Source organism: Dongia sp. (assembly GCF_041910485.1).
Lineage (GTDB): Bacteria > Pseudomonadota > Alphaproteobacteria > Dongiales > Dongiaceae > Dongia.
In genome coordinates this window covers 54,487-265,465 of sequence record NZ_JAYRQR010000013.1, presented here as the reverse complement: position 1 = coordinate 265,465, position 210,979 = coordinate 54,487, and the positions used below count along the sequence as shown (strand labels likewise).

Sequence of the window (210,979 nt, the reverse complement as noted above, 5' to 3'; positions counted from 1 at the left end):
CGCCGACCTTACCAACACGCGCGATGTCGAGACGGTCGAACGGCGCCTGCAGGAGGATGCGCGCATCGGCATCCTCATCAACAATGCGGGCACCACCCTGCCCGGCACCTTCGTCGAGCAGACGGGGGCGGATCTCGCGCGGCTCATCGCGCTCAACGTCACGGCGGTGACGCGGCTTGCCCATGCGGCGGCGCTGCGCTTTGCGCGCGAGGGGCGTGGATCGATCGTCAATATCGGCTCGGTCGTGGGCCTTGCCCCCGAACTGGGGTGGAGCGTCTATGGCGCCACCAAATCCTTCGTGCAGTTCCTGACGCAGAGCCTTCATACCGAGCTTGCGGCCAAAGGCGTCTATCTGCAGGCGGTGCTGCCCTCAGTAACACGGACCGAGATCTGGGACCGCGCGGGGAAGGATGTGGCGACACTCCCTGCCGTGATGGAAGTGGGCGACCTGGTCGATGCAGCCCTCATCGGTTTCGACCGGCGCGAACTCATCACCATTCCCCCGCTCCCCGACGATGCGCAGTTCACCGCGATGGAAGCGGCGCGGACCGCGATGATCCCGAACTTCATGCAAGCCAACGCCGCCGCCCGCTATCGCGCGGCGTAAAGGCGCGCCTCACGCCATCCTGGCGCCGCGTTCGGTGAGAAGGGCGCGGAGGATGGAGCGGTGGCAGCGCGCTTCGTCGGCGCAGTAGCAGCCAACCGAGAAATCGGCATGGTGCGACATGTGCGCAAGGAGATCGAGCGTGCGGGCCGGGCCGGGAGCTTTCATCTCGGCCCGGTAGGCACGTTCGAACGCGGCCCAGTCTTTGGGCGTTTCGGCGGCGAGCGCCTTGGCCACCAGATCGGCGCTGGGCGAAAGGTCCGGGTACCAGACATCGTACCAATTGTCGGCGGCGAAACGGTCCTTCGCCACACCGCGCGGCGGGCGGCGCACGGTGCCGATGCGCGTGCCCTCGTTCTGGAGGCGCGGGGAACCGAGGCGGACGATATGGGCGCTCATCTCAAGACCTCCCTGGTCAAAACCTCGCTGTTCAGGCGGCCGGCTTGATGGCGGCCAGCAGATAGAGCTGGAACCAGCCGGGAAAGGCGCGGATCGCGGCGGCGCTGCCCTCAAGGCGCAGACCGCTGCGGCGCGCGGCCTTGATATCCATATCGCCGCGCCACCAGCCGATGAGCGCGTCGAGCTTGCCGCCGATCACAAGGCTTTCCGGAAAGCCCGGATTTTCGAGGCACGGCGCCACCTCTCCCTGTTTCAGCAGCAGGAAGCGCACGGGCTGGCGCTCGAGGGCGACGCGGAGCACGGTTGGATTCTTCGGCAGCTTTTCCGGATGGACCCGCCGCGCCATGTCGTGAAGGAGTGCGTCGAGATCGACATCGGCGGCGGCATTCTTGCGCGGCAGCCAGCGCTGGCCCCATTTGCCGAAGGCGGCGACGATCTCGAAAAGCTCGCGGCCCGATGCGGTGAGGTCGTATTCCGGCCCGTGGGCGCCCTCCCGCCGCAAGACAGCGCCGACATGGACGAGTTCCTGCAGCCGCTCGGAAAGCACGGTGCGCGAGATGCGCGGGATGCCGCGCCGGATATCGTTGAAGCGGCGGCTGCCCATCAACAGCTCGCGCACGATGAGGAGCGTCCAGCGCCCGCCCAGCACCTCATGCGCCCGCGCAATCGCGCAAAATTGTCCGTATCCGGTCATGCCCCGAACTGTAGCACAGCGCGGCGCGCATGGCCGGTACGAAATCCGGACCGGGTGACAAGAATCGCGCGGCCGGGTTATGCCTGGGACCTCAGCAGACCGGAGACGGCTCCCATGATTCTCATCGGCCAATATGATTCGCCCTTTGTGCGCCGGGTCGGCATCGCGCTCCGGCTTTACGGGCTTTCCTTCGAGCACCGGCCCTGGTCCTCGTTCGGCGAGGCGGACAAGATCCGCCCGTTCAATCCGCTGACCCGCGTGCCGACGCTGGTCCTCGACGATGGCGAGGCGCTGCTCGACAGCCATATCATCCTCGACTATCTCGACAGCCTGGTGCCGGCGGAGAAGGCGCTGTTCCCGCGCAGCGAACCGGCGCGGCACAAGGCGCTGCGCGTGGCGGCGCTGGCGACGGGGCTCGGCGACAAGGCGGTGAGCCTGTTCTATGAGCGGCGGCTGCATGAGGTGACGTCGGATGTCTGGACCGCGCGCTGCCGCACGCAGATCGGCGCCGTGCTCGAGGTTCTCGAGAAGGAGCGCGCGGCGCGGCCCGGCACCTATTGGTTCGGCTCCATGATCGGCCACGCCGACATCGCACTCGCCTGCGTGCTGCGCTTCATCGGCGAGGTGCATCGGGACCATGTCGACATGGCGCCCTACCCCACCCTTCGCGCCCAAGCGGCCACCTGCGAGGCACTGCCGGCCTTTCAGGAAATTTCGCAACCCTTCCTTCCACCGGCCTGAGCAGCAAGATGAGCATCACGATCTACGGCATCAAGAATTGCGACACGATGAAGAAGGCGCGCGTCTGGCTCGATGCCAAGGGCGTTGCCTATCGCTTCCACGATTACAAGGCGGAGGGGATCGACCAGGCGCATCTTGAAAGCTGGTGCCGGAAGCTCGGCTGGGAGACGGTGCTCAACCGCGCCGGCACGACCTTCCGCGCGCTCCCCGATGCGGACAAGGCCAACCTCGATACGGCAAAGGCGATTGCGCTGATGCTGAAGCAGCCCAGCATGATCAAGCGGCCGATTCTCGACACCGGAAAAGAGCTTCTGGCCGGCTTCAAGCCGGAGGCCTATGCGGCAGTGGTGAAGTAGCCGTCAGTCACGATCCGGCGCACCCAGCGGGAAGAAGTGGCGGAAGGGCCGGCCTTCATCGACGGCGCGGGCGAAGCTTGGCCGTTTGAGCAGGCGCTGGCGATAGGCCAGCAAGGTCGGGAAACCGTCGCCGAAGGGCAGTACCCAATCGGCATAGAAAAGCGCCGGGGCCGCTGCGCAATCAGCCAAAGTGAAACGATCGCCCGCCGCCCAAGTGCGGCCCTTGAGATGCGCGTCGAGCCAGGCATAGGCGCGGCCGAGCAACACCTTCGCCTCGTCGACACCGTAAGGGTCGCGACTTTCTGCCGGCCGGATGGCGTTGAAGACGATCTTCTGCATCGGCGTCATGACGTAATTGTCGAAGACGCGGTCGAGGAAGCGCACTTCTTGTGCGGCCGCGGGATCGGCCGGCACCATCGGCGCAAGGCCCGGATAGTGCCGGTCGAGATATTCGATGATGATGCTGGACTCCATGACCGACCGGTCGCCGTCGCGCAGCAGCGGCATTCGCTGGATCGGCCAGAGCTGGGCGAATTCGGCACCGGTTTCCTTATCGTCGAAGGAAAGCTGGCGATAGGTGAAAGGCGTGCCGGCCTCGTAAAGCGCGGTCAGCACTTTCTGGCAATAGGACGACAAAGGATGCGCAAAGAGGGACAGGCTCATCGTTTCACTCCCGGCTCGCTTGGTTCTATACTGATTGTTTATTGCAACTGGTTTTATATTGAAACCTATCTCCTGGCAAGCCGCTTTATGATGCCCCCGGACCGGGCGCCAGCTTGCCGCCACCCGTAGGGACGCCGACAATGCCGAAAAATCATCGCTGGGAGACGGACATGAACGACGCTGACGCCACGCGGGTCTCGATGTCGCGCCAGGAACTGGCGGACCTGCTCCATGCCGCCGCCGACGAAGCGATCCGCTATCGCGCCGAGATCGCGACCAAGCCGCAGCGGCCGCTGAAGAGCTATGCCGAGATGCAGGCGGTATTCAAAGCGCCGCTGCCGGAAGCGGGCGCGGGCGCGGAAACCGTCATCGCCGATCTGGTGCGCGATGCCGAACCGGGCCTCCATGCCATGACGGGGCCGCGCTTTTTCGGCTGGGTCATCGGCGGCTCGCACCCGGTCGGCGTTGCCGCCGATTGGCTGGCTGGTGCCTGGGGGCAGAATGTCGGCAACCATGTGGCAACACCGGCCGCCTCCGCCGCCGAAGAGGTGGCGGCGGATTGGCTCCTTGAGCTCCTCGATCTGCCGCGCGAAGCCTCGGTCGGGTTCGTGACCGGCGCGACGGTCGCCAATTTCGTCGGGTTGGCCGCCGCGCGGAGCGAAGTGCTGCGCCGCTTTGGATGGGACGTCGAAGCACTGGGGCTGTTCGGGGCACCTGCCATCACCGTGCTGATCGGCGACGATGCGCATACGACGGTCTTCTCGGCGCTGCAGTTCCTGGGCCTTGGCCATGACCGGGTCCTGCGCGTGAAGACCGATGCGCACGGTGCCATGCTTGCCACGGATTTCAGGGAGAAGATCGCCGCCGTGAACGGACCGGCGATTGCCGTGCTGCAAGCGGGGCAGATCAATACCGGCGCCTTCGATCCCTTCGCCGAGATCGTCCCGCTGGCCCACGCGAAAGGCGCTTGGGTCCATGTCGATGGTGCCTTCGGCCTGTGGGCCCGCGCGCAGACGGATTTGAAGACGCAGACGGTGGGGTTGGAACGCGCCGATTCATGGGCGACGGACGGTCATAAATGGCTGCAGACGCCCTATGATTGCGGCTTCGCCATCGTGCGGCATCCGGAAGCGCATGAGCGCGCCATGACCATCGCCGCGAGCTATCTGCCGCCATCGCAGGGCGGCGAGCGCGATCCATCGCATCTGGTGCCGGAACTGTCGCGCCGTGCCCGGGGCTTTCCCGCCTATGCGATCATCCGGCATCTGGGCCGCGCCGGCATCGCGGCGATGGTCGAGCGACATTGCCGCGCCGCGCGCCTGATCGCCGCGCGCGTTGCCGCCGAGCCGGGCATCGATATCCTCAACGAGGTGACGCTCAACCAGATGATGCTGCGCTTCGGCGGAGAAAGCACGATGGCCGACGATCTCACGCGCCGCACCATCGCGCGCATCCAGGCGGACGGCATCTGCTTTGCCGGCGGCGCCACCTGGCGCGGCAACCAGGTGATGCGCGTCTCCGTCATCTCCTGGGGCACGACGGAAGCGGAAGCCGGCATCGCCGCCGACGCCATCATCGCCGCCTGGCGCGCGATCAGAAGCGGTGCGAACTGAGGATCAGTGCGCCGCAGCCTTTGCCTCGGCCAGATGCTTGGTCGATGCGAGATATTCCTTGAGGGTCAGCGCCTTCCGCCCGGTGAGATAGGCGACATCGTGGGTGACGATATCGAGCTGGCCCTTGGCGCGCGCCGCTTCGATGCCGCCGATCGCATCGACGACGAAATCGGGGAGGCCGGCTGCCTTCAGGCCGCCATCATATTGCTCCTGCGTCACGGTGACGGCATCGACCTTTTTGCCGAACGTCTCGGCAATCGCCGCTGCCACGTCGGCGGGCGTCAGTGCCGCCGGGCCGGTCGCGTGATAGATATGCGTGTCATGGCCGCTCGATGCCAGCAGGGCCGCCGCTGCAGCGGCCACGTCGCTGCGCGCGACCTTGCCCTCAGGCGTCGGCGCCACTGCCGGATAGACACCGGCCGACAAGGCATAGGCAATGCCGCCCATCCACAGATTGTCGTAATACATGCCCATGCGCAGGACGGTCCAGGCGAGGCCGGAGGCGAAGAGCGCCTGCTCGGTCTCATAGTGGGATTTGAAGAGATCCTGGCCGCGATGCGCGCCGGCGGTCGAAATGTAGATGACATGGCCGACGCCCGCCGCCTTGGCGGCATTGATGGCGTTGCGGTGCTGCGGCCCGCGAATCCCCGGGCGGAGGTCGGAAGCAGGGATGACGAGGAGACGGTCGACACCCTTGAGGCTGGCCTGCAGCTCGGCCGGCTGGTCGAAATCGCCGGCCCGGACGACGATGCCCTTGGCGGCGTAGGCAGAAAGCTTTGCGGGGTCGCGCGTCAGCGCCACGATGCCGGCTGCGGACACGCCGCTCTGCAACAGATTGTCCAGCACCTGGCGGCCCAGCTGGCCGCTGGCACCTGTAACGCCGATTGCCATGATTCGTCTCCTTTATAGGCGCGGATCGGGGGTTCACCCGCCGGCGCCGATGGTATATGTTACCGATCGGTAACGCGGTGATGTTACCGATCGGTAACATCGCGTCAAGAGGATTCCGATGGCGACGAGAAAAGCGCGTGCGACAGCGAGCAAGACCATTGCCGACGAGACGGTGGAGCTGCCGCCGCGCGCGCGCATCATGAAATCGGCGCATGCGCTGTTTTATGGCCAGGGCATCCGCGGAGTGGGCGTTGAGGCGGTGGCGGCAGCGGCCGACACCAACAAGATGACGCTCTATCGCCATTTCAGCTCCAAGGACGAACTGGTCGCTGCCTACCTGCGCGAGGTGGCGGCCGAGATCGAAGCGAGCTGGGACCGGATCGGCGCGCGCCACAAAGACGATCCGCGCGGGCATATACTTGCCTGGCTGCGCGAGATGGGCCGGCAGATGGAACGGCCGGAGAGCCGCGGCTGCCCGATCACCAACGCGGCGATCGAGTTGCCGGACGCCAGCCATCCCGGCCGCCAGGTGATCGAGGAACATAAGCGCGGCATGCGCCGCCGCTTTGCCGAGAATGCAAAGCAAGCGGGTCTCAAGCGCGCCGACATGATCGCCGAGCAATTGCTGCTGATGCTGGACGGTGCAGGCGTCTCGCTGCAGACCATCGGCCATGATCACGGGCCGATGTCGACGCTCCTCAAGCACGCCGAATGGCTGCTGGAGATGGATGCCGCAAAGTAGTGGCGAAGTGATGCCTCGAATGGTTGTATGATCCGGCCTTCATATTTCGGGGCGGGCAATTTCGGGGCAGCGATCGATGCGTTATTTTTCTCCACTCACTTTCCTGTTCGGGCTGGCAATTGTCGCCGCCTGCACCGGAAATGGTGGCACTGGCACCAAAAGTGTCAACGTAAAAGCTCCGCGCCCGCCTGCCGAATATACTTACTTGGGTAGCGGTGATCTTACGAAGTCCGGCGGCGTCAATGCGATTGTCGATTTCGATGCGCCGAAGGGCGACAGTACAGTCTTGCCGGTGATGCTTGCCGTCGCACTTGCACATGCAATGCACGAAAGCACTGCACCGGCCCCTTCACACTCTGGAAGCGGTAGCCGTGCATCCGACCCGATCATGTTTCCTACAGTGCCCAGTGACAATGAAGTAGATGCCAGCGGCGCTTATTTGACCGAGTTCTACCCAGGTAGCAAAAGCGCGATCGGGCATCTCTTTCGGGGTCCTCGGGAAATCTATCTGCTGTGGGTCGAGTTCAAGACCGCTAGCGGATCGAACGCGATCTATTTCGACGTGTCTCGCTGGGTTGCAGCTCGGAAGAGTTTCATGTGATTGCCGGAGACAAAGGCGAGACTGTAGGGACGGGACGATAGGAATGCGTCCATCCTTTGCCAGCAGCGGCGGCGGGCGATAGATTGGCGCCATGAAAATCGCGGTCTATACCATCGCCCTCAACGAAGAGACGTTCGTCGACCGCTGGGCGGAGGCAGCCGCGCCAGCGGATTACCGCTTGGTGGCCGATACCGGATCGACCGACGGGACGATCGCGAAACTGCAGGCGGCCGGCGTCGAGGTCCGCAGCATCGCCATCAAGCCCTGGCGTTTCGACCATGCCCGCAATGCGGCCCTGGCGCTGTTGCCGGCGGATATCGACATCTGTCTTTCCATCGACATGGACGAAGTATTGCAGCCGGGCTGGCGTGAGGCGCTGATCGAGGCCTGGGTTCCGGGCACGACGCGCCTGCGTAACCCGCTGGAAATCGATATCGGCGCCGATGGTGCCGCCAAGCGCTTCTTCTATTCCAGCCGCATCCATCAGCGGTTCGGCTATGAATGGAAGTATCCGATCCACGAAGTGCTGTCTGTTGCGGTCGGCCTGCAGGAGCAGATCGCGACTTCCGACCGGCTGCGCATCAGGCATCTGCCCGATGACGGGAAATCGCGCGGCCAGTATCTGCCGATGCTTGCGGCGGCCGCGGCGGCGGACCCCAGCGACGACCGGCTGGCCCATTATTACGGACGCGAGTTGATGTTCCGCGGCGAGCATGAAGCGGCGATCGCGGAATTGCGCCGCCATCTCAGCCTGCCGCGCGCCACCTGGAAGGCGGAACGCTCCGCCTCGATGCGCTTCATCGGCCGCTGCCAGAAAGCGCTGGGGCGCATCGGCGAGGCACGCAGCGCCTATCTGCAGGCCTGCGCCGAAATGCCGGAGGCGCGCGAGCCGTGGCATGATTTCGCCAAGTTCTGCATGGACGAAAAGGACTGGTCGGGCGGTGTGTGGGCGGCGACGCGCGCCCTTGCCATCACCCATGTTCCCACCGACCACACGCGCGACGCCAAGGCCTGGGGCATCGGGCCATACGATGTGGGCAGCATCTGCGCCTATTACACCGGTCAACACGCACTGGCGCGGGAATGGCTGACCAAGGCGTTGGAGTACGAGCCGGACAATCCGCGCCTGATCAAGAACGGCGGCTGGATCTTCGACGGCAAATGAAAGAGGCGCTCCCCTTTCGGGAGAGCGCCTGCATTCATTGAGCACCTTCGCCCCGGGACCTGATCAGGGCACGATCACAATGTCCGTATCGACAAAGACGTGGACGGTCTGGCCACCCACGTCGGTCGTGAAGCCGACATAGGTCCGGCCGTCATCGCCATCGTGGACATTGGCATCCGGCGTCCAATTGCCGATCATGGTGATCGAGTCCTGATGGTCGCCCTGCACGAATAGCGTGTTGCGATCATCGGTCATGTCGAGGACGCTGCTGGCATCGAGCGTGATCGACGTGCCGACGCCATCGTCGCTGGTGTCGCCCTTCTTGCCGTCGAAGTTCAATACTTCGATTTCGCGGACATACTTGTCGTCATTGTTGGCGCTGTCGGCACGGAAGTCATGCAGACCGCCCATCATGGCGATGTCGTCGCCACTGCCACCTGTGATGACGGGCTGGTTGCCGTGGAGATCGGCATTGTCGATACCGTGGAAGATATCGTTGCCGGCACCGCCATCATATGCGTCCGGACCTTCGCCGCCGAACAGGCAATCATTGCCGTCACCGCCGTAGAGAGCATCGGCACCGTTGCCGCCGAACAGCATGTCGTTGCCGTCGCCGCCATAGAGCGCGTCCGTACCCTCGCCGCCATCGAGCCAGTCATTGCCGTCGCCACCGAACAGGGCATCGGTGCCCTGGTCGCCATAGATGGCATCGTCACCCTTGCCGCCGGAGAGATGATCCACCTGCTGGTAGCCGTGGATGAGGTCGTTGCCGTCGCCGCCGACCAGCAGATCCGTATGGTTGCTGCCGTCGATCACATGGAGATTCGTCGGCATCGCACCCTGGCAGGCCAAGGCTGCGACATGGACGCTGTCGTGATGCTCAGGCGTACCCGTCGGGCCCGTGTTGCCGGTTTCGCCGGTATGACCGGTTTCGCCGGGGCCGGTCGGACCGGTGGAACCAGTCTCACCCGTGGGGCCAGTTGGGCCGGTTTCGCCGGTGGGACCCGTCGGGCCGGTTGGGCCCGTGGCACCAGTTGGGCCCGTTTCGCCAGAGGGCCCCGTCTCGCCGGTCGGACCCGTCGGGCCCGTGTTGCCGGTTTCGCCGGTCGAACCTGTTTCTCCGGAAGGACCGGTTTCACCAGAAGGCCCCGTCTCGCCGGTCGGACCCGTCGGGCCCGTGCTGCCGGTTTCACCGGTCGAACCTGTCTCACCAGAGGGGCCCGTCTCGCCAGTCGGTCCCGTCGGGCCAGTGCTGCCGGTTTCACCGGTCGAACCTGTCTCACCAGAGGGGCCCGTCTCGCCAGTCGGTCCCGTCGGGCCAGTGCTGCCGGTTTCACCGGTCGAACCTGTTTCGCCGGAAGGGCCGGTTTCGCCAGAGGGACCCGTCTCGCCGGTCGGGCCTGTTTCACCCGTGGAGCCGGTTTCGCCGGTGGGGCCGGTCACTGGTGCATCCGCTTCCTCGATGATGAGGGGCGCGGTGCGTTCGATCGTGTTGTAGTTGAGCGCCGTCGCTTGCAAACCACCGACGGCGTTGAGGCCGCCGATGCCAGCGCCCGGGGCGAAAGCGGTGAAGAGACCGCCATTGTTGTCGACGCGAGCCGCCCCCGGCGCATCGGCCGCGGGGCCGGCAGCGGTTTGGATGTCGAGCGCCGGATCGGTCGAGGCCAGGAGGTCGGCAATGTCGATCGGCTGCCCGCCGGCATTCAGCGTCACCGGCGCGGCATCATTGGCTTCGGCATAGCCCAGGAAGATGATCGTCTGGTTGTTGACCCGAATGGCAAGATTGCCGTTCTCGCCCAGCTTGGCCGCCAGATCACCCGCCGCGAACGGCAGGTCGATGGTGGCGCCCGGAGCCACTTGGATCCGGGTCGTGGAGCCGCCCGCGGGCAGCTCGACACTGGTGTTGCCGGGAATGTTGGTCTTTACGCTTGCCATGATTCCTTTTACGTCCCTTCAGAAGACTGGCGCCGCAGGCGAGGGGGTCCCTCTGGTTCGGCCTGGGCGGTCGCTGTCACATGAACGAAACATGGGCAGCGTTACTCCATCTTGGAATCACGCAGATGCGAAGTTGCGTACACTATTGTGGGGCCGATGTTCTTTTCGGCAATTATTCATAAATTGCTTGGTAAACAAGCGCTTAAATTTCGTGTCCGACTAGGGGCTCGGCCAAGCGCAACATGCTGCGTGCAAACAACCCACGATGCCTGCACTTATGTGTATAAAACGCGAAATCCAGTTTAAATGGCAGCGTGATCGGTCAGATATCTGCTGCGCTGCAAAAAGACCCGGCAAATGAAAGGGGCGGCACGCCGTGGCGCGCCGCCCCCATCTCTCCCCCACCGGTTCGGCGACCTGTCAGCGGCCGCCGCCCCGCGATGCTATCGGCGGCTCAGGCCGCTTCGGACTTGCGGTGATAGGCGATGCCGCAATGATGGGCACAGTACGGACGGCCGGGTTCAGCCGCGTCACCGCAGAAATGGAAGCCGGGCTGCTTCGGATCACCGACCGGCCAGGAGCAGGATTTGGAACCGGCACTTGCCGCCACACGGGGTGCGGCCGGAGCCTTGGGTGCCGCGACCGGCGCATCCATGCGCGGTTCGCTGAGTTCGGACGCCGGGGCCGCGTAACGGGGCTCGACCTTGGCACTGGCGACGGTGGCACTCGGCGCCATTTGGCCAGCATTGACCTGGCCGGCATTCATTTGGCGGGGGGCCGGCATCGGCGCAATCGCCGGCTGCTGGCGGCGCTGGCTGACGGCCTTGCGCCGGGGCGCCGCGGCTTCGGTCCCATCCCGCTTGATCGGCGAGGGACGGCCCGTGAGACCCAGGCGATGCGCCTTGCCGATCACGGCATTGCGGGTGACGCCACCCAGCAGGGTCGCGATCTGGCTTGCCGTCTGGCCCTGACCCCAGAGCTTGCGCAGCATTTCAATCCGCTGTTCGGTCCATTCCATGATGTCTTCTCCCCACCGGGTTGGCTGGCGTTTTGAGCTGGCGCCATAAGCCATAAAGGCCGCACCAGCTCAAGATGTTGAGTGAGGATTATTTCACCCTACAACATGCGGGGAGGCAACAGGGAAAACTCAAAATGTTGTGGATAACAGCAATTTCATTGGAACATATGGTGGTCGAGACAAATCCCGCCTATTCCACAAGATTAAGCTGACGGTCCATATAATCGATCAGCTCGGGGAGCCGGCGCGAGGATTTGAGCTGCCGCTTGCCGGCAAGCAGGACATAGCTCGGCTCCTTGTCGCCGCGCAGGAGGATCTTGGTGACGGCGAAGGTCGGTTGTTCCTGGGAGCGGCGGTAGACCGAAAAGACCGCCATGTTGCTGCGATGGTCGATCGCATAGTCGCGCCAGATCGCGTGGGCGACCTTGCGGCTGTAGATTCCAAGCAGAAGATTGAGTTCGTCGCGGTTGAAAAAGACCCGGCGGCCCTGGCGGCGGTAATCATTAAGAAGAACGAGCTGCGCCATTCGATCCTTATGATCACATTCGACTCGGCTCAAAACCGAGCCTTCGCCAAAAGTGTGGCGCAAAGTCATGAATCCGTAAAGCGCCGATCACCTTGGAAGGGCGGATCCGCCTACCACCCGTGGGGTTCGGGATAGAGTTCCAGCCCATCGCTGGCCGTCTGGTCGCGCCCGTCATAGCAGACCACGCCAGCGCGCTGGCGGTAGCAATAGCCGGGATAGGGCCGGTTCTTTTCCGCCTGTTCCTGGGCGATCTCGGCCGCGGTCCGGCAGTATTTGCCGGTTTTGGTGTAGTCGAGGATCGAGCAATCCTCGCCCGTCGCCATCGAGGCCAGATGATCGGATGCCGTCTTGCCGGTCTGATTGAGCGAAACACCTTCGACGGCGGCATAGGCCGTGGTGCCGGAAATCCAGCTGGGTATGGCTGTTGTATTGCAGCCGGCCATCATCGGCGCCAGCGCCAGAGCTGCGAGCCCGGACGCCCAAGTACCCACCCGTTTCTTCGCCATCTCGCCCATCCAGATCCGTCACATCAACCGGCCCACCCGGGACCTTCCTCCAGTTCAAGCAATTCCCGTTCCAACAGCGCCCGGAGTGCGGCAAAGGCTCGGTTGGCAAGGCGCGGGGCTTGCCTGTATGTTAGCGCGCAAATCGCACCCTGGGCTGCACCGGCAACAGGGGCGCAAAAGAATGACTGAGTTGCCTCCAGGGGTCATAAGTGGCTGATATTTTTGAAGAAGTCGACGAGGATCTGCGTCGCGACACAGCGGCGAAGCTGTGGGCCAAATACCAGAATCTGGTCTATGGCGCCGTTACCCTCATCATCGTCGGCACTGCCGGTGTGACCGGTTGGCAGATCTATGAGCGCAACACGCGGGAAAAGGCCGGCATCGAATATCTGGCGACACTCGATCGCGTCACCAAGGACCCAAAGGCCGGACAGGAACTGCTGGGCCAGCTGATCCATGCCGACGGGCCGTTCGCCAACCTCGCCCGCTTTGACCTGGTCAATGCGACACTGAAGGACGGCGACAAGGCGAAGGCGCTGGAACTCCTCACCGGCATGGCCAATGACGCGGGCTATGCGGCACCGCTCAAGGGTGCTGCCGCCATCATGGGCGGGTATGTGGCGCTCGATCTCGGCAAGTCGGCGGAAGCAGCGGCCCTCGCGCAGACGCAGGCCGGCGACAATCAGCCTTACCGTTTCCTCGCCGCCGAGATCACGGGGCTTGCCGCCTTTGCCGCCGGCGACAAGGCGAAGGCCAAGGAAATCTTCGAGAAGCTTGATGCCGATCTGAAAAAGGCGGAAGCAGCGGGCCTCGGTCAGGCACCGGCGAACCTGGGCGAGCGGATCACCATCATGCTCGACCGGCTCAACGCGTAACGGACCGGAACGTTAGATGAGCCGGTCGGACATGGCGCAGGATAAGGTCGGGAAAATGATGGCGAATTGGGGCATTGCAATGAAGCCGGCCTTTCGCGGCGCGCTGCTGGTGGGAGCCGGCCTTGTGGCGGCACTGACGCTTGGTGCCTGCGACAAGTCGAAGGTTCCGCTGCCCGGCGAACGCATCTCGGTGCTGCAGCAAACCAGCCAGAACGCGGCCGACCCGACGCTGGCCGAACTCGCCGTGCGTTTGCCCAAGCCCTATGTGAACAAGGATTGGGCGCAGGTGGGCGGCAACCAAGCCCATGCGATGTATCATCTGCAGGTCGCCTCCGACGTGCTGACCGAAGTGTGGTCGGCCGATATCGGTTCGTCCGCGGATTCCGCCAACCGGCTGCTCGCAGAACCGGTGGTCGCCGACGGCATCATCTACACGCTGGATGCCGAATCCCTGGTGCGCGCCTTCGACGCGACGACGGGTGCCCGCATCTGGCAGGCCGATTTCACGCCCGAGGATGAAGATGACGGTCTTTTCGGCGGCGGCATGGCCGTGGCCGAAGGCAAGATCTTCGTCACGACACCATACGCCAAGGTCTATGCGCTCGACGCCAAGACCGGCAATTTCATCTGGGAAGCGAAGGCCCCGGCGCCGATGCGCGCTGCCCCCGCTGTCAGCGACGGGCGCGTCTTCGTCACGACGATCGACAACCAGCTGGTGGCCTTCTCCGTCGATGACGGGCGCAGGCTCTGGTCGAATGCCGGCGTCGAGGAAGCTGCCGGTCTGCTCGGCGGTTCGACGCCCGCCGTCCTCGGCAATGTCGTCGTCGCCGCCTACACATCGGGCGAACTTCTTGCCTTCGACGTCGTCAACGGCCATTCGCTGTGGACCGACAGCCTTGCCGGCAAGGCGCGCACCTCTTCCGTTGCGGCGCTCACCGACATTCGCGGCAAGCCCGTGATCGACCGCGACCGCGTCATCGCCATTGGCAATGGCGGCGTCATGGCGGCGCTCGATCTGCGGCGCGGCGAGCGCTATTGGGACAAGGATCTGGGTGGCACGCAAATGCCCTGGGCCGCCGGGGACTATATTTACGTCCTCACCTCGCAAAGCGAGGTCGTCTGCGTCACCCGCGACGAAGGCAAGATCAAGTGGCTGACCCCCTTGCCGCCTTTCGAGGACATGGAAGCGCGCGAAGACCCGATCTATTGGTCGGGTCCGGTGCTGGTGGGCGACCGTCTGCTTGTGACCGGGTCCAACGGCTTGGCACTGTCGATTTCGCCCTATACCGGTGCGCTCCTCGGCAGGCAGGACCTGCCGGACCGTTCGCATCTGCCGCCGGTGGTGGCGAATGAGATGGTCTACATGCTGTCGGATGATGCGGACCTTATCGCCCTAAAGTAACGAACCGGCGGCGCGCCGACGCGCCGCCCATGATTGGCTTGAACCAACGATGTCATTGACCGTCGCCATCGTCGGCCGCCCCAATGTGGGGAAGTCGACGCTTTTCAATCGTCTCATCCGTAAGCGTCTCGCCATCGTCGACGACACGCCGGGGGTGACGCGCGACCGTCGTTACGGGGAAGCGCATCTGGGCAACCTGTCCTTCACCGTGATCGACACGGCGGGGCTTGAGGACGCCGTCGATGACAGTCTGGAAGGACGCATGCGCCAGCAGACCGAGGCAGCGATCGCCGAATCCGACGTGACGCTGCTGGTCTTCGATGCGCGCGCAGGCCTCACGCCGATGGACGAGCACTTCGCCCGCGTCGTGCGCAAATCGAAGAAGCCGGTCATCCTCATCGCCAACAAGGCGGAAGGCCGGGCCGGGCTTGAATCGGCACAGGAAGGCTTCCGCCTTGGCCTCGGCACGCCGCTGCCGCTCTCAGCCGAACATGGCGAGGGCCTTGGCGATCTCTATGACGCGCTTGAGCCCATTGCGATGAAGAAGGCGGGCGAGAAATCGGGGGTCCATCTCGATGCCGATCTCGAGGAAGTGGCGCCGCTCGACCTCGAAGAGGATACGGGCGATGACGAGAGCGTTGAAGCGCCGCCGGCACCCAAGCACCTGCAGCTGGCGATCGTCGGCCGGCCGAATGTCGGGAAATCCACCCTGGTCAATGCGCTCCTCGGCGAGGATCGGCTGCTGACAGGGCCTGAGGCGGGCATCACGCGCGATTCCATCGCCATCGACTGGTCTTGGAAGGACCAGGCGATCCGCCTCATCGACACGGCGGGCCTGCGCCGGCATTCCCGCGTCACCGAGAAACTCGAGCGCCTGTCGGGCGCCGATACACGCCGCGCCATTCAATATGCCCATGTCGTCGTGCTGGTGCTCGACGCCAACGACATGCTGGAGAAGCAGGACCTGACCATCGCCCGGCAGGTGGTGGAGGAAGGCCGCGCCCTCATCATCGTCGCCAACAAATGGGATTCGATCGAAGACAAGAATGCGGCGATCAAGAAGCTGAACGACCGCATCGACTGGTCGCTGCCGCAGATCAAGGGCGTGCCCATCCTGACGGTGAGCGCCATGACCGAGCGCGGCCTCGACAAGATGATGAAGGCGGTGCTCGACATCTATCAGACCTGGAACAAACGGGTCTCGACGGCGAAGCTCAACCGCTGGCTATCGGAGGTGACGGCGATGCATCCGCCGCCCCTCGTCTCAGGCCGGCGCATCAAGATCCGCTATATGACGCAGATCAAGACGCGGCCGCCGACCTTCGCCCTCTTCGCCTCGAAAGCCGACGAACTGCCGGACAGCTACCACCGCTATCTGGTGAAGAGCTTGCGCGACGTGTTCGATTTGCCGGGGACGCCGATCCGCCTCATCCTGAGGCGCACGGACAACCCGTTCGACAACGAGCGGGATTGATCAGCGCGCGCCACCACCATCCATGACGATGGTCTGGGCGGTGACATAGGGCGCGCCGGCCAGCAGATAGAAGATCGTCTCGGCGTAATCGGCGGGCGTGCCGGCGCGTTTCAACGGCAGCTTGGCGACATAGCTTTTGAGATCGCCGTCGTCGAACTTGCAGTCCCAGCCGGAACCATCGACCACGTTGGGGGCGATGGCATTGACGCGCACATCGGGGCCCATCGCATGGGCCCATTCCTTGGTGAGCAGAATGATCGCGGCCTTGGTCGAGGCGTAGACGGACGAGGAACCGCCATAGCCGAGGCCCGCCGTCGAGGCGACATTAACGACGGCGCCCTTGGCTTTTTTGAGATGGGGTGCGGCTGCCTTGAGGCAGCGATAGGGACCGACCTGATTGATGCTGACGAGCTTCTGCCAGAAGGCCTCGTCCATACGCTGGAAATCATCGACCGGGATGGGTGCGGCCGTGCCGGGTGTTCCCGCATTGTTGACGAGGAAATCGAGGCCGCCGAAATGCTGGACGGCCTTGGCAACGGCGGCGTCGATATCTTCCTGCTTGGAGACATCGCCGGGGCAGGCGATCACGTCATGACCCGCCTTTCTCAGCTGCTCAACCTCGGCCTCCAGGCGCGGGGAACTGGCAAGGTCGTTGATGGCCACCTTGCATTTGTTGGCGGCGAGCCGCTCGACGACGGCAAGCCCGATGCCCGAGGCACCGCCGGTGACGAAGGCGGCCTTGCCGGACAGATTGGCACTGATCATGAAATGCTCCCCCTGGCGCAGAAACTTGAACCGCCCCAGTCCTAGCCGGTGCGGTTTTTGGCTGTCAATCGATGCAACTAACTCAAGCCCGAGAACTCAATTCCGGGCCAGACCCTGCCACAAATTGACGGCAAAGCAGAGGATGCCGATCACGACGACCATGGAAAAGACCCCAGCGATCGGACCGCCCAGTTCCAAATTGCCGGCATGGACCAGCCAGACGCCGAACATCAGGGCCGGTGTGCCGATATTGTGGAGCCAGAAATGCGCCGCGGCGAGGCGCGTCGCCGCGAGATGCGGCTTCAGCAGATAGATGCAGCCGATGATAGCGAGGCTGACCCAGCCCAGCAGATTGAGATGCGTGTGGACGGCGACCTGCTCGAAATCCTCGGCCGCCCCCATATAGGTGCCAAGGCAGACGGCGATGACGAAATAGACGGCGGCGATTTTCAAGAGACGATGAGCCATTGTGACCTTCCCCCCCATTGCGGTTACTGGCGACTCCTGCACGCTTTCGCCCTCCCCGGCGTCAAGCGCGGCCACCAGCAGCATGACACATTTCGATCGGCGACGAAGCATCGATCCGGCATCCGGCGCTAGAAGAATGGCCAGATTTCAAGGAGGGACTTCCGTGGCCATCACCGTTTTCATCCGCTACCAGATCGATCCCTTTCAGCTGGCGGCATTCCGCGCCTATGCCGAGAATTGGGGTCGCATCATCCCGGCCTGCGGCGGGCATCTCATCGGCTATTTCCTGCCGCATGAGGGGACCAACGACATTGCCTGGGGCTTGATCTCGTTTCCGAGCCTTGGCCAGTACGAAGCCTATCGCGCACGGCTCCGCACCGATGCGGCCGGGAAGGCGAATTTCCAGACGGCACAGGAAAAGCGTTTCATCCTGCGCGAGGAGCGGACATTCTTGAGCGATGTCCCGGGGACCCGGGATCAGCTGCCGGGGAGGGTGACAGCATGATCGCCATCATTTTCGAAGTGGAACCGGTTGCCGCTCAACGCGATGCCTATCTCGACATCGCCGCCACACTGAAGCCGGAATTGGAGAAGATCGACGGTTTCATTTCGGTCGAGCGGTTCCAGAGCATCACCAATCCGGGGAAGATGCTCTCGCTCTCCTTCTTCCGTGACGAGGAAGCGGTCAAGCAATGGCGCAATCTGGAAAGCCATCGCCGCGCCCAGGAGGCGGGTCGTAGCGGCCTCTTCGCCAATTACCGGCTGCGCGTCGCCTCAGTGCTGCGCGATTACGGGATGAGCGAGCGGGCCGAGGCACCGACCGACAGCCTGGCCCTTCACGGGTGATGGCCCTTCACGGGTGATTGCCGGTCAACGCTCGCCGGTCGGTCCCCGCACGTGACCAGAGATTGATCGTCAGCGCGAGGGCCGAGAGCAGGACAAGGGCCATGCCAATGAGCGCGATCGTATGTCCGGTCATGAATGCATCGAGCTGCGTCATGGTGAGGCCTATCAGCAGCACGGGGAGGCCGATCATGTGCAGCCAAAAATGCGCCCATGCGAAAAACCCGGCGGCGAGATCGGGCCGCGCGAGATAAAGCGCACCGACCAGCCCGAGAGCCAAGAACCCAAGGCCGCCGATATGGGCATAGACAAGGCCGAGGCGGTAATCGGCGATGAGGCCCATGTGGAGAGCGAGCGCCGCTGCCAGTATGAAATAGAGTCCGGCCGCACCCAGGAGTACGCGTGCCATTCTTCCTCCCGCATAGTGGATTGCGGAAAAGAGAATGTCGGTGGCGGCGATTGGTTCCGGGTTCAGTGACAGCCGCAGCTGCCGGAGCCGCAACCACCGCCGTGATTGTGGGGCTTGGGCGCCTTCGCAGCGCGCGGATCGCGGCTGAGGCCATGCTCCTTGAGGGCGTCGAGATAGCCCTGCCAGATGCGGTCCTGGTCGCGGCCCAGCTCATAAAGATAGCGCCACGAATAGATGCCGGTATCGTGCATGTCGTCGAATTCGATGCGGATGGCGTAATGGCCGACCGGCTCGATCTTCATGATGCCGACTTCGCGGCGGCCCGGAACGATGGTCTTTTGCCCCGGCCCATGCCCCTGCACTTCCGCTGAGGGACTTTCGACGCGCAGGAGTTCCGCCGGATAGCGATAAGTGGCGCCATCGTCGAACGCGATTTCGAGCAGCTTTTCCGACTGCTTGTGACGGATTTCAACCGGCCAATGCTCGGTGCCGAGAGCGTCGGTCATTCGTCGATCTCCAAGGGACGCGCCTCGTCGACCAGCATGATCGGAATGCCGTCGCGGATCGGAAAAGCAAGGCCCGCTGCCTTGCTCACCAATTCCTGCTTTTGCCGGTCATAGACGAGCTGCGTCTTGCTGATCGGGCAGACGAGGATCTCCAAGAGCTTGGGATCGATGAGCTGGTCGTTGTCGCCCATGTCATGTCACTTTCAATGCAGGCGATGTTCGCCACCGGCCGCCTGCGCGCCGTGGACTTCGAACATGGCGGTCATCATTTCGACCACGGCATCGAGGTCTTCGCATTCTAGGAGGGATTGCTTTTCCTCCGGCTCCAGCGGCGACATCTGCGCCATCGCGACGACGAGCTCGTCATCGGCCACTTCCTCGATGCCCTTCCAGTCGAGCCGCGCCTGGCGGGTCTTCAGATATTCCTGCAGCACGGCGAGGAAGCGCGGCCGGTCGGCCAGCTGGAACTCGTGTTCCGCCATGTCATGGGCGAAGGCATCGAAATCCGGCACGATGCGGCGATAGCCGTCGCGGGCGAGCGGCAGTTCCTTGGCGATACGGAAACGTATGAGGCCGGAGAGGATGATCTGGTAGCGACCGTCCGGCGTTTCCTCGAACGAGACGATGCGACCGGCGCAGCCCACTTGATGCAGGGTCGGCATATTCTCGGTCGCAAGATTGCGGTCGGCATTGGCTTCGACCGGCTGCACCATGCCGATGAGGCGATCGGGCGTCATCAGTGCCGCGCGCACCATCGCAAGATAGCGCTGCTCGAAGACATTGAGCGGCAATCGGCCGCCCGGCAGCAGGAGCGCGTTGGTCAGCGGAAAGACCGGCAGCTCGCCAGGAAGTTCCGCGAAATCGGGATCGAAGGGACCGAGATGGCTGGGGCCGGAGCGCATGTCTGCCGTGCCTTTCCGTTCGGGTTTACGAGAAGAGCAGCGAGGAAAGCCTGCGCCGCGCACTCAAGGTCAGCGGATCGGTCGGGCCCATCGCCTCAAAGAAGGTGACGAGCTGCTTCCTGGCTGCTTCCTCGTTATGCGCGCGGTTGATGCGGATGCTTTCCAGAAGCTGGTCGATGGCCCCTTCCTTGTCGCCGGTCGCAAACAGGGCCTGGGCCAACTCGATACGGGCCTCATGGTCCTTCGGGTTGGCATCGACGCGCGCACGCAGCGCGTCGGACTGGCCGGCGGCCTTGCGGCCCGCTTCAGCCACGTCGAGCTGCGCCCGCGCACCGGCAATGACCGGGTCGTTCAGCTTGTCCTTCGGCGCGCGACCCAGGAACTCGGCCGCCTGCTCGATCTCGCCCAACGCGATGAGGCAGCGCACGATGCCGCCGATCGCCTTCACATTCTCGGGCTCATGCTCGAGGACCTGACCGAAAATCTCGGTCGCGGTCGCATGATCGCCGGCTTCGATCGCCGCTTCGGCGTGCTCGATCGCTTCATCGATCGGCGAGGCCGGCTGTTCACCGGCGAGCTTGGCGAGGCGACCGACGAATTGCTTCAGCTGGCCTTCGGGCTGCGCGCCCTGGAAGGCATCGACCGGGCGCCCCTGGAAGAAAGCGAAGACCGCCGGAATCGACTGGATGCGCAGCTGACCGGCAAGCGCCTGATTCTCGTCGACATTGATCTTCACCATGCGCACCGCACCGCGCGCTTCCTTGACCACCTTTTCGAGGAGCGGCCCGAGCTGCTTGCAGGGGCCGCACCAAGGTGCCCAGAAATCGACGATGACCGGAACCTGCATCGACGGATCGATCACGTCCGCCTTGAAGGTCGCCTGGCTGCCATCCTTCACCAAATCGGCCGGGGCTGCACCAGCAGCCGCGCCGGCACCGATCAAATTGTCCATCTTCGAAATGCTCCCAAGAACTCTGGATTTGACCCTATAGATGGCTCTTTCCCGGGTTCAAATCAACCGCCGCGGAAAAGCCATGTTCCCTTTAACCACAATGAGTTATGGGGGTTAGGCAAAATCGACGAGTTGCGGCTTGTGCCCCTCGGCCTCGAGGAACTTCAAAAGGTCGTCGGGCGAGATCGCCGTCGTCTTGAAGTTCACCAGCGGATGGGCGTTGATCGGGTTGCAGGAGAGGAGATGGCGGTCCAGCACCATCTTCACTTTCTTGCCCTTGTCGTTGATGACGGCAAAAGGCGTCACCGCGCCCGGAATGACACCGAGATAGGTCATCAGCCGATCGGCCGAACCGAAGGAAAGCTTGGCATTGCCGCCGGTTTCGCCGGTCAGTTTCTCGCCCAGCGCCTTGAGATCGACGCGGCGATTCTCCTCGACCGTCACCAGCCACATGTCTTCCTTGCGGTTGCGCAGGAACAGGTTCTTGATGTGCCCGCCGCTCATGTCGCGGCTGACCTTCTGGCTCTCTTCCACCGTGAAGACGGGGATGTGATCGGTGGTCTGGGCGTTGATGCCAAGGGCCTTGAGGTGCGCCAGCAGCTGGTCCGGGCTGGTCGGCAGATTGGCCTGGGCCGCCATGGCGGCGGCATGCGGGTCGGCGCCATGCGGGTCGGGGGCGGAAGTATCGGCGGACATGTTGGTCACTTTCGTTAACGAAGCTGGCGCTGGGTATAACCGGGGACGCGCAAGCGAACAATGGGCGGGCCGTACCGGGCCGCGATTTCCGGCATCGGGGCTTTTCTGATTCCCGGCTAAGTATTTGTCCGACCAGCAGAATAAGCCGCTTGCAAATGCGCCGCCGATGCGTATGATGCGCCCCGCTCATGAGGCCAACGCCATGTGGGCAGGACCAAACAGGGTGCGGGCGTAGCTCAGGGGTAGAGCACAACCTTGCCAAGGTTGGGGTCGAGGGTTCGAATCCCTTCGCCCGCTCCAGTTTGGACAGATCGCGCCGGTCCATCTTCGCGCTGACGATCCGAAAGCCGCCCATTCGAGGCGGCTTTTTCGTTTTCCGGCCCTTACTTCTTCACCACATTCCCTTTGCCCTGCTCGACCAGGTCGATGACGACGAGCTTGACCGGGTCGGTGCCGATATTGGCGCCCTTGTGCCATTGCCCCACGGCTTCGACGACGATGTCGCCGGGCTTGTAGGTGACTGTCTCGCCAGTATCGGTGTTGGTGACGGCCAAGGTCCCGCTGAGGACATAGGCGTAGCGCGGGAACGGGTGCTTGTGTTCGGGCAGCACGGCACCGGGGGCGATCTCATACGTGGCGCCGATGAGTTCCGGATGGCCCTGCGGCAGGATGATCGGCTGGCCGCTCGCGGTCTTGTCCGTGGTGACGATAGGTGTGACTGTGATACCCGGCTTGGCATTGTCGGCCAGGGCTGATGCGATGAGGGCCGGCGCAACCAGAGCCGGCATGGCGAGCAGGACTATTGAAATCAGGCGACGCATTCTTCCCCCCCGTATGGCGTTTCTTTTCTCAATCGACCGTGTAGCAGCGGTCGGGGTCGTCACCGTCATTGCCGGCAAAGAAAAAGGCAAGGCGCTGTGGCGTCACCGACATGCGGTGGACATCCATGAAAATGGGGATGCCCAGCACACGTTCGCCCACTTCGACCGTGTGGTCGGGATCGTAGGTGAGCGTCGCACCATCGCCTTCCAGCCGATAGCGGCCGAGGATCAATTTGGGGAGGCGGAACAGGGTTTCGCGGGCAGCGAAGATACCCTCGACCGTAATACGCGCCGGCCCGCGGTTGACATAGTCGCCGCCGCTCGCTGTGCGCCGCGTCAGTTCGACCGCGGCACGGGCGTCAAGCTCGCCCCGATCCTCGGCATCGATCCCGGTGACGCCGAAGAGTACGGCATCGATCGGCATGGTGCCGGTACCGGCTGTTTGCGCAGCCGTGGCGCGCGTCAGGAAGCTTTCGATTTCCGGGCGGACGCCGGGTGCTGCGTCACAATCCGCATCCGCGTGCGCTGCAACCGCCCCGAAAAGCAAGCTCCCCAGCAGGGCTGGAACAGAAAATGAAGAACGCCATCTCAATTGCGCAGGCTCCGAGATCATGGGCAGCACTGCTGCCCTGGGATGAAAGCGGATCACAGATCCTGTCCTTTGGAAAGACGGCAAAGGAAGCAGCGGCGAAACTTGACCTAAATCAAGGACCGCCCCCGGCAGGGAGCTAACCTTCCCCTTACGAACACTTCAAACAACCCAAAAAGGACGAGGAATATGATTCGCGAAGTGGAAGGGGACATCCTGTTGACGAAGGCCCAGGTCGTGGCGCATGGCGTGGCGCCAGGTGACCATTTCGATAGCGGCCTTGCCTTGGCCTTGCGTGAGCGTTGGCCGGCGATGGTCAAGGATTTCCGCCACTTCTGCCAGAGCAGCCATCCGAAACCGGGCGAGTTGTTCTATTGGGGCGGCGCCGAGGGGCCGGCCATTGCCAATCTGATGACGCAGGAGCCTGCTTATGGCCACGGCGAAAAGCCCGGCAAGGCGAAGCTGGAGCATGTGCATCATGCGCTGAAGGAACTGGCGAAGCTGGTCGCCAAGGAGAAGATACAGAGCCTGGCGCTGCCGCGTCTTGCGACCGGCGTCGGCGGCCTGGATTGGAGCGACGTCAAGCTGCTGGTCGAAAAGCATCTGGGCGATCTCGACATTCCCGTCTTCGTCTATGCGGTCTATCATAAGAACGTGGCAGCTATGGAGCCGGGCCTCGGCGACAAGGGCCGCGGCACCGGTACCACCGCCAAGAACGCATCCTGAGGGGGAGGCTATGAGCGCCAGCGCCGGCCTGAAGACCATCCGCCTGGAACTGGCCCGCACCAAGGAACGCCCTGACGGCGATCCCAATTGCGGGTACGAGTTCCATGCCCCGCTCACCGCCGATTTTCACCTCGACCCCGAGGCGTTCAAGGCGAGCAAGGCGGAGTGCCGCGTGCGGCGCTTCTGGAGTGGCGAGAAGTATGAGCAGGGCGTGCTCAAGCATCTCGGCAAGGACCGCTGGGTCTTCTCCTATGCCCCCGGCACGGATGATGACGAAGCCGCCTTCAAGTTCGACAAGCACGTCTTTGCCGTGGGCGAGTATGTCTCGATCACGGAACATGACGGCATCACGCGGCCGTTCAAGGTTGTCTCGGTGAAATGATGCGACAGGGCCGGCGGTTGATGCCGCCGGCCCATTTCCCTCTGACGGGAGGTGTGCATGTTGACCTTCGAGGATTGCCAGGCACTGTGCGGCGTCAGCAAGGGGGTCGTCGCGGCAATTGCCGAACATGAACACATCCCCGCGATGGCGGCGGCCGAGATGGCCAATTACCTGTGCGAAAATGCGCAAGGCGAGCGCTGCATCCGCCGCTATATCCTGGACGACATCAAATCCGCGGAAAGCAAAGGCGACTTGAAGCACGCCGCCGTTCTGCGCGCGGTGCTGTCCCGTTTCGTCGAGACGCATCCACGCGCCACGCCGACCTCCGGCACCTGAGTCTCACGCCCGACGATAGAGATATTCGCCGATCCTGAGCGTGTCGCCCGCGATCTCGCCCGTCAGCACGAAATCGAATTCGTCAACGAAGCGGATTTCGCTGCCGCGCCGACTGTAGCGACCACTATAGGTCGCCTCGCGCTGACCCTGCTTCTTGGCGTAGCGGCCGTCACCGGTCAGCAGCAGGCGTGTCGTGGCGCTGCGTAGGCTGATCCATTCGCCGCTCGCCGGCACATCGTCGCCGGTCCGGTCGATGATCGGTGTCGGCAGGGGACGTGCCAATGCTTGCATTTGTACTGCCATGAGTTTCTCCTTTTTTCGCGATCGAGCGCGCCGGCGTCAGTGCGTGGTGCGGGTCGGCCGCACCATGATCTCGCCGACATCGATATCTTCGGGTTGGGCAATGGCGAATGAAATGGCGCGCGCCACGGCGTCCGCCCCCATCGCCAGCTTGCGGATGTTGGCGACCATCGCCTTGGTATTCTCGTCGGTGATCGTGTCGGCGAGTTCCGATTCCGTGACACCCGGCGAGATGACCGTGACGCGGATATCGTCATTCTCGATGCGCAGAACCTCCGAGAGCGCATGCAGGCCGAACTTGGTGGCGCAATAGACGCCGGCCGTCGGCATGACGCGACGACCCGCTATCGACGAGATGTTGACGATGTGCCCCGATTTTTGCCCCTTCATCAGCGGCAGAACAGCGGCGATGCCATAGAGCGCGCCTTTGAGATTCACATCGATCATCCGATCCCACTCATCGACCTTGAGCGCGGTAAAGGGCGAGAGCGGCATGAGGCCAGCATTGTTGACGAGGACATCGACGCGCCCAAATTGTGCCACGGCGAAATCGACAAAGCGCGCGACATCGGCCCGGTCGGTAACGTCGAGGCGCTGCCAGCGGACTTCCGTACCTGTCGCCGCAAGCTCGCCCGCGAGGCTTTCCAGACGGTCGGTGCGCCTTGCCCCCAAGACCAGCCGGGCGCCTTCGGCCGCCAGTTCGCGGGCCGTCGCGGCGCCGATACCGCTGCTGGCACCGGTGATGAGCACAACCCTGCCGCTGACATTTGCCTTAGCTGCCATTTTCCAACTCCATCATTTTCTGGGGACCGGCCTTGCGAGCCCAACGGGCTGCGCCCATCTGGGATTGACGCGCCTACCGCGCTGCCGGTCACGGGATGAAGATGGGGCATAGAGGGTCGGGATCGGTAGACCAGAACTGCCTGTTTCTTGCCTAATTCTCCAGAACGCCCAATTGTCACTTCCAAGGGCCGCTGGAGCCCCTATATGGTTTGCTCATACGAAACAACCTATCGCACTGATTTATTGTGCGTATTCTTCTCTGGCGGAGGGAATAAGACATGGACAGGCAAGCCGAATTTGCTGCCCTGATTGACAAAAACACCAGGAATGATGGGGTCCATGAAACGGCCCTGTCTCGTGTCGCCGTCATCAAATTGAGCAAGCCATCCGAGCCGATGCATGGCGTCCATCAGCCGGCCTTCTGCATCATCGCCCAGGGACGCAAGCAGGTGATCCTGGGAGAACAGATCTTTTATTACGACGCGGCGCAGTATCTGGTGGCCTCGGTCGACGTGCCGGTCGTGGGTCAGGTCGTCGAGGCGACAGCCGAGAAGCCCTATCTCAGCTTCAAGCTCAATCTCGACCTGTCGCTCATCAGCGAGCTCATCCTGGAATCCGGCATGGCCGACGAGAACGGCCGCGAGCCGGCACCGGGCCCCTCCTTGAGCCTCAGCACCGTGACACCGGAGCTCCTCGACGCGGTGATCCGCCTGCTGCGCCTCCTCGACAACCCGCGCGACCTCGCCGTCCTCGGACCGCTGGCCGAGCGCGAGATCCTCTATCGCCTGCTGCAAGGGCCCGACGCGGCACGTCTCAGGCAGATCGCACAGGCCGACAGCAAGATGCAACGCGTCACCCGCGCCATTGCCTGGATCCGCCAGCATTTCACCGAACCGTTCAGCATCGAGCTGCTGGCTTCAGAGGCGCGCATGAGCACGTCAGCCCTGCACCATCATTTCAAGCTGGTGACGGCAATGAGTCCGCTGCAATACCAGAAGCAGCTGCGCCTTCAGGAAGCGCGGCGCCTGATCCTTATTCAGGGGTCCGATGCCGCCAGCGCCGGGCATCAGGTGGGCTATGAATCGCCGTCGCAATTCAGCCGCGAATACAGCCGCCTCTTCGGCGCGCCGCCATTGCGCGACGCCAACCGGCTGAAGGCGACGCCGGAAGCGCTGGTTCCCGCCTGAGATTTTTCAGTTTGCAGACTCGACCGAACTAGAGGCTGCTCAGTCGGTCGAGGTGTGCCAGCACCTCTTCCGATGCATGCTCCACCTCGGTGATCTCGCGCAAGGCCGCGTCGAAATTGCCGGCGGCGAATAGGCGTGCGGCTTCCTTTCCGTGCTGGTGAACGGCCGCGTGCGGCTTCTCCAGCGCACGAAAATCCTGATGCGACCTGAACTCCGCCGACGCGTCGCTATAGTACCATTTACCCAGCCGGCAAGAATGATGATCGCTGAGTTCCTCGGCCAGGAGCTTCGTGCGCCCGACCGACATATCGACCAGGCGCTTTTTCCAGATCACGTGATCGGCCTTGGCAAGGCGGGTGATTTTGTGCGGGAAGGAACAATCGGCCAGGCCTTGCAGCTGCTTGGAGAGATGCGACTGGTTGTTGTCGATGACTTCGGAAAGCTGCGTCACTTCATCGACATTGGAAGCAGAAAGCTCGGCAATGTTGGTGATGCCGCGCGAAACTTCGTCAATGGCGGCGTTCTGCTCGGCAAGGATGCCGGCGATCTCGTCCATCTTCGTACTCACGGCGACGGTCCGGACGCCCGCAGCATCGATTTTCGCAGCGAGATCGCTCATTTCGGAGGTTCCCGTGGCAACTGCCGCGGCGCCTGTCGACATGGCCTCGACAATGCGCGCCATTTCGCTGCGCAGACGGCCGATCCGGGCCTTGATGTCCTCGGTCGCGCGGCTGGTTTGTTGTGACAGGTTCTTCACTTCGGTCGCGACGACGGCAAAACCCTTGCCATATTCCCCTGCCCGCGCAGCCTCGATCGTGGCATTCAAGGCGAGGAGATTGGTCTGGCTGGCGATGGCCTCGATCGTCGACACGATGGAGCCGATCTCCTCCGATGCGACGCTGAGGTCGGTGACCTTGCTGCTGGCATCCGTGACCGACGCGGCAATGCCTTCCATCGTCCCGGTCACGCGGCGTACGGCGCTCACACCTTCTTCGACAATGAGGCGCATTTGACCGGCTTCGTCAGCAGCGGCGTGACTTGTTTCGCTGATGGCCTTCACCGAAGCGACCATTTCGGTCGAGGCGCTGGCAAGGATCTGCGTCTTTTCCGACGTATGGCGCGACGCGGCAATGAGGCGGGCACTGCGGATAGCCGCCTCGTTGCTGTTGATGGTCAGGGCAACGCTGGCGTCGAGATCGCGCGAAGCGCGGGTTTGCAGATTGCCGGCCAGAGCTCGCAGGGCTGTTGCCAGTTCTCGGGCTGCATCCGTGCTGGGAAGAGCCTTCTCGCAGGTCAGGTCCTTTTCAAAGTTGCCGGCAGCCAGTTCTCGCAGGCATGCTGCCAAGGCGAGGTGGAATGTGTCCGCGTCCGATGCCTGCGCCGAAACAGACTCTGACTTCACCGCCAAGCCATCGCGGCGGCGACCGAGACCGAACATTCTTTCCCCCCGACTGAATTGCTTTGTTGATCGATCATAAAACAAGGTGCGGTTAACCTGCCGTTAACAAGCGGGTATAAAGTCGCATCTCTCACAAATTGGTCCTGTCTCTATGTATGCTTGGGAATTCATTCGCGCCGATACGCCGGCCACGTCACGCCGGGCCTATCTGCACAATGCCGGCGCTGCACTGACGCCGGCGCCCATCGTCACCGCCATGCAGGAATATCTGGCGCTTGAGGCTGAGATCGGCGGCTATGCCGCCGCGGCGCGCGAAGCCGAGCGGCTTGACGGCGTCTATCATTCGATCGCACGCCTCATCAACGCCGCACCGGACGAGATTGCCCTGGTCGAGAACGCGACCGTTGCCTGGCAGATGGCGTTCTACGGGTTGGCACAGACCTTCAAGCCCGGCGACCGCATCCTCACCGCCGAGGCGGAGTACGGCGCCAATTACGTGGCCTTCCTGCAAATCGCCCGGCGCCACGGCGCCCGCATCGAAATCGTTCCGTCGACGCCAAGCGGCGAGCTGGACGTCGCGGCGCTGGAGAGCATGATCGACGAGCGCGTCAGGCTTATCGCGATCACCTGGGTGCCGACCAATGGCGGGCTGACCAATCCGGCAGCCGAGATCGGCGGCATCGCGCGGCGCCATGCCATTCCCTATCTGCTCGACGCCTGCCAGGCGGTCGGCCAGATGGTGGTGGATGTCGATGCCATCGGCTGCGATATGCTGTCGGCAACGGGCCGCAAGTTTCTGCGCGGGCCGCGCGGCAGCGGTTTCCTCTATGTCCGGCGCGCCATGCTGGAACGGTTGGAACCGCCGATGATCGACCATTTTTCGGCCGAATGGGTGGCACGCGACAGATACGAATTGCGCGCCGACGCGCGCCGCTTCGAAAACTGGGAGAACAATTACGCGGCCCGCCTGGGTTTGGGCCTTGCCGCCGACTATGCAATGGCAATCGGCATGGAAAGGATCGAGGCGCGCTGCCGTGAATTGAGCGGCAGGTTGCGGGCGGGCCTTGCCCGCGCGCGAGGCATCACCGTACGGGACCTCGGCGCCAATCCTTCCGCCATCGTCAGTTTCTCGCATGAACGGATAGCGGCCGCCGAGATCGTCGCCAAGGCCGCCGCCGCCAACATTACGATCGGCGCATCGGACCCCGCGAGTACGCGCATCGATGCCGAGCGCCGCAATCTGCCGGTGCTGGTGCGCGCCAGCCCGCACTATTACAATAGTGAGGAGGAGATCGACCGGCTGATCGACCTCTGTTCAACCTTGCCCTAGAAGATCGCCCGGTCAGCGCCGATGCAGCCACCAGCCGGTTTCGCTGAGCGAGAAGATCGGCATGTAATGCTTGACCGTGTTCGCCGGCACCACGGTCTTGATCTGATTGTCGAGCAGCAAGGGCGTGTCACCATCATAGACGATGAGCACTGCGTGCCCGACATTCAGATTGAGGTCGCGCAGCGCCAGGACCCGCATATCCTCGGGCGGGATGCCCAGCGCCTTCAACGCCATGAATTTGGCGATGGCGTAATCCTCGCAATCGCCATCCATTTTCAGAAATTGGTAGGGTGTGGCCCAGTAATCTTCGACCCCCCAATTCTTCATGTCGATGATATAGCGCAGGCCGTTGAAATAGCGGTTGACCTCCTTGATCTGGGTCAGCCGGTCCTTATCCCGGAGATCGTCGAGAAGATCCTGCCAGCCATCCGTGGTGCATTCGTCATCATCGCAGGGTGCCGCATTGTGCCAGCGCGCCAACATGTCGACCCATTTGGGGAATTTCTTGATGCCCTGATTGGCGAATTCCTTCGAATTGAAGATGGACGGGTAGGCACGGGCATTCGCCAGGCCGGGCAAGAGCGAGATAAACAAAAGGATGAGGGCAAGCCGACGCATGACGGGCGGGTTGGGCCTATCGGCACAGAGGGCCGAAACAACCCATCGCAAAATGGTTCATCCAGTTTCCCCTAAAGACCTGCATGGCTGGCATGCGCTTGGCCGGTATACACGCAACAGAATATCCTTCTAATCTGGCGATCAGCAAGCAAACCCGGCGGGAGTAGCAGATCATGGACCAACGGTACCAGGAAGTCGTTGCCAGCCTGGAAACCTATTTTGACGGCCTCTATCATTCTGATACGAAGCGGCTGGGCCAGGTATTCCACCCACAGGCCATTTATGCCTGTGCCACCGAAGGAACCCTCACTTACCACAGCATGGCGACCTATTTTCCTGTGGTCGATGCCAGGCCCGCGCCGGCCAGCCGCAACGAGAAACGCGCCGACCGTATCGTTTCGATCACCTTCGCCGGTCCCGTCACTGCCGTGGCAATTGTCAATTGCGCCATCGGACCGAAATATTTCACGGACATTCTGACATTCGTGAAATTGGACGGGCGCTGGCAGATCATGTCAAAAGTGTTCCATTTCGACTTGGTGCCGGCTGCCGCCTGAAGGAGATCCTCTGCGATGTGGCCCGACCGACGCCTGCTCGATCTATTCGGCATCGAGCACCCGATCTTGCAGGCACCGATGGCCGGTCCCTGCTATGCCGACATGGCGATCGCGGTGGCACAGGCGGGTGGCCTCGGTGCGCTGCCGATGGCGACCTTCAGCGCCGATCAAGCACGCGGCGAATGGCAGATCATTCGCCAGCAGACCGACAAGCCGATCAATCTCAATTTCTTCTGCCACGAACCGCCGGTACCGGACGCGGCAAGGGAGGCAGCATGGCGGCAGCGGTTGCGGCCCTATTATCTGGAGCTGGGGATCGACCCTGACGGCAACATTCCCGGCAGCAATCGCACGCCCTTCGATGACAGTCTCTGCCGCATGGTCGAAGAATTCCGCCCGGCCGTCGTCAGTTTCCATTTCGGCTTGCCCGAGGAACCGCTGCTGGCGCGCGTCCGGGCGGCAGGCGCCAAGATCATCTCGTCGGCCACATCGGTGGCCGAGGCAAAATGGCTGGAGGCGCACGGTGTCGATGCCATCATCGCACAGGGTGCCGAGGCCGGCGGCCATCGCGGCATGTTCCTGGGCGGCGATCCGCTCGACGTCGCGCTGACACAGGCAGGCACGATGGCACTGGTGCCACAGGTGGTCGATGCGGTGAAGGTTCCGGTGATTGCCGCCGGGGGAATCGCCGATAGCCGCGGTATCGTGGCGTCGCTGGCGCTTGGTGCCGCCGGCGTGCAGATCGGGACGGCCTATCTCTTTTCGCCGGAGGCGCGCATCTCGAAGCCGCACCGCGCGGCACTCGCCGCCGCCAGCGACAACGGTACGGCACTGACCAATATCTTCACCGGGCGACCGGCGCGTGGACTGATGAATCGGGCCATGCGGGAACTGGGGCCCTTGTCGCGGGCGGTGCCCGCCTTTCCACTCGCCGGTGGTGCATTGGCACCGCTCAAATCGACAGCCGAAGCCGCGGGATCGGGCGATTTCGGTTCGCTTTGGGCGGGTCAGGCGGTCGGTCTCGGCCGACCGGAATCAGCCGGCGATATCACCCGGCGGCTTGCCGCCGAAGCCTTGTCAAAACTCGTTCACTGAAGGGGTAACCGAATGTTGCGTGCGTTCAAACCGATCTGCCTGTTGGCCGCTTTCGTCATCGTCGCCTGCACCGCGCCGGAACGGCCGGCCGATGCCGAAGAAGCGGGCTTTGCCAGTCCGCAGGCACTGCTCGACGATCTTTACGGCCACTATGCCGAGAAGCCCGCGGGAAGCGGCGTCGACCTCGCCGACAACAAGGTGATCGAAACTTACTTCACGCCAGAACTCGCCAAGCTGATCGAAGACGATGCGACGGTGGCCGCCGCCAAGGGCGATGTGCCGACCCTGGATGGCGATCCTTTCGTCGACGCGCAGGATTGGGAGATCGGCAAGATCGAGACTGCGGTTGGAAAGTCGAGCGATCCGGAGAAGACCGAAGCGCATGTGCGCTTCACCAACTATGGTGAGGCCAAGGATTTGAAGCTCTCGCTGGTCAAGGGCGCCAAAGGCTGGCAGATCGCGGATATCGATTGGGGCTATGACAAGCTTTCCAATATTTTCGCACACTGACCGGCAACGGGACATGTGAGAGGGACTCGACAGCCATCCGCCGATACCTCATGCTCGACTCATGGGAAGCTTTCGGCAATCAGCGGGTGGAGTCGAGGCCCTTCATGCTTATTGGCAGGCCCTGGCTGGGGGTCATGCCCCGCAGCGCTCGCAGATCGAGCCTGCCGATATCAAGAAGCTGCTGCCCTACCTTTACATCGTCAAATACGAAACCGATCCGTTTCGCGTTCTCTATATCCTGACCGGAACCGAGGCGGATCGCTGGAACGATTTCAGCCTGACCGGCCGCTATGTCGACGAGTTCGTCGCGGCCGACAAATACGGCGCCAACAAGATTCTGGAAGACAGCTATCGGCGCGCCTATGAGACAGGCCAACCTGTCTTCGGCACTTATACTTGGCCAACGCGGGCGGGGTACATGCTGGAAGTGAAATTCGGCATGTTTCCCCTGCGCGTCGGCGAACAGATCGCCCAATGCCTCGCCATCGAGGATTATTCGAACTTTCCGCCAGAGATTGCCGGCGACGGTATTCCCTTCAAAGATCCGGGAAAGTCGCGCCCTGACGAGCGAGGCTGATCAGATTTTCCAACCGAGGTCGCGCATGAACTGTTCGACGCGCTCGGTGTAGGCGCCGGGCTTCCCCAGCTCGAAATTGATGTCACCGTGGCTCATCGGCATCGGCAGAACGGTCATGTGGCCGCCGAGGTCGTTCGCCTTCTTGGCCAAGGCGCGATTCTGCGGGCAGGCGTCGGGCGAGCGCTGGCGGCAAATGCCGAGGAGCGGCTGCGTCGCACCCTTCACGCGGTGAAAGGGCGAGGCCGCTTCCCACAAAGCCGGATCGGTGCCGAAAGCCTCGTCATAGAGTTTGAAGTGCCGCGCGTTCATGATCGCCGGCACGTTCATGGCGCCGCTATCGAGCGAAATGGTACCCTTCCACAGCCGCGCACCCTTGGCGGTCGCGATCTCCGGCGCGCTGTTGATGAGGGTGACGAGATGGGCACCCGCACTATGCCCCATCAGGATGATGTTGTCCGGATCGCCACCCCAGCCGGCGGCCATCTGCTGCACCTTGACCAAGGCGAGCGCTACATCATCGGCCTGATAGACGGGCTCGAGATCCGGCATCATGCGGTAATTGACGGTGACGAAGATGATCCCCTTGGGCACCCAGCGCGCGACCTTGTTGTCGACGACGCCGCTCGCTTCCTTGTCGCCGCGCTTCCAGCCACCGCCATGCACCATGAAGAGGATCGGCGCATTCTGCGGATGCGCCGGCAGATAGACATCGAAACGCTGGTCGCGGGAGGTGCCGTAGGAAATGTTTCGCTCCAGACGAACGCCGTCCGGCAGCCGGTCGGCCTGCGCCGGAAGAGCATTGAATGTCCAACCGAGCACCAGCAGGAGCAGAGAAACCAACGCTTTCATTGAGAATTCCCCAGCGATAATGGGTACGACTTGATAGATCACACGGCGCCAGGCGGAAGACCCTGCGCGGATAGATCAGGCTTATTGCGCGGTATTCCCGCCATCGACCAGCATGGCATGGCCGGTCATGAAGCTTGCCTCGTCGGAGGCGACGAAGGCGACGGCCCGGGCGATCTCCTCCGGCTGGCCGACACGGCCCATCGGAATAGCCTCGCCATTCTTCTTCAACCCCTCGGCCGGGGCATCGCCCCGGTGCTGGATGCCACCAATCAGCATCGGTGTTTCGACATCACCCGGACAGACGGCATTGACGCGGATTCCCTGCCGCGCATGGTCGAGCGCCATCGCCTTGGTCAGCATGACGACGGCCCCTTTCGAGGCGCAGTAGGCGAGCTCGCGCTTGCCGGCGACGAAGGCCCAGTCGGATGCGATGCTGACGACCGAGCCGCCCCGGCCGGTTGCCTCGAACTGCTTCACCATCTGGCCGATGGCGGCGCGGCTGAAGCGGAAGACGGCATCGACATTGACGCCCATGACGCGGGCGAAATCCTCGTCAGAAGTCTCGAGAATGTTGCCGCGATGGATGATACCGGCATTGTTGACGAGGATGTCGAGCCGCCCATGCTCGGCGACGGCAAGATCGACAAGGCGCTCGGCCAGCCCCTTTTCCATCACATCGCCAGCCACGAAGCGGCCGCCGATCTGGCGGCAGAGCGCGGTGCCGGCCGCCTCATTGCGGCCGGTGAGGATGAGCTGCGCCCCCTCGGCAGCGAACTGCCGCGCGATGGCCTCACCGATGCCCGAGGTGGCGCCGGTTATCAGCGCCACTTTGTCTTCAAGTCGTTTGTTCATGATTTTCCAATGTCTTGGTAATGGCGGGCGGATAGTAGAGCAAAGGGTCGAGATCGAGAACGGCGCACGGGGGCATCATCGATATGCAGCCGTCGCGTGGCCGCCTGCACGAATGATATGACAAATTAACTGTTCGGTTCATTTCGCATGTGCGAGAAATAGGACAAGCAATCTTCCCTAGCTTTCCCCGAGGCCTGCGCATGTCGATGCCGCGCTCCATCATCGCCCTGGCTGCCGGCTGCTTCGGCATCGGCACGACCGAATTCGTGATCATGGGCTTGCTGCCGGACGTGGCGCGCGATCTCCAGGTCGACATTCCCCAGGCGGGCCTGCTGGTCACCGGCTATGCGGTGGGTGTCATCATCGGCGCCCCCATCCTGGCCATCCTGACGGCGCGGTTGCCACGCAAAGGGGCCCTCCTCGGCCTGATGGGCGTCTTCATGCTGGGCAACCTGTTCTGCGCGGCAGCACCGACCTATGAGCTGATGATGGCGGCGCGAGTCTTCACCGCCTTCGCGCACGCCGCCTTCATGGGTATCGGCGCCGTGGTCGCCGCCGACCTGGCACCGCCCAACCGCCGGGCGCAGGCGATGGCACTGACCATGGCCGGCCTGACCGTCGCCAATGTGCTGGGCGTTCCCGGCGGCACGGCCTTCGGCCAGGCTTTCGGCTGGCGCTTCACCTTCGTCGCCGTGGCGGCGATCGGTGCGGTGGCGGCCATTGCCGTCGCCCTCATGGTGCCGCGCCTGCCGGCCCACAAGGCGGATTCGATGCTGGGCGAGTTCGCCGTGCTGAAGCGGCCGCAAGTCATCATTGGCATGGCCATGAGCGCCATGTCGGCAGCGTCGATGTTCGCAGTCTACACATATATCCGGCCGATCCTCACCGATGTGACCGGTATCGAACTGGGCTCGGTCACTTATGTCCTGGTCGTGTTCGGGATCGGGCTTACCATCGGCAATCTGATCGGCGGCCGGTTGGCGGATTGGAAACTGATGCCGTCGCTCATCAGCCTGTTCCTGCTGATTGCCTGCCTGCTGGCGCTCTTCACGCTGACATCGGCCGCCCCCCTCTCTGCCATTATCACCCTCATCGTCTGGGGCATGGCCGGTTTCGCCGTGGTCGCACCGCTGCAGATGCATGTTGTGAAGGAAGCCAAAGGGGCGCCAAACCTGGTCTCGGTCCTCAATCATGCCGGTTTCAATATCGGCTGCGCCTCCGGCGCCTTCCTGGGTGGCCTCCCCATCGCCCACGGCTTCGGCTATCAGAATGTGCCGTGGGTCGGTGCTGCCATTGCGCTGCTGGCTTCGCTCACCGGCCTGTTTTCATTGTGGCTGCATCGGCGGGCGGGCGACCGCGAGCCGGACTACGAACCGGAAGCGACCGAAGCGGCACCGGCAGAATAGGCGTTACTGGGTTCGCCAGGCGCGTTTGCGCTCGTCCATCGCCTGGTCGGCGCGAAGATACCCAACGCCTGCGAAAAGTGTCCGGAAACCTATCGAAACCATGCCTTAGGCGGGCGCGTCAGTCTCGGATCGCCGACGGCCTGCGACCAGCTTGGCACTCAAAGGCACGATCAGAATAAGCGCCGCTATCAGCAGGAAGGCCGTTCCAAGGCTGCTCGCCTTCGCGACGAATCCGATCGCCGCCGGCCCCAGCAAAATGCCGCTGTAACCGATGGTCGTGATGGCAGCGACGGCGTGGCTTGGCGACATGACCGACTGGGCACCTGTCGCCGTGTAAAGCACGGGAACGATGTTCGAGGCGCCGAGGCCGATGCAGAGGAAGCCGAACAAGGCACCAGCCATCCCCGGCGCCCAGATCGCCAGGCTGAATCCCGCTGCCATCAGGAATCCGCCAAGCACCATGACGCGGATTCGCCCCAGTGCCGCAACGATCCGGTCGCCGCCAAATCGACCCACCGTCATGGCGATGGCAAAGGCCGTGTAGGCGCTTCCCGACGAGGTGTGTGGCACCGACCGCTCGGAAATGAGGAATTCGGCGCTCCAATCGAGCATGGCGCCTTCCGCCAGGAAGCAGATGAAGCACAACAAACCGATGAAGAGGACGATGCCACGCGGCATGACGAAGAGCGGCGAGCGCGCACCGCCCTCATTGCCATAACGCAGGTTGCGGCGGTCGGCCGCCAGCAGGATCATCACCAGCGCGATGGTGACGAAGCCCGTCGTCGCCAGCGGCGTCAGCCCCAGCGACAGGCACAAGCTGACGCTGCCGGCACCGGCAAATCCGCCGATGCTGAAGCAACCATGCAGTCCCGACATCAGCGGCCGCCCCGCGCCTTTTTCGACAATGACCGCCTGGATGTTCATCGCCACTTCGCAAGCGCCAACGGCGGCGCCGAAGACGAACAAGGTCGCTGCCAGTGCCATCGGTATCGACTGCCAGGCGAGAAGCGGCAGGGCAATGCAGACGGTCGCCCCCGAGACGAGAATGACGGCGCGACATCCGAACCGCGTCGCGAGCGCCCCGGAGATCGGCATCGCCAGGATGGACCCCGCGCCGAGACAAAGAAGCAGCAAGCCCAGTCCTGCTTCGTCGAGGCCCGCACGCATCTTGGCAAAGGGGACCAGAGGCGCCCAGGTCGCAAGGGCAACGCCGATAAAAGAGAAGGACAGGCGCGTGGCGTTCTGCTCCGCCCGACCCGGCGCTGCGTGCTGATTTGCGGGAATTTTGTTCAAGGATCACCGGTAGGTGCGAGGCAGGCGCCGCATTCTAGTGACCCAGGCGGCAAAGGATCAACCCCGACAGGATCATTGCCCGAACCGAACCCGCATAATTTCCAGGTAACAAGCCGTTGTCCCAGCCCGTACCCATGATCGAGACAGCAAAGCGAGAACGCCAATGAAACGGAAATGGCTATTGCACGGCATGATGACATTTACCCTGGCGACAGGCATGGCAGTTGCAGCCGGGCCCACCTTGGCCGATCCGGTCGTCGTCGAGCTGTTTACCAGCCAGGGCTGCTCTTCCTGCCCCCCAGCAGATGCCAATTTGATCCGGCTCAGCGACCGTCCGGATGTCATAGCGCTGAGTTTCGGCGTCACCTACTGGAACTATCTGGGCTGGGACGACACGTTCGCCCGCGAAGAATTCACGCAACGTCAACTCAGCTATGAAAGACCGCTGGGCCGGGCCGGCGCGTTTACCCCGCAGATGGTGATCAATGGCCATCGGGATGCAATCGGCCATGACCTTCAGGAGATCGAAGGGCTGATCGCCGATGCTGCAGCGGCGCCCAGCAATGGTCCATCATTACAGTTTGATGGAACCGGCCTTTCGCTGTCAGGTGGGGTGGCACCAGCAAAAGCCGCGGATATCTGGCTGGTCACTTATGAGCGTGGCGTCAAGGAAATCCCGGTTGCCCGCGGCGAGAACCGCCGTCGCATCTTGGAGATCGCCCATGCGGTGCGCTCCCTGACCCGGATCGGCACCTGGACCGGCGAAGATGCGCAAGTGACGTTGCCGTCGCTTACCGAAGGGCTGGATTCCGCCATTCTGGTTCAGGCAGGTAACGGTGGGCCGATCATCGCTGCAGTTAGGCGCCAATAGGCCAGAAGAGCGTGACGACCGCCCCGCTTTCTGATAGAGGCGAACGCCAGATATTTCTGGATACGGGGCTAGGTCGAGATGAGTACGCGTTCGCTCGGTGGTGTCAAGATCACGACGCAGCTACTGCCTCCACCTCTGCCATTGGCATGGTCATGGACAGAGGGTAACGGGAGCCATGTGAACCGGCTGCACAAAGTACACTATAGGGCGATTTGGAAGAGCCGCACGCTATTAGGAAAACTTCAACTGATCTTCTGCCTGCTGCTCTGGCCCGCCCTGATGCTGCCTCGCATATTGTATTCCATCAAACACAATGCGGCACGCGTGTCCAAAATCAGCGGGAAGTCTGCCTTGCGCCAATTCTGCGAGCTCTATTGCCTGACGGCGCGTTTCGGATTCAGGCCCGATGTCTATTACAAAATGGAACTGTACCTCCCCGAGCGCGCGGCGCGGGCGGGAGGATTCGTCAATCGCAACGCAACCAAGGACTCAATCTACCGTTTGCTGAAACCCTCCGATCGGAGATGGTCGCCACTTACAGACAAGGTCACGTTCGCAACCTATTGCCTTGAGCATGGCATCAGCGTGGCACCTATCCTGGCCTCGCTTCGTGATGGGCGCGTCGATGGATTTTTCGCCGGCCTTCCCAAGAAGGATATTTTCGTCAAGCGGACACGCGGTAGAGGTGGCGTGAAAGCCGAGCTTTGGCGCTGGGAGAATGGAACCTATCGAAACAAGGAGGGGGAAGCGCTGGACGAGCAGGCGCTCGTCAATCGTTTCATCGAGCGTTCAAGGGCCGAGCCATATCTCATCCAGGAACGCCTAATCAACGACGACCGTTTGAAGGATCTTGCCCAAGGCGCCTTGGCAACCGTTAGGCTGGTAAGTGCACTCAACGAGGTCGGCCAGCCGGAGCCCATCCGCGCGATCTTCCGCATGCCGAGTAAAAGCGACAGCATCGTCGACAATTTTCACGCGGGTGGCATCGCGGCGAACGTCGACTTGGGGTCAGGCAAGTTGGGGCCGGCAACCGACATGGGGCTCAAACGTAGCCTTGGCTGGGTAGATGTCCACCCGATTTCCAATGCCCCGATCACTGGCAGGACTCTGCCGGAATGGCCGGAGATGCTGAAGGCGGTACTCGATGCGCACAAGGAATTCGCCGACCGCGCCGTCATTGGCTGGGATGTGGCACTAACGGATCAGGGAATCGTGATCGTCGAAGGAAATGCTGCCTCCGATACCGATATCATACAGCGATGCTGCCGCGCGCCGCTCAGCGACAGTCGCTATCCGGAGCTCGTGCTCTGGCACTTGAAGCAGCTCGGCAGACTTTACTGATCACACCAAACCTTTGCGCTGTTTCCAGGCGGTCGAGACGCCACGCTCGAAGGCGCGGGCCACATGAAAGGCATAGCATTCCGCAAGGCGCCCGATGCCCGCCGGCACGTCATGCGTCCGCTGGATCATGTCACAACCCGATTGAACGTTGCCCTCGATGATGACGGGGCCTCGATCGGTGATGGCGACATCCCAGCCGACCGTAATGCGATCTGGAAAAGCGGCATGGGCGCGTTCGACCAGCGCCACCGTTTCGCGCCAATGCGGGAGAATACGTCCCGCGATCTGGGCACCGGTCAGAGGGTGTGTTTCAAACCAGACACACGGCCTGCCGACGCCGGCGTCTGAGGCTGCACCCAGGCGGCCGCTCGCCATGTCAACGCGGGAGACGATCCCGCCCTTGTGAAAATTGTCGACGATTGCCTCTGGCTTGGTGGAGGATTTGAAGACCGCATGCGTCGCTTCGAAACCACCCATCTCATTGCGTATCGTCATCATGCGGCAGGAGGTCAGCACGTTCACCGACAGGTCGCGAAGATCAGGGTGCGCTTGGAGCGCCGCCTGAACCAGCATGGCATTGCGCGACGCCAGCATACGGAAATGTGCCAGCAGTTCTTCGATGTTGCGCGTGTTGCCGTTCTGGTCGCGATAATAGCCTTCGCCCTGGTAGAGCCAGCGCTCGCAACCGCGACCGCCGCGCCCCTTGAGCGGCTTGGCAAAGAGGTCGCAGGCAGGCAGGGTCCCCTCGAACGGCAGCAGACGTTCGATGCCGCCATTTTCACCGATCCGAAGGTAGGTCGGCATGGTTGTGATCCCGCGGGCCTCGCAATGCCGGAAGAAGGCTGCCTTGTCGTTGAGGATGCGGCGCGTTGGCTGCTCGATGCGCGATTCCAAAAACGTATGTAGGCCGCCCTTCAATTCATAGCGCGCCAAATAGGCGGCCGCTCTTTCCAACCGTTCCGGCCGAAACAGTTCAAACACGTAATATTTCTTCGGTGAGATCGAATAACGCAACGCAATCGAGAATTGCTCCCACACCTGACGCCATCGGCTCTTGCCGGTCGATGCTGCGACCTTGGCGCCCAATCGCCGCGTGTGCTTCCAGGAAAGGTAGGCAAACGGGAGCGGCCAGAGAAGGCCGTAGACGAGAACGCGGCCCAGCACCTGGCGACCGTTCATCTGCCAGACGTAGCGCGCATACGCACGATGAATGAACTCGGCAGGATCCTTAGGTGCCTTCAGCAACGGCCAGACGAGCTTATAGGGCGAACAGAATGGCAGGCGCAGATAGGCCATCAGCGCGCCTCCGCCAATGTCTGGCGCAGACCGAGGCCGAGGAGCGTGACATCGCTGCCCGGAATGATGAAGCGGTAGCCGCGGGCCGCCATCTCCTTGGCGACACGGCCGTTGATTGCCGTGCTGCCCAGCAGCTTGCCGCTGGAAAGGATCGCTTGCTCGGCGCGGGCGATTTCAGCCTGCACGTCTGGATCGTCAAAGAGATTGAGCTTGCCCAGCGTTGCCGAGAGATCGCGCGGCCCGATGAAGATGAGATCGATGCCGTCGACAGTGGCAATTTCCGCAATGTTGTCGATGGCCCCGGCGCTTTCGACCTGCACGGCGATCAGCAATTTGTCGGCGGCAGCTGCGTAGTAGCCGGGATTGAAACCGTAATCCATGGCGCGCATGCCACCGAAGGCACCGCGCCAGCCAAGGGGCGGATAGCGGCAGGCACCCACAATGCGGCGCGCCTCGTCTGCGGTCGCGACATTGGGCACCAGGATCCCATCCACACCGGCATCAAGGACGCGCTTGATATAGACCGGATCATGATCCGGGACCCGCAGGATACCCGCGCAATTGGTCCCGCGGATGGCACGCAATTGCGCGATCGCGTCGGCGATATTGCCCTGGCCATGCTCATGATCGATGAGAAGGAAATCCATGCCCGCAGAGGCCATGATTTCGGCCACGTCGGCGGAATTGGTTAACAGCCATGCGCCTAAGCATGCCGTTCCTGACAGCATCTTGCGCCGTAAGGCAGTGGCATCCGGCATCGAATCTTCCCTTCAAGAAGCAGGGGCCCCAGCCTCCGTCCAGGAAAGGCCGCATTTTTAGGATTCTGACAGGCATCTCATCCCAACCGCGCATGCCTGCGGGGCATTCAAATAGCTTTCCTTACAGGAAGCTGACAAGATGGATTCTTACATAAAACTGACAGAGAAGTTAATAACTACAAGAATAATGTGGTTTTTGGTCGCAGATCGAGAATCGGACGCAACGCGCCATAGAGGGCGCCAACCCTCTCGGTGACCGGTTGGGAGAGAGCGGCCGCTTCAGGCCGTCATCGGCTTCTCGCAATTGACCATCCAGGGAATGCCGAACCTGTCCGTGAACATGCCGAAACGCTGCGCCCAGAAGGTTTCGGCAAGCGGCATGGTGACCGTTCCACCAACGCTCAGTTCGCCATAGATGCGTTCGGCCTCGGCCGGGGTCTCGACCATCAGCGAGACCATCATGCCCTTGGTATCGCAAGACGACCCTTCCGGCCCGTCCGACGCCATCAGAACCTGGTCGCCGATCATGAGGCGGGTATGGGCGATGCGCTGATGTGCAGTCGCCGGCACATGATCGCGCATGGGCGTTTCGCCGTTCGTCAGCATCATCACGATTTCGCCGCGCAATACCTTGGCATAGAATTCAAATGCCGCGCGGGCGTCACCATTGAACGTCAGATAGGGATTGAGCTTCATCTTTGGCTCCCAGTTCGCTGTTGCTGGCTTTCGCCACCCGCGGGCGGGCCGACACAAGAGCAGCCCATGACCCCTCGTTTAATTAAGTTGATATCAACCTATCTATCGGCTGTCAAATCTTCGCAGGTCGATACTGGCGGAATGGGGGCCGGAATGGCTCGTTCCGGTTTCAGCGCGCCCGTCGGAAGGTCAGGTTGAAACGACGGGCACCGACGATCGGATGATTCCCATCCTTGAGCGGCGCGATGCCGTGAAAATTGAGCCGCGACAGGCCACCCCAGACGACCACATCGCCATGATGAAGGGCATAGCGCCGGGTCTTGTCGGTACGCGCCTTGCCGCCCCACAAGAAGGCAGCCGGCAACCCCAGCGAGATCGATACGATCGGCTGGGTGAAATCCCCTTCGTCCCTGTCCTGGTGCAAAGTCAGGCGCGTGCCCGGCAGATAACAATTGATGAGGCAGACATCGGCATGAAAGCCCGCATAGCCGGCGGCATGCGCAGCGCGGCCGGCCAAGTCGATAAAACTGACCGGCATCGGCGGCCAGGGATGGCCACTCTCCGGATCAATCGGGTCGTAGCGATAGCCCCGGCGATCCGATACCCAACCGAAATCCCCGCAATTGGTCATGGCCACCGACATACGGAAGCCGCCCGGCGTCACCAGATGCCGGAAAGGCGCCAAGGCGGAAACCTGGGCAATATCCGACAGGAGTGCCGCCGCAGCATCGACCGCGAAGCCGCGCATCAGGACGGCACCGTCATCCAGATCCTCGCGCGCCTCGGTAAATAGATCCTGCATCATGTCGCGTCGTAAGAAGGAATTGCCGAAGTATGGCGGCCACCGCCGGCATCGGTGCACGGCCACCGATGCCAATGTCGCCAATCTTTCAGGGGGTCAGGGTCGGGGCGGTGTTGGGAGTGCGCGGCTCTTCCGCCACCGTCTCAGCCTGCAACATGTCCAGATTGGTGAGCGGCAGCACCTCCCCCATCCATAGGCCTTGTGCAATGTGATCGGCAAGTTCACGGCCGGTATTGGGATGAACCAGCACGGCAAGATCGCCGCGATTGAGCATCAGCCAGGGCACGAAGCTGGCGAAGGTCGCGATGTCGAAGCTTACCTGATACATCGGCCGCACATGGGGACCGACCAGCTTGTCATGCACCCGGCCGAGTGCCACCGAAAAGCGCTCGGCAATCCGCTCACGCAGTTCCATCGCATGGGCGCGCTGTGCCGGCCCCTCGAAATAGATATGGGCATGATAGCTGGCGACTTCGGCAATCTGGCGCGGGGTCATCGGTTCAGCGGGTCGCCACCGCCACCGCAACACCAGCCATCAGGCCGCCCGTTGCGCGGTTGACCATTTTCATCTGCCGCGGCGAGGCAATGAAGGTGCGCGCCTTGGCGGCCAGCACGGCATAGACCAGCATGATGGCAAAGAGGATAACCGCCATCAGCACGCACAGCTCGGCGATCGCGGGTGTCTTCATGTCTTCCAGCACCACAACCTGCGGCAGGATGGCGAGGAAGAAGATCATGGTCTTCGGGTTGCCGATCGTCATCGAAAAGCCGGCTACGCCAAGTCGGAAGCCTTCACCGCGCGCATAATTCTGTTCTTCCGGCGATTTGGCCGGTGCCCGCCACAGCTTCCAGGCAAGATAAAGAAGGTAGGCGGCACCCACATATTTGATGATCGCAAAGACGATGTAGAAATTGTGCGCGATCACGGTGAGGCCGCTGACCACCAGCCCGAACCAGAAAAGATCGCCCAGCACGATGCCCAGGATGAAAGGGATCGTGCGCTTGTACCCTGTCGCCAACGCCCGCGCCACGACGGCCGCAACGCCAGGTCCCGGCGACAGGACGGCCAGGGCATAGATGCCGGCAAAGATCAGGAGAGCCGTGGGGGTCATGGGGGAACATCCCTTGGGGTTGGCGCTTACCCCCGACTTCTAGAGCAAATCCCCTGCCAGTTCCACAGATCCGGGGTAGCGGTCGAATGCATCTGGAACCAAGTCAGGCCGCCGGGCATAGTAACGTTAACATCTCGCCAGGAAACGGTCGGCCCCACAGAAAATGTCAAAGCCAATCAAGGTGATCAGCTGGAATCTGTGGCACCGGGGCGGAGCGGTGGTTGGTGATTTGGCGAGCTTGATCGAAGCCGAACAGCCGGACCTCCTGTTGATGCAGGAAGCCAAGCGGCCGCTTGAGACCCTGCCCCAGCTGGTCGGCGGGCATTTCCACTGGCAGGAGATGCAGCGCCGGGTCTATGGCCTGGCCTTCTGGTCGCGTCATGAATTGGGCCAGGGCTATTCGATCCCGCTGCCGATTTCACCCTTCCCGCTGCGGGTGCCGCCACGCTTGGCGCAGATCCTGAAGCTGGACGGGATCTCCGTCGCCAATGTTCACTTGTCTCACGGGCAGATGCTCAACCGCCGGCAGCTGCGCACCATCGCCGACGGGACGCATGGACCGACCGTCATCATCGGCGACTGCAACGCCGTCGGACCGATCCAGATCTCGGAGTTCAGCGAAGTTGGTCCACGCAATCCCACGCACAAGCTGAAAACGCGGCTCGACCGATGCCTCGTGCGCGGCCTCCATTGCGATCAGGCACGCGTGTTGCCGCGCGGGCCATCGGATCACCATCCGATCGAAGTCCTTATCCGGCGCGCCTAGAGATAGGGCAGCAGCAATCTCGCCGCCTTGTCGCGCAGACGAATGTGGAGCGGCCTGCGCCGCAGGCGGCGCAAGGTGAATTCCTTGCCGCGCTTGCGCTCGAATTCTTCCTCAATCTCCCGAGCAAAGGCACGGTCATAGACTTCAAGATTGATCTCGAAATTAAGCCGCATCGAGCGCGCATCCCAATTGGCGCTGCCCACCACCGACCAATGACCATCAATGGTCAACAGCTTGGAATGTTCGAACGGCTTTGGCGCCCGCCACATGCGACCGCCGGCAACCAGCAAGGGCTCGACATGGGCGCGCGTCGCCCAATCGATGAAGGCATGATCCGATTCCGCCGGGATGACCACATCGACCGCGATTCCCCGCATCGCCGCCAGCGATAGGGCCGTCAGCAGCCGATCCTCGGGCAGGAAATAGGGCGTGACGATCTTGATCGATTCCCGCGCCACGCTGATCGCCTGGTGGAACATGAACTCGATCTTATCGATGTCCTGATCCGGGCCCGAGGTGATGATGCGGGCGTGGGCATGACCCTTTGGCGCCAGGACACGAAACCAGTTGTCGCCACGCAGCTCCTCGCCGGTGGTGAACAGCCAGTCGGTGGCGAAGGCTTCCATGATCTGAGTGACCACCGGCCCCTCGACCTGGAAATGTTCGTCGCGGATCGGATTCGCCGGTGCCTCATTGAGGACATTGTCACGGCTGATATTGATGCCGCCGAGAAAGGCCACCTCACCATCGACGACCAGGATTTTCTTGTGGCTGCGCAGGTTGAGGAACGCCATGCGCCAGGGCACAAAGGAATGCAGGAACCGCGCGCTCGGGATACCTTCCTGCTGCAGCAACCGATAGGCTGGCGACAGCAGATAGCCGCTGCCGACCCCGTCGACGATCACGCGCACCTCGACCTTGCGCCGCACGGCAGCGGCTAAGGCAGCGACAAATGTCCGACCGGTCGGATCGTCTTCGAAAATATAGCTGGAGAGCGCGATGCTGCGCGTAGCAGCCTGGATCGCCGCCAGCATCGCCGGATAGGCTTCGTCGCCGTTTCGCAGCAGTTTCAGGCGGTTTCCGGGCTGAGTCGGGCGCTCGGTAATGCGTTCGACCGCCAGTTGCAGGGGCGCCAGATGGTCGTGCCGCTGCACCTCGTCGGGATAAGGATGCTTGTGCAGCGCGCGCCGGCGTTTCCGGCTGAGACGCGACGCCTTGCGCTGCACGCGGTTCACCCCAAAAATCATGTAAAGCACGATGCCGACAAAGGGCGACAGCCAAGCCAGGCCGATCCAGCCCACGGCCGAGCGGACGTCGCGCTTGTAGAAGAGAATGTGCAGCGAGATCATCGCCGCCAGCGGTATGTGAACCGCCGACAGAAACTCACCGACCTGACGCCAGATCGCTTCGTTGCTCATGCGAACCAGGCTGGATAGCGGCGCGCCAACGCGTTGACGGCGCGGTGCAGCCAATGTTGCATGATTGGTATGTCGACGGAAAGAAGAACGAGGCCGAGTGGCAGCATCCAGAATCCCAACACCGGCAAGAAGCCGAGGACACCACCGGGGATGAGACAGATCGCAACAGGCACACGCACCCAACGCGCATGCGGCCGTCGCAGATGCCTGATCGCGCGCGCGGCCCAGTGCGGCAGATGCGTGAGGAGCTTATCGATATGCGCCTCGGCGCGATCCGCTTCTTCCTGTCGCGTAAGATGCCATTGACGCGCCGTCTCACTCATCGAGAAGTTCACCTTTGCTGCACCGCCTCCACAACGAAAGATGGCCGTTGCGGTTCCGACCGGCATCCGATCAGCCATGCATCAGACTGTTGCATGCCATGCGCCGCGCGCTAATAGTTTTCCACAAGCTGAGGTCCGGAGTTTGCATAGGCAGTGCCATCATGGTTGATCGCGAGGAGCCATCGCCTTGTTTCGTTTATATTCTAGGCTCCAGAACGGCGCGTGGCTACCGTACCTATGTCGGCTGGACGCTCGACCTTGCGCGGCGAATCGCGCAACATAATTCCGGTCGCGGCGCCCGCTCGACTCGGGGCGGCGTTTGGACATTGCTCTATCACGAACAATATGCGACACGACGCGAAGCCATGAGCCGGGAATGGCACCTCAAACGGGACCGCGCGTTCCGCAAGAAGATCCGGACGAGCGCCTTGGACGCGGCCGATCGATAACGGCCAATCGGTAGGGGATGACCGAACGTCAACAGGCGCCCATGACAAGGGGTAGGACATGATCGATACAGTCGAGACGTTCGACAAAGCGGCCGCTGAGTTGATCGAGCGCTATCGGGACAGCGCTTTGCAGATCGCGAAGAATCGTGTCGCTCAGTTCGAGGGTGAGGGCGATTGGAAAATGCATCGCCGCTCCTTGATGGTTCTGACCTCGGTCGAAAAGCTGATCGCTGCCGCGCGCTAAAGCCGTTCGAAAATAACGCTGAGATTGTTGGCCGGCATCTCGACGATGCGCGGCGCGCTGAAGCCTGCTTCGGCGGCAAGTTCACTCACCGCCTCGAGATCCCGAACACCCCATGCCGGATTCCGCGACCGCAGATCCGCGTCGAAGGCGCGGTTGCTGTCGGCCGTGTGCGCGCCGCCGCGGCGATAGGGGCCATAGAGATAGAGTGGTGCGCCAGTGGCAAGAATACGGGCCGCCCCCTGGATGAGCCCGACCGAGGCCTCCCAGGGCGAGATATGGATCATGTTGATGCAAAGGACGGCATCGGCCGAAAGCGGCCAATTTCCGGCCGTCACATCGAGCTGGATCGGCGGCAGGACGTTGGGAACGGCACTGCTGCTGACCCAGGCGGAAATGCTCTCCAAATTGGCCGGATTGATGTCGCTGGGCTGGAAGGTGAGGTCCGGCAACGCCCGCGCGAAATGGATCACATGCTCGCCACTGCCGCTGGCGATTTCCAGGATCGTGCCCGACGACGGCAGGACCGCCTTCAGTACGGCCAGGATGGGCTCACGGTTGCGCTGGGCCGACGGTGCCTGGAGGCGTGGGGCCATCATCCATCGGCCTCGCGCGTGACGATCCGGGCACCGGATGTCAGTGTTTTATGGACCGGGCATTTGTCGGCAATCTCGATGAGGCGGCTGCGCATGTCGGCATCCAGATCGCCACTTAATGTGATGCGGCGCGAAAAGAGGTCAGGCTGCGGCAGGTCGCCCTTCTCTTTCACATGCTCGACTTCGGTGCGGATATGCGCCACGGGCCACCCCTTGCGCTCGGCATACATGCGCAAGGTCATGGTGGTGCAGGCGCCGAGGCCGGCCGCCACCAATTGATGCGGCGTTGGTCCCGACCCGAGGCCACCCACATCCTTGGGTTCGTCGCCAAGGAATTGCGAGCGGCCGGATTTCACGACCACCTGATATTTACCGCCGCCCGTCTCCTCCACCACGACATGCTTTTCCGGCATTTCCTCGGCCCAATCGAGGTCGGCAGTTAAATAGCGGGACGCCCACGCGGCGATGACGTCGGCGGCATAGGCGGCGTCGCTCGGGCGTGTCAGAAGATGATCGGCATCGTCGAGCGAGATGAAGCTCTTGGGATGCTTGGCCGCCTGGAAGATGGCGCCCGCATTCTCGGCCCCCACGGTCTGGTCGATCGGCGAATGGAGCACGAGGAGCGCCCGTTTGAGATTGGCGATCCGCGCCTTCTGGTCATGCCGTTCGAGATCGTCGATGAAGGTCCGGCGCATGGTGAACGGCCGTCCACCCAGATCGACTGCGGCTTCGCCCTTCTCCATCAGTTCCGGCAGCCGGTCACCGAACTGCAGCGTCACATGCTTGACGTCGAAGGGCGCGCCGATCACCGCCACGGCGGCGACACTCGGAATATCGGCCGCCCCGGCAAGAACCGCGGCACCCCCCAAACTGTGGCCGATGAGGAGGCGTAGCGCCATGCCCTTCTCCGCCATGGCGGTTGCGGCACCCACCAGATCGCGCACATTGCCGCTGAAGGTGCTGTCGGCAAAATCGCCTTCGCTTTCACCAAGCCCGGTGAAATCGAAGCGCAGCACGCCGATTCCGCGCTGGGTCAGGGCACGCGAAATGCGCACCGCCGCGATCGACTGCTTGGTGCAGGTGAAGCAATGCGCAAAGAGGGCATAGGCGCGGGGTGCGCAATCGGGCAGGTCCAGCCTGCCTGAAAGCCGGTGGCCGTCGCTGCTCGTGAAGTCGAATGTTTCGGTCGCCATGCCGCGCCCTTCCCTAGGATACCGCCATCGATTCCGCACCGATCACCTTGCGCGGCCGCCGCCGCAACAGCAACCACAGCGCGATGGCCATGTTGACGACATTCCAGCCGATCCCGTTGAGGAAGGCCATCTGGTACGAGCCGGTCAGGTCAAAGATAACACCCGACATCCAGCCGCCCAGCGCCATGCCGAGCACCGTGGCGGTGAGCACGAGGCTGATGCGGACACCTGCCTGCTGGGCCGGAAAATTGTCGCGGATGATGAGCGCATAGCTTGGCACGATGCCGCCCTGCGACAGACCGAACAGTGCCGAGACGACATAGAGCGACATCAGCCCGTCGAAGGGCAGATAGAAGACAAGCGCCAGGCATTGCAGCGTCGAGCCGAGGATCAAGGTACCGACACCACCGATCCGGTCGGCGATGAGGCCGGAGATCAACCGACTGATGACCCCCGTGAACAGCATGATGCGCAGCATCTCGGCACCCGCGGCGGCGCCGTAACCGAGATCGCCGCAATAGGCGATCATATGCACCTGGGGCATCGCCATGGCGACGCAGCAGGCGATGCCGGCGAACATCAGCAATCCCTGCAGATAGAAGGGCGCCGAAGCAACGGGTGCGTCGCCCTGTGCACGGGTGGATGCCGTTTCACGTGAAACGCCGGCAAGATAGGCGGGCCGACGGCGCATGAGGAACGCCAGCGGCAGCATGGTGACGAGGCAGATGATGCCGATGAAGATGAAGCTGGTGCGCCAGCCCCAAAGATCGATCGCTTTCAGGAGAAGCGGTGGCCAGATCGCCCCGGCGAGGTAATTGCCGCTCGCCACGATGGCGATGGCGATGCCGCGCCGGCGCAGGAACCAAAGTGAAATATCCGCCACCATCGGCCCGAAGGTCGAAGACGAGCCGAGGAGTCCGATAAGGACTGCCTGGGCCAGGATGAACTGCCAATAGCTCTGCGCCATTGCCGCGGCGATGTAGCCGGCGGCCAGCATGGTGGCGCCCAGCATGACCGGCAGCATGATGCCGCGCCGGTCGGCAAGCCGCCCCATCAGCACGCCGCCCACCGCGAAGCCGATCATCGTGGCGGTATAGGGGAGCGAGGCGCCACCGCGCCCCAGGCCGAATTCGGCCTCGATGGTGGGCAGGACGGCAACTGGTGTCCACAGGCCGATCCCGCCGATGATGGCGATGGCGAGGCCGATCACGAGGCGGCCCCAGGCATAGCGGCTGTCGAAGCCGTCGTTCATGTCGTTTCCCCTGATCTTTTGCCGGTCTTGGTAGCGGATGCGGCGGCTTGTCACAATTGGCGCTGCGGCATGCCTGTCATGACCTGCCGGGCTGGCGCGGCATCTGGGCGAAAGGGCGGCGATCCGGTAAAAGACGGGCGGCATTTTCAGGCGTACCGGAGTTCGTCATCGTGAAGATCGTGGTCCTAGGCAGCGGCGTCGTCGGCGTCGCCACCGCCTATTACCTGGCCAAGGCCGGCCATGAAGTCATCGTCCTCGACCGGCAGGAAGGGCCGGCCTTGGAAACCAGCTTTGCCAATGCGGGCGAGGTGTCGCCGGGCTATTCGGCACCCTGGGCGGCACCCGGCATTCCGGTGAAGGCCCTCAAATGGCTGTTCATGCGGCATCGGCCCCTGGTCATCTGGCCCAAGCCTGATCCCGCCATGTGGCTGTGGGGACTGCGCATGCTGCGGAACTGCACTGCCGAGCGCTATGCCCACAATAAGGGCCTGATGCTGCCCATCTCCCACTACAGCCGGGACATGCTGCAGGAATTGCGGCGCGAGACGAACATCGCCTACGACCAGCGCATGCAGGGCACCTTGCAGCTCTTCCGCCTGGCAAAACAGATGGACGGGATCGCGGCGGACACCGCTGTCCTGGCGCAGTCCGGCATTCCGTTCGAAGTGCTCGATATCGAGGGCTGTCTCAAGGTCGAGCCGGGCCTTAAGCATGTGCGCGAGAAGTTCGTGGGCGGCCTGCGCCTCCCCATGGACGAGACCGGAGATTGCTTCAAGTTCACGCAAGGGCTGCGGCATCTGGCCGAGGCGGCGGGCGCCACCTTCCTCTATCAGGTCACGATCAACGGCCTCGCCCACGATGGCGACCGCATCTCGGCCGTCGACACGACCGGCGGCCGCGTCAGCGCCGACGCCTTTGTCGTGGCGATGGGCAGCTATTCGCCGCGCCTGCTGCGCCCGCTGGGCATCAAGGTTCCGGTCTATCCGGTGAAAGGCTATTCGCTGACCCTGCCGGTCACGGACGATGGCAGTGCGCCGCAATCGACCGTGATGGACGAAACGCACAAGGTGGCGATCACGCGCCTTGGCGACCGGATCCGCGTCGGCGGCACGGCCGAGCTTGCGGGCTTCAATCTCGATCTGCGCGGCGGGCGCCGCGAAACCCTGGCCCATGTCGTAAGCGATCTCTTCCCGCAGGGCGGCAATGCGGGCGAGGCCGCCTTCTGGTGCGGTCTGCGCCCGATGACGCCGGACGGACCGCCCATCATCGGCGGTACGCGCTATTCGAACCTCTACCTCAACACCGGCCACGGCACGCTGGGCTGGACGATGGCCTGCGGTTCGGGGCGGATCATGGCGGATTTGCTGTCCGGCCGGCGTCCGGAGATCGATATCAGCGGCCTGGGGCTGGAACGCTATCGCAGCCGGTGACGGCGAAGCAGATCGTTTCGTGCTAGACTGGCTGCCTTCGATACCGGAGGAGGTCACGATGCGCACCCTGCTGTCGATCGGATTTGCCGCTTTCCTGGCGTTGACCGCCTGCAGCCAGATGCCGGCCGAGCCGCCAGCCGCGGCCGAGGACCAGGCGACCTATCGGCTGGGTAATGGCGCCTTCACCTTTGCCAAGGGCGCGGTGCTGCAGACCTGGCCGGTGATCGCCTATCAGACACCCCTCAATTTCGCCCGCATCGCCGTGCAGCTTCCCGCGGCCGAGCTTGATCCGGCATTGGCGGATGCCGGCCGTATCCAGATCGACGTCCTCGACCCGCAGCGCCGGATGGGTGACGATCCGATCGACACCCTCTTCACCGATTGGCATGGCCGCGAGGCGGCACCGGCCGGCAGCCGCTATGCCTTCGATCCGAAATCCAAGCTGCAGGCCAATGGCGGCAGGCGGACCTATGTGCGGCATGTTGCGGACGGGCTGGTGGCATTGTCGCCCGAGACGCAGGATGCGGACGCCCCGACTTTCTTCCTCGATTTGGCGGGCTCCGAAGTCGAGCAGATGATCATGTGCCGTTCGCATGTGCCGCCGTCGCACGATGTCGGCGAATTTTGCTCGCTGCACCAGCTGGTCACCGAGGCCGATGGCGGCGACGCTTATGTCTACCGGGTTCTTTTCCCCCGTGCGGCGATGGCTGAGTGGCCCAAGATCGATGCGGCGGCGCGCGCCTTCCTCGCCCGCGCCTACATGCGGGGCAATCTCAGCCTGTAGAAGAAACTACGCCCGCAGCATCTGCTTCCAGGCGGCTGGTGTGCGCCCATAGGCGCGCTTGAATTGCCGCGTGAAATGACTCTGGTCGGCAAATCCGGTCGCGACGGCGATGTCGGCCAGATCGGTCCCTGCGGCGAGCAGCCCCCGCGCCCGGTCGAGGCGCCGCATGATCAGGTAGTTATAGGGTGACGTGCCGTAAAGCCGCCGGAAATGGCGGTTGAGGGTAAAGCGGTCGAGCCCGCTCACATCCTCCAATGCCTCGGCATTCACCATCTCGGTCGCCGCGTCGAGGAACAGCCGCGCCCGCTCCGCCTCGACGCGCGCCAGCTTGGGCGGACGGCCGGTGCGACCCGGCCGGGTGCTGGGATCGTTGGCCGCCATCGCCTCGGCGAGAGCCGCGACGATTTCGACCTGTTCGAGATCGTCAAGCGCCCGGTCCATATCGCGCAAGGCGAATGTCAGCGCCGCCATCAGGCGCGGGTCCTGGGAAACAATGTCGCGCAGGAACGGCAGGTGCCGCGACTGCCCCTCGAGCGCCGCCGAGATACGGTGGGGCGCCACATAGATCATGCGATAGCGAAACCCTTCCGCCACCCCCGACCGGCCATTGTGGGATTCATCAGGATAGACGACGACCACCTGTCCGGCGACGCTGTCGCGCCGGGCGCCCCGGCAATCGAAGCTTTGCACGCCGCTCAAGGTGAGGCCGATCGCATAGGTATCATGCCGGTGATCGTCATAGGCATGACCGGTAAAGAACGCGTCGAGGCGGTCGATACCCGGCGCCGCGGGCGCAAAGCGCAGCCAATCCGATGGGCTGGCCTTTCCGCCGGATCGTTCAAGACCCGTGGCGGGACCGTCTCCTATCTTTTGCCGCATGCCGGAGGAGCCCATGACCGAAATGCCTTTAGCCGAAACACCTTTGCCCGAAGCGCCTGTAGCCCAAACGCCGTTCCGCTTCGACACCAAGATCGCCATCATCGTACGCGAGGATCTCGCTACCTGGCAGAAGCTGAATGTTACCGCCTTCCTGGCCGGTGGCCTGCCGGGATCTTACCCCGACCTGCCGGGCGAATTCTATCGCGACGGCGCGGGCCGGCAGTACGGCAAGCTGATCCGCCAGCCGATCCTGATTTTCGCCGCGACCGGGTCTGAGCTTGCCCGCACCCGCCAGCGCGCTGCCGAGCGGAATCTGCCTATTTCCATCTATACGGCGCAGTTATTCGCGACCGGCAATGATGCCGACAACCGTGCCGCCGTGGCGGCGGTGCCGACCGATGCGTTGGACCTGGTCGGCATCGCCATTCACGCCGACCGCAAGGAGGTCGACAAGGTGGTGAAGGGATTGAAGCTCCACGGCGCTTGATTGGGCCGGAGCCGGGAGCCGATGGTGGTGGCTGTTATTCCGCCGCCTGGGGAACAACCAGGGGTAGTTCCGCCTGGGGCCGCCCGTGGGGGGTCTTCCACAATTTGGCAAGCTCGACAGCGGACATCGGCTTGCCGAAGAGATAGCCCTGCGCCTGGTCGCAATTCTCGCGGCCGAGTGCCGCCAGTTGGCTCGGCTTCTCGACACCCTCTGCCGTCACGGTGATGCGCAGCGAGCGGCCGAGCGCGATGACGGCGCGGACGATCGCCATCGAATCCGCATTCTGCTCCATCGCCCAAATGAACGAGCGGTCGATCTTGATCTTGTCGAAGGGAAAGCGCTGCAGATAGCTCAGCGAAGAAAAGCCCGTGCCGAAATCGTCGAGCGAGATGTGGATGCCGGCGGCCTTCAACTCACGCAGAATGGCGAGGGTCCGGTCCGTATCCTCGATCAGGACGCCTTCGGTGATTTCAAGCTCCAGACGCTGGGGATCGAGACCGGTCTCGGCAATGATCGAGAGGATGCGCTGCGCCAGATCGGGCTGGCGGAATTGGATCGGCGACAGATTGACGGCGACGATCTTGTCCGCGGGCCAAGTTGCCGCTTCGCTACACGCAGTCTTCAACACCCATTCGCCAAGCTGCTTGATGAGGCCGCATTCTTCGGCAAGCGGGATGAATTCGGCGGGCGAGATCGCACCGCGTTCAGGATGCGCCCAGCGCAGCAATGCCTCGCAGCCGAGCACCGAACTGTCACGGCAATCGACCAGCGGCTGATAGTGGAGTTCCAACTGGTTCTCGTTCAGCGCCTGGCGCAGATCATGCTCCAATCGCCGGCGTTCCTGCAGTCGCAGATCCATTTCCGATTCGAAGAAGCGGTAGGCATTGCCCCCGGCCGATTTGGCGCGGCCCAGCGCCGTGTCGGCAGCACGCAGGAGGTCGCCGCCGTTGATCCCATCATTGGGGAACAAAGCGATACCGATGCTGACGCCGATAACGATCTGATGCCCGGCGATGATGAAGGGTTCGCTCAGCGCCTTAACCAATCGGTCGGCCATGAAGGCCGGCCCATCCGGATGCGAAAGGCCTACCTGGATAAGGGCGAATTCGTCGGCACCCAGACGCGCCACCGTATCGTCCGCGCGTGTCGAATGCGTGAGGCGCAGCGCCACCTGCCGCAGCAACTCATCGGCGATTTCCGGTCCGAACGTATCGTTGACCGGCTTGAATCGATCGAGATCGAGACACAGGACGGCGACCGTGTTGCCCCCGCGCCGGGCCCGGGCCATCGCCTGGGTCAATCGGTCCCGAAACAGATTGCGGTTGGGCAGCGCCGTCAGCGCATCGTGATGCGCCATGTGCAGGATCCGCTCTTCCGCTGCCTTGCGTTCGCGAATGTCGCGGACGGCAACGACGCGGGCGTCGCCATTTTCAAAGGGCAGCGTCCGGCCCAGGACTTCGACCGGGATGGGGCTGCCGTCGGCATGGAGCAAATCCAGCTCGATCGGTGCGTCAACGCCGACACGCGCGGCAGCCATCCGTTCGGCCACATGGGTCCGCAACATGACCTGGCTTTCCGGCGTGCAGAAATCGAAGACGCTTCGGCCGATCAGCATTTCCTGGGGCCAGCCGAGAATGGCACCCATCGCCGTGTTGGCATCGATGATCGTGCCGTTGCGGTGAATGATGAGCCCTTCGAAGGTAGCGTCCGCCAATTGACGGAAGCGCGCTTCACTGGCGCGCAGGCGCGCGGCGCTGGCGCGGAGCGAATCCGTCTCTGCCTGCGCCCGCCCCGTGCGCAGGATCATGCGAAAGAGCGCGATGCCGCTGCCCAGCAGAATGATGAGCACAAGCAGACCCAGGCCCACTGTGACAGGGGCCGTGGTCAACAAATCGCTCAATATGCCAGTTTGGTTCTGCATCGATGGTGCAGCCCGTTCACTCCGCTCCCGCCCCGGCAGGCCGCCAAGGCACTTCGGCCATTAATGAAGAGCGAATCTGAATCAGAGATTAATGCGCTCACACGATGTTATGTATGAGGTGGATTTTTTCCTGAGAATCACAATGGTGTGTCGATTTTAACGGCAAAACCGCGATTGCCTGGAAAGAATATATCCACATTGCACCACAGCCATCGCAATCCGCACAAATGTGAGAAAGGTTGCTGGAGCTTTCCCGACCCGCCCCGGCTCCCTTCTACCCGCCACCTATCCGACGGCCCGATTGCAGCAGGGGAAACAAGATCTCTGGCCGCTCGGGGTTCGGTGCCAGGCTACACGGCATTGCCGGAATGCCCGCAGGACCGGCATAGCCGGAAGAACTTGCTGCGGACCTTGCTGAAGCCCGTCAGCCGGTGAAGAGCTCCAACTGCCATTCCATCTCCCGCTCGGTCAGTGGGTAATCGGTACCGCCCCGCGGGTTGAGAACCTGGTGCGGCGGAATGCCGGCGATCTTCAATTGCAATTGCAGGGCCTGGCGCATGGTCAACTTGGCCTTCCAGGCCAGGGCCGTCACCGCCTTGGCGCTCATCGACGTCATGATCTTCTTGACGATGACGGCATCGAGCTTGGCATCGCGGCCGATCGCTTCCATCACCTGCTCGCGCTTGCCTCCCGAGATCGCCGCACTCATCGCCTCCTCGTCACCCGGGGGTGGCGGCGCCGGGCTGTTGGCGGCTTCCTTCTGTTTGGCCTCAGCGGCCAGGCGTTTCTTCACGGCCTTCGCTACGGCCTTGGCCGTCGCCTTGTCGAGATCGGGACGGGAGGTCAGCAGATCGAACAGCGAGGACGAGACGAATTCCGCCAGCCGCTTTACCGCATTCATCGGCAACAGCGGCCGTTTCGCCAGCGGTTCGTGCCATTCTTCGATGGCCGGCGCCTTGTCGAGGATGAGGTCCAGCGTTTCCTCGCGGATCTGGGCGGAACGGTTGTTGAGGAGATCGGTGATCGTATCCGTCTCCTCCGGCACCTCGACCGAGGCCGCGACGATGGCGTCGGCCAGCCGTTCGCCGACACGACGGCGCTTGGCGATGGCGGTAAGTGCACCACGGATTGGCCCGGCGCTGATGATCTCCATGAGATCGTCGTCGGTGAGGATCGGCGAATATTGCAGCACCGGCCCCGCGACCTTGATTTCAAGGTCCCGGGCCAGTTCCTGGATGATATGGGCCGGTGCGTCAGTGAGGTCCTTCAGGGCTTCGGCAACGATGCGCCGGACCTTCATGGCCTGGTCGCGCGCCAGCGTCTCCAGCACCTCGATGGTGAGATCGCGGATCTGCGCCCGCGCCTCCAGCGACAATTGCGGCGCCAGACGGCCGATCTTTTGCGCCAGCAATTCGCGCACACCCTGATCGCTGTCCTTGGCCAGCAGCAGATCGGCCTGGCGCGGCGTCGATTCATTGCCGGCGATGGCACGCCGCACATCGGCCGATTTGTCCTCGGCCAGGAAATAAAGGATCTCCGGCCGTATATCCTGGCGCCCGGCCAGCGCCCGCCGCTGCGAATCGCTGCCGGCTGCCGCCAGCCTCTTTGCCTCTTCGTATTCCATGCCCCTAACCCGAAAGCCCCTAATCCACCACCACGTAACTACCCTTGCCGCCATGCTTGATCCGGTACATGGCCTCGTCGGCCCGCGCCATCAGCACATCGAGCGAGTCGCCCTCGCGCAACAGCGCGATGCCGATCGAAAAGCCCAGCGGCTTGTCGCTGCCCGGCGCAAAACGTTGCAGCGATTTGGCGTCTGTCTGCAAGGCCACAGCCCGCGCCACAACTTCGTCGCGGTCGATCCCATCCATCCAGGCCACGAACTCGTCACCGCCCAAGCGCCCGATCGGATCGCGCGCCCGCAATTGATGCCGCAGAATGTCGGCGGTCGCCACCAAGGCGGCATCGCCTTGGGCATGACCGAACCGGTCGTTGATCTGCTTGAAATTGTCGAGATCGACATAGATGAGAGCGCCACCATGATGCTCAAGCCGGGCGCGATCGACGACGCGCGCCAGCGTCGTCTCGAATCCGCGGCGGTTGAGAAGGCCTGTCAGGGCGTCGGTCGTGGAAAGCTGTTTCAGCTGTTCCTGGCCCTTCAACTGCTCGATGAGCACAGCGAGCTGTTCGGCCAACTCGCCGAGAAGGAAGAGATCGTCGGCCAGCCAATCGCCCCGCGCCGCATCGCGCCACAGGATGAGGAGGCCCACACGCCGTGCATCGTGTCGGCAGATGAAGGCAAGCCCCAGGCGTTCACCATCCTGCCCAAGGGCCACCCCTTCCGGTGCCGCAAGGGCCGCCGCGATGAGATCTGGATCGGCGGCACTCGCATCGCCGCCAAGGGGTTGGATGGCGTCCTCGGGACCGAAGCGCGCGACCCGGCCCTGATCGGCACCCACGGCCTGGATTGCGGTGGTAAGTGCCATGGCGATCGCCTCGGCGGGATCGATCGATCGGCGCAGGGAGCGCAGCAGATGGACCACCAACCGTTCGCGGTGCCGTGCCTCGGCCAGTTCCGTCTCGCGGGCCTTTTGGGCGGTGATGTCGCGCGCCAGGCCACGCGCCCCGCGGAACGGCCCGTGGGCGGTGAGCGGCTGCCCTTGGACCAGCAGGCACAAGGGTCGCTGATCGGCGCCGCGCATCCAGATTTCGGTCCCACCGTGGGGACCGCTGCCGTCGAAGGCGCGGGCGGCATCGTCGGCGATGGCGAATTCCTGCGGCCGGCGGCCGATGAGATCGCCGGGGGGATGCCCCAGCGCCAGCGGTCCGGACACGAAGCTGAAGGCCCCGTCCGCATCCAATTCCCAGGTGAAATCGGCGGCGGCGTCGATCAATTCCTTGAAGCGCTGGCGTGAATCGATGAGGGCGCTGCGCAAGGCCCGCTCCAGGCTGATATCCCGGCCCAGGATGAGGATGCCGCTCTCGCCCGCCCCGGCGCAGGGCAGGAGGCTGAGGTCCAGCATCTGGCTCTTCCCATCCGCCCCCACCGCTTCAAGGGCCGCCAGTCGTGCCGGCGCGCCTTCTGCGACCGTGCGGATTGCCGCGGCGAGTTCGGCAGGCGCTGTCGCCAAAACCGATACCAATCCCGCTGCTGCCGCATTGGCAGCGCGGATATTCCCCTTGCCGTCCAGGAGGACCGCCGGGTTGCGATCAGCCGCGAACGGCCCGCCCTGCTCGAACAGCGAAGCGGCGGCGGCGATGGATTTCGGCAATGAGGGCAGATCGGTCTGTTGCTCAACCATGATGGCGGAGAGATTGCCGCCCACACGATTAATAGGGTGTTAAGCTACCCGCTTCTGCTTGCCCGTGCGCGCCTGAGGCCATAAGGTCCGGGCGACCGGCAAACGGGGCCGGCAGAGCACCGGATGGTCGAAGGGCGACATGTCGTTACAGGGGACAAAAGCGGTCGGTACCTGGATTTTCGACCTCGACAACACGCTATATCCTGCGTCCTGCCGCCTGTTCGACCAGGTTCAGGTCCGCATCCGGCAATATATCCAGGACAATCTGGGGCTGACCGAACCGGAGGCCCTGGCCCTGCAAAAGCGCTATTTCCAGGAACACATGACGACGCTCCGCGGCCTCATCGTCAATGACGGGATCGACCCGCACCATTTCCTGGATTTCGTCCACGACATCGATCTTTCCGGGCTCGATGCCAATCCGGCGCTCGATGCCGCCATCGCCGCCTTGCCGGGACGCAAGGTGATCTTCACCAACGGTTCGGTGCCGCATGCCGAGCGCGTCATGAAGAAGGTCGGCATCGGCCGCCATTTCGAAGCGATTTTCGACATCGTCGCCTCGGATTTTGTCCCGAAGCCGGATATCGGCGTCTACCGGCGCCTGTGCGAGACCCAACGGATCGATGCCGCCGCCGCCGTCATGATCGACGACATGCCACGGAACCTGGCGCCGGCCCATGAACTCGGCATGACCACCGTCCTGGTCAAGACCGATGACGAGTGGGCTGGACCGGCTGGTGATCCCACCTTTATCCATCACGTGACCGAGGATCTGGCGGGCTTTCTCGCCCCCTTCGGCACAGCGACCGCCAAGAAGGGGAATATTCAATGAGCAATATCGCCAACGTCATCGACGCCGCCTGGGAAAAGCGCGCGGAAGTCAGCGCCGCCACCAAGGGCGAAGTGCGCGATGCCGTCAATGAGGCCCTGGCCGACCTCGATTCCGGCAAGCGCCGTGTCGCCGAAAAGATCGACGGCAAGTGGCAGACCAACCAGTGGCTCAAGAAGGCCGTGCTCCTCTCCTTCCGCCTGAACGATTCCTATCTCGTCCCCGGCGGCGGTGATTTCCCGGGCGGCGATGCCGCCTGGTTCGACAAGGTCCCCTCGAAATTCGCCGGCTGGGACGAGGCGCGCTTCAAGGCGGCCGGCTTCCGCGCCGTGCCGGGCGCCGTCGTGCGTCAGAGCGCCTATGTGGCCCCCAGCGTCGTCGTGATGCCGAGCTTCATCAATGTCGGCGCCTATGTGGACAGCGGCACCATGGTCGATACCTGGGTGACGGTGGGCTCCTGCGCGCAGGTCGGGAAGAACTGCCATATCTCGGGCGGCGTTGGCCTTGGCGGCGTGCTGGAGCCCCTGCAGGCCGGCCCCGTCATCATTGAGGATGATTGCTTCGTCGGCGCCCGCTCGGAAGTGGTCGAAGGCGTCGTCGTGGAAACAGGCTCGGTCATCTCGATGGGTGTCTTCATCGGCGCCTCCACCAAGATCATCGATCGGACAACCGGCGAAGTGCATTACGGCCGGGTCCCCGCCTACTCCGTCGTGGTGCCGGGCTCGCTCCCGGGCAAGCCGCTCCCCGACGGGACACCCGGCCCCAGCCTCTATTGCGCGGTGATCATCAAGCGCGTCGATGAAAAGACCCGCTCGAAGACCTCGATCAACGACCTCTTGCGGGACTGAACGATCGTGGATCCCGTCAAGCTCGCGCAGGACCTCATCCGCCGTCCCTCGGTAACGCCCCGGGACGAAGGCGCCATCGGCGTGCTGGAAGAGGCGCTGAAGAGTGCCGGGTTCACCAATCATCGCCTCGCCTTCGCCGCTCCCGGCACGGCGGAGATCCAGAATCTCTACGCCGTGCGGAACGGCGACCGGCCGGGCCGCAACATCTGCTTTGCCGGCCATACCGATGTCGTGCCGGTGGGCCGGCCGGAAAGCTGGCAGGTCGATCCCTTCGCTGCCGCCATCACGGACGGCAAGCTTTACGGCCGCGGTGCCGCCGACATGAAAAGCGCCATCGCCGCCTTCGCGGCGGCGGCGGCGCGCTTCACCGCCAAGCGGCAGGGCAAGTTCGCCGGCGCCATCTCGCTTCTCATCACCGGGGACGAGGAAGGCCCGGCGGTCAACGGCACCAAGCCGGTGCTGGACTGGCTGGCCGAGAAGGGCGAGAAGCTCGATGCTTGCATCGTCGGCGAACCGACCAATCCGACGCGGCTTGGCGAAATGGCAAAGATCGGCCGGCGCGGCTCCTTCACCGGACGCCTCACCGTGCACGGCATCCAGGGCCATACCGCCTATCCGCATCTCGCTGACAACCCGATCCATCGCCTCAGCGCAATGATCGCGGCCCTGACCGAACCGCTCGACGATGGCTCGGCGCACTTCCCGGCGACGACCCTGCAATTCGCCACGGTCGATGTCGGCAACCCGGCCAACAATGTCATTCCAGCCGAAGCCAAGGCCGTCTTCAATTCGCGCTTCAACGATCTCCACACCGCCAAGAGTCTCGAAGCGGAAATCCGCCGTCGTCTCGATACGGTCGGTGGCCGCTACGATCTTGTCTGCGAATGCTCGGGCGAATCTTTCCTGACGCCGCCGGGGCCCCTTTCCGAACTTCTCGTGGGGGCGGTCCAGGCGGAGACGGGCCTCACCCCCGAACTCTCCACCACCGGCGGCACCTCGGACGCGCGTTTCATCAAGAATTACTGCCCGGTGATCGAGTTCGGCCTGGCCGGTGCCACCATGCACAAGGTGGATGAGCATGTGCCGGTCGCCGATATCGAAGCCCTGAGCCGCATCTACGAACGCGTCCTTGACGCTTTTTTTGATGCTTAGCGGGGGCGAAATCCGCGCGGCTTTCACCGGCCTGGCCCTGCTGCTGCGCTTCGATGCGCATTTCGTCAATTGGTTTGACCGGTCGGCTGCAGGTGCGCGGCGCTCGTTCCGACTGATGCTGCCGCTCCTCCCCATCACGCTCGTCCGCATCTTCATGTGGTATGACGCCGACCCCAGCACCAGCGCGTTCGAGGTCGGCATCAGCATCGCGACCTTCTATGTGTTGAGCAGGATCAGCTTCCCCCTGCTCCTCATCGTCATCGGGCGCGCGCTGGAGCGGGAAGGACAGGCGATCGCCGCCCTCAGTTCCTACAACTGGTTCGGCTTCTCGCTGTCGGTGCTGGGCTTCGTCGTCGGCCTCTTCGGCCTTTTCGGGCCGCTCGCCGGTCCGGCCGATATCGCGATCACCGTCATCATCATCGTCTCGCTCGTCTACGAGGCGTTCCTGCTCAATACCGCGCTCGGTATCGGCTATTTCGGTGCCGGCCTGCTGGCGGTCGTCGACTACATCATTGGGCAGAGCCTGTTCATCGCCCTGCTGATCTATCCTGCCATCATCGTGCCGCAGGCCATCTGACGGGCGGCGCGTCAGCAATCGTGCGGCAGGGTGAGGCTCTGGCTCTTCATGTCGATGCCGAAGCTGCATTCGAACGGGCTTTCCGCCGGCGAGCCGTCGCCGTTGGCGCCGTAGCAGACGATGCCGTTGCCGAATTTGGAAAGGCGCCCAACGCACTCATCCTCGACCGGTTCCATCGGGAAGGCGTTCCACATTTTCTCGGCCGCCTTGCCGGTGACGAAGAAGACGGCGATATCCTTGGGCGCCCCTTCGGCAGCATCGAGCGGCGCCAGCATGTCGAATTCGCCTTCGAGCGGCAGGCTGGACTGCTCCTGGGCCACCGCCGGCACATGGTCGAAGGGACCGAAGAAAGCAACGCCGGCGGCCAGCGCCGCGACGACGCCCAGATAGAGCGCGCATTGCTTGCCGACATTCATCACCGGCTCCATGCGGTTTGCGGCAGGATTCTGATCGGGGCTGGTCGACATCAATTGGCCTGCTTGTTCTGTTTCTGGATCTTGCGCCACTTGGCGACATTCTTGTTGTGGCCGTCGAGCGTCTCGGCAAAGGCATGCCCGCCGGTCCCGTCGGCCACGAAATAGAGGTCCTTGGTCTTGGCCGGGTGCAGCACGGCTTTGAGGGCCGCCTCGCCCGGATTGGCGATCGGCGCGGGCGGCAGGCCGGCGACGACATAGGTGTTGTAGGGGCTTTCGAGCTTCAGATCCGCATAGGTGAGGTCGCGCCCGAGCGGCGCCTTGCCCAAGGTCACGGCATAAATGACGGTGGGGTCGGATTGCAGCGACATGCCTTTCTTGAGGCGATTGTGGAAGACGGCAGCGACGCGCGCGCGCTCGTCCTTGAGGCCGGTTTCTTTCTCGACGATCGAGGCGAGAATCACGGCATCTTCTGGCGTCTCCAGGCCGATCTCGGTATCGCGCTTGGCCCAGAGGTTCGCCAGCGTCTCGACCATGTTGGCCTTCATGCGCTCGACCAGCGCCCCGCGACTGTCGCCGCGCACGAAGAAATAGGTTTCCGGCAACAGCGTGCCTTCCGCCGGCGGCGGCGGCAGCGGCCCGTCGAGCAGCGGCGATTGCTGGAGCACGTCGAAGATTTCGCGCACCGTCCAGCCTTCGGCAAAGGTGATGCGGTGCAGCACCGACTTTCCTTCGATCAGCACCTGCATGGCGCCGCGCGGGGAAGCCGCGGTCGGAAAGCGGAACTCGCCGGCATGCAGCGGCTGGTCGTCCGAGAAGAATTTGACGCCGATCTTGAAGACCAGCGGGTTGTCGATGACGCCTTCCTTGACCAGCAGGTCGGCGATGGCGCCAACGCCGCTCCCTTTCGGGATCACCAGCACCTTTTCGTCACGCAATGGCCCATTGCCGTTGAAGCTGTTCCAGAACCAGGCGGTGGCGCCACCGCCCACCAGCAGGATGAGGAACAGCACGCCGCCGACGATCTCAGCCAGCGTCTTGCCGCTCAAGGTCATGACAGCACCGAGACGAGGATGATGATCAGCGCCACCATCGGTGCCAGCATGGGAAGGTGCGTCGACATAGGGGGGCGACCGGCCGGTCCGCGACCCGCGCCCGCCTCAGTTCACGCCCGTGAAGATGACGCTGGCATTGGTGCCGCCAAAGCCGAACGAGTTCGACAAAGCGGTGCGGATCTTGCGCTGGCGTGCCTGCTTGGGCGCCAGATCGATATCGCAGCCTTCCGACGGGTTGTTGAGGTTGAGCGTCGGCGGCGCCACCTGATCGCGGATGGAGAGGACCGAGAAGATCCCCTCGACCGCACCGGCCGCACCCAGCAAATGGCCGGTCGCCGACTTGGTCGACGACATGGTGAGCTTGTAGGCCGCATCGCCGAAGAGGCGCTTCACCGCACCCAGCTCGATCTCGTCGCCCAAGGGCGTCGAGGTGCCGTGCGCGTTGATATAGTCGATGTCTTCCGGGTTCATCTTGGCGCGCTTCAGCGCGGCCTGCATGGCGCGGAAGCCGCCATTACCGTCTTCCGACGGCGCCGTGATGTGATAGGCGTCGCCCGAAAGGCCATAGCCCACCACTTCGGCATAGATCTTGGCGCCGCGCTTCTTGGCGTGCTCGTATTCTTCCAGCACCATCATGCCGGCGCCTTCGCCCATGACGAAGCCGTCGCGATCCTTGTCCCAGGGGCGCGAGGCCTCGGTCGGCGTGTCATTGAACGAGGTCGACATGGCGCGCGCCGCGCAGAAGCCGGCATAGCCGATGCGCCCGATCGTGGCTTCGGCACCGCCCGCCACCATCACATCGGCATCGTCGAGCGCGATCATGCGCGCCGCGTCGCCAATGGCATGGGTGCCGGTGGCGCAGGCGGTGACGACGGAATGATTGGGGCCACGGAAACCGTATTTGATCGAGACGTGGCCTGAGACCAGGTTGATGAGGCACGAGGGCACGAAGAAGGGCGAGACGCGGCGCGGGCCCTTTTCCTTGAGGATGAGCGCCGTGTCGTAGATGCCATTGAGGCCACCGATGCCGGAACCGATGAGGACACCGGTACGATCGAGCGATTCCTGGTCAGTGGGCGCCCAGCCGCTGTCCGCGACCGCTTCGGTCGCCGCGGCGATGCCCATGACGATGAAGGGCTCCATCTTCTTCTGGTCCTTCGACGACACATATTCGTCCGGGTTGTAATTGCCCGAAGCCTTGTCGCCGAGCGGCACCTGGCCGCCGATCTTGCAGGGGAGGTCGGAAACATCGAAGGCCTGGATGCCGCTGATGCCGGATTCGGCATTCAGCAGCCGTTTCCAGACATGATCCACACCCACACCCAGGGGCGACACGATACCCATACCGGTGACGACCACGCGACGCATGATGTCCTCGCTCACTCTCTTCCAGTTACTTTATTGCCACCGGCCGGCGCGATGACGCCCAAAACCCGGCGGCCCACAAATCGTTTGGGCCCCGAAACCGGGGCCCGCACGGAAATTCCTGCACTTCCCGGCCGAAGAATCCGATCACGTTGCGGATCGAGCCCATCGGCCGGCAAGGGATATCAGGCAGACTTCGACTTGATGTAGTCGATGGCGTCCTTCACGGTCAGGATCTTCTCGGCCGCATCGTCCGGAATCTCGCAACCGAATTCTTCTTCGAACGCCATCACGAGTTCGACGGTATCAAGGCTGTCCGCGCCCAGATCGTCGATGAAGTTGGCACCTTCCGTGACCTTGGCTTCTTCAACGCCCAGGTGCTCAATGACGATCTTCTTCACGCGCTCAGCAACGTCGCTCATCTCATGTCTTCCCTTGTTTGAGCCGGCCCTTAATCCAGGCCGACGGTCCTTGCGATTGTTAACCGAATTTGCCACCCGAATATTGGTTCCGTCCCACTATTTCGGATGAATCAGAGGCTGTTGTCAGGCGGTCACTTAACACAACTCAGCCAGCCTTGACCAGTAGCCCCGGCACGACCCTGCCGGATCGCGTAAAAATGTAATCAGATCATAGCCATACCGCCATTCACATGGAGCGTCTGGCCCGTGACGTAGGCGGCTTCGTCGCTGGCCAAATAGACCACGGCGGCAGCGATCTCGCCCGACTGGCCCAGACGACCGGCGGGAACCTTGGGCAGGATCACGTTGCGCTGCTCGTCGGTCAAGGCATCCGTCATCGCCGTTTCGATGAAACCGGGGGCCACGCAATTGACCGTGATCGCGCGCGATGCCAGTTCCTGCGCCAGCGCCTTCGACATGCCGATCATGCCGGCCTTGGCGGCGGCGTAATTGGCTTGGCCGGGATTGCCGGTAACGCCGACGATCGAAGTGATGCCGATGATGCGGCCGAAGCGGCGCTTCATCATCCCGCGCATGGCGGCACGGGCCAGGCGGAAACCGGCCGTCAGATTGACGTCGATCACCTTCTGCCACTCTTCGTCCTTCATGCGCATGGCGATGTTGTCGCGCGTCAGGCCCGCATTGTTGACCAGGATGTCGACCTTGCCCATCGCACCTTCCGCATCCTTCATCAGCGCGTCGGTCGCGGCCGGATCGCCAAGGTCGGCGACGAAGACATGAACCCGGTCCTTGAGCTCGGCAGCGAGGGTGTCGAGCGCCTCGCGCCGCGTGCCGGTGAGGCCCACGGTTGCACCCTGCGCGTGCAGCGCCTTGGCGATGGCGCCGCCGATGCCGCCAGAGGCACCCGTGACGAGCGCGGTCTTGCCGGTTAAGTCGAACATCATGGCTTTCTGTTCCTTCAGACGAGAATCTTGAGGGCGGCTTCGATATCGGCCGGCTGGCCCACCGATTGGGCCTCGATTTCCTTGTCGATGCGCTTCACCAGGCCGGAAAGAACCTTGCCGGCGCCCAGTTCGAAGACATGGCTCACGTTGAGACTCTTCATCGTCTGGACACTTTCGCGCCAGCGCACCGTGCCGGTCACCTGCTCGACCAGCAGCTTCCTGATCGTGGCGGGATCGGAAACAGGCTGCGCCGTCACATTGGCGATGACGGGGACGACCGGCATCTTGATGTCGGTCTTGGCGAGTGCTTCCGCCATTGCATCCGCCGCAGGCTGCATCAGCGGGCAATGGAAGGGGGCGGAGACCGGCAGCATCACCGACCGCTTGGCGCCGGCTTCAAGCGCCAGGGCGCCCGCGCGCTCGACCGCCGCCTTGGCGCCGGAGACGACGACTTGCGAGGGATCATTGTCATTGGCGACGGCGCAGACCAGCTTGGTTTCCTCGGCTGCTTGGCTCGCCACCTTCTGCGCGCGTTCGAGATCGAAATTGAGGAGCGCCGCCATGGCACCCTCGCCCACCGGCACGGCCTTTTGCATCGCCTGCCCGCGCAGCTTCAGAAGGCGCGCGGTATCGGCCAGAGAGAATGCACCGGCAGCGGCCAGCGCCGAATATTCACCCAGGGAGTGACCGGCCACGAAATTGGCCTTGTCGGCCAGGCGGAACTTCCCTTCCGCTTCCAGCACCTTGAGGACGGCGATGGAAACCGCCATCAGGGCCGGCTGGGCATTCTCGGTCAGGGTCAGATCGCCTTCCGGCCCCTCGAACATCAGCTGCGAGAGCTTCTGCCCCAGCGCGTCATCGACTTCCTCGAACACGTGGCGGGCCGGACCGAACGCCTCAGCCAGGGCCTTGCCCATGCCGACGGCCTGCGAACCCTGGCCGGGGAAAACGAAAGCGCGCATCGAAAAACCTCCCGATATTGGCATGCCCATAACCTGCCCGGGGGGCTTAGACCCCAGATGGCGCCGCCAAGTCAAGGGCGGGCAGGATGCCGTGATTGGCGCCGCAAATCATGAAATTAACATCTTCTATTGGCCCTTTTTGGTCCATTCTCCTAGCTGTGAGCGACCCGTTTTCGCCCCCTTTCCCCATCCGCAACCCGGGAGACCGATATGGAAATGAGCCGCCCCCCACTGCCCCCCTTCACCGCCGAGACCGCCGCCCAGAAGGCGCGCATGGCCGAGGATGCCTGGAACAGCCGCGATCCCGAACGCGTCTCGCTCGCCTACACACCGGACAGCCAATGGCGCAACCGGGCCGAATTCCCGAGGGGCCGGGCCGAGATCGCTGCCTTTCTCACCCGCAAATGGGCGCGTGAGCTTGAGTACCGCCTGATCAAGGAAGTTTGGGCCTTTACCGGCAACCGCATCGCCGTGCGCTTTGCCTATGAATGGCACGACGATTCCGGCCAATGGTACCGTTCCTATGGCAACGAGAATTGGGAATTCGACGAGAACGGCCTGATGGCCCAGCGCCATGCCAGCATCAACGACAAGCCGATCGCGGCCGCCGAGCGGAAATTTCACTGGCCATTGGGCCGTCGGCCGGACGATCATCCGGGCTTGAGCGCGCTGGGCCTCTGACGGCTGGGCCCTTCGCGAAGCACCTCAAGCGGAGGGTAGGATGCAGAAGGGCAGTTGCCATTGCGGCCAGATCCGGTTCGAAGTCGAAGGAACCTATGGCGACGTCATCGAATGCAACTGCTCGCACTGCCAGCGGAAAGGCTATCTGCTGTGGTTCGTGCCGCGTGAAAACCTGCGCCTGGCCTCGCCGGAACTTCGCACCACGATCTACCAGTTCAACAAGCATGTGATCGACCATCATTTCTGCCCCACCTGCGGCTGCGCGCCCTTCGGTTTCGGCAAGGGACCGGATGGGGCGGCGATGGCGGCGATCAATGTGCGCTGCCTCGACGGCATCGATCTCGGCAGCCTGAAGCGCATTCCCTATGACGGGCGCAGTGCCTGAGGGGTGTGGCAACCTTGACCCTGGCCTTTTGCGGACGACCTGGTTGATTCTGAGAGAATGACGGATCGCACCAGGGATATCGGCGGCATCGGCAGCTGGCGGCTGGGCCTGTCCTGGCTGTCTGGCCTGTTCATCCTGGCCGCCGTGGTGCTGGTGGCGACCCGCTTCACCGAGCTTGAACATTTCGCAGCACTCTTGCGCGAGGCCCAGCCGGTCTGGCTCCTCCTCGCCTTCGTCCTGCAATGCCTCACCTATTTTTCGGCCGCCGCCGTCTGGCACGGGGCGCTCCGCGACATGGGAAGCGGGCGGCGCTTCTGGTCGCTGGTGCCCCTCGGTCTTGCCAAGCTCTTCACCGACCAGGCGTTGCCCACCGGCGGCATCGGCGGCACGCTGCTAGTGGTGAGTGCCCTTGAAAAACGCGGCATCGCCAGCGGCATCGCGATGGCGGCGCTCCTCATCGGCATGGTCTCCTTCTATATCGCTTATGTCCTGGCCGTTCTGGCGGCGCTCTTCCTCCTTTATCGCGGCGGCTGGCTTGATGCCCTGATGGTGGGTGCCGCCGCCATCTTTCTCGCCGTCGCAATCGCCATTCCCGTCATCGTCCTGCTGCTGCGGCGCTGGTCGACGCGCAATCATCTGAAATCAGCCGACAGCGGCTTGGCGCGCGGCCTCTACCGGGTGCCGGGCGTTGCGACCCTGCTGCAGGCGCTGGCCGACGCGCCGGCCAATCTCATGCGCCGCCCCTTGCCCTTCATCCGCGCAAGCCTGTTCCAGGCCAGCGTCTTCCTGCTCGATGCCGCCACCTTGTGGGCGATGCTGCAGGCGGTGGGAACGCCGGTACCGGCCACCATCGCTTTCGCGGCGTTCATGATGGCCTCGCTTGCCGCCACCATCGGCCCGATGCCGCTGGGCCTCGGCACGTTCGAGGCGGTCAGCGTCACCATGCTGCACCTCCAGGGGATCTCGGTCGAAGCGGCCCTCACCGCGACGCTGCTCTTGCGCGGTTTCACCTTCTGGCTGCCGATGCTGCCCGGCCTCATCATCGCGCGGCGTGAATTGCGCCGCCGCCCCACCCATAAGAAGAAAGCACGCGCATGAGTGAGAAGGCATTTTGGACCCTGGCGCAGGATGCCGCCTTTGCCGCGCTGGGCTCGCAAGCGACCGGTCTTTCAACCGACGAAGCAAAAGTGCGGCGGCGGCGGATCGGCCCCAATTCGGTCGAAAGCGCCACCCGGATCGGCCCCTTGCAGCTGTTCCTGCGCCAGATCGCGAGCCCGCTCGTCATCATCCTGCTGTTTGGGGCCGGCGTCTCGGCGCTCCTCCGGGATTTCGTCGATGCGGGGATCATCCTCGCCATCGTGCTCGTCAGCACGCTGCTCGGCTTCTATCAGGAGTATCGCGCGGGGGCTGCGGTCGAGGAATTGAAGCGCCATCTCGCCCTGAAGGCCAAGGTGTGGCGCGACGGGGTGCCGGTCCCATTGCCGGCCAGCGACATCGTCCCCGGCGACATCATCGAGCTTTCCGCCGGCAATCTCATCCCCGCCGACGGCCTCATTCTCGCCGCCAATGATTTCATGGTGAGCGAGGCGAGCCTCACCGGCGAATCCTTCCCCGTCGAGAAGCGGCCGGGGCAAGCCGCCGAAACGGCCGCCCTTTCCGAACGCAACAACGCGGTCTTCCTCGGCACCTCGGTCCGCAGCGGCACCGCCCGCGTGCTGGTCGCCGAAACCGGGAGCCGCACCGCCTTCGGCGCCATCGCCGGGCGCTTGAAGGCGCGGGCGCCGGAAACCGAGTTCCAGCGCGGCATCCGCCAGTTCGGTTATCTGCTTATCCGCGTGATGATCGTCATCGTGCTCTTCGTCCTCACCGTCAATCTGCTGCTCGGCCGCCCGATCGTCGAATCGCTGCTCTTTGCCGTGGCGCTCGCCGTGGGCCTTTCGCCGGAACTCCTCCCCGCCATCGTCAGCGTGACCCTCTCGCGCGGCGCCCGCCTGATGGCGCGCCAAGGCGTCATCGTCCGCCGGCTGGAGGCGATCGAAAATCTGGGCAGCATGGACGTGCTCTGCACCGACAAGACCGGGACGCTCACCGCCGGCATCGTCACCCTCGACGCAGCGGTCGATCCCACCGGGCAACCGTCGGCCGCGATGCTGCAGGCCGCCTATCTCAATGCGGCCCTCGAAACCGGCATCGAGAACGCGCTCGACGGGGCCATCATGGCAGCGGGCGAGAAAGCGGGCCTTGCCGCCAATGCGCAGAAGATCGACGAGATCCCCTACGATTTCATCCGCAAGCGCCTCACCATCGTCGTCAAGGGCGACGCCGGGCGCCATCGCATCATCACCAAGGGTGCCTTCGCCCAGATCCTCGAAGTCTGCACCGCGATCGACCTGCCGGAGGGCCGCGTCGCACTCGACGAGACGCACCGTCAGTCGCTCGAAGCCTATTTCGCGGCGAAGAGCCAGGAAGGTTTCCGCGTCCTCGCCCTCTCCCAGCGCGATGTGGATGCCAAGATGGGCTATGACCATGCGGACGAGGCTGACATGGTCTTTGCGGGCTTCCTCCTGTTCTTCGATCCGGCCAAGCCCGATGCGGCGGCAACACTCACCGAACTTGCCCGCCTCGGCATCCGCACCAAGATCATCAGCGGCGACAATCGCTATGTGACCGCGCATCTTGCCGCCAGCGTGGGCCTCCGGCCCGAGGCAATCCTGACCGGGCCGGATATCGCCGACATGCGCGAGGAAGCGCTCTTCCACCTTGCCCCGCAGACGGACCTTTTCGTCGAGGTCGACCCGCAGCAGAAGGAACGCATCGTCCGCGCCCTGCAGAAAAGCGGGCATGCGGTGGGCTATCTGGGCGACGGCATCAACGATGCGCCGGCGCTGCATGCGGCCGATGTCGGCATCTCGGTCCACGAGGCGGTCGATGTGGCGCGCGAGAGTGCCGACATCATTCTCCTCGAACGCGATCTCGGCGTCTTGAAGCGCGGTGTCGAGAACGGTCGCCGCGCCTTTGCCAACACGCTGAAATATATCTCGATCACGACCAGCGCCAATTTCGGCAACATGATCAGCATGGCGGTGGCGACACCGCTTCTCCCCTTCCTGCCATTGGCCGCCAAGCAGATCCTGCTCAACAATTTCCTCTCCGACCTGCCGTCGCTCGCCATCGCCACCGACAATGTCGACGCCCAGCATATGGAGAAGGCGCAGCGCTGGCGGATCGCCGATGTGCAGCGTTTCATGGTGGCCTTCGGCCTCATCAGCTCGGTCTTCGACCTCATCACCTTTGCCGTGCTGATCTGGGGCCTCAAAGCGAACGAGCCGCTTTTCCAGACGGTCTGGTTCGCCATCTCGCTTCTGACCGAACTCGCCGTCGTGCTGGTGCTCCGCACCAGGGGGCCGGCCTGGGCGAGCCGCCCCTCCGCCCTCCTCTTCTGGATGACGTTGGCGGTCTCCGGATTGGCCCTTTTTTCGCCCTTCCTGGGTCCCGTTTCGACCCTTTTCGGCTTCGTCCCGCCGAGCCTGGGCGAACTCGCCTTCATCCTGGCCGTCGTGGCGGCCTATGTGGGGGCGACCGAGATCGCCAAGCGCTGGGTATTCAGGCCTAGGGTTTGAGGGCCCCCAACTTGCAATTCCCGTGGGCCTGTGTATAACCCGCCGGTCCATAGCCCTGCCGACCCTTCGCCTCCCCTTGGGGAGCCACCCGCTGACGGTGTGAGAGGATCGGCTAGGCCCGTGAAATGATTGGGTTTTCCAACCATCTCAGCTGATGCGTTGCCGATCCCCGGCAGACCAGCAGCGGGCCAGCAAGAGCCAAAGGGAGTGTCTTAATGCCGTTCTACGAGAACGTCTTTATTGCGCGCCAGGACGTCACTGCCCAGCAGGTCGACGCCTTGGCCGAACTCTTCACCGGCATCGTGACCGCGCAAGGCGGCCAGGTGCTGAAGAAGGAATATTGGGGCCTCAAGGGTCTCAGCTACCGCATCAACAAGAACCGCAAGGGCCACTATGTTCTCCTGAACATCGAAGCCCCGGCCGGTGCCATCGCCGAAGTGGAGCGCAACATGCGCATCCATGAAGACGTGCTGCGTTACCTCACCGTCCGCGTCGACGAACTGGAAGCCGGCCCCAGCGCCATGCTGCAGTCCAAGGGCCGCGACCGTGAAGGCCGTGGCGAGCGCGAAGGCGGCCGTGAAGGTGGCCGCGGCTTCGGTGGCCGCGATCGTGACGACCGGCTGCGTCCGGGCCGCGATGGGGGCCGTGAAGGTGGTTTTGGCGGTCGTGACCGTGGCGAACGCCCGGCCGCTTCTGCCGAAGGTGAAGGAGACCGGGCATGAGCGAATTCGAACGTGGTCCCCGTGAGGGTGGTCGCGGCGGCGAAGGCCGTGGCGAGGGTCGGGGCGAAGGCCGTCCGGCCGGTGGCGCCGGCGGTGGCCGTCGTCCGTTCTTCCGTCGCCGCAAATCGTGCCCCTTCTCGGGCCCGAACGCGCCGAAGATCGACTACAAGGATGTGAAGCTGCTTGGCCGCTTCATCTCCGAACGCGGCAAGATCGTGCCGAGCCGCATCACCGCGGTCAGCACCAAGAAGCAGCGCGTCCTCGCCCAGGCGATCAAGCGCGCCCGCTTCCTGGGCCTGCTGCCCTACGTGTTGAAGTAAGGAGTACTTCACCATGGAAATCATTCTGCTCCAGCGCGTCGAAAAGCTTGGTCACATCGGCGATGTGGTGAATGTGAAGCCGGGCTTCGCCCGCAACTTCCTTCTGCCGCAGAAGAAGGCGCTCCGCGCCACCGAAGAGAACAAGAAGCGTTTCGAGACGCAGCGCGCCCAGATCGAAGCCAACAATCTGAAGGCCAAGGAAGAGGCCCAGAAGATCGCGACGAAGGTCGACGGTCTGAAGATCGTCCTCATCCGTCAGGCGTCGGAAACCGGCATCCTGTTCGGTTCGGTTTCGGGTCGTGATGTCGCCGAAGGCGTCACCAAGGCCGGCTTCACCGTCGACCGCCGCCAGGTGGTCCTCGACAAGCCGATCAAGACGCTGGGTCTCCACCCGGTCCGCGTCGCCCTGCACCCGGAAGTCGTCGTCTCGGTGACGGCGAACGTCGCCAAGTCGGAAGACGAAGCGGCGATCCAGGAGAAGGCCGGCGGCTTCGTCGCCAAGACCGACGATGACGAGACGCCCGATCTCGACAAGCTCCTCGCCGAGGCCGCGGAAGCGACCGACGAGGCGAAGTCGGAAGAGTAATCGCTCGACATTTTCGAGTGATCGAAGCGGCCGCCCCTCACCGGGCGGCCGTTTTGCTTTTGGAGAGATTCTTTGTGTATGTTCCTGTTTTGTTCTTGACAATTACGCAATTTATACGTTATACGTAATTCTGGTCCACGGCACTGGAGCGTCCTCATGGTACAACCGCCGCGCAACCGTCCCCTGCCCCAGCCTCTAGCGCCGCAGGTCGCGCAGGAAGAGCGCCCGGAAGAGTCGCTTGGCCGCTGGCAGGATGGAAGCTTCACCTTCGACTCACCCGCAAACGAAGCGGCGTGGCGCCAGCGCGCCTATGCGCAAGGCATTCACCCGCAGGATTGGCATCGCGGGCGCGAAATCGACGAGGATACGGCAAGGCTCGTGGAAGGTGGCATGGCCGGTGCCACGGCGCCCTTCTATCGCGGGCCGGACGGCAAGCCGCGCTTCGGCAATCAGCACACCATCGAACCACCGGCGCAGCGCGATCTACGTCAGCGCGCCTTCGCCGGCAAGACGCTGGACCAGATCGCCGCCATTCACCGCAGCACCGGCAAGCTGCCGGGCGAGGAGGAAGCCGCTGCGCTGACACCACGGAACGACAATCAATCGCCGCGCGAACAACCCAAGCCCGCCACCATCGCGTCTTATTCAGCCGCCATTCAGGAGGGCATGAGCCACGCGCGAGAGACCAAACCCATGATCCTGGCAAAGACCGCCCAGGCAACACTTCCCGGCAAGGCGCCGCTGCCTGCCAATGACGCGACACCTGAGCCGTTGCTGCCGACCGGCGACGGGCACGGCCGTATGCCCAAGGGACCGGCACTGGCATCACCGCAGCGCGACTATGCCAAGGATCCCGAGCCAGTGCCCAATGGACTTGCGATCGGTCGGCCAACTCCCGGCAAAGCAACGTGGCCGATCATCGCCCAAGACTGGGTGACGACAGACAAGGACGGTAACTCAGTACTGACCGAGAAAGCCTCGCAGGCATTGGATCGCTACAAGGAAATGATGCGCGCCGAAGCATCCAAGTACACTGCATTCACCAACGAGAAGGCAACAGGGCTCCAGGCCGATGCAGGCGCCTTCATGCGCCACTATCTGGATGGCAGCGGAGTGGCATTGGAGTTGACGCCAACGTCACAATTGCTTGACGGCACAAACGTAAAATCGGCCAGTGACGATTTGAATACTCATGTCCTCGAGTGGCTGACTAACCCCAATATGACCAAGCAAGTATCGGAGCAGCTCGTTCCGAAAATGGCCGTTCTCAAGGACGGAGAAAGCACTAAGCCGGTAACGTCGACGTGGGATGGCGCAACTGGCTATTGGGGCAATAGCTACGCCATGGCCGCTTCGCCAGCTCATTTCGCGTCTCTTGGTCACGTTCAGGTACATGGCGACGCTGTAGCGACAGTTACGAGGAAGGGAGACCGCTATTTCGCCACCGTGAAGATTACCAAACAGATGAAGGACATTTACGACTTCACTGACGATGATGGCGAAACAAGTACGAATTTCGGCATCTGGCTCAGAGGTCTTGGCAAGAATCAGGATGCGATGGCTGGACTCGACCTTGCGAAGCTCTATCTGCTGGCCGCGACTGGCCGCGCCAAACCATTTGTCATACGGTCAGCACCATGGGAAGAGGTCTTTACGTGCGAATTGGTCAAAGTAACGCCGAATCCGCGGTCCATCACAACGAAGCCATTTGCGATCCGCCCGGGCACAGGTAAATGGCAGCGCGGCTCAAGCAACAAGCAAATTGAGCGACCATGAAAGAAGTGGCAGCATTCCTGATATCATGCAGCGATGAACTCGTTGCTCTGTGGTTGGCCGATGTTCTGTTGCGTCTGCTCCTGCCGCGGCGCGCGATTGGCGGCGTCTGGACGAGCTTGCTTGAAAACGCTCTGGTCGTCATGTCGGCGGCAGGGATTGAGCGGGCGTTGCCGTCGCTGGCCTGGTCTGTCTCAGGATTGGAGATGATGCCAATCTTGGCCATGAAGGCGCTGAGCTCGGTCACGTTGACGATAATTCAAAGAAATCATACGCCGGATCGGCAGCATTCCGGCCGATTGCTGGCCGGCCGGTTGCCATTCCTGTCGCCGGCCACCCTGGCGATGATTGCACTCCGTTGTATGGCCGCCTTTTCGGCGTTGTGGCTATTGATGGCGGCGGGTACCTATGCGGCTTTCTTTGTTTTCCCGTTCGTGGTGTTGACGTCGATTGATATGGCGCTCTGGCTGACTTGCCGTTTTGGCTGGCAAGGAAACGCTTTGGCCCTGCCGCTGGAGAGTTCTTTGATCATCACGGTGCTGTTGGTGATCGTTGCCGCAAGCATCGGACAGGGCCCAGCACGTGAAACGATGATCATTCTTGCGCTCATCCTAAAAGTCATCGTCACGCGTCTCTCACTGGGGTTGCAGGCGCATATCAAGGGAAAGGCAACCGATACGCCAACACAGGCCACATGGGTCTCGATTGTGCTGCGGGCGCTGGGATATGCGTTCGGCACTTGGATCGTTCTCAGCTAGATGATCATCCGTCAGGCGTCGGAAACCGGCATCCTGTTCGGTTCGGTTTCGGGTCGTGATGTCGCCGAAGGCGTCACCAAGGCCGCTTCACCGTCGACCGCCGCCAAGTGGTTCTCGACAAGCCGATCAAGACGCTGGGCCGGCACCCGGTGCGTCCTGGAAGCGCTGGGCGCAGCGCCGCATGATGCTGACCCTTCCGCTAGAGGGCTTTCTTGTCTGCACAATGGCAGCATTCTTGACGCCGCACGCGGCCGCGTACAAAGGCATGGTGATGACGGCCTTCTTGGCGCGAGGCCTCATTGCCGCATTGTCGCGCATGATTCAGATGCGGGATGCCTCCACCCTTCCTGTCCGCCCAGAAGATAGGCTCTATCTTCTGCTGCGCGCTGCCGGCAGTGCATTGGGCATCTGGCTGATGGTCTTCAATCTGCCTTGAGCGGCGAGATCGGGACCAATTTGCGCCTCTACCAGATCAATGACAGCCGCGCCGATGCAGACAAGTTCAGAGAACTCGATTTCGCGCAACTTTATCTGCTGGCTGCGACGGGCCGCGCCCAGGCTTTTAGAGTTGAGTCAGTGCCCTGGACCGAGACGATTACTGTGGAATTGAAGCCACTGCCGTCGTATCGCAATGCGTCTGGTACCGCCTTTGCAATCGTTCCCGGATCACTGCAACGGGCAGCACATTCACCCCCAGCGCAAGACTAGAGAGCATCATGTCCGATTTCCGATACAGGTGGCTGGGATGGATGGCCACGCCGCTGTTCGGTTATGATTACAGCATATTCGGCTGGATGGTCGTGCCCGGCTTCACCTTCGCTGCCTACAATACGCTGGATGCCATACTGTGTCGCGCGATGCCGGCGGGCTACCGCGCCAACGGGTGGCTGATGGTTGCCGAAAATGCCGCACTCGCCGCGCTGTTGTTTCGCCTGATAGGTCTCCTTAATGTAGAGAATCCAACATTCATTTTTGCCTTGGCTTTCACGCTGAAGCTGGGGGTTGCCGCTGCCGGGCTGGCTGTCGCTCGGCTGGTCCGGCCTGGGCGCCTGCCGGCACCCCTCCCACGCATCGGGATCTCAGTCACCTTGCGGAGCCTGGGAACAGCTTGCATTGCCGTCTTCCTGGAGGCAGGTTGGCCCGCATTCAGCCCAGTCGATCACATTTTCGGCACCCTCATCTTTTGGGACTTAGCAGCATGGCTGGCAATCGTCATCGGCTATCGAACGATCTTCGCGCCCCGGCTTGGTCTTTCCCTTTGGACCGGGTCGCCGACCGCCAGCGCTATCGAGACAGCTGCTCTCACCGCCATAACCTTCGCCGTCCTTCTGGCCGACCTCACGGCGTTGTTCCCCGATGACCGCGACGAATTGGGCATCGTCTTGTGGTTCACTTTCCTCCGCACCCTCGTCACATCGACCTCGCTTGTCCTGCAATGGAAGTTCAGCCGCCCACCAAATCCCGTATCGTTGTGGACAGAGGCTGTCTTCGTTGTCGGCCGCGCCGCGGTCGGTGCCTGCGCCGTCCAGTTGCTGCTGCATTATCTGGTTTGACGTTCGAATGACGCCTTTGGGAAGCAGATGACGAAAGCCAGCTCCGGCAAGATCCACTGGGATCTGCGCGCGGCGTCTGGATCGTTCTCCAGTAGAACATCATCCGTCAGGCGTCGGAAACCGGCATCCTGTTCGGTTCGGTTTCCTGACAAAGATTGTTCTGCACTGCATGCCTTGAGATTTGCCATTGGCGCCTGGACGGCGCCCTCCTCCTTACCGCATTCGGCAAATGGCCGCAGGGGGTGCTGCTTGTTCCGCCTTGGGTGGCCGGGGTAGAATGGTTCCAATGAATTGGCTGCCGACATATCGCCGCCCCATGCGGTCGGACCATGCGCCGCGTTGCCTGCTGATGCTGGCGGCGGGGTTGTTGGCGCTTGGCCTGCAGCTTTTCGCGCAGGTCATGCCGGCCCAGCTGATGCAGGGAGCGATGCGCGCCAGTGCCGCCCGCGCGGGCGCCCCGACCCTGGACGAAGCGCAGAGTTTTGCCGCGACCTGCCTGGGGTTCGGCATGCCGGCCAAGGGTGACCCTGGGAAAGGCGATCCCCGCGGAGAGGGTGGACACGCGACCTGCCCGGTCTGCTTCACCCTGGCGCAAACCCAGGGCTTTGCCGCACCGTCCATCACGGTAACAGTCGCCGCTGTCTGGACCCGGGTGATGCCGGTCCGGGTGGCCGAGACCGCTCCTGCACGGGAGCGGTGGCCCCATGCCTTCTATTCCCAGGCGCCGCCGGCCTTGGCCGTGCTGTAATCGATTGCTTTTGCCGGCCGGGCGATCCCGGCCGCATGACCATCCATCAAATCCATCAGGAGAATTCCCATGAACCGGCGCGTTCTGCTGGTTTCCGCCGTGGCCGTTGCGGCCCTGGGCGGAATCGGCGCCAGCTATGTCCTCAATTCGAAGCATGTGGCGGAATCGCTGGATGTGGGCGGTCCCTTCAAGCTGGTCGGGACCGACGGGCAAGAAGTGACCGAGGCGGCCGTGAAGGGCAAATATTCGCTGTTCTTCTTCGGCTTCACCTTCTGCCCCGATGCCTGCCCGACGGCACTCAATACCTTCACGCTGGTTCTCGAAAAGCTGGGCGCCGATGCCGACAAGATCCAACCGGTCTTCGTCTCCATCGACCCGGAACGGGATACGCCGGAAGTCCTGAAGCAGTATCTGAGTTCGTTCGACCCGCGCATCATGGGGTTGACCGGAACGCCCGACGCCATCGCCGACGCGGCGAAGAAGTTCCGCGTCTATTACGCCAAACAGGGCGACGGCGAGTTCTACCTGATGGATCACAGCACGGCGATCATCGTCATGAATCCCGAATTCGAATATGCCGGCGTTCTCGCCGGCAACATGCAGCCGGATGAAATGGTCACCCGGCTCAAAGACATCATCGCCAAAGGAGCCTGAACATCATGAAGAAGTTTGCCACCCTCATTGCCGCCGCCATCCTGTCGCTGGGCACCCTTTCCGCCACGGCCGACGCCCATGAACAGAAGGCCGGCGACCTTATCCTCCATCACGCCTGGTCGCGGGCGACGCCGAATGGCGCCAAATCCGGCGCCGCCTATGTCGAGATCGAAAACACCGGGGCCGAAGCCGACCAGCTTGTCGGCGCCAGCTCCGATGTCGCCGCCATGACCGAAATCCACCAGATGTCGATGGATGGCGACATGATGACGATGAAGCCGGCCGGCACCATCGACATCCCCGCCCACGGCAAGGTGATGCTGAAGCCGCACGGCCTGCACGTCATGCTGATGGGCCTCAAGAAGCCGCTCAACGAAGGCGATACCTTCGTCGTCACCCTGACCTTCGCCAAGGCCGGCAAGGTTGACCTGCAAGTGGTCGTCGGCAAAGTCGACGATATGGGCGAGGAGCACTGACGCGAGTCAGTGCGACAACGCATTCTCCTTTGTCATCCCCCGCGAAAGCGGGGGATCCACGGTTTACTTTTCTCGGCATGAGAGAAACGCGTGGATGCCCCGGCCCAGCCGGGGCATGACAAGTTGAGCGTTTGTCAACTCGTGATTGGACGGGACTCGAATAAATCCCTTATGGACCTTATTCACGTTATCCACAGGAGCGAATGACACCCGCATACTGTTAGGGTCGCCGCCATGGAAGCTTCGAACACAAACAATGTCACACGGCTGCGCGGACCGGACGGTTCGCCGCCGACCCGCACGCCCCCCGTCAATTTCGAGGCCGAGCAGGCGCTGCTGGGCGCCGTACTCGCCAACAATCTGGTCTATGACCGGGTCAATGAATTCCTGCGGCCCGAGCATTTCGCCGACGCGCTGCATGGGCGCATCTATGCCGCCATCGGCAAGCTGATCGAGCGCGGCCAGATCGCCAACCCGGTGACGCTGAAGAACCTCTTCGACCAGGACGGGGCGCTCGCGGAAATCGGCGGTGCCGCCTATCTGGTACAGCTGGCGCAGTCGGTTGTCACGGTCATCAATGCCGAGGATTACGGGCGCACGGTCCATGACCTGTACCTGCGGCGGCAGTTGATTGATCTGGGCGAGGTCACGGTCAACGAAGCCTATATCCACGATACCGACGTTTCGGCGGTACAGCAGATCGAGGCGGCGGAATCGAAGCTCTTCGCGCTCGCTGAAACCGGTCAGACCGAAGGTGGGCCCAAGGATTTCAAGAGCATCGTCACCTCGGCGCTGGAGATGGCGCAGGCCGCCTACAAGCGCGACAGCCACCTGACCGGCGTTACCACGGGCTTGACAGACATCGACCGCAAACTGGGCGGTCTGCAACCCTCCGACCTCATCATCCTCGCCGGCCGCCCTTCGATGGGCAAAACGGCGCTCGCCACCAATATGGGTTTCAACGCGGCCTCGGCCTTCAAGGAAAACGACACGGGTACCCGCTACAAGGTCGCGTTCTTCTCGATGGAAATGTCGTCCGAGCAGCTGGCGCTCCGTATCATGGCGGAAAAGTCCGGCGTTTCGTCGGACCGCATCCGCCGTGGCGACATCAAGACGGATGAGGAGTTCAGCCGCATCGTCGAAGCCTCGAACGAGATGAGCACGGCCGGCTTCTTCATCGACGACACGCCGGCGCTCACCATCCCGGCGCTCAGGACCCGCGCCCGGCGCCTCAAACGCCAGCATGGGCTCGACCTCATCATCATCGACTATCTGCAGCTGATGCGATCGGCGAGCAATCGCGGCTCGGAAAACCGCGTTCAGGAAATCTCGGAAATCACCCGGGGCCTGAAGGCGATCGCCAAGGAAATCAACGTGCCGGTCATCGCGCTGTCGCAGCTTTCCCGCGCCGTCGAGCAGCGCGACGACAAGCGCCCGCAGCTTGCCGACTTGCGTGAATCGGGTTCGATCGAACAGGACGCCGACGTCGTCATGTTCGTCTACCGCGAAGAATATTACCACGAGCGCAAGAAGCCCGGAGACCACGAGACCGACAAGATGATGGAATGGCAGCGCGAAATGGAGCGCGTCCACAACGTCGCCGAAGTCATCATCGCCAAGCAGCGCCACGGCCCCATCGGCACCGTGCCGCTGCAGTTTGAGGGCATGCTGACCAGGTTCAGCGATCTCCTGCGCAGCGACTATATCCCCGCCCAGACCGAATAAGGCGGGTTGCTAAAGATGCCTGATGCCTACGCCCCGGTGCTGACCGTCGACCTCGGCGCCATCACCGCGAATTACCGATTGCTCGCCGGCCGCGTCGGTCCCGCCGCCTGCGGTGCCGCCGTGAAGGCCGATGCCTATGGGCTGGGGGCGGCGATGATCGCGCCCGTCCTCGCCCGCGCCGGCTGTGCCCATTTTTTCGTGGCCACCGTCGATGAGGGGATGGCCCTTCGTCCCCTGGTGCCGGGTGCCCGCATCTATCTGATGAACGGCCTGCCAGCCGGGTCCGAGCGCGACGTGCAGGCCCATGAGCTGATCCCTGTGCTCAATTCGATGGGCGAGATCGAGCGCTGGCGGGCGGCCCAGCGCGGCCTCGGCACCCGCCCGGTCGGGCTGCAATTCGATACCGGGCTCAACCGGCTGGGCCTGACGCCGGACGATGCGCTGCGCCTCATCGGCGATCCGCACCTTATCGACGGGTTCGAACTGGCGCTGGTGATGAGCCACCTCGCCTGCGCCGACGATCCTGAACACCCGCAGAACCGGGCGCAATTGCGCCGCTTCCGCGAGATCAAGGACAGTTTGCGCCTGCCGCCGCGCCTTCGGGGCAGCCGCACGCTCTTTTCGCTCGCGGCTTCGTCGAGCATTTTCCTCGGCAGCGACTATCATTTCGACCTCGCCCGGCCGGGGGCGGCACTCTATGGCATCAACCCCACGATGGGGGCCGAGAACCCCTTGCGCCAAACCGTCCGTCTGCAGGCAAAAATCCTGCAATTACGGGACGTTGACTTGAATATGAGCGTTGGTTATGGTGCCTCGCATCAATTCCGGGGACCCTCCGTCCTGGCCACGATCGGCATTGGATACGCGGATGGAATGTTCAGGTCGCTGGGTAATCGAGGGGCCGTCTTCGTGGACGGGCGGCGGGCCCCGATCGTGGGGCGCGTGTCGATGGATCTGATCACGATCGATGTTGGTCACCTGCCCCGGGAAAGTGTCAGGCCCGGAATGAATGTCGACATCATCGGACCACAGCAAGCGATCGACGATCTGGCGCATGACGCCGGGACGATCGGCTATGAGGTCCTGACCAATTTGGGCAACCGCTTCCAGCGCCGCTTCGTGAGTGCCGCCTGATGGCCGTGCCCGTGCTGCAGCCCGTCGGGCGCACCTTTCTCGGCAGCCTCGAGGCGATCGGGCGCTTGGCGCTCTTCACGCTGAAGGCCGTGATTCATTGCCTGACGCCGCCCTTCTATCCGCGCCTCATCGGCCGGCAGATGATCGAGATCGGTTTTTATTCGCTGCCCGTCGTCGGCATGACGGCGGTCTTTACCGGCATGGTGCTGGTGCTGCAGACCTATGTCGCGGTCTCGCGCCTCAATGCCGAATCCACCATCCCCTATGTCGTCGTCATCTCACTGACGCGCGAGCTGGGGCCGGTGCTGGCCGGCTTGATGCTGGCGGGCCGCGTCGGCGCCGCGATGGCCGCCGAGATCGGCACCATGCGCGTCACCGAGCAGATCGACGCGCTCCGGACGCTCTCGACCAATCCCTTCAAGTACCTCATCGCGCCGCGCCTCATCGCCGCCGTGCTGATGCTGCCGGTCCTGGTCGGCATCGCCGACATCATCGGCGTTTTCGGCGGCTATCTGGTCAGCGTCTTCAAGCTGGATTTCAGCCCGTCGATCTATTTGAAGAACACGGTCGATTTCGTCGAGACGATCGACATCGTCTCAGGCCTCGTGAAGGCTGCGGCCTTCGGCTTCCTGGTGGCGCTGATGGGCACCTATAACGGGTTCCAGTCGCGGGGCGGCGCGCAGGGTGTGGGCAAGGCCACCACCGATGCGGTGGTCGGCGCCTCGATCCTCATCCTCGCCGCCAACTTCATCATCACCGGGATTTTCTTCAGCCGATGACCGACCTCAAGATCAAGGTGCGCGGGTTGAAGAAGGCGTTCGGGCCCAAGCAGGTGCTGAACGGCGTCGACCTCGACGTGCCGCGCGACAAGTCGCTGGTCATCATCGGCGGCTCGGGTACCGGCAAGTCGGTGCTGATCAAATGCATTCTCGGCCTTATCGAGCCCGATTCCGGCTCGATCGAGATCGACGGGCAGGAAGTGGTCGGCCTGGCCCCGGCCAAGCGCGAAGAGATCATGAAGAAATTCGGCATGCTGTTCCAGGGCTCGGCCCTGTTCGACAGTCTGCCGGTCTGGGAGAACGTCGCCTTCGGCCTCATCGCCGGTCGCGGCATGAACCGGCGCGCCTCCAAGGAAGTGGCGCTGCGCAAGCTCGCCGCCGTGGGCCTTGGACCCGAAGTGGGCGAGCTGTTCCCGGCGGAGCTTTCCGGCGGCATGCAGAAGCGCGTGGCCCTCGCCCGCGCCATCGCCGCCGAGCCGGAGATCATCTTCTTCGATGAGCCCACGACCGGCCTCGACCCGATCATGGCGCAGGTCATCAACGAGCTCATCGTCAAATGCGTGCGCTCGCTGGGCGCCACGGCCCTGACCATCACCCACGACATGCATTCCCTGCGCGCCATCGCCGACGAAGCGGCGATGATCTATGAGGGCCATATCATCTGGGAAGGCAACGCCAAGGACATCGACAATTCGGGCAATGCCCATGTCGAGCAGTTCGTCCAAGGCCGCTCGGAAGGCCCCATCCGCATGCCTGTCCGGCCGCTCTAGAGGGAGCGGCGCGATGGCCAAGCCCGTCCGCAACTATGTCTGCCAATCCTGCGGCGCCGCCTTTCCGAAATGGGCGGGGAAGTGCGAGGCCTGCGGCGCCTGGAACTCGATCGTCGAAGAGCCGGTGAGCGGCGGCGACGTGCCCAAGGGTCTCTCCGGCAAGCGTGGCAAGGGCGTCACCTTCGTGCGCCTCGATGGCGACGTGCCGCAGACCATCCGCCGCCCGACCGGCATTGCCGAATTCGACCGCGTCACCGGCGGTGGGCTGGTGCGCGGTTCGGCCGTGCTCATCGGCGGCGATCCCGGCATCGGCAAATCGACCCTGCTGTTGCAGGTGGTGACGGCGCTCAGAGGCATCCGCGTCGCCTATATATCGGGCGAAGAAGCGATCGAGCAGGTGCAGCTCCGCGCCCGGCGCCTCGGCGTCGGCGCCGACGAAAACCGCAAGGTCGAGGAGATCACGACCGAGCTTGCCGCGGCCACGAGCTTGCGCGACATCATGGCAAGCCTCGATCGGCCGGATTGCCCCGAGATCGTGGTGATCGATTCCATTCAGACGCTTTATCTCGACAGCCTCGATTCGGCACCAGGCACGGTGGCACAGGTAAGGACCTGTTCAGCCGAACTCATTCGCCTCGCCAAATCGCGCGGCTTCACCTTGCTGCTGGTCGGCCATGTCACCAAGGAAGGGCAGATCGCGGGCCCCCGCGTTCTCGAGCACATGGTCGACACCGTGCTCTATTTCGAAGGCGAGCGCGGCCACCATTTCCGGATCCTGCGATCGGTCAAGAACCGCTTCGGCCCGGCCAATGAGATCGGCGTCTTCGAAATGTCGGACCGGGGTCTCGCCGAAGTGCCCAATCCCTCGGCTTTGTTCCTGGCCGAGCGGCACGGCAATATTTCGGGCGTCTCGGTCTTTGCCGGCATCGAGGGTACGCGGCCCGTGCTGGTCGAGGTGCAGGCGCTCGTCTCACCCTCGCCACTCGCCACGCCGCGCCGCGCCGTGGTGGGCTGGGACAGCGCGCGCATGGCCATGATCCTGGCGGTTCTCGAGACGCGCTGCGGCCTCGGCCTGGCAGGCAGCGAAGTCTATCTCAACATCGCCGGGGGCCTGCGCATCTCGGAGCCCGCGGCCGATCTTTCGGTGGCGCTGGCGCTCGTTTCGTCCCTTTCCGACCGTCCCGCGCCGGCAGACCTCATCGCCTTCGGCGAGATCGGCCTTTCCGGCGAGGTGCGCATGGTGGCGCAGGCCGAAACGCGCCTCAAGGAAGCCGCCAAGCTGGGCTTCAAGCGCGCGATCCTGCCCAAGCGCCTCTCCCAGGCGGGCGGCAAGCCGCTGAAGGTGCCCGGGATCGACCTGATTGAAATCGGCCATCTGCAAGAGATGATCGATTGGCTCTATAATGAAGTGCGCTCCAATGCGCTGGCCGCCACGGTGAGCGCCAGCCGCCAGCAGCATCAGGGGCAGCATGCGGGAGACAAGGTCCGTTGAATTTTCTCGATCTCATCATCCTCGGTGTCATCGGTCTCTCGACCCTGCTCGCCTTTTCGCGCGGCTTCATCAAGGAGCTGCTGTCGATCCTGGGCTGGATCGGCGCCGTCATCGCCACGGTGGCCTTCTTCGCCCCCGTGCGGATGATGGTGCGGCAATATATCCCCAACGAGCTCCTGGCGGACATCAGCGCCGGCATCGGCATCTTCGTGGTAACGCTGGTCCTGTGCGGCATGCTCAATCACTGGATCTCGGCCCAGGTACGCGGCAACGGTCTCGGCGCCCTCGACCGGTCGCTGGGTCTCGTCTTCGGCCTGGTGCGTGGATCGGTCGTCATCTGCGCGGCATTTATTCTGATGGTCTGGGCCTTGCCGAATCCGGCTGAGCGCCCAGATATCGTCAACGAAGCCCGCTTCCTGCCGGTTGTGGAGCGGGGTGCGGCCTTCCTCTTGAAGCTGCTGCCCGACGACATCCTGAAGACCGGCGAGGAGGCCATCAACCGCTCGTTGGACGCGGTCGAGCAGGGTCAGGCCCTCGGTAACGCCTTGCAAACCATCACGCCGAACGGGTCGAATGCTACCAATGCGCCCAGCACAGGGGCTAACAGCACAAACGGAGGTGCTGGTGCCCAAGAACCGGGTGGACAAGATGACGGTTCGGGGTATAAGGACGCCGAACGCAACGACCTAAACCGACTGATCCAGGGTTCAGAATAACCCGGCCGGAAAAAGGTAAATGCCGATGCTTACGACCCACGCCTTCGATGACGACCATTTGAAGGAGGAGTGCGGCATTGTCGGTATTTTCGGCGTCGAACAAGCCGCAACCCTCACCGTTCTCGGCCTCCATGCCCTGCAGCATCGCGGGCAGGAAGCGGCCGGCATCGTCAGCCATGACGGCGAGACTTTCCACTCCCACCGCGCCATGGGCCATGTCGCCGACAATTTCTCCGCCGAAAGCATCGTCGGCCCCTTGAAGGGCCGCGCGGCCATCGGCCATGTGCGCTATTCGACGACGGGCGAGACCGCGTTGCGCAATGTGCAGCCCTTCTTCGCGGAGCTCGCCTTCGGTGGCATCGCCGTCGCCCATAACGGCAATCTCACCAATGCCGCTGCCATCCGGCGCGAAATGGTGAAGCGCGGATCGATCTTCCAGGCGTCCAGCGACACTGAAGTCATCCCGCACCTGATGGCGACGCACCTCCGAGGCAACGTGGTCGATCGTCTGATCAACGCGCTGCATCAGGTCGAAGGCGCCTACTCCATCGTCGCCATCGCCAAGGACATGGTGATCGGCGTGCGCGACCCGTTGGGCGTCCGCCCGATGGTGCTGGGCAAGCTTGGCGATGGACATATTGTCGCGTCCGAGACCTGCGCGCTCGACATCATGGGCGCTGACTATATCCGCGACATCGATGCGGGCGAGCTCGTCATCCTCGACAAGAACGGCGTCACGTCGATGCGCCCCTTCTCGCCGGCCAAGCATCGTTTCTGCGTGTTCGAATATATCTATTTCGCCCGGCCGGATTCGGTCATGGAAGGCACCAGCGTTTACGAAGCGCGCAAGCGCATCGGCGCAGAACTGTCGCGGGAAGCATCGGTCGCCGCCGACGTCGTCATCCCCGTGCCTGATTCCGGCGTGCCGGCGGCGCTGGGTTACGCGGAAGGATCTGGCATTCCGTTCGAATACGGCATCATCCGCAATCACTATGTCGGCCGCACCTTCATCGAGCCGACCGACCAGATCCGGCATCTGGGTGTCAAACTGAAGCACAATGCCAACCGCGCCAAGGTCGCGGGCAAGCGCATCATCCTGGTCGACGATTCGATCGTGCGCGGCACCACCTCGAAGAAGATCGTCGAGATGATGCGCCAGGCGGGTGCCACCGAAGTGCATATGCGCATCTCCAGCCCACCCACCTCGCATTCCTGCTTCTACGGCATCGACACGCCGGAGCGCAGCAAGTTGCTGGCGGCGCGCATGTCGGTCCAGGAAATGGCCGATTTCATCGGCGCCGACAGCTTGGCCTTCATCTCGCTCGACGGTCTCTATCGCGCCATGGGCCATCAGGGCCGCGACAAGGTTTCGCCCCAATATTGCGATGCCTGCTTCACCGGCGACTATCCGACCGAGCTCACCGACCAGAGCAACGAGACGATCGCGCAGCTGTCGCTGCTTGCCGAAAAGAGCGCTTGAAGACATGAGCAGTACGGTGGGAACCGGCCGCCTTGCCGGAAGGGTCGCCCTTGTAACCGGCGCCTCGCGTGGGATCGGTGCGGCCATCTCACGTGCCTATGCCAAGGAAGGCGCCGATCTGGTGCTCGTCTCCCGCACGACCGGCGGCCTTGAGGAACTGGACGACGAAATTCGCGGATTGACCGGCAAGTCGAGCCTCCTCGTTCCGCTCGACCTCAAGGATTTCGACGCGATCGACCGGCTGGGCGCCGCTCTCTACGAACGCTATGGCCGTCTCGATGTGCTGGTCGGGAATGCCGGCATCCTCGGGACCCTGTCGCCCCTCGGCCATATCGCGCCCAAGGAGTTTCAGGAAGTCATCGACCTCAACCTGACCGCCAACTGGCGCCTGCTGCGGGTCATGGATCCGCTGCTGCGCCAGTCGGAAGCGGGCCGCGCCATCTTCGTGACGTCCGGCGCTGCCAAGGGCCCCCGCGCCTATTGGGGGACCTATGCCATCTCCAAGGCGGCATTGGAGATGATGGTGGGCATTTATGCCCAAGAGATCCAGCAGACCAAAGTGCGGGCCAATCTCATCGACCCGGGCCGGACCCGGACGCGGATGCGCGCCAAGGCCTATCCGGGGGAAGACCCGATGAGCCTCAAGACGCCGGACGAGATTGTCGAACCGTTCGTGACCCTGGCCAGCGCCGCCTTCACCGGCAATGGCGAGCGGGTAAAGGCCCAGTAAGCCGCCCACTTTTTTTGGGTTCCCAACCCTCCGAATCTGCATTGCTGGCGATTCCGACCGTGATTCCAGGCGCTTGAGGCGTTTCGGAGCACGGCGCGGCCATGTGACCCCGGTCACTGCAAATCCAAGGCTTCCAGCCCAATATCATAGGGGTCGACGGGCGCTTCCGCCCCCTACGGATCCCCGCCGAGAGTTTCCCTTAGTTTGCGATTGAATATGACTTGGGTGTCACAGGATCGGACCAGATGTCCCACCCCACACACCCCGCCGGCGGGCTTTCTGCCCCCCACTGCCCGTCGGCGCCCCCTTTCCTTCGCCCAATCCAGAAAGCGTCACGCGGCCGTCATGCTGTTGCCAGAAAGTTCGGGCAATGATTGCAGCCAATGATGCAGACCCAGCTGTCGGGAATTTTGGTATGAACGTTGTCGCCAAACGTGAAGATGTGTTCGCTAAGCCGGTTCTGATCGGCGTGCGCGGCTGGTACTTCCAGCCGTTGAAGCAGGTGAAGAGCGGCTACAAGGCCGTCCGCGCCAGCTGCCTGATGCCGCGCCCGGCCAACGAACGCTGATCGACCAACCCCTTGCGAATTGAGCCGGGCGCCGCTGAGGCGTGCCCGGCTCGTTTCTTTTCAGCGCTTCATTTCGACCAGGCTATAGCCTTTGGGCAGTTTCGCGTGGGCGATGTCCAGCCGGTCCGCCACCAGAGGAATCTCGACCGATTTCGCGTCGTCCAGCACCAGGCGCACAGTGGCATTGGTGAAAAGATCGACGGCATTGCCTCCCTGCTGATTATAGATCCGATCCGTGCCCTTGGGATTGTCCTTGTTGACCAGATCGATCTTCGGCATCCATTCGAGCGGTGCGTCCATGCCCATATCTTCTTCCGTCGCGATCAGCATAACGCGCTGCAGCGGCTCCGTCTGATTGGCATAGGTGATGATCACCGCGCCGTTCTTCGTTTCGCCAAAAAGATCGGCATCCGCCGCACTGATCTTGGCATGATAGGCAATGATCCGCTCGAATTCGGCACCGCCATGGGCGCCGAGGGTCGCCCATTGCCCCCAATGCCCTTCGCCGGTCGCATTGAAGAGGTATTTGCCGGTTTCCAGCGAATAAACGGCATAGGTCGGGACTTCGACGCAGCAGCCGAAGCGCGTTAAAGCGACGAAATCACCCATGGCCTCGACCGCATCCGCCTTGCCTTCGATGGTGAAGGCTACCGGACCCTTGCCTTCGTCGGTCAAAGGATAGACCGTCACCTTGGCCGTCGCCTCCTCGAAAGCCTGTTCGGTCTGCGGGCCTTCGGTCGAAACCTGATGCTGCTCGATTTCCAGCAGCTGATAATAGAGCGTGTTGTCGGCGATGGCTGACGCCAGCACATTGGTCTGGTAGCGCCGGCTGTCATTGGTGACGCGGAAATTGTCACCGTCCTTGGCGATCGAAATGGCCGATGGCGCCGTCTCGGTGACCAGGGGATCGGCCAAAGCCAATTGGGGCTGGGCAAACGGCGGCAGCAGCAGAGCCGCCGCCAGGATGATCTTGCGCATTAAGCACCTGTGGTTGGAAAGCGTGTCCCCTGGAAAGAAAGGGTCTCACGCCTTCGTCGCCGCCACAAGATCGCCGGTTCAAAAGGCCGGATCGGCCCTATTTCAAGGCATCCTTGATGCCATAGCCGATATAGGCGCCGCGCAAATAAAGTGGCCGCAGGAACGGCAACGGGAATTTGGGCGGTGGCCGGCGGATGAAGTTCGGCCGCTCCTCGGGCCCACCCACCATGACACGCGCCGCCGCACGGCCGGACCAGGTCCCCATAGCGACACCGTTGCCGTGATAGCACATGGCGAAATAGATCCCCGGTTGATCGTCCCAGGCCCCCACATGCGGCACCAGATCCTGGGCGAGGCACAGAAGGCCCGACCAGCGGTGCGTGATCTCGACATGGCGCCATTCCGGGTAATAGGCACGGAAGGCCGCCTCGATATTGTCCAGCTGCCGGTCGAGTGCGCCGGGCTCGGCCGACAAACCGCCGCGACCGCCGAACATCATGCGGCCATCGGGCAGCAGGCGGAAGTAATGGAGGAGATAGCGGATGTCATAGACCGGCGTGGTGCTGGTCCAGCCTTGCGCGCCAAGCTCGTTCTGGTTCATCGGCCGCGTCACCACGATCGACGACAAGGCCGGCATGATACGCCCGCCATAGTCGGGATGCAGATCTTCCGACGTATAGGCGGCAGTGGCGAGCAGCACCTTGTTGGCCTTGACCCGGCCACGCGGCGTCACCAGCACATGCTTGCCGCCCTCGCGTTGCCAGCTGATGACCTCGCTCTTGGCATAGATCTTCGCCCCGGCCTTGGCTGCTGCCGCAGCGAGGCCATTTACATATTTCCAAGGGTTGAGGCCGAAGCCCACCGGATTGGCGACACCGGCATGGAGGCCCGGCGAGTTGAGACCACGCTCGACCAGTTCCTCCTTACTAACGAACACTTCCTTGGCGCCGAAATTCTTCGCCATGAAATCGGCGTCTTCCTTCAGCGCATCGATCAGCGTCGTCTTGTGGGCGAGCGAGATTTCGCCGACACCGGTCTTGTCGATGTCGAGACCTTCCCGGTCGACGATCTCCGCCACCAATTCGACCGACGCTTTCTGGCTGCGCCAGAACGTCTGCGCTTCTTCGAGGCCGAACTTCTCGATCATCTTGCTCCAGGGCATTTTCGACGAGCCCATGCAGCAGAAGCCGCCATTGCGGCCCGAGGCACCCCAGCCGATATAGGAACGTTCCAGCACCACGGCCTGCACATTGTGGTCGCGCTGCAGATGGTACGCGGCAGATAGGCCTGTGAAGCCGCCACCGATGATGGCGACATCGGCCTCGATCTCTGCTTCCAGCTCGGGATAGGCCGGGAAATCGGTCTTGGACTCGCGCCACCAGCTCTTGACCGGATTGTCGGTGTCGAGGGCGCTCGGGTGATAGAGGTGTTTCATGATATTCCGTCCTTAGGCCCAGCGGTTAAACCCAGCGACCGCCGCGCTCGGCGTAGAAATCGTCCGAATAGGGATACCACCAGGATTGCAGTTCCGCCTTCGGGTCCAGCATGATCATTTTCGACTGGCGGAAGGCATTGAGCCCCAAGCGGCTCAAAGACCGCCCGAGACCCGAGAGCTTCCAGCCACCGAAGGGCAGCGCGTCATTGTCGCCCAGCACATTGTTGACCCAGACCATCCCCGCCTCAAGGCGGTCCGTTGCCGCAACGGCCTCGTCGAGCTTCGATGTGAAGATCGATGCGCCGAGACCGAAGCGGGAATTGTTGGCCAATTCGATCGCCTGGTCGAAGTCACGCACACGGATGATCGGGGCGACGGGACCGAACATTTCGGCCTGCATCAGATCCATCGCCGGGGTCACATCGGTGAGGATCGTCGGTTCGTAGAACCAGCCGGTATTGAAGGCCGGCGGAATGCGACCACCGCAGGCGATCTTCGCCCCCTGCGCCACCGCCTGGTCGACCAGCTTCATGACCTTGGCGCGTGCTGCTTCCGAAACCAGCGGGCCGATCTCGACATTGCCGAGACCCGGACCGATGCGCAACGCCTTGGTACGGGCGATCATGGCGCCCACGAAGGCATCATGCACCTTCTCATGCACGAAGATGCGTTCGGTCGAGGTGCAGATCTGGCCCGATAGATGGAACGCCCCGGTGACAGCCGCGGCCGCCGCGATCTCCGGATCGGCGCTGTCCATGACGATCATGGGGTCGGAGCCGCCTGCTTCGATGACGCAGGGCTTCAACAGCTTGCCACAGGATGCGGCGACATCGCGGCCGGCCTCGACCGAACCTGTGAACGCCACGGCACCGATGCGTGAATCGTTGATGAGCGCCCTGGCTGTGTCGATACCACCCGTGATGCAGGAAACGATACCAGCCGGCAGCGCCTTGAAATGCTCCATGAAGGCCAGCGACGAGAGCGATGTTGCCGGGGCCGGCTTGATCACCACGGCATTGCCGGCGGCAAGCGATGCCGCCACCGTAAAGGCCATGAGGATGATCGGGAAATTGTAGGGCACGATATGCGCGGTGACGCCGTAAGGGTACCAACGCGCATATTGCAGTGACCCCGGCGCGGTCGGCGCCGCCACGAAGCCGCCATCCTCGCGCGCGAGTTCAGCGTAATAGCGGAAGATAGGCGCCACATTCATGAGTTCGCCCACCGATTCGGTGAAGGGCTTGCCCATCTCCCGCGTCATCAGTTCGGCGGCCGGTCCCGCCGTCGCGTGTTCCATCGCATCGGCGAGGCGATGGAGTGCCGTCGCCCGGCTCTTGCCGTCGAGCTTCGCCCAATCCTTCTGTGCCGCCTTGGCCTTTTCCAGCACGGTGTCGAGCGTCGCTTGCCCGCATTGCGCAACTTTGCCGACAGTGGAGAGGTCGGCGGGGTTTTTCACCTCGACGAAAGACGCACCGGCAGCGGCGACGTAGTCGTTGCCAAGGAAGATCTGGCCGAGATTGGGGTCGAATGCAGGCATTTCTATTCTCTCGGTAACTGTCAGGGCCCGCTTTAGGCGGGCCACCCACGAGTTTGTCAGCGGCGTGAAGAAAGCAACTCGTGGGTGCCCCGCCTTCGCGGGGCATGACAAGTGGAGCAACCTTATCGAATCATATAGACCTTGCGTACGGTCTCATGGACGCGGCAGGTGCCTTTCCAATCCTGCGGAAAGAAGGCGATGGTGTCGGGATAGATCTCGATCACTTCGCCGCTTTCATGGGTATAGGTGCAGCGGCCCAGCATGAAATGGCAGAACTCGTCGCGCGTCACATGGCAGTTCCAGAAACCCGGCGTGCAGATCCAGATGCCGGTCTCGTTCTCGCCATTGGGTCCCTTGTGCAGCAGCACGCCGGAGGTCATGGACTGGCCTTCGATCATGGTCGGGATCGGGCCCCAATCCTTCACTTCGGTGACGGATTTCGGGTTGTAGATGACGGGGGTCGTCATGGAAGTCGTACTCCTATCGCAACATATAAACGTTCCGCAGGGTCTCGTGGACCGTGCAGATGCCGGTCCAGCCGGCGGTGAAATGGACACAGGTGCCGGGGCGCACCTCGATCACCTCGCCATCGTCGCGCACATAGGTGGCGCGGCCGCTGATGAAGTGACAGAACTCATCCCGTGGGATCGAGAGCGGCCATTTACCGGGCGTTACCACCCAGAGGCCGGTTTCCGGTGAGTTGCCGCCGACACTGGCATCCGGCCGCTTATAGAGCAGGCGGCCGGAGGATTTCGACGGCCCTTCGGTGCAATCCGGCTGCTCGCCCCAATCGGCGAGGTCGTCGAAATTGGTGGCGTCGTAGATATGCGGCGCCGAAGATGCGAGGTTGGATTTGTTGCTCACGGCTTGAAGCTTCCGGTCGTGGCGATTTCGGCCAGGATGTTGGCAGCCTTTTCGGTGCCTTTGGCGGCCTGCATGTGCTTGGCGACGGCCTCCAGACGCTTCTTCATTTCCTTGTCGGCAAGGAGGCGTGCGATAGTCGACGAGAGCTGCTCTTCGGTCCAGGTGTAGCGCGGCAGCTGTTCGCCATAGCCCGTATCGTGGATGCGGGCCGCATTGTCGAGGCCATCCCAGCAGAAGGGCATGATGATGGCGGGCTTGCCGAAGAACAGCGCCTCGTTGAAGCTGTTATTGCCGCCGTGATGGATGAAAAGGTCGACATGCGGGATGACGGCAGGCTGCGGGTACCAGCTTTCCAGGTGGACATTGCCCGGCACGTCGCTGTATTCGCCGATATAGTCCCCGACATTCATCAGGAAGCGATAGGGCAGCTTGGCGAAGGCTTTAATCAGGTTCTTGTAGAGATCGACGTCGGCCGCACCCAGCGAACCGTAGGAGACATAGATCAGCGGCTTGTCATTGTTGACCTTGAACTCCGGCACCTTGTAGGTGCCCTCGTCGCGCACGCAGCCTTCCAGATACTGGAACTGTTTCGGGTCAAGCGGCACGCGGCGCTTGAAGGCCAAGGGCTTCGGATAGAGCAGCAGGTTCATGGTCGGCGAGGCCTCGAAGAACTGACCCAGCGGATAGGGCTTCTCGCCCTGTTGCACCATGAATTCATTGAAGCGTTTATGCGTCGGCTTCACCAGATCGAGGAAACGATCGTCGAAGGCCTTGAAGCCAGCCTTGTCATTCTCGTGACAGCCGGAAAGATGGGGTGGAATGTCCTCGTCCGGGATCTCGTTCTCCGAGCAGGAGATGATGCGCACCCAGGGGCAACCCGCCTTCTTGATGGCGGGGAAGAGGATCACGTTGTCGACGGCGACGAGATCCGGCTTGATGCGGTCGAGATGCGCCTTGAGCCCTTCTTCGGCAATGATCGCTGAATCGACGATCGCCTCCCAGACCGGGATGACATAGGTCGGCAGCTGGTCGATCGGCGAGAGGCGGAAATGCGGCTGCTTTTCGGCGATGAAATTAGCCCAGAACTTCGCGATCTCTTCATCCGACATGCCGCCGGACATATCGACCAGGTTTTCCTCGAAGCCGTATTTCTCGAAGACGCCCTTGAAGCCCTTATCACAAACAAAGACCGGATTGTGGCCCATGGATTTGAGGCGCTGCGCGATGCCGACGCAATTGAGCGCCGGGCCGAAGGCCGCCTCCGGAAAGAGGACGATGGTTTTTCCCTTGCTCATGACTGTCTCCCTTGAAACGCGGATTTCTTATTCGGATAGGATCAGGCTGTGCGCCGCCGACCAGCTGCACCAGACGCGCGAGCCGCGCGCCACATGCGTGGTCAGCGGATTAGCCGCCGGCACACGCGCCACCAGCGGTTTTGCCTGACCGGCAAGCGCCAGATGCAGGATGAGGTCTTGGCCGAGATAAGCGAGGCCTTCGACCTCGGCTGCGATCGCTTGGCCCGGGTCGGACTCACTGACGACGATGCGTTCGGGCCGGACGGCCAGTGCGCCGTCGGTGCCAGCCGGCACATCGGCAATGTTGGCAGCATCCAGCAGACCAATGCCCGGTACCTCGAAACCCTCGGCGATCCGGCGACCTTCCAGGAAATTCATCTGGCCGATGAAATCGGCGACGAAGCGGCTTCGCGGCCGTTCATAGAGGGTCCGCGGCTCGCCCAGCTGCGCGATATGGCCTTGGCGCAGAAGTGCGATGCGGTCCGCCATCGTCAAGGCTTCCTCCTGGTCGTGCGTCACGACCAGGAAGGCGATGCCGGTTTCCTGCTGCAGGCGCTTCAACTCGATCTGCATCTGCTCACGCAGCTTCTTGTCGAGGGCGCCCAGCGGCTCGTCGAGCAGCAGCAATTTGGGCCGCTTCACCAGCGCCCTCGCCAGCGCCACGCGCTGCTTCTGACCGCCGGACAATTGCGCCGGCTTGCGCTGGGCCAACGGCGACAGCTGCACCAGCGCCAATGCTTCGTCGACGCGGCGCTTGAGGTCGGCGCCGCGGACACCTTCCATCTCCAGCCCATAAGCGACATTGCCGGCAACCGTCATATGCGGAAAGAGAGCGTAAGATTGGAACATCAGGTTGATCGGCCGCCTATTGGCTTTCACGTCTGTGATGTCGACACCGTCCAGAAGGATACGCCCCTGATCCGGCCGCTCGAACCCGGCGATCATGCGCAGCAGGGTCGTCTTGCCGCAGCCCGACGGCCCCAGCAGTGCAAAGAACTCGTTCTGGGCGACCGCCAGCGACAGATTGTCGACGGCCTTGATCGGGCCAAAGGCCTTGGAAACGCCGGCTACTTCCAGGAGCGCACTCATGATTCGGCCTCTCGGTTGATGCGCTGCGACAGGAAGATGAGGACGAAGGAGACGAGCATCACGATGGTTGCCACCGCGTTGACGTCCGGCGTCACGCCGAATCGGATCATGGCATAGATCTGCATGGGAAAAGTGATGGAAGCGGAACTGGGCCCGCTGGTGAAATAGGCGATGATGAATTCGTCGAAGGACAGCGTAAAGCCGAGGAGGGCTGCTGCAATGACGCCGGGAGCGATGACCGGCAACGTCACACGGCGGAACGTCGTGATCTCGCCGGCGCCGAGATCGATGGAAGCTTCGATGATCGAACGGTCGAAATGCTTGAAGCGGGTCCGCACCACAGCACAGACAAATGAGATCATGAACGCCGTGTGGCTGAGGATGACCGAATGGGCGCCGAGGGTCAGCTTGATCAGCGAATAAAAACTCAGCAAGCTGATCGCCATCACGATATCGGGAATGATCATGGGGGCCGCGATCAGCGCCTCAGTCGCGACGTGCGGTCGCCGTTCCTCGAGGCCCATGGCGAGCAGCGTCCCGATCACCGTCGATATTGCCGTCGAAACGGCAGCGATGAAAAGCGAGTTGCCGACCGAATGGATGATCTTCTGATTCTCGAAGAGCTTCCCATACCATTCGACCGAGAAACCGGACCAGACGGTGGGCATGCCGGCCTTGTTGAAGGAAAGCGCCACCAGCACCAGAATTGGCCCATAGAGAAACACATAGACGAGGCCCAGATGCGCGCCGAGCCAGGAATGGAGCGGGTGCCGGTTCATGCCGAACGTTCCTCGCGGTCGCGGCGATTGACGAGGATCGCCTGGACGGTAAGGAGCAGCATCATGATGCCGATGACGATGGCAGCGATTGCCGACCCAAAGGGCCAATCGCGGGCGGTCAGGAACTGGTCATAGATCAGATTGCCGAGCATCGTGCGCTTGCCACCGCCGAGGAGGTCCGGCGTCACGAAATTGCCGACCGACAGGACGAACACAAAGACCGCGCCCGCGGCAATCCCCGGCAAGGTAAGCGGCAGCGTCACGCGCCAGAAGGTCATGAGGGGCGAAGCACCCAGATCGGTCGACGCTTCGCGCAGTTCCGGCGCCAGCTTCGAGATCGAGCTGAACAGCGCCAGGATCATGAACGGCACATAAGCGTAAGTGAGGCCGACAATGATGGCGAAATCATTGTAGAGCAGCGGCAGCGGCGCATCGGTAATGCCGAGCCCCATCAGCGCCTTGTTGATGAGGCCCTCGCTGTTGAGCAGCACCATCCAGGCATAGGTGCGGATGAGGTAATTGCTCCAGAGCGGCAGCATGACGAGGATGAGATAGGCCAATTGCCGGCGCTTGGGCATCAGCGCGATGCAATAGGCGGCCGGGTAGCCGAGCAGCAACGAGACGATGGTGGTCAGGCCGGCGACACGGGCCGATGCCCAGAAAATCTCGGCATAGAGCGGATCGATCGCTCGCTGGTAATTCTCAAACGTGAAGATGTAGTCGATGCCGCCATAGACGCCGCGCTCGAAGAAGGAATTGGTGAGCAGCAGGGCGCACGGGACCACCAGCAGGGCGAGGATCCAGGCAATACCCGGACCTGTCAGCACGATGCGGCGAGAAAGAACCATGATAATCCCGTATTGGAACGCAAAATGGCGGAGCCCGAAACGAGCTCCGCCATTTTTGACGCTTGTTTAGTTCGAGCTGGTGATCTCGGTCACCGTCTTCGACCACAGCTTCTGGCCGTCGCCGAGGTCGCGCAGCTGCTCATACTTCAGCAGCTCGGCCGGGGTGATGCCCAGATTGGGGAACTGCTTGACCAACGCGGGATCGAGCGCATCCATCGCCGCCTTGTTCGGCACCTTGTAGAGAATGTTCTCCGCCACCCAACGATGGACTTCCGGCTTCAGAACATAGTTGATGAAGGCTTCGGCAGCTTCCTTGTTCTCGGAAGCACTCGTCACGACCATGGTATCGACCCACATGTCGCTGCCTTCCTTGGGGATCACATATTTGATCTCCGGCTTCTCGGCGATGCCGTAATTGCACCAGCCATCCCAGGCTTCGACCATCGCCGCTTCGCCATTGACGAGCTTGGTGTAGAAGGTCGTGTCGTCATAGGCGAGCAGCGTCTTCTTGGTCTCGATGAGCAGCGCCTTGGCCTTGGCGATCTCTTCCTCGTTGACCGAGTTCAACGAATAGCCGAGCGCCAGCAACGCCGGCATCATCAGCCAGCGATCGGTCGCCAGCATCGTGGTCTTGCCCTTGATCGCGTCAGCGGGCTTCAGCAGATCGTTCCAGGAGGTCGGCGCGTCCTTGATCACGTCGCTGCGATAGCAGAGGCCGGTGGTGCCCCAGGCGTAGGGAACCGAATAATGCAGCCCTTCGTCATGGCTGAGCTTCATCGCCTCAGGGTAAAGATTGGCGAGATTCGGGATCTTGGCATGATCGAGTTCGGCAACCAGGCCGAGCTTATTGAGCGCCTCGCCGAACTGGCCGGAAACGAACAGCACGTCATAGCCCTTGCCGCCCGAGGCAACAACCTTGCCCATGATTTCTTCATTGGTGGCATGGACGGTCATTTCCGCCTGGATGCCGGTTTCCTTGGTGAAATTCTCGAGCAGGTCCTTCGGCATATAGCCGTCCCAGTTCGAGATCACGATCTTGCCTTCCGCAAAGGCGGCGCTGCTCAGGCTGGCGAGCACGGCGCATACCGCAAAACCCAACGTCTTCCGGATCATTTTTGACCTCCCTGTTTGGCACGCGGCGGCACTCCCAGCACCGGCACGAGCGAAGCTTTAGCATCAGGGGTGCCCTGTGAGGCCGTCAATAGAAAAATGAAAAATCCATTGACTAATTTCACTGAAATGTTCTGAATTCCCATCTAGTTCAGCGAACGAGTCCCAGCCAGGCATGCCGAGAGCCACCCAGACCGCGCGCAAACCCAAGGCGCCATCGAAGACTTCCCGCGTAAAAGAGGCCGTTCCCGCCACCAAGATCGCCGATCTATGGCTGGGGCAGCACCTTCGGGGCTTGCGCAAGATGCATGAACTGTCGCTGGAGCAGCTGGCGGAACGCTGCGGCCTGTCGGTCGGCGCCTTGAGCCAGATCGAGCGCGGCCTCACCTCACCCACCATGCGGTCGCTGCGGCGCCTTTCCGAAGTCTTCAACGTGCCGATGTCGCAGCTCTTTCACGAGGGCGACTATCCGCCGGTCGAGGAACTGGGCCGCATCGTCCGCGCGCAAGGTCGCCGGGTCCTCAGCCTCAACACAACCGGCGTGCAGAAGGAATTGCTGACCCCCGCTGTGTCCGGCGCGCTCGAGATTTATCTCGTCACCATCGCGCCGGGCGGTTCGTCCGGGCCCGAACTCTATACCCATAAGGGCGAGGAAGGCGGCTATGTGATGAGCGGAGAGATGGTGCTGGAGATCGAGGACCGCACTTTCATCCTGAAGACCGGCGATTCCTTCCGCTTCAAGAGCCAGACGCCGCACCGGTTTGCCAACCAGACGCAGGCCGAGACGGTCGTCGTCTGGACCAACGTGGTGGGCTAGCCGCGGCCGCCGCGCTCGGTTAATCTCACGCCCATGCAATCGACCTGTGATCTAGTCATCGTCGGCGCGGGTGCTGCCGGCCTTGCCGCCGCCCGCGCCGCACGCGCCGCCGGGCTCAATATCGAAGTCGTTGAGGCTGCGTCCCGCATCGGTGGGCGTGGGTTTACCGACACGACGACCTTTCCCGCCCCCTTCGATCTCGGCTGCCAATGGCTGCATGCCGCCAGCATCAACCCCTATACGAAAGCGGCCGATCGCTTGGGCTTCCGCTATCGCAAGGATCCCTTCGTCTATCGGATCCACGATGGCACCTGGTGGCTCAACGATACGCTCGTTGAGGAATTCGGCGCTAGCCTTGCCGCCACCTACGACCGCGTTGCCGCCCTGGGCGAGGCGGGTGAGGACGTGCCGGCCGCCCGCGCCATCGATCCGGCCGATCCATGGGGCTCCCTCTTCCGCCGCGCCTATACCGGCTACATGGCCTGGCCGCCGGAGGAAGTCTCGACCTTCGATACCTCCCGCTTCCATTTCACGGATGAAGATTGGCCCGTCGAGGGTGGCTATGGCGCGCTCGTCGCTGCCGAAGGAGCTGATATCGAGGTCAATCTCGACTGCCCCGTGAAATCGATCGATTGGGGTGGCAGCGAGGTGATGGTGGGGACGGCCAAGGGCATGATCTTCTGCCGCGCCGTTCTGGTCACCGTCTCGGTCGGTGTTCTCCAGGCCGAACGCATCAAATTCTTTCCGCTGCTGCCGGACTGGAAGTTGGACGCACTCGGCCATCTGCGCATGGGCCATGCCGAAAAAGTCGGCTTCTGGATGAAGCGCAATATCTTCGCCGGCATGGGGCCGCATTTCACCATGCTGAACTGGGATAGCGCCCCCACCGCCGGTTTCGTGTGCAAGCCCTTCGACCGGCCCATGGCAACGCTGTTTGCCAGCGGCCCCTTCGCCCGCGATCTCTTCGCCCAAGGCATGGACGCAGCGATCGCCGAGGCGAAATCGCTGCTCGGCAAGGTGTTCGGTGCCGACGTGCTCAAAGAAATCGCGACTGCCCGAGCGACCGGCTGGGTCTCTGACCCCTATACTCTCGGCGCCTATTCCGTCCTTTCTCCTGGCGGCGGCGAGGCGCGGGCGGAACTGGCCCGGCCCATCGACGACAAGGTTTTCTTTGCCGGCGAGGCCGCCTCTCCGGATGGCTTTTCGACTGCGCACGGCGCCTATAACAGCGGCCTCACCGCCGCCGCGCTCATCGCCGACGCGCTCAAATAGCCGGCCCCCTTGCGCCAGCGACACGGCCCACGTATCTAGCGGTCGGTTTCTCATCAGCAGCAGGAAAGATCGTCACATGGCATCGAAGAAGCTCGTCCGCATGTCGAAGGACGGCCCGGCAGGCAAAGGCCTGAAGCAGGGCGGCGTCACCACCCTCGGCAAGGTCGTCGCCGGCAATCCGGTCGAATCCGCCCACAACTATTTCACGGATGCCACCGGCAAGTTCATGACCGGCGTCTGGGAGTGCCAGAAAGGGACGCTGAAGCTCAGCTCCTACCCGTTCGACGAGTTCTGCCACATCCTGGCCGGCGAGGTGCACATCACCGACCAGCGCGGCAACACCGAGATCTTCAAGAAGGGCGACACGTTCAGCATCGCCAAGGGCTTCAAGGGCACCTGGCACATGCCCAAGACGGTGCGGAAATTCTACACCATCTATCTTGAAAAGGCCGCGTAACAGCGGATTCTTCGCCGAATCGGGAAGGGCGCCGCCGCGAGGTGGCGCCCTTTTTCATTCCGGCGATTTTACGTTGTGTTGGGGCAATGCTAGAGTTCGCCCGCCATTTCCGGGGAAAGACGGCGTATGCGTTTCTTGAGCAGTATCGGTGCCTTCTTCGGCCGCGTTTCCCGCGCCAAGTTCGGCCGCATCGAGGGAATTCTCATCCCGCTGGCGCTCCTCATGGGGGCCGTCGCCCTGCACAAGCAAGACCCGGAACCGGTGCGCCAGTTGCGCTACATCGTTTTCGACAATTATCAACGGCTCGACCCGCGCCCCTACGATCCCACCCTGCCGGTGCGCATCGCCGATATCGACGAACGCAGCCTGTTGAAGTTCGGTCAATGGCCCTGGTCCCGCTCGCAGTTCGCGCGCATTCTCGACCGGTTGGGTGAATTGGGGGCCGCTGCCGTCGCGATCGACGTATTGCTGGCCGAACCCGACCGCACCGCACCGCAATCACTGGCAGCGGCGCTGCCCGACGACGCGTCTTTCGCCGCGGCCAAAGCGCTGATGAACCAACTGCCCAACCCGGACCAGGAATTGGCCCATGCGATCGGGCGCGTCCCGACCATCGTGCCGTTCGCTACACTGGCCACCGACCCGCTGCGCCCGCAGACCCTGCCCGAACACAAAGCAGGCTTTGCTTTCGCCGGCACGCCGCCCACCCGGTTCATGCGCAACTGGCAATATTGGATCGCGTCGCTGGATCAATTCCAAAAGGCTGCGGCCGGCGTCGGCTCGGTCAATGCCGACCCCGATATCGACGGTATCATCCGCGGCGTTCCATTGGTCGTCCTGGTCCCTGATCCCGCGCCCGATATCACCGAGCACTTCCGCGGCTCGCTCGCGGCTGAGGCCTTGCGTGTCGCGCAAGGGCAGACGACCTATTCCATCAAATCGACCGGCGCCAACGCCGAGCGCCAGTTTGGCGATGACCTCGGCATCGCCAAGATCAAGATCGGGCAGGCCATCGTTCCGACAACACAGGAAGGCAGCGTTCTGCTCTACGATACGGGCCACAAGCCGGAGCGTTTCTTTTCGCTGGCCGACATCATGGATCCGAATTTCGATGCTGCCCAAGTTGCCGGGCGCATCATCTTCATCGGCGCCTCGGTCGAGGGCTTGCGCGATTTCAAGCCGACGCCGCTCTTCCCCAATATGGCGGGCGTCGAGATCCATGCGCAAATCGCCGAACAAATCATTGCCGGGAAATATCTCGAACGACCCTATTGGGCACCTTTGGTCGAAGGGATGGGGCTCGTTGTGCTGGGCATCATTCTGACCATCCTGGCGCAGCTCCGTGTCGCCCTGGTCGGGCTGGCGGTCGCCATCATCGCGATCGTCGGTTCGTTCGGCACGTCCTACTATCTCTTCCACACCAAGGGCCTTCTGATCGATCCGTTCTATCCGGCCGTCACCGCCTTCCTGATTTTCGTCACCTCGACGCTCATCGGCTATATCCGCACGGAGCGGGAAAAAGCGCAGGTGCGCGGCGCCTTCTCGCTCTATTTGTCGCCCGTCCTGGTCGATCAGGTCTCGAAGAATCGCGAACGGCTGAAGCTCGGCGGCGAGAATCGCCCGCTCACCGTGATGTTCTGCGACATCCGCGGCTTCACCAAAATGTCGGAAGGCCTCGACCCGCAACAGCTGACGCACGTGATCAACCAGTTCCTGACGCCCATGACCGATATCATCCAGGCGAATGGCGGGACGATCGACAAATATATCGGCGACTGCATCATGGCCTTCTGGAACGCCCCGCTCGATATCCCGCAGCATGAGCGCAAGGCTGTCTCGGCGGCCTTCGCCATGCGGGCCGAACTGGTGCGCCTCAACCAGGAGTTCGCTGATGAGGCCGCCCGGACCGGTACCAAGAAGATCGAGATCAAGATCGGTATCGGCCTCAATACCGGCATTGCCTGCGTCGGCAACATGGGATCGAAGCAGCGCTTCGGCTATTCGGCCCTGGGCGATACGGTCAACACTGCCTCGCGCCTTGAAAGCCTGTCGCCAGCCTATTTCGTCGATCTGGTGTTGGGCGAGGAAACGGCCGAAGCCGCGAGCGATTTGGCTCTTCTTGAGCTGGACCAGGTCCGCGTCAAGGGCAAGAACCTGCCGGTCCGGATCTATACCGGCCTCGGCGACCAAACGGTGGCGCAAAGCAACAGCTTCGTCACCCTGAAAAGCCGCCACGAAACGATGCTCGCTGCCTACCGCGCCCAGGATTGGACGACTGCCCGGCAGTCGCTCGCAGCCGCGCGCGAGGCGGCCCCTGAGTCACTGGGCAAATTCTACGACATGTACGAGAACCGCATCGCCGAATATGGCGCCAATCCGCCGCCGGCCGATTGGGACGGGGTTTATGTCGCGATGACCAAGGGCGGGTGAGCTGAGGGCCAGCACCCGTCACTTGGCGCCCCCACCCTAACCCTCCCCCTAAAGGGAGAGGGAATCAGGGCGAGGTGTTCATTCAAACCTAAGCCAAAAGCCCTCTCCCTTTAGGGGGAGGGTTGGGTGGGGGCTGACGCTCGCTCAATCCTCGATGTCGAGGGCGTAACCGGCCGAACGCACCGTGCGGATAAGATCCGGCAGGCCGTCGACATTGATGGCCTTGCGCAGGCGGCGGATATGGACGTCGACCGTGCGCGGCTCGACATAGATGTCGCGGCCCCAGACATGGTCGAGGAGCTGCTCGCGCGAGAAGACGCGCCCCTGGTTTTCCATCAGGAATTTCAGCAGGCGGAACTCGGTCGGCCCCAGATGCAGGTCCTTGTTGTCGCGCCGCACCCGGTGGGTGGCGAGATCCATTTCAAGATCGGCATAGGTGAGGTTTTCTTCGCCCGATTGCGGGCGGGCGCGGCGCAGCGCTGCCTTGGCACGGGCCATCAATTCCGACGGGCTGAACGGCTTGGTGACATAATCGTCGGCACCGGTCTCGAGGCCGCGGATTTTGTCGGCCTCTTCGCCCTTTGCGGTCAGCATGATGATGGCAGCCGATTTCAAATCCGGTGTCCGGCGGATCTGGCGGCAGACTTCAATGCCCGAGACGAGCGGCAGCATCCAGTCGAGGAGGATGAGGTCCGGCGTTTCCTCGCGGGCCTTCACCAGCGCCTCTTCACCGTTCATCGCCTCGACGACGCGGTAGCCTTCGGCTTCGAGATTGTATTTGAGGAGCGTCAGCAAGGCCGGCTCGTCTTCGACCACCAGCACGACCGGCTTGGCCCGACCGTCGGCAGCAGTGTCTCCGCGCGGCATGTCGGCCCGACGCGTACGTTCAGCCATTGATCGCAACATTGGTCGTATCTCCCTTGGGTCGGGTCTCGTCGATCGGCTTGCCATGCACGAGGAAATGGACCGTCTCGGCAATGTTGGTGGCGTGATCGCCGATCCGCTCGATGTTCTTGGCGATGAACAGGAGGTGGGTCGAGGCACCGATATTCCGCGGATCTTCCATCATGTAAGTGAGCAACTCGCGGAACAGCGAATTGTACATTTCGTCGATGCTTTCGTCGGACCGCCAGGCGGCAAGCAGACCTTCCGCATCATCGTTGGCATAGGCCGAAAGAACGGCGCTGATCAGCTTGATCGCCAGATCGCCCATGCGTGGGATCGAGCCGGTGGGCTTCAGCGGTGCCTGCTGGTTTAGCTGCAAAGCGCGCTTGGCGATGTTCTTGGCATAATCGCCGATGCGCTCGATGTCGGCCGAAATCTTGATGGCGGCGATGACTTCGCGCAGATCCTTGGCCATCGGCTGGCGCAGGGCGAGGATTTTGAGCGAGTCCTGGGCGACCGTCATTTCCAGGGCATCGATGCCCTTGTCGCTTTCGATGACACGCATCGCCTTGTCGGAATCACGCTTGGCCAATGCCTGGATGGCATCGCCGAGCTGGGCTTCGGCACGGCCACCCATGGCGAGGATCTGCTCGCGCAGCCGGCGAAGTTCCTCGTCGAAGCTCTTGACGATATGGTCGGTGGCTTTCTGGGGCATGTTCTTCAACTCCTCAGCCGAACCGGCCGGTGATATAGCCCTGGGTCCGTTCGTCCTTCGGGCTGGTGAAAATCTGTTCCGTGTCACCCCACTCGATCAGATGACCGAGATGGAAGAAAGCGGTTTTCTGGCTGACACGCGCCGCCTGCTGCATCGAGTGGGTGACGATCACGATGGTGAAGTTTTCCCGCAATTCGTCAATCAATTCCTCGATCTTGGCCGTGGCGATCGGGTCGAGCGCCGAACAGGGCTCATCCATCAGGATCACTTCCGGGCTGACCGCGATGGCGCGGGCGATGCAAAGGCGCTGCTGCTGACCGCCGGAAAGACCGGTGCCCGGCTGATCAAGACGTTCCTTCACTTCGTTCCAGAGGCCGGCTTTTTCAAGGCTCGAACGGACAATCTCGTCCAGTTCACCCTTGGTCCCGGCCATGCCGTGGATGCGCGGGCCATAGGCGACATTGTCATAGATCGATTTCGGGAACGGATTGGGCTTCTGGAACACCATGCCGATCCGCGCCCGCAGCATGACCACGTCGAGTTTCGGATCATAGATATCCTGGCCGTCGAGAGTGATCTGGCCGCCGACGCGGCAACCGTCGATCACGTCATTCATGCGGTTGAGGCAGCGCAGGAAAGTCGACTTGCCACAGCCCGACGGGCCGATCAGCGCCGTCACCATGCGTTCCGGCACGTCGAGGTCGACGTCGAACAAGGCCTGCTTCTGGCCGTAATGGACCGTGACCTTGCGGCCGTTCATCTTCACGATGGGGGAAACGATAGTATCCATTGGCTCCTACCAGCGCCGCTCAAACCGGCGGCGAACGAAAATGGCGATCGCGTTCATTGCGATGAGGAAGGCCAGCAGCACCATGATGCCGGCACTGGTTTTTTCGACGAAGGCTCGCTCCGGGCTGTCGGCCCAAAGATAGATCTGCACGGGGAGAACGGTCGCCGGATCGGTCGGTCCATGCGGCACATCGACGATGAAGGCGACCATGCCGATCATCAAAAGGGGTGCCGATTCACCGAGCGCGCGCGCCAGGCCGATGATGGCACCGGTCATGATGCCGGGAGTCGCCAGCGGCAGCACATGGTGCGTTACGACCTGGAGGGGCGAAGCACCGATACCATAGGCCGCCTCGCGGATCGAAGGCGGAACGGCCTTCAACGCAGCGCGCGTGGCGATGATGATGGTTGGCAGCGTCATCAATGCCAGCACCATGCCGCCCACCAAGGGGGCCGAACGCGGCAGGCCGAACACGCCGAGGAGAACAGCCAAGCCCAGCAGACCGAAGACGATCGACGGCACCGCGGCAAGGTTGTTGATATTGACCTCGATGATCTCGGTGATCCGGTTCTTCGGGGCGAATTCCTCAAGATAGATGGCGCTCATGACACCGAGCGGCAGCGCCAGCAGCACCGTCACCAGCATGGTGAAGATCGAGCCCATCAGGGCGCCGAGGATGCCCGCTTGCTCCGGCTCACGCGAATCGCCCGACGAGACGAAGGCACTGTTGAAGGCGCTCTTCACTTGGTCCTTCGCGATCAAGGCGTCGAACCAGCCGATCTGGCTGTCCGGCACCACGCGCTCTGCTTCCGGCACGTCGCGCTTGATGAAGCCCTTGTTCAGCATGTCGATATCGTCGGAAGCGACCACCCAGATGCGCTGGGTGCTGCCGATGATCGATGGGTCGGCAAGGACTGCCGCGCGAACCGCATCACCGGCGCCGTTGCTCACCAAGCCGTAGAGCAGCTTGCGGTCGCCACGGCTGGTCACGTCGGGAAATGCGTTCTTCAGCGTTTCCTTGACGAGGCCTTGATAGTCGGCAGCGGCCAGCGTATCGGCGTCCTTCTTGCCGTCAGGCGAAATGACCGCCGGATCAAGCATGACGTCGAGGCCGATCTCGGTGCGGTAGAAGGCGCTGTAGCCGCGGCTGCAGACCGAGACGAGCAGGACTGCCAGCATGGCGATGGCCAAGCCGACGGCGAACATGCCGTAGAAGCGGAAGCGGCGTTCGGCAGCGTAGCGGCGGCGGATGCGGCCTTCGCTGAGGTCCGGCCGGCGGATGACCGGTGTGTGGGCGTCACTCATATTGCTCTCGATATTTCTTGACGATGCGCAGGGCAACGATGTTGAGGATGAGCGTCACGACGAAGAGGGCGAGACCCAGCGCGAAGGCGGCGAGCGTCTTCGGGCTGTCGAATTCCTGGTCGCCCACAAGCAGGGTCACGATCTGCACGGTGACCGTGGTCACCGCTTCCAGCGGGTTGGCTGTGAGGTTGGCTGTGAGACCAGCCGCCATCACCACGATCATGGTTTCGCCGATGGCACGGGAGACGGCGAGAAGTACGCCACCCATGATGCCGGGAAGAGCCGCCGGCACCACCACCTGGCGGATGGTCTCCGATTTCGTAGCACCCAGTGCGAAGGCACCGTCGCGCATCGCCTGCGGCACCGCGTTCATGACGTCGTCGGAAAGCGATGAAATGAAGGGGATGATCATGACGCCCATGACGAGGCCGGCGGCAAGCGCCGATTCCGAGGCGACGTCGAGGCCGACGCTGGCGCCGAGCCCACGGATGAGCGGCGCCACGGTCAAGGCCGCGAAGAAACCGTAGACCACGGTCGGGATGCCGGCCAGGATTTCGATCAGCGGCTTGGCCCAGGCGCGCGTCCGGCGGCTGGCATAGTCCGAGAGGTAGATCGCCGACATAAGGCCGATCGGCACCGCGACAATCATGGCGATGATCGTGATGAGGAGCGTGCCGGCGAATACCGGAATGGCGCCGAAGGCACCCGATTGGCCGACCTGATCGGCGCGAATGGCCATCTGCGGCGACCATTGCAGCCCGAAGAGGAATTCGAGCGGCGAGATCTGGGCGAAGAAGCGCAGCGCCTCGAACACCAGCGACAATACGATGCCGACGGTGGTGAGGATCGACAGCAGCGAACAAAGGACGAGGAGCGCCATGATCATGCGCTCGACCGCGTTGCGGGCGCGGAAGTTGGCGCTGATATGACGCTGCGCCCAGGCAAGACCGAGCGCCGCGACACCGAGCGTCGCCGCGGCAATGGCCGCCCAGATCACGTCATGGCCGGTCTTCGACTCGCCCGGCAGATAATGCGCGATGAGAGCGCCGAGCACCAGGGCGAGTGCACCCGGCAGGAAGGCACCGAGGCCGACGAAGGTTCCGTGATAGCCCGGCAGCGAATGAAGGTCCCGCGTCGCCCCCTTGACCGAGGCGAACGCGCGGCGCCGACCCAGCTGGAAGCCGACCGAGCTCAAAAGCAGCAGCACGCCGGCGGCAATCCAGGGGAGCAGCGCCGAGGTCGCGCCCAGATCGATGCCGGCACCGAGCGAGCTGGCGATCGGGAGAGCCGCGAGCACGGCGGCGGAAACCTCGGCATGCTCGGCTTCCGGCATCGGCACCATGCCCTTGTCGGTCAGATATCCTTGCGGCCCGGATGCCTTGTCGCTCATGAATTCGGCGACATATTCGGCGAGGCCGGGGACGATCGCGCGGTGTTGCTTCTTCACATAGAGATAGAGCTTGCGCGCCACCTCGTAGGAGCCGCTGATGATATTGTCCTCTGTCGGCAGCACACCGTCCATGGCGGCGCCTTGCAGCAGATCCTGATTGTCGGCGAGGAAGGAATAGCCGAGTACGCCGAACGCATCCGGATTGGCGGCGAGCTTCTGCACGATGAGATTGTCGTTCTCGCCGGCGTCGATATAGGCGCCGTCCTCGCGCAGGGTCTGGCATTTTGCCTTGCGCAGCTTCTCGTCGGCGATCGCGGCGATTTCCGGGAAGGCGTGGCAGGCCTTTTCCATCACCAGTTCCAGAAAGGCATCGCGCGTGCCGGAGGTCGGCGGCGGCCCCAGTACTTCGATCTTCTGCGCCGGCAGGGCGGCGTTTACCTCGGACCACAGTTTGTATGGGTTGGCGAGAAGCACGCCGTTGACCGGCACTTCCTTGGCGAGCGCCAGATAAAGGTCGCGCACGGTCAGCGCGCGGGGCGCTGCGGACTTGGCCGAAGCCAGCGTGATGCCGTCATAGCCGATCTCAACCTCGACGATATCGGTGACGCCGGCCTGCTTGCAGGCCTCGATCTCGCTTTCCTTGATCGGACGCGAGGCGTTGGCGATATCGGGGAAACCTTCGCCGACACCACCGCAGAAGAGCTTGAGGCCGCCGCCGGTCCCGGTCGATTCGACCACAGGCGCCTTGAACCCCTCGCCGGCGAAATGTTCGGCGACGGCAGTCGCGAACGGATAGACGGTCGAGGATCCGACAATATGGAGTTGCTCACGCGCCGCGGCCGAGCCGGCGCTGGAGACGAGCCCCGTACCCAGAAGGGCAAGGCCCAGGAGGGCCGGAAGTCCGAACCGGGCGGGTGACAGGAGGCCGCGCGTGGAAGGCATGGTCGAGCTCTTTCCCAAAATCAGTCGCGGGGTGGAGTACGACACTAATGTTACAGCTTGATGAACCCATAAAAAGTCCATGACCGCAATAGGTTAGGTTCAGGGTCACAGGTGCCGTGCTTGACGCCGGCAGGGTGAATCGGCCAGTTTCGGCCATCCGTTCAGAGTGTCAGAGGAGGGGCCCGATGGCCTACGACAACAACAATATTTTCGCCCGCATCCTGCGGGGCGAGATCCCCTGCGACAAGGTCTATGAAGACCCTCATGTGCTCGCCTTCCGCGACATCCGCCCCCATGCCAAAACCCATGTCCTGGTGATCCCGAAGGGCCCCTATGAGTCGCTTGAAGAGTTTTCGGCCAAGGCCTCGGACGCCGAGATCGTGGCGTTCCATCGCGCTATCCCCAAGATCACGGCGGCGATTGGCGTCAGCGTCACCGGCTACCGTGCTATCGCCAACAGCGGCGCCGACAGCCACCAGGAAGTGCCGCACTATCACCTGCATCTGCTGGGCGGTCAGCGGTTGGGTCCGCTCCTCAGCCTGCCGCATTGAGGATGACGGCCGCAGCTGTGAGCCCGTCTCACGGCTGCTGATGCATTTCATCAATTGCGGGAAAGTCGGCGCCACCGCATGAAGGGTGCTGGGTCCAACAGCGGAGACGAGGATGATCACCCTTTACGACAGCGCCATTTCCGGCAACGCTTACAAGGTGCGCCTCATCCTCTCCCACTTGGGCATTCCCGTGCGGCGCATCGAAATGAATGTCGATGACGGTTCGACCCGCCGGCCTGATTTCCTGAAGGTCAACCGCAACGGCAAAGTGCCCGCCGTGATACTGGCAGACGGCAGCGCGCTCGCCGAGTCGGACGCCATTCTCTATTACTTCGCCGAAGGCACGCCCCTGTGGCCGACCGATCGGCTGGACCGCGCCCGCGTCCTGCAATGGATGTTCTTCGAGCAGTACAATCACGAGCCGACCATCGCCGTCGTGCGCCACTGGATCGCCCATCTCGGAAAGACACCGGAAAGCGAGCCGGCGCTGCCAGCCAAGATCGCTGCCGGCTACCGCGCCCTCGACGTCATGGAGGAGCATTTGCAGGCGCATCCATTCTTCGTCGGCGGCAGCTACACCATCGCCGACATCGCCCTCTATGCCTACACGCATGTCGCGCATGAGGGCGGCTTCGATCTCGGCCGCTATCCGGCGATCTCGGCCTGGCTGAAGCGTGTCGCGACCCAGCCCGGCCACATCCGCATCACCGATTGAACGCCGTTACTCCGCGATCTCATAGGGAATGATGATGTCCCCGTCTTTCGCGAAGACAACGCACCGATAGCCCTTGGACTGGCAACTCTTGATCGCTTCGTTCGAGTAATTGATGGTGTAGTAGCAGCCCTGGGCCATCGGACAATAGTGATAGGTCGCGTAATACCCGTCCTCGGAGACGGCAAAGGCACCGCGCCCGCCCCCCGATATGTCCTGCAGGTATTGCTGGTAATAGTCCCAGGTCCCGCGCGAGATGACGAGTTTCTCATCGGGCTGCAGGTGGACGCGGCCCTCCTGCGGCTGGCAGCCCGCCAGCAGAATGGCGGCAAGTGCCGTGATCAAGCCAATGCGCTTCACCTTGGAATTCCCCCAATGATTTATTCCCATTAGGAAAATTCGCACATCCCGCGCATCCTGCCAAGAGGCCGAATGCCGCGCAGTCACCGATAGGGATCGGCCGCATCACGCAGCCCATCGCCAAGGAAGTTGAAGGCAAGCACCACGATGATGACGGGAATGATCGGCAGCATCAGCCACGGATAGAGCGCCACGACGTTGATGTTCTGCGCCTCGTTGAGGAGCACGCCCCAGGAGGTGATCGGCGGTCGGATGCCGAGCCCGAGGAACGAGAGTGCCGTCTCACCGAGGATCATGCCGGGAATAGCCAGCGTCGCCGAGGCGATGAGATGGCTCATGAAGCTTGGCATCAGGTGGCGGAAGATGATGCGCGCCGGCGAGGCGCCCATCAATTGGGCGGCGACGCAGAAATCCTCCTCGCGCAAGGACAGCAGGCGCGAGCGCACGGCGCGCGCCAATCCCGTCCAGTCGATGAGGCCCAAGATGATGGTAATGCCGAAATAGACCAGCATCGGCGACCAGGTGACGGGCAGGATTGCGGCGAGCGCCAACCACAGTGGCAGATGCGGGATCGAGCGCAGCACTTCGATCGAGCGCTGCAGGAGATCGTCGACCCAGCCGCCGTAATAGCCGGCCAGACCGCCGAAGGTCATCCCCAGGATGAAACTCACGGCAACACCGAAAAGGCCGATGGTGAGCGAGATGCGCATGCCGTAAAGGATGCGCGAGAGCATGTCGCGCCCCAGCCGGTCCGACCCCAGCAGGAAGAGCGGTGTCTGATTGTCTTCCGGCGGGCAGAAGAGGTGCTTGTTACCCTCGATGAGACCCCAGAACTTATAGCTGTCGCCGCTGCAGAAGAAGCGGATCGGCCGCGGCTCGATCACATTCTCGGTGTAGATGCGCTGCAGATTCTCCATGTCCAACTTGTAATCGAGCGCATAGACGAAGGGCCCCACGAACTCCCCCTGGTGGAACCAGTGCACTTCCTGCGGCGGGGCATAGATGTAATCGACATTGCGCGAATGCTGGGCGTATGGCGCCAGGAATTCGACGAAGAGAATTGCCGCATACATGACGGCAAGCACCAGTCCGGCCACCATCGCCACCTTGTGGCGCCGGAAGCGCAGCCACATCATGCGCCATTGCGACGCCAGATAGATCTTCTCGAGGGCGGGATTGACCTGATCGATCGAATAGGGATCGAACGGCGCGCGGCTGACATAATGCGGCATGGAACTGCGGGCCTTGCCCCCCGCCGTTTCCGTGCTCCCCGACGGCATATCCGTGGCGCTCATTTGTCAACTCCTCCGCCCAGCCGGATACGCGGATCGAGCAGCGCCAGCATGATATCGGAAATGAAGATGCCGATCACGGTGAGAAAGGCCATGAACATCAGGAACGAACCCGCCAAATACATATCCTGCGACCGCAGCGCCGCAAGCAGCATCGGCCCGGTGATCGGCAACGACATCACGACGGAAACGATGACCGAGCCGGAAATGAGCTCCGGCAGCAGCGACCCGATATCGGCGATGAAGGGGTTGAGCGAAACGCGCAGGGGATAGCGCAGCAGCAGTTTCATCGGCGGCAGGCCCTTGGCGCGCCCTGTCGTCACATATTGCTTGTTGAGTTCGTCGAGCAGATTGGCACGCAAGCGCCGGATCATGCCGGCCGTCCCAGGCAGACCGATGACGAGGACCGGTATCCACATATGCTCGAGAACACTGAGACATTTGGCAATCGACCAGGGCTGGCCCACATATTCCGGGTCCATCATGCCGCCGATCGAGGTGCCGAACCATATGTTGGAGAAATAGAGCAGCACCAGGGCAATGAGGAAGCTCGGCGTCGCCAGGCCGATATAGCCGAGGAAGGTGAAGAGATAGTCGAAGACCGAATATTGATGCGTCGCCGAATAGACCGCGATCGGGAAAGAAACGATCCACACGAAAAGGATCGACGCCAGGGAGATGATGACCGTCAGCATCAGGCGGTCACCCACCACTTCCGAGACCGGCAGGTTGTGTTCGAACGAATAGCCGAGATCGCCGAAAATGAGCCCGCCGCTCTTGTGCTCGAAACCTTCCCAGCGCCCGAACATCCAGTGCAAATATTGCACATGCATCGGCTCGTCCAGGCCATAGGTCTTCTTCAGGAAGTCCATCTTGTCCTGGTCCATGTTCTCGCCACGCGCCTGCAACTCGGCCATCATGGTCTCAAGAAAGTCGCCGGGCGGCGCCTGGATGATGGCGAAGACCAACATGCTGATGACCAGCAGGGTTGGAACCATGACCAGCAAGCGCTGAATGAGATAGCGAAGCATGAACGCGATGTTCCTATTGCAGCCGGTTTTCGACCGGACTCAAGTCCCTGGGCTGTTCCTCCCAGAAGGTATCAGGGCGATAGATGCCGAAATGCGCTCCAGGTTCCCATGACCAGACACCCCGTTCCGGTACGTTCTTGAGGCCCCTTCCCACGACCACCGGCTGCGGAATGTTGGCGACGGTGCCGATCGTGTAGACCTGCTCGGACCAGATCTCCAGTATCTTGGTCCAGATCTGCTCGCGTTCGCCACTGTCGGTCGACAGCTTCCAGGATTTGAGAAGATCAGCCAGCTCCTGCGCCTCCGGCAGATCGATCGGTGTGCCGTTCATGCCGGCCGTTTCGATATACTGACCCCATTTCGGCCACATCAGCTGCTGCTGGGTCGAGGGCGCGAATTCCTGCGGGCTCATATCCGGGTTGGGCAGACCGTTATCGACGCCGAAGAAGACCGACATGATGCTGTCGCCGGCAAAGATACGGTCGCGGAACACCTCGCGCTGCGACGGCTTCACGAACATGTCGATGCCGATCTCGCGCCAGCTGTCCTTGATGAGCTCCAGAATGTCGGATTCCTCGGTCGACTCACCGGCCGTGTCGACAATGATCGTCATGCGCCGCCCGTCGGGCAATTGGCGAAAGCCTTCATCGTCGCGGTCGGCCAACCCCATCTCATCGAGCAGGCGATTGGCGGTCGAAACATCGAAGGCCGACCAAGCTTTCTGGTATTGCGGCTTGAAAAGGGGCGACAGGGCCTGGATCGTGTTGGCGCCCTCTTTGCCCAAGCCGTAATAGATCGCCTGATTGATCTCGTGCCGGTCGATGCCCAGCGACAAGGCACGGCGGAAACGCACGTCGCGATTGACCGCGCGCCAGGCATCATCGTTGCAATTGAGATTGGGATAGAGCGCAAAATTCGATCCGCGGCTGTCATCCCACAGGCGCAGGCTGAATTTGCCCGCTTTCTCCGACTGTTTGAGGAAGGTGTAATTGTCGAAGCGCACATAACGCGCCTGCAGATCGACCTCGCCCGCCCCCGCTTTCGCCGGAATGAGCTTGCTCTCGGCGATGTCGAAGACCATCTGATCGATATAGGGGAGTTGCTGCCCCTTCGCATCGACGCGGTAGTAATAAGGGTTGCGCACGAAGACCAGCCGGTCTGCGGGCGGCTTGATCCGCAGCACCCAGGGATCGAGGGTCGGCAGCTTCGGATTGTCGTTACGATATTGATTGCCACGCCGATTGAGAAGTGCCGCCCAGCTCGGTTGGCCGCTATCCTTCACCGCTTCTTCCAGCTCTGCCGCGTCGGCGTATTTCTGGTGAAACTTCTTCAGGTATTTGGACGGCATGTAGATGTAGAGCGGACTCGCTGCCGCCAGGGCCGGCAGGAAATCCGTGTTCGGCTTCGACCAGCTATAGCGGACGGTCGTGTCGTCGAGAATCTCAACCTTTGGCTTTTCGCCATCGACCAACAGAACGCTCGGCGGGCCGGCCGGCATCAACTCGGTATTGTTGGCGACGTCTTCCCACCAGAAGCGGAAATCCTCGGTAGTGAACGCCTTGCCGTTCGACCATTTATGGCCCTTGCGCAGATGGAACGTGAAGATGCGGCCCTCTTCGACCTCGAAGCTTTCGAGGAGGTCGGGGACGATCTTGTAATGGCGGTCATAGCCCACCAGGCGCGCATAGGAATAAGCCACCAGGATGCGGCTGTCCTTGGGGCTCGCCATCAGCATGCGGATTTCGCCACCCTGCTTGCCCAGCGTATCGCCCGGCTGATCCATCGCCGCGACAGCGGGATGTTCCGGCAGGCGCTCGGCCACCGGCGGCAAGTCGCCCTTGGCCTCGTCATCGGCAAAATAGGCTGGGCTGGTGAAGGCGTTCTCTTCAGCAGCCAAGCCTGCAACCGGCGCAAATGAGAGTGCTGCAGCCAGCGCGGCTGCTGCGAAGCGCATCCTCATGCGGCGATACTCCGGATGGAAAGAGCGGCGCGGACCCAATGATCGTTGCCGATATCGACCAGCGTCGGCTGATTGTCGGCATCGATGGTAAATGGCGCCGGCCAAAGCGACGGCACGGACGTCTTGCCTTCCATCACCCTGTTGAAATCGAGCGGCGCCTCAAGCGACGGGTTGGGCACGGCAGCCAGCAACGCCTTCGTATAGGGATGAACCGGGTTGCGGAACAATTCGCGGGTCGGCGCCAGCTCAACGACGCGGCCGGCACACATCACCATGATGCGGTCGGCCACGTAATCGACCACCGCCAGATTGTGCGAGATGAAGATATAGGTGAGGCCGAGCTTGGCTTTCAGGTCCTTCAGCAGATTGAGGATCTGCGCCTGAATCGAAACGTCGAGCGCCGAAACCGGCTCGTCGCAGATGATGAGGTCGGGTCGCAGGGCCAGCGCGCGGGCGATGCCGATGCGTTGCCGCTGGCCGCCCGAAAAACTGTGCGGATACCGGCGCAAATGGCGGATATCGAGCCCGACCAAGGCCATCAACTCCTTCACCATCTCGGTCCGCGTCTCCGGCGTGCCGACATTGTGAATGATCAGCGGCTCGCTGATGATGTCGAAGACCGTCATGCGCGGGTTGAGGGAGCCGATCGGGTCCTGGAACACGAACTGCACGCGCTTCCTGTATTCGCCAAGATCGGCACCCTTCATATGGCGCACGTCGATGAGGCGGCCGCGATCATTGAAGCGGATGTCGCCGGTATCGGCGTTGATCGCCTTCATGATGATCTTGGAAAGGGTCGTCTTGCCGCACCCAGATTCACCGACTAGCCCCAGGCATTCACCCCGCATCACGTCGAAGCTGACGTCGGACACGGCCGTCACCGATTTCGCCGGCTGCATCGAGAAGAAGCCGCCCTTGCGGATGGTAAACCCCTTGCTGACATTGCCCACGGAAAGGAGCGGCCCCACCTCGTCGGCGGAAGCCGGCCATGGCTGCTTTTCGGCAAATAGTGGCCCGGCCTCGCTCTTGATCTCGCGGATCGGCACCAGCCGCTCGTCGTCGCGCATACCGAAGCGCGGCACCGCATTGAGCAGCGCCTTCAGATAAGGGTGTTCAGGTGCCCGGAAGATGTCCTCAACCGAGCCGGCCTCCATCACCTCGCCCTGATACATGACGACGACTTCGTCGGCGATGTTGGCGACGACACCCAGATCGTGGGTGATCATCAGCATCGCCATGCCGAGTTCGGCCTGGAGGTCGGCCATCAATTTGAGGATTTGAGCCTGGATCGTGACGTCGAGCGCCGTGGTCGGTTCGTCGGCGATGAGCAGCGCCGGCTTGCAGACCAGCGCCATGGCAATCATGGCGCGCTGCCGGAGGCCACCGGACAGTTCGAACGGATAGGTCTTCAAGGCACGCTCGGGGTCGGGAAATCCGACCGCCCGCAACATGGCCAGCGCCCGCTCGTGCCCCTCGGCATCGCTCAGTTTGGAATGGAGATGCAGCGCCTCGGTGATCTGGTGCCCGACCGTGTGGACCGGGGACAGCGATGTCATCGGCTCCTGGAAGATGATCGAGATCGCGGCGCCGCGAATGGCGCGCATTTCCGGACCGTCACGATGGAGCTGCGCGATATCGACGATGCCGCCTTTCTGGTTCCAGTCATTGCCGCCGCCGGCCGCCCGGTCGAACAGGATCTCGCCACCCTTGATGCGGGCCGATTTGGGCAGCAGCCCCATGATCGCCTGGGCGCAGACCGACTTGCCTGACCCTGACTCACCCACCAGGGCCACCGTCTTGCCATAGGGAACGCGGAACGACGCACCGCGCACGGCCTGGACCGATCCGCCTTCCAGTGCGAAATCGACCGCCAGATTGCGGACAGTGAGCAGGTCGCTCATGCCGGCACCTCGACCCCGAGGGAAAGCAGGTTATGGGCGGTATACGCATCGACCAGGACGCCATTGTCCTTGGCGACATGGGCGGCCTTCACGACGAGGCTCTGGAAATGCGGCAGATCGGAATCGACGCTGATGCTGCTGCCGTTCTCTGCCTTTACCTTCAACGTCATCCAGCCCCCCTTATTGCGCCCGAAAACGGATCGTACTGCGTAAAAGCGCAAACTCAACCCTCTGAGGTCTTTCCAGGCGATGAATCGCTGCGGCCAAGGGCCGGATTGGATGCCATCTTCATTGACTGTGATGCGCGTCACATGGCGATTGGCGGCATTGGCCGTCACCACCACGAAAAAGGCGGCAAGGGCAATGAAGAACCAGAAGATGCCGGTCCCTGATTCGTTGGTGGAAAGGATCAGGATCGACGCCGCCAATCCCATAATGCCCAGCATGTAATCCTTGACGACGGCTGCAAGCGGATAGCGGAACTCAAGCATCGAACGCCAACCCCAAAATCTCTTTTCTCCCCGCCTTACGCGGACAAAGCCCACATCTGCCTGGGGTCCTGGAACAAATCCAGCCCACCACGCCGGGCGAGCCAATCTTGCAGGTTCTCCAGGAATCGCCAAGTGGCGGTATCATGAACAAGATGATGGGTGAGAATTCCAGTCGGGTCCGCAGCGTTAACCACGCCCGATCGCCGGGCTGCGAGATGGGCGACGAGACGCCCCAGCGCCGCCTCTTCGCCCACGAAGCCGCGTGAGCCGCGCCAATCGATGACGTCGACCGCCGTATTGATTTCCGTGATCCCCGGCGTGGCAGATACCGGGGACCGGTAGGGAATTTCGTCGAAGCGCGAGAGGCCCCTGAAGCCGAGCCCGGCCAGTTCCCGCACCATCGCCGGCCCGATGCGGTTCCAGGGCGGGGTCAGAACCGGCAGGAACGCCGCGCCGAACATGCGCGCCATCATCGCAAAGCCCATCCGCAAGGCGAATTTCGCCTCATCAAGGGGGCGCGCGTCGGGGAACTCGCTCTTCTTGGCGCCGGCCGGGGCATGATTGAGGTGCCCCACCCCATGCTGCAGCAGCCGTACCGTCGGCCAGGCGGCAAGGTAGCCAGCAAAATCCTCGGTGAGCGGCTGGTCGAGCTGCATGGGGATGATGGCAAGCGCCAGCGGCACCCGGGCCGCCTGCTGCAAGGCCTTCAGGGCCGGCGTCACCATCACCGCATCATCATCCCGCCACCACAAGGTTGGGCGCAGGTCCTGCGTCGACCAGGCATCCATTTCGCGGGCAAGAGCGTCCCAATTGGCGGATTGTGCCATGATTCAGTGCGCCTTCTTGGCAGCGAGGGCAGCCAGGGTGATTTCGGCCGAATGCCGTCCTCCGTCGAGGTCTAGCTCGATCGGCAGGGCACCGATCTGAGCCCGGCGCGTGAGGGTCGCGGCCAGTGTATCCGGCTCCAGATGCTCGGCCGGCAGCACGTCGAGGGCACCGCGCTCGGCCAGCAGCTCGGCCCGGAGCGCCTGCTCGCTCTCCTGCCCCTCGGAAAAGGGCACGATCACCGACGGCGTCCTCAGAGCCAGCAGTTCCATCACCGTGTTGTACCCGCCCTGCGAGAGCGAGACATGGCATCGCGCCATGAGGTCGGCAAAATCGCTCCGAAAGCGCTCCACAATGATACCGGAATCGACCCCGGAAGCCCGTTTCAGGTACCCGAAATCCTCCTCCGGCAGGTTGCGCCCGGTAACGAACCGCCAGACCCTATCCTTGAGGCCGGAGAGGCCCCGTGCCGCCAGCGCCGCCCTGAACAGCGGTCCGCCGACCGCCCCACCGCCCGCCGAGACCAGCACCTCGCCCTCATTCCGGTCGTAGGTCGCGGATGCGGCCGCCGGCTTTTCGACCACATAGCCGGTATAGCGCAGCCGGTCGGCGATGGCGGTCGCGCGCGGGAAGGTCCGCTCGAACGGCACCAGACGCGGATCGCCATGCACCAGCACCAAGTCAAAATAGCGGCGGATGAGATCGGCGGCTTCCAGCACCCGGTCGTCGCGGCCCTTGTCGACCAGGATGTCGCGCACCGAACTGACGATGAGGAGCCCCTGATTCTGCGCCCAGTAAAGCAGCGGCAGCAGCTCGAAACGGAACTGCCGGCGGCCGAATGGATACATTTCAATGACGATGGCATCGGGCTGGAAGGCTGCCATCTCCTTCAGCAGCAATTCGCGGCGGCTATCTTTCCAGGCGCTGTCGATGACCCGGCCCTCGGCATCGAGCAGGGCCGAAAAGGCGGCATCGGCGGCAAGGCAGGCCGGCATTTGCAGCAACCGTGCCGCGCCGAAATCGATATCCGGGACCGGTATCCCGCCGGAAAAGACCAGCACCTCTGCCCCAGCGTCGACAAAGGCGCGGGCCAGCGCAGCCGCCCGGCGCAGATGGCCGATCCCCAGCAGATGCTGCACATAAAGGGCAAGGCGCGGCCGGTCACTCATGGTGCAAGGTCAGTCATGATGCAAGGTCAAGTCGATGTTGAGTTCGGCAACCGACGGAAGGCCGTCGGCGGCAAGGCGAAAGAGGTGCGCCCTGCCGTCCTTCAGTTTCACCGGTGGCTTTTCGGTCATGCGCCAGCCGGTGGCAAGGGCATAGAGGGCGCGCTGCACCGCCTTGTGGGTGACAAGGACCGAATCGCGCCCGTCACCGGCAAGGCGCGCCAGCAGGGGCAGGAGACGCTGCTGCACCTCGCGCGGGCTTTCGCCGCCGGGGGCACGAAAATCAAGGCCCAGGGATTCGCGTTCCTCGGCGTCGGAGCCTGCCGCTTCGCGCAGGTCGGCAAGGCGCTGGCCCTCCCAATCGCCGAAACTCATCTCGCGCAAGTCAGCCTCGATTTCAGCCGGCCGGCTGGGAAAGAGGATCGCCGCCGTCTCCCGCGCGCGGGAAAGCGGGCTTGCGAGCACGCGCCATTCTTGCCAGGCACTCGGCACCGACCAGCTGGCGGCGACGATGCGGCCTTCCGGCCCCAGGCCGATATCGGTGCGCCCCTGCAGGCGTTTCTCGACGTTCCATTGCGTCGGTGCGTGGCGGATGACGGCCAGGGCGATGCTCACGCCGTCACCTTGTCGAAGACCTTGCGCAAGGTCGCAGCCGCCGCCGCGATGTCATGAAACTTGCGCACATGGGCGGCGGCAGCGAGGCGCACCGGTGCCAGTTCGCGCTCCAGGGCAAAATCGACATCGGCCGCGAAGGCCGCCGTATCGCCCGGCGCCGAAAGCCAGCCCGTTTCACCATCGGCGATCATGGCCGGCACGCCACCCGATGCCCCGGCGATGACCGGCGTCCCGCAGGCCTGCGCCTCCAGGAGCGCCATGCCGAATGCCTCGTTGATCGCCGGCCAGACGAAGAGGTCGGCGCTGGCATAGATTTCCGGCAAGTCCCCGGCCGGCTTCTGCCCCAGCCAGGCGACACGCTTGGCGATCGGCGCGAAGGCCGCCTCGACCTCGCCCCGCGCCGGCCCGTCGCCCACCAGGAGCAACTGATAGGCCCGCGTCACGTGGCGCAAGGCTTCCGCAAGCGCCACGAAAGAGGCCAGCTTGTCCCCCTTGCGCATCATGGCCACGGCAAGAAGCCAGGGCATGTCGGGATCGAGCCGGTAATGCTGCGAGAGCTTGAGCCGCCCAAGATGCCGGTCGGGTCCGCGTGCATCGCCCCCCAGAAAGGCCTTGAGATCGAGAAAAGGCGGGAGGTCGATGAGCTTCTTCCCCGCCACGATACCGCCCAGACATTCCTTGTCGGCCGGATTGAGGCAAAGCACCGCATCGGCGCTGCGGATCGCCGCCTCGGCCGCTTCGTGGGAGAAGGCAAAGGGGCCGGTGGCGCGCTTGGGCGCATGGCTCGCCTCGGCAACGACATAGGGAATCTCGAGAGTCGCGGCGACGCGCGGCCCGATCCAATCGACTGCCTTGTAATAGAGATGGTAGGTGAACCAGACCCTGGGCCGCTCCGCCTTGGGCAGCTTGCGGTATTTGGCAATGAGCTTGTCGGCGATGACGTGCCCCTTCGCCGCCATGCGCTTCTGTTCGGCCTCGCTGTCCCCCAACAAGCGGGCACGGAAACGGCTGGCGATCACCGGCTTCATCCCCGCCCGCCGCAAGGCGGCCAGCAACAGCCGCCCGACGGTGCGGTCACCGGACGGGTCGGGATGATCGGGTGCCTTGAGCGGCGCATAAAAGGCGATTTTCATGGCCCGGATGGTGCCCTTGCCCCGACCCAAGGGTCCAGGAAAAAGTGACGCCCGGGAAGCTACTGGGCGAGATCCGCCCGGAACCGCCGCTCCAGATCGTTGATCCCGGCATCCATCGCGAAATGGGCGTGCAGACGGGTGAAGCCGGCATCGGCGAGTTTCTGTCGTCGGACTGGATCGACAATGAGGGATTGAATCGCAGCGGATAACGCAGTCGCATTTTCCGGCGGCACGAGGCGGCCGGTCTCGCCGTCACGAATGAGTTCCGGAATGCCGGAGATGTCGGTGGCGATGCAGGCCAGGCGCTGGCTTTGCGCTTCCATCAGCACGTTGGGCAATCCGTCGCGATCGCCATCGGCGGCGATCTGCGCCGCCAGCACGAAGAGATCCGAGCGGCGATAAGCAGCGAGCACCTGTTCCTGCGGCAGGGCGCCCAGCCATTGGATGCGGTCGGCAATGCCGAGCTTCTCGGCCTGGGCCTTGAGCGCACCATCCAAGGGGCCGCCACCGATATGGGTGAGGCGCCAGTCGGAATCCTTGGGCAGCATCGCCAGGGCGTCGAGCAAAGTCGGGTAGCCCTTCTTTTCGACCAGGCGGCCGACCGAAAGAATTTCAACAGGCCCGGCCCTCGGTGCGCACGCCGGCGGCGGCGGAAAGCGGGTGAAATCGAGCCCGTGATAGACGAGGGCCACTTTCTGCGGGTCCGCCACAAGCCCCTGAAGATGCGCGTGCCCGCTCGCCGTACAGGTCACCAGCCAGTCGAGGCTTGCGAGCTTTTCCCGCTTGTCCCATGCGGGCGAGGTCCAGATATCCTTGGCATGGGCCGAGCAAGACCAGGGCGTGCCCGCCATCAGATGGGCGTAATAGGCGACCGCTGCCGGTGTGTGCAGGAAATGGGCGTGGAGGCGGATCGTCTCGGCCGGCATTTCGGCGACCAGCACGCAGGCCTGGCCGAAGCGGCGGCCGCGATTGGGGGTGGGATCGCGCGCGAGATCCTTCAGCCATTGCCACAGCGCGCGACCGAAGCCCGGCAGCCTTGCCGCGCGCAGCAGCCCACGCCAGACGCGCCCCGGCTCCTGATAGAGATATTCCGGAAGATACGTGACCTTGGCCTTGATCTCGTCATGGACCGGGTGGCGGTACTTGTCGGTCGGAAAACGCAGGCTCCAGATCTCGATCGGCAGCCCGCGATCCTCCAGCGCCTTGATTTCCTGCGCGATGAAGGTCTCGGAAAGGCGCGGATAGCCCTTCAGCAGAAAGAGTATTTTACCGGTCACGATAGGGGTCGGCGGTCAGCGCTTGCGTTGCGCAAGACGGAGCGAGGCCGGGCGGCGGCCGCGTTCGAGCGCCTGCTGCGCCAAACGGTTGACGTTGTTGAGACCGTCGAGCAGGCCCGGCACCACCACCTCGGAGGGAAGCGATTGCTGCGGCAATTGCCGGAGCGCCGTCGCCATCTTCTTCCAATCGCGCACGCCGTCATCTTCCAGCATGGCGGCAAGGCCCAGTTCTTCGGCCTTGGCGGCGCGGATATATTGCTCCATGCGCGGGCGGGTACGCGGCACGATGAGGGCGCGCTTGTCGAAGGAAACGATCTCGCAGAACGTATTGTAGCCGCCCATCGCGACGACACCGATGGCGCGGGACATCACATGTTCCATCTGCGCATCGAAGGTGATCGCCTCGACCTTGTCGAGCTTGGCGGCGCGGCTCAGGAACTCCGCCTGGCGGTCGGAATGCATGAAGGGGCCAAGCACCAGGAGGGCCGGATAAGGCAGACGCTTGTCGTTCTCATAGGCACGCAGGACCCAATCGACCACGTCCTCGCCATCGCCGCCGCCGCCGGTCGTCACCAGCAGATAGGGACCTTCGATCTTTTGCAGCGGCATCGGCGTCCCCGGTCCCTGCGGCAGGGAGCGGTGCAGATAGCCGGTATAGATCATCTTGCGCTGGACCGATTTCGGCAGGTCGATCCCGTCGAGCGGCTCGCAGATCTGCGGCAGGCCATAGATCCAGATGGCGTCGTAAAGGTCGCGCAGCGCCGGCAGCACGTTCTTGCGCCGCCATTCCGGCACCAGGGCCGCCGGTTCGTCCATGATGTCGCGCAGGCCCAGCACCAGATGCGTGCCGCGCTCCTTCAGCATCTCCAGCGTCTCGGTCACTTCGCCGCGCAGGCCCAGGGGCTCCTTGTCGACGATGAAGATGTCCGGATCGAAGATTTCGGCCGTGTGCTTGATGATGGACGAGCGCAGGGCCAGGGTTTCCTCGGTATCGATGAGGAGCGAGAGCGAGGTGTAATCGCCCGAACGCAGCTTGATGACCCCCGGAATGCGGACGAAATCGACCCGGGCGCGGAAATTGAAGCTGCCGATGATGGGCGAGCCGGTCAGGATGATGACCGACATGTCCTTGTTCTGTTCGACCAGCCAGTGCGCAATCGTCTGGCAGCGGCGCAAATGGCCGAGCCCGAACGTATCATGCGAATAAATAAGGACGCGGGCGCCCCTGGTCATGGCTTTATCCATCTGCACGCGCCCCGTTCCCCCCGAACGCTGCCATCCCGACACTTCGGCACCAAAAGCGAATGTGCGGGGAGTATGGCACAGGAGAAACTGGCCTCGAAAGCCAAACTTTGGTGACTGCGCCCGAATGTCCACATTGGCCAAAGCATTGACATCTCGGGATAATTCGGTTCCATTGCTAGGTGGCCGGGGTGGGCTGGGGAATCTTTCTGGGGACAGGCCGGGGTCATGGAGCCGAAACTTTTCAAATATATCTGGCGCCATTCCTGGCGGGATCAGATCCCGATTCTGATCATCGTCGTCTTCGCGCAGGTGATGTATCTCGTCTCCCTCGATTTGCCCAAGCGAATAGTGAACGACGCGATCCAGGGCCGGGCCTTCAAGGATTCCAACCTTACGTCCTTCCTGCATTTCACCCTGCCCTTGCCGGATTTCCTTGGCGGACCGGTCCAGCTTTTCTCCGGCTTCCAGCTTGATCAGATCGGCTATCTCTTCGCGCTCTGCTTTTCATATCTCTTTTTCGTCGTCCTCAACGGCTGGCTGAAGCAGACGGTGAATACGGAGAAGGGGCGCCTCGGCGAGCGCATGCTGCGGCGGTTGCGCTTCGAACTTTTCGACCGCGTGCTGCAATTTCCGCTGCTTCAGTTCCGCAAGGTAAAGCAGGCCGAAATCGCCACCATGATCAAGGATGAGGTGGAGCCCCTGGGCGGCTTCATCGGCGACGCTTTCATCACGCCGGCTTACCTCGGCGGCCTTGCCGCCACGGCCTTGCTGTTCATCTTCATGCAGAACGTGTCGATGGGCTTCGTCACCGTCGGCATGCTGGCGGTGCAGATCGTCGTCATCCCGAAACTGCGCGTCAAAATCCTCATGCTCGGCAAGCAGCGCCAAATCACGGCGCGCCAGCTCGCCGGTCGCATCGCCGAAAGCGTCGACGGCGCCATCGAAATCCACGCCAACGATACGTCGAACTATGAGCGGGCCGATATCGCCAACCGGTTGGGGCGTATCTTCCAGATCCGTTTCGATCTCTATCAGCGGAAGTTCTTCGTCAAATACATCAACAACATGATGGCCCAGACGACGCCCTTCCTCTATTTCGTGATCGGCGGCTATTACGCGCTGAAAGGTGAATTCGACGTCGGTACGCTGCTGGCCGTCATCAGTGCCTATAAGGACCTGCCCTCGCCGATCAAGGAACTCATCGACTGGGATCAGCAGCGCCAGGACGTGCAGATCAAATACGACCAGGTGATCGAGCAATTCACCCCGCCGGGCATGATGGACCCGCGCCTGCAAGCAATCGATACCGAGAACGAGATCGACCGCGCGCCCCTGACCTTGGAGCGCGTCACCTATCACGATGAAAGCGGCGCGGCCCTGGTTGAGGATGCGTCACTGACGGTGGCGCCGGGCGAGCATGTGGCCCTCGTCGGCCACAATAACAGCGGCAAGGAAGCGGTGGCAGCGCTGATGGCGCGGATCCTGCGGCCCTTGAGCGGCAATCTGCGCTATGGCGCGCGCGACCTGGCCGAACTGCCCGAGGCCATCACCGGCCGGCGCTTTGCCTATCTCGGTGACGAGACCTATCTGCTGCCCGTCTCGCTTGAGGAAAACCTGCTCTACAGCCTGAAACACCGGCCGCTGCGCCCGCGTCGCTATGAGGGGACTGATCTTGCGGCCTTCGAGAAGCGACAGAACGAGACGAAACGGTCGGGCAACCCCACCTTCGATATCCACGCCGATTGGATCGATTATGAGGGCGCCGGTGTTTCCGATAGGTCTGCCCTTGAAGAACGCTTGCGGCACTTGCTGGTCGCAGTCGAGTTCGAGGAAGACGTCTATCAGTTCGGCCTGCGCGGTCGCATCGAATCCACCAACCATAACGGCCTTGCCGAGGAATTCCTGAAGGCGCGCGCTGCCGTGCGGGCACGCCTGGCCGAACCGCAATTGGCCGAACTGGTCGAACCCTTCGATCCCGACCGCTACAACCGCAACATGACGGTGGCGGAGAATGTGCTGTTCGGGACGGCCCTCGATGCCCAGTATGCGGCCGAGGTGCTGGCGACCAACGATCATTTCGTCGATGTGCTGGAAAAGGCGCAGGTCACCGGCGATCTCATTGCGCTCGGCCAGCAGATTGCCGCGACGATGGTCGAATTGTTCGCCGATCTGCCGGCGGGTCACCCCTTCTTCGAACAATTCAGCTTCATCTCCGCCGAGGATCTGCCGCGTTTCCAGCAGATCACGACGCGCCTGCAGCGGGCCGGCCTCGATGCGGCGACCGACGAGGACAAGCGCCGGCTGATCGCCCTCACCTTCCCCTATATCGAGGCGCGCCATCGCTTGGGCCTTATCGACGACAAGCTTGAGGCCAAGCTGCTGAAGGCGCGGAATCTGTTCCGCCAGACGCTGCCGGCCGGGCTTTCCGATGCGATCGAGTTCATGGATCCGGCCAAATACAACGCGGCCGCCGCGGTGCAGGACAATATCCTCTTCGGCCGTCTCGTCTATGGTCAGGCCCAGGCCGCGCAGAAGATCGGCGCGGTGCTGTCGGAAGTTATCGACAGTCTGGGCCTGCGTCCGCAGGTCATTGCCGTCGGCCTCACCTTCAATGTCGGTGCGGCCGGCAAGAAGCTCTCCTTTGCCCAGCGGCAGAAGGCCGGCATCCTGCGCGCCCTCCTGAAGCGGCCGCAGCTGATCATCCTCAACAACACGATCTCGGCTTTCGACGAGGCCAGTCAGCGGCGCCTCCTCGCCAGCATCCGGCAGGATTTGGGCAGCGGTTCGGGTGCCGGGGCGCTGGTTCTTGTCACCCATTCGCCGTCGCTGGCGCGCAGCCTCGACAAGGTCGTTGTGATGCAGGCGGGCCGGATCGTGGAAACGGGGAAACCCGCCGACCTCGACCGGCCGGGCAGCAAGTTCCAGGCGCTGCTCGCAGCGCCGGAAAATTGAAGATGACGGGTGTAGGCTATTGCTGGCTGAGGCCGGGGACCGTTACGCTCGGGACGGGCGTGACGGCACCAGATCGACCATCATTTTGGCCGTTACTATCGGGATGGATGTCATGAGTATCCAGGAAGATGTCGAAGCGCTGAAGCGCATTCCGCTTTTTGCCAAGGTTGAACCGGCGAAGCTGAAGCTGATGGCCTTTGCCAGCGAGCGGGCCCAATATCAGCCCGGCGACCAATTGTTCCATCAGGGCGATACGGCCGATGCCGCCTATATCATCCTCTCCGGTGCCGCGGATATCCTGGTCGAGACGGCGGAAGGGCCGCTCAAGGTTGCCGATGTCGGACCCGGTGCTTTCGTCGGCGAGATCGGCATCTTGATGGATGTGCCGCGCACGGCGACCATCCGCGCCACGGAGAAGATGACCGTCCTCAAGATCACCAAGGAACTCTTCTTCCGCATGGTGACCGACTTCCCCTCGATCGGAATCGAAGTGATGCGCGTACTGGCTCAACGTATCGAGCATATGAACACGCAATTGCGCGAAGCCGTGGCGGCCAGGAAGTGACCGCCTTGGTGGTTTCCGCTCAAGAAGCGATCGCGATGCCATTGCAATCATGAGTCGTCTCGACAGCTTTATCCGGCGCCTTGAGGCACAGCGCGCTTGCCTTGCCACCGGTGCGGAACTTGTGCGCGACGTTCCGGGCGTGGTCCTCGAACTGGGTCTCGGCAATGGCCGGACCTTCGATCATCTGCGCGAGATCTGCCCCGCTCGCGATATCTATGTCTTCGACCGCCAAGTGGCGGCGCATCCCGACTGCATTCCGGCGCCCGAGCGCCTGTTCCTCGGCGACTTTACCGAGACCTTGTCCCTGGCCCTCGCGCGGCTGGGTCGCCACGCCGCCGCCTTCATCCATGTCGATCTGGGAAGCGGCGACGCCGCCGCGAGCCAGGCGCTGGCCCGTCGCCTTACGCCGCAGATCGTCGCCCTGATGGCGCCCGGTGCCGTCATCGTCAGTGATCAGGCGATCGACGACCCGGCGCTGGCGCCGCTGCCGCTCCCGCCCGACGTCAAACCCGGCCGCTATTTCATGGCACAGCGCCGCGCATGATCGGGATCCGTCAGCCGCGGGACGCGTGTCTCATTTTCGCCATGATGGTTGACCACCCTCCTTTAGACTGCTTCGGATCGGACAGCTAAATGCGCATGCGATTGTTTCTGACGGCCCTCTTCGGCATCCTCGCTCTGGCACCGGGCCTTGCCCCTGCCAAGATGGTCGATGACCGGATCAGCGTCCCGCGTGAGACCGGCTCGCCGATGGGTGCCGTCGGCATGGTCCTGCATCTGGGCGCCGACACCGCCGCGATCGGCACGGGTTTCCTGGTTTCGCCGTGCCATGTCCTCACCGCCGCCCATGTGGTCGCCGAACCCGAGGGCATCAGTTCGGATCAGGTGCTGCTGTTCTTTGCCGGCAGCGGCGAACTTGGCCCCGAATACCGCGAAGCCCATTCCTTCGCGGCCTTGAGCCCGGCGCGCCCGGTCGTCTGGGGCGAGAACCATGATTTCGACAGTGGGTCCACCGCCGACCGGCGCGCCGCCTGGCTCAAGGCCGGCTGGGACGATTGGGCGCTCCTCAAGCTTGATCGCTGCCTCGGTGACGAGGGCTTTGGCTATCTGAAGCTGCTGCCGCTCAGCACCCAGGAGATGACGGTGAATGGCGGCGCGCGCCCCGTTGTCTCGGTGGGGCTGCCTGCCGACCACAATAACGACACGCTGACGGCCGATCCCGCCTGCACGCTGCTGGGCCAGGTCGACAGCACCGGCTGGCAGCATGATTGCACGACGCTGCCTGGAAATTCGGGCGGGCCGATCATCGCCGCGAAGCCTGAAGCGGGGGAGGATTGGCCCCGCGTGATGGCGATCACCGTCATCGGCAAGAATGAACATTGGGATGAATTGAAGCCGCAGATTGTCGATGTCGGATCGCCCGACTATCTCGATTTGCTGCCGACGGCGGTCCCCGTCTCCGCGTTCATCGACAAGGTTGCGCCCTATCTTCCCAAGGATGCCAAGACAGAAGCCTATCTTGCCAAGCATCATGGCGCCGATCGCGGGTACGACATCAAGAATCCCAAGCCGGCCATCGACGACCTCACCAAGGCGCTCGCGCAGAAACCGCACAGCCCGATGCTGCTCACCCGTCGCGGGCTGTGGCGGGAAACGGCCGAGGATCAACCTTCGGCTCTCAGCGACTATTCGGCAGCACTTCGGGCGGATCCGAACTTCGCCCCGGCCCTCTATGCCCGCGCGCTGCTGCGCGGCTATCGCAACGACAAGCTGCAGGGCGACAGCCGGGCAGCCCTGGCCGATTTCGAAATTCTCACCCGCCGGTTTCCCGACAGCGCACGCCTGCGCATCGCCCGGGGCTCGCTGCTCTACGGCAATTACGACTATCGCGCGGCGCTAGGTGATTACGATGCTGCGTTGAAGCTCGATCCGGGCAACATCTCGGCGCGGATCACGCGCGCCAATGCGCGCATGGAACTCGGCGACGTCAAAGGTGCGGGCGAGGATTACGACGCCGTCATCAAGGCGCGGCCCGACGCTTCCTATTTGCTGGTCGAACGCGCCAGCTACTATATGCGGGCCCGCCGCATGGACGATGCCTTCGCCGACATCGCGGCAGCTCTCGCGATCGAACCGGACAATCCGTCGGCGATCAGTTCGCGCGCGATCCTCCACCTCGATCTCGGCGAGGTAAATGCGGCACTCAACGACATCAATCAGGCGATCCGCCTCGACGACAAGCCGGACGGGCCGCGCATTGCCCTGCGCGGGACTGTTCGGCAGATCAAGGGTGACCTCGCCGGCGCCGCCGCGGATTATCGCGAGGGCGCCAAGCTCGATCCGACCGAACCCTTCGATCCGCTGCTCCTCTATGTCGTCCTCAGTGAAGCCGGGCAGAAGAAGGAAGCCGAAGCGGCGCTCCGCGATCTGCTCAAGCGCTGGCCGACAACGGAATGGCCGGCACCGCTCGCCCTCCATCTTCTGGGCGAGATGAGCGAGGCCGATCTTGAGAAAGCGGCCGGCACGGGCACCGAGATCCTGCGCAAATACCAGGATTTCGACTGGCATTTCTATCTGGGATCGGCGGCGATGGTGCGCGGCGACAAAGCGCGCGCCCGGGAATATTTCCAGCATGTCGTCGACACCAACATGCGCCAGTTCCTGGAATACAACCTCGCCCGCGCCTTCCTCGAACGCCTAGGCGGTGCCGCCTACGTCAAGGCCAACTAGTTCTTCGGACTGAGGCGGAACCAGGTCACCTCGCCGGGTGTGAAGAGATCGCGTGCCTTCCGGTACCAAAGCGGCGGGGCGTGATCACCGACGATGAGGATTTCGGCAGGCGGCTGCGCCGGATCGGCATAAGTGGCTGCGACCGTCTGCAACAACTCGATCCAGGCGTCCGCCATGAAGCAGACTTCGCGTTCAGGCAGGCGCGGGTCATGATGCTGGCAGTCGAGGTGGTTGTAGCCCTGGCTGCCGATCACCGGCACATGGGTGTTGAAGGTGAGGAGATAGGCGAACTCCTTCTCCGTTGCGGCTTTCAGTCGTGCCGCGATGTCCTTCACCAGCTTGGGGTCGCACACGCCGACAAAGACGTCGCCGCAAAGGCGCTCGCCGGGATGAAACAGGTCTTCGCCAAAATGGCGCTCGGTGAAGCCGATCTGCGGCCACCATTTTCCGCGCTCGAACATGCCCTGCGAGAAGCCGTGATAGGCGACCGTGTGATAGCCCATCTTCTCCAGATGGAACGGCAGGCAATCGGGCCGCGGCTTGTCGAGATGGTCCATGTATGAATCGCGCGTCTGGCAGAATTCGCGCATCTCGGCCGAGGTGGTGCCGCCGATGAAGCTGTTAGTGCCGGTCGTGACGTCATAACGCCCCTCGATCCCATGACTGCGGATCGCATCCTCCAGCAGCTTCTGCATCGCCGGATCGTCGAAATGCCCCATCGCCTCGACGATCATCACCAGCATCGGCCGGCCGTTCGGCTGCTCGACCAGCTGGATGAAGCCCGATTTCGTGATCGCCGATTCGAACGGCCGGTCTGTGCCGCCGATGCGCAGCCAGAAATTGGAATCCTTGGGCGTGTTGAGCAGGATGTCGGCGGGGATCGTCAGCAGCCCCAGCGCCAGCATCAACGTCCAGCGCGCGCCCTTCAGCTGCCGGGCGAAACGCACGAGCAGATAGAAAGCGCTGCCGAAAACGCTGCTGAGCAGCACGATCAGCACGACATAGAGCGTCGACTGCAGGATATCGAGTTCGTTGATGAAACGCAGCGCGAACAAGGCTTCGGTCAGCGTCAGGCCGAAAAGCTGGGTCGCGCAATAGATGACGTCGAAGGCGAGGGCCGCGATAAAGAAAATGACAACGAGCGGGCTCGGCAGAAAGCGGATGCTGGCCGCCGCCAGCATATAGAGGATGATCGGAAGCGTGCGCGGCGGTACGCCGACACCGGCCAGATTCAACGCCACGAAGGCGATGTTCGGCAGCACCAGGCCGATGACGGCGAGGAGCACCGACGGCCGCTTCAGCCAGTTGAGGACCGATCTGAACTGCCGCCGCACCGCTTCCCGTTTCCTTCCCTAGCGCTGCTCGAAACCGAGCAGCACGTTGACGGTGTTGACGCCGAGCGCCTCGACCGCATAGCCCCCTTCCATCACGAAGAGGGTCGGCAGATCCGCCCAGGCGATGCGCTCGCCCATCTTCGGATAGTCGCCCTGCTTCAGCTTGAAGCGCGAGATCGGGTCTTCCTCGAACGTGTCGAGGCCCAGCGAGACGACCAGCGCCTCGGCACCATACTGCTCGATCCGCTTCATCGCATGTTCGAGCGCTTCCGAATAGCGCGCCCAGTCCGTGCCCCAGGGCAGAGGTAGGTTCATGTGATATCCCTCGCCGGCGCCGGCACCGATCTCGTCGGCATAGCCGATGAAATAGGGAAACTCCTGCTTCGGATCGGCATGGAGCGAGATGGTGAGCACGTCGTCGCGCTCGAAGAACATCTGCTGCGTGCCGTTGCCGTGATGATAGTCGACGTCGAGGATGGCGACGCGCTTGGCCCCCTGATCACGGAAGGCCTGCGCGGCGATGCCGGCATTGTTGAGGAAGCAATAGCCGCCATAGAAATCGCTGCCGGCATGGTGTCCGGGCGGTCGGCAGAGCGCGAAGGCCGCGCGTTCGCCGGTCGCAACCAGCTTCTGCGCGGTAAGCGCGACATCTGCCGAGGCTTTGACCGCGTTCCAGGTCCCCTTCATGATCGGCGTGCCGGCGTCGATCGCATAATAGCCGAGCTTGCCGTCGATGCTGTCGGACAGGCGCCGGCCGAGGCCCGGCACCGGCCAGACATGGGGCAGCGCATCGAAAGTGCGCCCCGTCGCCGCCCACTGGTCCCAGGCGGTGGCGAGAAAATCGACCAGGCCCTTGTCATGCACCTTGAGGATCGGATCGAGGCTGAACCCCTGGGGCTCCAGCACCTCGCCGAGCTTCACCTCGCGCACGCGGTTGATGACGAAGTCGGCGCGGCTTGGCGACTCATGCGCCTTCACGAACTGCCCTTCGAGCAGTTCGTGGCCGCCATCCTGCTGGCGATGCGCTTCGGTATAGATGGTCCGCATGATGCCCTTAAAGGTCCGGTCGCGATTTGCGTGCAGTATACCAGCCACCGGCCGCCGTTTCATAGGCGATGCCGGCGCGGAACACATCGGCATCGGCATAGGTGCGGCCGATGAGCTGGATCGAGGTCGGGACGCCGTTCGCGGCATGTCCCGTCGGCACCGCGAGGACCGGGCAGCGTGACAGCGTGTTGAACGGCGTCGTCATGCACCAGGCCAAGACCTTGGGCAGGGGCGAGACCTTGCCGTTGATGCGGACCTGATCCTTGTTCTCGTCGAAATCGGCCTTCACCGCCGGGAGGGCCGTGGTCGGGCAGATGAAGAGATCGTATTTCTCCATCATCGGCCCAAAAGTCTCATACATCTTCACCGCCCCTTCCATCGACTTGAAGAAGAGATCGGCGGTCGATTTCGAGCCCTTGCGCGCGAAATTCTTGGCATAGGTTGTCATCAGATGGCCGTACTTCTTGGCCGTCTGGTTGAGCTGCGTACCGAAGAGATGCTCGAGGTGCCACATGCCGGTATCGATGGCGTTGCGCGTCCAGCCGAGATCGACCTCCTCGACCGTGGCGCCGAGGCTCTTGAAGAGGCGCAGCGCCTTCTTGGTGTTGGCGATCACTTCCTTGTCGACATCATAGATGCCGAGATCGAGCGAATAGGCGATCTTCCAGCCCTTGATCGGCTTGTAGTCGGTGGGGAGGCGCAGCTTCGGCCTGAGCGAGGCGATGTCGTAAGGGCTGGGACCGGAGATGACATTCTGCAGCAGGATCGTGTCCTGGATGGTCCGCGCCATCGGCCCGGTATGGCAATAGGGGTCGAGGTTGAAGGGCGGATCGTCCGGGTTGCGGCCATAGGGCGGCTTGTAGCCGACGACGCCGCAGGCCGCGGCCGGAATGCGGATCGACCCGCCGATGTCGGAGCCCATCGCCAAGGGCGCGGTGCCGGCGGCAAGTGCCGCACCCGACCCGCCGGACGAGCCGCCGGTCGTGAACCGGCGGTTCCACGGATTGCGCGTCACACCCCAAAGGCGCGAATGGGTATAGGAGGCGCAGGAGAATTCCGGCGTCGCGGTGCGCGCATGCACGATGCCGCCCGCGGCCAGGATGCGCTCGTTGTTGGGCGAGGTCTTGTCGGGGACGAAATCCTTGGTGGTGAGCGAGCCGTAGGAGGTCGGCTTGCCCGCGATCCAGCTTTCATCCTTGATGGCGATCGGCAGGCCCTCGAGCGCGCCGACCTTGGCGCCCTTCTTCATGAACTTGGCCTCGGCCGCTTTGGCGAGGTCCATCGCCTCGTCGTAATGCTTGAAGGTAAAGGCGTTGATCTTCTTCTCGACGCTTTCCGCCCGCTCGATCACGGCCGACATCAACTCGACGGGTGAGAGCTTCTTCTTGCGGAAAAGCGCCGCCGCTTCCGTGGCGCTCATATAGATCAGATCGTCGTTCTTCATGATGTTCCCCTGATGATGACGCGATGATTATTTGTTAAGGGCGCGCTTCAGCGCATTGAGCGCCGCCAGCGTTTCCCGGAGCAACTCGTTGTTGCGGAAATCCGGCCAGGACGAGAGCTTCACCGCGGTGAAACCATATTCCGGGTCGGAATAAATGAGCTGGCCGAACACGCCGCGGCACATGAGCACCGGCTTGCGATGGTCTTCGAGCCAGAACTGGCGGCGATAGGCCCCCATCGGCGTCGCGATGCGATAATCACCGGTGAACTTCTCATGCTCGGCCACGCGGCAGCCCTGCACCCATTCCGCGGGCACGATCTGGCGGTCGTTGAAAAGCCCGTCATTGGTCAGCATCTCGCCAAAGCGTGCATAGTCGCGCAAGGCTGCGTTGAAGCCGCCATCGGCCAAGGCATAACCGGCGGCATCGACCGTGTAGTTGGCGCTCTCCTCGGCACCGAGCGGTTGCCACAAATCGCTGCTGACGATTTCGGGCAGGCGCTTTCCGGAAATCCGTTCCAGGGCAAAGGCCAGCACGTCGGTCTCGATCGAGCGATAGGAGAATTGCGCGCCGTGCTCGCTGGCCTTCTTCTTGAGGCCCAGCACCACGTCCCAGCAGGTTTCCGGCCAATCGCGCCCGTCCTGGGGCCGCGGCCGCCACTGGCAGGCGACATCGATCTTGGCGATATCCGAGAAGGGATCGGTATAGGTTTCGTCGAAGGCGACGCCCGATTGCATGTCGAGGATCTGCCCGACGCTGGCCCCGGCATAGGCGGTGGCGGCGAGTTCGGGCAGATAGCGGGTGATGGGCTGGGCAATGTCAATCCAGCCGCGCGCCTGATAGATGCCGACCAGGATGCCGATCAGCGACTTGCCCACCGATTGCGAGAGATGCAGCGTCCGCTCATGCATGCCGTTCATATAGCGCTCGAAGACGATGGCGCCCTTGTGCAGCACGATGAAGCCGTCGGTGAAGGTCGCATCGAGAAATTCGGCAATCGATTTCTCGCCGCCATCGCCTTGATAGCGGATCTTCTCCAGCGGCAGCGGGCGGCGCTCGAACGCGCGCGGCGCCGCGCGGCCGCGCCACACCTCGGCGGTCGGCACGATCTCGCGCACATGCTGGAACGACCAGCGGTTCCAGGGCGCGCGATCCCAACCATCGCGGGGCGGATGCTGCAATCGGCTATGGTCAACCATGAGCGAGTGCCCTCACGATGGCGGCAGCGGCATCTTCCTGTTCGACGAAGCGCGCATCGTCGAGGAAATCCGGCCAGGAAGAGAGTTTGACGATGACGATGCCCGATTCCGGATCCGCATGGATCCACTGTCCGAAGACGCCATGGCAGGACAGTGCCGGGCGACGGTAATCCGACATCCAGAACTGGTTGTGATAGGCGCCGTGCGGCATGGTTTCGCGATAATCGGGCCCGAACTTCGCATGGTCCCCGCGCCGCGTCTCGGCGATCCAGGCGGCAGGGACGATCTGACGGCCGCCGATCGCGCCGTCCTGCGCGATCATCAGGCCGAAGCGCGCATAGTCCCGCAACGTGGCATTGAAGCCACCGTCGCCAAGGGCGAAGCCCGACGGATCGACCGTGTAATAGGCGCTCTCCTCGGCCCCGAGCTTCTGCCATATTTCACGGCTCATCAGCTCCGGCAGGCGCGTGCCCGTCACGCGCTCGGCGACGAAGCCCAGCACATCGGTCTCGATCGAGCGATAGCTGAACCGGCTGCCATGCGCTGCCTCCCCCTTCTTCAACGTCAGCACCTGTTGCCACATCGTCGCCGGCCAGTCGCGCGTATCGCCGGCCGGCTTCAGCTTCCAGCCGGACGCGACATCGGTGCGCCCGACATCCGAATAGGGATCGGTATATGTCTCGTCGAACGCGACGCCCGACTGCATGTCGAGCACATGCTGCAACGTCGCGCCGGCATAGGCCGTGTCCTTGAGTTCGGGAAGATAGCGGGTGATTTCGGCATCCTTATCCAGGATGCGCTGATGCACCAGGATGCCGATAAGCGCGCCGGTCAGCGATTTGGCGACCGATTGCGACAGGTGCGCCGAGCGTTCATGCATCCCGTTCATATAGCGCTCGAAGACGATGGCGCCGTTTTTGAGGACGATGAAGCCGTCGGTGAAATTGTCGTCGAGGAATTGGCGGATGCTGATCTCGCCGCGGGCCGCCTTGAAGCGCACCTCGTCGAGGCGAAAGGGGCGCCGGGACAATGCGCTCGCCGGTCCCGCCCCACGCCACACCTCCGCCGTCGGCAGGATCTCGCGCACATGCTGGAACGACCAGCGATTGAAAGGCGCGCGATCCCATTCGGTACGGGGTATGCGGGGAAAGTGTGCTCCGACGCTCATCGCCTTCACTCGTCATGGTCCGCGAAGGCGGACCACCCACGAACTTCCCTGCAGCAAATAAATCGCAGGATAGACACTCATGGGTGGTCCGCCTTCGCGGACCATGACGGCTATTTCAAGCCGTCATTCGCGCCACCCAATCGGGTGGTGTCGCCCGCCCCTTGCACATGACGCCCGTTCCTTGCGGAACGGGCGTCATGGCAACGGGTATTTGTCAGCTTACTTCGTCAGTTCGGTCCAGATGGCCGTGTAGAGCTCCGTCACTTCCGGTGGGCAAGCCGGCATGATGAAGGTCTTCTGGCCCTCGGGCAGGACGATTTCCGGCGCGTTGGCGAAAGCCGGGTCGAGGAACTTGTCCGAGCCGACGATGCCGTTCGCATACTTGGCGAAATCGGAGATCAGCGCCGCGTTTTCCGGATCCATGATGTAGTTCTGGAACTTCTTCGCGTTCTCCATGTTGGCCGCGCCCTTGACGACCGCGACGTTATCCATCCAGACGGCGATGCCTTCCTTCGGATAGCCATAGACGATCTTGTCGTTCTGGAGACGCGCGCGCATCGACGCGCCGTTCCAGTTGAGGCCCGCCATCAGATCTTCCTTGGCGTACTTCTCGACATTGCCGTAATCCATCGAGATCCAGTCCGGCTTCGCCTTGACCAGCGTGTCGCGGGCTTCCTTGAGGTCGTCCTTATTGCCGTTGCAGACCGGGTTCTTGCCCTTATAGGCAAGGGCCGCGGCGATCACATCGCTCATTTCCGGAACGACGTTGACCTTGCCCTTCAGTTCGGCCGGGGTGTCGAACAGGATCGCCCAGGTGTTGGGATCGCCCTGATAGGCCTTGGTGTTGACCGTGATGCCGGTCGTGCCCCACTGCCAGGGAACCGTGTAGTTGCGGCCCTTGTCGAACTCAACATCGACCCACTTCGGGTCCATGTTCTTGAAGTTCGGCATGGTGTTCGGCTTCGTTTCTTCCAGGAGGCCTTCCTGGATGAAGATCGGCACGAAGTTCGAGCTGGGGACGACGATGTCGAAGCCGTGGCCGCCGGCCTTGATCTTGGCGAGCGCGACGTCGTTCGAATCGTAATCGGTCACCGTCACCTTAATGCCGGTGTCCTTCTCGAACTTCTCGAGGAGTTTCGGATTGGTGTAGTTGCCCCAGTTGTAGATGTTGAGGACGCCGCCGGCCGGAGCCGCAGCAGCGGTCTCGGTCGTGTTGGTGGCGGGCGCCGTCTCGGTGGCGTTGGTCGCCGGAGCGGTTTCCGTGGTGTTGGTCGCGGGTGCGGTCGTCGTCGTGTTGCTCGACTCCTGCGCCGCCTCTTCCTTCTTCTCACCGCAGGCGGCAAGCGCCAGCATGATGGTGATGGCTACAGCCGTACTCTTGAATGCCGGTAGATATGTCACGAGATCCTCCAACTTGCTGCACAGCCCGTTGCCAGGTCTTCGCCTGACATTCTGGGCATTCCCTAGTCCAACTTACGGGGCCCGAACGACGGACCCCAACCGAACCCTTTACTTCTCCGCCGGCGCGCCTCCCCCCGTTTTCGCACCGCCCAGACTGGCGGCACCCAAGCGGGACGCGGGCGAACCGCGGCAGATCGGTTACGACTTCTTCCTGTTGATCAGGAAGAATATGGTCACCATCACGATCGAAATCGCCAGGAATACCGACGAGATGGCGTTCATTTCCGGCGTCACGACGCGCTTCAACTGACCCAGCATATAGGTGGGCAGCGTATCCTGTCCGCCTGATTTCACCAGTTCCGTGATCACAACGTCGTCAAGCGAGATGACGAAGGCAAGCATGCCACCGGCCAGAATGCCCGGCCACAGCAGCGGCAAGGTGACGCGCCGGAAGGTCTGGATCGGTGTCGCATAGAGATCGGCCGCCGCCCGTTCCAGCGACAGGTCCATGTTCTCGAGCCGCGCCCGGATCGGCAGATAGGCAAAAGGAATGCAAAAGGCGGTATGGGCCGCCAGCAGATAGCCAAGACCCGTATAGCCGGTCGCGTTTTTGATCGCCGCAAAGAAGATGAGAAGCGCCACACCGGTAACGATTTCCGGCACCATCAGCGGCTGGTTGATGAAGGCGTAGATGAAGGTCAGGCCCGGGAACGGCTTGGTGCGCGTCGTCGCCAGCGCCGCCAGCGTGGCGACGAAGGTCGAGACCAAAGCCGCGACAAGGGCGATGGTCAGCGAGCGGAACGCCGCGTCCTTCACCTGCTCGTTGGCCCAGGCCGAAATGTACCAGCGCCACGAGAAACCTTCCCAGATGGCGACCGAGGTGCCGGCATTGAAGGAATAGACCACCAGCGTCAGGATCGGCGCATAAAGCATCAGGAAGCAGAGCATGGCGATCGTCGGAAAGCCGGTCTGCTGCTTGACGTCGAAGCCACGGCCGAACTTGCGCTTCGTGGCGGGAGCGGGCGCCGTCTTGGCGGTATCAGCCATGACGCACCTCCGCCTTCGAGGCGTTCTTCACATAGAACAGCAGCGCGATCATGACCGCCGCCATCAGCGTGATGGAAAGGGCGGCACCCAGCGGCCAGTTGCGGGCTTGACCGAACTGCATGTCGATGAGGTTGCCGAGCATCAGGTTGCGGCCGCCACCCAGAACGCGCGGCGTCACATAGGCGCCGAGCGAGGGGATGAAGACCAGGATCGAACCGGCGATGACGCCGGGCTTCACCAGCGGGAAGATGACGTGCCGCAGCACGCGCCAGCGCGTCGCATAGAGATCATAGCCCGCTTCCACGAGGCGGAAGTCGATCCGTTCCATGCTGGCATAAAGCGGCAGCACCATCAGCGGCAGATAGACATAGAGGAGGCCCATCATCACAGCGCCGTCGGTGAACAGGATCTGCACCGGCTGGTCGACGATGCCGAGAGCGATCAGGATCGAATTGACGATGCCCTCGTTGCGGATCACTTCCATCACCGCGAAGGTGCGGATGAGAAGATTGGTCCAGAACGGAATGGTGATGAGGAACAGCCACAGATCGCGCGATTTCTCATTGCGCGTGGCGATGAAATAGGCGGTCGGAAAGCCGAAGATCAGCGCCAGCAGGGTCGACAGGAAAGAGAGCTTCAGCGACCGCCACAGAATGCTCATATGGGCATCCGCCAGCGTCACCTGGTCCGTGAAGATGTCCTTCTGGAAGACCACGCCGAACCAGGCATCGGTCGAGAACTTCCATTCAACGCCGCCATACCCGCCCTTGGTCAGGAAGGAATAAACGACGACGATGGCAAGCGGGCCGATCGCGGCAAAGAGCAGGATGATGAGCGCCGGCGCCGACAGCAGCCAGCGATTGCGCGTGTCGCGCCGGTCTGCGGCGGCGGAGGCCGCAGCGGCGGGGTTGCTGGGTCCGGTCGCCATGCGCCTCAGTCCTTCAGGATCTGCATCGCGTCGGGCGCGATCCGCAGTCCCACGGGGTCGCCGACCTTCACCGTTTCCTGATGGCCGCGGCGGTTCTGCACGCGCGCCGTCACCGCTTGGTTCGTGCCGTCGACTTGCACGTGATAGGTCGTATCGGTGCCGAAATAGACGACATTGGAAATGCTGCCGGTAAGGTGCGCCTCGGCACCGGGCCGCACCAGCTCGATGCGCTCGGGCCGGATGGCGAGCGTCACGCGCGCACCGACGCCGACATTCTCGGCGACCGGATGGCTGATCACGACGCCCGAGGGCAGCTTGATCTGGCCGTCATTGCCGATACGCTGTGTCACTTCAGCTTCGATGAAATTGGTCTCTCCGATGAAGTCGGCAACGAAGCGGACGGTCGGATGCTCATAGATCTCGTAGGGCGAGCCGATCTGCAGGATCTTGCCCTTCGACATGACCGCGATGCGGTCCGACATGGTGAGGGCTTCTTCCTGATCGTGCGTCACGAAGATGAAGGTGATGCCGGTTTCAAGCTGCATGCGCTTCAGCTCGATCTGCATCTCCTTGCGCAGCTTCAGATCGAGGGCCGAGAGCGGCTCGTCGAGCAGCAACACCTTCGGCTTCGGCGCCAGGGCGCGGGCCAGTGCCACGCGCTGCTGCTGGCCGCCTGAAATCTGGCTGGTGCGGCGGTCCTTCAGCTCTTCCATGCGCACGAGCTTCAGCATGGCGGCAACCGTCTGCTGCACCTCGGCCTTGGGCTTGCCCAGCATTTCCAGACCAAAGGCGATGTTCTGCGCCACCGTCATATGCGGAAACAGCGCGTAGGACTGAAACACCGTGTTCACATGCCGCTTATAGGGCGGCAGATGCGCCACTTCATCGCCCTCGAGCAGGATCGACCCGTCGCTCGGCATTTCAAAGCCGGCGATGAGGCGCAGCAAGGTCGTCTTGCCGCAGCCCGACGGCCCGAGAAGCGTGAAAAATTCGTTTTGGCGGATAGTCACCGAGACATTGTCGAGCGCGCGGACTTCAGCGCCACCGGTCCCGAAAATCTTGCTTACGTTCTTAGCTTCGACAGCTACAGCAGCTGACACGATATAGAGCCCCCGTCTTGATGCCGCGCTATCCGCCACACACCCCAAGCGCCCTTCTTATTGGGGCATTTTGTGGGCTCGGCCTTATGTAAGGCCAGGATTCTGCGCGGCGCCAAGATTAGGCATTCGGGTGGCAAGGTCAATCACGCCTTTGCACAAAAGTGAAATTTGTTGACTGGATTTCACGATATGAGCTCCGCGCATGCGCTCATGACGCGCAATTGGGCAGAAATGTTTGCGCTTTCCCCGCGCTTTTTACGCGCCACGAAACCCCAACCAAACGGTCAGGCATGGGTACGTGGCAATGGCCGTGAGATTTTAAAGATAAGCCTAGCGCCTTTCGCGGGTGAGGCTGCTAAATTGCGCGCCGCCAAGGCCCGGTAGGCCACCACTTGTCATCATCCGACAGCGTTTCATGAGCACGAACCGAAACAAGAACAGACGCCAGCTCCCGCCTTTGAACGCGCTGCGCGCCTTCGAAGCCGTGGCCCGTTTCTTAAGCTTCACGAAGGCCGCCGACGAATTGCTGGTGACGCAAAGCGCGGTGTCCCGTCAGGTCAAGAATCTTGAGGACATCCTCGGTGTCGCCCTCATCCTCCGGAAAGCGCAGCTGGAGCTGACCGATGAAGGGAAGCGCCTGCTGCCTGTCCTTACCGACAGTTTCGACCGCATGGATGCGATCATCGGCTCGTTCCGGCGCCAGTCGAAGAAGCCGCCCTTGAGCCTCGCCGTGCCGCCGACCTTCGCCCGGCGCGTGCTGCTGCCGCGTCTGCCGGAGTTCCAGCGGGCCAATCCGGATCTCGAAATCCGGCTGGAAACGCCGCCGGTCAATCCCGATTTCCGCAACTCCGGCCATGACCTTGCCATCCTCTTCGGCGAGATCGAGGCCGATGGGCTCATCGCCGATGTGTTGATGCGCGAGCGTTCCTCGCCGCTTTGCGCGCCCGATCTCCTCAAGAAATCGGCCTGGCCAGATGTGAAAACCATGATCGCCAAGGCCCCGCTCCTTCATATCCGCCAGGGGAACGATTCCTGGCACGATTGGCGGCTGCTGGCGCGCCAGGTGGGCTTTGCCGGTGTCCCCGTCGAGCGTGGCGTGGTGGTGGAAACCGCTGATCAGGCGGTACAAGCGGCCCTCTCCGGCGGTGGCGTTACCGAAGTCGACCCGCGTCTGTGCGCCGACGAGGTCAAGAGCGGCCAGCTGGTCGCCCCCTTCGACATCAGCATCATGACGGGCCGCACCTATACCCTGGTCTGCCGGCCGGACGAGACCGACCTTGCCCGTATCGCCGCCTTCCGCGACTGGGCTTTGACGGCCCTGGCCGAAACCAACATGCCTGAAGTGCTCGAACCGAAGCCCGCATGACACCGGCGGAAATCCAGGCCCGCATCCTCTATCGCGATGCGCTGATGCTGGTGATCGACAAGCCGGCGGGGCTTCCCGTCCATGCCGGTCCCGGCGGCGGCCCCAATCTCGAACGCGATTTCGAGCATTTGCGCTTCGGCCTGCCCAAACCGCCTGCCCTGGCGCACCGCCTCGATCGCGACACGTCGGGTTGCCTCGCTCTGGGGCGGCAGCACAAAGGGCTCTCGCGGCTGGGGAAACTCTTCCAGGAAGGCCAGATCGGGAAGACCTATTGGGCGGTCACGAACGCTGCCCCGCCGGCGGAATCCGGCACGATTTCAGCCGCCTTGAAGAAGCTCTCCACCCGCGCCGGCGGCTGGCGCATGGTCGTCGTGGATGCGGGTGAGAAGGATGCCCAGAAGGCGGTCACTGACTATAAGGTGCTGGGATCGGGTGGCGGCTATTGGTGGCTGGAGCTTTCCCCGAAGACCGGGCGGACCCATCAGATCCGGGTGCATCTCGCGCATCTGGGGTGCCCCATTCTGGGCGAGCCGCAGTACATCCCCCCGGGATCCCCCCGCCCGAGCGCCAAATTACACCTCCATTCCCGCTCCCTTTTCGTCCCTTTATACCCCCGAAAAGACCCGATTCAGGTCTCGGCCCCGCCACCGCCCCACATGATCCCGGCTTTGACGGCCTGCGGCTACGTAACCAGCTAAATCCGTTTAGCCGGTTACAGAGGTAGCGGGGACTTGTCATCCGGGGGTCCCGGCGATATAACCCGCCCCGCACGGCCTAAGAATGCGTCCAAGGCGAACCATAGGGCATGCCCAAACGCAGCCGAATGCATAATCATTTCAATAGGATACTGAAATGCCCAAGATGAAGACGAAGAGCAGCGCCAAAAAGCGCTTCAAGCTCACTGCCTCTGGTCTGGTCAAATTCAAGCCGTCCCAGAAGCGTCACCGCCTTATCAGCAAGCCGACGAAGATGAAGCGCCAGGCCCGCCGCGGCGAGGTCATGGCCGATGTTGATGCCAAGAAGGTCATCAAATTCTTCATCCCCAACGGTCTTTAAGACGCTTTTTGACGGAGAACTGAAATGGCACGTACCAAGCGGGGCGTTACCTCCCACGCCCGCCACAAAAAAGTGCTCGAGATGGCCAAGGGCTATGTCGGGCGTTCCTCAACGAATTTCCGCATTGCGATCGAGAAGGTCGAAAAGGGCCTGCAGTATGCGTACCGCGACCGTCGCGCCAAGAAGCGCGATTTCCGCGGCCTCTGGATCCAGCGCATCAATGCCGGCGTCCGTGAGCACGGCCTCACCTATTCGCAGTTCATCAACGGCGTGAAGAAGGCCGGCATCGAGGTCGACCGCAAGGTCCTCTCCGATCTCGCCATTCACGAGCCGGCCGCTTTTGCGGCGCTGGTGAAGCAGGCCCAAGAGGCGCTGGCGAAGTAAGGGCAGCCATGCCGGCGCTTCGCCTCAAATCTCTTTTTGTGATTGCAGCCGTCACGCTGGCTATGCCGGCGCTGACGGCTTGCGATTCCTATAAGGACGATGTGGCGGCCGTGCAGGCGGCCGAGAGCGTTGTGCCCGGCAAGTCGAACGACGCGGTCGTGCGCGAGATCGCCGGCGCCCGCGGCTCGGTCGATTGGAAGGGCGGCAAGGCCGAGCGCTACAACAACGATTCCATCGTGCTGGTGACGGCCGATATCGAGCGCGTCGGCCAGTCCGGCGCCAAGCATCAGATCGCCCTGGAATTCGTCAACAATCGCGAGACCCGCAAGGTTGCGTTCGAGCAGGCCTATATCGACGGCAAGCCGCAGACCCTGCTGGGCGGTGCCTTGAGCTTGTTTCTGCTGCAACTGGACTAACCGGCTCCGATCGCGCCATATGGCAACGAAGGTGGAGGCCGGTTCATTCCGAGCCTCCTTTTTTGTTTCCGCGACATGCGACCTATGAATAAGCCGATCAAAAGGGATCGAACGATGAGTGAGACTGGTCAGGACCTCGGGCAACTGCAGAAGAAATGGCTGGATGCCGTCTCGGAGAGCGCCAGCATCGAAACGCTGGAACAGGTGCGCGTCGATGCGCTGGGCAAGAAGGGCGAGATTTCCGGCCTGATGAAGACGCTGGGCACGATGAGCCCGGATGCGCGCAAGGAGTTCGGCGCCAAGATCAACGTGGTGAAGGACGAGGTCGCCGCCGCCATCGACGCAAAGAAGGCCCATCTCGGCGATGCCGCCTTGAACGCGAAGCTCGCGCGCGAGACGCTCGACCTCACCCTCCCCGCGCGCCCCGAATATGAGGGCCGCATCCACCCGATCAGCCAGACCATCGACGAGATCATCGCCATCTTCGGCGAGATGGGTTTCAGCGTCGCGGAAGGGCCGGATATCGAGGACGATTTCCACAATTTCACCGCGCTCAACATCCCGGCCGACCATCCGGCGCGCCAGATGCAGGACACCTTCTATCTGCCGCAGAAAGAAGATGGCAGCCAGATGGTGCTGCGGACACACACCTCGCCGGTGCAGATTCGCACCATGCTGAAGGGCGACCTCCCCATCCGCGTCATCTGCCCGGGCCGCACCTACCGCGTTGATTCCGACATGACCCATTCGCCGATGTTCCATCAGGTCGAAGGTCTGGTGATCGACACGCATACCAATATGGGGCACCTCAAAGGCTGCCTGCAGGATTTCGTGCGCGCCTTCTTCGGCATCGACAATCTGCCGGTCCGATTCCGTCCCAGCTATTTCCCCTTCACCGAACCCTCGGCGGAGGTCGATATCGGCTGCGACCGGTCGGGCGGCGAGCTGAAGCTCGGCGGCGACAAGGACGGCAATGCCAAGAACTGGCTGGAAATCCTCGGCTCCGGCATGGTGCACCCGAATGTGCTGAAGAATTGCGGCATCGATCCCGCCAAGTACCAAGGCTTCGCCTTCGGCATGGGCATCGAGCGCATCGCCATGCTGAAATACGGCATCCCCGATCTGAGAACCTTTTACGAATCCGATTTGCGCTGGCTCAGGCATTACGGCTTCGTCCCCCTTGATATCCCCACCGCGGTGGGAGGACTGACACGATGAAATTCACGCTTTCCTGGCTGAAGACGTATCTCGACACCGATGCGGATCTTGCCACCATCACCAAGAAATTGACCGATCTGGGCCTTGAGGTCGAAGGCGTCGAGGACAAGGCGCAATCCTTGAAGCCCTTCGTCGTCGGCTATGTGGTCGAGGCGAAGCAGCACCCGAATGCCGACCGCCTGCGCGTCTGCCAGGTCGATACCGGCAAAGGCATCCTGCAGGTCGTCTGCGGCGCCCCCAATGCGCGCACGGGCCTCAAAGGTGTCTTCGCGCCCGTGGGAACGCATGTGCCCGGCACCGGCCTCGATCTCAAAGCCGGCAATATCCGCGGCGAAGCCTCGAACGGCATGCTGTGCTCGGCCCGCGAACTGGGTTTGGGCCAGGATCATGACGGCATCATCGAACTTCCCGAAGATGCGCCGGTGGGCGCCAGCTTCGTCGAGTATCGCGGCCTCGGCGATCCGGTCATCGAGATCAAGATCACGCCGGACCGCGCCGATTGCCTCGGCGTCTATGGTGTTGCGCGCGATCTCTCCTCGGCGGGCCTCGGCAAGCTGAAGCCGCTCAACGAAAGCCATGTGAAGGGCACGTTCAAGAGCCCGATCTCCTGGAAGATCGACGAGAGCGCCAAGGCCAGCGTGCCTTACGTCGCCGGCCGCTATTTCAAGGGCGTCAAGAACGGTCCTTCGCCGCAATGGCTGCAGGACCGGCTGACCTCGATCGGCCTTCGCCCCATTTCGGCCCTGGTCGACATCACCAATTTCGTGACCTTCGACCTGTGCCGCCCGCTGCATGTCTTCGACGCCGACAAGGTGAAGGGTGATGTCGTCATGCGGCAGGCCAGGCAAGGCGAAACCATCCAGGCGCTTGACGGCAAGACCTACACGCTCGAACCCGGCATCATCGTCATTGCCGACGAGAACGGGCCGGAAGCGATCGGCGGCGTCATGGGCGGCGAGGTTTCCGGCTGCTCCGATGCGACCACCAATGTCTTCCTGGAAGTGGCGCTGTTCGATTCCGTGATGGTCGCCAAGACGGGCCGCAAGCTCGGCATCCTTTCCGACGCGCGCTATCGTTTCGAACGCGGGCTCGACCCGCAATCGGCGACCTGGGGTGTCGATGTGGCGACGCGCCTCATTCTGGAGCTTTGCGGTGGCGAGGTCTCGGAAGTGACCAGCGCCGGCACGTTGCCGACTGCCTTGCGCGATATCGTCTATCGCCCGTCGCGCGTTGCCTTCCTCGGCGGCGTCGATGTCGCCACCGACCGGCAGCGGCAGATCCTCGTCGATCTCGGCTTCAAGGTGAGCGAGCCGGGGCAGGATTCCTGGCTCGTCACGGTTCCTTCGTTCCGCGCCGATGTCGAAGGCGAGGCGGATATCGTCGAGGAGGTCATGCGCGTGCATGGCTTCGACCATATCCCCGCGACCTCGCTGCCGCGCCTCGGCGCCATGCCGCCGGTTGCTGTGACCCTGACGCAGAAGCGCGTGCAGCAGACCAAGCGCCTGCTGGCCGTACGCGGCCTCAATGAGACCGTGACCTTCAGCTTCATGCCGAGCAACGTGGCTGCGATGTTCGCCGGCAGTAATGCCCTGGTGCCGCTCGCCAACCCGATCAGCGCCGATCTCGACGTGATGCGGCCCTCGATCCTGGGCAATCTGCTGATGGCGGCGGAACGGAATGCCGCGCGCGGCTTTGCCGATCTGGCGCTGTTCGAAGTCGGTCCCACTTATCTCGGTGAGACCGCCAAGGAACAGATCCTCGCCGCAACCGGTCTGCGCGTCGGTTCGACGCCGCGCCATTGGCAGGTGAAGCAACGGCCCCTGGACGCCTATGACGCCAAGGCCGATGCCTTCGCGATCCTTTCGGCGTTCGGCGTGCCGGTCGAGAATTTGCAGCTCGAAGCGGCGGCACCGGCGCATTATCACCCCGGCCAGTCGGCCGTGCTGCGCCTGGGCCCCACCATCCTCGGTCAGTTCGGCACCATCCATCCGAAGGTGACGCAGGCGCTGGGCGTCAAAGGCCCGGCGGTCGGCTTCGAACTGTTCCTGGAACGCCTGCCGGCCCCGCGCGCCAAGGGCACGGCCCGGCCGCTGCTCAACGCTTCGGCCCTGCAGCCGCTGGAGCGCGACTTCGCCTTCATCGTCGATGCGGGTGTCGCCGCCGAGAAGCTGGTGAAAGCCGCCAAGGGCGCCGACAAGGCGCTCATCACGGATGTGAAGCTGTTCGACATCTTCGTCGGTGGCTCGCTGCCTGAGGGGAAGAAGTCGCTGGCACTGTCGGTGACGTTGCAACCCCGCGACAAGACCCTGACCGATGCCGAGATCGAGGCGCTGTCGGCCAAGGTTGTCGCGGCGGTCAACAAGGCCACCGGCGGGGAACTGCGGAAGTAGGTCCTCCGCCATCGTTGGGGCTTCCTGTCTCGTTGTCATCCCCCGCGCAGGCGGGGGATCCACGAGTTGATTCCTTCATTTGCCGACAAACTCGTGGATGGCGGGGCCAAGCCCGGCCATGAGAGTTGAGGAAACGCCTCCCGTCGTCATGCCCGACCGAGAGGGTGGAGCTACTCGGCGTCATTTTTTCGCCAAAGTTGTACCTTTAAGTTAAGCCGATAAACTCAACGTCAGCTTGGGATCGGGGAAGACAATGATCGACGACATTTCTCAGTTCTTCGAAATTGTTTTCCTCTTCTTCATATTCTCGCTCTTCTTGATCGGTATACCGACAGTGATCCTGAAGCTGATCCTGTCGTTGTTCATTCAGCAGACTGACCCTAGATCGAGGCGCATGATCGCAGGACGATCACTCGCCGCCGCGCTCATCAGCGGCTTGATTGCGATCGGCGTCTATTTTGCGGTGACGATGGGCAAGGGCGTCGTGCCCTTGTCGCGCGGGCATTGGATACCAGGCGAGCTTGGCGCAGGCCTGACCTTGATCATTCTCGTATTCGGTTTGGATATCTGGATTTGGGTCAAGGCGCGTGTGGACAATTCTTTCGCCCGGACAGCAATCTGGCTGGGCGGCAGCAACATCTGGATCGTTTGGGCATTCGTTGTGATGTCCGCCTACGGCTCCTACGAGCTCTCACGCCCCTGCTATGACTATCCAGGGCAAGTCGAGGCCCTTGGTGTCGACGCTTACGCCTGTGCAGCGGACGCAAGGTCGTATTGGGCGCTACATCCTGAACTTTGGGAAAGCGCCCGGGATGCAGCCGGCCATTGAACGCATGGATGGCCAGGTCAAGTCCGGCCATGACACGGTTTTATGAGGGCGACAGCCGTCGCTTACCCCCTCTCCCCGACCCTCCCCCACGTAGGGGGGAGGGAAGAGCGTTGGGCCCATGTGGCGTTTCGCTGTTCAAGAATCATCGCCCATACCCCCCTCCCCGACCCTCCCCCTCAAGGGGGGAGGGGGTTCAGACAGGGTGGTCATCACCGGCTTGCTACCATCCTCTCCCCCCTTGAGGGGGAGGGTTAGGGTGGGGGTGTGGCTGGATTTCAGCCCTCTTGATTCTCCACCCGACTCGCCGCATATGAGCGGTCAAATTGCCCCTTTATCTGGAGTTTGACCGCCATCATGACGCTGGAACGCCATGGTTTTCAGGCCGAGGTTTCGCGCCTGCTGCATATCGTTGCGCATTCGCTTTACAGCGATAAATCCGTCTTCCTGCGGGAGCTCATCTCCAACGCGTCGGATGCTTGCGACAAGCTGCGCTATCTGGCGCTGACACAGCCGGAATTGCTGGAGGGCGGCGGTGAATTGGCGGTGACGCTCACCACGAACAAGGACGCGAAGACGCTCACCATCGCCGATAACGGCATCGGCATGAACAAGGACGACCTTATCAGCCATCTGGGCACCATCGCCCGCTCCGGTTCGGCGAAGTTCGCCGAGGAATTGGCGGGGGCGAAGACGCAGGAGCAGAAGGTCAGCCTCATCGGCCAGTTCGGCGTCGGCTTCTATTCGGCTTTCATGGTGGCGGACAAGGTCGAGGTCATTTCAAGGAAGGCCGGCGAAAGCCAGGGCTGGCGCTGGGTTTCCGACGGGACCGGCGAGTTCACCGTGGAAGCGGTGGAGAAGCCGACGCGCGGGACCGAGATCGTGCTGCATCTGAAGAAAGAGGAAGCCGAATGGCTGGAGGCGGCGCGCCTCGAGCATGTGATCGCCAAGCATTCGGAGCATGTCGCTTTGCCGATCCACCTCAAGGATGGGGCGGAAGAGAAACACGTCAACCAGCAGGCGGCCCTCTGGACGAAATCGAAATCGGACATCACACCTGAGCAATATCGCGATTTCTATCGCCACATCGCCCATGCCTGGGACGATCCCTGGGCCACGATCCATTTCAAGGCGGAAGGCAAGATCGATTATACGGCGCTGCTGTTCATCCCGTCGCAGCGGCCGATGGATCTGTTCAACCCGGAACGCAAGCAATCGCTGAAGCTTTACGCCAAGCGCATCTTCATCACCGACCAGTCGGATGAAATCCTGCCGGGTTGGCTGCGCTTCGTGAAGGGGTTGGTGGACAGCGAGGATCTGCAGCTCAATATCAGCCGCGAGATGCTGCAGGCGAGCCCGATCCTGGCCAAGATCCGCGCCGCTTTGGTGAAGCGTGTCCTGTCGGATCTCACCAAGAAGGCCAATGACGACGACAAGGCGCCCTACGAGACCTTCTGGGATAATTTCGGCGCCGTGCTCAAGGAAGGCCTCTATGAGGATGTGACCTCGCGCGAGGAATTGCTGAAGCTGGCGCGGTTCCGCTCGACCGGTTCGGAGGGCTGGACGAGCCTTGCCGATTATGTCGGCCGCATGAAGGACGGGCAGAAGGCGATCTATTATATCTCCGGCGACAATCTGGACATGATCGCGCGCTCGCCGCAGCTGGAAGGGTTCAAGGCCAAGGGCATCGAAGTGCTGCTGCTGACCGACCCGATCGACGAGTTCTGGATTCCGGCAGTGGAGAAGTTCGAGGAGAAGGAGTTCCGCTCGGTAACGCGGAGCGGTTCCGACCTCGATGCGGTGAAAGCGCCCGAAGGCGAAAAGGCGGAAGAGAAGAAGCCGGTTGCCGACAATGTCGAGGCGCTGGTCTCGTTCCTCAAAATGACGCTGAAGGACAGCGTGAAGGACGTGCGCCTTTCCGAGCGGCTGACCGACAGCGCCTGCTGCCTGGTTGCCGACAGCGGCGACATGGACATGCATCTGGAGCGGCTGCTGCGGCAACATAAACGCCTGGAAGCAAGCCTGCCGCGCGTCCTCGAGATCAACGGCAGCCATCCGCTGGTGGCCGCCATGGCGAAACAGGCATCGAAGGAAGGCGATTGGGCCGAGCTCGCGGAAGCCGCCTGGCTGCTCCTCGACCAGGCGAAGATCCAGGACGGCGAGCCGCCGGCCGACCCGGTACAGTTCGTCAAGCGGCTCAACGCGCTGCTGGCGAAGGCGATTTGAGCATGGCGGGCCTCGTCTTCCGCCGCGCAACGCGCGACGATCTCGAGGCCATCGTCGACATGCTGGTCGACGATTATATCGGCGCAAAGCGCGAGGACGGGTCGCGGCCGCTGAATGCGAAGTATGTTGCGGCTTTTGATGCCATCGCGGCGGACCCGAACCAGTTCCTGCTGGTGGTCGAGGAGGCGGGCGAGATCGTGGGGTCGCTGCAGCTTTCCTTCATTCCCGGCATCGCGCGTCTGGGCATGTGGCGCGGGCAGATCGAGGGCGTGCGCATCAAGACATCGCGGCGCGGCGGCGGATTGGGTCACAAGATGCTCGACTGGGCCATCGCGCAATGCCGTGCGAAAGGCTGCGAGCTGGTGCAGTTGGCGATGGACAAGTCGCGGGAGGATACGCTGCGCTTCTATGAGTCCCTCGGCTTCAAGGCGAGTCATGAGGGGCTGAAGCTGGATTTGACCCGGGGATAGCGCGGGGAGAGCCATCGCTTCGCACCCCCACCCTAACCCTCCCCCTGAAGGGAGAGGGGACTGGAGCGAGTTCGCACAGGCATCGCTGCAAACCGGGTGAGATTCCCTCTCCCTTCAGGGGGAGGGCCGCTGACGAAGGTCGGCATCCGCCTCCGGGGTGGGGGTGGGGTGCCTCAGACCCGGTCCATCAACAACCGCGCGGCCGCCAGATCTTCGATCGCGGTGCCGACGGATTTGAAGAGCGTGATCTCGTCAGCCGACGCACGACCCTTGTGCTTGCCGCGGGCGAGGTCGAAGAGGTCGGCGGCGATGCGGCCTTCGGTCAAGGCGCCGGATTTGATCGCCTGGACGATATCGCCCGCTTCCTTCAAGGCCCCTTCGCGCGTGTCGACGAAGACGGTCGATTTGCGCACGGCCTCGTCATCGCTTTCGCGCATGTCGGGGAGGAAGGCGCCGACGAGGTCGAGATGCGTGCCGGTCTTGAGCCAGGCGCCCTTCACCAAAGCCTCGCGCGACAATGTGCCGGTGCTGACGATATCGGCCTGGCGTACGGCGGCTTCGAGGTCCTTCACCGCTTCGACCTCAATCCCGGCCTTGGTCATGTCGGCGACCGCCGCCTGGGCTTTCCCGAAATCGCGCGCCCAGAGCAGCGACTTCGTGATGGGCCGCACGGCGCGGTGGGCTTCGATGAGCGGACGCGACAGGGCACCGGCACCGACCATGAGGTGCACGGCGGCATCCTTGCGCGCGGCATAGGAAGCGGCGAGCGCCGAGGCGGCGGCCGTGCGGCGGACGGTCAGGCACTTGCCGTCCATCAATGCCTTGGGCGCGCCAGTGAGGCCGTCGAGCAGCAGATAGATCCCCTGCACGGCGGGGAGGTTGCGCCCGCCATTTCCCGGCGTGATGGTGACGATCTTGATACCAACGGATTTTCCGGCGTCCCAGGCGGGCATCAGGAGAAGGGTCTGGTCCTCCTCGCCCGGCATGGGAATGCCGTGATGGTGGCGGACGGGGACCGTCCAATCGCCGGCAAAGGCGTCGCGGAGGGCATCCACCAGGCTTTTGTAATCCAGCTTGGCGTCGATGGTGTCGGGGGTGAGATAGGGGATTTGCTCTGTCATGATGGCCGGCACATTAACGGCGCTGTCCCGACCTCGCAATCAGGCTTTATTTCACATTGTTTTCAATCGGATAGTGACATTTGCGAGACGGCTCGGAATGAGGTACACCCCGCCCCTTGGGCGTGGTATCCTTTATTTTATGAATCGAGCAGATCGGCGTGTTTTCACCCGCTTAAGCCACGGCCCGCGACTTATGAGGACCGGAATCCGCCTTGGCTAAGAAGCTCTTCATCCGAACCTATGGCTGCCAGATGAACGTTTATGACTCGGCCCGCATGGCCGACGTCCTGGCGCCTTTGGGCTATGGCCCGACCGACGATCCGGCCGATGCCGACATGGTCATCCTCAACACCTGCCATATCCGCGAGAAGGCCTCGGAAAAGACCTTCAGCGAGATCGGGCGGCTGCGCCTGGAACAGGCGCGGCGGCAGGCGGAGGGTGACGATATGATCATCGCCGTCGCCGGCTGTGTCGCCCAGGCCGAGGGCGAGGAGATCATGCGCCGCATGCCCGAGATCGACATCGTGCTGGGGCCGCAGACCTATCACCGCCTGCCGGAAATGGTGGCGCGGGCGACGCGGGCGCGCGATCAGCGTCGCGGCGCCAACAGCCTGCGCAAGCATAAGGGTGCGGGCGTTCTCGACACCGAGTTCCCGGCGGAATCGAAATTCGACCATCTGCCGCAGGCGAGCGAAGCCCCGGGCATCTCGGCCTTCCTCGCCATCCAGGAAGGCTGCGACAAGTTCTGCACCTTCTGTGTCGTCCCCTATACGCGCGGCGCCGAATTCTCGCGCCCCGTCGCGCAGGTGGTGGCGGAAGCCAAGCGCCTTGCAGCGCTGGGTGCGCGCGAACTCACGCTGCTGGGGCAGAACGTCAACGCCTATCACGGCGAAGGGCCGGACGGATCGAGCTGGAACCTCGCGCGGCTCTGCCGGCATCTTGCCGAGAAGGTGCCGGAGATTCTGCGTCTGCGCTATACGACCTCGCACCCCCGCGACATGGATGATGATCTCATCGCGGCGCATGGCGATCTCCCCGCCCTGATGCCGTTCCTGCATCTCCCCGTGCAATCGGGGTCGGACCGGATCCTCTCTGAGATGAACCGCCAGCACACCGCCGACGATTACCGGCGCCTCATCGACAAGCTCAAGACCGCGCGGCCGGATATCGCCCTCTCCTCGGACTTCATCATCGGTTTCCCCGGCGAGACGGAGGCCGAGTTCGAGGCGACGATGAAGCTCATCGAAGATGTCACCTTCGCGCAGAGCTTCTCCTTTAATTACAGCCCGCGCCCCGGAACACCGGCGGCCATCATGGCGGCGCAGGTGCCGCAGGATGTGATGAATGCGCGCCTCAAACGCGCGCAGGCGCTGCTCGAACAGCAGCTCGTCGCTTTCAACCGCGCCACCTTGGGGCTGACCGTGCCGGTCCTCCTGGAGAAGCGTGGGCGCGACCAGGGCCAGCTCGTCGGCAAGTCGCCTTATCTTCAAGCCGTGCATGTCGATGCACCCGACCATCTCATCGGCAGGGTTGCCGACGTGACCATCACCGACCTGGGGCATTTCACCCTGGGCGGTCGCCTTGCGGCAGGGCCTGCCGCCGAAGTCCAACCGGAGAGAGCCATCGCGTGAGTGCCACCCCCCTCGCCCCGATCGCCACACCCATTCATCTGCAATTCGAGGACAATCGCCTGCTGCCGCAGCTCTTTGGCCAGCACGACCAGAACCTCGCCCGGATCGAGCAGGAGCTCGGCGTCTCGATGGTGCCGCGCGGCAACCAGCTCGCCATATCCGGCCCCGAAAATGCGGTGGCGACAGCCAGACAGGTGGTGACCGGCCTCTACCAGCGCCTGAAGCGCGGGCTGGAGGTGGACCAGGGCGAGGTCGACGCGGCTTTGCGCCTGGCACGCGAGGATGACGGGCTGGAGCCCAACCTCTTCGACGGCAGCGCCGGCGGCAAGGAGGGCCTCGCCATCCGCACGGCGCGGCGCCACATCACGCCGCGCTCGGCGATGCAGGGCAAATACATGCGCATGCTGCACGAGCATGAATTGGTCTTCGGCTTAGGGCCGGCGGGTACCGGCAAGACCTATCTGGCGGTGGCCGTCGCCGTCGCCATGCTGACCAAGGGTGCCGTCGACCGCATCATCCTCTCCCGCCCCGCGGTCGAAGCGGGCGAGAAGCTGGGCTTCCTGCCCGGCGACATGCGCGAGAAGGTCGATCCGTACCTGCGCCCGCTCTATGACGCGCTGAACGACATGCTGCCGGGCGATCAGGTGGTGAAACGCATGACATCGGGCGAGATCGAGGTGGCGCCCTTGGCCTTCATGCGCGGGCGGACGCTCGCCCATTCCTTCGTCATCCTCGACGAAGCGCAGAACACGACGCCGATGCAGATGAAGATGTTTCTGACCCGCTTGGGTCAGGGCTCGCGCATGGCGATCACCGGCGATCTCAGCCAGATCGATCTGCCGAGCGGCACGAAATCGGGCCTCAAGGACGCGCTTGAAGCGGTCGAGGGCATCCAGGGGATCGGCGTCGCGCGCTTTTCGGAAGTCGACGTGGTGCGCCATCCGCTGGTGGCCCGCATCGTCGGCGCCTATGACGCCCGCGACAAGAAAGCGGCCGGCAAAGGGTGACGACCACCGCTCCCACCATCAAGATCGCCATCGAGATCGCGGACAAAGGCTGGGAGAAGGCCCTGCCCGACGTGGCGAAGATGGCCCGGAAGGCCACCCGCGCCGCGCTCAAGGCCGCCCTTTCCGCCCCGTCGCTGCCGCGCAAGCGGCTGCGCGAGGCCGGAAAAATCGAACTGGGCCTGATCCTTGCGAACGACCGGGGCGTCCACCATCTCAACCGGGATTACCGGGGCAAGGACAAGCCGACCAATGTTCTGTCCTTTGCAGCACTCGATGGCGGGCTGCCGCCGAAGGGCGTCCCGCCGAGCTATCCCTGGGCCCTGGGCGATGTCGTCCTGGGCCTGGGCACCATCCGGCGCGAAGCGAAGGAACAGGGCAAGACCCTGTCCCAGCACACTTGCCACCTGGTGGTGCATGGTGTGCTACATTTGCTGGGTTTCGATCATGAGAAGGCGCGCCAAGCGTCGGTCATGGAAAAGTTGGAACGCGAGATCCTGGGGGCCCTCGGCCTGCCGGATCCCTATCAATGAGATGAGTCTGGAAAGGTTATGAGCGACATTCCGTCTAGAAGCGGCGCGGCCGAGGAATCGGGCAAACCGCGCCTGGGGTTCAAGGGCCTGATGCGCCTGTTCCGCAGGAAGGCCACCAGCGAAAACGCACTGCGCGACGCCATCGAGGAATTGATCGAGGAATCCGAAGCCGGCGACGATGGCGAGGCGCCGCTCGATTCCAACGAATCCTCCCTGCTGCTCAACGTCCTGAAGCTCGGCGACCTCACCGCCTACGACGTCATGGTGCCGCGCGCCGACATCAAGGCGGCGCCGGAGGATATCGAGCTTAAAGGCATCATCCAGATGGTGCGCGAGTTCGGCCATTCGCGCCTGCCCATCTACCGCGAGGATCTCGACGATATCGTCGGCATCGTGCACGCCAAGGACATACTGGGTTTCTTCACCGACCCGGACAAATTCCAGCTGAAGAAGATTCTGCGCGAGCCGATGTTCATCTCGCCCTCGATCCCGGTTCTCGATCTGCTGCTGCAGATGCGCCACGGCCGCGCCCATATGGCGCTGGTGGTCGACGAATATGGCGGCATCGACGGCCTGGTCACCATCGAGGATCTGGTCGAGGAGATCATCGGCGAGATCGAGGACGAGCATGACGTGGTGAAGGGGCCGCATCTGGTGAGCCGCCCCGACGGCACCTTGCTGGCCGATGCCCGCACGACGATCGAGACCTTCGAGGAGAAAGTCGGCCCGGTCCTCACCGACGAGGAGCGCGAGGCGGATATCGATACGCTGGGTGGTCTCGTCATGTCGCTGACCGACCGCGTGCCCTTGCGCGGCGAGTTGGTGACGCACCCTTCCGGCATCACCTTCGAGGTGTTGGATGCCGACCCCCGGCGCATCAAGCGCCTGCGCGTGCGCAACGTGCCAGACCCCGCGAAAAAGCCGGAACCGGCGACGAAGGATTAAGCCCCATGCAGATGATGGCGCGGCTTTACGCCCGTGTTGAGGCGCTGGCGGGCTGGCGCCGCCGCGGCTTCGCGGTTCTGCTCGGCGCTCTGTCGGCGCTGGGCTTTGCACCGGTCCATGCCGTTCCCGTCTTCGCCGTTTCGCTGATCGGCCTCTATTGGCTGATCCAATCGGCACCGACACGGCGCATGGCCTTCAACATCGCCTGGTTCTGGTCCTTCGGCCATTTCGCCGCCGGCAATTTCTGGATCGCCAATTCCTTCCTGCTCGACATCGTCCGCTTCGGCTGGATGATGCCGCCGGTGATTGCGGGGCTCGCCGCGTACCTTGCCCTCTATCCGGCCCTCGCAGGTGCGCTCGCCTGGCGCAAGGGCGATCTGTCGCCTGGCCGTATCGTCGCGTTTGCCGGTCTTTGGCTCGTCACCGAATGGCTGCGCAGCCATGTATTGACCGGCTATGCCTGGAACCTCGCCGCCTATGTCTGGGACGTCTCGCCCGCCATGATGCAATCGGCGGCCCTGTGGGGCAGCTGGGGCCTGAGCCTTCTCACCGTCGCCATCTTCACGCTGCCGGCGGCCCTGGCTACCCCCCCGCTGGCCGGTGCGAAGCAGCGAGCGGCCGTCTTCGGAACCGTCGGCGCGGCACTGGCGCTTGTCCTCCTCTTTGCCGGTGGCGCCTGGCGCCTGGCCGGCGACAGCGGCGAACATGTCCCCGGCGTCACGCTGCGCATCGTGCAGGCCAATGTCAGCCAGATCGAGAAACTAAAAGGTGGTTTCTCGGCGCAGCATTTCGAAAAGCATATGCGCCTGACCCGCGAAACGCCGGGATTGGAGAAGGTCACGCACGTTATCTGGCCCGAATCGGCCATTCCCTTCCTGCTGGACCGGCAACCGGAACTGCGACAGATCATCGCATCCATCGTGCCGGCAAAAGGCGCACTTATTGCAGGGACAATTCGCGGTGCGCCCAGCATCGGCGAGCTATCCCAGATCTGGAATTCGCTGGTGGTGATCACCCCGAATGGCGAGGTATCGGCCAGCGCCGACAAGGCGCATCTCGTACCCCTCGGGGAGTATGTGCCGATGCGCTCGCTCTTTCCGTTCATCAGCAAGTTGACGCCGGGCTCGATGGATTTCTCGGCAGCGCCCGGACCTACCACGATCGCGGTACCCGGTGCGCCGAGTATCGGTCCGTCGATTTGCTACGAAGTGATCTTTCCCGGCGCCGTTGTTGATGAAACGCAACGACCCGACTGGTTGGTCAACATTACGAACGATGGTTGGTTCGGCAATTCACCGGGCCCCTATCAACACTTCACATCGGCGCGATTCCGCGCGGTCGAGGAAGGCATTCCTCTTGTTCGTGCAGCAAATACGGGCATTTCCGGCGTGATCGACGCTTACGGTCGCATCGAAGTTGAGACGAAACTGGGCGAAAGTGCCGTGATCGATGTGGCATTGCCGAAGGCGCAAGAACAGCCGACAATCTTTGCATCGAATGGCATATGGATTCCGCTTTTGCTCGTTGCGATTGCTCTCATTCCTATAGTGGCACGCCGCCGTTCTGCGTAAGATGAAGCACTAGTTCTTCCGTTGGTTGAGACATACGTCCGCACATGCGCGCGCATGCGGATGAACCGATTGACCCGACTTCCTCGGTATGACAAGAGGAAAGCGTCAGCATGACGGGACGTTGCGCGAACCACAGTTAATTCGGCCAGAACTCACACGGTCACCTGACGGATCGCGCTGGTGGAAACAAGCTGCAACAAGCAGCAACAGCTCTGCAAAAGAGCATTGGCTGAAATACTGTGGCTGTTGGGGCTGCAAGGAGAGTGAGAGAAATGGCGAAATCGACCAAGCAAGGGAACGGATCCAAGGGCCGCAAATCGTCCGGCCGCATGGCGAGCAAAGGGTTCCCCAACCCAATCGACGTGCATGTCGGGCAACGCATTCGTCTGCGCCGTACTCTGCTGGGAATGAGCCAGGAGAAGCTGGGCGAGGCGATCGGCCTGACCTTCCAGCAGGTGCAGAAGTATGAGCGCGGCGCCAACCGTGTCGGCTCCTCGCGCCTCTTCGATCTTGGCCGCGTCCTCGACGTGCCGATCTCCTACTTCTTCGAGGACATGCCCAATGCGGTCCAGGAGAAGAGCCCCTCGAAGCTGATGGGTGTCGCCACCCCGGCGCCGGTCGATTACGAACCCGATCCGATGGCCAAGCGCGAGACGCTGGAACTGGTTCGGGCCTATTACAAGATCCCGCAGGCATCGGTCCGCAAGCGGATCTTCGAGTTGACCAAGTCCCTGGCGAAATCGTCGCTGGCGGACGAGGACTGAAACCCTCCCCCATTTCAGCGGATTTGATGGCCAACCCGGGTAGAACAGGCCCTTTTGGGGCGACTAAAACCCGCTTGACCGCCGAATCCCGCTCAACCATGATCCCGGCCGCACCGCGGCCGGGATTTTTGCTGTTCGACTCAGGGGCTTGCTCCCCGCTTAGCCTCCCCTAGGGAGACGGACCAACAGCAAAAGCGCCCCCTCCCGCAGCATGTGAACTTGTCGAACCTTTATCTTTCTCGGGAATAGCCTCGTGTCGAAATCCTCCTATCTTTTCACCAGCGAAAGCGTGTCTGAAGGCCATCCGGACAAGGTCTGCGATCGCATCTCCGACAGCATCGTCGACCTCTATCTCGCCGCCCAGCCGGACGCGCGCGTCGCCTGCGAAACGCTCGCCACGACCAACAAGGTGGTCCTCGCTGGCGAAGTGCGCGGCCCCTCGTCGATCACCCATGACAAGCTGATCGAAACCGCCCGCCGCGCCATCAAGGAAATCGGCTACGAGCAGGAAGGCTTCCACTGGAAGAACGCCTCGATCGATTGCTACGTCCATTCGCAATCGGCCGACATCGCCCAGGGCGTCGATGCCGCGGGCAACAAGGATGAAGGTGCCGGCGACCAGGGCATCATGTTCGGCTATGCCTGCAAGGAAACGCCGGAACTGATGCCGGCCCCCCTGCAATATTCGCATCAGATCCTGAAGCTGATGGCTGAAGACCGCCACAGCGGCAAGGTGAAGGGCTTCGGCCCCGACGCCAAGAGCCAGGTGACGCTGCATTACGAAAACGGCAAGCCAGTGAAGGCGACCTCGGTCGTCGTCTCGACCCAGCACACCGAGGATTTGGACCAACGCCAAGTGCGCGAGCTCGTCCGCCCCTATGTCGAGAAGGTCCTGCCCAAGGGCTGGTTCCCGAAGGAAGAGGAATTCTACGTCAATCCGACCGGCAAGTTTGTGATCGGCGGTCCGGATGGCGATGCGGGCCTCACGGGCCGCAAGATCATCGTCGACACTTACGGCGGTGCCTCGCCGCATGGCGGCGGCGCCTTCAGCGGCAAGGACCCGACCAAGGTCGACCGTTCGGCCGCCTATGCCGCGCGCTATCTGGCGAAGAACGTCGTCGCGGCGGGTTATGCGGATAAGTGCGTGATCCAGGTCGCCTATGCGATCGGCGTATCGAAGCCGCTCTCGCTCTATGTGAACACCTATGGCACCGGCACCGTCGACGAAGAGAAGTTGGTGCGCGCCATTGACGCGGTGATGGACCTCTCGCCACGCGGCATCCGCCAGCATCTCGGCCTCAACAAGCCGATCTATGCCCGCACCTCGTCCTACGGCCATTTCGGCCGCGAGCCGGATGCCGATGGCGGCTTCTCGTGGGAGAAGCTCGACCTCGTCGCCAAGCTCCAGGCAGCGATGGCGTAACCACGCGAGACCCAGGTCGATGACCGACAAAAACGCCGCGGCTCCGGAAGAAACGGGGCCGCGGCGAAACTTTTATGGCCGCCGCCAGGGGAGGCCCTTGCGGGAGAACCGCAAACGCCTGATGGAGACGCTGCTGCCCTCCATCACCGTGAGCGTGCGCCCGAACGAGACGATCGACCCCGCCGCGCTCTTCGATGCGCCGAAGACGGAATATTGGCTGGAGATCGGCTTCGGCGGCGGCGAGCATCTCGCCTGGCAGGCTAAGGAAAACCGCGATGTCGGTTTGATCGGCTGCGAGATCTTCCTCAATGGAATCGCCTCGGCGCTGTCGCATATCGATGCCGATAAGCTCGACAATGTCCGCATCTATCCGGAAGACGTGCGCGACCTGCTGCCCGCGTTGAAGCTTCAGTCCTTCGACAAGATTTTCCTGCTGTTCCCCGACCCCTGGCACAAGGCGCGGCATGCCAACCGCCGCTTCGTCAACCAGGCCAACCTCGATATCGTCGCTGGCCTGCTGAAACCCGGTGGGGAGTTCCGGGTGGGCAGCGACGACCCAGTCTATATCGGCTGGTCGCTGGCCCACACCACGCGCCACAAGGCCTTCAAATGGCTCGCTGAGAAAGAAACCGATTGGGCCATCCGCCCCGCTGACTGGCCGCCCACGCGCTATGAGCAGAAGGCCATCCGCCAAGGCCGCGTGCCGCATTACTTCAGGTTCAAGCGGGTCTAAGTCTTCGCTCGCACCCCCACCCTAACCCTCCCCCTGAAGGGAGAGGGAATCTGACCCAGCTTGCTGTGACGTTGGTGCGCACTCTGCTCTCATCCCCCTCTCCCTTCAGGGGGAGGGCCTCCCGACGGATGTCGGCATGCGCCGACAGGGTGGAGGAGTGCTAGGTGACGGGTCTAGGCCGCGAGCTGCCAGTAGATGTCTTTCGGCGACAGCGTGAAGATCTCGACGCCGGTCTCGGTCACGCCGACCGAATGTTCGAACTGCGCGGAGAGCGACTGATCGCGTGTCACCGTGGTCCAGCCGTCGCCGAGGATCTTCACGTCGGCCTTGCCGGCATTGAGCATCGGTTCGATGGTGAAGATCATGCCGGGCTCCAGCACCACGCCGGTACCGGGCTTGCCGTAATGAAGCACCTGCGGGGCGTCGTGGAAAACGCGGCCCACGCCGTGGCCGCAGAAATCCTCGACCACCGAGAAGCGGTTCTTTCGCGCCAGCGTCTCGATGGCATTGCCGACATCGCCCAGCGTGTTGCCGGGCTTCACGACGGCAATGCCCGCCATCAGCGACTGGTAGGTGACGTCGCAGAGGCGCCGCGCCTTCACACTGGCTTCACCCGCGATGTACATGCGGCTGGAATCGCCGTGCCAGCCATCGACCAAGGGGGTCACGTCGATATTGAGGATATCGCCGTCAGTCAGCACTTTTTTGTCGGAAGGAATGCCGTGGGTCACGACATGGTTCACCGAGATGCAGCTGGCGTGTTGATAGCCCTTATAGCCGATCGTCGCCGGCACGCCGCCATGATCGCGCATAAAGGTTTCGCACAATTTGTCGAGCGCTGCCGTGCTGATGCCCGGCCGGACATGGGGACCGATGAAATCCAAGGTTTCGGCAGCCAGGCGCCCGGCGCGGCGCATGCCCTCGAATCCCTCCGCATCGTGGAGCGGAATGGAGCGGTTGTTCATATCGCGCTGGGCGGAAAGCTTCATCATGGGGCCTATCTAAGACCGATCCGGCCACAGGTCAATGAAGGGGCAATCGTTAACCTTGCAATCCGGTCCGTCCCTGGCCAATTCTGGTGTCATCATGAGCGCGCAAAGACTGACGGCGGTTCTAGGGCCCACCAATACCGGGAAGACCTATATGGCCATGGAACGGCTGCTGGGGCACCGGTCGGGCATGATCGGCTTTCCGTTGCGGCTGCTGGCGCGCGAGAATTACGACAAAGCGGTGAAGTCGGTCGGCGTCGAGGCCTGTGCCCTGGTGACCGGCGAGGAAAAGATCGTGCCGCGGGGCGCCCGCTATTTCTTCTGCACGGTCGAATCCATGCCGCTCGACCGGCCCGTCGCCTTCATCGCCGTCGATGAAATCCAATTGGCGGCGGATACCGAGCGCGGGCATATCTTCACCGACCGGCTGATCCGGGCGCGGGGCATGGACGAGACCATGTTCATGGGATCGGACGCGGCCATGCCCTGGGTCAAGCTGCTGGTGCCGGGGATCGAGATCGTCAACCGACCGCGCTTCTCGACCCTTTCCTATGCCGGCACCAAGAAGATCACGCGCCTGCCGCCGCGCTCGGCCGTGGTCGCTTTCTCGGCGGCCGACGTCTATGCCATCGCCGATCTCATCCGCCGCCAGCGCGGCGGCACTGCCATCGTCATGGGAGCGCTCAGCCCCCGCACCCGCAATGCCCAGGTCGATCTCTATCAGGCGGGCGAGGTCGATTATCTGGTGGCAACGGATGCCATCGGCATGGGCCTCAATATGAATGTAGGCCATGTCGCCTTTGCCGCCCTGAAGAAATTCGACGGCCGTTCCTTGCGCGCCCTTTCCCGCGCCGAGATCGGGCAGATCGCGGGCCGCGCCGGGCGGCACATGACCGACGGCACCTTCGGCACCACGGCCGATGTGGGGCCGATGGACCCGGACCTCATCGAGGCGGTCGAGAATCACCGCGTCGACCCGATCCATTTTCTGATGTGGCGCAATGCCGAGCTTGATTTCCGCAGCATCGACGGCTTGCTCAAAAGCCTCGATGCGCGGCCGCCGCATCCGGGCCTCGTGCGGCAGCAGGAGGCGATCGACCATCAATCGCTTGCGGCACTGGCGCGCGATGAGGAAATCCGGGCGCTGGCTCAGGGCAAGGGCCGCGTCGCCTTGCTGTGGGAAGTCTGCCAGATCCCCGATTTCAGAAAGTTGATGACGGATGCGCATCTGCGGCTGCTGGGGCAGATATTCAGGCATCTTGCGACCGGCGGCTTGGCGATCGGGCGCCTGCCCACGGATTGGATCGCCGACCAGATGCAACGCCTCGACCGCATCGACGGCGATATCGATCATCTGACGCAGCGCATCGCCCATATCCGCACCTGGTCCTATATCGCCCAACGCAGTGAATGGCTCACCGACGCGCCGCATTGGCAGGCGCGCGCGCAGGAGATCGAAGACAAGCTTTCCGACGCGCTGCATGAGGCGCTCACGCAACGCTTCGTCGACCGCCGCCATGCGGCCCTTCATCGCCGCATGAGCGAGGGGCAGAAGCTCGATGCCGTCTTCGGCGAAGATGGCAGCGTTACGGTCGAGGGGCACGAGGTGGGCCTTCTCAAAGGTCTCGACTTCTTCCCCGCCGTCGACGCGAATGCCGAAGAAGCCCGGCCGCTGCTCGCCGCCGCGCGGCGCGTGCTGGGACCGGCGATGCGCCAGCGCGTCACCGACCTCATCGCCTCGCCCGACGGCGATTTCAAGCTGGATGCGCTGGGCGCCATCACCTGGCGCGACAATGCTCTTGCGCGCCTGGTGCGCGGCGACCAGCCGCTGCGCCCGATGATCGAATTGAAACCCATCGACCTCATCGACGGGCGCCAGCGGCAGGCGATCGAACAGCGCCTGCGCCATTGGCTGGACCGGTTGCTGCGCCACCGCCTGCGCCCGGTCTTCCTGGCACAGGGTGCCAAGCTCGAACCCGCCGCGCGCGGTCTCGTCTATCAGCTGGGCGAGGGTTTGGGTGCCCTCAACCGGGAAGGCGTGCGCACGCAGCTTGCAGCTCTCACCGCCACGGACCGCAAGGCGCTCGCTTCCCTCGGCGTCCGCATCGGCGCGGTCACCATCTGGATGGGGCGGCTCGACGACAAGCGGCAGCGGCGGCTTCTGGGTCTGCTCGCGGCGCTGTGGTACCGGCTGGCGCTCGATACCGAAGGAAAGCCCGATCCGGCCCGGCTCGATGCGGGCGGCCTTGAGGCCTGGCAGATGGCGGGCGGCAAGCGCGTGGTGGCGGGGAAGGCCTATGCATTCGGCGAGTTGGAACGCCTGGCGCTCACCTTGCGCGAAGCGGCCCATGCCAAGACCCTCTCGGCCGATGACGCCAATGCGGCGAAGTTCAATTTGAGCCCCGAGGAACTGGGCCAGACCATGCGGCAGCTGGGCATTCGCGCCACCCTGCCGGGCGGCGTCCGGGCACCGTCGCGGCCCAAGCGGGGCAAGCCGAACACCCTGCCGAAAATGCCCCGCCAGGAGCCCAAGATCGATCCGGATTCGCCCTTTGCCGCCTTGGCGGGCCTCCACGACCGCCTCATCGCCAAGGAAGCGGCCCCCCGTCCCGCCAAGCGTCGCCGCCGACGCCACCGACCCGCTGCGCCATCCAAACCGGACGCTTCATGAGCGAGACCCAGCGCCTCGACAAATGGCTGTGGTTCGCCCGCTTTCTCAAGAGCCGGTCGCTGGCGACGACGCTTGCCGCCAGCGGCAAGCTGCGGCTCAACGGGCAGCTCATTTCGAAGGCGCACCAGCAGGTGAAGGAGGGCGACATGCTGACCTTCCCGCTGGGACCGCATATCCGCGTCATCAAGGTCCTGGCGCCGGGGTCAAGGCGGGGCCCGGCACCCGAGGCGCAGACCCTTTATGAGGATCTGTCGCCCCCACTCCCGCGCGAGAAGCGACCGGAGGAGGTGCAAGGGGGACAGCCGCCGCTGCGGGAGCCCGGCAGCGGGCGGCCCACCAAGCGGGAGCGGCGCGCCATCGACCAGCTGATGGGTGAGGAAGATGAGGATTAAAGACCCTACGGGCCACATGCGCGGGCTGGCCCAGTTGCACCCGCGCGGGCCCCTGTGGTAGCTAGCCCGGAAAGCGAAAGAAACATTTACGCCATCAGGAGCAGTCGCCATGGCCTATGTCGTTACCGAGGCATGCATCAAGTGCAAATACATGGACTGTGTCGAAGTCTGCCCGGTCGATTGCTTCTATGTCGGCGCCAACACGTTGGTGATCCACCCGGACGAATGCATCGATTGCGGCGTCTGCGAGCCGGAATGCCCGGCTGACGCCATCCTGCCGGATTCCGAGCCGGAGGCGGAAAAGTGGCTGGAGATGAACCGGCAATACGCCCAGACTTGGCCGAACATCACCCGCAAGGGCGAGTCCCCCGCCGACGCCGACGAGTGGAAGGGCGTCGCGGACAAATTTGCCAAACATTTCGACCCGAATCCGGGCAAAGCCTGATATTCACTTTATGTTTCTAAGTATTTGATCCTAGCGCGACGCTATGTCGCGCTTGCGATTCCACATTTTGCGCCCCACCTGAGCCTTTGCGCTACACCCGGTGGTTAATGTCACTGCGCCCTGCGCATAACTGCCTTTCCTTGAATTCGAGCCCGATTTTTGCTATAAAACTTGGGAAGGTCGTTGGGGCGGAATCCATTGGAAAGATTAATCTTTTCAGCTCCGCCCAAGCCTAAAAGTTAACAACAAACCAGACTCGGAATCTGTAAGGAACCGGGACAGGTTTGCTGCGGCTTTGAATCAGGTTTGTGACAGTTCCGGGTCTCATCAGAAGGACCCGTTGGGGATAAGCCGGTGGCAGTGCCGGGATGTTGATAGGTACTGCGCAGCGGCGAGGCGGCGTTGGGTGGAGCAACTCCCTCGGCAATGAGGTCGTTGTCCTGGTGAAGGGCCTGTTTCGGTGAAACGGGCGGACTTCGCGCCCCCAAATGTCGTGGCTCCTGACCGGATCCAGCGCGGGTCCGATGAGGGGGCCAAAGCGGCGAACCGGATGTGATTGCGATATGTGATCGGATGAAATGGAGATGATTGTGGTCGAGAAAGCTGTGAAGAAGACGGTAGCCGCCAAGGACAAGGATCTGGGCTTCAAGAAGGGCGACTTCGTCGTCTACCCGACCCACGGCGTCGGCAAGGTCATGGGCATCGAGAGCCAGGAGATTTCCGGCCACGCTCTGCAGGTCATCATCATTCTGTTCGACAAGGACCGCATGACCCTGCGCGTTCCCGTCGCCAAGGCGAAGAATTCGGGCCTCCGTAAGCTGTCCAGCAAGAAGGTCATGGAGACCGCACTGCAGACGCTGAAGGGCCGTTCGCGCGTGAAGCGCGCCATGTGGTCGCGCCGCGCCCAGGAATATGAAGCCAAGATCAATTCGGGCGATCCGGTCTCGATCGCGGAAGTCGTGCGCGATCTGCATCGCAATGCCGACCAGCCGGATCAATCCTACAGCGAACGCCAGATCTATCAGGCGGCCCTTGACCGCCTGGTCCGCGAACTTGCCGCCATCGAAGGCATGGACGAGCAGGCCGCGACCGAACGACTGCATCAGGTGATGAAGGCGGCCTAAAAGGCCCCCCCTCCACCCACCAGCTCTCTCCTCAGAGAGGCTCCCCGAGCGGCATCGACCGCTAACGACGGATGGTCCCCGGATCCCCTTCCGGTCCATCCGTCGGGGGTGTTCTCAGCCAGCGGCCCAGTTGTCTCCTTGCCGGCCGCATCGCTCCCCTTCCAAGAAACCCAGCGTTTCCGCCCTTTCCCGCAAATGGACGGTGAGCCAGGTCACAGTTGGGCCAAAGCAGGCGAACCGCCGACCCCGCCCTCTCGACTACCGGTCAATGCGATCCCGCAGCAACCTGTAGCCCGAGGGCCGACCCATGCTTGAAGATCCGACCAAGCGCCTGATGAACCTCAACACGCTCGACAGCGCGCTCATCTATGGACAGACCTATCGCCAAGTCTATTACAGCACGACCCAAGGCAGCGACGGCTCGAATGTGCTCGATGGTGAATCCCACGCCAACGCCATCTACGGCAATGGCGGCAACGACACGCTGAATGGCCTGGGCGGCAACGATCTTCTGGATGGCGGCACCGGCAATGACCAGCTGGATGGCGGCGAAGGCAACGACAAGCTCTTCGGCGGCGACGGCAACGACACCATGTTCGGCGGCAATGGCGACGATTACTTCGTCGGCGGCGAAGGCTATGACAAAATGTTCGGCGGATACGGTCACGACACCGTCGACTATTCGACATCGACCCATGCCGTCTATGTCGCGATGGACGGCAGCACCTTCGGCGGCAGCGATCAGGTGAGCGCCATCGAGGATCTGATCGGCTCCGACTTCGACGACGATATCGACGGCAGCAGCGACGCCAACATGATCAAGGGCGGCGACGGCAACGACAATATCTGGGGTGGTGCCGGCGACGACAAGATTTACGGCGAAGATGGTGACGATTACCTGTTCGGCGGCACCGGCGCCAACATCATCGACGGCGGCGCGGGCAATGACCACATCCATGCGGGTGCCGGCAATTACAACGACGTCGTCACCGGCGGTTCGGGTGCCGATACCTTCCACTGGCAGGTCGACGTGGTGAACGGCCACGACATCATCACCGATTTCGATCCGCTGCAGGACGCGCTAGACCTCTTGGACCCCTATGGCAACGGTTCGCCGAATGTCGGTGTCGGCACCAGCGCCGATGGCGACGTGCTGATCACTTTCGGCACCAGCACGGTCGAGCTCGACGGCGTCCACAATCAGGGCTGGGGATCGCTGCAGGACCTGCAGAATGCCGGCTTCAACATCGAGCACACCGTTGTGAACTGAAGCCGACCACAATCGGCCCAGAGACGACGCCCCGGCCATCTCGGCCGGGGCGTCATCGTTTTGTCGCACATGCTATGATCTGCCGACGCGCCCCGAGTCGCGAAACCCGTCGCACAACGATCAGAGCAGATGCAGGAAAAAGAGAAATTCGCCGTTCTGAAGAAGCCGGGGCGCATCTGGGCGATCTCTCCTATCCACGGCGACATGCCGCGCCTCAGGGCCCTTCATGCCTATATCGCGGAACAGTTCGAGCCGGTCGACCGCCTGGTCTATCTGGGCGGCTTCATGGGGCGCGGCCCCGACGTTGCCGGCACGCTTGATGAAATGATCACCTTTCGCCGCCAGATCCTGGCGCGGCGTTTCATGTTCCCCAGCGACATCGTCTATCTGCGCGGCCAGCAGGAAGAAATGTGGATCAAGCTGCTGCAGCTGCAATTCGCGCCGAACCCGCGCGAGGTTCTGCCCTGGCTGCTGCAGCAAGGTGTCGGCCCCAGCATCACCGCCTATGGCGGCGACCCGGCCGAGGGCATCATCCATTGCCGCGAGGGGGCTCTTGCCATCACGCGCTGGACCAATTCGCTGCGCGCCGCCCAGCAGGCAAGGCCCGGCCATGCCGCCCTGATGTCGGCCATCCGCCGCGCCGCCTATACCGACGATCTGGGGCTTCTTTTCGTCCATGCCGGGCTCGACCCGGAACGGCCGCTGTCGGCCCAGGGCGACAGCCTGTGGTGGGGCAGCGGTGCCTTTGCCAATCTCGACCACCCTTACGGCCAGTTCCTCAAAGTCGTGCGCGGCTTCGACCGGCATCATGGCGGCCCAGCGATGAGCGCCTTCACCATGACGCTGGACGGCGGCTGCGGCTATGGCGGCAAGGCAGTGGCGGCCCTCCTCGACCCCAAGGGCGAGTTGCTGGATTTGGTCGAGGCGTAGCTAGCCCAGCCGTTTCTTCGCTTCGGCCAGGCACTGGGCGGCATCGGCTCTGAAATCCCCGTCGATCCACCAGGCTTCAATCTCGGCCAGCCGGGTGCCCAGTTCCGGGCCGGCCTTGAGGCCGAGCTTGATGAGATCGCGACCGGCCAGGGGAAAAGTCGGGCGCGGCCAGCTTTCGACAATCTCGAAAGCGCGGTGCCAGGCACCTTCGTTTTCGCCCGGCTGCCAATCGAGCAGGATGCGGTCCCGGGCCCGGTCATTGCCGAGCGCATAGATCTGGCGGCGGATCGCCTGATCGCCGGAAGGATCGAAGTCGGGGCGGGCCTCGCTGCCCGCTAGCAAGCGGTCGCGATCGGCGTTAGAGAGTTTCAATGTCTCGGCAATCTCGGCACCGCTGCCGGTGAGTGCCAGGGCGGTCAGGCGCCGAATGGCATCGGGCCGCAATTTCAGCCGGGTCTCCAGCGCTGCGACCTTGACCAGCCTGTCCTGGGACGTCGCCCAGGGCAAATAGGCGACGGCGAAGTCGAGCCCCAGCATTTCGCCCCAGACATCGACACCGCGCCGGGCGGTGAAGAGCTTCAATGTTTCCTGGCGCAACCTTTCGCCGGAGAGGCGCTTCAATTCATGCCGGCGCTGGGTGGCTGCGAGGATCGCAGCCTCGTCGAACGCGCCCACGGCATAGTCCGCGTGGAAGCGGAAGAAGCGCAGGATGCGGAGGTAATCCTCGTCCATGCGCTGCGCCGGATCGCCGACGAAACGGACGCGGCCCTCTTTGAGGTCAGTGAGGCCGCCGAAATAATCGTGGATGTTGCCGCCGGCATCGCAAAAGAGCGCGTTCATGGTGAGATCGCGCCGCGCCGCGTCCTGCTGCCAGTCATCGGTGAAGGCGACGGTCGCATGACGGCCATCGGTTTCAAGATCGTGGCGCAGCGTCGTCACTTCGAAACCCACATGGTCGGCAATGGCCGTGATCGTGCCGTGCTTGATTCCCGTCGGCACGGCACGAAGGTTCGCCTTGGCGAGGGCCGCCAGAACAGCCTCGGGTTCCAGGTTGGTGGCAATGTCGATATCGCGGATGTCGCGCTCGAGGAGCGCGTCGCGCACGCAGCCACCGACGAAGCGCCCCTCGCCCCCGGCAGCCTGGAGTGCCGCCAGGACCTTGTCCGCCGCTTCGGCGTGGGGCCAAGTTTTGCGCCAGTTGGCGAGGTCGGGAAGGGTCGTGATTCGCATGGGCCGCATCCTAGCCGATGGGTGTCGGGATCGGATAGGGCCGGGACCGGTGGCGGGGCGACAGGTAATGGGGGCTGGCCTGTCTTGCGGGCGCCCGCTGGCCCTTGTCAGCCGCGCCCGGAACTGGCCTAGGATCGCTGCATCATGAGCAACAGCATCCTCGCCATCAACGCCGGCTCGTCCAGCATCAAGTTCCAGGCATTCGCCACCGGGCCTGAGGCGCTGCTGCGGCGCGTCAGCGGCCTCCTGGAGGGGATCGGCAACGCGCCGCGCCTCGTCATCCGTGACGGCGCGGGGAAGATCCTGCGCGACGACAAGCTGACCCAGGCCGCGGCGCCGAGCGTCGAGGCGGGCGAGGCCATCATCGGCGACTGGCTGCTGAGCGCCGAGGCAAAGGATGTGATAGGCGGCCCGGTCAGTGCCATCGGCCACCGTGTGGTGCATGGCGGACCGGATTTCAGCACCGCCGCCCGCATCGACGATTCCGTGCTGGCGCGGATCGAGGCGCTGACCCCCCTGGCGCCGCTCCACCAGCCAAAGAACCTGGCACCCATCCTGGCCTGGCGGCAGCGCCAGCCAGCGATGCCGCAGGTCGCCTGCTTCGATACCGCCTTCCATCGCGGCCATTCGGAACTGGCCGACCGTTTCGCCATTCCCGACGCCCTCTATCGCGAGGGTGTCAGGCGCTATGGCTTTCACGGCATTTCCTATGCCTTCATCGCCGAAAAGCTGAATGAGGTGGCGCCGGCCATCGCCAAAGGGCGCGTGATCGTCGCGCATCTCGGCAATGGCTGTTCGCTCTGCGCCATGAAGGACGGACGCAGCGTCGATTCCACCATGAGCTTCACGGCCCTGGACGGGATTCCGATGGGAACGCGGCCCGGCGCCATCGATCCCGGCATCGTCCTTTACCTGATGCGCGAGAAGGGCATGGACGCGGCCGCGATCGAAACCTTCCTCTACCACCAATGCGGCCTCAAGGGGCTCTCCGGCATCAGCAACGATGTGCGCGTGCTGGAGGCAAGCGACGCGGCGCAAGCGCGGCTGGCGCTCGACCATTTCGTCTATCGCATCGCCAAGGAGATCGGCGCCCTGGCGGCCGTCCTCGGTGGCATCGACGCGTTGGTGTTCACGGCCGGCATTGGCGAGAACGGTGCCGATATCCGCGCCCGCATCGCCCGTGCCTGCGCTTGGCTCGGCGTCAACCTCGACCCGGTCGCCAATGCGGCGCGGGAAACGGATTTCAGCGCGACGGCAGGCGGACCGCGGCTGCTGATGGTGCCGACGGACGAGGAATGGATGATCGCCCGCTATACGCGGCAAGTCCTGTCGCTGTGACGATGCCGTCTCAGGTAAAGAGACGGACGGGGATCAGCACCAAATTGGAGAGGAATTGTTCCGTGGCCGCGCGCCAGGAAAAGCGCTCGGCCGCCTGCCGGCATTGGCTGCGCGGTATCTTGATGGCGCGGGCGATGGCGGCACCGAGGTCACGGTCGAGTGCCCCTGAGATACCTTCCTGCAGAATGTCCTTTGGTCCTGCGACCGGAAAGGCCGCGACCGGCACACCGGACGCCAACGCTTCGAGGATCACGAGACCGAACGTGTCGGTAAGGCTGGGGAACACAAAGACGTCGGCCGCGGCGTAAAGCTCGGCCAGATCCTCACCCACCTTCTGGCCCAGGAACCTGGCGGCCGGGAAACGGGATTTGAGATCCTGATGCAGCGGCCCATCCCCGATTACGACCTTGCTGCCGGGAAGATCGAGTGCCAGGAACGCCTCGATATTCTTCTCGATGGCGAGGCGACCGACATAAAGATGGATCGGGCGCGGCAGGTCCGCGAGCGGCGGCGCCGCGTTGGCGAGAAGGCGCGGCCGGAAGAGCCGCGTATCGACCCCGCGCGACCAGCGCTTGATATGCAGAAAACCGCGCGCCTTGAGATCGGCCTCGATCGAGGGGGTGGCGACCATCGTCGCCTGTGCCGCGGCGTGAAAGCGCCGGAGCCACGCATAGGACCAGCGCAGCGGCAGGCCGAAACGGGCGGCGATATATTCGGGAAAGCGCGTGTGGTAGGCGGTGGTGAAGGGCAGCCCGCGCCGCAGGCAATAGCGCCGCGCGGCAAGGCCCAGCGGACCTTCGGTGGCGATATGGATGGCGTTGGGCTGCAAGGCATCGAGGCGCGCCGCCAGCCGCCGGTAGGGAAAGAGCGAAAGGCGGATCTCAGGATAGGTCGGACAGGGCAGCGAGCGGAAGGATTGCGGCGAGATGATCGTCGGCCGGTGCCCGGCTGCAATCAGTTCATCCATCGTGCGACCGATCGTGCGCACGACACCATTCGTCTGCGGCGCCCAGGCGTCGGTGACGATGGCGATGTTGAGTGAGGCTGTCATTCCGCCGGCGCGCTCGCGGTCGGTGTCGCGGAAGGTGTGTCGCTCCGCGACGTCAGCATGGAGAGTTGCCGTTGGCTGGCCCATTCGATGATCTCCAGGCGCCCGTCGCGATGTTCGACCAGGGCGGTGCAGCTTTCAACCCAATCGCCATCATTGGCATAGATAATGCCGTCGATTTCCTTGAGTGCCGCCTGGTGAATGTGGCCGCACACCACGCCGTCGAAGCCGCGGCGCTGCGCTTCGGCCGCCACGGTATGTTCGAAATCGGCGATGAACTTGACCGCGTCCTTGACCCGCGACTTGAGCCAGGCGGACAGCGACCAGTAGGGATAGCCGAAGGCCACCCGCGCCCGGTTGAACCAGTGATTGAGCGTGAGTGCCAGCGTGTAGGCGGAATCGCCGAGCTTGGCGAGCCAGGGCGCGTAGCGCACGATGCCGTCGAAGGCGTCGCCGTGAATGATGAGCAGCCGCTTGCCGTCGGCGGTTTCGTGCACCGCCTCGTTCATCACCATGACGTCGCCGAAGGCATGGTCGTCATAGTCGCGCAAGGGTTCGTCGTGATTGCCGGGCACATAGATGACCTGCGTGCCCTTGCGCGCCTTCCGGAGCAGCTTCTGCACGACGTCATTGTGGCTCTGCGGCCAGAACCAGCCCTTGGAGAGGCGCCAGCAATCGATGACATCGCCGATGAGGTAGATGTAATCGGCTTCGTTCGCCCGCAGGAAGTCGAGCAGATAGTGCGCTTTGCAGCCGCGCGTGCCGAGATGCACGTCGGATATGAAGATCGCCCGGTAGCGCGCGCTTTCACTCGTCATCTGGGACATCGCGTTCATGTCGCTCGCTTCACGAATCGGCCGGTGGCATTCATTCAGTGGCATTCATTGCGCCGGTGAATAGCGACGAAGCGATTGCAGAATGATGACGGGGTTGGCCGGACGCGGAATCTGCGAATGATTTCATGGGGGCGTCACGGGAGTGACGCGGATGTGTCACGAAAGTCCGGCGCCTGGCGGCGCTATTTCTGATCCACCGGGCAATAGAAGGTCGACCGGCCGCCCTGGGTGATACGCTTCACCGGTCCGCCGCAGGTTGGGCATTTTTCGCCCTCGCGGTCATAGACCTTCCAGCGGTGCTGGAAATAACCGAGCTCGCCATTCGCCTGGACATAATCGCGCAAGGAGGAACCGCCGGCCTTGATGGCTTCCTTGAGGACCTTCTTGATTGCGGCGGCGAGTTTCACCGCGCGTTCGCCGCTTATCGTGCCGGCGCGGCGCTTGGGGCTGATGCCGGCACGGAACAGGGCCTCCGAGGCATAGATGTTCCCCACCCCCACCACCAGGCGCTGGTCCATGATGGCAAGCTTCACCGAGGTCTTGCGGCCCTTCAGCATGGCGGCGAGCGCCGGCCCGTCGAATGCGTCGGAGAGCGGTTCGAGGCCGAGGCTGCGGATGAGCTTGTGATTCTCCAACTCGTCCGCCGCCACCAGATCCATGAGGCCGAAGCGGCGCGCATCGTTGAAGCGCACGCAGGTGCCGTTGTCGATGTCGAAGACGACATGGTCGTGGCGGTCGAGGAGCGACGGGCGCTTTTCATTGACCACCATCGACCCGGACATGCCGAGATGGACGAGGAGGATGTTCCCGTCGTCGAGCTCGATCACGATATATTTGGCGCGCCGCCGGATGGCCTCGATGCGCCGGCCGGTAAGGCGGGCGGCGAACTTTTCCGGGAACGGAAAGCGCAGGTTCGGGCGGCGCTGCTCGACGGCGGTCAGCCGCCGCCCCAGGAGCTTCAGGGCAAGGCCCCGGCAAACAGTCTCGACTTCGGGTAATTCAGGCATGGGATAAGCGGTAAAGGGCCGCAGGGAAGGCGTCAAGTTATTGATCTTACAAGGCTGGCATCCCCGCGCCCTAAAGGCTAAAGTCCCGGCCGAACAGCAAAGATCCAAGCAGCCCAGATGCCTATCGAGACCCCGCGCGACCCTGACAATAACGGTACCGACACCACTTGGTTCGGCTTCCGCCAAGTGGCGGCGGGCGAAAAGGCACATCTGGTGCAGGGCGTCTTTTCCTCGGTCGCCGGCAAATACGATCTGATGAACGATCTGATGTCGGGGGGCATTCACCGCATCTGGAAAGCGGCGATGCTGGACTGGCTCAACCCACGTGCCGGCTGGAACAGCCTCGATGTCGCAGGCGGCACCGGCGATATCGCCTTCCGCATTCGGGAGCGTCAACCCAGCGCCCATGTGACGGTCTGCGACCTGACCCCCGCCATGCTGGAAGTCGGCCGCGACCGCGCGATCGACAAGGGCATCCTCACCGGCCTCGATTGGGTCAGCGGCAATGCCGAGGATCTCCCCTTCGAGGACATGAAGTTCGACAGCTATACGATCGCCTTCGGGCTCCGCAATGTCGGGCGCCAGCAGCGGGCGCTTGAGGAAGCTTACCGGGTGCTGCGCCCGGGTGGCCGGTTCCTGTGCCTCGAATTCAGCCATGTCGCCCTGCCGGCCTTGGCCAAGCTCTATGACGTCTATTCCTTCAAGGTGCTGCCCTGGCTGGGCGAGATCGTGGCGAAGGACCGTGATTCCTATCAATATCTGGTCGAATCGATCCGCAAGTTTCCGACCCAGGACAATCTCGCCGGCATGATGGCGAAGGCCGGCTTCCAGAATGTCAGCTACCGCAACCTCACGGGCGGTATCGCTGCCATCCATTCGGGGTGGCGCGTCTGAGATGATCCGCTCGCTCCGCTCGATCTATCGCCTCTTCGCCATCGCCCGCGTTTTCGCGCGGCACGGCGCCCTGACACCCTTCGAGGCCGCCCTCTCGAATGCGGGCCTTACCCCCGTCCTCCTCTTTGCGGCCCGCGTCTTTCTCGGGCGCGAGGTCGACGGCAAGCGCCCGGGCGAACGGCTCGCGGCGGCCCTCGCTGAGCTCGGCCCGGCCTTCATCAAATTGGGCCAGGTTCTTTCCACCCGCTCCGACCTTCTCGGCGAACAGGTGGCGGCGGACCTTGCGAAACTGCAGGACCAATTGCCGGCTTTCTCCTCCTTCGCCGCCAAATCGCGCATCGAGCAGGAACTGGGGGCACCGCTCTCGGAACTCTTTGCAAGCTTCGACGACGAGCCGGTCTCGGCCGCCTCGATCAGCCAGGTGCATTTCGCCGTCACGACGCCAGAGCTGGAAGCGCCCGACGGCCGCCCCGTCGCCGTCAAAGTGCTGCGCCCCGGCATCGAGGACGCGTTCCAGGCCGATATCGAATTGCTGCTGTGGATCGCCGAGATCATCGAACGCACGCAGCCCAAGCTGCGCCGTCTGAAGCCGGTCGAAGTCGTGCGCACCTTCGCCGCCACCGTGCGGATCGAAATGGATCTCAGGCTCGAAGCCGCCTCCGCTTCGGAGCTGCGTGACAATTTCGAAGGCGACCCGACCTATCGCGTCCCCACCATCGATTGGGCCCGCACCGCCAAGCGCGTGATGACCCAGGAACGCATGACCGGCATCCCGATGGATGACGGGCCGGCCATGCGTGCCGCTGGCCTCGACGTCGACGACGTGCTGACCAAGGCCGCCAACATCTTCTTCAACCAGGCCTTCCGCGACGGCTATTTCCACGGCGACCAGCACCCCGGCAACATGACCGTGGGCTATGACGGCGCCATCCAGGTGGTCGATTTCGGCATCATGGGCCGGCTGGAAAAGAAGACCCGCTTTTATCTGGCCGACATGCTGCTGGGCTTCCTGGAACGCGACTATATGCGCGTCGCCAAGATGCATATCGAGGCCGGCTACCTGCCGCAAAGCCAACCGATCGACGAGTTCGCACTGGCCTTGCGCTCGATCGGCGAGCCAATCCAGGGCCGGCCGTTGCATGAGATCAGCTTCGCCCGGATGCTCGGCCAGCTATTCGCCATCGCCGAGACGTTCGACATGGAAGTGCAGCCGCAATTGCTGCTCCTCCAGAAGAACATGCTGATGGCGGAAGGCGTCTCGCGCCAATTGAACCCGACGCTCAACATCTGGACCCTCGCGCGCCCGCTGATCGAGGAATGGATGATCGAGAACCGCGGTCCCCGCGCACGCATCGAGCAGGGTGTGGCCGATTTCTTCGACGTGATCGAGCGTGGACCGGGCGTCCTCAAGAATGTCGACCGGCTGGTGAGCCATCTCGCCGACGGCGGCCTGAAACTCGACCCGGAAGCCTTGCGCGTCATCAACCGGCAGGGATCGAGCTGGTGGCTGTGGCTCATCATCGCCGTCCTCACCGCAGCACTTCTCTTCCGCTAATGGCGGCCTTCGACACGGTCCTTTTCGATCTCGACGGTACGCTGACCGATCCCCGGGTCGGGATCACCGGCTCGATCCGTTATGCGCTGAAGGCGATGGGCGTCGAGCACGATCCGGCGGACGATCTCACCTGGTGCATCGGGCCGCCGATCCAGCGCAGTTTCGAGAAGCTGCTGGGTGCTGAGAAGGCGGCCGAGGGCGTCGCACATTACCGCGAGCGCTACGGCGCCGGCGGCTTGTTCGAGAACGAGCTTTTTGCGGGGATCGACGATGTTTTGGCCGGCCTTGCGGAGACGGGCATCCGCCTCTTCGTCGCCACGTCGAAAGCGCATCATTTCGCCCGGCCCATCGTCGCGCATTTCGGACTCGATCGCTATTTCATCGCCGTGGAAGGCGCCGAGCTCGACGGGACACGCTCCGACAAGGCGGAGGTCATCGCCCATCTACTGGCGCTCCACCAAGTCGATCCGGCGCGCGCCATCATGATCGGCGACCGTGAGCACGACATCATTGGTGCGCGCAAGAACGGCCTGCGCAACATCGGCGTGCTTTACGGCTTCGGCGATGCGGCGGAACTTCGGGCGGCCGGCGCCGATCAATTGTGCGACGCGCCGACCGATATCCCGGCCTGCCTGGTGCGCTTCACGTAACGGGCGCGTCTCGTGACAGCCGCCTATCTGACGCTGTTCCTCACCGCCTTCGGCGCCGCCACCATCCTGCCCGGCTTTTCAGAAGTCACCTTCACCGCTCTTCTCCTGCAAACGCCTGCCGACTGGCCGATGCTGCTTGGCATCGCCACGGCCGGCAACACGCTGGGCGGCATCGTCAACTGGGTGCTGGGCCGCTTCCTGCTGCATTGGCAGGACCGCAAATGGTTTCCGGTTTCCAAGAAGCGCCTCGATCAAGCGAGCGCCCTTTTCGCGCGCTTCGGCTATCCGCTGCTGCTCCTGTCCTGGCTGCCCATCATCGGCGACCCGATCACGCTCGCCGCCGGTGTCCTCCGCGCCCGCTTCTGGCCCTTCGCCCTCCTCGTCCTCATCGGCAAGGCCGCCCGCTACGGTGCCTTGGCCTGGGCGGCACTGGCCGTCTAGGCACTGGCCATCTAGGCACTAGCGGTTCAAGCGTCCCTTCTGGATTGCACGCCAGCTATTTTACCCTTGCGACATGGGGTATCTTGAATTTGTCCACAGCGATAAGTAAATACTAGGACCTACTGTGGAATAGAGCGGGAAACGGGCGTGGGCGTGGGAAAGCGGGTCCTCCTTATCATCGCCGGTGGCATTGCCGCCTATAAGGCGCTGGATATCATCCGGCGTGGGCGCGAGCGCGGCCTGGATTTCCGCGTGATCCTGACCAAGGGCGGGGCCGAGTTTGTGACCCCCTTGTCCGTGGCGTCGCTGGCCGGGTCAAAGGCCTATACCGAGCTCTTCTCCCTGACCGACGAAGCCGAAATGGGCCATATCCGCCTGGTGCGGGAGGCCGATCTGGTTCTGGTGGCACCGGCCACGGCGGATCTCATTGCTAAGATGGCGCATGGCCTGGCCGACGATCTGGCGAGCACCGCGCTCCTCGCCAACGACAGGCCGGTGCTCATCGCGCCTTCGATGAATGTGGTCATGTGGCGCCAGCCGGCGGTGCAGGCGAATGTCGCCACTTTGCGCGCCCGTGGCGTGTCGGTGGTGGGCCCCGGTGCCGGCGACCTTGCCTGCGGTGAAGTGGGTGACGGTCGCCTGGCCGAGCCGCTCGACATCGTCACGGCCGCCCTCAAGATTCTGTCGGATGGTCCGCTCAAGGGCCTTAAGGCCCTGGTGACATCCGGCCCGACCTTTGAGGCGATCGATCCGGTCCGTTTCATCGGCAACCGGTCGTCCGGCAAACAGGGTCACGCGATCGCCGCTGCCCTTGCCGCCGCCGGGGCCGAGACAATGCTGGTGACGGGCCCCACTTCCCTCCCCGATCCCGCCGGCTGCAAGGTCATCCATATCGAAAGCGCCAACGAGATGCTGGCCGCGGTCGAGGGCAGTCTGCCGGTCGATATCGCCGTTGCCGCCGCCGCCGTCAGCGATTGGCGGCCGAGCCGCGAGGCGCAACAGAAGATGAAGAAGCGCGAAGGTGGCGAGCCGCCGCGCATCGATCTCACGACCAATCCCGATATTCTGGCGACCATTTCCGCACCTGGGCCTAAGCGCCCGGCCCTCGTCATCGGCTTTGCCGCCGAGACGGAGAATGTTGTCGAGCATGCGACCGCGAAACGCCAAAGGAAACAGTGCGACTGGATCCTGGCCAACGACGTCTCCAGCGGGACCGGGACCTTCGGCGGTGCCGACAACAAGGTGCATCTGATCAGCGCGGCGGGGTCTGAGGAATGGCCGCGCCTCAGCAAGACGGAATTGGCCGAACAGCTGGTGGCACGCATCGCGGCGCAGCTGAAAGGTGCCAAATCATGAGCGCCGTGCGTGTCGCCGTCACTAGGCTGCCGCATGGCGCGGACCTGCCCTTGCCCGCCTATGCGACCGATCAGGCGGCTGGGCTCGATCTGCTGGCCGCCATCGATGCGCCGCTGACTTTGCCGCCCTTGGGCCGCGCACTGGTGCCGACGGGCCTTGCTATCGCGCTGCCCGCCGGCTTCGAGGCGCAGGTGCGGCCGCGCTCCGGCCTTGCCCTCAAACAAGGCGTCACGGTGCTGAACGCGCCGGGCACGATCGACGCCGACTATCGCGGCGAGATCGGCGTCATTCTCGTCAATCTTTCCGACCGGCCGGTGACATTGCAGCGCGGCGACCGCATCGCGCAGCTGCTCCTGGCGCGCGTCGAACACCTGGTCTGGGAAGAGGGAGCCGAACTTCCAGCGACTTCACGCGGTGCCGGCGGCTTCGGCTCGACCGGCATTGCGGCCCAACAAACCGTGACCGCGAAACGTTAGACAGAAAAGCGGGGAAGCTTTCGTGCTACATCCATCCAAGCGACTTCTTTTCGCCATCGAGGCCGTCCTCGACATCGCTTATTACGGCGGTTCGCAGCCGGTGCAATCGGGCGATATCTCGGCGCGCCAGGGCATTCCACGGCGTTATCTGGAACAGGTCCTGCAACATCTGGTCCGTTCCGGTATTCTTGCCGGCCATCGCGGCCCCAAGGGCGGCTACCTGCTGGCACGCGAGCGCCGACGCATCAACCTGGGCGAAATCGTCCGTGCCGTGCGGCAGTTCGAAGGATCGCCAGATCCTGTCCAGACCGCGTCGGGTTCCCGCGTGGCTTTGGAGATCGTGCGCCCCGTCTGGCGTGAGTTACAGCAGGAAATGCTGACCAAGCTCGACGACGTGACGCTGGAAGATCTCTGCCAGAAGGCGCAGGCTGCCGGCATCCAGACCGACGCGCTGCAGCGCCTCGATTTCAGTATTTAAAGAGACCGGTGTTGCGGCGCCTCGCTGCGCCGCGATCTTCACCATGAGCAAGGATTGACGAAGATGAGCAAGGCCACTTTCCGCGGCAAGATTTACGACAATTTCCTGAGCACGATCGGCGCCACACCCATCGTGCGCCTGGGCAAGCTCGCCCGCGCCGAAGGCATCAAGGCAGAGCTGTTGGGGAAATGCGAATTCTTCAATCCGCTGTCGTCGGTCAAGGACCGCATCGGCCTGGCGATGATCGAGGCGCTTGAAGCCAGCGGCAAGCTGCAGCCGGGCGGCACGCTCATCGAGCCCACGTCGGGCAATACCGGCATCGCCTTGGCTTTCGTCGCGGCCGCCAAGGGTTATCGCCTCATCCTCACCATGCCGGAAAGCATGTCGCTGGAACGGCGCAAGATGCTGCGCCTGCTGGGGGCCGAGCTTGAACTGACGCCGGCCGCGCGCGGCATGTCCGGCGCCATCGCCCGCGCCGAGGAGCTGGCGGCGGCGACGCCCGGCGCCGTCATCCCGCAGCAGTTCAAGAACCTCTCGAATCCGGAAGTGCACCGCCAGACGACGGCGCAGGAAATCATCGCCGATGTCGGCGGCAAGCTCGACTACTTCGTTTCCGGTGTCGGCACCGGCGGCACCATCACGGGTGTGGGCGAGATTCTGAAGAAGGAGATTCCCGGCGTGAAGATCATCGCCGTCGAGCCCGAGGACAGCCCCGTCCTTTCCGGTGGCCAGCCGGGACCGCACAAGATCCAGGGCATCGGCGCCGGTTTCGTGCCCGAAGTTCTCAATCGCGGCATCATCGACGAGGTACTGCGCATCTCCAATGCCAATGCCTTCGCGATGGCGCGCAAGGTTGCGAAGATCGAAGGCATGCCCGTCGGCATCTCGTCCGGTGCGGCACTCACCGCCGGCATCGAACTCGGCCAGCGTCCGGGTCATGAAGGCAAGCGCATCCTGGTGGTTCTCCCCTCCTCGGCCGAGCGTTATCTGTCGACGGCCTTGTTCGAAGGGCTGGAGTAAAAACTGATCTCGTTATTAATTGTCATGGTCCGCGCAGGCGGAGGATGACAATCTTGGCGATGGGACAATGGCTCTGATGACCGAACTCACCGACCGCCAGCTGGAACGCTACGCCCGCAACGTCATTCTCGACGAAGTGGGCGAAGAGGGGCAGTTGAAGCTCCTTGCGGCGAAGGTGCTGGTGGTCGGGGCCGGTGGCCTCGGAGCACCCATCCTGCTCTATCTGGCGGCGGCAGGCATCGGTACGATCGGCGTTGTCGATCATGACAATGTCGACGTCACGAACCTGCAGCGGCAGGTCATCCACGAAGACGCCTCGGTTGATCGGCCGAAGGTTGAAAGTGCCGCGCGCAGGCTGCGCGCGCTCAATCCCGACATTGTCATTGAGCCGATCGAGGCACGCCTTAGCGCCGAGAATGCCGAGGGCATTGTCGGCCGCTTCGACATCGTCGCCGACGGCAGCGACAATTTCACGACGCGCTATCTGCTCAACGACATCTGCCACCGGCTCGGCAAGACGCTGGTATCGGCGGCGCTGCTGCGCTTCGAGGCGCAGCTTTCGACCTTCAAATCCCATCTGGGGGATCACCATCCCTGCTATCGCTGCCTCTTCCCGGAGGAACCGCCGGAAGATCTCATTCCCCGCTGCGAGCAGGCCGGCATCCTGGGCCCCGTCGCCGGGGTCATGGGGTCGCTGCAGGCGACCGAGATCCTGAAGGAAATTCTGGGCATCGGCGACAGCCTCTCCGGCCGCCTGGTCCTCTTCGATGCCTTGTCGATGGCTTTCCGCGAAGTCCGCTTCAAGCGCGATCCCCACTGCCCGACCTGCGGGCATTGAACGCGGTCCACGCCGACAAAGTCCCGATTCCGACCTGCTCGTGTGAGGGACCATCCACCCCTTGGGACGGCTAGAAACACCTGGCTGTGCGATCCGCATTAAGAATGCGACGCCCGTCACAGGCTGTCCCCTTGTCTCCGACCCGACAACGCATACCCCGGCGACGGAACCGTCATGAGCGCGGGCAAGGCGCCCGACGCACAGGAAGACGGAGGGTCTCATGTTTGCATTCGGTTTTTTCCGGCCGAGCCTCTACATCGGCCCGCGCTACTACTTACGAGGCGCCGGTGACGATGAAGTCCACGGCGAGAGCATCACCTTCAACTATATCGACGGCGGCGCCGGCAACGACTGGCTTTACGGCAATGTCGGTAACGACGAATTGCACGGCGGCGAGGGCAACGATTATGTCGCCGGCCAGGAAGGCGATGATCTGCTGCACGGCGAAACCGGCAACGACACGCTGGCGGGTGGCGACGGCAATGATCTGCTCTTTGGTGACGATGGCACCGATTCACTTGACGGCGGGAAAGGTGACGACAGCCTCTATGGCGGCTTCGGCCAGGACACGCTCAACGGCGGTGACGGCGACGATCACCTGGAAGGCGGACCCGATTGGGATACGCTGTTCGGTGGCGACGGCGACGACATTCTGGGCGGCGGCTTCGGCGAGGATACGCTCTTCGGCGGTGCCGGCCATGATCTGGTCGATGGCGGCTTCGGCGATGACGTGATCTATGCCGATGCGAGCGACCTGCTGGAAGACAGGATCGTCGGCGGTGACGGCAAGGATACGCTGCTGCTGGTCAGCGACACCGCCTTGGACCTGCATCAGCAGGTCAACCACATCCTCGGTATCGAACGGATCGACGCCAGCAATGCGACGCTGGACATGAAGCTCGATGCCGCCGACATCATCGACATGAGCGACAGCCACGAGCTGTTCGTTCTGGGCGGTGCCGACGACAATCTGGTCTCAACCGGTTTCGGCTGGGAATTGCAGGGCAGCACCCAGGAGAACGGTCACAATTTCGATCACTACGTCACCAAGGTGAACGGTGTGGACGTCACGCTCAATGTCGAGGTTGGCATCGCCACGGCCCTCAACTGACGGGGGCGGAACCAAAGAAAATCGGCCCGCCGGTATGTCCGGCGGGCCGATCACATGTCACAGCAAGGCTTCCAGCACCCGGTCCGGCGGCTTGTGCCCGTCGACGAAGGTCTTGATGTTGATGATGACCTTTTCGCCCATATCGGTGCGGCCTTCGATGGTGGCCGAGCCCATGTGCGGGAGCAGCACGACATTGTCGAGCTTGAGGAGTTTCGGATTGAGGGCCGGCTCATGCTCGAAGACGTCGAGCCCGGCGCCCGCGATCTCGTTCTTGTCCAGCATGCGGGTCAGCGCGTTCTCGTCGACGATCTCGCCGCGCGCGGTGTTGACGATATAGACATGCTTCTGCAGCAGCTTGAGGCGCCGCGCCGACAGCAGATGATAAGTGGCCGGCGTGTGCGGGCAATTGACCGAGATGATGTCCATGCGCGAAAGCATCTGGTCGAGGCTTTCCCAATAGGTGGCCTCGAGCGATTGCTCGACCGCGGTGCTGACACGGCGGCGATTGTGGTAGTGGACCGAAAGGCCGAAACCCTTGGCACGGCGCGCGACCGCCTGGCCGATGCGCCCCATGCCGATGATGCCGAGGCGCTTGCCGTAGATGCGGTGGCCCAGCATGCTCATCGGGCCCCAGCCCTGCCACTTCCCTGACCGGATGAGGCGTTCGCCCTCCGACACGCGGCGCGCGGTGGCGAGGATCAGCGCCATCGTCATATCCGCTGTGTCCTCGGTGAGGACCCCCGGCGTGTTGGTGACGGTGATGCCGCGCTGGCGGGCGGTCGCGAGGTCGATATGGTCGACGCCGGTCCCGAAGGAGGCGATGAGGCGCAGCTTGTCGCCGGCCTGCGACAGCACACCGGCATCGATCCGGTCGGTGACCGTGGGAACGAGGATGTCGGCGATCTTGACCGCCTCGATGAGTTCGGCCTGGGACAGCGGATGATCGTCGAGGTTCAATTTCACATTGAACAGCTCCATCATCCGCGTCTCGATGACGTCGGGCAGCTTCCGCGTCACCACCACCAAGGGCTTGTTGGTCATCGTGCTTGTGTCTCCCGGTCCGGATCTCTAGGGCCCGTTGCTGTGCTTTCGTAGCAAGTGGTTGGCGTTGTTGTCGAGGGTCTCCGCCGACGCAGCCCCAGTCACGCCGAAGTGGGTCGTTTCCGGACGCAAAAGCGGCGATCGGCGGCGCAAACGCGCCATTCTGTAGGGGCGCCGGGGTTTCAATGGCTTGACCGGCGGCAATAGCCCCTATATCGCGTGGATATGCCAGCGAATCGGATCTCCCCCTTGCCCTTTTTCCGCCTTTTCCGTCGGTTTTGCCTGCCGCTTCTAGCCCTTTTGGCGGCCTCGGCCGCGTCGGCCGAGGAAAAGCTGCCGCTGCCCCGCTTTGCCAGCCTGCAGTCGAGCCAGGTCAACATGCGCCAGGGTCCGGGGGAAACCTATCCCATCATCTGGACCTATCAGCGGGCCGGCCTCCCTGTCGAGATCATCGAGGAATTCGACATCTGGCGCCGCATCCGCGATCATGACGGGGTCGTCGGCTGGGTGAAATCGACCCTTCTGGTGGGCAAGCGCAATGTCATCGTCCGCGACCAACAGCGGCCCTTGCGCGCCTCGGCCGAAGCCGGTGCAAGGCCCATCGCCCTGGTCGATCCCGGCGTCATCCTCAAAGTCCTCGAATGCAGCGGCGATTGGTGCCGCCTCGAAGTCCGGGGCTATAAGGGCTGGATGATGAAGACCGAGTTCTGGGGCGTCTATCCGGACGAAACACTCGAGGATTAAGCGGCCGCCCGCTTCAGCCTCAGCACGCGCAGCCGGCTTTCCACATCTTCCTTGTTGAGATAGGCGCCGGCGAGGCGCCGATAGCCGCTATAGGCATCGCGCGCGTGCAGCAGGCGCCAATTGTCGAAGAGGACCACCGAACCCGGCGCCAGGCGCCGCCGATATTGCAGGCTGCGGTCATTGGCGTGGCGGGCGAAGGTCGCATAGGCTTCCTGGAATTTCGCCATCAGGCCGGGTTCGAGCGCGAAGGGCGCGCGGTCGAGATTGTTGAAGCTGACCTGCGCCAGGCGACCGGTCGAATCCTCGCGGAAGAGCGGGCGGCGCGCCATCAGATGAATGCCGCGCTCATGGTCGATATATTGGCCCGGCACCTCGACCTGTGTCAGCACGCGGTAGAGATCCGGCGTCTCGCGCTTCATGATCTCGGCGATGCGGAAGCCATCGACGAAGACGTTCTCGCCACCGACGCCGTCGAAGGCGAGGCAGTGGAACATCTGGTAGCCCGGCGCATCGAAGCTGTAGGTACCGTCGGTGTGGGGGCCGATGGCCAGCGTCGTATAGGCCGTGTCCTTGTGCTCCATGTTGGCGGTGAAATCCCAATAGCCGCCGAAGATCGTCTCGCGGATATAGGCGACGCGCTTGGCGACGGCTTGCGTCGCCTCGGGCGTTGCCGGCGTCCCTTCGACGAAGCAGAAGCCGAAGCGATCGATCTTGTCGAGATAGGCTTCAAGCGTCGCATCGTCGTTCATCAGGGCCTCATAAGGCACCTGCGGAAAGTCGGCCGAAATCTCGGCATCGTCCCAGGTCGTGACGGTGCCGGCGAGGATGCCGACCGGGCGCAACGCCTCGGCAAGATCGGACGCTGCAAATATCGTCGCGTGGCCGTCGCTCCAGGTCAGGCGCAGTTCAACGCCGCCGGTACCAAGCTCGAAGCCGCCGAGGGCCAGAACCTGCGGCAAGGCAAAGGTATCGAGGAGACGCTGCTGGGTCTCCGGATGGCGGCATGCAGCGCAGGCGCAATGGTCGCGCAGCCAGCGCAGGCTGAAATGATGTTGGCGCCCATCCGCAAAGACGAGATCCAGTCCATCCTCAGCCGGGACCGCATGGGTGAGGGCTGCGACCGATGGCGCGGCCAGATTCTGGGACATGGGAGCCTCCAAATGTGATTGGCGGCGGAGTGTTATTATACGTATGTATAATACTCAAGCAGAATCTGCATTTGGTGCCAAAATTGGTTCAGTCCTAGAGGCAGATCATATTACTATAGGGGTAGAGACGAATTCGGAGGCCGGGGCGTGGCAGACAAAGAACCGAAATTTACCAGAGACTTACCTGAATCGCGGCGACGCCAGCTGATCGAAGCGACGGCGCGGAGTCTGGCGCGACATGGTCTCGATGGGACGACCGTCAGGGTTGTGGCGGCCGAGGCGGGCGTCTCGCCCGGGCTCGTCCGGCATCATTTTGCCGGCATGCACGACCTCATTGCCGAGACCTATCGCTGGAGCGGCAAGGAATTCGACAAGGCTATCCGTCACGCCCTCGGCGAAGCGCCCGACCATCCCGAGGCGCAGCTGCGCGCCTTCGTCGATGCGAGCTTCACCGCCCCTATTCTCAACACCGACCTGCTCGCCGTGTGGCTGACCTTCTGGAGCCTGACGCGGACCGACCCGGTGATCCACGAGATCCACCACAAGGTCTATGGCGAGTACCGCAAGATGCTGCAGCGCTATATCAGCGGCATCGTCGAGGAGCGGAAGCTGAATTCCGATCCGCGCATGGCGGCATTGACGCTCATCGCGCTGCTGGACGGTCTGTGGCTGGAGCATTGCCTCGATCCCGAGACCTTTACCGCCGAGCATGCCCGGCAGATCGCCCATGATTGGGTGGACCATCTGCGGTCCGGCCGCTTCATGGCGGCGAGCCGCGTCGCCGACGTCACCAGCGCGGCTTAGTAGACCACACGGGTCAAATAGAGCCCGTCGGGCGGCGCTGTCGGGCCGCTTGCAGACCTGTCGTGCGCCTCAAGCGCCCGCGTCACGTCATCGGCCGACCACTTCCCTTCCCCCACCAGACGCAACGTACCCACCATGTTGCGCACCTGGTGGTGCAGGAACGAACGTGCCTCGGCGATGATCTGGATCTCCTCGCCCTGGCGCATCACGTCCAGCCGATCCAGCGTCTTTACCGGCGATTGCGCCTGGCAGAGCGAGGCGCGGAAACTGGTGAAATCATGACGGCCCAGCAGCCTTTGCGCCGCTTCATGCATCGCCCCGGCATCGAGTTCGCTGCCCAGATGCCAGGCATGGCCGCGATCGATCACCAGCGGCGCCCGGCGATTGACGATGCGATAGAGATAGGCCCGCCCCACGGCCGAGAAGCGCGCATGAAAGTCATCGTCCGCAATCTCGCAGCCGATCACCGCCACCGGGTTGGGCTTCATGTGGAAATTGAGCGCCGCCATCAGGCGGTTGGGCTCGATCGCCTTTTCGATATCGACATGGGCCACTTGGCCCAACGCGTGGACGCCGGCATCGGTGCGGCCGGCGCCATAGACCATCGTCGTTTCCTGGACCGTGGCAAGCACGGCCTCTTCCAGGACCTGCTGGATCGAGAGCCCATTGTCCTGGCGCTGCCAGCCGACGAACGGCCCGCCATCATATTCGATTGTGAGCCTGAAGCGCGTCATGCGCTGAAACCGGTGCCGGCCGGCACCTTCTGCCCGCGCAGGAACTCGCTGGCCGGCATCGCTTTCTTGCCGGCCTTCTGCAGCAGCATGAGGCGCAGCGCGCCTTCGCCGCAGCCGATCGTCAATTCATCGTCGAGGGCGACGCCAGGAGCACCGCACTTTGTCGCCAATTGCGCCTCAAGGATTTTGAGCCGCGCGCCATCCTCCATCAGACACCAGGCACCCGGTACCGGCGCAAAGGCGCGGATTTGACGCGCGAGTTCCTCGGCCGGCTTCGACCAATCGATCTGCGCCTCAGCGGGCGAAATCTTGGCGGCATAGGTGACGCCCTCCGTCGGCTGCGGTACCGCCGCCGGCAAGGGCGCCGACAGCACTTTCACAATCAGCCGCGCGCCGAGATCGGCCAAGGCATCGTGCAGCGAACCGGCATTCATCTGCGGCCCGATCGGCAGGCTCTCGCGGCACAGCATGGCACCGGTATCGAGCCCTTCATCCATCTGCATGATGGTAATGCCTGTCTCCTTGTCGCCCGCCAGGATCGCGCGCTGGATCGGGGCCGCGCCACGCCAACGCGGCAGCAACGAGGCATGGATGTTGAGACAGCCGAGGCGCGGCGTCGCGAGCACCGGCTTGGGCAGGATCAGGCCATAGGCGGCAACGATTGCGATATCGGCTTGGAGTGCGGCGAAGGCCGTCTGCTCATCCGCGTTTTTCAGCGAAACCGGGTGCCGCACGGGAAGCGCGTTGCTTTCCGCCAGCAGCTGCACCGGCGATTTCCGCACATCCTGGCCGCGTCCGGCGGGACGTGGCGGCTGCGAATAGACGGCGACGATTTCATGTCCTGCCGCAATCAGCGCCGCCAAAGCGGACGCCGCAAAATCCGGCGTGCCCATGAAGACGACGCGCATGGGCTTTCTCTTAGGCCGGAACGCCGCCGGCGCCCGCCTTCTTGGCCTTGAGGAGCTTGCGCAGGATGATGTTGCGCTTCAGCGAGGTGAGGTGATCGATGAAGAGCACGCCGTCGAGATGGTCGATCTCGTGCTGGACGCAGGTGGCAAGCAGGCCGCTTGCCGTGATCTCGCGCTTCTCGCCATTCTCGTCGAGATATTGCACGACGCAGGAAGCCGGCCGTACCACATCGGCATAGTGGTCGGGGACCGAGAGGCAGCCTTCATTATATTCGGCATCGTCATCCGAGACCCAGACGATCTCCGGATTGGCCATGCGCAAGGGGGCCGGTGGTTCGTCCTCGCCAGCGATATCGAGCACGATCACCCGCTTCAGCTCGCCGACCTGGGGGGCCGCCAGCCCGATACCGGGTGCCGCGTACATCGTCTCCAGCATGTCGTCCATCAGCTGGCGGACCTCGGCATCGACCACCGCGACGGGGGCGGATTTCTTCGCCAGACGCGGATCTGGTGCCACGAGGATCGGAAGCTTGGCCATGATGTTTCGAACGGTCCTGCAAAGTAAGCGTGTGTCGCGAAGGCCCCCTCTCCCCGACCCTCCCCCGCCGCCGACTCATGTCGGCACTCGCCGACGGGTGGGGGGGGGAGGGAGTAGCTTGTGACCACGACCTCGGTCTATTTCCCTCTCCCCTACGTGGGAGAGGGTTAGGGAGAGGGGGTGGTTCAGCTACTCGGTGCCCGCAATCCATGTTTCGCGCTTTACCTATGGATTCCGGGGGCTATCGTCAAGCGAGGCGGGGTGGCGGCCGTGCCGATTCGCACCCCTTTCAGACCCTTTTCTCAAGGTTTCATCATGGAATCAGGCCCATTGCTGGCACTTCTTGCGCTCATTGCCCTGCTGCTGATGGCGGTTTTGGTCGTCGTCTGGCGCGGCAAGGCGCCGGCCGCCGAACCCGCGCCGGACCCGCGCATCGACCAGCTGGCGGGGCAGCTGCAATCCCTGGCGGCCGCCCAGGCCTCGGCCCAGGCGGCGATTGACCAGCGGCTGGACGTGCGCCTCAACCAGCTGTCCGACCGCATGCATGAACGGCTGGCGATGTCGGCGACCGAGGCCGGGCAGTCCCTGGGCGAACTCAAGGAACGCCTGGCCGTCATCGACGCCGCGCAGAAGAACATCGCCGATCTTTCCACCCGCATGGTGAGCCTGCAGGACATTCTTTCCAACAAGCAGGCGCGCGGTGCCTTCGGCGAGGTGCAGCTGGCGGCCATCGTTCAGGACGCGCTGCCCAACACCAATTACGAATTCCAGGCACCGCTCGGCGACGGCAAGCGGGTCGACTGCCTGTTGAAGCTGCCGAACCCGCCCGGCGCCATCGGCATCGATTCCAAATTTCCGCTCGAACCCTATCGCGCCATCCGCGATGCACAGGATGATGCCGCACTGGTCCAGGCGCGGCGCGAATTCTCGACCGCGATCCGCCTCCATGTGAAGGCGATTGCCGAGAAATACATCGTGCCGGGCGAGACGGCGGATTCGGCCTTGATGTTCGTGCCCTCCGAAGCGGTCTATGCCGAGCTCCACGCCAATTTCCCGAATCTGGTCGAGGAGGCCGGCAGGTCCCGCGTCTGGATCGTTTCGCCGACCACGCTGATGGCGACGCTGACCACCATGCGCGCCGTCCTCAAGGACGTGCGCATGCGCGAACAGGCCCATGTCATCCAGGCCAAGGTCGGCGAACTGGCCAAGGATCTCGACCGGCTGGATACGCGCGTCGGCAAGCTGCAGCAGCATTTCGATCAGGCGGTGGAGGATGTGCGGCAGATCCGCATTTCTACCGACAAGGCCATCAAAAAGGCCGACGATATCGAGAGCGTCGGTCTCGAGGCGCCTGAAACGGTGACGTTGGCGGTGCCAAATCCGGCCCTGGCCGCAAAGGGTTAGGACGTAGACGTCACGGCGATCCTTGAATCGCCACAATTTGTCCCTACATTTCCAAAGCTTTCTGGTTGTGTAACAATCGCCGGATCATCGCTTTGGGGGAAGCATCATGCTGAGCACATTCGCCATTTTCGTCATCGTCCTGTTGGCGGTGGCCATCCTGCTCGTCTTCATGGGCATCAAATCGGTGCCGCAGGGGCGCGAATGGACGGTCGAGCGGTTCGGCCGCTATACGCAGACGCTGCGCCCAGGCCTCAATTTCATCATCCCCTTCTTCGATCGCATCGGCGCAAAGATCAACATGATGGAATCGGTGCTCGACGTGCCGACGCAGGAAGTCATCACCAAGGACAATGCGATGGTGAGCGTCGACGGCGTCGTCTTCTACCAGGTGCTGGATGCCGCCAAGGCCGCCTATGAAGTGAACGATCTGGAGAACGCTGTCCTCAACCTCACCATGACGAACATCCGCACCGTGATGGGGTCGATGGATCTCGACGAGCTCCTGTCCATGCGCGACAAGATCAATGCACAGCTGCTGCATGTGGTCGACGATGCAACCCAGCCCTGGGGCATCAAGGTGACGCGCATCGAAATCAAGGACATCGCGCCGCCCAAGGATCTGGTGGACAGCATGGCGCGCCAGATGAAAGCCGAGCGCGACAAGCGCGCCGCTATCCTGGAGGCCGAAGGTCTGCGCCAGGCCGCCATCCTGAAGGCCGAGGGCGAAAAGCAAGGCGCCATCCTGCAGGCCGAGGGCGAAAAGGAAGCGGCCTTCCGTCAGGCGGAAGCGCGTGAGCGCCTGGCCGAAGCGGAAGCGAAGGCCACCGCCGTCGTCTCGGATTCGATCGCCAAGGGCAGCGTGCAGGCCGTCAATTACTTCCTGGGCCTGCGCTATACCGAGGCGCTGGAGAAGATCGCCAGCGCCAACAACCAGAAGGTCATCCTGATGCCGCTTGAGGCCAGCAATGTGATCGGCGCCCTGGGCGGCATTGCCGAACTGGCGAAATCGGCCCTCGGCGACCAGCCGAGCCAGGGCCGCCGTTCCAGCCTGCCGCCACAGACCTGATCGTTTAAGGCACCGCGCATGAGCGACATCGGTTTCAATTTCCAGCTCGAATTCTGGCACTGGCTGATCCTGGCGGCAGCCCTCGCGGGGATCGAGATCCTGACGCCCGGCTTCTTCTTCATCTGGCTGGGCGGGGCCGCGCTGATTACGGCGATCGTCGCCCTGGTCGCGCCCGCGATGAGCTGGGAGAACCAGGTCCTGGTCTTCGCCCTGCTGTCGGCCGTTTCGGTTCTGGGCTGGTACCGCTTCCGGCACAAGCTGGTGATCAAGAGCGACGACGCGACGCTCAACCGTCGGGGCGAGCAATTGCTCGGCCGCAGCGCCACCCTGTCCGAACCCATCGTCAACGGGCGCGGGCAGATCCGGATCGACGATACGGTCTGGCGGTGCGAGGGCGAGGATCTGGCGGCGGGGACGCGGGTCAAGGTCATCGGCCTGCGCGGCGCCATCGTCGAGGTTGAGAAATTTGCCTGATCCAGGAACGGCAAGAGGACCAAATACCTCATTCGTGTGAGCCGATTCACCAGTTGTAAACTTTCCGAGCCGCATGCTGCGTCCGCTCGCGCCATCCCGGCGCGCAATTGCGAATGCCTAAAATTGCAGGGAAAGTGCAGACCGTGAAAGTCACTGGCGCCAACATCGAAGAGCTCACACAGAAGGCCGAGCTTGAGTTCCATGACGAGGCAACGACGCGCCTTGCCGAGATGAACCGTCTGCTCGACGAGGTGGCCGCACAGGGTGCGAATGATGACAATGTGCCGGCCCTCGCGGAACATGCGCACAATCTGCGCATCACCGGTGGTTCGTTCGGCTTTCCGGCCGTGGCAATGGTTGCCCAGCGTTTGCAGGGCTATCTCAACGACATCAGCGATTGGACCGACAAGACCCAGCGCGATGCGCAAGCCTTTTGCGACACATTGGGCACGCTGCTTGAGCGCCCGTCACAACCAGACGATGACGAGATCGCCCAGATCGTGCGCGGCCTGCCGTCCCATGTCAGCCGCAGCTTCTCGCCCGGCGATATCGAGATCAAGAACGTCGAAATCCTGCTGGTGACGCCGGCCCGCGCCGTCGCAAAGATCCTTTCAAAGCAGATCATGGCCTGCGGCTTCCGCGTCAATACGGTGAGCGATCCGATCGAGGGCCTCACCACCGCGCTGCGCCTCAGGCCCGATATGGTCATCACCTCGCAGGTGATGAAGGGCCTGACCGGCGTCGATCTCATCCGCGCGCTGAAGGCCGTGGCCGTCACCGAAAAGATCCCCTGCGCCGTCCTCACCAGCCAGGAAGTGGCATCGGCCGATTTCAGCCGCCTGCCCGAAGGGAGCCCAGTGCTCCGCTCGGGGAGCAACTTCGCCGACGATTTCGCGAAAGTCGTGACGCAGTTTGGTTTGGGGTAAGAAGTTGGCGATAGCGGAACCGTCACCCCTCACTATTGCACAATTCTAACTTGTAGAACGCTGATCGGCCCTGCTAGCTTCGCGGTCAACGCAATTCCTGACTGCGGCTAGGTGAGACCGTGCGTGAGTTAGACTGGTGGGATATTGGCGGTCAGGGACTAAAGATTCCCTATTATCAGTGGCCGACACTGCTCGTTTGTGTTGCGTCAGCGAGCGCCGTCACCATACTTTTCGTCTTCGCGGCTGTCGGCGGCTCCCTCTGGTTCTCAATTCCGGACCATTCATTTTTCAATCATTTCATACCCTATCTATTGCCTGTTCTTGGCACCATTTGGCTCGGCATCTTTCAATGGTCTTGGATGACGGCGCTCTGGCACAACTCACTTAAACACTGCCTCACATTTCCCATTCAAAAGGCCTTCTGGCAGTTTGTTGCAGTTTCCCTGCTTCTGCTTGCCGCTGACTTAGCCATCGTGGGCGCCCGAGATCTACTGCAACAGCTCATCTCCAACAGAGTCAGCCCCGGCAGAGGAAGCTCAACCGGGCATTCGATGATCGCCTTGGGAACTGTTTTGTCTCAGGCAGGCCTTCATGTCTTCCTGCTGGCCCGGCTCATGATTTGGCCAGCCTATACCGTCGCTCGACGCGAATTTGTCAGCCCGATCAAGATTTGGCAGGCAACTTCGGGTCTGCTCTGGGATTTTGTCTTTCTGCAGTTGCGGGTTCAGATTCCAGTTGCCTTCATTGGCGTTATCCTGAGCGTCATTACGTTGTTGATCGTGCGCTCCACCATGATCTTCATCGCGGTCGGTGCGATCTTTGCGATCTATGGTGCTGCTGCAATGGGTGCCGCAATGCTGCTCGCCTATTTTGAAGTCATAGGGAAGCGACAGCCGGCTTTGCTGCCCGCATATTAGCCTCGCGCAACTAGCCCGGGAGCGAGGCTAGAGGGGCCAAAATCAGCAACCCGTCTTGCCCCTCAAAAGCATCAGCATTTCTGACTTTTTTCCCTTGTACAGGTATCTCTCGACGCCATTAACCATTCCTTTGCCTTAATGCCTAAAGATCGGCTCTAATCATCTGGGCTTGATCCGGCGCGTCGGGGGACGATGAACAGCGCCGTGGTCGCTAGGAGGGCCATGAGCGCCACGTCGTTGCAGGATTCCGGCTCGGCCGAGGATACGGCCCGCCCCTGGCTCGCGAGCTATCCGCGCGAGGTCGACGGTGCGACGCCGATTCCGGCTCTCCCTGTCTATCGCCTGCTCGACGACAGTGCCGCTGCCTATCCCGGCAATGACTGCATCGACTTCCTCGACAAGCATTACTCTTACGCCGAGGTGAAGCGGGAAACCGACCGCGTCGCCAAGGGGTTGCAGCAGATCGGCCTGAAGCCCGGCATGCGGCTGGGGCTATTCCTGCCCAATTGTCCCTATTTCGTCTTCTTCTATCACGGTGCGCTCAAGGCCGGGGCGACCTTGGTCAACTTCAACCCGCTTTATGCCGAGCCGGAGATCGAGCGGCAGATCGCCGATGCTGAGGTCGATTTCATGGTGACGCTGGACGTCGCCCAGCTGCTCCCCAAGCTTGATGCGGTGCTGCCGAAATCGCGGCTCAAATCGGTGATCGTCTGTCCGATGGCGCACCAGCTGCCATTCCCCAAGAACCTCGTCTATCCCTTCGTCATGCGATCGGCCCATGCGCGGATGATGCGCGACAGCCGCCACATCGCCTACAAGGATCTCGTCGACAATGACGGCGCCTATCGCGCGGTCGAGATCGACACGACGATCCATGTCGCCCTGCTGCAATATACCGGCGGCACGACCGGCGTGCCCAAGGGTGCGATGCTGAGCCATGCCAGCGTCTATACCAACGCCATCCAGTCGAAGCGCTGGTTCTATACCGTCGACAAGCCGACATCGAAGACGGTCGGCGTCTTGCCGCTGTTCCACGCCTTTGCCATGACCTGCGTCATGAACTGGACGCTGTCGGTCGGCGGCACCATGATCCTGGAACCCAAATTCGACACGCTGCGGCTGCTCCGCATCATTCACGGCAAGCGCCCGACGGCCCTGGTCGGCGTGCCGACCTTGTTCAACGCGCTCCTCAATTTCCCGCAATTCAAGGAATTCGATCTTTCCTCGCTGGTCTTCGCCATTTCCGGCGGCGCGCCGCTGCCCGCCGAGGTGCGCAAGAAATTCGAGGAGGAAAGCGGCTGCCGGCTCATCGAGGGCTACGGCCTTTCCGAAGCCTCGCCGGTCTGCTGCTGCAACCCGGTCGATACGGGCGGCAAGGCAGGATCGATCGGCCTGCCCTTCCCCTTCACCGCCTGCGAGATCGTGTCGCTCGATGACGGTGTCACCCGCATGCAGCCCGGCGAGAAGGGCGAGATCTGCTTCCGCGGGCCGCAGGTGATGCTGGGTTATTGGAAACGCCCCGACGCCACGGCGGAAGTCATCAAGAATGGCTGCCTCCATACCGGCGATGTCGGCCATGTCGATGCGGAAGGCTTCGTCTTCATCACCGACCGCCTGAAGGAGATGATCAACGCTTCCGGCTTCAAGGTCTATCCGCGCGTCATCGAAGAGGCGATCTATCAGCATCCCGCCGTCAAGGAATGCGCCGTCATCGGCATCGACGATCCTTACCGCGGGCAGAATATCAAGGCCTTCGTCGTCCTGAAGGATGGCGAGACCTGCAGCCAGGAGACGCTGGATGCATTCCTGGAGAGCCGCCTCTCCAAGATCGAGAAGCCGCGTTTCTATGAATTCCGCGCCGATCTGCCGAAAAGCATCATCGGCAAGATCCTGAAGAAGAATCTGGTGGACGAGGAAAAAGCCCGTGCCGCCCAAAAGGAGAAGCCGTGATGAAAGAAGCCGTCATCGTCGCCTATCAGCGCTCACCCTTTCACTTCGCCAATAAGGGCGCGCTGATCAAAGTGCGGCCCGACGATCTCGCCGCCGCTGTCGTGAAGTCGATCGTCGAGAAGACCAAGGTCGAGCCCAATGATATCGAAGATCTGCTGATGGGCTGCGCCTTCCCGGAAGGCGAGCAGGGTTTCAACGTGGCGAAACTGGTGGGCATGATCGCCGGTCTGCCGCAATCGGTCGCCGGCGCCACCATCAACCGGTTTTGCGGTTCCTCCATGCAGGGCATTCACCTGGCGGCCGGGGCCATCGCGATGGGGGCGGGCGACGTCTTCGTCTGCGCCGGCATCGAAAGCATGACTCGCGTCCCCATGCTGGGCTTCAACCCGATGCCCAACCCGGCCCTCAACGAGCGCCTGCCCGCCGCCTATATCTCGATGGGCATGACGGCGGAGAATGTCGCCAACAAATACAAAATCAGCCGCGCCGAACAGGAAGCCTTCGCGGTCGAAAGCCAGAAGAAGGCCAGTGCCGCCCGAACTGCGGGCAAGTTCAAGGACGAGATCGTGCCGATCCAAGCCGGCAAGGAGACGATCTCGGAAGACGGCACGATTCGGCCCGACACGACGACGGAGGGTTTGGCTGGACTCAAGCCCGCGTTCGATGCGGCGGGCTCGGTGACGGCCGGTACGTCGTCGCCCTTGACCGATGGCGCCGCTTGCTGCCTCGTCACCTCGCTCGATTACGCGAAGTCGCATGGCTTGCCGATCCTCGCCAAGATTCGCGCCGTTTCCGTGGCAGGCTGTGCGCCGGAGATCATGGGGATTGGCCCGGTGACGGCGACGCAACGGGCGTTGAAGCGCGCGGGCCTCACCATCGACGATATCGACATCATCGAGCTTAACGAGGCCTTCGCCTCGCAATCGCTCGCCTGCATCCGCGACCTCAAGATCGATATCAACAAGGTCAATCTCGACGGTGGCGCCATCGCCATCGGCCATCCGCTGGGTGCCACAGGCGCCCGCATCACCGGCAAGGCGGCGAGCTTGCTGAAGCGTGAGGGCAAGAAGTTCGCGCTCGCCACCCAATGCATCGGCGGCGGCCAGGGTATCGCCACCATTCTGGAGGCGATCTGATGCCCATCAAGCAAGCCTGCGTCATCGGCGCCGGCGTGATGGGGGCGGGCATCGCCGCCCAGATCGCCAATGCCGGCATTCCGGTTCTGCTGCTCGATATCGTGCCGAAGGAAGGAAGCGACCGTTCCGCCATCGCCAAGGGGGCGATCGAGAAGCTGCTCAAAGCCGATCCCGCACCGCTTATGTCGAAGGCGGCGGCAAGATTGATCACGCCCGGCAATATCGAGGATGATCTCGACAAATTGGGTGACGTCGATTGGGTGGTCGAGGCGATCATCGAGCGCATCGATCTCAAACAGGGCCTTTACCACAAGCTCGAAGGCAAGCGGAAAAAGGGCTCGGTTCTTTCCTCCAACACATCGACCATCCCCTTGGCGAAATTGGTCGAAGGCATGCCGGAGACGGTGCAGGCCGATTTCTGCATCACCCATTTCTTCAACCCGCCACGCTATATGCGCCTGCTGGAGATCGTCGGCGGTGTGAAGACGCGCCCCGAGGTCTTGCAGGAGATCAGCGATTTCGGCGACCGCATGCTGGGGAAGACCATCGTGCATGCGAAGGATACGCCGGGCTTCGTCGGTAACCGCATCGGCGTCTTCTGGATGCAGGCGGCGGTGACCGCCGCCCTTGATCTCGGCCTCACGGTCGAGGAAGCGGATGCCATCATGGGCCGCCCGATCGGGGCACCCAAGACGGGTCTGTTCGGCCTCCTGGATCTCGTCGGACTTGACCTCATGCCCCATGTCGACAAGAGCATGGCGAGCCTGCTTTCACCCGGCGATGCCTATATGAAGCTGCGCCGCCCCTGGGCGCTCCTCGAAAAAATGATCGCCGACGGCTATACGGGCCGCAAAGGCAAGGGCGGCTTCTATCGCCTCAACACGGAAGGTGGGGGGAAGGTCAAAGAATCGATCGACCTCAAAACCGGTACCTATGCCCCGAGCGATCGCGCGCGCCTCGATTCAGCCGATGCCGCCAAGGGCGGCCTCAAGGTCCTGGTCGAGCACAAGGACAAAGGCGGGCAATATGCTTGGAAAGTTCTGTCCGGCCTGCTCTCCTACGCCGCCTCGCTGGTGCCGGAGATCGCCGACGATGTCGTCGCCGTCGATCAGGGCATGAAGACCGGCTACAATTGGAAGCGCGGGCCCTTCGAGATGATCGACCAGATGGGCGCCGCCTGGTTCGCCGAAAAACTCACCGCTGCGAAATTACCGGTACCGCCCTTTTTGGCGATTGCCGCCAAGGCGGGCGGATTCTACCGCGTCAAAGACGGCGCCATCGAACATCTGAAACCCGACGGGAATTACACCAAGCTGGTGCGGCCGGAGGGCGTGCTGCTGCTCTCCGACGTCAAGCTGGCAGCGAAGCCGATCATGAAAAACGGCTCGGCGTCATTGTGGGATATCGGCGACGGTGTCGGTTGTCTCGAGTTCCACAGCAAGATGAACGCGCTCGATCCGGACAGCCTGACCCTCGTCAAGCAGGCGGTCGATCACGTGGCGAAGAAGATGAAGGCGCTCGTTATCCATAACGAGGCGGAGAACTTCTCGGTTGGCGCCAATATCGGCCTAGCCCTCTTTGCCGCCAACATCGCCATGTGGCCGATGATCGAAGATATGATCGGCACCGGCCAATCCGCCTACAAAGCGGTGAAGTTCGCGCCCTTCCCGATCGTCGGCGCGCCGAGCGGCATGGCTTTGGGCGGCGGCTGCGAGGTGCTGCTCCACTGCGCTGCGATCCAGGCCCATGCCGAGACCTATATGGGCCTCGTCGAAGTGGGCGTCGGCCTCATCCCCGGTTGGGGTGGCTGCAAGGAAATGCTGCTACGCTATCAACCCGGCCCCAAGGACCCTAAGGGCCCGATGCCGCCGATTGCACAAGCGTTCGAGGCGATCTCACTGGCCAAAGTTGCGAAATCCGCAGCAGAGGCGAAGGAACTCAAATTCCTGCGCAAGGATGATTCGATCAGCATGAACAAAGACCGGCTGCTGTTTGACGCCAAGCAGAAGGCGCTGGCGCTTCTCGCGGCCGGCTATCAGCCGCCAGCGCCGCAGGAACTGCGCCTGCCCGGCCCAACCGCGCGAACTGCATTGCAACTCGCCGTCGAGGGCTTCGCGCAGCAGGGCAAGGCGCTGCCGCATGACGTCACTGTCTCCGACGCGCTCGCCGAGGTGCTTTCGGGCGGCAAGACCGACATCACCGAAATCGTCACCGAAGACCAGATCTCGAAACTCGAGAAGAAAGCCTTCATGACGTTGCTACGAACCGGCCCGACCTTGGCGCGCATGGAACACATGCTCACCACCGGCAAGCCGCTCAGGAATTGAGCAGGATGGATTTGACCCAGTCGTTCCATACCCCCCTCTCTAACTCTCCCCCTCAAGGGGGGAGAGGACTGGAACGAGCGCGTTGCTCGATTGCTTCTCCCTCCCCCCTTGAGGGGGAGGGCGGGGAGGGGGGTATCGTCCGACCGGGCTCTAAGGGAGACAATCATGCCCGCCTATAAAGCACCCTTGCGCGATATCCAGTTCGTGCTGAATGAAGTTCTGCAGTTCGAAAATCTGCCGCAGCAGATTCCCGATTTTGCCGAAGCGACCCCTGATCTTGTTGCCACGATCCTGGAAGAAGCCGGCAAGTTCTGCGAGGAAGTGCTGCAGCCCCTCAATCACCCGGGCGACGAAGAAGGCTGCCATTACGAGAACGGCACCGTCACGACGCCGAAGGGCTTCAAGGAAGCCTACAAGACCTTCATCGAAGGTGGCTGGACCAGCCTACCCTGTGATCCGGAATATGGCGGGCAAGGGTTGCCGAAACTCGTCAATTTCGCCGTCGAGGAGATGATCTGCTCAGCCAATCTCTCCTTCGGCATGTATCCCGGTCTTTCCAACGGCAATTACAACGCCATCCACACACATGGGTCGGATGAGCAGAAGGCGCTCTATCTCCCCAAACTCGTCGACGGCACCTGGACCGGCACGATGTGCCTGACCGAACCGCATTGCGGCACGGATCTCGGCCTTTGCAAGACGCGTGCGGAGGCAAATCCCGACGGCTCCTACAAGCTTTACGGCACCAAGATCTTCATCTCGGCCGGCGAGCATGACTTCACCGAAAACATCATCCATCTGGTGCTGGCGCGCCTCCCAGATGCGCCGGCCGGCATTCGCGGCATCTCGCTTTTCGTCTGCCCGAAATACCTTCCCGACAAAGACGGCAAGCCCGGCGCCCGCAACCCGGTCGTCTGCGGCTCCATCGAGAAGAAGATGGGCATCAAGGCATCCTCGACCTGCGTCATGAATTTCGACGGGGCGCAAGCCTGGCTGGTTGGCAAGCCGCATAAGGGCATGTCGGCCATGTTCACCATGATGAACACGGCGCGCCTCGCCGTCGGTATGCAAGGCCTGGGGATCGCCGAGGCGGCGTATCAGGGCGCCGTTACTTACGCCCGCGAACGCCTGCAGATGCGATCGCTGACCGGCGCGCAGTTTCCCGAAAAGGCCGCCGATCCGATCATCGTGCATCCGGATGTGCGGCGCATGCTGCTGACCATGCGCGCCTTCACCGAAGGCTGTCGAGCCCTTGCCTATTGGGTCGGGCGTGAGCTCGATGTGTCGCAGCATCATCCCGACCCTGAGAAACGGCAGGAAGCCGACGATCTCGTGGCGCTCCTCACCCCGATCGTCAAATCCTTCCTGACCGATCACGGCTTCAACGCCGCCAATCTCGGCGTCCAGGTCTATGGCGGCCACGGCTACATCCGCGAATGGGGCATGGAGCAGCTGGTGCGCGATGCGCGCATCACCCAGGTCTATGAAGGAACCAACGGCATTCAGGGGCTCGACTTGGTCGGGCGCAAGCTGCCGACCGGCATGGGACGCCTTGCGCGCCGCTTCTTCCATCCCGTCGCCGACTATATCGAGCAGGCATCCGAAAAGCCCGAGATGGCTGAATTCGTGCTGCCGCTCGCCAAGGGCTTTGCCAAGCTGCAGCAGGCAACGGCCTGGGTGGCACAGGCAGGCCTCGCCAACCCCAATGAAGCGGGTGCTGCCGCGACCGATTACCAACGCCTCTTTGCGCTGGTGGCTCTCGGCTATATGTGGTGCCGCATGGTCGAGATCGCCCTTGCCAAGAAGAATGAGGACGGTGACGGCTTTTATGCGGCCAAGGTCATGACGGCGCGCTTCTATTTCGCGCGCCTGCTGCCGGAGTCTAATTCGCTGTTCACGACCTTGATGGCTGGATCTGACTCCTTGATGGCGATGCCGGCGGACGCATTCTGACGACACCGATCCGTCACAGAGCTTACCCGACCTTAAAGCGTCGCGCGCCGGATGCAGCCTTTGCATCGGAAACGGACTTGGGCATGCCAAGTCGGAGATTTTGATCACAGCGTTTTCACAGCTGAAAGAATCTTCTCACAACGGAACTGCCACACTTCCTGGGCATTCTGACTGTGTTCGGTGATGCCGAGTCGGAGGGGCACGGAATGTTCCTTGGACTCCCGATGCATCGCCCCCACGGGACGGGATGTTCATATGGTACGCAGCGCGACGATGGCGGTAGGCAAGGCATTTGCTGCCGCGACTCTGGTTCTTGCCCTTTCCACAGCGGCGGCTTCAGCCGGCATGGATGAGGCGGCCCTGGGTTATCGCCTGGGCACGACGCTGACCCAATTCAAGAACATGAAACTGCCCTTCAAGGACCTGCCCAAGGGTGCCACGGTCAAATGCGCCAACGACCCCGATCTCAAGGATCGCATGGTGGGCTATGTCGCCCGCGATGAGGCGCGCTATGAGGCCGTGGGGCTGCTGACCTGCCGGGTCGTGGCGCCCGATCCCGCCAATCTTTCCTGGTGGCGCCCGGTCGAGTTCGAAATCAACGGCGTCAAAACACGCGTCCGCTTCGACTTCATGGAAGTCGCCGATCGGTCTAACGGGGCAGACGAAGGATTCCAGACCGCCAGCTTCGATGAAACCGGCTTCAGCGATGCGCTCTATGGCGGCAACGAGCTGGGTGCCGGTGGCGGCCAGTATGCGCTGGTGGCGGCGCGTCTTTCGCCAGTCCGGGCCAAGGACGGCTACAAGCTGATGGCCGGGCTCAATCAGCAGCTGGGCGATCCGGCCGTGAAGCGCGACAAGGTCGAGATCGCGCCCGGTATCTCTTTCAAGATGGATGTCCCTACCTGGCAGCGGGGCAATATCACCGTGGCAGCCTGGGATCCGTCGGAACTCGGCCATTATGACTTGGTCTTCACCATGACCAGTGCCAAGGACGAGCTTCAGGCGAAACTCGACGACATTCAATAAGCCGGCCGGAGGCCATTGCGCGCGGCGGGCGGGGGCACTAATTTCGCCCCATCATGTCGCACAGCCTATCGCCCCGCCGCTATGGGCCGATCAACTGGATCGGCCTTGCCACCCTATATCGCAAGGAAGTCCGCCGGTTCCTGACCGTCGCGACCCAAACCGTGCTCGCCCCGATGGTGACGACGCTGCTGTTCCTCGCCGTCTTCGTGCTGGCGATGGGGCATTCGACCGACCTTGTTGGTGGCGTTCCCTATATGGAGTTTCTCGCCCCCGGTCTCATCATGATGGCGATGACCCAGAACGCCTTCGCCAACACCTCCTCCTCGCTGATGATCGCCAAGATCCAAGGCAACATCGTCGATCTGTTGATGCCGCCGCTCAACGCATTCGAGATCACGCTGGGGCTGGCCTTGGGCGGATTGACGCGCGGGCTGATCGTGGGGCTCAGCACGGCAGCGGCAATATGGGTCTTCGTGCCGCTGCACCTCGCGCATCCCGGCGCCATGATCTTCTATGCGGTGATGGCCAGCCTGATGCTGGCACAGCTCGGTGTGGTTGCCGGCATCTATGCTGAGAAGTTCGACCATATGGCGGCGGTCACCAATTTCATCATCACGCCCTTGGCATTTCTCTCCGGCACCTTCTATTCGACCGAGCGCCTACCGGAGCTGGGCCGCTTCCTCGCCCATCTCAATCCCTTCTTCTACATGATCGACGGGTTCCGCTATGGGCTCATCGGCCATGCCGATGGGTCGCTTCTGCTCGGTACAATCGTGCTTATCGGCGTCAACCTGGCCTTGCTGGTCGGCAACTATCTCAGCTTCCAATATGGCAGCCGGTTACGGCCATGAATGCCGGTTCCCTGCAGCCAAGACGGTTCGGTACCGTCAATTGGATGGGGCTCTATACGCTGACCCGGCGTGAAGCGCTGCGCGGGCTTCAGGACTATAATTACCAGATTCTCGGCCCCGTTGTTTCCTGCCTGCTTTATCTCGGCGTCTTCCATCTGGCCTTGCGCACGACCGGCGGCATGGCGAGCAACGCGTCATTGCTCGATTTCATCGCCCCCGGCCTCATCATCTTCGTCGCCTGCGAGAAGGCTTTTGAGTGCGCCTGCGGCTCGTTCATCTTCGACAAGCATGAACGGGTCATGGCCGATCTGCTGATGGCCCCGCTCAATGCCGCCGAACGCGTCTGCGGCTATCTCGGCGGCGCCTCCGCGGCCGGCATGGGTGTGGGCGCCGTGGTGGCGCTCGCCACACTCCTCTTTGCCGATCTCAGCCTCTTCAACCTTCCCGCCCTGCTCTTCTTCGCGCTCATGGGCACCATGCTGCATGCCTTGATCGGCATCCTGGTCGGCATCTGGGCGGAAAAGTGGGACTCCTTCGCCGCCGTCCACACCTTTCTGCTGTTGCCGCTGTCGTTCCTTTCCGGCGTTTTCTACCGGGTCGAGAACCTGCCGGAAGCGGCACAGAACCTGGTGCGGCTCAATCCGGTCTTCTACATCATCGACGGGTTCCGCTTTGCCATGACCGGGACCGGCTCGGCGGATCCGCTGACCGGCGCCGGCGTCCTTCTGGCCGCCAATGCGATTCTCTTCTGCATCGCCTATCGCTGGTTCCGCAGCGGCTATCGCCTGAAGCCGTAACGGTATCGCCCCAACGGCCTTGACCGGCCGGCGGCAATTCCCTAGGTTCCGACCCATGAACAACCTTCTTTGCCGCGCGGCCAGCCGACGTCGACTCTGCACCCTGGTGCGGAGCGCTCAGCTTTTGGCACGAACGGAAAGGTTTGCCGGCGAATAGACCCCGGCATCGTTCGAGTTGAAGCGCCCCTGCCCACCAGACCGGTCGGCGGGGTTTTTTGTGTTTTTTCGGAGCCAGGCGAATGACAGGCGATTTACCATTCGTGATGCGGCCGGCCGTGCCGGATGACGCCCCGGCCATTGCCGCCATCGTTTCGGCCGCCTACGCCAAATGGGTGCCCGTCATCGGCCGCAAACCGCTGCCCATGCAGGTCGATTACGCCAAGGCCGTGCTGGAGCATGACTTTGACGTCGTCAGCGGGGACGGCCGCCTTGTCGGCCTTATTGAAACCATGCCGCGCGCCGATCACCTGTGGATCGAGAACCTCGCCGTCCACCCGGAGGCGCAAGGTCAGGGGATCGGCCGGCTGTTGCTGGCGCGCGCCGAGGAGAAGGCCAAGGAACTGGGCACATTCGACCTGCGGCTGCTCACCAACGGCGCTTTCACGGCCAATATCGCCCTCTACCTGAAGTATGGCTATGCCTTGGACAAGCAAGAAGAATTCATGAACGGGACAACCGTCTACATGAGCAAGAAGCTGACGCGATGACGGGCCCGGTCGCCAATGCCGGCCGCCCATCCACACCCGCGGTTGACAGAGAGGGCTCCCCTCCCGATAGTCGCCGCTTTCCGGGCCAAACGATGGCCCTTTTTGACCCACTAGAGGCCAAAATGACCGCTCAAATGCCTAGCAGCCTGATGCACACCTATGCCCGCTCGGAACTCGCCTTCGACCGTGGCGAGGGCGCCTATCTCTTCACGGCGGATGGGCGACGATTCCTGGACTTCGCCAGCGGCATCGCGGTGACGGCACTGGGTCACTCCCACCCCCACCTGGTGAAGGCGCTCATCGACCAGGCGCAGAAGCTGTGGCACACCTCGAACCTCTATCAGGTTCCAGGGCAGACCAAGCTCGCCGAGCGCCTGACCAAGGCGACTTTCGCCGACCAGGTCTTCTTCGCTAATTCCGGCGCCGAGGCGATCGAATGCGGCCTGAAGCTCATCCGCAAATACCATGACGATTTCGGCGATCCGAAGCGCTACCGCGTGATCGGCTTCGAAGGCTCGTTCCACGGCCGCACGCTCTCGACGCTTGCTGCCGCCGGCAACGAGAAATATCTCAAAGGTTATGCACCCAATGTCGACGGGTTCGACCATTGCGCCTTCAACAATCTCAACGAAGTGCGCGCCAAGATCGGGCCGGAGACGGCGGCGATCCTCATCGAGCCGGTGCAGGGCGAAGGCGGCATGCGCGCCGCTGATATCGAGTTCCTCAAGGGCCTGCGCAAGGTTTGCGACGAGTTCGGCCTGCTCCTCATGTTCGACGAAGTGCAGTCGGGTGTGGGACGTACCGGCAAGTTCCTGGCCCATGAATGGGCCGGAATCACGCCTGACATCGTTTCGATCGCCAAGGGCATCGGCGGCGGCTTCCCCATGGGCGCCTGCCTTGCCACCAACAAGGTGGCGGCGGCCTTCGGCCCCGGCGCCCACGGCACCACCTTCGGCGGCAATCCGCTCGCGATGGCGGTCGGCAACGCCGTGCTCGACATCGTGCTCGACACCGATCTGCTGGATCACGTCAACAAGGTCGGCGCCCATCTCGATGCCCGCATCGACGAGTTGCTGCGCCGCTTCCCTGCCTTCTTCGTGCTGAAGCACGGCAAAGGTCTGATGCGCGGCCTGAAATGCGCCGCAGGCGTGGTCAACACGGATGTGGTCGAGGCATTGCGCGGCGTCGGCCTCCTGACCGTCGGCGCCGGCGACAATACCGTCCGCCTGCTGCCGCCCCTCATCATCACCGAAGCGGAAATTGATTCTGCCATCGACATGATCGCCGCCGTGGCGGCCCAAGCGAAAGCTGCGTGATATTATGACCAAGACCCCCCATCATTTCCTCGATCTCGATGTCATGTCGGCCGCCGACCTGCGGCGCATCATCGACGTCTCAAAGGCCGTCAAGGCCAAGAACTTCCCGAACGGCAATGCCAAGCCCTTTGCCGACAAAAAGCTCGCCATGATCTTCGAGAAGCCCTCGACCCGCACCCGCGTCTCCTTCGAGATCGGCATGAAGGCCTTGGGCGGCGAGGTGGTTGTTCTGGAGCGCGAGAGCTCACAATTGGGCCGCGGCGAGACCGTTGCCGACACGGCGCGCGTGCTCTCTCGCTATGTCGATTGCATCATGGTGCGAACCACCAAGGAATCGAAACTGATGGAGCTCGCCGAATACGCGACCGTCCCCGTCATCAACGGCCTGACCGACCGCACCCACCCCTGCCAGCTGATGGCCGATGTGATGACCTTCGAGGAACATCGTGGGGCCATCAAGGGCAAGCGCGTGACCTGGTCCGGCGACGGCAACAACATGGCGACAAGCTGGATCCACGCCGCCGTGCGCTTCGATTTCGAGCTCAACATCGCCTGCCCCGCCAATCTCGCCCCGCCGCGCGACGTCATCAACTGGGCGCATGAGAACGGCGGCAAGGTGAAGATCTCCGACAACCCGCAGGAAGCGGTGAAGGGCGCCGATTGCGTCGTCACCGACACCTGGGTTTCGATGGGCGATGCCGATACCTTCGACCGCACCGAACAATTGCGCCGCTTCCAGGTCGACGAAAGGCTGATGAGCCTCGCCAATCCGGGCGCCATCTTCATGCATTGCCTGCCCGCCCATCGCGGCGACGAAATGACGGCCGCGGTGATCGATGGCCCGCAATCAGTGGTCTGGGACGAGGCTGAAAATCGCCTCCATGCCCAGCAGGGGATTCTTTATTGGTGCTTCGGCCTGCTTTAATATGACAGGCATGGAAAGCACCCGCCTCACCCCACCTGCCAGCGATTTCGTCCAACCATTCCAGATCGAGGGGCACGGCGTCCGCGGGCGCCTGGTGCGCCTCGACGGCGTGGCGAGCGAAATCATTGCCAAGCATGCCTATCCCGAACCGGTGGCGCATCTCCTCACCGAAATGATGGCGCTTGCCGCCATCCTGGCCGCGACCCTCAAATATGAAGGCGTCTTCACCCTGCAGGCGAAGGGCAACGGCGCCGTGCGCGTGCTGGTCGCGGACGTCACCTCAGGTGGCGCCGTGCGCGGCTACGCCCAGTTCGATGCCGAGGCGGTCGCAGCCATTCCGGCGGCCTCGGCCAATCTCATGCGCCTGACCGGTGGCGGCTATCTCGCCTTCACCGTCGACCAGGGCGAGCATGCCGAACGCTATCAGGGCATCGTCGAACTTGAAGGCTCCAGCCTGGTCGATTGCATCCACCATTATTTCCAGCAATCCGAACAGCTGCAGGCGGCGTTCAAGCTGGCAATCGAACATCATGCCGGCGGCTGGCGCGCCGGGGCCATCATGCTGCAACGTCTGCCGAGCCAAGGCGGGCATGCATCACCGGGCTGGACGCCGGATGGGGCCACGCCGCACGATTGGCAGGGCGGCAGTGGTTTCTCCGAGATCGAGGGCGAAGAGGCCGATGATGCCTGGCGCCGCGCCGTGGTGCTGATGGCCAGCGCCCAGGACCGCGAATTGCTCGGCCCCGAGACCGGCATCAACGATTTGCTCTATCGCCTGTTCCACGAAGACGGCGTCCGGGTCTTCACCGGGCACGACCTCAAGGCGCAATGCCGCTGCTCGCGAACGAAGGTCGAGACGGTCTTGAAGTCGCTGGGTTCGGATGAACTCAACGATCTTGCCGTCGACGGTGCGCTCGTTGTCACGTGCGAGTTCTGCAACAGCGAATATCGCTTCGCTCTAGGCGACGTAACGGGTTGATCGCAGGCCTCCGTCGTTCGGAGCGCCTTAGTCTGCAGGAATGAGCGCAGGGTCGAAGCCCTGATCCGGTTCGGTCGGCTGCGGGAAGTGCATGCGGAATATTGTGCCGCGACCGAGCTCACTTTCGACGACGATGCTGCCACGATGCATTTCGACCAGATTTCGCACGATCCAGAGGCCAAGCCCCAACCCCTCTTCCTTGCCGGCGACCATGGCGTCCCCACGCGCAAACCGATCGAAAATACGCGGCAGCGCATCCGGCGCGATGCCACGACCCTGGTCTTCAATACTGATGCTGAGGCCGGCATCCGCGTCTTTTGCGAGGCGGACCGTCACGGTCTTCTCGCGGCCTGAGAACTTGACGGCATTGGTGAGAAGGTTGTTGAGGATCTGCAACGCACTGCGCTCGTCGATGATCCATCGCGGCAGATCGGCGGCAGTTTCCAGATGCAGCCGGATCTGCTTGGCATTGGCGGCCGGCTCGACCAGGGCGAGCGCTTCACGTGCCAACGCAACAGGATCGTGCGGTGCTTCTTCCATTTCCAGATGGCCGCTTTCGATCTTGGCCGTATCGAACAATTGGTCGATGAGCTTAAAGAGCAATGATCCGCTGTCGCTGATGTGGCGCACGCATTCCAAATGCTTTTCATTTTCAAGCTTGCCACCGATGCCCAACTTCATCATGTCGGAAAATCCGATGATGGCATTGAGCGGCGTGCGCAATTCGTGACTCATATTTGCCAAGAAGTCGGATTTGGCCCGATTGGCGCGCTCGGCCGCATCCCGTGCTTCGGCCAGGTCGATCATATGATGGCGGAACATTTCCGTCGTCTGTTTGGCCGCCGCAACCCGGTTGCGCTCTTGCTGAATTTCATGGCGCGCCAAAAGAAACAGCAGTGCGCACAGCATTGAAAAGCTGATACCGCCGATCAGCACCGTCTGGGCCAGATTGCGATTTGGTCCGCCCTGGAAATCCGATGCCGCCTGCCAGACCATTTGCCATTCAGCACCGGCAGCGATGCGCAGCGATTTGATGGTCTGTGATGGCTCTGGGGCAATTGGCACAGGATCACCTGGCAGCGGCCGATAATCGACCGGGTAGAGTTCGCCCTGTGCCAATGCCCGATGCGCGACACTGAGCGACAAGCCTGCAGGCACTTTTTCCGCGACAAACGCGGCTAGAATCTGCTCCAGATCGATGGGCGTCAGCAGCAGCGGTGGCCTTTTGCCGCCCTTCAGCGCGACGATCAGCGCAAAACGTGGTCCCAGCGCATCCTCGAACAAGGGCTCCGCCGTGAGCAGCAGGCGTTGCGGTTCCTTGGCGGCTTGTGCCGCTGCAGCCGCCAATCCCGGCCACCGCCGTGAATCGGCGCCGACTTCTCCATAGCGCGCAAACCCTGTGCTGTAGGGAACCTTATAACCGCCGGTGCCGTGTTCCAGATAGGCCATAGCGACACCACCGTCACCATCGGCAGGCGCTATCGCCGAGATCGCCCGATAGAATTCGGATGCAGTAACATCTTCAGAGCCCAGGAACAGGCCGTTGATGGCCCGCAAAGGCGGCTGTGTTGCGTTGACAGCGTCAATAAAGACATCGTCCAGGCGTTCGGTCTGATTCTGCGTGGCTTCACGCCAAGCATCGGTGGCGCGACCGCGCAGTTCAACATAGACAGCGTAGCTCGCCAGGACGCCGACGAACAGGATGACCAGCGGGACAGCCGTCAAGATCGGCGCGGCCGGGCGCATGACGACCTGCCAATGCGAAGACAAACTCGGCGCGGCGGCGCCATTGCCGGGTCGCGTTAAGGATCGAGCCGCTTCGTCGGTTTCAAATCCTTGTAGCATCAACACCATCAACTAGGTCGTCTGATGACTACATGATCGCGCCGCCGGTTGACCGCCGCAAGGTTAAATGATTTCTAACATGTTAGGATAATTGACTTATTTGCAATGCACACAATCAATGAAGGGCAGCCGATTGCAACATGGAGCGCGGCGTCGCGGCAGCGTCCGGCACATCCGGGGGCAATCGAAAGGACCGCGCCGCGAGCTCAGTTGCGAAATCGGTAAGGGGGCGCAACGCATGGCGCGCTGACGCCGACGGCAACCAGTTTCGCAAAGCATCGTATGCGGCGAATACGTCTTCCGTCTGCGCTGCGGCGACGGCTCGGCGCAGCAGGCTTTCATCCGGGCTTACGCGGGGACATTGCAG

217 protein-coding genes, 1 tRNA gene and 1 pseudogene (1 of these 219 cut by a window edge) are annotated in these 210,979 nt (G+C 62.9%); 123 read left to right on the top strand and 96 right to left on the bottom strand.

Features of this window, described 5'->3' with window-relative positions; genetic code table 11:
• Nucleotides 1–607: SDR family NAD(P)-dependent oxidoreductase (locus ACE3PP_RS04515; protein ID WP_374378337.1), on the top strand; the 607-nt coding region annotated here is incomplete at its 5' end.
• Nucleotides 608–616: 9 nt separating this feature from the next.
• On the opposite strand, the gene ACE3PP_RS04510 is transcribed toward ACE3PP_RS04515, so the two are convergent.
• Complete coding sequence (locus ACE3PP_RS04510) at nucleotides 617–1,003, bottom strand: DUF488 domain-containing protein (RefSeq protein WP_374378335.1); 387 nt, start codon at nucleotides 1,001–1,003, stop codon at nucleotides 617–619.
• Nucleotides 1,004–1,034: 31 nt separating this feature from the next.
• Complete coding sequence (locus tag ACE3PP_RS04505) at nucleotides 1,035–1,697, bottom strand: winged helix-turn-helix transcriptional regulator (protein WP_374378333.1); 663 nt, start codon at nucleotides 1,695–1,697, stop codon at nucleotides 1,035–1,037.
• Nucleotides 1,698–1,811: 114 nt separating this feature from the next.
• On the opposite strand from ACE3PP_RS04505, the gene ACE3PP_RS04500 reads away from it, so the two are divergent.
• Together ACE3PP_RS04500 and ACE3PP_RS04495 are read left to right on the top strand one after the other, a co-directional pair.
• Complete coding sequence (locus ACE3PP_RS04500) at nucleotides 1,812–2,438, top strand: glutathione S-transferase family protein (protein WP_374378331.1); 627 nt, start codon at nucleotides 1,812–1,814, stop codon at nucleotides 2,436–2,438.
• An 8-nt stretch (nucleotides 2,439–2,446) separates the two neighbouring features.
• Entirely contained in the window at nucleotides 2,447–2,794 is a 348-nt protein-coding gene (locus tag ACE3PP_RS04495) for an ArsC family reductase (protein WP_374378330.1), read from the top strand.
• A gap of 3 nt (nucleotides 2,795–2,797) precedes the next feature.
• Here ACE3PP_RS04495 and ACE3PP_RS04490 read toward each other — a convergent pair whose 3' ends face one another.
• A complete protein-coding gene (locus ACE3PP_RS04490) occupies nucleotides 2,798–3,457 on the bottom strand; it encodes a glutathione S-transferase family protein (RefSeq protein WP_374378328.1) in 660 nt (219 codons plus the stop codon).
• A 170-nt stretch (nucleotides 3,458–3,627) separates the two neighbouring features.
• Between ACE3PP_RS04490 and ACE3PP_RS04485 the strand changes: the two genes are divergently transcribed.
• On the top strand, nucleotides 3,628–5,070 hold the full coding sequence (locus ACE3PP_RS04485) for an aspartate aminotransferase family protein (protein WP_374378326.1): 1,443 nt from the start codon (nucleotides 3,628–3,630) through the stop codon (nucleotides 5,068–5,070).
• A gap of 3 nt (nucleotides 5,071–5,073) precedes the next feature.
• On the opposite strand, the gene ACE3PP_RS04480 is transcribed toward ACE3PP_RS04485, so the two are convergent.
• Entirely contained in the window at nucleotides 5,074–5,961 is an 888-nt protein-coding gene (locus tag ACE3PP_RS04480; RefSeq protein ID WP_374378324.1) for an NAD(P)H-binding protein, read from the bottom strand.
• 118 nt (nucleotides 5,962–6,079) lie between these two features.
• Between ACE3PP_RS04480 and ACE3PP_RS04475 the strand changes: the two genes are divergently transcribed.
• The 3 genes from ACE3PP_RS04475 to ACE3PP_RS04465 all read left to right on the top strand — a co-directional run bounded on the left by ACE3PP_RS04475 (nucleotide 6,080) and on the right by ACE3PP_RS04465 (nucleotide 8,469).
• A complete protein-coding gene (locus ACE3PP_RS04475; protein WP_374378323.1) occupies nucleotides 6,080–6,703 on the top strand; it encodes a TetR/AcrR family transcriptional regulator in 624 nt (207 codons plus the stop codon).
• A gap of 76 nt (nucleotides 6,704–6,779) precedes the next feature.
• On the top strand, nucleotides 6,780–7,304 hold the full coding sequence (locus ACE3PP_RS04470) for a hypothetical protein (RefSeq protein WP_374378321.1): 525 nt from the start codon (nucleotides 6,780–6,782) through the stop codon (nucleotides 7,302–7,304).
• A 91-nt stretch (nucleotides 7,305–7,395) separates the two neighbouring features.
• On the top strand, nucleotides 7,396–8,469 hold the full coding sequence (locus ACE3PP_RS04465; protein ID WP_374378319.1) for a hypothetical protein: 1,074 nt from the start codon (nucleotides 7,396–7,398) through the stop codon (nucleotides 8,467–8,469).
• Nucleotides 8,470–8,532: 63 nt separating this feature from the next.
• On the opposite strand, the gene ACE3PP_RS04460 is transcribed toward ACE3PP_RS04465, so the two are convergent.
• From ACE3PP_RS04460 to ACE3PP_RS04445, 4 genes are all read right to left on the bottom strand, one after another.
• A complete protein-coding gene (locus ACE3PP_RS04460; protein WP_374378318.1) occupies nucleotides 8,533–10,404 on the bottom strand; it encodes a hypothetical protein in 1,872 nt (623 codons plus the stop codon).
• A gap of 454 nt (nucleotides 10,405–10,858) precedes the next feature.
• Complete coding sequence (locus ACE3PP_RS04455; protein ID WP_374378316.1) at nucleotides 10,859–11,422, bottom strand: GcrA family cell cycle regulator; 564 nt, start codon at nucleotides 11,420–11,422, stop codon at nucleotides 10,859–10,861.
• Between the two features lie 190 nt (nucleotides 11,423–11,612).
• Nucleotides 11,613–11,948, bottom strand: coding sequence for a DUF2794 domain-containing protein (locus ACE3PP_RS04450; protein ID WP_374378314.1), 336 nt, complete (start codon nucleotides 11,946–11,948; stop codon nucleotides 11,613–11,615).
• A gap of 110 nt (nucleotides 11,949–12,058) precedes the next feature.
• Nucleotides 12,059–12,454, bottom strand: coding sequence for a hypothetical protein (locus tag ACE3PP_RS04445; protein WP_374378312.1), 396 nt, complete (start codon nucleotides 12,452–12,454; stop codon nucleotides 12,059–12,061).
• A gap of 209 nt (nucleotides 12,455–12,663) precedes the next feature.
• Here ACE3PP_RS04445 and ACE3PP_RS04440 point away from each other — a divergent pair, with 209 nt between their 5' ends.
• Genes ACE3PP_RS04440 through der form a run of 3 tightly spaced genes read left to right on the top strand, consistent with a single transcriptional unit; the run spans nucleotide 12,664 to nucleotide 16,205 of the window.
• Nucleotides 12,664–13,329, top strand: a complete 666-nt coding sequence (locus ACE3PP_RS04440; protein ID WP_374378310.1) for a tetratricopeptide repeat protein — start codon at nucleotides 12,664–12,666, stop codon at nucleotides 13,327–13,329.
• Between the two features lie 16 nt (nucleotides 13,330–13,345).
• Nucleotides 13,346–14,731 (top strand): PQQ-binding-like beta-propeller repeat protein, encoded by a 1,386-nt coding sequence (locus ACE3PP_RS04435; RefSeq protein ID WP_374378308.1) that lies wholly within the window; start codon nucleotides 13,346–13,348, stop codon nucleotides 14,729–14,731.
• A 49-nt stretch (nucleotides 14,732–14,780) separates the two neighbouring features.
• On the top strand, nucleotides 14,781–16,205 hold the full coding sequence (gene der / locus ACE3PP_RS04430) for a ribosome biogenesis GTPase Der (RefSeq protein ID WP_374378306.1): 1,425 nt from the start codon (nucleotides 14,781–14,783) through the stop codon (nucleotides 16,203–16,205).
• Here the strand turns inward: der and ACE3PP_RS04425 are convergent, their stop codons facing one another.
• Both ACE3PP_RS04425 and ACE3PP_RS04420 read right to left on the bottom strand, forming a co-directional pair.
• A complete protein-coding gene (locus ACE3PP_RS04425) occupies nucleotides 16,206–16,970 on the bottom strand; it encodes an SDR family NAD(P)-dependent oxidoreductase (protein ID WP_374378304.1) in 765 nt (254 codons plus the stop codon).
• 96 nt (nucleotides 16,971–17,066) lie between these two features.
• Nucleotides 17,067–17,438, bottom strand: coding sequence for a cytochrome-c oxidase (locus ACE3PP_RS04420; protein WP_374378302.1), 372 nt, complete (start codon nucleotides 17,436–17,438; stop codon nucleotides 17,067–17,069).
• Between the two features lie 163 nt (nucleotides 17,439–17,601).
• On the opposite strand from ACE3PP_RS04420, the gene ACE3PP_RS04415 reads away from it, so the two are divergent.
• Entirely contained in the window at nucleotides 17,602–17,943 is a 342-nt protein-coding gene (locus ACE3PP_RS04415) for an NIPSNAP family protein (protein ID WP_374378300.1), read from the top strand.
• Nucleotides 17,940–18,284: an antibiotic biosynthesis monooxygenase gene (locus ACE3PP_RS04410; RefSeq protein ID WP_374378298.1), complete on the top strand. Its 345-nt coding sequence runs from the start codon at nucleotides 17,940–17,942 to the stop codon at nucleotides 18,282–18,284. The genes ACE3PP_RS04415 and ACE3PP_RS04410 overlap by 4 nt, the downstream gene beginning before the upstream one ends.
• Nucleotides 18,285–18,291: 7 nt before the next feature.
• On the opposite strand, the gene ACE3PP_RS04405 is transcribed toward ACE3PP_RS04410, so the two are convergent.
• The 6 genes from ACE3PP_RS04405 to ACE3PP_RS04380 all read right to left on the bottom strand — a co-directional run bounded on the left by ACE3PP_RS04405 (nucleotide 18,292) and on the right by ACE3PP_RS04380 (nucleotide 21,746).
• Nucleotides 18,292–18,690 carry a hypothetical protein gene (locus ACE3PP_RS04405; protein WP_374378296.1) on the bottom strand — a complete coding sequence of 133 codons (399 nt, stop codon included), beginning with the start codon at nucleotides 18,688–18,690 and terminating at the stop codon, nucleotides 18,292–18,294.
• Nucleotides 18,691–18,752: 62 nt separating this feature from the next.
• Complete coding sequence (locus tag ACE3PP_RS04400; RefSeq protein ID WP_374378294.1) at nucleotides 18,753–19,196, bottom strand: gamma-butyrobetaine hydroxylase-like domain-containing protein; 444 nt, start codon at nucleotides 19,194–19,196, stop codon at nucleotides 18,753–18,755.
• On the bottom strand, nucleotides 19,193–19,387 hold the full coding sequence (locus tag ACE3PP_RS04395) for a Trm112 family protein (RefSeq protein WP_374378292.1): 195 nt from the start codon (nucleotides 19,385–19,387) through the stop codon (nucleotides 19,193–19,195). The genes ACE3PP_RS04400 and ACE3PP_RS04395 overlap by 4 nt, the downstream gene beginning before the upstream one ends.
• Nucleotides 19,388–19,399: 12 nt before the next feature.
• Nucleotides 19,400–20,098, bottom strand: a complete 699-nt coding sequence (locus tag ACE3PP_RS04390) for an LON peptidase substrate-binding domain-containing protein (protein ID WP_374378291.1) — start codon at nucleotides 20,096–20,098, stop codon at nucleotides 19,400–19,402.
• 25 nt (nucleotides 20,099–20,123) lie between these two features.
• Nucleotides 20,124–21,050 carry a thioredoxin gene (gene trxA / locus ACE3PP_RS04385; protein ID WP_374378289.1) on the bottom strand — a complete coding sequence of 309 codons (927 nt, stop codon included), beginning with the start codon at nucleotides 21,048–21,050 and terminating at the stop codon, nucleotides 20,124–20,126.
• 114 nt (nucleotides 21,051–21,164) lie between these two features.
• Complete coding sequence (locus ACE3PP_RS04380; RefSeq protein WP_374378287.1) at nucleotides 21,165–21,746, bottom strand: prolyl-tRNA synthetase associated domain-containing protein; 582 nt, start codon at nucleotides 21,744–21,746, stop codon at nucleotides 21,165–21,167.
• A 225-nt stretch (nucleotides 21,747–21,971) separates the two neighbouring features.
• Between ACE3PP_RS04380 and ACE3PP_RS04375 the strand changes: the two genes are divergently transcribed.
• Nucleotides 21,972–22,046, top strand: a tRNA-Gly gene (locus ACE3PP_RS04375).
• Nucleotides 22,047–22,129: 83 nt separating this feature from the next.
• Here the strand turns inward: ACE3PP_RS04375 and ACE3PP_RS04370 are convergent.
• Nucleotides 22,130–22,567 (bottom strand): cupin domain-containing protein, encoded by a 438-nt coding sequence (locus ACE3PP_RS04370; RefSeq protein ID WP_374378285.1) that lies wholly within the window; start codon nucleotides 22,565–22,567, stop codon nucleotides 22,130–22,132.
• A 28-nt stretch (nucleotides 22,568–22,595) separates the two neighbouring features.
• Nucleotides 22,596–23,159, bottom strand: coding sequence for a hypothetical protein (locus ACE3PP_RS04365; protein WP_374378283.1), 564 nt, complete (start codon nucleotides 23,157–23,159; stop codon nucleotides 22,596–22,598).
• A gap of 186 nt (nucleotides 23,160–23,345) precedes the next feature.
• On the opposite strand from ACE3PP_RS04365, the gene ACE3PP_RS04360 reads away from it, so the two are divergent.
• The 3 genes from ACE3PP_RS04360 to ACE3PP_RS04350 are packed head-to-tail and all read left to right on the top strand — an operon-like array spanning nucleotide 23,346 to nucleotide 24,600.
• Entirely contained in the window at nucleotides 23,346–23,882 is a 537-nt protein-coding gene (locus ACE3PP_RS04360) for a macro domain-containing protein (protein ID WP_374378281.1), read from the top strand.
• Nucleotides 23,883–23,892: 10 nt separating this feature from the next.
• Nucleotides 23,893–24,264: a hypothetical protein gene (locus tag ACE3PP_RS04355; protein ID WP_374378280.1), complete on the top strand. Its 372-nt coding sequence runs from the start codon at nucleotides 23,893–23,895 to the stop codon at nucleotides 24,262–24,264.
• 57 nt (nucleotides 24,265–24,321) lie between these two features.
• Nucleotides 24,322–24,600: a hypothetical protein gene (locus ACE3PP_RS04350; protein WP_374378278.1), complete on the top strand. Its 279-nt coding sequence runs from the start codon at nucleotides 24,322–24,324 to the stop codon at nucleotides 24,598–24,600.
• A gap of 3 nt (nucleotides 24,601–24,603) precedes the next feature.
• On the opposite strand, the gene ACE3PP_RS04345 is transcribed toward ACE3PP_RS04350, so the two are convergent.
• Entirely contained in the window at nucleotides 24,604–24,903 is a 300-nt protein-coding gene (locus tag ACE3PP_RS04345; protein ID WP_374378276.1) for an Atu4866 domain-containing protein, read from the bottom strand.
• A 36-nt stretch (nucleotides 24,904–24,939) separates the two neighbouring features.
• Nucleotides 24,940–25,683, bottom strand: a complete 744-nt coding sequence (locus tag ACE3PP_RS04340; RefSeq protein WP_374378275.1) for an SDR family oxidoreductase — start codon at nucleotides 25,681–25,683, stop codon at nucleotides 24,940–24,942.
• A gap of 278 nt (nucleotides 25,684–25,961) precedes the next feature.
• Between ACE3PP_RS04340 and ACE3PP_RS04335 the strand changes: the two genes are divergently transcribed.
• Entirely contained in the window at nucleotides 25,962–26,870 is a 909-nt protein-coding gene (locus ACE3PP_RS04335; RefSeq protein ID WP_374378273.1) for an AraC family transcriptional regulator N-terminal domain-containing protein, read from the top strand.
• A gap of 28 nt (nucleotides 26,871–26,898) precedes the next feature.
• On the opposite strand, the gene ACE3PP_RS04330 is transcribed toward ACE3PP_RS04335, so the two are convergent.
• Nucleotides 26,899–28,308: a methyl-accepting chemotaxis protein gene (locus tag ACE3PP_RS04330; protein WP_374378271.1), complete on the bottom strand. Its 1,410-nt coding sequence runs from the start codon at nucleotides 28,306–28,308 to the stop codon at nucleotides 26,899–26,901.
• 112 nt (nucleotides 28,309–28,420) lie between these two features.
• Between ACE3PP_RS04330 and ACE3PP_RS04325 the strand changes: the two genes are divergently transcribed.
• Nucleotides 28,421–29,599 carry an aminotransferase class V-fold PLP-dependent enzyme gene (locus ACE3PP_RS04325; protein WP_374378269.1) on the top strand — a complete coding sequence of 393 codons (1,179 nt, stop codon included), beginning with the start codon at nucleotides 28,421–28,423 and terminating at the stop codon, nucleotides 29,597–29,599.
• A gap of 12 nt (nucleotides 29,600–29,611) precedes the next feature.
• Here ACE3PP_RS04325 and ACE3PP_RS04320 read toward each other — a convergent pair whose 3' ends face one another.
• Nucleotides 29,612–30,268: a transglutaminase-like cysteine peptidase gene (locus ACE3PP_RS04320; RefSeq protein WP_374378267.1), complete on the bottom strand. Its 657-nt coding sequence runs from the start codon at nucleotides 30,266–30,268 to the stop codon at nucleotides 29,612–29,614.
• Nucleotides 30,269–30,390: 122 nt separating this feature from the next.
• Here ACE3PP_RS04320 and ACE3PP_RS04315 point away from each other — a divergent pair, with 122 nt between their 5' ends.
• From ACE3PP_RS04315 to ACE3PP_RS04300, 4 genes are all read left to right on the top strand, one after another.
• Nucleotides 30,391–30,774: a nuclear transport factor 2 family protein gene (locus tag ACE3PP_RS04315; RefSeq protein ID WP_374378265.1), complete on the top strand. Its 384-nt coding sequence runs from the start codon at nucleotides 30,391–30,393 to the stop codon at nucleotides 30,772–30,774.
• A 15-nt stretch (nucleotides 30,775–30,789) separates the two neighbouring features.
• The gene (locus ACE3PP_RS04310; protein WP_374378264.1) at nucleotides 30,790–31,869 is read left to right on the top strand and encodes an NAD(P)H-dependent flavin oxidoreductase; all 1,080 of its coding nucleotides are present in this window, start codon (nucleotides 30,790–30,792) and stop codon (nucleotides 31,867–31,869) included.
• Between the two features lie 12 nt (nucleotides 31,870–31,881).
• Nucleotides 31,882–32,379 carry a DUF3828 domain-containing protein gene (locus ACE3PP_RS04305; protein WP_374378262.1) on the top strand — a complete coding sequence of 166 codons (498 nt, stop codon included), beginning with the start codon at nucleotides 31,882–31,884 and terminating at the stop codon, nucleotides 32,377–32,379.
• A gap of 61 nt (nucleotides 32,380–32,440) precedes the next feature.
• On the top strand, nucleotides 32,441–32,956 hold the full coding sequence (locus ACE3PP_RS04300; RefSeq protein ID WP_374378260.1) for a PAS domain-containing protein: 516 nt from the start codon (nucleotides 32,441–32,443) through the stop codon (nucleotides 32,954–32,956).
• Here the strand turns inward: ACE3PP_RS04300 and ACE3PP_RS04295 are convergent, their stop codons facing one another.
• Both ACE3PP_RS04295 and ACE3PP_RS04290 read right to left on the bottom strand, forming a co-directional pair.
• The gene (locus ACE3PP_RS04295) at nucleotides 32,957–33,805 is read right to left on the bottom strand and encodes an alpha/beta hydrolase (RefSeq protein WP_374378258.1); all 849 of its coding nucleotides are present in this window, start codon (nucleotides 33,803–33,805) and stop codon (nucleotides 32,957–32,959) included.
• An 81-nt stretch (nucleotides 33,806–33,886) separates the two neighbouring features.
• Nucleotides 33,887–34,657 carry an SDR family NAD(P)-dependent oxidoreductase gene (locus tag ACE3PP_RS04290; protein WP_374378256.1) on the bottom strand — a complete coding sequence of 257 codons (771 nt, stop codon included), beginning with the start codon at nucleotides 34,655–34,657 and terminating at the stop codon, nucleotides 33,887–33,889.
• A 200-nt stretch (nucleotides 34,658–34,857) separates the two neighbouring features.
• Between ACE3PP_RS04290 and ACE3PP_RS04285 the strand changes: the two genes are divergently transcribed.
• The gene (locus tag ACE3PP_RS04285) at nucleotides 34,858–36,063 is read left to right on the top strand and encodes an MFS transporter (RefSeq protein ID WP_374378254.1); all 1,206 of its coding nucleotides are present in this window, start codon (nucleotides 34,858–34,860) and stop codon (nucleotides 36,061–36,063) included.
• A 105-nt stretch (nucleotides 36,064–36,168) separates the two neighbouring features.
• Here ACE3PP_RS04285 and ACE3PP_RS04280 read toward each other — a convergent pair whose 3' ends face one another.
• Nucleotides 36,169–37,356: an MFS transporter gene (locus ACE3PP_RS04280; protein ID WP_374378251.1), complete on the bottom strand. Its 1,188-nt coding sequence runs from the start codon at nucleotides 37,354–37,356 to the stop codon at nucleotides 36,169–36,171.
• Between the two features lie 190 nt (nucleotides 37,357–37,546).
• Here ACE3PP_RS04280 and ACE3PP_RS04275 point away from each other — a divergent pair, with 190 nt between their 5' ends.
• Nucleotides 37,547–38,227, top strand: coding sequence for a DUF1223 domain-containing protein (locus ACE3PP_RS04275; protein ID WP_374378364.1), 681 nt, complete (start codon nucleotides 37,547–37,549; stop codon nucleotides 38,225–38,227).
• Nucleotides 38,228–38,404: 177 nt separating this feature from the next.
• Nucleotides 38,405–39,568 carry a sugar-transfer associated ATP-grasp domain-containing protein gene (locus ACE3PP_RS04270; RefSeq protein ID WP_374378249.1) on the top strand — a complete coding sequence of 388 codons (1,164 nt, stop codon included), beginning with the start codon at nucleotides 38,405–38,407 and terminating at the stop codon, nucleotides 39,566–39,568.
• Here ACE3PP_RS04270 and ACE3PP_RS04265 read toward each other — a convergent pair whose 3' ends face one another.
• The 6 genes from ACE3PP_RS04265 to ACE3PP_RS04240 form a co-directional block, all read right to left on the bottom strand.
• Complete coding sequence (locus tag ACE3PP_RS04265) at nucleotides 39,569–40,864, bottom strand: sugar-transfer associated ATP-grasp domain-containing protein (RefSeq protein WP_374378247.1); 1,296 nt, start codon at nucleotides 40,862–40,864, stop codon at nucleotides 39,569–39,571. It lies immediately after the preceding gene.
• Nucleotides 40,864–41,622, bottom strand: a complete 759-nt coding sequence (locus ACE3PP_RS04260) for an HpcH/HpaI aldolase/citrate lyase family protein (protein WP_374378245.1) — start codon at nucleotides 41,620–41,622, stop codon at nucleotides 40,864–40,866. Before ACE3PP_RS04260 ends, ACE3PP_RS04265 begins: the two co-directional genes overlap by 1 nt.
• A gap of 279 nt (nucleotides 41,623–41,901) precedes the next feature.
• On the bottom strand, nucleotides 41,902–42,318 hold the full coding sequence (locus ACE3PP_RS04255) for a VOC family protein (protein ID WP_374378243.1): 417 nt from the start codon (nucleotides 42,316–42,318) through the stop codon (nucleotides 41,902–41,904).
• A gap of 169 nt (nucleotides 42,319–42,487) precedes the next feature.
• A complete protein-coding gene (gene alkB, locus ACE3PP_RS04250) occupies nucleotides 42,488–43,123 on the bottom strand; it encodes a DNA oxidative demethylase AlkB (RefSeq protein ID WP_374378242.1) in 636 nt (211 codons plus the stop codon).
• Between the two features lie 85 nt (nucleotides 43,124–43,208).
• A complete protein-coding gene (locus tag ACE3PP_RS04245) occupies nucleotides 43,209–43,616 on the bottom strand; it encodes a DOPA 4,5-dioxygenase family protein (RefSeq protein ID WP_374378240.1) in 408 nt (135 codons plus the stop codon).
• 4 nt (nucleotides 43,617–43,620) lie between these two features.
• Nucleotides 43,621–44,232, bottom strand: a complete 612-nt coding sequence (locus ACE3PP_RS04240; protein ID WP_374378238.1) for a LysE family translocator — start codon at nucleotides 44,230–44,232, stop codon at nucleotides 43,621–43,623.
• 163 nt (nucleotides 44,233–44,395) lie between these two features.
• Here ACE3PP_RS04240 and ACE3PP_RS04235 point away from each other — a divergent pair, with 163 nt between their 5' ends.
• Nucleotides 44,396–44,998 (top strand): endonuclease/exonuclease/phosphatase family protein, encoded by a 603-nt coding sequence (locus ACE3PP_RS04235; RefSeq protein ID WP_374378236.1) that lies wholly within the window; start codon nucleotides 44,396–44,398, stop codon nucleotides 44,996–44,998.
• Here ACE3PP_RS04235 and cls read toward each other — a convergent pair.
• The gene (gene cls / locus ACE3PP_RS04230) at nucleotides 44,995–46,416 is read right to left on the bottom strand and encodes a cardiolipin synthase (protein ID WP_374378234.1); all 1,422 of its coding nucleotides are present in this window, start codon (nucleotides 46,414–46,416) and stop codon (nucleotides 44,995–44,997) included. The genes ACE3PP_RS04235 and cls overlap by 4 nt on opposite strands.
• A complete protein-coding gene (locus tag ACE3PP_RS04225) occupies nucleotides 46,413–46,739 on the bottom strand; it encodes a hypothetical protein (RefSeq protein WP_374378232.1) in 327 nt (108 codons plus the stop codon). Before ACE3PP_RS04225 ends, cls begins: the two co-directional genes overlap by 4 nt.
• Before the next feature lie 161 nt (nucleotides 46,740–46,900).
• Between ACE3PP_RS04225 and ACE3PP_RS04220 the strand changes: the two genes are divergently transcribed.
• Together ACE3PP_RS04220 and ACE3PP_RS04215 are read left to right on the top strand one after the other, a co-directional pair.
• Entirely contained in the window at nucleotides 46,901–47,188 is a 288-nt protein-coding gene (locus ACE3PP_RS04220) for a GIY-YIG nuclease family protein (protein WP_374378230.1), read from the top strand.
• 58 nt (nucleotides 47,189–47,246) lie between these two features.
• Nucleotides 47,247–47,432, top strand: coding sequence for a hypothetical protein (locus tag ACE3PP_RS04215; protein WP_374378228.1), 186 nt, complete (start codon nucleotides 47,247–47,249; stop codon nucleotides 47,430–47,432).
• Here ACE3PP_RS04215 and ACE3PP_RS04210 read toward each other — a convergent pair.
• Genes ACE3PP_RS04210 through ACE3PP_RS04200 form a run of 3 tightly spaced genes read right to left on the bottom strand, consistent with a single transcriptional unit; the run spans nucleotide 47,429 to nucleotide 50,470 of the window.
• Complete coding sequence (locus ACE3PP_RS04210; RefSeq protein WP_374378226.1) at nucleotides 47,429–48,028, bottom strand: DUF938 domain-containing protein; 600 nt, start codon at nucleotides 48,026–48,028, stop codon at nucleotides 47,429–47,431. The genes ACE3PP_RS04215 and ACE3PP_RS04210 overlap by 4 nt on opposite strands.
• Nucleotides 48,025–49,218 carry an alpha/beta fold hydrolase gene (locus tag ACE3PP_RS04205; protein ID WP_374378224.1) on the bottom strand — a complete coding sequence of 398 codons (1,194 nt, stop codon included), beginning with the start codon at nucleotides 49,216–49,218 and terminating at the stop codon, nucleotides 48,025–48,027. The genes ACE3PP_RS04210 and ACE3PP_RS04205 overlap by 4 nt, the downstream gene beginning before the upstream one ends.
• Nucleotides 49,219–49,231: 13 nt before the next feature.
• Nucleotides 49,232–50,470, bottom strand: a complete 1,239-nt coding sequence (locus ACE3PP_RS04200) for an MFS transporter (protein ID WP_374378222.1) — start codon at nucleotides 50,468–50,470, stop codon at nucleotides 49,232–49,234.
• Between the two features lie 170 nt (nucleotides 50,471–50,640).
• Between ACE3PP_RS04200 and ACE3PP_RS04195 the strand changes: the two genes are divergently transcribed.
• Together ACE3PP_RS04195 and ACE3PP_RS04190 are read left to right on the top strand one after the other, a co-directional pair.
• Complete coding sequence (locus ACE3PP_RS04195) at nucleotides 50,641–51,900, top strand: D-amino acid dehydrogenase (RefSeq protein WP_374378362.1); 1,260 nt, start codon at nucleotides 50,641–50,643, stop codon at nucleotides 51,898–51,900.
• A gap of 58 nt (nucleotides 51,901–51,958) precedes the next feature.
• Nucleotides 51,959–52,684 (top strand): hypothetical protein, encoded by a 726-nt coding sequence (locus ACE3PP_RS04190; protein ID WP_374378220.1) that lies wholly within the window; start codon nucleotides 51,959–51,961, stop codon nucleotides 52,682–52,684.
• 6 nt (nucleotides 52,685–52,690) lie between these two features.
• On the opposite strand, the gene ACE3PP_RS04185 is transcribed toward ACE3PP_RS04190, so the two are convergent.
• Nucleotides 52,691–53,563, bottom strand: a complete 873-nt coding sequence (locus ACE3PP_RS04185; RefSeq protein ID WP_374378218.1) for an AraC family transcriptional regulator — start codon at nucleotides 53,561–53,563, stop codon at nucleotides 52,691–52,693.
• Nucleotides 53,564–53,576: 13 nt separating this feature from the next.
• Between ACE3PP_RS04185 and ACE3PP_RS04180 the strand changes: the two genes are divergently transcribed.
• Nucleotides 53,577–54,050 carry a DUF2000 family protein gene (locus tag ACE3PP_RS04180; protein ID WP_374378216.1) on the top strand — a complete coding sequence of 158 codons (474 nt, stop codon included), beginning with the start codon at nucleotides 53,577–53,579 and terminating at the stop codon, nucleotides 54,048–54,050.
• A gap of 34 nt (nucleotides 54,051–54,084) precedes the next feature.
• Here the strand turns inward: ACE3PP_RS04180 and ACE3PP_RS04175 are convergent, their stop codons facing one another.
• From ACE3PP_RS04175 to ACE3PP_RS04165, 3 genes are all read right to left on the bottom strand, one after another.
• Entirely contained in the window at nucleotides 54,085–55,971 is a 1,887-nt protein-coding gene (locus ACE3PP_RS04175) for a putative bifunctional diguanylate cyclase/phosphodiesterase (protein WP_374378215.1), read from the bottom strand.
• 424 nt (nucleotides 55,972–56,395) lie between these two features.
• On the bottom strand, nucleotides 56,396–57,595 hold the full coding sequence (locus ACE3PP_RS04170) for a DUF2336 domain-containing protein (RefSeq protein ID WP_374378213.1): 1,200 nt from the start codon (nucleotides 57,593–57,595) through the stop codon (nucleotides 56,396–56,398).
• 19 nt (nucleotides 57,596–57,614) lie between these two features.
• Nucleotides 57,615–59,273, bottom strand: coding sequence for a diguanylate cyclase (locus ACE3PP_RS04165; protein ID WP_374378211.1), 1,659 nt, complete (start codon nucleotides 59,271–59,273; stop codon nucleotides 57,615–57,617).
• A gap of 139 nt (nucleotides 59,274–59,412) precedes the next feature.
• Between ACE3PP_RS04165 and ACE3PP_RS04160 the strand changes: the two genes are divergently transcribed.
• From ACE3PP_RS04160 to ACE3PP_RS04145, 4 genes are read left to right on the top strand one after another with little or no spacing between them, the layout of a single operon-like run.
• Nucleotides 59,413–60,105: a pyrimidine 5'-nucleotidase gene (locus ACE3PP_RS04160; RefSeq protein WP_374378209.1), complete on the top strand. Its 693-nt coding sequence runs from the start codon at nucleotides 59,413–59,415 to the stop codon at nucleotides 60,103–60,105.
• Complete coding sequence (gene dapD / locus ACE3PP_RS04155; protein ID WP_374378208.1) at nucleotides 60,102–60,950, top strand: 2,3,4,5-tetrahydropyridine-2,6-dicarboxylate N-succinyltransferase; 849 nt, start codon at nucleotides 60,102–60,104, stop codon at nucleotides 60,948–60,950. The genes ACE3PP_RS04160 and dapD overlap by 4 nt, the downstream gene beginning before the upstream one ends.
• 3 nt (nucleotides 60,951–60,953) lie before the next feature.
• Nucleotides 60,954–62,102, top strand: a complete 1,149-nt coding sequence (dapE, locus tag ACE3PP_RS04150; protein ID WP_374378360.1) for a succinyl-diaminopimelate desuccinylase — start codon at nucleotides 60,954–60,956, stop codon at nucleotides 62,100–62,102.
• The gene (locus ACE3PP_RS04145; RefSeq protein ID WP_374378206.1) at nucleotides 62,095–62,679 is read left to right on the top strand and encodes a hypothetical protein; all 585 of its coding nucleotides are present in this window, start codon (nucleotides 62,095–62,097) and stop codon (nucleotides 62,677–62,679) included. The genes dapE and ACE3PP_RS04145 overlap by 8 nt, the downstream gene beginning before the upstream one ends.
• 11 nt (nucleotides 62,680–62,690) lie before the next feature.
• Here ACE3PP_RS04145 and ACE3PP_RS04140 read toward each other — a convergent pair whose 3' ends face one another.
• The 6 genes from ACE3PP_RS04140 to fabD form a co-directional block, all read right to left on the bottom strand.
• Nucleotides 62,691–63,146, bottom strand: coding sequence for a hypothetical protein (locus ACE3PP_RS04140; protein ID WP_374378204.1), 456 nt, complete (start codon nucleotides 63,144–63,146; stop codon nucleotides 62,691–62,693).
• Nucleotides 63,146–64,147 (bottom strand): endolytic transglycosylase MltG, encoded by a 1,002-nt coding sequence (mltG, locus tag ACE3PP_RS04135; protein ID WP_374378202.1) that lies wholly within the window; start codon nucleotides 64,145–64,147, stop codon nucleotides 63,146–63,148. The genes ACE3PP_RS04140 and mltG overlap by 1 nt, the downstream gene beginning before the upstream one ends.
• A gap of 105 nt (nucleotides 64,148–64,252) precedes the next feature.
• Entirely contained in the window at nucleotides 64,253–65,515 is a 1,263-nt protein-coding gene (gene fabF, locus ACE3PP_RS04130; RefSeq protein WP_374378358.1) for a beta-ketoacyl-ACP synthase II, read from the bottom strand.
• 182 nt (nucleotides 65,516–65,697) lie between these two features.
• Complete coding sequence (locus tag ACE3PP_RS04125; RefSeq protein WP_133613758.1) at nucleotides 65,698–65,934, bottom strand: acyl carrier protein; 237 nt, start codon at nucleotides 65,932–65,934, stop codon at nucleotides 65,698–65,700.
• A 203-nt stretch (nucleotides 65,935–66,137) separates the two neighbouring features.
• Nucleotides 66,138–66,875 (bottom strand): 3-oxoacyl-[acyl-carrier-protein] reductase, encoded by a 738-nt coding sequence (gene fabG / locus ACE3PP_RS04120; protein ID WP_374378356.1) that lies wholly within the window; start codon nucleotides 66,873–66,875, stop codon nucleotides 66,138–66,140.
• A 17-nt stretch (nucleotides 66,876–66,892) separates the two neighbouring features.
• Nucleotides 66,893–67,840 carry an ACP S-malonyltransferase gene (fabD, locus tag ACE3PP_RS04115; RefSeq protein ID WP_374378200.1) on the bottom strand — a complete coding sequence of 316 codons (948 nt, stop codon included), beginning with the start codon at nucleotides 67,838–67,840 and terminating at the stop codon, nucleotides 66,893–66,895.
• A 216-nt stretch (nucleotides 67,841–68,056) separates the two neighbouring features.
• Between fabD and ACE3PP_RS04110 the strand changes: the two genes are divergently transcribed.
• From ACE3PP_RS04110 to ACE3PP_RS03990, 25 genes are all read left to right on the top strand, one after another.
• A complete protein-coding gene (locus ACE3PP_RS04110) occupies nucleotides 68,057–68,521 on the top strand; it encodes a DUF1348 family protein (protein ID WP_374378198.1) in 465 nt (154 codons plus the stop codon).
• A gap of 40 nt (nucleotides 68,522–68,561) precedes the next feature.
• On the top strand, nucleotides 68,562–68,906 hold the full coding sequence (locus ACE3PP_RS04105; RefSeq protein WP_374378196.1) for a GFA family protein: 345 nt from the start codon (nucleotides 68,562–68,564) through the stop codon (nucleotides 68,904–68,906).
• A gap of 57 nt (nucleotides 68,907–68,963) precedes the next feature.
• Nucleotides 68,964–70,004 (top strand): YbhN family protein, encoded by a 1,041-nt coding sequence (locus tag ACE3PP_RS04100; RefSeq protein ID WP_374378194.1) that lies wholly within the window; start codon nucleotides 68,964–68,966, stop codon nucleotides 70,002–70,004.
• On the top strand, nucleotides 70,001–72,526 hold the full coding sequence (gene mgtA, locus ACE3PP_RS04095) for a magnesium-translocating P-type ATPase (RefSeq protein ID WP_374378192.1): 2,526 nt from the start codon (nucleotides 70,001–70,003) through the stop codon (nucleotides 72,524–72,526). Before ACE3PP_RS04100 ends, mgtA begins: the two co-directional genes overlap by 4 nt.
• A 215-nt stretch (nucleotides 72,527–72,741) precedes the next feature.
• Nucleotides 72,742–73,248: a 30S ribosomal protein S6 gene (gene rpsF, locus ACE3PP_RS04090; protein WP_374378190.1), complete on the top strand. Its 507-nt coding sequence runs from the start codon at nucleotides 72,742–72,744 to the stop codon at nucleotides 73,246–73,248.
• Complete coding sequence (gene rpsR, locus ACE3PP_RS04085) at nucleotides 73,245–73,568, top strand: 30S ribosomal protein S18 (RefSeq protein WP_374378189.1); 324 nt, start codon at nucleotides 73,245–73,247, stop codon at nucleotides 73,566–73,568. The genes rpsF and rpsR overlap by 4 nt, the downstream gene beginning before the upstream one ends.
• Before the next feature lie 13 nt (nucleotides 73,569–73,581).
• Nucleotides 73,582–74,154: a 50S ribosomal protein L9 gene (rplI, locus tag ACE3PP_RS04080; protein WP_374378187.1), complete on the top strand. Its 573-nt coding sequence runs from the start codon at nucleotides 73,582–73,584 to the stop codon at nucleotides 74,152–74,154.
• Between the two features lie 156 nt (nucleotides 74,155–74,310).
• On the top strand, nucleotides 74,311–75,930 hold the full coding sequence (locus ACE3PP_RS04075; RefSeq protein WP_374378185.1) for a hypothetical protein: 1,620 nt from the start codon (nucleotides 74,311–74,313) through the stop codon (nucleotides 75,928–75,930).
• On the top strand, nucleotides 75,927–76,685 hold the full coding sequence (locus ACE3PP_RS04070) for a hypothetical protein (protein ID WP_374378184.1): 759 nt from the start codon (nucleotides 75,927–75,929) through the stop codon (nucleotides 76,683–76,685). The genes ACE3PP_RS04075 and ACE3PP_RS04070 overlap by 4 nt, the downstream gene beginning before the upstream one ends.
• A gap of 107 nt (nucleotides 76,686–76,792) precedes the next feature.
• Nucleotides 76,793–76,870 (top strand): hypothetical protein, encoded by a 78-nt coding sequence (locus ACE3PP_RS04065; protein WP_374378354.1) that lies wholly within the window; start codon nucleotides 76,793–76,795, stop codon nucleotides 76,868–76,870.
• Nucleotides 76,867–77,121, top strand: a complete 255-nt coding sequence (locus ACE3PP_RS04060; RefSeq protein WP_374378182.1) for a hypothetical protein — start codon at nucleotides 76,867–76,869, stop codon at nucleotides 77,119–77,121. The genes ACE3PP_RS04065 and ACE3PP_RS04060 overlap by 4 nt, the downstream gene beginning before the upstream one ends.
• Nucleotides 77,118–77,393 carry a hypothetical protein gene (locus ACE3PP_RS04055; RefSeq protein WP_374378180.1) on the top strand — a complete coding sequence of 92 codons (276 nt, stop codon included), beginning with the start codon at nucleotides 77,118–77,120 and terminating at the stop codon, nucleotides 77,391–77,393. The genes ACE3PP_RS04060 and ACE3PP_RS04055 overlap by 4 nt, the downstream gene beginning before the upstream one ends.
• Nucleotides 77,394–77,434: 41 nt before the next feature.
• Nucleotides 77,435–78,238: a hypothetical protein gene (locus tag ACE3PP_RS04050; RefSeq protein ID WP_374378179.1), complete on the top strand. Its 804-nt coding sequence runs from the start codon at nucleotides 77,435–77,437 to the stop codon at nucleotides 78,236–78,238.
• A gap of 286 nt (nucleotides 78,239–78,524) precedes the next feature.
• Nucleotides 78,525–78,986 carry a DUF2946 family protein gene (locus ACE3PP_RS04045; protein ID WP_374378177.1) on the top strand — a complete coding sequence of 154 codons (462 nt, stop codon included), beginning with the start codon at nucleotides 78,525–78,527 and terminating at the stop codon, nucleotides 78,984–78,986.
• A gap of 69 nt (nucleotides 78,987–79,055) precedes the next feature.
• Nucleotides 79,056–79,640, top strand: a complete 585-nt coding sequence (locus ACE3PP_RS04040; RefSeq protein ID WP_374378175.1) for an SCO family protein — start codon at nucleotides 79,056–79,058, stop codon at nucleotides 79,638–79,640.
• Nucleotides 79,641–79,645: 5 nt separating this feature from the next.
• Entirely contained in the window at nucleotides 79,646–80,116 is a 471-nt protein-coding gene (locus ACE3PP_RS04035; RefSeq protein WP_374378173.1) for a copper chaperone PCu(A)C, read from the top strand.
• 234 nt (nucleotides 80,117–80,350) lie between these two features.
• Nucleotides 80,351–81,841: a replicative DNA helicase gene (locus ACE3PP_RS04030; RefSeq protein ID WP_374378171.1), complete on the top strand. Its 1,491-nt coding sequence runs from the start codon at nucleotides 80,351–80,353 to the stop codon at nucleotides 81,839–81,841.
• A 15-nt stretch (nucleotides 81,842–81,856) separates the two neighbouring features.
• Nucleotides 81,857–82,975, top strand: coding sequence for an alanine racemase (gene alr / locus ACE3PP_RS04025; protein WP_374378169.1), 1,119 nt, complete (start codon nucleotides 81,857–81,859; stop codon nucleotides 82,973–82,975).
• Nucleotides 82,975–83,754: an MlaE family ABC transporter permease gene (locus ACE3PP_RS04020; RefSeq protein WP_374378167.1), complete on the top strand. Its 780-nt coding sequence runs from the start codon at nucleotides 82,975–82,977 to the stop codon at nucleotides 83,752–83,754. Before alr ends, ACE3PP_RS04020 begins: the two co-directional genes overlap by 1 nt.
• Nucleotides 83,751–84,524, top strand: coding sequence for an ABC transporter ATP-binding protein (locus ACE3PP_RS04015; protein ID WP_374378165.1), 774 nt, complete (start codon nucleotides 83,751–83,753; stop codon nucleotides 84,522–84,524). The genes ACE3PP_RS04020 and ACE3PP_RS04015 overlap by 4 nt, the downstream gene beginning before the upstream one ends.
• Nucleotides 84,525–84,537: 13 nt before the next feature.
• Nucleotides 84,538–86,016 (top strand): DNA repair protein RadA, encoded by a 1,479-nt coding sequence (radA, locus tag ACE3PP_RS04010; protein ID WP_374378163.1) that lies wholly within the window; start codon nucleotides 84,538–84,540, stop codon nucleotides 86,014–86,016.
• Entirely contained in the window at nucleotides 86,013–86,732 is a 720-nt protein-coding gene (locus tag ACE3PP_RS04005) for a CvpA family protein (protein ID WP_374378161.1), read from the top strand. The genes radA and ACE3PP_RS04005 overlap by 4 nt, the downstream gene beginning before the upstream one ends.
• 25 nt (nucleotides 86,733–86,757) lie before the next feature.
• A complete protein-coding gene (gene purF, locus ACE3PP_RS04000; RefSeq protein ID WP_374378353.1) occupies nucleotides 86,758–88,212 on the top strand; it encodes an amidophosphoribosyltransferase in 1,455 nt (484 codons plus the stop codon).
• Between the two features lie 4 nt (nucleotides 88,213–88,216).
• On the top strand, nucleotides 88,217–88,942 hold the full coding sequence (locus tag ACE3PP_RS03995; RefSeq protein ID WP_374378159.1) for an SDR family NAD(P)-dependent oxidoreductase: 726 nt from the start codon (nucleotides 88,217–88,219) through the stop codon (nucleotides 88,940–88,942).
• 415 nt (nucleotides 88,943–89,357) lie between these two features.
• On the top strand, nucleotides 89,358–89,510 hold the full coding sequence (locus ACE3PP_RS03990; RefSeq protein WP_374378157.1) for a hypothetical protein: 153 nt from the start codon (nucleotides 89,358–89,360) through the stop codon (nucleotides 89,508–89,510).
• Nucleotides 89,511–89,570: 60 nt separating this feature from the next.
• Here ACE3PP_RS03990 and ACE3PP_RS03985 read toward each other — a convergent pair whose 3' ends face one another.
• The 10 genes from ACE3PP_RS03985 to ACE3PP_RS03940 form a co-directional block, all read right to left on the bottom strand.
• The gene (locus ACE3PP_RS03985) at nucleotides 89,571–90,488 is read right to left on the bottom strand and encodes a hypothetical protein (protein ID WP_374378155.1); all 918 of its coding nucleotides are present in this window, start codon (nucleotides 90,486–90,488) and stop codon (nucleotides 89,571–89,573) included.
• Nucleotides 90,489–90,585: 97 nt separating this feature from the next.
• Complete coding sequence (locus ACE3PP_RS03980) at nucleotides 90,586–91,923, bottom strand: NAD(P)/FAD-dependent oxidoreductase (protein WP_374378153.1); 1,338 nt, start codon at nucleotides 91,921–91,923, stop codon at nucleotides 90,586–90,588.
• 25 nt (nucleotides 91,924–91,948) lie between these two features.
• Nucleotides 91,949–93,460, bottom strand: coding sequence for an aldehyde dehydrogenase (locus ACE3PP_RS03975; protein ID WP_374378151.1), 1,512 nt, complete (start codon nucleotides 93,458–93,460; stop codon nucleotides 91,949–91,951).
• Between the two features lie 122 nt (nucleotides 93,461–93,582).
• Nucleotides 93,583–93,927 carry a cupin domain-containing protein gene (locus ACE3PP_RS03970; protein ID WP_320500159.1) on the bottom strand — a complete coding sequence of 115 codons (345 nt, stop codon included), beginning with the start codon at nucleotides 93,925–93,927 and terminating at the stop codon, nucleotides 93,583–93,585.
• Between the two features lie 13 nt (nucleotides 93,928–93,940).
• Nucleotides 93,941–94,324, bottom strand: a complete 384-nt coding sequence (locus tag ACE3PP_RS03965; protein ID WP_374378149.1) for a cupin domain-containing protein — start codon at nucleotides 94,322–94,324, stop codon at nucleotides 93,941–93,943.
• Nucleotides 94,321–95,619, bottom strand: a complete 1,299-nt coding sequence (locus ACE3PP_RS03960; RefSeq protein ID WP_374378147.1) for a glycosyltransferase — start codon at nucleotides 95,617–95,619, stop codon at nucleotides 94,321–94,323. Before ACE3PP_RS03960 ends, ACE3PP_RS03965 begins: the two co-directional genes overlap by 4 nt.
• A gap of 27 nt (nucleotides 95,620–95,646) precedes the next feature.
• Entirely contained in the window at nucleotides 95,647–96,708 is a 1,062-nt protein-coding gene (locus ACE3PP_RS03955; protein WP_374378145.1) for an ABC transporter ATP-binding protein, read from the bottom strand.
• Nucleotides 96,705–97,487 carry an ABC transporter permease gene (locus ACE3PP_RS03950; RefSeq protein WP_374378143.1) on the bottom strand — a complete coding sequence of 261 codons (783 nt, stop codon included), beginning with the start codon at nucleotides 97,485–97,487 and terminating at the stop codon, nucleotides 96,705–96,707. The genes ACE3PP_RS03955 and ACE3PP_RS03950 overlap by 4 nt, the downstream gene beginning before the upstream one ends.
• Entirely contained in the window at nucleotides 97,484–98,335 is an 852-nt protein-coding gene (locus ACE3PP_RS03945) for an ABC transporter permease (RefSeq protein ID WP_374378141.1), read from the bottom strand. The genes ACE3PP_RS03950 and ACE3PP_RS03945 overlap by 4 nt, the downstream gene beginning before the upstream one ends.
• 66 nt (nucleotides 98,336–98,401) lie before the next feature.
• Complete coding sequence (locus ACE3PP_RS03940; RefSeq protein WP_374378139.1) at nucleotides 98,402–99,448, bottom strand: spermidine/putrescine ABC transporter substrate-binding protein; 1,047 nt, start codon at nucleotides 99,446–99,448, stop codon at nucleotides 98,402–98,404.
• Between the two features lie 172 nt (nucleotides 99,449–99,620).
• Here ACE3PP_RS03940 and ACE3PP_RS03935 point away from each other — a divergent pair, with 172 nt between their 5' ends.
• From ACE3PP_RS03935 to ACE3PP_RS03920, 4 genes are all read left to right on the top strand, one after another.
• Complete coding sequence (locus ACE3PP_RS03935) at nucleotides 99,621–100,262, top strand: cupin domain-containing protein (protein WP_374378137.1); 642 nt, start codon at nucleotides 99,621–99,623, stop codon at nucleotides 100,260–100,262.
• Between the two features lie 33 nt (nucleotides 100,263–100,295).
• A complete protein-coding gene (locus tag ACE3PP_RS03930; protein WP_374378135.1) occupies nucleotides 100,296–101,534 on the top strand; it encodes a flavin monoamine oxidase family protein in 1,239 nt (412 codons plus the stop codon).
• A 76-nt stretch (nucleotides 101,535–101,610) separates the two neighbouring features.
• The gene (locus ACE3PP_RS03925) at nucleotides 101,611–101,991 is read left to right on the top strand and encodes a cupin domain-containing protein (RefSeq protein ID WP_374378133.1); all 381 of its coding nucleotides are present in this window, start codon (nucleotides 101,611–101,613) and stop codon (nucleotides 101,989–101,991) included.
• A 126-nt stretch (nucleotides 101,992–102,117) separates the two neighbouring features.
• On the top strand, nucleotides 102,118–104,421 hold the full coding sequence (locus tag ACE3PP_RS03920; protein WP_374378131.1) for a CHASE2 domain-containing protein: 2,304 nt from the start codon (nucleotides 102,118–102,120) through the stop codon (nucleotides 104,419–104,421).
• 144 nt (nucleotides 104,422–104,565) lie between these two features.
• On the opposite strand, the gene phoB is transcribed toward ACE3PP_RS03920, so the two are convergent.
• From phoB to ACE3PP_RS03890, 6 genes and pseudogenes are all read right to left on the bottom strand, one after another.
• Nucleotides 104,566–105,288: a phosphate regulon transcriptional regulator PhoB gene (phoB, locus tag ACE3PP_RS03915; RefSeq protein WP_374378351.1), complete on the bottom strand. Its 723-nt coding sequence runs from the start codon at nucleotides 105,286–105,288 to the stop codon at nucleotides 104,566–104,568.
• Between the two features lie 19 nt (nucleotides 105,289–105,307).
• Nucleotides 105,308–106,021, bottom strand: a complete 714-nt coding sequence (gene phoU, locus ACE3PP_RS03910; RefSeq protein ID WP_374378129.1) for a phosphate signaling complex protein PhoU — start codon at nucleotides 106,019–106,021, stop codon at nucleotides 105,308–105,310.
• A gap of 13 nt (nucleotides 106,022–106,034) precedes the next feature.
• A complete protein-coding gene (gene pstB / locus ACE3PP_RS03905; protein ID WP_374378127.1) occupies nucleotides 106,035–106,811 on the bottom strand; it encodes a phosphate ABC transporter ATP-binding protein PstB in 777 nt (258 codons plus the stop codon).
• 6 nt (nucleotides 106,812–106,817) lie between these two features.
• Nucleotides 106,818–108,116, bottom strand: coding sequence for a phosphate ABC transporter permease PstA (gene pstA / locus ACE3PP_RS03900; RefSeq protein ID WP_374378125.1), 1,299 nt, complete (start codon nucleotides 108,114–108,116; stop codon nucleotides 106,818–106,820).
• Nucleotides 108,109–109,335, bottom strand: coding sequence for a phosphate ABC transporter permease subunit PstC (gene pstC, locus ACE3PP_RS03895; protein WP_374378349.1), 1,227 nt, complete (start codon nucleotides 109,333–109,335; stop codon nucleotides 108,109–108,111). Before pstC ends, pstA begins: the two co-directional genes overlap by 8 nt.
• 171 nt (nucleotides 109,336–109,506) lie before the next feature.
• A pseudogene (locus ACE3PP_RS03890) lies at nucleotides 109,507–110,448 on the bottom strand (substrate-binding domain-containing protein); the annotation flags it as partial.
• Between the two features lie 185 nt (nucleotides 110,449–110,633).
• Between ACE3PP_RS03890 and ACE3PP_RS03885 the strand changes: the two are divergent.
• Together ACE3PP_RS03885 and ACE3PP_RS03880 are read left to right on the top strand one after the other, a co-directional pair.
• Nucleotides 110,634–110,999: an HIT domain-containing protein gene (locus tag ACE3PP_RS03885; RefSeq protein WP_374378124.1), complete on the top strand. Its 366-nt coding sequence runs from the start codon at nucleotides 110,634–110,636 to the stop codon at nucleotides 110,997–110,999.
• Nucleotides 111,000–111,111: 112 nt separating this feature from the next.
• Entirely contained in the window at nucleotides 111,112–111,714 is a 603-nt protein-coding gene (locus ACE3PP_RS03880) for a glutathione S-transferase family protein (protein ID WP_374378122.1), read from the top strand.
• Between the two features lie 6 nt (nucleotides 111,715–111,720).
• On the opposite strand, the gene ACE3PP_RS03875 is transcribed toward ACE3PP_RS03880, so the two are convergent.
• The 12 genes from ACE3PP_RS03875 to ACE3PP_RS03820 form a co-directional block, all read right to left on the bottom strand.
• On the bottom strand, nucleotides 111,721–112,071 hold the full coding sequence (locus ACE3PP_RS03875; protein ID WP_374378120.1) for a lipoprotein: 351 nt from the start codon (nucleotides 112,069–112,071) through the stop codon (nucleotides 111,721–111,723).
• 83 nt (nucleotides 112,072–112,154) lie between these two features.
• Entirely contained in the window at nucleotides 112,155–113,366 is a 1,212-nt protein-coding gene (locus ACE3PP_RS03870) for an ABC transporter permease (protein ID WP_374378118.1), read from the bottom strand.
• A complete protein-coding gene (locus ACE3PP_RS03865; protein WP_374378116.1) occupies nucleotides 113,363–114,394 on the bottom strand; it encodes an ABC transporter permease in 1,032 nt (343 codons plus the stop codon). Before ACE3PP_RS03865 ends, ACE3PP_RS03870 begins: the two co-directional genes overlap by 4 nt.
• A gap of 13 nt (nucleotides 114,395–114,407) precedes the next feature.
• Nucleotides 114,408–116,354: an ABC transporter substrate-binding protein gene (locus ACE3PP_RS03860; protein ID WP_374378114.1), complete on the bottom strand. Its 1,947-nt coding sequence runs from the start codon at nucleotides 116,352–116,354 to the stop codon at nucleotides 114,408–114,410.
• The gene (locus ACE3PP_RS03855; RefSeq protein WP_374378112.1) at nucleotides 116,351–118,255 is read right to left on the bottom strand and encodes a dipeptide ABC transporter ATP-binding protein; all 1,905 of its coding nucleotides are present in this window, start codon (nucleotides 118,253–118,255) and stop codon (nucleotides 116,351–116,353) included. The genes ACE3PP_RS03860 and ACE3PP_RS03855 overlap by 4 nt, the downstream gene beginning before the upstream one ends.
• Nucleotides 118,252–118,746: a hypothetical protein gene (locus ACE3PP_RS03850; RefSeq protein ID WP_374378110.1), complete on the bottom strand. Its 495-nt coding sequence runs from the start codon at nucleotides 118,744–118,746 to the stop codon at nucleotides 118,252–118,254. The genes ACE3PP_RS03855 and ACE3PP_RS03850 overlap by 4 nt, the downstream gene beginning before the upstream one ends.
• A 35-nt stretch (nucleotides 118,747–118,781) precedes the next feature.
• Entirely contained in the window at nucleotides 118,782–119,573 is a 792-nt protein-coding gene (locus ACE3PP_RS03845) for a polysaccharide deacetylase family protein (RefSeq protein WP_374378108.1), read from the bottom strand.
• Between the two features lie 3 nt (nucleotides 119,574–119,576).
• The gene (locus ACE3PP_RS03840) at nucleotides 119,577–120,740 is read right to left on the bottom strand and encodes a glycosyltransferase family protein (protein WP_374378106.1); all 1,164 of its coding nucleotides are present in this window, start codon (nucleotides 120,738–120,740) and stop codon (nucleotides 119,577–119,579) included.
• Nucleotides 120,741–120,749: 9 nt separating this feature from the next.
• On the bottom strand, nucleotides 120,750–121,352 hold the full coding sequence (locus ACE3PP_RS03835; RefSeq protein WP_374378104.1) for a histidine phosphatase family protein: 603 nt from the start codon (nucleotides 121,350–121,352) through the stop codon (nucleotides 120,750–120,752).
• On the bottom strand, nucleotides 121,349–122,485 hold the full coding sequence (locus ACE3PP_RS03830) for a glycosyltransferase family 4 protein (protein ID WP_374378102.1): 1,137 nt from the start codon (nucleotides 122,483–122,485) through the stop codon (nucleotides 121,349–121,351). Before ACE3PP_RS03830 ends, ACE3PP_RS03835 begins: the two co-directional genes overlap by 4 nt.
• Before the next feature lie 59 nt (nucleotides 122,486–122,544).
• Nucleotides 122,545–123,762: a glycosyltransferase family 4 protein gene (locus tag ACE3PP_RS03825; protein ID WP_374378100.1), complete on the bottom strand. Its 1,218-nt coding sequence runs from the start codon at nucleotides 123,760–123,762 to the stop codon at nucleotides 122,545–122,547.
• Nucleotides 123,763–123,777: 15 nt separating this feature from the next.
• Nucleotides 123,778–124,995 carry a glycosyltransferase family protein gene (locus ACE3PP_RS03820; protein ID WP_374378098.1) on the bottom strand — a complete coding sequence of 406 codons (1,218 nt, stop codon included), beginning with the start codon at nucleotides 124,993–124,995 and terminating at the stop codon, nucleotides 123,778–123,780.
• Nucleotides 124,996–125,232: 237 nt separating this feature from the next.
• On the opposite strand from ACE3PP_RS03820, the gene ACE3PP_RS03815 reads away from it, so the two are divergent.
• The 4 genes from ACE3PP_RS03815 to ACE3PP_RS03800 all read left to right on the top strand — a co-directional run bounded on the left by ACE3PP_RS03815 (nucleotide 125,233) and on the right by ACE3PP_RS03800 (nucleotide 131,254).
• Entirely contained in the window at nucleotides 125,233–127,959 is a 2,727-nt protein-coding gene (locus ACE3PP_RS03815) for an ABC transporter transmembrane domain-containing protein (RefSeq protein WP_374378096.1), read from the top strand.
• A gap of 112 nt (nucleotides 127,960–128,071) precedes the next feature.
• Complete coding sequence (locus ACE3PP_RS03810) at nucleotides 128,072–128,524, top strand: cyclic nucleotide-binding domain-containing protein (protein ID WP_374378094.1); 453 nt, start codon at nucleotides 128,072–128,074, stop codon at nucleotides 128,522–128,524.
• Nucleotides 128,525–128,573: 49 nt separating this feature from the next.
• A complete protein-coding gene (locus ACE3PP_RS03805; protein ID WP_374378092.1) occupies nucleotides 128,574–129,068 on the top strand; it encodes a class I SAM-dependent methyltransferase in 495 nt (164 codons plus the stop codon).
• An 89-nt stretch (nucleotides 129,069–129,157) separates the two neighbouring features.
• On the top strand, nucleotides 129,158–131,254 hold the full coding sequence (locus ACE3PP_RS03800; RefSeq protein ID WP_374378090.1) for a tetratricopeptide repeat protein: 2,097 nt from the start codon (nucleotides 129,158–129,160) through the stop codon (nucleotides 131,252–131,254).
• On the opposite strand, the gene ACE3PP_RS03795 is transcribed toward ACE3PP_RS03800, so the two are convergent.
• The 9 genes from ACE3PP_RS03795 to ACE3PP_RS03755 form a co-directional block, all read right to left on the bottom strand.
• Nucleotides 131,251–132,588: a hypothetical protein gene (locus ACE3PP_RS03795; RefSeq protein WP_374378088.1), complete on the bottom strand. Its 1,338-nt coding sequence runs from the start codon at nucleotides 132,586–132,588 to the stop codon at nucleotides 131,251–131,253. The two genes, ACE3PP_RS03800 and ACE3PP_RS03795, sit on opposite strands and share 4 nt — an antisense overlap.
• Nucleotides 132,589–132,606: 18 nt before the next feature.
• Entirely contained in the window at nucleotides 132,607–133,635 is a 1,029-nt protein-coding gene (locus tag ACE3PP_RS03790; RefSeq protein WP_374378086.1) for a histone deacetylase family protein, read from the bottom strand.
• 7 nt (nucleotides 133,636–133,642) lie between these two features.
• The gene (locus tag ACE3PP_RS03785; protein ID WP_374378085.1) at nucleotides 133,643–135,079 is read right to left on the bottom strand and encodes an amidase; all 1,437 of its coding nucleotides are present in this window, start codon (nucleotides 135,077–135,079) and stop codon (nucleotides 133,643–133,645) included.
• Nucleotides 135,080–135,106: 27 nt separating this feature from the next.
• A complete protein-coding gene (locus ACE3PP_RS03780; protein WP_374378083.1) occupies nucleotides 135,107–136,276 on the bottom strand; it encodes a serine hydrolase domain-containing protein in 1,170 nt (389 codons plus the stop codon).
• Complete coding sequence (locus ACE3PP_RS03775; protein WP_374378081.1) at nucleotides 136,269–137,444, bottom strand: serine hydrolase domain-containing protein; 1,176 nt, start codon at nucleotides 137,442–137,444, stop codon at nucleotides 136,269–136,271. The genes ACE3PP_RS03780 and ACE3PP_RS03775 overlap by 8 nt, the downstream gene beginning before the upstream one ends.
• Before the next feature lie 219 nt (nucleotides 137,445–137,663).
• Nucleotides 137,664–138,845 (bottom strand): extracellular solute-binding protein, encoded by a 1,182-nt coding sequence (locus tag ACE3PP_RS03770; protein ID WP_374378079.1) that lies wholly within the window; start codon nucleotides 138,843–138,845, stop codon nucleotides 137,664–137,666.
• A 198-nt stretch (nucleotides 138,846–139,043) separates the two neighbouring features.
• On the bottom strand, nucleotides 139,044–139,892 hold the full coding sequence (locus ACE3PP_RS03765; RefSeq protein ID WP_374378077.1) for an ABC transporter permease: 849 nt from the start codon (nucleotides 139,890–139,892) through the stop codon (nucleotides 139,044–139,046).
• Complete coding sequence (locus tag ACE3PP_RS03760; protein ID WP_374378075.1) at nucleotides 139,885–140,820, bottom strand: ABC transporter permease; 936 nt, start codon at nucleotides 140,818–140,820, stop codon at nucleotides 139,885–139,887. The genes ACE3PP_RS03765 and ACE3PP_RS03760 overlap by 8 nt, the downstream gene beginning before the upstream one ends.
• A gap of 5 nt (nucleotides 140,821–140,825) precedes the next feature.
• Nucleotides 140,826–141,920, bottom strand: a complete 1,095-nt coding sequence (locus ACE3PP_RS03755; protein WP_374378073.1) for an ABC transporter ATP-binding protein — start codon at nucleotides 141,918–141,920, stop codon at nucleotides 140,826–140,828.
• 415 nt (nucleotides 141,921–142,335) lie between these two features.
• On the opposite strand from ACE3PP_RS03755, the gene ACE3PP_RS03750 reads away from it, so the two are divergent.
• The 10 genes from ACE3PP_RS03750 (at nucleotide 142,336) to ACE3PP_RS03705 (ending at nucleotide 152,272) form a co-directional block, all read left to right on the top strand.
• A complete protein-coding gene (locus tag ACE3PP_RS03750) occupies nucleotides 142,336–143,286 on the top strand; it encodes a LysR substrate-binding domain-containing protein (protein ID WP_374378071.1) in 951 nt (316 codons plus the stop codon).
• On the top strand, nucleotides 143,283–143,984 hold the full coding sequence (locus ACE3PP_RS03745; protein ID WP_374378070.1) for an RluA family pseudouridine synthase: 702 nt from the start codon (nucleotides 143,283–143,285) through the stop codon (nucleotides 143,982–143,984). Before ACE3PP_RS03750 ends, ACE3PP_RS03745 begins: the two co-directional genes overlap by 4 nt.
• Nucleotides 143,985–144,138: 154 nt before the next feature.
• Entirely contained in the window at nucleotides 144,139–144,342 is a 204-nt protein-coding gene (gene rpmI, locus ACE3PP_RS03740; RefSeq protein WP_320500203.1) for a 50S ribosomal protein L35, read from the top strand.
• Nucleotides 144,343–144,366: 24 nt separating this feature from the next.
• Nucleotides 144,367–144,726, top strand: coding sequence for a 50S ribosomal protein L20 (gene rplT, locus ACE3PP_RS03735; protein WP_320500204.1), 360 nt, complete (start codon nucleotides 144,367–144,369; stop codon nucleotides 144,724–144,726).
• Nucleotides 144,727–144,734: 8 nt separating this feature from the next.
• Nucleotides 144,735–145,142: a hypothetical protein gene (locus ACE3PP_RS03730; protein ID WP_374378067.1), complete on the top strand. Its 408-nt coding sequence runs from the start codon at nucleotides 144,735–144,737 to the stop codon at nucleotides 145,140–145,142.
• A 114-nt stretch (nucleotides 145,143–145,256) separates the two neighbouring features.
• Nucleotides 145,257–146,360 (top strand): phenylalanine--tRNA ligase subunit alpha, encoded by a 1,104-nt coding sequence (pheS, locus tag ACE3PP_RS03725; RefSeq protein ID WP_374378065.1) that lies wholly within the window; start codon nucleotides 145,257–145,259, stop codon nucleotides 146,358–146,360.
• A complete protein-coding gene (pheT, locus tag ACE3PP_RS03720; protein ID WP_374378063.1) occupies nucleotides 146,357–148,750 on the top strand; it encodes a phenylalanine--tRNA ligase subunit beta in 2,394 nt (797 codons plus the stop codon). Before pheS ends, pheT begins: the two co-directional genes overlap by 4 nt.
• A gap of 253 nt (nucleotides 148,751–149,003) precedes the next feature.
• Nucleotides 149,004–149,579, top strand: a complete 576-nt coding sequence (locus tag ACE3PP_RS03715; RefSeq protein ID WP_374378062.1) for a hypothetical protein — start codon at nucleotides 149,004–149,006, stop codon at nucleotides 149,577–149,579.
• 354 nt (nucleotides 149,580–149,933) lie between these two features.
• On the top strand, nucleotides 149,934–151,802 hold the full coding sequence (htpG, locus tag ACE3PP_RS03710) for a molecular chaperone HtpG (RefSeq protein ID WP_374378060.1): 1,869 nt from the start codon (nucleotides 149,934–149,936) through the stop codon (nucleotides 151,800–151,802).
• Nucleotides 151,803–151,804: 2 nt separating this feature from the next.
• Nucleotides 151,805–152,272 (top strand): N-acetyltransferase family protein, encoded by a 468-nt coding sequence (locus ACE3PP_RS03705; protein WP_374378058.1) that lies wholly within the window; start codon nucleotides 151,805–151,807, stop codon nucleotides 152,270–152,272.
• A 173-nt stretch (nucleotides 152,273–152,445) separates the two neighbouring features.
• Here the strand turns inward: ACE3PP_RS03705 and ACE3PP_RS03700 are convergent, their stop codons facing one another.
• Nucleotides 152,446–153,393 (bottom strand): ornithine cyclodeaminase family protein, encoded by a 948-nt coding sequence (locus ACE3PP_RS03700; RefSeq protein ID WP_374378056.1) that lies wholly within the window; start codon nucleotides 153,391–153,393, stop codon nucleotides 152,446–152,448.
• Between the two features lie 212 nt (nucleotides 153,394–153,605).
• Between ACE3PP_RS03700 and miaB the strand changes: the two genes are divergently transcribed.
• The 8 genes from miaB to ACE3PP_RS03660 all read left to right on the top strand — a co-directional run bounded on the left by miaB (nucleotide 153,606) and on the right by ACE3PP_RS03660 (nucleotide 161,997).
• Nucleotides 153,606–155,024, top strand: coding sequence for a tRNA (N6-isopentenyl adenosine(37)-C2)-methylthiotransferase MiaB (gene miaB / locus ACE3PP_RS03695; RefSeq protein WP_374378054.1), 1,419 nt, complete (start codon nucleotides 153,606–153,608; stop codon nucleotides 155,022–155,024).
• Nucleotides 155,021–156,031: a PhoH family protein gene (locus tag ACE3PP_RS03690; protein ID WP_374378052.1), complete on the top strand. Its 1,011-nt coding sequence runs from the start codon at nucleotides 155,021–155,023 to the stop codon at nucleotides 156,029–156,031. Before miaB ends, ACE3PP_RS03690 begins: the two co-directional genes overlap by 4 nt.
• Nucleotides 156,028–156,561 carry an rRNA maturation RNase YbeY gene (gene ybeY, locus ACE3PP_RS03685; RefSeq protein WP_374378050.1) on the top strand — a complete coding sequence of 178 codons (534 nt, stop codon included), beginning with the start codon at nucleotides 156,028–156,030 and terminating at the stop codon, nucleotides 156,559–156,561. The genes ACE3PP_RS03690 and ybeY overlap by 4 nt, the downstream gene beginning before the upstream one ends.
• Before the next feature lie 18 nt (nucleotides 156,562–156,579).
• Complete coding sequence (locus tag ACE3PP_RS03680) at nucleotides 156,580–157,506, top strand: hemolysin family protein (protein ID WP_374378048.1); 927 nt, start codon at nucleotides 156,580–156,582, stop codon at nucleotides 157,504–157,506.
• 5 nt (nucleotides 157,507–157,511) lie between these two features.
• Nucleotides 157,512–159,077 carry an apolipoprotein N-acyltransferase gene (gene lnt / locus ACE3PP_RS03675; RefSeq protein WP_374378047.1) on the top strand — a complete coding sequence of 522 codons (1,566 nt, stop codon included), beginning with the start codon at nucleotides 157,512–157,514 and terminating at the stop codon, nucleotides 159,075–159,077.
• Nucleotides 159,078–159,349: 272 nt separating this feature from the next.
• Nucleotides 159,350–159,841 (top strand): helix-turn-helix domain-containing protein, encoded by a 492-nt coding sequence (locus ACE3PP_RS03670; protein WP_374378045.1) that lies wholly within the window; start codon nucleotides 159,350–159,352, stop codon nucleotides 159,839–159,841.
• Between the two features lie 253 nt (nucleotides 159,842–160,094).
• Nucleotides 160,095–161,264, top strand: a complete 1,170-nt coding sequence (metK, locus tag ACE3PP_RS03665) for a methionine adenosyltransferase (protein ID WP_374378043.1) — start codon at nucleotides 160,095–160,097, stop codon at nucleotides 161,262–161,264.
• 19 nt (nucleotides 161,265–161,283) lie between these two features.
• Nucleotides 161,284–161,997, top strand: a complete 714-nt coding sequence (locus ACE3PP_RS03660) for a tRNA (guanosine(46)-N(7))-methyltransferase TrmB (protein WP_374378041.1) — start codon at nucleotides 161,284–161,286, stop codon at nucleotides 161,995–161,997.
• A gap of 173 nt (nucleotides 161,998–162,170) precedes the next feature.
• Here ACE3PP_RS03660 and map read toward each other — a convergent pair whose 3' ends face one another.
• Nucleotides 162,171–162,989: a type I methionyl aminopeptidase gene (gene map / locus ACE3PP_RS03655; protein WP_374378039.1), complete on the bottom strand. Its 819-nt coding sequence runs from the start codon at nucleotides 162,987–162,989 to the stop codon at nucleotides 162,171–162,173.
• A gap of 94 nt (nucleotides 162,990–163,083) precedes the next feature.
• On the opposite strand from map, the gene ACE3PP_RS03650 reads away from it, so the two are divergent.
• The 6 genes from ACE3PP_RS03650 (at nucleotide 163,084) to ACE3PP_RS03625 (ending at nucleotide 169,818) form a co-directional block, all read left to right on the top strand.
• Nucleotides 163,084–165,657, top strand: a complete 2,574-nt coding sequence (locus ACE3PP_RS03650) for a helicase-related protein (protein ID WP_374378037.1) — start codon at nucleotides 163,084–163,086, stop codon at nucleotides 165,655–165,657.
• Nucleotides 165,654–166,049 (top strand): RNA-binding S4 domain-containing protein, encoded by a 396-nt coding sequence (locus ACE3PP_RS03645; RefSeq protein ID WP_374378036.1) that lies wholly within the window; start codon nucleotides 165,654–165,656, stop codon nucleotides 166,047–166,049. Before ACE3PP_RS03650 ends, ACE3PP_RS03645 begins: the two co-directional genes overlap by 4 nt.
• Nucleotides 166,050–166,158: 109 nt before the next feature.
• Nucleotides 166,159–166,494, top strand: a complete 336-nt coding sequence (fdxA, locus tag ACE3PP_RS03640; protein WP_374378035.1) for a ferredoxin FdxA — start codon at nucleotides 166,159–166,161, stop codon at nucleotides 166,492–166,494.
• Between the two features lie 584 nt (nucleotides 166,495–167,078).
• Nucleotides 167,079–167,618: a CarD family transcriptional regulator gene (locus ACE3PP_RS03635; protein ID WP_374378347.1), complete on the top strand. Its 540-nt coding sequence runs from the start codon at nucleotides 167,079–167,081 to the stop codon at nucleotides 167,616–167,618.
• A gap of 307 nt (nucleotides 167,619–167,925) precedes the next feature.
• Nucleotides 167,926–168,888 (top strand): calcium-binding protein, encoded by a 963-nt coding sequence (locus ACE3PP_RS03630; RefSeq protein WP_374378034.1) that lies wholly within the window; start codon nucleotides 167,926–167,928, stop codon nucleotides 168,886–168,888.
• 129 nt (nucleotides 168,889–169,017) lie between these two features.
• On the top strand, nucleotides 169,018–169,818 hold the full coding sequence (locus ACE3PP_RS03625; protein ID WP_374378032.1) for a hypothetical protein: 801 nt from the start codon (nucleotides 169,018–169,020) through the stop codon (nucleotides 169,816–169,818).
• Here ACE3PP_RS03625 and ACE3PP_RS03620 read toward each other — a convergent pair whose 3' ends face one another.
• Nucleotides 169,819–171,048: a CCA tRNA nucleotidyltransferase gene (locus ACE3PP_RS03620; protein ID WP_374378030.1), complete on the bottom strand. Its 1,230-nt coding sequence runs from the start codon at nucleotides 171,046–171,048 to the stop codon at nucleotides 169,819–169,821.
• A 144-nt stretch (nucleotides 171,049–171,192) separates the two neighbouring features.
• Here ACE3PP_RS03620 and ACE3PP_RS03615 point away from each other — a divergent pair, with 144 nt between their 5' ends.
• Nucleotides 171,193–172,386, top strand: coding sequence for an acetate/propionate family kinase (locus ACE3PP_RS03615; protein ID WP_374378028.1), 1,194 nt, complete (start codon nucleotides 171,193–171,195; stop codon nucleotides 172,384–172,386).
• Nucleotides 172,387–172,396: 10 nt separating this feature from the next.
• On the opposite strand, the gene ACE3PP_RS03610 is transcribed toward ACE3PP_RS03615, so the two are convergent.
• The 3 genes from ACE3PP_RS03610 to mutM form a co-directional block, all read right to left on the bottom strand.
• Nucleotides 172,397–173,437 (bottom strand): glycosyltransferase family 4 protein, encoded by a 1,041-nt coding sequence (locus tag ACE3PP_RS03610; RefSeq protein WP_374378345.1) that lies wholly within the window; start codon nucleotides 173,435–173,437, stop codon nucleotides 172,397–172,399.
• On the bottom strand, nucleotides 173,434–174,252 hold the full coding sequence (locus ACE3PP_RS03605) for a UDP-2,3-diacylglucosamine diphosphatase (protein ID WP_374378026.1): 819 nt from the start codon (nucleotides 174,250–174,252) through the stop codon (nucleotides 173,434–173,436). The genes ACE3PP_RS03610 and ACE3PP_RS03605 overlap by 4 nt, the downstream gene beginning before the upstream one ends.
• 200 nt (nucleotides 174,253–174,452) lie before the next feature.
• Entirely contained in the window at nucleotides 174,453–175,277 is an 825-nt protein-coding gene (gene mutM / locus ACE3PP_RS03600; RefSeq protein WP_374378023.1) for a bifunctional DNA-formamidopyrimidine glycosylase/DNA-(apurinic or apyrimidinic site) lyase, read from the bottom strand.
• Nucleotides 175,278–175,394: 117 nt separating this feature from the next.
• On the opposite strand from mutM, the gene ubiE reads away from it, so the two are divergent.
• The 10 genes from ubiE (at nucleotide 175,395) to ACE3PP_RS03550 (ending at nucleotide 184,096) form a co-directional block, all read left to right on the top strand.
• Nucleotides 175,395–176,171, top strand: coding sequence for a bifunctional demethylmenaquinone methyltransferase/2-methoxy-6-polyprenyl-1,4-benzoquinol methylase UbiE (gene ubiE / locus ACE3PP_RS03595; RefSeq protein ID WP_374378021.1), 777 nt, complete (start codon nucleotides 175,395–175,397; stop codon nucleotides 176,169–176,171).
• Between the two features lies 1 nt (nucleotide 176,172).
• On the top strand, nucleotides 176,173–177,726 hold the full coding sequence (ubiB, locus tag ACE3PP_RS03590; RefSeq protein WP_374378019.1) for a 2-polyprenylphenol 6-hydroxylase: 1,554 nt from the start codon (nucleotides 176,173–176,175) through the stop codon (nucleotides 177,724–177,726).
• Nucleotides 177,726–178,376 (top strand): HAD family hydrolase, encoded by a 651-nt coding sequence (locus tag ACE3PP_RS03585; RefSeq protein ID WP_374378017.1) that lies wholly within the window; start codon nucleotides 177,726–177,728, stop codon nucleotides 178,374–178,376. Before ubiB ends, ACE3PP_RS03585 begins: the two co-directional genes overlap by 1 nt.
• A gap of 12 nt (nucleotides 178,377–178,388) precedes the next feature.
• On the top strand, nucleotides 178,389–178,817 hold the full coding sequence (locus tag ACE3PP_RS03580; RefSeq protein WP_374378015.1) for a YqaA family protein: 429 nt from the start codon (nucleotides 178,389–178,391) through the stop codon (nucleotides 178,815–178,817).
• A gap of 147 nt (nucleotides 178,818–178,964) precedes the next feature.
• Nucleotides 178,965–180,173: a bifunctional phosphopantothenoylcysteine decarboxylase/phosphopantothenate--cysteine ligase CoaBC gene (gene coaBC, locus ACE3PP_RS03575; RefSeq protein ID WP_374378013.1), complete on the top strand. Its 1,209-nt coding sequence runs from the start codon at nucleotides 178,965–178,967 to the stop codon at nucleotides 180,171–180,173.
• A complete protein-coding gene (gene dut / locus ACE3PP_RS03570; RefSeq protein ID WP_374378011.1) occupies nucleotides 180,170–180,649 on the top strand; it encodes a dUTP diphosphatase in 480 nt (159 codons plus the stop codon). The genes coaBC and dut overlap by 4 nt, the downstream gene beginning before the upstream one ends.
• Before the next feature lie 22 nt (nucleotides 180,650–180,671).
• On the top strand, nucleotides 180,672–181,127 hold the full coding sequence (locus ACE3PP_RS03565; RefSeq protein WP_374378009.1) for an Rrf2 family transcriptional regulator: 456 nt from the start codon (nucleotides 180,672–180,674) through the stop codon (nucleotides 181,125–181,127).
• 63 nt (nucleotides 181,128–181,190) lie between these two features.
• Nucleotides 181,191–182,147, top strand: coding sequence for a cysteine synthase A (gene cysK, locus ACE3PP_RS03560; protein ID WP_374378007.1), 957 nt, complete (start codon nucleotides 181,191–181,193; stop codon nucleotides 182,145–182,147).
• A gap of 67 nt (nucleotides 182,148–182,214) precedes the next feature.
• Entirely contained in the window at nucleotides 182,215–182,985 is a 771-nt protein-coding gene (locus ACE3PP_RS03555; RefSeq protein WP_374378005.1) for a ThiF family adenylyltransferase, read from the top strand.
• A 220-nt stretch (nucleotides 182,986–183,205) separates the two neighbouring features.
• Nucleotides 183,206–184,096: a calcium-binding protein gene (locus tag ACE3PP_RS03550; RefSeq protein WP_374378003.1), complete on the top strand. Its 891-nt coding sequence runs from the start codon at nucleotides 183,206–183,208 to the stop codon at nucleotides 184,094–184,096.
• Between the two features lie 57 nt (nucleotides 184,097–184,153).
• Here the strand turns inward: ACE3PP_RS03550 and ACE3PP_RS03545 are convergent, their stop codons facing one another.
• Nucleotides 184,154–185,137: a 2-hydroxyacid dehydrogenase gene (locus ACE3PP_RS03545; protein ID WP_374378001.1), complete on the bottom strand. Its 984-nt coding sequence runs from the start codon at nucleotides 185,135–185,137 to the stop codon at nucleotides 184,154–184,156.
• Nucleotides 185,138–185,386: 249 nt separating this feature from the next.
• On the opposite strand from ACE3PP_RS03545, the gene ACE3PP_RS03540 reads away from it, so the two are divergent.
• Entirely contained in the window at nucleotides 185,387–185,881 is a 495-nt protein-coding gene (locus ACE3PP_RS03540; protein WP_374377999.1) for an SH3 domain-containing protein, read from the top strand.
• Here ACE3PP_RS03540 and ACE3PP_RS03535 read toward each other — a convergent pair.
• The gene (locus ACE3PP_RS03535; RefSeq protein WP_374377997.1) at nucleotides 185,878–187,029 is read right to left on the bottom strand and encodes a trimethyllysine dioxygenase; all 1,152 of its coding nucleotides are present in this window, start codon (nucleotides 187,027–187,029) and stop codon (nucleotides 185,878–185,880) included. The two genes, ACE3PP_RS03540 and ACE3PP_RS03535, sit on opposite strands and share 4 nt — an antisense overlap.
• Nucleotides 187,030–187,176: 147 nt before the next feature.
• Between ACE3PP_RS03535 and betI the strand changes: the two genes are divergently transcribed.
• Nucleotides 187,177–187,833 carry a transcriptional regulator BetI gene (gene betI, locus ACE3PP_RS03530; RefSeq protein WP_374377995.1) on the top strand — a complete coding sequence of 219 codons (657 nt, stop codon included), beginning with the start codon at nucleotides 187,177–187,179 and terminating at the stop codon, nucleotides 187,831–187,833.
• Here the strand turns inward: betI and truA are convergent.
• From truA to def, 3 genes are read right to left on the bottom strand one after another with little or no spacing between them, the layout of a single operon-like run.
• A complete protein-coding gene (truA, locus tag ACE3PP_RS03525) occupies nucleotides 187,830–188,567 on the bottom strand; it encodes a tRNA pseudouridine(38-40) synthase TruA (protein ID WP_374377993.1) in 738 nt (245 codons plus the stop codon). The two genes, betI and truA, sit on opposite strands and share 4 nt — an antisense overlap.
• The gene (fmt, locus tag ACE3PP_RS03520; protein ID WP_374377991.1) at nucleotides 188,564–189,475 is read right to left on the bottom strand and encodes a methionyl-tRNA formyltransferase; all 912 of its coding nucleotides are present in this window, start codon (nucleotides 189,473–189,475) and stop codon (nucleotides 188,564–188,566) included. The genes truA and fmt overlap by 4 nt, the downstream gene beginning before the upstream one ends.
• 10 nt (nucleotides 189,476–189,485) lie before the next feature.
• Entirely contained in the window at nucleotides 189,486–190,013 is a 528-nt protein-coding gene (gene def, locus ACE3PP_RS03515; protein WP_374377989.1) for a peptide deformylase, read from the bottom strand.
• 315 nt (nucleotides 190,014–190,328) lie between these two features.
• Here def and ACE3PP_RS03510 point away from each other — a divergent pair, with 315 nt between their 5' ends.
• The 16 genes from ACE3PP_RS03510 (at nucleotide 190,329) to ACE3PP_RS03435 (ending at nucleotide 208,767) form a co-directional block, all read left to right on the top strand.
• The gene (locus tag ACE3PP_RS03510; protein WP_374377987.1) at nucleotides 190,329–191,417 is read left to right on the top strand and encodes a DNA recombination protein RmuC; all 1,089 of its coding nucleotides are present in this window, start codon (nucleotides 190,329–190,331) and stop codon (nucleotides 191,415–191,417) included.
• 106 nt (nucleotides 191,418–191,523) lie between these two features.
• Nucleotides 191,524–192,483, top strand: a complete 960-nt coding sequence (locus ACE3PP_RS03505) for an SPFH domain-containing protein (RefSeq protein WP_374377985.1) — start codon at nucleotides 191,524–191,526, stop codon at nucleotides 192,481–192,483.
• Nucleotides 192,484–192,501: 18 nt separating this feature from the next.
• Nucleotides 192,502–192,957, top strand: coding sequence for an NfeD family protein (locus ACE3PP_RS03500; protein WP_374377983.1), 456 nt, complete (start codon nucleotides 192,502–192,504; stop codon nucleotides 192,955–192,957).
• Between the two features lie 143 nt (nucleotides 192,958–193,100).
• On the top strand, nucleotides 193,101–193,883 hold the full coding sequence (locus ACE3PP_RS03495) for an Hpt domain-containing protein (RefSeq protein ID WP_374377981.1): 783 nt from the start codon (nucleotides 193,101–193,103) through the stop codon (nucleotides 193,881–193,883).
• Between the two features lie 119 nt (nucleotides 193,884–194,002).
• Nucleotides 194,003–194,800, top strand: a complete 798-nt coding sequence (locus tag ACE3PP_RS03490; RefSeq protein WP_374377979.1) for a hypothetical protein — start codon at nucleotides 194,003–194,005, stop codon at nucleotides 194,798–194,800.
• A 222-nt stretch (nucleotides 194,801–195,022) separates the two neighbouring features.
• Nucleotides 195,023–196,750, top strand: coding sequence for a long-chain fatty acid--CoA ligase (locus tag ACE3PP_RS03485; RefSeq protein WP_374377977.1), 1,728 nt, complete (start codon nucleotides 195,023–195,025; stop codon nucleotides 196,748–196,750).
• The gene (locus ACE3PP_RS03480; RefSeq protein WP_374377975.1) at nucleotides 196,750–197,886 is read left to right on the top strand and encodes an acetyl-CoA C-acyltransferase; all 1,137 of its coding nucleotides are present in this window, start codon (nucleotides 196,750–196,752) and stop codon (nucleotides 197,884–197,886) included. The genes ACE3PP_RS03485 and ACE3PP_RS03480 overlap by 1 nt, the downstream gene beginning before the upstream one ends.
• The gene (locus ACE3PP_RS03475) at nucleotides 197,886–200,213 is read left to right on the top strand and encodes a 3-hydroxyacyl-CoA dehydrogenase/enoyl-CoA hydratase family protein (RefSeq protein ID WP_374377974.1); all 2,328 of its coding nucleotides are present in this window, start codon (nucleotides 197,886–197,888) and stop codon (nucleotides 200,211–200,213) included. The genes ACE3PP_RS03480 and ACE3PP_RS03475 overlap by 1 nt, the downstream gene beginning before the upstream one ends.
• A gap of 165 nt (nucleotides 200,214–200,378) precedes the next feature.
• Nucleotides 200,379–202,166, top strand: coding sequence for an acyl-CoA dehydrogenase C-terminal domain-containing protein (locus ACE3PP_RS03470; protein WP_374377972.1), 1,788 nt, complete (start codon nucleotides 200,379–200,381; stop codon nucleotides 202,164–202,166).
• Nucleotides 202,167–202,421: 255 nt separating this feature from the next.
• Nucleotides 202,422–203,192 carry a hypothetical protein gene (locus tag ACE3PP_RS03465; protein ID WP_374377970.1) on the top strand — a complete coding sequence of 257 codons (771 nt, stop codon included), beginning with the start codon at nucleotides 202,422–202,424 and terminating at the stop codon, nucleotides 203,190–203,192.
• 53 nt (nucleotides 203,193–203,245) lie between these two features.
• Nucleotides 203,246–204,043 (top strand): ABC transporter permease, encoded by a 798-nt coding sequence (locus ACE3PP_RS03460; protein ID WP_374377969.1) that lies wholly within the window; start codon nucleotides 203,246–203,248, stop codon nucleotides 204,041–204,043.
• The gene (locus ACE3PP_RS03455) at nucleotides 204,040–204,840 is read left to right on the top strand and encodes an ABC transporter permease (RefSeq protein WP_374377967.1); all 801 of its coding nucleotides are present in this window, start codon (nucleotides 204,040–204,042) and stop codon (nucleotides 204,838–204,840) included. Before ACE3PP_RS03460 ends, ACE3PP_RS03455 begins: the two co-directional genes overlap by 4 nt.
• A gap of 239 nt (nucleotides 204,841–205,079) precedes the next feature.
• Nucleotides 205,080–205,547, top strand: coding sequence for a GNAT family N-acetyltransferase (locus ACE3PP_RS03450; RefSeq protein WP_374377965.1), 468 nt, complete (start codon nucleotides 205,080–205,082; stop codon nucleotides 205,545–205,547).
• Nucleotides 205,548–205,669: 122 nt separating this feature from the next.
• Nucleotides 205,670–206,863: an aspartate aminotransferase family protein gene (locus ACE3PP_RS03445; RefSeq protein WP_374377963.1), complete on the top strand. Its 1,194-nt coding sequence runs from the start codon at nucleotides 205,670–205,672 to the stop codon at nucleotides 206,861–206,863.
• Nucleotides 206,864–206,867: 4 nt separating this feature from the next.
• Complete coding sequence (gene argF / locus ACE3PP_RS03440) at nucleotides 206,868–207,788, top strand: ornithine carbamoyltransferase (protein ID WP_374377961.1); 921 nt, start codon at nucleotides 206,868–206,870, stop codon at nucleotides 207,786–207,788.
• 10 nt (nucleotides 207,789–207,798) lie between these two features.
• Nucleotides 207,799–208,767, top strand: coding sequence for an Hsp33 family molecular chaperone HslO (locus ACE3PP_RS03435; RefSeq protein ID WP_374377959.1), 969 nt, complete (start codon nucleotides 207,799–207,801; stop codon nucleotides 208,765–208,767).
• Between the two features lie 27 nt (nucleotides 208,768–208,794).
• On the opposite strand, the gene ACE3PP_RS03430 is transcribed toward ACE3PP_RS03435, so the two are convergent.
• On the bottom strand, nucleotides 208,795–210,513 hold the full coding sequence (locus ACE3PP_RS03430; RefSeq protein ID WP_374377957.1) for a sensor histidine kinase: 1,719 nt from the start codon (nucleotides 210,511–210,513) through the stop codon (nucleotides 208,795–208,797).
• A gap of 214 nt (nucleotides 210,514–210,727) precedes the next feature.
• On the bottom strand, nucleotides 210,728–210,979 hold the 3' end of the coding sequence (locus ACE3PP_RS03425; RefSeq protein ID WP_374377956.1) for a hypothetical protein. 282 nt of this gene lie beyond the right edge of the window; the window shows 252 of its 534 coding nt (coding positions 283–534); the start codon falls outside the window, past its right edge; its stop codon occupies nucleotides 210,728–210,730.

Excerpts from the sequence above, each read along its gene's own strand:
- ACE3PP_RS04510 (WP_374378335.1), bottom strand. The coding sequence starts at position 1,003 with ATGAGCGCCCATATCGTCCGCCTCGGTTCCCCGCGCCTCCAGAACGAG.
- ACE3PP_RS04505 (WP_374378333.1), bottom strand. The coding sequence starts at position 1,697 with ATGACCGGATACGGACAATTTTGCGCGATTGCGCGGGCGCATGAGGTG.
- ACE3PP_RS04500 (WP_374378331.1), top strand. The coding sequence starts at position 1,812 with ATGATTCTCATCGGCCAATATGATTCGCCCTTTGTGCGCCGGGTCGGC.
- ACE3PP_RS04495 (WP_374378330.1), top strand. The coding sequence starts at position 2,447 with ATGAGCATCACGATCTACGGCATCAAGAATTGCGACACGATGAAGAAG.
- ACE3PP_RS04490 (WP_374378328.1), bottom strand. The coding sequence starts at position 3,457 with ATGAGCCTGTCCCTCTTTGCGCATCCTTTGTCGTCCTATTGCCAGAAA.
- ACE3PP_RS04485 (WP_374378326.1), top strand. The coding sequence starts at position 3,628 with ATGAACGACGCTGACGCCACGCGGGTCTCGATGTCGCGCCAGGAACTG.
- ACE3PP_RS04480 (WP_374378324.1), bottom strand. The coding sequence starts at position 5,961 with ATGGCAATCGGCGTTACAGGTGCCAGCGGCCAGCTGGGCCGCCAGGTG.
- ACE3PP_RS04475 (WP_374378323.1), top strand. The coding sequence starts at position 6,080 with ATGGCGACGAGAAAAGCGCGTGCGACAGCGAGCAAGACCATTGCCGAC.
- ACE3PP_RS04470 (WP_374378321.1), top strand. The coding sequence starts at position 6,780 with ATGCGTTATTTTTCTCCACTCACTTTCCTGTTCGGGCTGGCAATTGTC.
- ACE3PP_RS04465 (WP_374378319.1), top strand. The coding sequence starts at position 7,396 with ATGAAAATCGCGGTCTATACCATCGCCCTCAACGAAGAGACGTTCGTC.
- ACE3PP_RS04460 (WP_374378318.1), bottom strand. The coding sequence starts at position 10,404 with ATGGCAAGCGTAAAGACCAACATTCCCGGCAACACCAGTGTCGAGCTG.
- ACE3PP_RS04455 (WP_374378316.1), bottom strand. The coding sequence starts at position 11,422 with ATGGAATGGACCGAACAGCGGATTGAAATGCTGCGCAAGCTCTGGGGT.
- ACE3PP_RS04450 (WP_374378314.1), bottom strand. The coding sequence starts at position 11,948 with ATGGCGCAGCTCGTTCTTCTTAATGATTACCGCCGCCAGGGCCGCCGG.
- ACE3PP_RS04445 (WP_374378312.1), bottom strand. The coding sequence starts at position 12,454 with ATGGCGAAGAAACGGGTGGGTACTTGGGCGTCCGGGCTCGCAGCTCTG.
- ACE3PP_RS04435 (WP_374378308.1), top strand. The coding sequence starts at position 13,346 with ATGAGCCGGTCGGACATGGCGCAGGATAAGGTCGGGAAAATGATGGCG.
- der (WP_374378306.1), top strand. The coding sequence starts at position 14,781 with ATGTCATTGACCGTCGCCATCGTCGGCCGCCCCAATGTGGGGAAGTCG.
- ACE3PP_RS04425 (WP_374378304.1), bottom strand. The coding sequence starts at position 16,970 with ATGATCAGTGCCAATCTGTCCGGCAAGGCCGCCTTCGTCACCGGCGGT.
- ACE3PP_RS04420 (WP_374378302.1), bottom strand. The coding sequence starts at position 17,438 with ATGGCTCATCGTCTCTTGAAAATCGCCGCCGTCTATTTCGTCATCGCC.
- ACE3PP_RS04410 (WP_374378298.1), top strand. The coding sequence starts at position 17,940 with ATGATCGCCATCATTTTCGAAGTGGAACCGGTTGCCGCTCAACGCGAT.
- ACE3PP_RS04405 (WP_374378296.1), bottom strand. The coding sequence starts at position 18,690 with ATGGCACGCGTACTCCTGGGTGCGGCCGGACTCTATTTCATACTGGCA.
- ACE3PP_RS04400 (WP_374378294.1), bottom strand. The coding sequence starts at position 19,196 with ATGACCGACGCTCTCGGCACCGAGCATTGGCCGGTTGAAATCCGTCAC.
- ACE3PP_RS04395 (WP_374378292.1), bottom strand. The coding sequence starts at position 19,387 with ATGGGCGACAACGACCAGCTCATCGATCCCAAGCTCTTGGAGATCCTC.
- ACE3PP_RS04390 (WP_374378291.1), bottom strand. The coding sequence starts at position 20,098 with ATGCGCTCCGGCCCCAGCCATCTCGGTCCCTTCGATCCCGATTTCGCG.
- trxA (WP_374378289.1), bottom strand. The coding sequence starts at position 21,050 with ATGGACAATTTGATCGGTGCCGGCGCGGCTGCTGGTGCAGCCCCGGCC.
- ACE3PP_RS04380 (WP_374378287.1), bottom strand. The coding sequence starts at position 21,746 with ATGTCCGCCGATACTTCCGCCCCCGACCCGCATGGCGCCGACCCGCAT.
- ACE3PP_RS04370 (WP_374378285.1), bottom strand. The coding sequence starts at position 22,567 with ATGCGTCGCCTGATTTCAATAGTCCTGCTCGCCATGCCGGCTCTGGTT.
- ACE3PP_RS04360 (WP_374378281.1), top strand. The coding sequence starts at position 23,346 with ATGATTCGCGAAGTGGAAGGGGACATCCTGTTGACGAAGGCCCAGGTC.
- ACE3PP_RS04355 (WP_374378280.1), top strand. The coding sequence starts at position 23,893 with ATGAGCGCCAGCGCCGGCCTGAAGACCATCCGCCTGGAACTGGCCCGC.
- ACE3PP_RS04350 (WP_374378278.1), top strand. The coding sequence starts at position 24,322 with ATGTTGACCTTCGAGGATTGCCAGGCACTGTGCGGCGTCAGCAAGGGG.
- ACE3PP_RS04345 (WP_374378276.1), bottom strand. The coding sequence starts at position 24,903 with ATGGCAGTACAAATGCAAGCATTGGCACGTCCCCTGCCGACACCGATC.
- ACE3PP_RS04340 (WP_374378275.1), bottom strand. The coding sequence starts at position 25,683 with ATGGCAGCTAAGGCAAATGTCAGCGGCAGGGTTGTGCTCATCACCGGT.
- ACE3PP_RS04335 (WP_374378273.1), top strand. The coding sequence starts at position 25,962 with ATGGACAGGCAAGCCGAATTTGCTGCCCTGATTGACAAAAACACCAGG.
- ACE3PP_RS04330 (WP_374378271.1), bottom strand. The coding sequence starts at position 28,308 with ATGTTCGGTCTCGGTCGCCGCCGCGATGGCTTGGCGGTGAAGTCAGAG.
- ACE3PP_RS04325 (WP_374378269.1), top strand. The coding sequence starts at position 28,421 with ATGTATGCTTGGGAATTCATTCGCGCCGATACGCCGGCCACGTCACGC.
- ACE3PP_RS04315 (WP_374378265.1), top strand. The coding sequence starts at position 30,391 with ATGGACCAACGGTACCAGGAAGTCGTTGCCAGCCTGGAAACCTATTTT.
- ACE3PP_RS04310 (WP_374378264.1), top strand. The coding sequence starts at position 30,790 with ATGTGGCCCGACCGACGCCTGCTCGATCTATTCGGCATCGAGCACCCG.
- ACE3PP_RS04305 (WP_374378262.1), top strand. The coding sequence starts at position 31,882 with ATGTTGCGTGCGTTCAAACCGATCTGCCTGTTGGCCGCTTTCGTCATC.
- ACE3PP_RS04300 (WP_374378260.1), top strand. The coding sequence starts at position 32,441 with ATGGGAAGCTTTCGGCAATCAGCGGGTGGAGTCGAGGCCCTTCATGCT.
- ACE3PP_RS04295 (WP_374378258.1), bottom strand. The coding sequence starts at position 33,805 with ATGAAAGCGTTGGTTTCTCTGCTCCTGCTGGTGCTCGGTTGGACATTC.
- ACE3PP_RS04290 (WP_374378256.1), bottom strand. The coding sequence starts at position 34,657 with ATGAACAAACGACTTGAAGACAAAGTGGCGCTGATAACCGGCGCCACC.
- ACE3PP_RS04285 (WP_374378254.1), top strand. The coding sequence starts at position 34,858 with ATGTCGATGCCGCGCTCCATCATCGCCCTGGCTGCCGGCTGCTTCGGC.
- ACE3PP_RS04275 (WP_374378364.1), top strand. The coding sequence starts at position 37,547 with ATGATGACATTTACCCTGGCGACAGGCATGGCAGTTGCAGCCGGGCCC.
- ACE3PP_RS04265 (WP_374378247.1), bottom strand. The coding sequence starts at position 40,864 with ATGGCCTATCTGCGCCTGCCATTCTGTTCGCCCTATAAGCTCGTCTGG.
- ACE3PP_RS04260 (WP_374378245.1), bottom strand. The coding sequence starts at position 41,622 with ATGCCGGATGCCACTGCCTTACGGCGCAAGATGCTGTCAGGAACGGCA.
- ACE3PP_RS04255 (WP_374378243.1), bottom strand. The coding sequence starts at position 42,318 with ATGAAGCTCAATCCCTATCTGACGTTCAATGGTGACGCCCGCGCGGCA.
- alkB (WP_374378242.1), bottom strand. The coding sequence starts at position 43,123 with ATGATGCAGGATCTATTTACCGAGGCGCGCGAGGATCTGGATGACGGT.
- ACE3PP_RS04245 (WP_374378240.1), bottom strand. The coding sequence starts at position 43,616 with ATGACCCCGCGCCAGATTGCCGAAGTCGCCAGCTATCATGCCCATATC.
- ACE3PP_RS04240 (WP_374378238.1), bottom strand. The coding sequence starts at position 44,232 with ATGACCCCCACGGCTCTCCTGATCTTTGCCGGCATCTATGCCCTGGCC.
- ACE3PP_RS04235 (WP_374378236.1), top strand. The coding sequence starts at position 44,396 with ATGTCAAAGCCAATCAAGGTGATCAGCTGGAATCTGTGGCACCGGGGC.
- cls (WP_374378234.1), bottom strand. The coding sequence starts at position 46,416 with ATGAGCAACGAAGCGATCTGGCGTCAGGTCGGTGAGTTTCTGTCGGCG.
- ACE3PP_RS04225 (WP_374378232.1), bottom strand. The coding sequence starts at position 46,739 with ATGAGTGAGACGGCGCGTCAATGGCATCTTACGCGACAGGAAGAAGCG.
- ACE3PP_RS04220 (WP_374378230.1), top strand. The coding sequence starts at position 46,901 with ATGGTTGATCGCGAGGAGCCATCGCCTTGTTTCGTTTATATTCTAGGC.
- ACE3PP_RS04215 (WP_374378228.1), top strand. The coding sequence starts at position 47,247 with ATGATCGATACAGTCGAGACGTTCGACAAAGCGGCCGCTGAGTTGATC.
- ACE3PP_RS04210 (WP_374378226.1), bottom strand. The coding sequence starts at position 48,028 with ATGATGGCCCCACGCCTCCAGGCACCGTCGGCCCAGCGCAACCGTGAG.
- ACE3PP_RS04205 (WP_374378224.1), bottom strand. The coding sequence starts at position 49,218 with ATGGCGACCGAAACATTCGACTTCACGAGCAGCGACGGCCACCGGCTT.
- ACE3PP_RS04200 (WP_374378222.1), bottom strand. The coding sequence starts at position 50,470 with ATGAACGACGGCTTCGACAGCCGCTATGCCTGGGGCCGCCTCGTGATC.
- ACE3PP_RS04190 (WP_374378220.1), top strand. The coding sequence starts at position 51,959 with ATGCGCACCCTGCTGTCGATCGGATTTGCCGCTTTCCTGGCGTTGACC.
- ACE3PP_RS04185 (WP_374378218.1), bottom strand. The coding sequence starts at position 53,563 with ATGCGGCAAAAGATAGGAGACGGTCCCGCCACGGGTCTTGAACGATCC.
- ACE3PP_RS04180 (WP_374378216.1), top strand. The coding sequence starts at position 53,577 with ATGACCGAAATGCCTTTAGCCGAAACACCTTTGCCCGAAGCGCCTGTA.
- ACE3PP_RS04175 (WP_374378215.1), bottom strand. The coding sequence starts at position 55,971 with ATGCAGAACCAAACTGGCATATTGAGCGATTTGTTGACCACGGCCCCT.
- ACE3PP_RS04170 (WP_374378213.1), bottom strand. The coding sequence starts at position 57,595 with ATGGAATACGAAGAGGCAAAGAGGCTGGCGGCAGCCGGCAGCGATTCG.
- ACE3PP_RS04165 (WP_374378211.1), bottom strand. The coding sequence starts at position 59,273 with ATGGTTGAGCAACAGACCGATCTGCCCTCATTGCCGAAATCCATCGCC.
- ACE3PP_RS04160 (WP_374378209.1), top strand. The coding sequence starts at position 59,413 with ATGTCGTTACAGGGGACAAAAGCGGTCGGTACCTGGATTTTCGACCTC.
- dapD (WP_374378208.1), top strand. The coding sequence starts at position 60,102 with ATGAGCAATATCGCCAACGTCATCGACGCCGCCTGGGAAAAGCGCGCG.
- ACE3PP_RS04145 (WP_374378206.1), top strand. The coding sequence starts at position 62,095 with ATGCTTAGCGGGGGCGAAATCCGCGCGGCTTTCACCGGCCTGGCCCTG.
- ACE3PP_RS04140 (WP_374378204.1), bottom strand. The coding sequence starts at position 63,146 with ATGTCGACCAGCCCCGATCAGAATCCTGCCGCAAACCGCATGGAGCCG.
- mltG (WP_374378202.1), bottom strand. The coding sequence starts at position 64,147 with ATGACCTTGAGCGGCAAGACGCTGGCTGAGATCGTCGGCGGCGTGCTG.
- fabF (WP_374378358.1), bottom strand. The coding sequence starts at position 65,515 with ATGCGTCGCGTGGTCGTCACCGGTATGGGTATCGTGTCGCCCCTGGGT.
- ACE3PP_RS04125 (WP_133613758.1), bottom strand. The coding sequence starts at position 65,934 with ATGAGCGACGTTGCTGAGCGCGTGAAGAAGATCGTCATTGAGCACCTG.
- fabG (WP_374378356.1), bottom strand. The coding sequence starts at position 66,875 with ATGTTCGACTTAACCGGCAAGACCGCGCTCGTCACGGGTGCCTCTGGC.
- fabD (WP_374378200.1), bottom strand. The coding sequence starts at position 67,840 with ATGCGCGCTTTCGTTTTCCCCGGCCAGGGTTCGCAGGCCGTCGGCATG.
- ACE3PP_RS04110 (WP_374378198.1), top strand. The coding sequence starts at position 68,057 with ATGAGCCGCCCCCCACTGCCCCCCTTCACCGCCGAGACCGCCGCCCAG.
- ACE3PP_RS04105 (WP_374378196.1), top strand. The coding sequence starts at position 68,562 with ATGCAGAAGGGCAGTTGCCATTGCGGCCAGATCCGGTTCGAAGTCGAA.
- ACE3PP_RS04100 (WP_374378194.1), top strand. The coding sequence starts at position 68,964 with ATGACGGATCGCACCAGGGATATCGGCGGCATCGGCAGCTGGCGGCTG.
- mgtA (WP_374378192.1), top strand. The coding sequence starts at position 70,001 with ATGAGTGAGAAGGCATTTTGGACCCTGGCGCAGGATGCCGCCTTTGCC.
- rpsF (WP_374378190.1), top strand. The coding sequence starts at position 72,742 with ATGCCGTTCTACGAGAACGTCTTTATTGCGCGCCAGGACGTCACTGCC.
- rpsR (WP_374378189.1), top strand. The coding sequence starts at position 73,245 with ATGAGCGAATTCGAACGTGGTCCCCGTGAGGGTGGTCGCGGCGGCGAA.
- rplI (WP_374378187.1), top strand. The coding sequence starts at position 73,582 with ATGGAAATCATTCTGCTCCAGCGCGTCGAAAAGCTTGGTCACATCGGC.
- ACE3PP_RS04075 (WP_374378185.1), top strand. The coding sequence starts at position 74,311 with ATGGTACAACCGCCGCGCAACCGTCCCCTGCCCCAGCCTCTAGCGCCG.
- ACE3PP_RS04070 (WP_374378184.1), top strand. The coding sequence starts at position 75,927 with ATGAAAGAAGTGGCAGCATTCCTGATATCATGCAGCGATGAACTCGTT.
- ACE3PP_RS04060 (WP_374378182.1), top strand. The coding sequence starts at position 76,867 with ATGATGCTGACCCTTCCGCTAGAGGGCTTTCTTGTCTGCACAATGGCA.
- ACE3PP_RS04050 (WP_374378179.1), top strand. The coding sequence starts at position 77,435 with ATGGCCACGCCGCTGTTCGGTTATGATTACAGCATATTCGGCTGGATG.
- ACE3PP_RS04045 (WP_374378177.1), top strand. The coding sequence starts at position 78,525 with ATGAATTGGCTGCCGACATATCGCCGCCCCATGCGGTCGGACCATGCG.
- ACE3PP_RS04040 (WP_374378175.1), top strand. The coding sequence starts at position 79,056 with ATGAACCGGCGCGTTCTGCTGGTTTCCGCCGTGGCCGTTGCGGCCCTG.
- ACE3PP_RS04035 (WP_374378173.1), top strand. The coding sequence starts at position 79,646 with ATGAAGAAGTTTGCCACCCTCATTGCCGCCGCCATCCTGTCGCTGGGC.
- ACE3PP_RS04030 (WP_374378171.1), top strand. The coding sequence starts at position 80,351 with ATGGAAGCTTCGAACACAAACAATGTCACACGGCTGCGCGGACCGGAC.
- alr (WP_374378169.1), top strand. The coding sequence starts at position 81,857 with ATGCCTGATGCCTACGCCCCGGTGCTGACCGTCGACCTCGGCGCCATC.
- ACE3PP_RS04020 (WP_374378167.1), top strand. The coding sequence starts at position 82,975 with ATGGCCGTGCCCGTGCTGCAGCCCGTCGGGCGCACCTTTCTCGGCAGC.
- ACE3PP_RS04015 (WP_374378165.1), top strand. The coding sequence starts at position 83,751 with ATGACCGACCTCAAGATCAAGGTGCGCGGGTTGAAGAAGGCGTTCGGG.
- radA (WP_374378163.1), top strand. The coding sequence starts at position 84,538 with ATGGCCAAGCCCGTCCGCAACTATGTCTGCCAATCCTGCGGCGCCGCC.
- purF (WP_374378353.1), top strand. The coding sequence starts at position 86,758 with ATGCTTACGACCCACGCCTTCGATGACGACCATTTGAAGGAGGAGTGC.
- ACE3PP_RS03995 (WP_374378159.1), top strand. The coding sequence starts at position 88,217 with ATGAGCAGTACGGTGGGAACCGGCCGCCTTGCCGGAAGGGTCGCCCTT.
- ACE3PP_RS03990 (WP_374378157.1), top strand. The coding sequence starts at position 89,358 with ATGAACGTTGTCGCCAAACGTGAAGATGTGTTCGCTAAGCCGGTTCTG.
- ACE3PP_RS03985 (WP_374378155.1), bottom strand. The coding sequence starts at position 90,488 with ATGCGCAAGATCATCCTGGCGGCGGCTCTGCTGCTGCCGCCGTTTGCC.
- ACE3PP_RS03980 (WP_374378153.1), bottom strand. The coding sequence starts at position 91,923 with ATGAAACACCTCTATCACCCGAGCGCCCTCGACACCGACAATCCGGTC.
- ACE3PP_RS03975 (WP_374378151.1), bottom strand. The coding sequence starts at position 93,460 with ATGCCTGCATTCGACCCCAATCTCGGCCAGATCTTCCTTGGCAACGAC.
- ACE3PP_RS03970 (WP_320500159.1), bottom strand. The coding sequence starts at position 93,927 with ATGACGACCCCCGTCATCTACAACCCGAAATCCGTCACCGAAGTGAAG.
- ACE3PP_RS03960 (WP_374378147.1), bottom strand. The coding sequence starts at position 95,619 with ATGAGCAAGGGAAAAACCATCGTCCTCTTTCCGGAGGCGGCCTTCGGC.
- ACE3PP_RS03955 (WP_374378145.1), bottom strand. The coding sequence starts at position 96,708 with ATGAGTGCGCTCCTGGAAGTAGCCGGCGTTTCCAAGGCCTTTGGCCCG.
- ACE3PP_RS03950 (WP_374378143.1), bottom strand. The coding sequence starts at position 97,487 with ATGAACCGGCACCCGCTCCATTCCTGGCTCGGCGCGCATCTGGGCCTC.
- ACE3PP_RS03945 (WP_374378141.1), bottom strand. The coding sequence starts at position 98,335 with ATGGTTCTTTCTCGCCGCATCGTGCTGACAGGTCCGGGTATTGCCTGG.
- ACE3PP_RS03940 (WP_374378139.1), bottom strand. The coding sequence starts at position 99,448 with ATGATCCGGAAGACGTTGGGTTTTGCGGTATGCGCCGTGCTCGCCAGC.
- ACE3PP_RS03935 (WP_374378137.1), top strand. The coding sequence starts at position 99,621 with ATGCCGAGAGCCACCCAGACCGCGCGCAAACCCAAGGCGCCATCGAAG.
- ACE3PP_RS03930 (WP_374378135.1), top strand. The coding sequence starts at position 100,296 with ATGCAATCGACCTGTGATCTAGTCATCGTCGGCGCGGGTGCTGCCGGC.
- ACE3PP_RS03925 (WP_374378133.1), top strand. The coding sequence starts at position 101,611 with ATGGCATCGAAGAAGCTCGTCCGCATGTCGAAGGACGGCCCGGCAGGC.
- ACE3PP_RS03920 (WP_374378131.1), top strand. The coding sequence starts at position 102,118 with ATGCGTTTCTTGAGCAGTATCGGTGCCTTCTTCGGCCGCGTTTCCCGC.
- phoB (WP_374378351.1), bottom strand. The coding sequence starts at position 105,288 with ATGCCGCGCGGAGACACTGCTGCCGACGGTCGGGCCAAGCCGGTCGTG.
- phoU (WP_374378129.1), bottom strand. The coding sequence starts at position 106,021 with ATGCCCCAGAAAGCCACCGACCATATCGTCAAGAGCTTCGACGAGGAA.
- pstB (WP_374378127.1), bottom strand. The coding sequence starts at position 106,811 with ATGGATACTATCGTTTCCCCCATCGTGAAGATGAACGGCCGCAAGGTC.
- pstA (WP_374378125.1), bottom strand. The coding sequence starts at position 108,116 with ATGAGTGACGCCCACACACCGGTCATCCGCCGGCCGGACCTCAGCGAA.
- ACE3PP_RS03885 (WP_374378124.1), top strand. The coding sequence starts at position 110,634 with ATGGCCTACGACAACAACAATATTTTCGCCCGCATCCTGCGGGGCGAG.
- ACE3PP_RS03880 (WP_374378122.1), top strand. The coding sequence starts at position 111,112 with ATGATCACCCTTTACGACAGCGCCATTTCCGGCAACGCTTACAAGGTG.
- ACE3PP_RS03870 (WP_374378118.1), bottom strand. The coding sequence starts at position 113,366 with ATGAGCGCCACGGATATGCCGTCGGGGAGCACGGAAACGGCGGGGGGC.
- ACE3PP_RS03865 (WP_374378116.1), bottom strand. The coding sequence starts at position 114,394 with ATGCTTCGCTATCTCATTCAGCGCTTGCTGGTCATGGTTCCAACCCTG.
- ACE3PP_RS03860 (WP_374378114.1), bottom strand. The coding sequence starts at position 116,354 with ATGAGGATGCGCTTCGCAGCAGCCGCGCTGGCTGCAGCACTCTCATTT.
- ACE3PP_RS03855 (WP_374378112.1), bottom strand. The coding sequence starts at position 118,255 with ATGAGCGACCTGCTCACTGTCCGCAATCTGGCGGTCGATTTCGCACTG.
- ACE3PP_RS03850 (WP_374378110.1), bottom strand. The coding sequence starts at position 118,746 with ATGCTTGAGTTCCGCTATCCGCTTGCAGCCGTCGTCAAGGATTACATG.
- ACE3PP_RS03845 (WP_374378108.1), bottom strand. The coding sequence starts at position 119,573 with ATGGCACAATCCGCCAATTGGGACGCTCTTGCCCGCGAAATGGATGCC.
- ACE3PP_RS03840 (WP_374378106.1), bottom strand. The coding sequence starts at position 120,740 with ATGAGTGACCGGCCGCGCCTTGCCCTTTATGTGCAGCATCTGCTGGGG.
- ACE3PP_RS03830 (WP_374378102.1), bottom strand. The coding sequence starts at position 122,485 with ATGAAAATCGCCTTTTATGCGCCGCTCAAGGCACCCGATCATCCCGAC.
- ACE3PP_RS03820 (WP_374378098.1), bottom strand. The coding sequence starts at position 124,995 with ATGACCAGGGGCGCCCGCGTCCTTATTTATTCGCATGATACGTTCGGG.
- ACE3PP_RS03815 (WP_374378096.1), top strand. The coding sequence starts at position 125,233 with ATGGAGCCGAAACTTTTCAAATATATCTGGCGCCATTCCTGGCGGGAT.
- ACE3PP_RS03810 (WP_374378094.1), top strand. The coding sequence starts at position 128,072 with ATGAGTATCCAGGAAGATGTCGAAGCGCTGAAGCGCATTCCGCTTTTT.
- ACE3PP_RS03805 (WP_374378092.1), top strand. The coding sequence starts at position 128,574 with ATGAGTCGTCTCGACAGCTTTATCCGGCGCCTTGAGGCACAGCGCGCT.
- ACE3PP_RS03800 (WP_374378090.1), top strand. The coding sequence starts at position 129,158 with ATGCGCATGCGATTGTTTCTGACGGCCCTCTTCGGCATCCTCGCTCTG.
- ACE3PP_RS03790 (WP_374378086.1), bottom strand. The coding sequence starts at position 133,635 with ATGCGGACCATCTATACCGAAGCGCATCGCCAGCAGGATGGCGGCCAC.
- ACE3PP_RS03785 (WP_374378085.1), bottom strand. The coding sequence starts at position 135,079 with ATGAAGAACGACGATCTGATCTATATGAGCGCCACGGAAGCGGCGGCG.
- ACE3PP_RS03780 (WP_374378083.1), bottom strand. The coding sequence starts at position 136,276 with ATGGTTGACCATAGCCGATTGCAGCATCCGCCCCGCGATGGTTGGGAT.
- ACE3PP_RS03775 (WP_374378081.1), bottom strand. The coding sequence starts at position 137,444 with ATGAGCGTCGGAGCACACTTTCCCCGCATACCCCGTACCGAATGGGAT.
- ACE3PP_RS03765 (WP_374378077.1), bottom strand. The coding sequence starts at position 139,892 with ATGGCTGATACCGCCAAGACGGCGCCCGCTCCCGCCACGAAGCGCAAG.
- ACE3PP_RS03760 (WP_374378075.1), bottom strand. The coding sequence starts at position 140,820 with ATGGCGACCGGACCCAGCAACCCCGCCGCTGCGGCCTCCGCCGCCGCA.
- ACE3PP_RS03750 (WP_374378071.1), top strand. The coding sequence starts at position 142,336 with ATGAGCACGAACCGAAACAAGAACAGACGCCAGCTCCCGCCTTTGAAC.
- ACE3PP_RS03745 (WP_374378070.1), top strand. The coding sequence starts at position 143,283 with ATGACACCGGCGGAAATCCAGGCCCGCATCCTCTATCGCGATGCGCTG.
- rpmI (WP_320500203.1), top strand. The coding sequence starts at position 144,139 with ATGCCCAAGATGAAGACGAAGAGCAGCGCCAAAAAGCGCTTCAAGCTC.
- rplT (WP_320500204.1), top strand. The coding sequence starts at position 144,367 with ATGGCACGTACCAAGCGGGGCGTTACCTCCCACGCCCGCCACAAAAAA.
- ACE3PP_RS03730 (WP_374378067.1), top strand. The coding sequence starts at position 144,735 with ATGCCGGCGCTTCGCCTCAAATCTCTTTTTGTGATTGCAGCCGTCACG.
- pheS (WP_374378065.1), top strand. The coding sequence starts at position 145,257 with ATGAGTGAGACTGGTCAGGACCTCGGGCAACTGCAGAAGAAATGGCTG.
- pheT (WP_374378063.1), top strand. The coding sequence starts at position 146,357 with ATGAAATTCACGCTTTCCTGGCTGAAGACGTATCTCGACACCGATGCG.
- ACE3PP_RS03715 (WP_374378062.1), top strand. The coding sequence starts at position 149,004 with ATGATCGACGACATTTCTCAGTTCTTCGAAATTGTTTTCCTCTTCTTC.
- htpG (WP_374378060.1), top strand. The coding sequence starts at position 149,934 with ATGACGCTGGAACGCCATGGTTTTCAGGCCGAGGTTTCGCGCCTGCTG.
- ACE3PP_RS03705 (WP_374378058.1), top strand. The coding sequence starts at position 151,805 with ATGGCGGGCCTCGTCTTCCGCCGCGCAACGCGCGACGATCTCGAGGCC.
- ACE3PP_RS03700 (WP_374378056.1), bottom strand. The coding sequence starts at position 153,393 with ATGACAGAGCAAATCCCCTATCTCACCCCCGACACCATCGACGCCAAG.
- ACE3PP_RS03680 (WP_374378048.1), top strand. The coding sequence starts at position 156,580 with ATGAGCGACATTCCGTCTAGAAGCGGCGCGGCCGAGGAATCGGGCAAA.
- lnt (WP_374378047.1), top strand. The coding sequence starts at position 157,512 with ATGCAGATGATGGCGCGGCTTTACGCCCGTGTTGAGGCGCTGGCGGGC.
- ACE3PP_RS03670 (WP_374378045.1), top strand. The coding sequence starts at position 159,350 with ATGGCGAAATCGACCAAGCAAGGGAACGGATCCAAGGGCCGCAAATCG.
- ACE3PP_RS03660 (WP_374378041.1), top strand. The coding sequence starts at position 161,284 with ATGACCGACAAAAACGCCGCGGCTCCGGAAGAAACGGGGCCGCGGCGA.
- map (WP_374378039.1), bottom strand. The coding sequence starts at position 162,989 with ATGATGAAGCTTTCCGCCCAGCGCGATATGAACAACCGCTCCATTCCG.
- ACE3PP_RS03650 (WP_374378037.1), top strand. The coding sequence starts at position 163,084 with ATGAGCGCGCAAAGACTGACGGCGGTTCTAGGGCCCACCAATACCGGG.
- ACE3PP_RS03645 (WP_374378036.1), top strand. The coding sequence starts at position 165,654 with ATGAGCGAGACCCAGCGCCTCGACAAATGGCTGTGGTTCGCCCGCTTT.
- fdxA (WP_374378035.1), top strand. The coding sequence starts at position 166,159 with ATGGCCTATGTCGTTACCGAGGCATGCATCAAGTGCAAATACATGGAC.
- ACE3PP_RS03635 (WP_374378347.1), top strand. The coding sequence starts at position 167,079 with ATGATTGTGGTCGAGAAAGCTGTGAAGAAGACGGTAGCCGCCAAGGAC.
- ACE3PP_RS03630 (WP_374378034.1), top strand. The coding sequence starts at position 167,926 with ATGCTTGAAGATCCGACCAAGCGCCTGATGAACCTCAACACGCTCGAC.
- ACE3PP_RS03625 (WP_374378032.1), top strand. The coding sequence starts at position 169,018 with ATGCAGGAAAAAGAGAAATTCGCCGTTCTGAAGAAGCCGGGGCGCATC.
- ACE3PP_RS03620 (WP_374378030.1), bottom strand. The coding sequence starts at position 171,048 with ATGCGAATCACGACCCTTCCCGACCTCGCCAACTGGCGCAAAACTTGG.
- ACE3PP_RS03615 (WP_374378028.1), top strand. The coding sequence starts at position 171,193 with ATGAGCAACAGCATCCTCGCCATCAACGCCGGCTCGTCCAGCATCAAG.
- ACE3PP_RS03610 (WP_374378345.1), bottom strand. The coding sequence starts at position 173,437 with ATGACAGCCTCACTCAACATCGCCATCGTCACCGACGCCTGGGCGCCG.
- ACE3PP_RS03605 (WP_374378026.1), bottom strand. The coding sequence starts at position 174,252 with ATGACGAGTGAAAGCGCGCGCTACCGGGCGATCTTCATATCCGACGTG.
- mutM (WP_374378023.1), bottom strand. The coding sequence starts at position 175,277 with ATGCCTGAATTACCCGAAGTCGAGACTGTTTGCCGGGGCCTTGCCCTG.
- ubiE (WP_374378021.1), top strand. The coding sequence starts at position 175,395 with ATGCCTATCGAGACCCCGCGCGACCCTGACAATAACGGTACCGACACC.
- ubiB (WP_374378019.1), top strand. The coding sequence starts at position 176,173 with ATGATCCGCTCGCTCCGCTCGATCTATCGCCTCTTCGCCATCGCCCGC.
- ACE3PP_RS03585 (WP_374378017.1), top strand. The coding sequence starts at position 177,726 with ATGGCGGCCTTCGACACGGTCCTTTTCGATCTCGACGGTACGCTGACC.
- dut (WP_374378011.1), top strand. The coding sequence starts at position 180,170 with ATGAGCGCCGTGCGTGTCGCCGTCACTAGGCTGCCGCATGGCGCGGAC.
- cysK (WP_374378007.1), top strand. The coding sequence starts at position 181,191 with ATGAGCAAGGCCACTTTCCGCGGCAAGATTTACGACAATTTCCTGAGC.
- ACE3PP_RS03555 (WP_374378005.1), top strand. The coding sequence starts at position 182,215 with ATGGCTCTGATGACCGAACTCACCGACCGCCAGCTGGAACGCTACGCC.
- ACE3PP_RS03550 (WP_374378003.1), top strand. The coding sequence starts at position 183,206 with ATGTTTGCATTCGGTTTTTTCCGGCCGAGCCTCTACATCGGCCCGCGC.
- ACE3PP_RS03545 (WP_374378001.1), bottom strand. The coding sequence starts at position 185,137 with ATGACCAACAAGCCCTTGGTGGTGGTGACGCGGAAGCTGCCCGACGTC.
- ACE3PP_RS03535 (WP_374377997.1), bottom strand. The coding sequence starts at position 187,029 with ATGTCCCAGAATCTGGCCGCGCCATCGGTCGCAGCCCTCACCCATGCG.
- truA (WP_374377993.1), bottom strand. The coding sequence starts at position 188,567 with ATGACGCGCTTCAGGCTCACAATCGAATATGATGGCGGGCCGTTCGTC.
- fmt (WP_374377991.1), bottom strand. The coding sequence starts at position 189,475 with ATGCGCGTCGTCTTCATGGGCACGCCGGATTTTGCGGCGTCCGCTTTG.
- def (WP_374377989.1), bottom strand. The coding sequence starts at position 190,013 with ATGGCCAAGCTTCCGATCCTCGTGGCACCAGATCCGCGTCTGGCGAAG.
- ACE3PP_RS03510 (WP_374377987.1), top strand. The coding sequence starts at position 190,329 with ATGGAATCAGGCCCATTGCTGGCACTTCTTGCGCTCATTGCCCTGCTG.
- ACE3PP_RS03505 (WP_374377985.1), top strand. The coding sequence starts at position 191,524 with ATGCTGAGCACATTCGCCATTTTCGTCATCGTCCTGTTGGCGGTGGCC.
- ACE3PP_RS03500 (WP_374377983.1), top strand. The coding sequence starts at position 192,502 with ATGAGCGACATCGGTTTCAATTTCCAGCTCGAATTCTGGCACTGGCTG.
- ACE3PP_RS03485 (WP_374377977.1), top strand. The coding sequence starts at position 195,023 with ATGAGCGCCACGTCGTTGCAGGATTCCGGCTCGGCCGAGGATACGGCC.
- ACE3PP_RS03480 (WP_374377975.1), top strand. The coding sequence starts at position 196,750 with ATGAAAGAAGCCGTCATCGTCGCCTATCAGCGCTCACCCTTTCACTTC.
- ACE3PP_RS03475 (WP_374377974.1), top strand. The coding sequence starts at position 197,886 with ATGCCCATCAAGCAAGCCTGCGTCATCGGCGCCGGCGTGATGGGGGCG.
- ACE3PP_RS03470 (WP_374377972.1), top strand. The coding sequence starts at position 200,379 with ATGCCCGCCTATAAAGCACCCTTGCGCGATATCCAGTTCGTGCTGAAT.
- ACE3PP_RS03465 (WP_374377970.1), top strand. The coding sequence starts at position 202,422 with ATGGTACGCAGCGCGACGATGGCGGTAGGCAAGGCATTTGCTGCCGCG.
- ACE3PP_RS03460 (WP_374377969.1), top strand. The coding sequence starts at position 203,246 with ATGTCGCACAGCCTATCGCCCCGCCGCTATGGGCCGATCAACTGGATC.
- ACE3PP_RS03455 (WP_374377967.1), top strand. The coding sequence starts at position 204,040 with ATGAATGCCGGTTCCCTGCAGCCAAGACGGTTCGGTACCGTCAATTGG.
- ACE3PP_RS03450 (WP_374377965.1), top strand. The coding sequence starts at position 205,080 with ATGACAGGCGATTTACCATTCGTGATGCGGCCGGCCGTGCCGGATGAC.
- ACE3PP_RS03445 (WP_374377963.1), top strand. The coding sequence starts at position 205,670 with ATGACCGCTCAAATGCCTAGCAGCCTGATGCACACCTATGCCCGCTCG.
- argF (WP_374377961.1), top strand. The coding sequence starts at position 206,868 with ATGACCAAGACCCCCCATCATTTCCTCGATCTCGATGTCATGTCGGCC.
- ACE3PP_RS03435 (WP_374377959.1), top strand. The coding sequence starts at position 207,799 with ATGGAAAGCACCCGCCTCACCCCACCTGCCAGCGATTTCGTCCAACCA.
- ACE3PP_RS03430 (WP_374377957.1), bottom strand. The coding sequence starts at position 210,513 with ATGCGCCCGGCCGCGCCGATCTTGACGGCTGTCCCGCTGGTCATCCTG.